At 66.8% G+C, this 195,610-nt stretch carries 191 protein-coding genes, 1 tRNA gene, 1 pseudogene and 1 riboswitch; of the genes and pseudogenes, 64 read left to right on the forward strand and 129 right to left on the reverse strand.

What is annotated here, in order from left to right; all coding sequences use genetic code 11:
* Nucleotides 1-64: 64 nt before the first annotated feature.
* The 6 genes from FZ029_RS12290 to FZ029_RS12315 form a co-directional block, all read right to left on the reverse strand.
* Nucleotides 65-412, reverse strand: coding sequence for a nucleotidyltransferase substrate binding protein (locus tag FZ029_RS12290; RefSeq protein WP_149269502.1), 348 nt, complete (start codon nt 410-412; stop codon nt 65-67).
* Nucleotides 400-705 (reverse strand): nucleotidyltransferase domain-containing protein, encoded by a 306-nt coding sequence (locus FZ029_RS12295; RefSeq protein WP_149196994.1) that lies wholly within the window; start codon nt 703-705, stop codon nt 400-402. Before FZ029_RS12295 ends, FZ029_RS12290 begins: the two co-directional genes overlap by 13 nt.
* Nucleotides 706-854: 149 nt before the next feature.
* Entirely contained in the window at nt 855-1,049 is a 195-nt protein-coding gene (locus FZ029_RS12300) for a hypothetical protein (protein ID WP_149196993.1), read from the reverse strand.
* Between the two features lie 62 nt (nt 1,050-1,111).
* Complete coding sequence (uvrA, locus tag FZ029_RS12305; RefSeq protein ID WP_149269503.1) at nt 1,112-3,979, reverse strand: excinuclease ABC subunit UvrA; 2,868 nt, start codon at nt 3,977-3,979, stop codon at nt 1,112-1,114.
* Nucleotides 3,980-4,137: 158 nt separating this feature from the next.
* Complete coding sequence (locus tag FZ029_RS12310) at nt 4,138-5,745, reverse strand: CYTH and CHAD domain-containing protein (RefSeq protein WP_149269504.1); 1,608 nt, start codon at nt 5,743-5,745, stop codon at nt 4,138-4,140.
* 83 nt (nt 5,746-5,828) lie between these two features.
* Complete coding sequence (locus tag FZ029_RS12315; protein ID WP_149269505.1) at nt 5,829-6,347, reverse strand: histidine phosphatase family protein; 519 nt, start codon at nt 6,345-6,347, stop codon at nt 5,829-5,831.
* A gap of 180 nt (nt 6,348-6,527) precedes the next feature.
* Between FZ029_RS12315 and FZ029_RS12320 the strand changes: the two genes are divergently transcribed.
* Nucleotides 6,528-8,675 (forward strand): RNA degradosome polyphosphate kinase, encoded by a 2,148-nt coding sequence (locus tag FZ029_RS12320; RefSeq protein ID WP_149196989.1) that lies wholly within the window; start codon nt 6,528-6,530, stop codon nt 8,673-8,675.
* 23 nt (nt 8,676-8,698) lie between these two features.
* The gene (locus tag FZ029_RS12325) at nt 8,699-10,291 is read left to right on the forward strand and encodes a Ppx/GppA family phosphatase (protein ID WP_149269506.1); all 1,593 of its coding nucleotides are present in this window, start codon (nt 8,699-8,701) and stop codon (nt 10,289-10,291) included.
* 50 nt (nt 10,292-10,341) lie between these two features.
* On the opposite strand, the gene FZ029_RS12330 is transcribed toward FZ029_RS12325, so the two are convergent.
* Nucleotides 10,342-11,106: an SDR family oxidoreductase gene (locus FZ029_RS12330; RefSeq protein WP_149269507.1), complete on the reverse strand. Its 765-nt coding sequence runs from the start codon at nt 11,104-11,106 to the stop codon at nt 10,342-10,344.
* A 555-nt stretch (nt 11,107-11,661) separates the two neighbouring features.
* On the opposite strand from FZ029_RS12330, the gene FZ029_RS12335 reads away from it, so the two are divergent.
* Nucleotides 11,662-12,876 carry a DUF2252 family protein gene (locus FZ029_RS12335; RefSeq protein WP_149269508.1) on the forward strand — a complete coding sequence of 405 codons (1,215 nt, stop codon included), beginning with the start codon at nt 11,662-11,664 and terminating at the stop codon, nt 12,874-12,876.
* On the opposite strand, the gene FZ029_RS12340 is transcribed toward FZ029_RS12335, so the two are convergent.
* The 3 genes from FZ029_RS12340 to FZ029_RS12350 are packed head-to-tail and all read right to left on the reverse strand — an operon-like array spanning nt 12,852 to nt 15,484.
* Complete coding sequence (locus FZ029_RS12340; RefSeq protein WP_149269509.1) at nt 12,852-14,141, reverse strand: CCA tRNA nucleotidyltransferase; 1,290 nt, start codon at nt 14,139-14,141, stop codon at nt 12,852-12,854. The two genes, FZ029_RS12335 and FZ029_RS12340, sit on opposite strands and share 25 nt — an antisense overlap.
* A 57-nt stretch (nt 14,142-14,198) precedes the next feature.
* Nucleotides 14,199-14,837: a CoA pyrophosphatase gene (locus tag FZ029_RS12345; RefSeq protein ID WP_149269510.1), complete on the reverse strand. Its 639-nt coding sequence runs from the start codon at nt 14,835-14,837 to the stop codon at nt 14,199-14,201.
* A gap of 32 nt (nt 14,838-14,869) precedes the next feature.
* Nucleotides 14,870-15,484 carry a DUF1285 domain-containing protein gene (locus FZ029_RS12350; protein WP_247892285.1) on the reverse strand — a complete coding sequence of 205 codons (615 nt, stop codon included), beginning with the start codon at nt 15,482-15,484 and terminating at the stop codon, nt 14,870-14,872.
* A 281-nt stretch (nt 15,485-15,765) separates the two neighbouring features.
* On the opposite strand from FZ029_RS12350, the gene FZ029_RS12355 reads away from it, so the two are divergent.
* The 8 genes from FZ029_RS12355 to FZ029_RS12390 all read left to right on the forward strand — a co-directional run bounded on the left by FZ029_RS12355 (nt 15,766) and on the right by FZ029_RS12390 (nt 25,829).
* On the forward strand, nt 15,766-16,731 hold the full coding sequence (locus FZ029_RS12355; RefSeq protein ID WP_149197646.1) for a MoxR family ATPase: 966 nt from the start codon (nt 15,766-15,768) through the stop codon (nt 16,729-16,731).
* A 20-nt stretch (nt 16,732-16,751) separates the two neighbouring features.
* On the forward strand, nt 16,752-17,669 hold the full coding sequence (locus FZ029_RS12360) for a DUF58 domain-containing protein (RefSeq protein ID WP_149269512.1): 918 nt from the start codon (nt 16,752-16,754) through the stop codon (nt 17,667-17,669).
* 69 nt (nt 17,670-17,738) lie between these two features.
* On the forward strand, nt 17,739-20,462 hold the full coding sequence (locus FZ029_RS12365; protein ID WP_149269513.1) for a DUF4159 domain-containing protein: 2,724 nt from the start codon (nt 17,739-17,741) through the stop codon (nt 20,460-20,462).
* A complete protein-coding gene (locus FZ029_RS12370) occupies nt 20,463-22,568 on the forward strand; it encodes a glutamine amidotransferase (RefSeq protein ID WP_149269514.1) in 2,106 nt (701 codons plus the stop codon).
* A gap of 120 nt (nt 22,569-22,688) precedes the next feature.
* Nucleotides 22,689-22,763 (forward strand) — tRNA-Gln (locus tag FZ029_RS12375).
* A 323-nt stretch (nt 22,764-23,086) separates the two neighbouring features.
* Complete coding sequence (locus FZ029_RS12380) at nt 23,087-23,950, forward strand: DMT family transporter (RefSeq protein WP_188051914.1); 864 nt, start codon at nt 23,087-23,089, stop codon at nt 23,948-23,950.
* A gap of 350 nt (nt 23,951-24,300) precedes the next feature.
* Entirely contained in the window at nt 24,301-25,377 is a 1,077-nt protein-coding gene (locus tag FZ029_RS12385) for a hypothetical protein (protein ID WP_149269516.1), read from the forward strand.
* A complete protein-coding gene (locus tag FZ029_RS12390) occupies nt 25,377-25,829 on the forward strand; it encodes a hypothetical protein (RefSeq protein ID WP_149269517.1) in 453 nt (150 codons plus the stop codon). The genes FZ029_RS12385 and FZ029_RS12390 overlap by 1 nt, the downstream gene beginning before the upstream one ends.
* Nucleotides 25,830-25,954: 125 nt before the next feature.
* Here FZ029_RS12390 and FZ029_RS12395 read toward each other — a convergent pair whose 3' ends face one another.
* Complete coding sequence (locus tag FZ029_RS12395) at nt 25,955-26,224, reverse strand: helix-turn-helix transcriptional regulator (protein WP_149269518.1); 270 nt, start codon at nt 26,222-26,224, stop codon at nt 25,955-25,957.
* 268 nt (nt 26,225-26,492) lie between these two features.
* On the opposite strand from FZ029_RS12395, the gene FZ029_RS12400 reads away from it, so the two are divergent.
* From FZ029_RS12400 to FZ029_RS12410, 3 genes are read left to right on the forward strand one after another with little or no spacing between them, the layout of a single operon-like run.
* The gene (locus tag FZ029_RS12400) at nt 26,493-27,812 is read left to right on the forward strand and encodes a hypothetical protein (protein ID WP_149269519.1); all 1,320 of its coding nucleotides are present in this window, start codon (nt 26,493-26,495) and stop codon (nt 27,810-27,812) included.
* Complete coding sequence (locus FZ029_RS12405) at nt 27,809-28,321, forward strand: hypothetical protein (RefSeq protein WP_149269520.1); 513 nt, start codon at nt 27,809-27,811, stop codon at nt 28,319-28,321. The genes FZ029_RS12400 and FZ029_RS12405 overlap by 4 nt, the downstream gene beginning before the upstream one ends.
* A 13-nt stretch (nt 28,322-28,334) precedes the next feature.
* On the forward strand, nt 28,335-29,180 hold the full coding sequence (locus tag FZ029_RS12410) for a transporter substrate-binding domain-containing protein (RefSeq protein ID WP_149269521.1): 846 nt from the start codon (nt 28,335-28,337) through the stop codon (nt 29,178-29,180).
* On the opposite strand, the gene FZ029_RS12415 is transcribed toward FZ029_RS12410, so the two are convergent.
* From FZ029_RS12415 to FZ029_RS12560, 31 genes and pseudogenes are all read right to left on the reverse strand, one after another.
* Nucleotides 29,173-29,862, reverse strand: coding sequence for a hypothetical protein (locus FZ029_RS12415; protein WP_149269522.1), 690 nt, complete (start codon nt 29,860-29,862; stop codon nt 29,173-29,175). The genes FZ029_RS12410 and FZ029_RS12415 overlap by 8 nt on opposite strands.
* Before the next feature lie 20 nt (nt 29,863-29,882).
* Nucleotides 29,883-30,290: a 3TM-type holin gene (locus FZ029_RS12420; RefSeq protein ID WP_149267649.1), complete on the reverse strand. Its 408-nt coding sequence runs from the start codon at nt 30,288-30,290 to the stop codon at nt 29,883-29,885.
* A gap of 156 nt (nt 30,291-30,446) precedes the next feature.
* A complete protein-coding gene (locus FZ029_RS33930) occupies nt 30,447-30,641 on the reverse strand; it encodes a peptidoglycan-binding domain-containing protein (RefSeq protein WP_348771129.1) in 195 nt (64 codons plus the stop codon).
* 42 nt (nt 30,642-30,683) lie between these two features.
* Nucleotides 30,684-31,130, reverse strand: a pseudogene (locus tag FZ029_RS12425) (lysozyme); the annotation flags it as partial.
* A 3-nt stretch (nt 31,131-31,133) separates the two neighbouring features.
* Nucleotides 31,134-31,316: a hypothetical protein gene (locus tag FZ029_RS12430; RefSeq protein ID WP_149269524.1), complete on the reverse strand. Its 183-nt coding sequence runs from the start codon at nt 31,314-31,316 to the stop codon at nt 31,134-31,136.
* A 73-nt stretch (nt 31,317-31,389) separates the two neighbouring features.
* Complete coding sequence (locus tag FZ029_RS12435) at nt 31,390-31,863, reverse strand: discoidin domain-containing protein (RefSeq protein WP_149269525.1); 474 nt, start codon at nt 31,861-31,863, stop codon at nt 31,390-31,392.
* Between the two features lie 2 nt (nt 31,864-31,865).
* Nucleotides 31,866-32,552 carry a hypothetical protein gene (locus tag FZ029_RS12440; RefSeq protein WP_149269526.1) on the reverse strand — a complete coding sequence of 229 codons (687 nt, stop codon included), beginning with the start codon at nt 32,550-32,552 and terminating at the stop codon, nt 31,866-31,868.
* A complete protein-coding gene (locus FZ029_RS12445) occupies nt 32,549-32,887 on the reverse strand; it encodes a hypothetical protein (RefSeq protein ID WP_149269527.1) in 339 nt (112 codons plus the stop codon). Before FZ029_RS12445 ends, FZ029_RS12440 begins: the two co-directional genes overlap by 4 nt.
* 7 nt (nt 32,888-32,894) lie before the next feature.
* Nucleotides 32,895-34,292: a hypothetical protein gene (locus tag FZ029_RS12450; protein ID WP_149269528.1), complete on the reverse strand. Its 1,398-nt coding sequence runs from the start codon at nt 34,290-34,292 to the stop codon at nt 32,895-32,897.
* The gene (locus FZ029_RS12455; RefSeq protein ID WP_149269529.1) at nt 34,289-35,254 is read right to left on the reverse strand and encodes a hypothetical protein; all 966 of its coding nucleotides are present in this window, start codon (nt 35,252-35,254) and stop codon (nt 34,289-34,291) included. Before FZ029_RS12455 ends, FZ029_RS12450 begins: the two co-directional genes overlap by 4 nt.
* A gap of 2 nt (nt 35,255-35,256) precedes the next feature.
* Nucleotides 35,257-36,840, reverse strand: coding sequence for a hypothetical protein (locus tag FZ029_RS12460; RefSeq protein ID WP_149269530.1), 1,584 nt, complete (start codon nt 36,838-36,840; stop codon nt 35,257-35,259).
* Nucleotides 36,841-36,850: 10 nt separating this feature from the next.
* The gene (locus tag FZ029_RS33295) at nt 36,851-46,150 is read right to left on the reverse strand and encodes a phage tail length tape measure family protein (protein ID WP_211104144.1); all 9,300 of its coding nucleotides are present in this window, start codon (nt 46,148-46,150) and stop codon (nt 36,851-36,853) included.
* A gap of 18 nt (nt 46,151-46,168) precedes the next feature.
* Nucleotides 46,169-46,924, reverse strand: coding sequence for a hypothetical protein (locus FZ029_RS12470; RefSeq protein WP_149269531.1), 756 nt, complete (start codon nt 46,922-46,924; stop codon nt 46,169-46,171).
* A 3-nt stretch (nt 46,925-46,927) separates the two neighbouring features.
* Complete coding sequence (locus FZ029_RS12475; RefSeq protein ID WP_149269532.1) at nt 46,928-47,218, reverse strand: hypothetical protein; 291 nt, start codon at nt 47,216-47,218, stop codon at nt 46,928-46,930.
* A gap of 89 nt (nt 47,219-47,307) precedes the next feature.
* On the reverse strand, nt 47,308-47,712 hold the full coding sequence (locus FZ029_RS12480) for a hypothetical protein (RefSeq protein WP_149269533.1): 405 nt from the start codon (nt 47,710-47,712) through the stop codon (nt 47,308-47,310).
* Nucleotides 47,713-47,865: 153 nt separating this feature from the next.
* Nucleotides 47,866-49,356, reverse strand: a complete 1,491-nt coding sequence (locus FZ029_RS12485) for a phage tail tube protein (RefSeq protein WP_149269534.1) — start codon at nt 49,354-49,356, stop codon at nt 47,866-47,868.
* An 88-nt stretch (nt 49,357-49,444) separates the two neighbouring features.
* A complete protein-coding gene (locus FZ029_RS12490; protein ID WP_149269535.1) occupies nt 49,445-49,669 on the reverse strand; it encodes a hypothetical protein in 225 nt (74 codons plus the stop codon).
* 16 nt (nt 49,670-49,685) lie between these two features.
* Complete coding sequence (locus tag FZ029_RS12495) at nt 49,686-49,901, reverse strand: hypothetical protein (RefSeq protein WP_149269536.1); 216 nt, start codon at nt 49,899-49,901, stop codon at nt 49,686-49,688.
* 5 nt (nt 49,902-49,906) lie between these two features.
* Complete coding sequence (locus FZ029_RS12500) at nt 49,907-50,365, reverse strand: hypothetical protein (RefSeq protein ID WP_149269537.1); 459 nt, start codon at nt 50,363-50,365, stop codon at nt 49,907-49,909.
* A gap of 4 nt (nt 50,366-50,369) precedes the next feature.
* On the reverse strand, nt 50,370-50,699 hold the full coding sequence (locus FZ029_RS12505; RefSeq protein ID WP_149269538.1) for a hypothetical protein: 330 nt from the start codon (nt 50,697-50,699) through the stop codon (nt 50,370-50,372).
* A gap of 28 nt (nt 50,700-50,727) precedes the next feature.
* On the reverse strand, nt 50,728-51,381 hold the full coding sequence (locus FZ029_RS12510; RefSeq protein WP_149269539.1) for a hypothetical protein: 654 nt from the start codon (nt 51,379-51,381) through the stop codon (nt 50,728-50,730).
* A 3-nt stretch (nt 51,382-51,384) separates the two neighbouring features.
* Nucleotides 51,385-51,519: a hypothetical protein gene (locus FZ029_RS33935; RefSeq protein WP_282184173.1), complete on the reverse strand. Its 135-nt coding sequence runs from the start codon at nt 51,517-51,519 to the stop codon at nt 51,385-51,387.
* Nucleotides 51,519-51,992 carry a hypothetical protein gene (locus tag FZ029_RS12515; protein WP_149269540.1) on the reverse strand — a complete coding sequence of 158 codons (474 nt, stop codon included), beginning with the start codon at nt 51,990-51,992 and terminating at the stop codon, nt 51,519-51,521. The genes FZ029_RS33935 and FZ029_RS12515 overlap by 1 nt, the downstream gene beginning before the upstream one ends.
* Before the next feature lie 55 nt (nt 51,993-52,047).
* The gene (locus tag FZ029_RS12520) at nt 52,048-52,518 is read right to left on the reverse strand and encodes a hypothetical protein (protein ID WP_149269541.1); all 471 of its coding nucleotides are present in this window, start codon (nt 52,516-52,518) and stop codon (nt 52,048-52,050) included.
* Nucleotides 52,519-52,540: 22 nt separating this feature from the next.
* Complete coding sequence (locus tag FZ029_RS12525; RefSeq protein ID WP_188051915.1) at nt 52,541-53,896, reverse strand: phage major capsid protein; 1,356 nt, start codon at nt 53,894-53,896, stop codon at nt 52,541-52,543.
* An 83-nt stretch (nt 53,897-53,979) separates the two neighbouring features.
* Nucleotides 53,980-55,137, reverse strand: a complete 1,158-nt coding sequence (locus tag FZ029_RS12530) for an HK97 family phage prohead protease (protein WP_149269543.1) — start codon at nt 55,135-55,137, stop codon at nt 53,980-53,982.
* The gene (locus FZ029_RS12535; protein WP_149269544.1) at nt 55,134-56,438 is read right to left on the reverse strand and encodes a phage portal protein; all 1,305 of its coding nucleotides are present in this window, start codon (nt 56,436-56,438) and stop codon (nt 55,134-55,136) included. The genes FZ029_RS12530 and FZ029_RS12535 overlap by 4 nt, the downstream gene beginning before the upstream one ends.
* 7 nt (nt 56,439-56,445) lie before the next feature.
* A complete protein-coding gene (locus FZ029_RS12540) occupies nt 56,446-58,242 on the reverse strand; it encodes a terminase TerL endonuclease subunit (RefSeq protein WP_149269545.1) in 1,797 nt (598 codons plus the stop codon).
* Nucleotides 58,242-58,745, reverse strand: coding sequence for a P27 family phage terminase small subunit (locus tag FZ029_RS12545; RefSeq protein ID WP_149269546.1), 504 nt, complete (start codon nt 58,743-58,745; stop codon nt 58,242-58,244). Before FZ029_RS12545 ends, FZ029_RS12540 begins: the two co-directional genes overlap by 1 nt.
* Before the next feature lie 402 nt (nt 58,746-59,147).
* Nucleotides 59,148-59,501: a hypothetical protein gene (locus FZ029_RS12555; protein WP_149269548.1), complete on the reverse strand. Its 354-nt coding sequence runs from the start codon at nt 59,499-59,501 to the stop codon at nt 59,148-59,150.
* Between the two features lie 322 nt (nt 59,502-59,823).
* Complete coding sequence (locus FZ029_RS12560) at nt 59,824-60,129, reverse strand: hypothetical protein (protein ID WP_149269549.1); 306 nt, start codon at nt 60,127-60,129, stop codon at nt 59,824-59,826.
* Nucleotides 60,130-60,335: 206 nt separating this feature from the next.
* Between FZ029_RS12560 and FZ029_RS12565 the strand changes: the two genes are divergently transcribed.
* Together FZ029_RS12565 and FZ029_RS12570 are read left to right on the forward strand one after the other, a co-directional pair.
* Nucleotides 60,336-61,085 (forward strand): DUF3489 domain-containing protein, encoded by a 750-nt coding sequence (locus tag FZ029_RS12565; RefSeq protein ID WP_149269550.1) that lies wholly within the window; start codon nt 60,336-60,338, stop codon nt 61,083-61,085.
* A gap of 76 nt (nt 61,086-61,161) precedes the next feature.
* Nucleotides 61,162-61,386, forward strand: a complete 225-nt coding sequence (locus FZ029_RS12570) for a hypothetical protein (protein WP_149269551.1) — start codon at nt 61,162-61,164, stop codon at nt 61,384-61,386.
* Between the two features lie 582 nt (nt 61,387-61,968).
* Here FZ029_RS12570 and FZ029_RS12575 read toward each other — a convergent pair.
* The 11 genes from FZ029_RS12575 to FZ029_RS12625 all read right to left on the reverse strand — a co-directional run bounded on the left by FZ029_RS12575 (nt 61,969) and on the right by FZ029_RS12625 (nt 70,238).
* Nucleotides 61,969-62,463, reverse strand: coding sequence for a hypothetical protein (locus tag FZ029_RS12575; protein ID WP_149269552.1), 495 nt, complete (start codon nt 62,461-62,463; stop codon nt 61,969-61,971).
* Entirely contained in the window at nt 62,435-63,847 is a 1,413-nt protein-coding gene (locus FZ029_RS12580) for a site-specific DNA-methyltransferase (RefSeq protein ID WP_149269553.1), read from the reverse strand. Before FZ029_RS12580 ends, FZ029_RS12575 begins: the two co-directional genes overlap by 29 nt.
* A 214-nt stretch (nt 63,848-64,061) precedes the next feature.
* A complete protein-coding gene (locus tag FZ029_RS12585) occupies nt 64,062-64,265 on the reverse strand; it encodes a hypothetical protein (RefSeq protein ID WP_149269554.1) in 204 nt (67 codons plus the stop codon).
* A 239-nt stretch (nt 64,266-64,504) separates the two neighbouring features.
* A complete protein-coding gene (locus FZ029_RS12590) occupies nt 64,505-66,010 on the reverse strand; it encodes a hypothetical protein (RefSeq protein ID WP_149269555.1) in 1,506 nt (501 codons plus the stop codon).
* Nucleotides 66,007-66,528 carry a hypothetical protein gene (locus FZ029_RS12595; protein ID WP_149269556.1) on the reverse strand — a complete coding sequence of 174 codons (522 nt, stop codon included), beginning with the start codon at nt 66,526-66,528 and terminating at the stop codon, nt 66,007-66,009. Before FZ029_RS12595 ends, FZ029_RS12590 begins: the two co-directional genes overlap by 4 nt.
* Nucleotides 66,529-66,583: 55 nt before the next feature.
* Nucleotides 66,584-67,969, reverse strand: coding sequence for a DnaB-like helicase C-terminal domain-containing protein (locus FZ029_RS12600; protein WP_149269557.1), 1,386 nt, complete (start codon nt 67,967-67,969; stop codon nt 66,584-66,586).
* Between the two features lie 2 nt (nt 67,970-67,971).
* Complete coding sequence (locus tag FZ029_RS12605; RefSeq protein ID WP_149269558.1) at nt 67,972-68,817, reverse strand: hypothetical protein; 846 nt, start codon at nt 68,815-68,817, stop codon at nt 67,972-67,974.
* A gap of 105 nt (nt 68,818-68,922) precedes the next feature.
* A complete protein-coding gene (locus tag FZ029_RS12610) occupies nt 68,923-69,105 on the reverse strand; it encodes a hypothetical protein (RefSeq protein ID WP_149269559.1) in 183 nt (60 codons plus the stop codon).
* A gap of 376 nt (nt 69,106-69,481) precedes the next feature.
* Complete coding sequence (locus tag FZ029_RS12620) at nt 69,482-69,787, reverse strand: hypothetical protein (protein WP_211104146.1); 306 nt, start codon at nt 69,785-69,787, stop codon at nt 69,482-69,484.
* Nucleotides 69,787-69,927, reverse strand: a complete 141-nt coding sequence (locus FZ029_RS32980) for a hypothetical protein (protein WP_188051917.1) — start codon at nt 69,925-69,927, stop codon at nt 69,787-69,789. The genes FZ029_RS12620 and FZ029_RS32980 overlap by 1 nt, the downstream gene beginning before the upstream one ends.
* Nucleotides 69,928-69,977: 50 nt before the next feature.
* Nucleotides 69,978-70,238, reverse strand: a complete 261-nt coding sequence (locus FZ029_RS12625; RefSeq protein ID WP_149269560.1) for a helix-turn-helix transcriptional regulator — start codon at nt 70,236-70,238, stop codon at nt 69,978-69,980.
* Nucleotides 70,239-70,324: 86 nt separating this feature from the next.
* Between FZ029_RS12625 and FZ029_RS12630 the strand changes: the two genes are divergently transcribed.
* The 4 genes from FZ029_RS12630 (at nt 70,325) to FZ029_RS12645 (ending at nt 75,440) form a co-directional block, all read left to right on the forward strand.
* A complete protein-coding gene (locus FZ029_RS12630; protein ID WP_149269561.1) occupies nt 70,325-71,173 on the forward strand; it encodes a hypothetical protein in 849 nt (282 codons plus the stop codon).
* Between the two features lie 100 nt (nt 71,174-71,273).
* Nucleotides 71,274-71,903: an antA/AntB antirepressor family protein gene (locus tag FZ029_RS12635; protein ID WP_149269562.1), complete on the forward strand. Its 630-nt coding sequence runs from the start codon at nt 71,274-71,276 to the stop codon at nt 71,901-71,903.
* A 292-nt stretch (nt 71,904-72,195) separates the two neighbouring features.
* On the forward strand, nt 72,196-73,422 hold the full coding sequence (locus FZ029_RS12640) for a tyrosine-type recombinase/integrase (protein ID WP_188051918.1): 1,227 nt from the start codon (nt 72,196-72,198) through the stop codon (nt 73,420-73,422).
* A 260-nt stretch (nt 73,423-73,682) separates the two neighbouring features.
* Nucleotides 73,683-75,440, forward strand: a complete 1,758-nt coding sequence (locus tag FZ029_RS12645; protein ID WP_149269564.1) for a DUF6538 domain-containing protein — start codon at nt 73,683-73,685, stop codon at nt 75,438-75,440.
* Between the two features lie 505 nt (nt 75,441-75,945).
* On the opposite strand, the gene FZ029_RS12650 is transcribed toward FZ029_RS12645, so the two are convergent.
* The 5 genes from FZ029_RS12650 to FZ029_RS12670 are packed head-to-tail and all read right to left on the reverse strand — an operon-like array spanning nt 75,946 to nt 83,423.
* Nucleotides 75,946-77,448 carry an ATP-binding protein gene (locus tag FZ029_RS12650; RefSeq protein ID WP_149269565.1) on the reverse strand — a complete coding sequence of 501 codons (1,503 nt, stop codon included), beginning with the start codon at nt 77,446-77,448 and terminating at the stop codon, nt 75,946-75,948.
* Nucleotides 77,445-79,043: a hypothetical protein gene (locus tag FZ029_RS12655; RefSeq protein WP_211104147.1), complete on the reverse strand. Its 1,599-nt coding sequence runs from the start codon at nt 79,041-79,043 to the stop codon at nt 77,445-77,447. Before FZ029_RS12655 ends, FZ029_RS12650 begins: the two co-directional genes overlap by 4 nt.
* 33 nt (nt 79,044-79,076) lie before the next feature.
* A complete protein-coding gene (locus tag FZ029_RS12660; RefSeq protein ID WP_149269566.1) occupies nt 79,077-80,627 on the reverse strand; it encodes an ATP-binding protein in 1,551 nt (516 codons plus the stop codon).
* A gap of 7 nt (nt 80,628-80,634) precedes the next feature.
* Nucleotides 80,635-82,296: an ATP-binding protein gene (locus FZ029_RS12665; protein ID WP_149269567.1), complete on the reverse strand. Its 1,662-nt coding sequence runs from the start codon at nt 82,294-82,296 to the stop codon at nt 80,635-80,637.
* A complete protein-coding gene (locus tag FZ029_RS12670; protein WP_149269568.1) occupies nt 82,296-83,423 on the reverse strand; it encodes a hypothetical protein in 1,128 nt (375 codons plus the stop codon). The genes FZ029_RS12665 and FZ029_RS12670 overlap by 1 nt, the downstream gene beginning before the upstream one ends.
* A 414-nt stretch (nt 83,424-83,837) precedes the next feature.
* Here FZ029_RS12670 and FZ029_RS12675 point away from each other — a divergent pair, with 414 nt between their 5' ends.
* The 3 genes from FZ029_RS12675 (at nt 83,838) to FZ029_RS12685 (ending at nt 85,562) form a co-directional block, all read left to right on the forward strand.
* Nucleotides 83,838-84,416 carry a recombinase family protein gene (locus tag FZ029_RS12675; protein ID WP_149269569.1) on the forward strand — a complete coding sequence of 193 codons (579 nt, stop codon included), beginning with the start codon at nt 83,838-83,840 and terminating at the stop codon, nt 84,414-84,416.
* Nucleotides 84,417-84,537: 121 nt separating this feature from the next.
* Complete coding sequence (locus FZ029_RS12680) at nt 84,538-84,885, forward strand: hypothetical protein (protein ID WP_149269570.1); 348 nt, start codon at nt 84,538-84,540, stop codon at nt 84,883-84,885.
* An 11-nt stretch (nt 84,886-84,896) separates the two neighbouring features.
* The gene (locus FZ029_RS12685; protein ID WP_188051919.1) at nt 84,897-85,562 is read left to right on the forward strand and encodes an HIRAN domain-containing protein; all 666 of its coding nucleotides are present in this window, start codon (nt 84,897-84,899) and stop codon (nt 85,560-85,562) included.
* A gap of 116 nt (nt 85,563-85,678) precedes the next feature.
* Here FZ029_RS12685 and FZ029_RS12690 read toward each other — a convergent pair whose 3' ends face one another.
* From FZ029_RS12690 to FZ029_RS12710, 5 genes are all read right to left on the reverse strand, one after another.
* The gene (locus FZ029_RS12690; RefSeq protein WP_149269572.1) at nt 85,679-86,671 is read right to left on the reverse strand and encodes a hypothetical protein; all 993 of its coding nucleotides are present in this window, start codon (nt 86,669-86,671) and stop codon (nt 85,679-85,681) included.
* A 220-nt stretch (nt 86,672-86,891) separates the two neighbouring features.
* Entirely contained in the window at nt 86,892-88,796 is a 1,905-nt protein-coding gene (locus tag FZ029_RS12695; protein WP_188051920.1) for a MobA/MobL family protein, read from the reverse strand.
* Between the two features lie 525 nt (nt 88,797-89,321).
* Nucleotides 89,322-91,778, reverse strand: coding sequence for a hypothetical protein (locus FZ029_RS32985; RefSeq protein WP_188051927.1), 2,457 nt, complete (start codon nt 91,776-91,778; stop codon nt 89,322-89,324).
* Nucleotides 91,779-92,127: 349 nt separating this feature from the next.
* Nucleotides 92,128-92,418, reverse strand: a complete 291-nt coding sequence (locus FZ029_RS12705; protein ID WP_149269574.1) for a hypothetical protein — start codon at nt 92,416-92,418, stop codon at nt 92,128-92,130.
* A gap of 22 nt (nt 92,419-92,440) precedes the next feature.
* Entirely contained in the window at nt 92,441-92,974 is a 534-nt protein-coding gene (locus tag FZ029_RS12710; protein ID WP_149269575.1) for a helix-turn-helix domain-containing protein, read from the reverse strand.
* Between the two features lie 281 nt (nt 92,975-93,255).
* On the opposite strand from FZ029_RS12710, the gene FZ029_RS12715 reads away from it, so the two are divergent.
* Nucleotides 93,256-94,032: a hypothetical protein gene (locus tag FZ029_RS12715; RefSeq protein ID WP_149269576.1), complete on the forward strand. Its 777-nt coding sequence runs from the start codon at nt 93,256-93,258 to the stop codon at nt 94,030-94,032.
* Between the two features lie 358 nt (nt 94,033-94,390).
* On the opposite strand, the gene FZ029_RS12720 is transcribed toward FZ029_RS12715, so the two are convergent.
* Nucleotides 94,391-95,245, reverse strand: a complete 855-nt coding sequence (locus FZ029_RS12720; protein ID WP_149269577.1) for a helix-turn-helix transcriptional regulator — start codon at nt 95,243-95,245, stop codon at nt 94,391-94,393.
* A 101-nt stretch (nt 95,246-95,346) separates the two neighbouring features.
* Between FZ029_RS12720 and FZ029_RS12725 the strand changes: the two genes are divergently transcribed.
* The gene (locus tag FZ029_RS12725) at nt 95,347-96,111 is read left to right on the forward strand and encodes a class I SAM-dependent methyltransferase (RefSeq protein WP_149269578.1); all 765 of its coding nucleotides are present in this window, start codon (nt 95,347-95,349) and stop codon (nt 96,109-96,111) included.
* Here FZ029_RS12725 and FZ029_RS12730 read toward each other — a convergent pair.
* Nucleotides 96,108-97,289 carry an MFS transporter gene (locus FZ029_RS12730; RefSeq protein WP_149269579.1) on the reverse strand — a complete coding sequence of 394 codons (1,182 nt, stop codon included), beginning with the start codon at nt 97,287-97,289 and terminating at the stop codon, nt 96,108-96,110. The two genes, FZ029_RS12725 and FZ029_RS12730, sit on opposite strands and share 4 nt — an antisense overlap.
* 130 nt (nt 97,290-97,419) lie before the next feature.
* On the opposite strand from FZ029_RS12730, the gene FZ029_RS12735 reads away from it, so the two are divergent.
* Nucleotides 97,420-98,322, forward strand: coding sequence for a LysR substrate-binding domain-containing protein (locus FZ029_RS12735; protein WP_149269580.1), 903 nt, complete (start codon nt 97,420-97,422; stop codon nt 98,320-98,322).
* A gap of 71 nt (nt 98,323-98,393) precedes the next feature.
* Here the strand turns inward: FZ029_RS12735 and FZ029_RS12740 are convergent, their stop codons facing one another.
* The 3 genes from FZ029_RS12740 to FZ029_RS12750 all read right to left on the reverse strand — a co-directional run bounded on the left by FZ029_RS12740 (nt 98,394) and on the right by FZ029_RS12750 (nt 100,641).
* The gene (locus FZ029_RS12740; protein ID WP_085089418.1) at nt 98,394-98,891 is read right to left on the reverse strand and encodes a single-stranded DNA-binding protein; all 498 of its coding nucleotides are present in this window, start codon (nt 98,889-98,891) and stop codon (nt 98,394-98,396) included.
* 350 nt (nt 98,892-99,241) lie between these two features.
* Nucleotides 99,242-99,670 carry a response regulator gene (locus tag FZ029_RS12745; RefSeq protein WP_149196975.1) on the reverse strand — a complete coding sequence of 143 codons (429 nt, stop codon included), beginning with the start codon at nt 99,668-99,670 and terminating at the stop codon, nt 99,242-99,244.
* 206 nt (nt 99,671-99,876) lie between these two features.
* Nucleotides 99,877-100,641 carry a hypothetical protein gene (locus FZ029_RS12750; RefSeq protein ID WP_149269581.1) on the reverse strand — a complete coding sequence of 255 codons (765 nt, stop codon included), beginning with the start codon at nt 100,639-100,641 and terminating at the stop codon, nt 99,877-99,879.
* A 269-nt stretch (nt 100,642-100,910) separates the two neighbouring features.
* Between FZ029_RS12750 and FZ029_RS12755 the strand changes: the two genes are divergently transcribed.
* Nucleotides 100,911-102,593, forward strand: coding sequence for a hypothetical protein (locus FZ029_RS12755; protein ID WP_247892286.1), 1,683 nt, complete (start codon nt 100,911-100,913; stop codon nt 102,591-102,593).
* Nucleotides 102,594-102,669: 76 nt separating this feature from the next.
* Here the strand turns inward: FZ029_RS12755 and FZ029_RS12760 are convergent, their stop codons facing one another.
* The 3 genes from FZ029_RS12760 to FZ029_RS12770 all read right to left on the reverse strand — a co-directional run bounded on the left by FZ029_RS12760 (nt 102,670) and on the right by FZ029_RS12770 (nt 105,125).
* Complete coding sequence (locus tag FZ029_RS12760) at nt 102,670-103,224, reverse strand: hypothetical protein (RefSeq protein ID WP_149196973.1); 555 nt, start codon at nt 103,222-103,224, stop codon at nt 102,670-102,672.
* Nucleotides 103,221-103,823: a hypothetical protein gene (locus tag FZ029_RS12765; protein WP_149269582.1), complete on the reverse strand. Its 603-nt coding sequence runs from the start codon at nt 103,821-103,823 to the stop codon at nt 103,221-103,223. The genes FZ029_RS12760 and FZ029_RS12765 overlap by 4 nt, the downstream gene beginning before the upstream one ends.
* A gap of 174 nt (nt 103,824-103,997) precedes the next feature.
* Nucleotides 103,998-105,125: an acetoin utilization protein AcuC gene (locus tag FZ029_RS12770; RefSeq protein ID WP_188051921.1), complete on the reverse strand. Its 1,128-nt coding sequence runs from the start codon at nt 105,123-105,125 to the stop codon at nt 103,998-104,000.
* A 147-nt stretch (nt 105,126-105,272) separates the two neighbouring features.
* A riboswitch (TPP riboswitch) is annotated at nt 105,273-105,379 on the forward strand.
* Nucleotides 105,380-105,414: 35 nt separating this feature from the next.
* Here FZ029_RS12770 and FZ029_RS12775 point away from each other — a divergent pair.
* From FZ029_RS12775 to FZ029_RS12790, 4 genes are all read left to right on the forward strand, one after another.
* Nucleotides 105,415-106,146 carry an ABC transporter ATP-binding protein gene (locus tag FZ029_RS12775; protein WP_188051922.1) on the forward strand — a complete coding sequence of 244 codons (732 nt, stop codon included), beginning with the start codon at nt 105,415-105,417 and terminating at the stop codon, nt 106,144-106,146.
* On the forward strand, nt 106,143-106,910 hold the full coding sequence (locus tag FZ029_RS12780) for an ABC transporter permease (RefSeq protein ID WP_149269585.1): 768 nt from the start codon (nt 106,143-106,145) through the stop codon (nt 106,908-106,910). Before FZ029_RS12775 ends, FZ029_RS12780 begins: the two co-directional genes overlap by 4 nt.
* 47 nt (nt 106,911-106,957) lie before the next feature.
* Nucleotides 106,958-107,899 carry an ABC transporter substrate-binding protein gene (locus FZ029_RS12785; RefSeq protein WP_149269651.1) on the forward strand — a complete coding sequence of 314 codons (942 nt, stop codon included), beginning with the start codon at nt 106,958-106,960 and terminating at the stop codon, nt 107,897-107,899.
* 122 nt (nt 107,900-108,021) lie between these two features.
* Nucleotides 108,022-108,849 (forward strand): universal stress protein, encoded by an 828-nt coding sequence (locus FZ029_RS12790; protein WP_149269586.1) that lies wholly within the window; start codon nt 108,022-108,024, stop codon nt 108,847-108,849.
* A gap of 176 nt (nt 108,850-109,025) precedes the next feature.
* Here FZ029_RS12790 and FZ029_RS12795 read toward each other — a convergent pair whose 3' ends face one another.
* From FZ029_RS12795 to ccsA, 14 genes are all read right to left on the reverse strand, one after another.
* Nucleotides 109,026-109,838 (reverse strand): inositol monophosphatase family protein, encoded by an 813-nt coding sequence (locus FZ029_RS12795; protein WP_149269587.1) that lies wholly within the window; start codon nt 109,836-109,838, stop codon nt 109,026-109,028.
* A 38-nt stretch (nt 109,839-109,876) separates the two neighbouring features.
* Nucleotides 109,877-110,494: a hypothetical protein gene (locus FZ029_RS32990; protein ID WP_188051923.1), complete on the reverse strand. Its 618-nt coding sequence runs from the start codon at nt 110,492-110,494 to the stop codon at nt 109,877-109,879.
* A gap of 84 nt (nt 110,495-110,578) precedes the next feature.
* Nucleotides 110,579-110,887: a hypothetical protein gene (locus FZ029_RS12810; RefSeq protein ID WP_149269589.1), complete on the reverse strand. Its 309-nt coding sequence runs from the start codon at nt 110,885-110,887 to the stop codon at nt 110,579-110,581.
* 164 nt (nt 110,888-111,051) lie between these two features.
* Nucleotides 111,052-112,344, reverse strand: a complete 1,293-nt coding sequence (gene hflX / locus FZ029_RS12815; protein ID WP_149269652.1) for a GTPase HflX — start codon at nt 112,342-112,344, stop codon at nt 111,052-111,054.
* Nucleotides 112,345-112,396: 52 nt separating this feature from the next.
* Nucleotides 112,397-112,645 carry an RNA chaperone Hfq gene (gene hfq / locus FZ029_RS12820; protein ID WP_012974114.1) on the reverse strand — a complete coding sequence of 83 codons (249 nt, stop codon included), beginning with the start codon at nt 112,643-112,645 and terminating at the stop codon, nt 112,397-112,399.
* Between the two features lie 61 nt (nt 112,646-112,706).
* A complete protein-coding gene (locus tag FZ029_RS12825) occupies nt 112,707-113,435 on the reverse strand; it encodes an HAD family hydrolase (protein WP_149269590.1) in 729 nt (242 codons plus the stop codon).
* Nucleotides 113,436-113,475: 40 nt separating this feature from the next.
* Complete coding sequence (locus FZ029_RS12830; RefSeq protein ID WP_149269591.1) at nt 113,476-113,883, reverse strand: type II toxin-antitoxin system VapC family toxin; 408 nt, start codon at nt 113,881-113,883, stop codon at nt 113,476-113,478.
* Nucleotides 113,884-113,890: 7 nt separating this feature from the next.
* Nucleotides 113,891-114,160: a type II toxin-antitoxin system Phd/YefM family antitoxin gene (locus FZ029_RS12835; RefSeq protein ID WP_149269592.1), complete on the reverse strand. Its 270-nt coding sequence runs from the start codon at nt 114,158-114,160 to the stop codon at nt 113,891-113,893.
* Nucleotides 114,161-114,221: 61 nt separating this feature from the next.
* The gene (locus FZ029_RS12840; RefSeq protein ID WP_149196964.1) at nt 114,222-115,622 is read right to left on the reverse strand and encodes a sigma-54 dependent transcriptional regulator; all 1,401 of its coding nucleotides are present in this window, start codon (nt 115,620-115,622) and stop codon (nt 114,222-114,224) included.
* The gene (locus tag FZ029_RS12845; protein ID WP_149269593.1) at nt 115,612-117,930 is read right to left on the reverse strand and encodes a PAS domain-containing sensor histidine kinase; all 2,319 of its coding nucleotides are present in this window, start codon (nt 117,928-117,930) and stop codon (nt 115,612-115,614) included. Before FZ029_RS12845 ends, FZ029_RS12840 begins: the two co-directional genes overlap by 11 nt.
* A gap of 225 nt (nt 117,931-118,155) precedes the next feature.
* Nucleotides 118,156-119,601 (reverse strand): nitrogen regulation protein NR(I), encoded by a 1,446-nt coding sequence (ntrC, locus tag FZ029_RS12850; protein WP_109151026.1) that lies wholly within the window; start codon nt 119,599-119,601, stop codon nt 118,156-118,158.
* A complete protein-coding gene (locus tag FZ029_RS12855; RefSeq protein ID WP_247892288.1) occupies nt 119,601-120,815 on the reverse strand; it encodes an ATP-binding protein in 1,215 nt (404 codons plus the stop codon). Before FZ029_RS12855 ends, ntrC begins: the two co-directional genes overlap by 1 nt.
* Complete coding sequence (gene dusB / locus FZ029_RS12860; RefSeq protein ID WP_149269594.1) at nt 120,815-121,801, reverse strand: tRNA dihydrouridine synthase DusB; 987 nt, start codon at nt 121,799-121,801, stop codon at nt 120,815-120,817. Before dusB ends, FZ029_RS12855 begins: the two co-directional genes overlap by 1 nt.
* 156 nt (nt 121,802-121,957) lie before the next feature.
* Entirely contained in the window at nt 121,958-122,788 is an 831-nt protein-coding gene (gene ccsA, locus FZ029_RS12865) for a cytochrome c biogenesis protein CcsA (protein ID WP_149269595.1), read from the reverse strand.
* Nucleotides 122,789-122,976: 188 nt separating this feature from the next.
* On the opposite strand from ccsA, the gene FZ029_RS12870 reads away from it, so the two are divergent.
* From FZ029_RS12870 to FZ029_RS12880, 3 genes are read left to right on the forward strand one after another with little or no spacing between them, the layout of a single operon-like run.
* Nucleotides 122,977-124,161, forward strand: coding sequence for a bifunctional 2-C-methyl-D-erythritol 4-phosphate cytidylyltransferase/2-C-methyl-D-erythritol 2,4-cyclodiphosphate synthase (locus FZ029_RS12870; protein WP_149269596.1), 1,185 nt, complete (start codon nt 122,977-122,979; stop codon nt 124,159-124,161).
* A gap of 36 nt (nt 124,162-124,197) precedes the next feature.
* On the forward strand, nt 124,198-124,701 hold the full coding sequence (locus tag FZ029_RS12875) for a CinA family protein (RefSeq protein ID WP_149269597.1): 504 nt from the start codon (nt 124,198-124,200) through the stop codon (nt 124,699-124,701).
* A 42-nt stretch (nt 124,702-124,743) separates the two neighbouring features.
* Entirely contained in the window at nt 124,744-124,932 is a 189-nt protein-coding gene (locus tag FZ029_RS12880) for a 4-oxalocrotonate tautomerase (RefSeq protein ID WP_014247666.1), read from the forward strand.
* Nucleotides 124,933-124,965: 33 nt separating this feature from the next.
* On the opposite strand, the gene FZ029_RS12885 is transcribed toward FZ029_RS12880, so the two are convergent.
* From FZ029_RS12885 to FZ029_RS12925, 9 genes are all read right to left on the reverse strand, one after another.
* On the reverse strand, nt 124,966-125,421 hold the full coding sequence (locus FZ029_RS12885) for a type II toxin-antitoxin system RatA family toxin (protein ID WP_109151031.1): 456 nt from the start codon (nt 125,419-125,421) through the stop codon (nt 124,966-124,968).
* A gap of 35 nt (nt 125,422-125,456) precedes the next feature.
* On the reverse strand, nt 125,457-126,413 hold the full coding sequence (gene lipA, locus FZ029_RS12890) for a lipoyl synthase (protein ID WP_149269598.1): 957 nt from the start codon (nt 126,411-126,413) through the stop codon (nt 125,457-125,459).
* Nucleotides 126,414-126,475: 62 nt separating this feature from the next.
* Nucleotides 126,476-126,961, reverse strand: coding sequence for a DUF29 domain-containing protein (locus FZ029_RS12895; protein ID WP_149269599.1), 486 nt, complete (start codon nt 126,959-126,961; stop codon nt 126,476-126,478).
* A gap of 56 nt (nt 126,962-127,017) precedes the next feature.
* Entirely contained in the window at nt 127,018-128,415 is a 1,398-nt protein-coding gene (lpdA, locus tag FZ029_RS12900; RefSeq protein WP_149269600.1) for a dihydrolipoyl dehydrogenase, read from the reverse strand.
* A 15-nt stretch (nt 128,416-128,430) separates the two neighbouring features.
* Nucleotides 128,431-128,733 (reverse strand): chorismate mutase, encoded by a 303-nt coding sequence (locus tag FZ029_RS12905; protein ID WP_109075434.1) that lies wholly within the window; start codon nt 128,731-128,733, stop codon nt 128,431-128,433.
* A gap of 20 nt (nt 128,734-128,753) precedes the next feature.
* The gene (locus FZ029_RS12910) at nt 128,754-130,091 is read right to left on the reverse strand and encodes a pyruvate dehydrogenase complex dihydrolipoamide acetyltransferase (protein ID WP_149269601.1); all 1,338 of its coding nucleotides are present in this window, start codon (nt 130,089-130,091) and stop codon (nt 128,754-128,756) included.
* Nucleotides 130,092-130,107: 16 nt separating this feature from the next.
* Complete coding sequence (locus FZ029_RS12915; protein ID WP_149269602.1) at nt 130,108-131,529, reverse strand: pyruvate dehydrogenase complex E1 component subunit beta; 1,422 nt, start codon at nt 131,527-131,529, stop codon at nt 130,108-130,110.
* A 117-nt stretch (nt 131,530-131,646) separates the two neighbouring features.
* Nucleotides 131,647-132,666 (reverse strand): pyruvate dehydrogenase (acetyl-transferring) E1 component subunit alpha, encoded by a 1,020-nt coding sequence (gene pdhA, locus FZ029_RS12920; protein ID WP_149269603.1) that lies wholly within the window; start codon nt 132,664-132,666, stop codon nt 131,647-131,649.
* 194 nt (nt 132,667-132,860) lie between these two features.
* Nucleotides 132,861-133,232 carry a septum formation initiator family protein gene (locus FZ029_RS12925; RefSeq protein WP_174757288.1) on the reverse strand — a complete coding sequence of 124 codons (372 nt, stop codon included), beginning with the start codon at nt 133,230-133,232 and terminating at the stop codon, nt 132,861-132,863.
* A 359-nt stretch (nt 133,233-133,591) separates the two neighbouring features.
* On the opposite strand from FZ029_RS12925, the gene FZ029_RS12930 reads away from it, so the two are divergent.
* The gene (locus tag FZ029_RS12930) at nt 133,592-133,903 is read left to right on the forward strand and encodes a hypothetical protein (RefSeq protein ID WP_149269604.1); all 312 of its coding nucleotides are present in this window, start codon (nt 133,592-133,594) and stop codon (nt 133,901-133,903) included.
* A 32-nt stretch (nt 133,904-133,935) separates the two neighbouring features.
* Here the strand turns inward: FZ029_RS12930 and modC are convergent, their stop codons facing one another.
* Genes modC through modA form a run of 3 tightly spaced genes read right to left on the reverse strand, consistent with a single transcriptional unit; the run spans nt 133,936 to nt 136,575 of the window.
* Complete coding sequence (modC, locus tag FZ029_RS12935; protein WP_149269605.1) at nt 133,936-135,057, reverse strand: molybdenum ABC transporter ATP-binding protein; 1,122 nt, start codon at nt 135,055-135,057, stop codon at nt 133,936-133,938.
* Nucleotides 135,058-135,059: 2 nt separating this feature from the next.
* Nucleotides 135,060-135,755 (reverse strand): molybdate ABC transporter permease subunit, encoded by a 696-nt coding sequence (modB, locus tag FZ029_RS12940; RefSeq protein ID WP_149269606.1) that lies wholly within the window; start codon nt 135,753-135,755, stop codon nt 135,060-135,062.
* Nucleotides 135,756-135,765: 10 nt separating this feature from the next.
* A complete protein-coding gene (modA, locus tag FZ029_RS12945) occupies nt 135,766-136,575 on the reverse strand; it encodes a molybdate ABC transporter substrate-binding protein (RefSeq protein WP_149269607.1) in 810 nt (269 codons plus the stop codon).
* A 203-nt stretch (nt 136,576-136,778) separates the two neighbouring features.
* Here modA and rpe point away from each other — a divergent pair, with 203 nt between their 5' ends.
* On the forward strand, nt 136,779-137,432 hold the full coding sequence (gene rpe / locus FZ029_RS12950) for a ribulose-phosphate 3-epimerase (RefSeq protein WP_149269608.1): 654 nt from the start codon (nt 136,779-136,781) through the stop codon (nt 137,430-137,432).
* Between the two features lie 115 nt (nt 137,433-137,547).
* Here rpe and FZ029_RS12955 read toward each other — a convergent pair whose 3' ends face one another.
* Nucleotides 137,548-137,988: a hypothetical protein gene (locus tag FZ029_RS12955; RefSeq protein ID WP_149269609.1), complete on the reverse strand. Its 441-nt coding sequence runs from the start codon at nt 137,986-137,988 to the stop codon at nt 137,548-137,550.
* Nucleotides 137,989-138,200: 212 nt separating this feature from the next.
* On the opposite strand from FZ029_RS12955, the gene FZ029_RS12960 reads away from it, so the two are divergent.
* A complete protein-coding gene (locus tag FZ029_RS12960; RefSeq protein WP_098739889.1) occupies nt 138,201-138,458 on the forward strand; it encodes a GlsB/YeaQ/YmgE family stress response membrane protein in 258 nt (85 codons plus the stop codon).
* Between the two features lie 131 nt (nt 138,459-138,589).
* Here FZ029_RS12960 and FZ029_RS12965 read toward each other — a convergent pair whose 3' ends face one another.
* From FZ029_RS12965 to FZ029_RS12975, 3 genes are all read right to left on the reverse strand, one after another.
* Nucleotides 138,590-139,390, reverse strand: coding sequence for a response regulator (locus FZ029_RS12965; protein ID WP_149269610.1), 801 nt, complete (start codon nt 139,388-139,390; stop codon nt 138,590-138,592).
* 261 nt (nt 139,391-139,651) lie between these two features.
* Nucleotides 139,652-140,188 carry a thermonuclease family protein gene (locus FZ029_RS12970; RefSeq protein WP_247892289.1) on the reverse strand — a complete coding sequence of 179 codons (537 nt, stop codon included), beginning with the start codon at nt 140,186-140,188 and terminating at the stop codon, nt 139,652-139,654.
* Nucleotides 140,189-140,213: 25 nt separating this feature from the next.
* A complete protein-coding gene (locus tag FZ029_RS12975; protein WP_149269612.1) occupies nt 140,214-140,948 on the reverse strand; it encodes an SOS response-associated peptidase in 735 nt (244 codons plus the stop codon).
* 200 nt (nt 140,949-141,148) lie between these two features.
* Here FZ029_RS12975 and FZ029_RS12980 point away from each other — a divergent pair, with 200 nt between their 5' ends.
* Both FZ029_RS12980 and FZ029_RS12985 read left to right on the forward strand, forming a co-directional pair.
* Nucleotides 141,149-143,485: a xanthine dehydrogenase family protein molybdopterin-binding subunit gene (locus FZ029_RS12980; protein WP_149269613.1), complete on the forward strand. Its 2,337-nt coding sequence runs from the start codon at nt 141,149-141,151 to the stop codon at nt 143,483-143,485.
* Between the two features lie 173 nt (nt 143,486-143,658).
* Nucleotides 143,659-144,357 carry an EAL domain-containing protein gene (locus FZ029_RS12985; RefSeq protein ID WP_247892290.1) on the forward strand — a complete coding sequence of 233 codons (699 nt, stop codon included), beginning with the start codon at nt 143,659-143,661 and terminating at the stop codon, nt 144,355-144,357.
* Here the strand turns inward: FZ029_RS12985 and FZ029_RS12990 are convergent.
* The gene (locus FZ029_RS12990) at nt 144,354-144,908 is read right to left on the reverse strand and encodes a GNAT family N-acetyltransferase (RefSeq protein ID WP_149269615.1); all 555 of its coding nucleotides are present in this window, start codon (nt 144,906-144,908) and stop codon (nt 144,354-144,356) included. The two genes, FZ029_RS12985 and FZ029_RS12990, sit on opposite strands and share 4 nt — an antisense overlap.
* A 90-nt stretch (nt 144,909-144,998) precedes the next feature.
* On the opposite strand from FZ029_RS12990, the gene cysQ reads away from it, so the two are divergent.
* Genes cysQ through rnhA form a run of 4 tightly spaced genes read left to right on the forward strand, consistent with a single transcriptional unit; the run spans nt 144,999 to nt 148,090 of the window.
* Complete coding sequence (gene cysQ, locus FZ029_RS12995; RefSeq protein WP_149196939.1) at nt 144,999-145,775, forward strand: 3'(2'),5'-bisphosphate nucleotidase CysQ; 777 nt, start codon at nt 144,999-145,001, stop codon at nt 145,773-145,775.
* Nucleotides 145,772-146,578: a ferritin-like domain-containing protein gene (locus FZ029_RS13000; protein ID WP_149269616.1), complete on the forward strand. Its 807-nt coding sequence runs from the start codon at nt 145,772-145,774 to the stop codon at nt 146,576-146,578. The genes cysQ and FZ029_RS13000 overlap by 4 nt, the downstream gene beginning before the upstream one ends.
* Before the next feature lie 55 nt (nt 146,579-146,633).
* Entirely contained in the window at nt 146,634-147,617 is a 984-nt protein-coding gene (locus tag FZ029_RS13005; protein ID WP_149269617.1) for a homoserine kinase, read from the forward strand.
* Nucleotides 147,614-148,090, forward strand: a complete 477-nt coding sequence (gene rnhA / locus FZ029_RS13010; protein ID WP_149269618.1) for a ribonuclease HI — start codon at nt 147,614-147,616, stop codon at nt 148,088-148,090. The genes FZ029_RS13005 and rnhA overlap by 4 nt, the downstream gene beginning before the upstream one ends.
* Before the next feature lie 168 nt (nt 148,091-148,258).
* Here rnhA and FZ029_RS13020 read toward each other — a convergent pair whose 3' ends face one another.
* The 3 genes from FZ029_RS13020 to FZ029_RS13030 all read right to left on the reverse strand — a co-directional run bounded on the left by FZ029_RS13020 (nt 148,259) and on the right by FZ029_RS13030 (nt 151,457).
* Complete coding sequence (locus FZ029_RS13020; protein ID WP_149269619.1) at nt 148,259-148,756, reverse strand: peroxiredoxin; 498 nt, start codon at nt 148,754-148,756, stop codon at nt 148,259-148,261.
* A 143-nt stretch (nt 148,757-148,899) separates the two neighbouring features.
* Nucleotides 148,900-149,253, reverse strand: coding sequence for a zinc ribbon domain-containing protein YjdM (locus tag FZ029_RS13025; protein WP_149269653.1), 354 nt, complete (start codon nt 149,251-149,253; stop codon nt 148,900-148,902).
* A gap of 89 nt (nt 149,254-149,342) precedes the next feature.
* A complete protein-coding gene (locus tag FZ029_RS13030; protein ID WP_149269620.1) occupies nt 149,343-151,457 on the reverse strand; it encodes a protein-disulfide reductase DsbD domain-containing protein in 2,115 nt (704 codons plus the stop codon).
* 194 nt (nt 151,458-151,651) lie between these two features.
* On the opposite strand from FZ029_RS13030, the gene FZ029_RS13035 reads away from it, so the two are divergent.
* Entirely contained in the window at nt 151,652-152,242 is a 591-nt protein-coding gene (locus tag FZ029_RS13035; RefSeq protein ID WP_149196932.1) for a YqgE/AlgH family protein, read from the forward strand.
* A 24-nt stretch (nt 152,243-152,266) separates the two neighbouring features.
* On the opposite strand, the gene moaE is transcribed toward FZ029_RS13035, so the two are convergent.
* The 9 genes from moaE to FZ029_RS13080 all read right to left on the reverse strand — a co-directional run bounded on the left by moaE (nt 152,267) and on the right by FZ029_RS13080 (nt 159,993).
* Nucleotides 152,267-152,719: a molybdopterin synthase catalytic subunit MoaE gene (moaE, locus tag FZ029_RS13040; RefSeq protein ID WP_149269621.1), complete on the reverse strand. Its 453-nt coding sequence runs from the start codon at nt 152,717-152,719 to the stop codon at nt 152,267-152,269.
* A gap of 4 nt (nt 152,720-152,723) precedes the next feature.
* Nucleotides 152,724-152,975, reverse strand: a complete 252-nt coding sequence (gene moaD, locus FZ029_RS13045; RefSeq protein ID WP_149196930.1) for a molybdopterin converting factor subunit 1 — start codon at nt 152,973-152,975, stop codon at nt 152,724-152,726.
* A gap of 10 nt (nt 152,976-152,985) precedes the next feature.
* Entirely contained in the window at nt 152,986-154,239 is a 1,254-nt protein-coding gene (gene glp, locus FZ029_RS13050) for a gephyrin-like molybdotransferase Glp (protein WP_149269622.1), read from the reverse strand.
* A 70-nt stretch (nt 154,240-154,309) separates the two neighbouring features.
* Nucleotides 154,310-154,939, reverse strand: a complete 630-nt coding sequence (locus tag FZ029_RS13055; RefSeq protein ID WP_149269623.1) for an HAD hydrolase-like protein — start codon at nt 154,937-154,939, stop codon at nt 154,310-154,312.
* A 54-nt stretch (nt 154,940-154,993) separates the two neighbouring features.
* Nucleotides 154,994-155,323, reverse strand: a complete 330-nt coding sequence (locus tag FZ029_RS13060) for a hypothetical protein (RefSeq protein ID WP_149196927.1) — start codon at nt 155,321-155,323, stop codon at nt 154,994-154,996.
* Nucleotides 155,324-155,678: 355 nt separating this feature from the next.
* Nucleotides 155,679-156,179, reverse strand: a complete 501-nt coding sequence (mobB, locus tag FZ029_RS13065; protein WP_149269624.1) for a molybdopterin-guanine dinucleotide biosynthesis protein B — start codon at nt 156,177-156,179, stop codon at nt 155,679-155,681.
* Between the two features lie 11 nt (nt 156,180-156,190).
* A complete protein-coding gene (gene pgsA / locus FZ029_RS13070) occupies nt 156,191-156,793 on the reverse strand; it encodes a CDP-diacylglycerol--glycerol-3-phosphate 3-phosphatidyltransferase (RefSeq protein WP_149196925.1) in 603 nt (200 codons plus the stop codon).
* Between the two features lie 78 nt (nt 156,794-156,871).
* Complete coding sequence (gene uvrC / locus FZ029_RS13075) at nt 156,872-158,791, reverse strand: excinuclease ABC subunit UvrC (protein ID WP_348771130.1); 1,920 nt, start codon at nt 158,789-158,791, stop codon at nt 156,872-156,874.
* A gap of 431 nt (nt 158,792-159,222) precedes the next feature.
* Nucleotides 159,223-159,993, reverse strand: coding sequence for an SDR family oxidoreductase (locus FZ029_RS13080; protein ID WP_085089474.1), 771 nt, complete (start codon nt 159,991-159,993; stop codon nt 159,223-159,225).
* A gap of 118 nt (nt 159,994-160,111) precedes the next feature.
* Here FZ029_RS13080 and FZ029_RS13085 point away from each other — a divergent pair, with 118 nt between their 5' ends.
* The 3 genes from FZ029_RS13085 to FZ029_RS32995 all read left to right on the forward strand — a co-directional run bounded on the left by FZ029_RS13085 (nt 160,112) and on the right by FZ029_RS32995 (nt 161,759).
* Nucleotides 160,112-160,927: a hypothetical protein gene (locus tag FZ029_RS13085; protein WP_149196923.1), complete on the forward strand. Its 816-nt coding sequence runs from the start codon at nt 160,112-160,114 to the stop codon at nt 160,925-160,927.
* Between the two features lie 39 nt (nt 160,928-160,966).
* Entirely contained in the window at nt 160,967-161,362 is a 396-nt protein-coding gene (locus tag FZ029_RS13090) for a hypothetical protein (protein WP_149269626.1), read from the forward strand.
* A gap of 229 nt (nt 161,363-161,591) precedes the next feature.
* The gene (locus FZ029_RS32995; RefSeq protein WP_188051924.1) at nt 161,592-161,759 is read left to right on the forward strand and encodes a hypothetical protein; all 168 of its coding nucleotides are present in this window, start codon (nt 161,592-161,594) and stop codon (nt 161,757-161,759) included.
* A gap of 109 nt (nt 161,760-161,868) precedes the next feature.
* Here the strand turns inward: FZ029_RS32995 and FZ029_RS13095 are convergent, their stop codons facing one another.
* Nucleotides 161,869-162,249, reverse strand: coding sequence for a DUF983 domain-containing protein (locus tag FZ029_RS13095; RefSeq protein WP_149269627.1), 381 nt, complete (start codon nt 162,247-162,249; stop codon nt 161,869-161,871).
* Between the two features lie 353 nt (nt 162,250-162,602).
* Here FZ029_RS13095 and FZ029_RS13100 point away from each other — a divergent pair, with 353 nt between their 5' ends.
* The 3 genes from FZ029_RS13100 to FZ029_RS13110 all read left to right on the forward strand — a co-directional run bounded on the left by FZ029_RS13100 (nt 162,603) and on the right by FZ029_RS13110 (nt 165,461).
* Entirely contained in the window at nt 162,603-163,583 is a 981-nt protein-coding gene (locus tag FZ029_RS13100; protein ID WP_149269628.1) for an ABC transporter substrate-binding protein, read from the forward strand.
* A gap of 175 nt (nt 163,584-163,758) precedes the next feature.
* A complete protein-coding gene (locus FZ029_RS13105; protein WP_149269629.1) occupies nt 163,759-164,667 on the forward strand; it encodes an ABC transporter permease in 909 nt (302 codons plus the stop codon).
* Complete coding sequence (locus tag FZ029_RS13110; protein ID WP_149269630.1) at nt 164,664-165,461, forward strand: ABC transporter ATP-binding protein; 798 nt, start codon at nt 164,664-164,666, stop codon at nt 165,459-165,461. The genes FZ029_RS13105 and FZ029_RS13110 overlap by 4 nt, the downstream gene beginning before the upstream one ends.
* Here FZ029_RS13110 and FZ029_RS13115 read toward each other — a convergent pair.
* The 6 genes from FZ029_RS13115 to FZ029_RS13140 form a co-directional block, all read right to left on the reverse strand.
* The gene (locus FZ029_RS13115; protein ID WP_149269631.1) at nt 165,458-167,269 is read right to left on the reverse strand and encodes a monovalent cation:proton antiporter-2 (CPA2) family protein; all 1,812 of its coding nucleotides are present in this window, start codon (nt 167,267-167,269) and stop codon (nt 165,458-165,460) included. The two genes, FZ029_RS13110 and FZ029_RS13115, sit on opposite strands and share 4 nt — an antisense overlap.
* Nucleotides 167,270-167,371: 102 nt before the next feature.
* Nucleotides 167,372-168,214: an FTR1 family protein gene (locus FZ029_RS13120; RefSeq protein WP_149269632.1), complete on the reverse strand. Its 843-nt coding sequence runs from the start codon at nt 168,212-168,214 to the stop codon at nt 167,372-167,374.
* A 37-nt stretch (nt 168,215-168,251) separates the two neighbouring features.
* Complete coding sequence (locus FZ029_RS13125) at nt 168,252-168,599, reverse strand: cupredoxin domain-containing protein (RefSeq protein WP_149196915.1); 348 nt, start codon at nt 168,597-168,599, stop codon at nt 168,252-168,254.
* Nucleotides 168,600-168,776: 177 nt separating this feature from the next.
* Nucleotides 168,777-169,202, reverse strand: a complete 426-nt coding sequence (locus tag FZ029_RS13130) for a GFA family protein (protein ID WP_247892291.1) — start codon at nt 169,200-169,202, stop codon at nt 168,777-168,779.
* Nucleotides 169,187-169,648: a GFA family protein gene (locus tag FZ029_RS13135; RefSeq protein WP_149269633.1), complete on the reverse strand. Its 462-nt coding sequence runs from the start codon at nt 169,646-169,648 to the stop codon at nt 169,187-169,189. The genes FZ029_RS13130 and FZ029_RS13135 overlap by 16 nt, the downstream gene beginning before the upstream one ends.
* 3 nt (nt 169,649-169,651) lie before the next feature.
* The gene (locus FZ029_RS13140) at nt 169,652-169,891 is read right to left on the reverse strand and encodes a DUF1127 domain-containing protein (protein ID WP_149269634.1); all 240 of its coding nucleotides are present in this window, start codon (nt 169,889-169,891) and stop codon (nt 169,652-169,654) included.
* A 171-nt stretch (nt 169,892-170,062) separates the two neighbouring features.
* Here FZ029_RS13140 and FZ029_RS13145 point away from each other — a divergent pair, with 171 nt between their 5' ends.
* From FZ029_RS13145 to FZ029_RS13170, 6 genes are all read left to right on the forward strand, one after another.
* Nucleotides 170,063-170,950 carry a transcriptional regulator GcvA gene (locus FZ029_RS13145; RefSeq protein WP_149269635.1) on the forward strand — a complete coding sequence of 296 codons (888 nt, stop codon included), beginning with the start codon at nt 170,063-170,065 and terminating at the stop codon, nt 170,948-170,950.
* 57 nt (nt 170,951-171,007) lie between these two features.
* On the forward strand, nt 171,008-171,982 hold the full coding sequence (locus tag FZ029_RS13150) for an aspartate carbamoyltransferase catalytic subunit (RefSeq protein WP_085089487.1): 975 nt from the start codon (nt 171,008-171,010) through the stop codon (nt 171,980-171,982).
* The gene (pyrC, locus tag FZ029_RS13155) at nt 171,982-173,289 is read left to right on the forward strand and encodes a dihydroorotase (RefSeq protein ID WP_149269636.1); all 1,308 of its coding nucleotides are present in this window, start codon (nt 171,982-171,984) and stop codon (nt 173,287-173,289) included. Before FZ029_RS13150 ends, pyrC begins: the two co-directional genes overlap by 1 nt.
* 4 nt (nt 173,290-173,293) lie before the next feature.
* Nucleotides 173,294-173,893, forward strand: coding sequence for a glycerol-3-phosphate 1-O-acyltransferase PlsY (plsY, locus tag FZ029_RS13160; protein WP_149269637.1), 600 nt, complete (start codon nt 173,294-173,296; stop codon nt 173,891-173,893).
* A 257-nt stretch (nt 173,894-174,150) separates the two neighbouring features.
* A complete protein-coding gene (locus FZ029_RS13165; protein WP_149269638.1) occupies nt 174,151-176,103 on the forward strand; it encodes an acetoacetate--CoA ligase in 1,953 nt (650 codons plus the stop codon).
* Nucleotide 176,104: 1 nt separating this feature from the next.
* Entirely contained in the window at nt 176,105-176,563 is a 459-nt protein-coding gene (locus tag FZ029_RS13170) for a hypothetical protein (RefSeq protein ID WP_149269639.1), read from the forward strand.
* A gap of 52 nt (nt 176,564-176,615) precedes the next feature.
* Here the strand turns inward: FZ029_RS13170 and FZ029_RS13175 are convergent, their stop codons facing one another.
* Complete coding sequence (locus FZ029_RS13175) at nt 176,616-177,608, reverse strand: TerC family protein (RefSeq protein ID WP_149196906.1); 993 nt, start codon at nt 177,606-177,608, stop codon at nt 176,616-176,618.
* Between the two features lie 435 nt (nt 177,609-178,043).
* Between FZ029_RS13175 and FZ029_RS13180 the strand changes: the two genes are divergently transcribed.
* From FZ029_RS13180 to FZ029_RS13200, 5 genes are all read left to right on the forward strand, one after another.
* On the forward strand, nt 178,044-178,319 hold the full coding sequence (locus FZ029_RS13180; RefSeq protein ID WP_012974184.1) for an HU family DNA-binding protein: 276 nt from the start codon (nt 178,044-178,046) through the stop codon (nt 178,317-178,319).
* A 35-nt stretch (nt 178,320-178,354) separates the two neighbouring features.
* Nucleotides 178,355-178,765 (forward strand): MucR family transcriptional regulator, encoded by a 411-nt coding sequence (locus FZ029_RS13185; protein ID WP_149269640.1) that lies wholly within the window; start codon nt 178,355-178,357, stop codon nt 178,763-178,765.
* Between the two features lie 726 nt (nt 178,766-179,491).
* Complete coding sequence (gene rpoH, locus FZ029_RS13190; protein WP_085089494.1) at nt 179,492-180,382, forward strand: RNA polymerase sigma factor RpoH; 891 nt, start codon at nt 179,492-179,494, stop codon at nt 180,380-180,382.
* A 356-nt stretch (nt 180,383-180,738) separates the two neighbouring features.
* On the forward strand, nt 180,739-182,085 hold the full coding sequence (locus FZ029_RS13195) for a globin-coupled sensor protein (RefSeq protein ID WP_149196904.1): 1,347 nt from the start codon (nt 180,739-180,741) through the stop codon (nt 182,083-182,085).
* Between the two features lie 658 nt (nt 182,086-182,743).
* Nucleotides 182,744-183,388 carry a GNAT family N-acetyltransferase gene (locus tag FZ029_RS13200; protein ID WP_149269641.1) on the forward strand — a complete coding sequence of 215 codons (645 nt, stop codon included), beginning with the start codon at nt 182,744-182,746 and terminating at the stop codon, nt 183,386-183,388.
* 3 nt (nt 183,389-183,391) lie between these two features.
* On the opposite strand, the gene FZ029_RS13205 is transcribed toward FZ029_RS13200, so the two are convergent.
* Nucleotides 183,392-183,835 (reverse strand): hypothetical protein, encoded by a 444-nt coding sequence (locus FZ029_RS13205; protein ID WP_246457416.1) that lies wholly within the window; start codon nt 183,833-183,835, stop codon nt 183,392-183,394.
* A gap of 337 nt (nt 183,836-184,172) precedes the next feature.
* Between FZ029_RS13205 and FZ029_RS13210 the strand changes: the two genes are divergently transcribed.
* On the forward strand, nt 184,173-185,237 hold the full coding sequence (locus FZ029_RS13210) for an alpha/beta hydrolase (RefSeq protein ID WP_247892292.1): 1,065 nt from the start codon (nt 184,173-184,175) through the stop codon (nt 185,235-185,237).
* Nucleotides 185,238-185,279: 42 nt separating this feature from the next.
* On the opposite strand, the gene FZ029_RS13215 is transcribed toward FZ029_RS13210, so the two are convergent.
* The 3 genes from FZ029_RS13215 to uvrB form a co-directional block, all read right to left on the reverse strand.
* Nucleotides 185,280-186,137: an alpha/beta hydrolase gene (locus FZ029_RS13215; RefSeq protein WP_343075095.1), complete on the reverse strand. Its 858-nt coding sequence runs from the start codon at nt 186,135-186,137 to the stop codon at nt 185,280-185,282.
* 51 nt (nt 186,138-186,188) lie between these two features.
* The gene (locus tag FZ029_RS13220; RefSeq protein WP_247892293.1) at nt 186,189-187,088 is read right to left on the reverse strand and encodes a lytic transglycosylase domain-containing protein; all 900 of its coding nucleotides are present in this window, start codon (nt 187,086-187,088) and stop codon (nt 186,189-186,191) included.
* A 94-nt stretch (nt 187,089-187,182) separates the two neighbouring features.
* Nucleotides 187,183-189,324 carry an excinuclease ABC subunit UvrB gene (gene uvrB, locus FZ029_RS13225; RefSeq protein ID WP_149269643.1) on the reverse strand — a complete coding sequence of 714 codons (2,142 nt, stop codon included), beginning with the start codon at nt 189,322-189,324 and terminating at the stop codon, nt 187,183-187,185.
* A 394-nt stretch (nt 189,325-189,718) separates the two neighbouring features.
* On the opposite strand from uvrB, the gene FZ029_RS13230 reads away from it, so the two are divergent.
* Nucleotides 189,719-190,735: a sensor domain-containing diguanylate cyclase gene (locus tag FZ029_RS13230; RefSeq protein ID WP_149269644.1), complete on the forward strand. Its 1,017-nt coding sequence runs from the start codon at nt 189,719-189,721 to the stop codon at nt 190,733-190,735.
* A 46-nt stretch (nt 190,736-190,781) separates the two neighbouring features.
* Here the strand turns inward: FZ029_RS13230 and FZ029_RS13235 are convergent, their stop codons facing one another.
* From FZ029_RS13235 to FZ029_RS13245, 3 genes are all read right to left on the reverse strand, one after another.
* Nucleotides 190,782-191,168: a DUF6285 domain-containing protein gene (locus tag FZ029_RS13235; RefSeq protein WP_149269645.1), complete on the reverse strand. Its 387-nt coding sequence runs from the start codon at nt 191,166-191,168 to the stop codon at nt 190,782-190,784.
* Entirely contained in the window at nt 191,168-192,250 is a 1,083-nt protein-coding gene (locus FZ029_RS13240) for a phosphotransferase family protein (protein WP_149269646.1), read from the reverse strand. Before FZ029_RS13240 ends, FZ029_RS13235 begins: the two co-directional genes overlap by 1 nt.
* Nucleotides 192,251-192,450: 200 nt before the next feature.
* Nucleotides 192,451-195,096, reverse strand: a complete 2,646-nt coding sequence (locus FZ029_RS13245; protein WP_149269647.1) for a glycosyltransferase — start codon at nt 195,094-195,096, stop codon at nt 192,451-192,453.
* A 189-nt stretch (nt 195,097-195,285) separates the two neighbouring features.
* On the opposite strand from FZ029_RS13245, the gene FZ029_RS13250 reads away from it, so the two are divergent.
* Nucleotides 195,286-195,501 (forward strand): hypothetical protein, encoded by a 216-nt coding sequence (locus tag FZ029_RS13250; protein WP_149196892.1) that lies wholly within the window; start codon nt 195,286-195,288, stop codon nt 195,499-195,501.
* Nucleotides 195,502-195,610 lie beyond the last annotated feature (109 nt).

Below are 195,610 nucleotides of genomic sequence, written 5' to 3' on the forward strand. Positions count from 1 at the left end.
CGGTTTCAGCGCAACAGGGTAGCGGGTAGGGCCGAGATGCGGCAGGATCAGGCGGTGGCAGGTGCTACATAATACCGGAAAACAGTTCCTCAGCCTTTTCTTCGTCGTAGGTGTGAACCGTCAGGTTCCGGTCATTCATCATCGCGAGGGCGAGTTCCGTCTGATCCTCGGTCAAGAATCCGGCGATCTGGCTTTCACGGACCATGGCTTTCGGGCTTGCCGAGTTTAGGCGTTCGGCCCCCATCTGGTCGGCGATTACCGACCTTGCCGCTCTCCACACCGTCTCCGTTGCCAGGGTGAAGCGTAGGATCGCAGAGTCACGAACGACATCATCCACGGGGCGGGCGAGGACTTCCTGAAGCCGCGCCAGTGCTTGGCGCGCGATGTCGAGCTTCCGGCTTACCTTGTCCATTCAATCCCTTCCCGTTCCACCTCTTGCCGGAACTCCCGCCGAGCTGTCCGGAGATCCACCACATCGACGAAGTATGGAACAGTGCTCTCTTCCAACTCTTCGTTGATCTCCCCGATCAGACCGGGCGGTAGCGGCTCTAACGGGTCGATGGCCACGTCGATGTCGCTCCAATGACCGACATCCCCGCGGGCGCAGGAGCCGAACAGGTAGACGCGGGCAGGGTGCCCTGCCAATCGCTCAAAGACGATGCGCTTCACAGTGTCGAGGGCGCGCAGGCGTACCGGGTTCATCATTGCTGCAGTTTAACACAATTCGGGCCGGGATGCGGTCGCAGGAAAAGGCCGGCCCCCGCAAGGAAGGCCGGCTGCAAGTCGATCAGGAGTCAGTCAGAACATCATACTGGGAAGTACATCGATCCAAAAACGTCAACCTCGGCGGAGGCTCACTCGCTCTTGGTAGTCGTGCTGCGTTCGATGGTGGTGGCGCCGGACGGGGCCGGGGTCACGGTGGTCGAACCATAGCCGGGGGTGGTGGTCGTGGTGGTCGTCGTGCTGGTGGTGGATCCGTCGGAGCCGCATGCGGCCAGCAGCAGCGCGGCCCCCAAGGCGGTGCCCACACCGGTCAGAATCGTCTTCATGCTCCTCATCTCCCATGCAGTGCTAGCTCTGCAGGGGAGAACGCGGCGCAGCTTGCGTTTGTTCACGCCCTCTTTCGGGTTGCCGATTTCCGCACCGCCGGCTTCTCTTTAAGGTAGGGGGCGAGATAGCGTCCGGTATAGCTGCGCTCCACCGTCGCGACATCCTCCGGCGTGCCTTCGGCGACGATCTCGCCGCCGCCGGTGCCGCCCTCCGGTCCCAGATCGATGATCCAGTCGGCGGTCTTGATGACCTCCAGATTGTGCTCGATCACCAGCACCGTGTTGCCCTGGTCGACCAGCGCATGCAGCACCTCCATCAGCTTTTCGACGTCGGCGAAATGCAGGCCGGTGGTCGGTTCGTCCAGGATGTACAGCGTGCGGCCGGTGGCGCGGCGGCTCAGTTCCTTCGACAGCTTGACGCGCTGCGCCTCGCCGCCCGACAAGGTCGTCGCCGCCTGCCCGATGTGGATGTAGCCGAGGCCGACGCGTTCCAGCGTGTCCATCTTGTCCCGGATGCCGGGCACCGCCTTGAAGAACTCCTTGCCTTCCTCGACCGTCATGTCCAGCACGTCGGCGATGGTCTTGTCGCGGTAGGTGACTTCCAGCGTCTCGCGGTTGTAGCGCTTGCCGTGACAGACGTCGCAGGTGACGTAGACGTCGGGCAGGAAGTGCATCTCGATCTTGATGACACCGTCGCCCTGGCAGGCCTCGCAACGCCCGCCCTTGACGTTGAAGGAGAATCGGCCGGGGCCGTAGCCGCGCGCCTTCGATTCCGGCAGGCCGGCGAACCAGTCGCGGATCGGCGTGAAGGCGCCGGTGTAGGTCGCGGGGTTCGAGCGCGGGGTGCGGCCGATCGGCGACTGGTCGATGTCGATGACCTTGTCCAGATGCTCCAGCCCCAGCACCGCGTCATGGTCCGCCGGATGTTCGCGGGCGCCCATCAGCTTGCGTGCGACCGCCTTGTACAGCGTCTCGATGATCAGCGTCGACTTGCCGCCACCCGACACGCCGGTCACACAGGTGAAGGTGCCGAGCGGGATTTTGGTCGAGACGTTCTGCAGATTGTTGGCGCGGGCGCCTTGAACCTCCAGGAACTGGCCGGGATGGCCTGGCCGGCGGGTGTCGGGCACCGGGACGAAGCGGGTGCCGTTCAGGTACTGGGCGGTGATGCTGTCGGGGTTCTTCTGAACCTCCTCCGGCCGGCCCTGGGCGATGACGGTTCCGCCATGCTGGCCGGCACCGGGACCCATGTCGACCAGATAGTCGGCGCTGCGGATCGCGTCCTCGTCATGCTCGACGACGATAACCGTGTTGCCGATATCGCGCAGACGCTTCAGCGTCTCCAGCAGACGGTCATTGTCGCGCTGGTGAAGTCCGATGGACGGCTCGTCCAGCACATAGAGCACGCCGGTCAGGCCGGAACCGATCTGCGAGGCCAAGCGGATACGCTGGCTCTCGCCGCCCGACAGGGTGCCGGACCCGCGGCTGAGCGTCAGATACTCAAGCCCGACGGCGTTGAGGAATCCCAGCCGCTCGTTGATCTCCTTGAGGATGCGATAGGCGATCTCGCGGTCCTTCGGGCGCAGATGCTCGTTCAACTCGCTGAACCACTCACCGGCACCGGCGATGGACAGTTCCGCCGCCTCCGAGATGTTGCGGCCACGGATCTTGACCGCCAGCGCCTCCGGCTTCAGCCGCGCGCCCTTGCAGACCTCGCAGGGCTGGGAGGACTGGTATTTCGACAGCTCGTCGCGCGTCCAGGCGCTGTCCGTTTCGCGGTAGCGCCGCTCCAGATTGTTGACGATGCCCTCGAACGCCTTGTTGGTCTGGTAGCGCCGCAGCCCGTCGTCATAGGTCATGGTGATCGCCGACCCGCCCGAGCCGAACAGGATGGTCTGGCGGACCTTTTCCGGCAGATCCTGCCAGGGCGTGGTCATCGACGCGCCGAAATGCTCGCAGATGCTCTCCAGCGTCTGGTCGTAGTATTTCGAGGTCGATCCGGCCCACGGCGCGATTGCGCCCTTGGCCAGCGTCAGCCGCTCGTCCGGCACCACCAGCATCGGGTCGAAATAGATCTTGCTGCCCAACCCGTCGCAGGCCGGGCAGGCGCCGAACGGGTTGTTGAAGGAGAACAGCCGCGGCTCGATCTCCGGAATCGTGAAGCCGCTGACCGGGCAGGCGAATTTCTGCGAAAAGACGGTCAGCTCGTTGGTCTCGGCATTCTCGATCCAGACGATGCCGTCGGCCAACCCCAGCGCGGTCTCCAGCGAATCGGCCAGACGGTTGCCCAGCCCCTCGCGCACCACGATGCGGTCGACCACCACCTCGATGTCGTGCTTCAGCTTCTTGTTGAGCGCCGGCACCTCGTCGATCTCGTACATGGTGCCGTCGACCCGCACGCGCTGGAAGCCGCGCTTGCGCAGGTCCTGGATTTCCTTCTTGTACTCGCCCTTGCGGCCGCGCACGAAGGGCGCCAGCAGCAGCAGGCGCGTGCCCTCCGGCATCGCCATGATCCGGTCGACCATCTGGCTGACCGTCTGGCTTTCGATGGGCAGGCCGGTGGCCGGCGAATAGGGGATGCCGACACGCGCCCACAAGAGGCGCATGTAGTCGTAGATCTCCGTCACCGTGCCGACTGTGGAGCGCGGATTCTTCGAGGTCGTCTTCTGTTCGATGGAGATGGCGGGCGACAGCCCCTCGATCGAATCGACGTCCGGCTTCTGCATCAGCTCCAGGAACTGGCGCGCGTAGGCCGACAGGCTCTCCACATAGCGCCGCTGTCCCTCGGCATAGATGGTGTCGAAGGCAAGCGACGACTTGCCCGACCCCGACAGGCCGGTGATGACGATCAGCTCGTCGCGCGGCAGATCCACATCGACGTTCTTCAGGTTATGTTCCCGCGCGCCGCGGACGCTGATGTACTTGTTCATGGAGTGTTCTTTTACCCGAAGCCCATCCGGATGGAAAGCGGCAAGGCGCCGCGACGCATGACAAAATCGGCCAGCCGGAATGCGGTGCCCCTTCGGCCGGCCGGCTGACGATATATGCGCTGGGCGCGCCATTGCCACCGGCGCCCGGCGCGGGTCGGTCATGACCAGAAGGGCGGCACCGCGCGAAAGCGCTTCCACAGATCCGGCAACGCCTTGCGCCGCTTGTCGGACTGGCGGTCGATCCAGGCGGCGACGGCGCCCACCGTCTTCGGGTCCGCCCCGGTCAGCGAGCCAAGCATGCGGGCGCCGGTGACGGCGTCCTGATCGGCGTCCAGCGCCGTCTGCAAGGGCTCCAGCGCCGCGAAGAAGGGCAGGGTGACGGCCTCCGGATAGAGCCCGCGGAAGAAGTCGGCAGTGTAGCGCAGCGTTCGCAGCCGGCGGCGCAGCTTGTCGCGTCCCTTGGCATCCTCCGGCGGCTTCGCCGACTTGCCGAGCTTCGCCATGCGCGCCGACAGCCAGCCGCCGGCCACCGTCGTGACCGGAGCCGACAGCGCGGTCCGGCGGTCGCCGTCCGCCTCCGACATCCAGCGGCCATGCTCCAGCCACGCGGCGAGCGCCAAAACCATGGTTGTGCAGCCCGGCGCCAGGATGGCCGCAACGGCTTCCCGCGCCGGCCCGGCGCCGGCGGTCCGGGCGAGTGCGGCCAGCCGCTCCAGCGCCGTGCGGTCGATGCCCGGCGCCGTCTTCGGATCGGCGAGAAGCGGGTCGATGATGCCGGACATCAGCACGTCCCACCCGCGCGCCGGCCCCAGCCGCTTGGCCAGCGCACGGCTTTCCTCCACCAGCCGGTCGGCCTCGGGCGAGGCGACCAGCGGCGCGAAGAAGCGGTGTGCGATGCGCAGACAGCGCAAGGCCACGCGCATGCGGTGCAGCCCTTCCACATCGCCGCCCGCCAGCGCGCAGGATTCGTTGGCGAGGAACTGGCGCAACGCCTGCCGCAGGATGTGCCGGTAAGCCTCCGCCACCGTGGTCAGCGGCGACAGGCCGAGCGGCTCGGCCTCCACCGGCCCCGGCGCCTTGCCGGTGACCAGCCGCAGCCCGGCCTCCGCCTTGCTTTCGGTGCCGATGCGCATGGGGATGGCGGCCTGCAGGGCCAGCGCCAGGTCGAACAGGCTGGCGACCTTGCCGGCCTTCAATTCCAACTCCACCTCGCCGACCGGCAGAGAGTTGCCGCCGGCATAGATGGCACCGTCATCCACAGCCAGTTCGACCGCCGTCAGCGTATCGGGGCGAAGCAGCAGGGTGGTGCGGCGGAAATCGGTGATGAACAGGCAATCCAGCACGTCGAGCGCCGCCGCCGGAACCAACCCGGCGACAGCGGGATCGCTCAGCACGCCGGTGTCGACCGCTTCGCCCGCGACGATCCATTCCCATTCCCGCCGCACCGCCACGGCGGCGGAATCGCCGGGGCTGGCGCTGTTCACGGTCTTCAAGGTCTGGATGAAGCGGTCGCCCTCCTGCCGCACGCGCAACGCCACCCCGTTCGCGGCCAGCTTCAGGTCGGGGGTATCGAAATAGGCGGTGCGCAGCCGCTGCGTCGCGGCCGGACCATCGGCCAGCGCCTGCAGCGCGGGAAGGGCGGCAACCCGCGCCAGATCCGCCGATGCGGCATGGAGCTTCAGCTCCACCTCGCGGAAGGCGGCGGGGGCGGAGGTCTGCGCATCGGGGAGTGCGGACGGGCTGACGGGCGGAATGGCGGGTGGCAAGGGTCGGCATCCTCCCGTATCCGGCCGGGAACGGCCTGGAATGACTCAGGTGGTTCCGTGGATACTCCAACCGCCGCCGCAGGTTAAGAGAGTTTACGCGGCTGCACAAAATCCGCCAGCCGCCCCGCCCCCAGTTCCAGGTCGGCCCAATGCAGCGTTTCGAAGACGAGGACGGCGCAGGCGCCGGTCGGAAACTTGTCGGCCAGCGCATGGCGCAGCCCGTGGTCGCCGCTGCCGGTCAGGGCGTTGGCCAGCTCGTGCAGGTCCGGATTGTGCGCTATCAACAACAGGCCGGTCGCCGAGTCCGGCGCGTCGCGCAGCCGTTCCAGCAGCGTGTGGGCGCCGCACAGGTACAGTCCCCGCTCATGCTCCACCGGCGGGAATGGCGCGCCGATGGCCGCCATCACGCGTTTGCGCGTTTCCACCGCCCGCACCGCGGTGGAACACAGCACGAGGTCGATGTGGGCATGATGCCTGGCCAGATGGCCGCCGACGAGGGTGGCGGCCTTCTCGCCGCGGGCGTTCAGCGGTCGGTCGTGGTCGCCCAGCGACGGATCGTCCCAGGAGGATTTCGCGTGGCGCAGCAGGAACAGCGTCTTCATGGCGGCAATCGGTCGCGGCAGGGGAGGGAAAGGGGAGGGAGAGGTCGCAGCCTATAGCCAAATGGGAGTCCTGAAACCGTAACGCATATGGGATACTCTGTCTGCCCACCATATAACCGTCGTCGGCACCGCTGAAAGGCAGGCGCCGGCGCTCAGGGTTTCAAGATTTCAGAGGTCGACGTGACGCAACTCCAGGAACTCGATTCGGTCGGTATCGAGCCAAACGCTCCGGAACGCTTCATCAATCGGGAGCTGTCGTGGCTGGCCTTCAACCAGCGCGTCCTGGACGAGGCCGCCAACCCCCATCACCCGCTTCTGGAGCGGTTGCGCTTCCTGTCGATCTCCGCCAGCAACCTCGACGAATTCTACATGGTCCGCGTCGCCGGCCTGAAAGGGCAGGTGGCCGCCGGCGTGAAGGCGCCGAGCCCGGAGAATCTGACGCCCGCCCAGCAGCTGGCCGCGGTGAAGCAGCGCATCGCGGCGTTGATGGAAAGCCAGCAGACGATGTGGCGCACGCTGAAGGGCGAACTGCGGGAGGCCGGGATTTCCGTGGTCGATCCCAAGGACCTCAGCGAGGGCGAGCTGGACTGGCTGGAAGCGAAGTTCCTGGACGACATCTTCCCGATCCTGACGCCCATCGCCGTCGATCCCGCCCACCCCTTCCCGTTCCTGCCCAATCTCGGATTCTCGCTGGCGCTGCAACTGCATGACCCGGTCAAGGGCCGGCACATCGACGCCCTGGTGCCGCTACCCTCGCAGTTGGAGCGGTTCCTGCGCCTGCCCGGCTCGGACATCCGCTTCCTCCAGCTGGAAAAGGTGGTGATGCAGTTCATCGACCGCCTGTTCCCTCCGTTCCAGGTCAAGGCGCACGGCGTCTTCCGTGTCCTGCGCGACAGCGAGATCGAAATCGAGGAAGAGGCGGAGGATCTGGTCCGCACCTTCGAAAGCGCGTTGAAGCGCCGCCGCCGCGGCAGCGTCATCCGGCTCGCCACCGACAGCGGCATGGCGGCCGACCTGCGCGATTTCCTGCGCCATGAGCTCAACGTCGCCTCGGACGACGTCTTCATCCTGGACGGGCTGATCGGCCTGACCGACACCAAGCAGCTGATCGTCGACGAGCGGCCGGATCTGGTCTTCCGCCCGTTCAACGCCCGGTTCCCGGAACGCATCCGCGATTTCGGCGGCGACTGCTTCGCGGCGATCCGCCACAAGGACATCGTGGTCCACCACCCGTACGAATCCTTCGACGTGGTGGTGCAGTTCATCCGGCAGGCGGCGCGCGACCCGCAGGTGGTGGCGATCAAGCAGACGCTCTACCGCACCAGCAAGGACAGCCCCATCGTCGCCGCGCTGATCGAAGCGGCGGAGGCCGGCAAGTCGGTGACCGCGCTGGTGGAATTGAAGGCCCGCTTCGACGAGGAGGCCAACATCCGCTGGGCGCGCGATCTGGAACGCGCCGGCGCCCAGGTGGTCTACGGCTTCGTCGATCTGAAGACCCACGCCAAGGTGTCGCTGGTGGTGCGGCGCGAGAAGAAGGCGTTGCGCAGCTACGTCCATTTCGGCACCGGCAACTACCACCCGATCACCGCGAAGGTCTACACCGACCTGTCCTTCTTCACCTGCGACCCGGCGCTTTGCCACGACGCCGCCGTCATGTTCAACTTCATGACCGGTTACGCGACGCCGAAGGTGCTGGAGAAGATCGCCATCGCGCCGATCACGCTACGCCAGCGCCTCTTCGACCTGATCGAGGCGGAGATCGCCCATGCCGCCGCCGGCCGTCCGGCGTCGATCTGGGTGAAGCTGAACTCGCTGGTCGACCCGGTCATCATCGACAAGCTGTACAAGGCGTCGCAGGCCGGGGTGCAGATCGACATGATCATCCGCGGCATCTGCTGCCTGCGGCCGGGGGTGAAGGGGCTGTCGGAGAATATCCGGGTGCGCAGCATCGTCGGCCGCTTCCTGGAACATGGCCGCGTCATCTGCTTCGGCAACGGCCATCCCATGCCCAGCAACCAGGCCAAGGTGTTCATCTCCTCGGCCGACTGGATGACCCGCAACCTGGACCGCCGGATCGAAACGCTGGTTCCCATCGAAAATCCGACGGTGCATGAACAGGTGCTCGACCAGATCATGGTCGCCAACATGAAGGACGACGCAAGCACCTGGAAGCTGGGCCCCGATGGCGTGTACCATCGGATCAAGGCTGGCCCGGACGCGTTCAGCGCCCATAATTACTTCATGACCAACCCCAGCCTGTCCGGCCGGGGCAGCGCGCTCAGCAGCAAGCGCACGCCGCCGCGGCTCATGCTGCATGCGGTGTCCTGAGGGCGGGTGACGGGAGCGAGAGTATGAGCAAGGACAAACGCGCGTCCGCCATCCCGGGCGACGTCGGGCAGGCGGGCGCCGGCGGATTCGGCATGGCTTCCGCCCCTGATCACGCCCCCAATCAAGCCGGCGAGAATGCCGGCGAGCGCGTCGGCGTGATCGACATCGGCTCCAACTCGATCCGTCTGGTCGTCTATGACGGGCTGACCCGGTCACCGCTGGCCCTGTTCAACGAGAAGGTGCTGTGCGGCCTCGGCCGCGGTGTCGAGAAGTCCGGCGTGCTGAACCCCGATGGCGTCGCCCAGGGGCTGGTGGCGCTGGAACGCTTCGCCACTCTGGCCCAGGGCATGCGTGTCGGCCGCCTGGACGTGATCGCCACCGCCGCCGTGCGCGACGCCCGCGACGGCGCCGCCTTCGTCGATGCCATCCGCCGCCGTGCCGGCCTGACCGTCCGCGTCATCAGCGGCGAGGAGGAGGCGCGGCTGTCGGCCATGGGCGTGCTGTCCGGCACTCCCGGCGCCGACGGCCTTGTCGGCGACCTCGGCGGCGGCAGCCTGGAGCTGGTGACGCTCGACCGCGGCGTGATCGGCAAGCAGGTCACGCTGCCGCTCGGCCCGCTGCGGATGATGGAGGTGGGATCGACCAAGGGCGGTCCGGTCAAGCTGATCGACCAGCATCTGGAATCGCTGCCCTGGCTGCCGGCGATGAAGGGGCGCCCCTTCTACCCGGTCGGTGGGAGCTGGCGCGCCATCGCCAAGCTGCATATGGAGCAGTCCGGCCACCCACTGCACATCATCCACCACTACACCATCCCCGCCGCCGACGCGCGGGAGTTCACCGGGCTCATCGGCCGGCAGAGCCGTTCGTCGCTGGAAAAGATGGCTGGGTCGCGCCGCCGGCTCGACACGCTGCCCTTGGCCGGGCTGGTGCTGGAACGGCTGCTGCGCATCGCCCAGCCGTCGAAGCTGGTCTTCTCCGCCTATGGCCTGCGCGAGGGGCATCTCTATTCGCTGCTCTCGCCGGAGGGACAGCGCGCGGATCCGCTGATGGCCTCGTCCGCCGATTGGGCGCGGCGCTTCGTGCGGATGGGCGATCCGGCCCTGCTGATGTCCTGGACCGCCGGGCTGTTCGCCGGGGAGGACGACAACGCCATCCGCCTGCGCCATGCCGCCTGCCTGCTGAGCGACGTTGGCTGGGCCGATCATCCCGATTACCGGGCGGAGCATGCCTTCCTGCGCGTGCTGCGTTATCCGTTCCCGGCGCTGGACCATGACGAACGGGCGTTCCTTGCGCTCGCCGTCCATGCCCGCTATTCCGGCACCATCGACGTGCCGCTGACCGCACCGGTGCGGACGCTGGTGACCGAAGGGCAGGGCATGAAGGCGCTGGTGCTGGGGTTGGCGCTGCGCCTCGCCCATACGTTGTCCGGCGGCGCCACTGCGCTGCTGGAGCGTACCAGCCTGAAGGTTGGCGACGGCCGGGTGGTGCTGACCCTGCCCGACGACGGCAGCGTCCCGTCGGGCGAAGCGGTCCAGCGCCGCATCGATGCGCTTGCCAGGGCGATGAATCTCAAAAGCGACGTGGTCCAGCCCCTGCGGCCTCAGGCGGCGGAATAGGGCAGGGCAGGTGGGCCGCCCGTTGGTGATCGGCGGGCGGCCCTGCCCCGTCAAGTTCGGGTGATCGACACGCCGCCGTCGACCAGCAGCGCGGTTCCCGTGGTGAAGCTGGACATATCCGATGCCAAATAGAGCGCGGACTGCGCGATTTCGCATGGCGTGGCGAGCCGTTTCAACGCATGAAGACCTTGGACGAAGGCCAGAGCCTCGGGAGTGTTCGACACGGCGCGTCCCATCGGCGTGTCGGTCCCGCCCGGCAATAGCGCGTTGGCGCGGATGCCCTGCGGCCCATATTCCGCCGCGATCACCCGTGTCAGCCCGATCAGTCCGGCCTTGCTCGCCGCATAGGCGGCCATGCCGGGAAAGCCGACGGTGTGACCGACGAAGGTGGAAGTGAAGATCAGCGATCCGCCGCCACGGGCGAGCATGGCCGGGATTTGACGTTTGGCGGCATGGAAGGCGCTGGTCAGGTTGGTGTCGATCACCTCGTTCCACATCTCCACCGTTATTTCCGGAACCGGCACCATAGCGCCTGTGGTTCCGGCATTGTTGAAAGCGACGTCCAGGCCGCCGAACCGCCGCGTGGCGACCTCCACGGCTTCGTGTGCAGTTTCCGCGTCCGCGACATTGCCGGCAACGGCGGCGGCATCGCCGCCATTGTCCCGGATCTCGTCGGCCAGCCGTTCCAGTTCGCCACGCCGCCGGGCCACGAGCACGAGCTTTGCGCCATGTTCGGCAAACAGCAGCGCCGCCTCACGCCCGATCCCGGAGCTGGCCCCCGTGACGATTGCAATTTTCCCGTCGAGCTGCCTCACGACCGTTCTCCCTTGCGATGAATGGCCCGAGAGTGGCGAAGGCGATCCGGTACCGGCTATCCGGTTCTTGCTTTCGAATTCGCAAGGTCCGGATAACCGGTCACGGATTTAATTTCCATAACTATCCTTATGTGTTTCTTGTCCGCCCTCACCAGCGGGATTTCCAACTAATACTTTAACGCCATAACGCCAGAGCACAGTTGTTAGGCGGTCTGTTTCTTACTATCTTCGGGGAAGGCGCGCTGAGGGTACCAGCCTCAGCGCGCCCGCCCGATCAGCGGTTCAGGTACTCAAGCACAAGCTTGACCACCTGCAACAGCAGGATCAGGAGCTTGAGGATATCAGACATCCTCTGTCTCCCAGCTGAGCGGCGGCGGTGGCGGCCAGTCCGCCACCGCGTCCGCCCCCTGCTTATAATCGGTAGCGTTGTCTTGCGGCAGTCGCGACAAGCGGGAAAATCTCAAATATCACGCATCCAGTGGCTTGCGCTGTTGCCGGGTGGCAATTCGGACCTCCACCACCCATTTCCGGCATCGCACCTTCGGACCCGGATGGATGATGTCGTCGAAAAACCAGCCCACCCTGCCCGACCAGCGTCAGGCGGTTCTGTCCCAGCGTCGCAACCTCAAGATGGCCGAATCCGCCCACGCCTATGTGCGGGGCAGCACGGTGAAGTTCTACGAATGGCTTGAGCAGTCCGGCGGCAAGGTGCCGGACGGGCCGCCGGTCTGGATTTGCGGCGACTGTCACGTCGGCAATCTCGGGCCGGTCGCCAATGCCAAGGGCAACATCGACATCCAGATTCGCGACGTCGACCAGACGGTGGTCGGCAATCCTGCCCACGACCTGATCCGCCTCGGCCTGTCGCTCGCCACCGCGGCGCGCGGGTCGGATCTGCCCGGCGTCACCACCGCGCTGATGCTGGAGCAGATGATCGAGGGCTATATGATGACCCTCGACGGAGACCTCGGCGGCGAGACCCTGCGGAAGAAGCCATCGGTCGTCCGCGTGGGCATGCGTCAGGCCATCGGTCGCACCTGGAAGCATCTGGCCAAGGACCGCATCAAGGACATCCGCCCGACCATCCCGCTCGGCAAGCGCTTCTGGCCGCTGACCGGCGACGAACGCGCGGCGGTGGAGGATCTGTTCGCCAAGGATCAGGTGCGCCGTCTGGTGACCGCCCTGCACTCCCGCGACGACGATGGCCGGATCGAGCTTCTGGACGCCGCCTATTGGGTCAAGGGCTGCAGTTCGCTGGGCCGGCTTCGGGTGGCGGTGCTGCTCGGCGTCGGCGAAGGCCATTACGATGAGGGCGGTCTCAGCCTGATCGACATCAAGGAGGCGGTGCAGGCTGCCGCTCCCCGCGCCACGAAAAATGGCATGCCTCGCGACAATGCCGAACGCGTGGTGACGGGGGCGCAGAATCTCTCGCCCTATCTCGGCGACCGCATGCGCCCTGCCCGCCTGCTCGACCGCGCGGTTTTCCTGCGTGAACTGCTGCCGCAGGACATCAAGCTCGACTTCGACCATCTGACGCGCGAGGAAGCGACCCGCGCCGCCTTCTTCCTGGCCGCCGTGGTCGGCAAGGCGCATGCCCGCCAGATGGACGAGGCGACGCGCAAATCATGGCGGAACGAGCTGGCGCGCAACCGCACCAAGAGCCTGGATGCGCCGTCCTGGCTGTGGTCCAGCATCGTCGATCTGATCGTCGGCCATGAGGCGGCCTATCTGGAGCACTGCCGCCGCTACGCCGAGCGCCCGGACGCCTGATCCTCGATCTCCCGGTCCAGCAGGCCGCGCGCCATATCCAGGCAGGCGTCGCGGTCGGGCCGGAAATCTTCGGCGATCCACCACGCCTCCACCCGCTTCAGCGTTCCACCGACCGCCGGACCGCGCGGAATACCGATTTCCAGGAGGTCACGGCCTGCGATGGGGAGCTTCAAGCCCGGCAGCTCGTCGGCCACCGCCAGCGCCCTGCGTAGCGCCGTCAGGTCCAGCGGACCGTCATGAATGGCCGCAGCGACCAGCAGCAGGTCGCCGAACAGTTCCGCATAGCCAAGGCGGTAGAGTGCCTGTCGCAGGGCCTTGCGGTCGCCAGCGGCTACCAGTGGGGCCGGCGCCAGTGCGACCGGCGGTTCGACCATGGCCAGCAGACGGTCGCGCTCGTGGTTGGACATGCGCAGCGCCTCGGCGGCCCGCACAGCGCCCGGCCGGTCGCTGTCCAGCACCGCGGCCAGCCGGCGGGTCGGATCGGGAGTCACCACCAGATCGCGCTCCACCGCGATCAGCCGCTCCAGCCGGTCGGTGTCCATGGCTTCCGGCAGCAGGTGGACCATGATCCCCTGCCCCATCATCAGCCGCCAGACCGCCGCGGCGCAGGGGGCGGTCAGCAGTCGGAACAGCTCCCCCCGCACCCGCTCGCCCGACAGGGTCGGCAGGCGCGGCGCCAGTTCGCGGCAGGCGGCCATCGCCTCGGCATCGGGCTCGCCACGGCCGTAATGGGCATGGAAGCGGAAGAAGCGCAGCAGACGCAGCACGTCCTCCTCGATCCGCCGCCGCGCCTCGCCGACGAAGCGGACGCGGCCGGCGGCAAGATCGGCCAGACCGCCGAACGGGTCGAACATGGAGCCGTCGGGCGTGCAGCTCAGCGCGTTCATGGTCAGGTCGCGGCGGGCGGCGTCCTCGATCCAGTCGTCGGTGAACTCGACGCGGGCGTGGCGGCCGAAGTTTTCCACATCGCGCCGCAGCGTGGTGATCTCATAGGGCTTGCCGCCGCACAGCGCGGTGACGGTGCCATGGGCGATGCCGGTGGGGATGACGCGGATCCCGGCGCCTTCCAGCAGTTCCATCACCCGTTCCGGCGGAGCGTGGGTGGCGATGTCGATGTCCTTCACCGGCCGGCCGAGCCACGCATCGCGCACGCAGCCGCCGACGAATCGCGCGTCGGCACCGCCCGACGCCAGGGCGTCGAACACCGCGAGGCTTTCGGGCGCGGTCATCCAGGGCTGCGGGGACAGGCGTGCGGCAACGGTCATGGCGCGCGACGCTATCCGATTCCTGTTTCCCGTTCCATCGTTGTCAATTTGGCGTCGTCAATCCGCCCCCTCGCCCGTTTCGCGCGCGGCGGCGCCCAGCACGTCGCGCAGGTTCACCAGCATGCCGGCGGTCGCCCCCCAGATGTAGCGCTGCGGATAGGGGAAGGCGTAGAACCAGCGCGGCTTGCCCAGGAATTCGCGACTGTGGCGTTGCGGGTTGGACGGGTCGAGGATGAAGGACAGCGGCACCTCAAACACCTCCGCCACCTCGGTCGGGTCGGGCGTCAGCATGAAGGGCGGAGTCACCACCCCGACCACCGGCGTCACCCGGAACCCGGTGCGCGTGACATAGGTGTCCAGCCGGCCGACGATCTCGATCCGGGCGCGCTCCAGCCCGATCTCCTCCGCCGTCTCGCGAAGCGCGGTGTCCTCGGGGCCGCCATCCTCCGGCTCCATCCGTCCGCCGGGGAAGCTGATCTGGCCGGCATGGGCGCTCAGCGTCGCCGTGCGCTGGGTGAAGATGACGGTCAGTTCCTCCGGCCGGTCGACCAGGGGGACGAGAACCGCCGCCTCGCGCAGGGTGGATGGCGGACCCATCTCCGGATTGAGGTCGTGGTCGCCCCTGATCTTGGTCGCCGCGCTGGGCGGCACCCGGTTCGAATGAACGGCGTTTTCGACGGCCGCGTCGGTGCTCATCGCCGGAAAGCGCCGGCGAACCTCCTCCAGGCTCAGTCGCCAGGCAGCTTGCCCAGCGCGAAGAAGACCTTGTTGCTCCATAGACCCACCTCGGACTCGCCGGTTTCGGTTCGGCGCGTGTCGCTGCGCTCCACCATGTCGTAGAACACGGCCCGCAGGATAAGCGCCTCCAGCCGGCTTCTGATTTCGATGTAGGGTGCCGGCTCCCCGGTTTCAGGGTTCACGGCGACACGGATCGGGTGTTCGGGGCCGGCCTCCACCCAATGGTCCAGGTTGGTACGGAAGGACAGGACCTGATCGGCCCCGCTGCCTGCCACCGTCATCTCCACCGCGACGAAGGGAGCGTCCTCCACGACGATCTTGCCGCGTTCGACCGGCGTGACCAGCCAGTAATCGCCGTCGTCGTCGCGCTTCAGGACGGTGGAGAACAGCTTCGCCAGTTCGATACGGCGGATGGGATCGCCATTGTGGAACCAGGTGCCGTCGCGCGCAATGCGGATGTCGTACTGCTCCAGCGTCGGCGTCCTGCCCAGCGCGGCCGGCAGTTCCGGCGGCGTCCCCGAAACGGTTTGCCCATCTGAGCGCTTGTCATTCGCCATCGCGTTACCGACCTTCATGGAGTTGGGAGCCGTTTTGTCCCCGGACATGCGCATTTTCGCCACACTCGACCGTTAGGTCCACCCCGTTGGTCCTTGCGCCTCCATCCGTCGGTCAGCATGTCCGGCGGCGGGATTCGGAAAATGGGTGTCGACAAGGCGCAGGAACAGGGCCAACCATGCGGATCCCGTGTTTCACGTCACGGCATCCTTTTACAAAGGGTGGCCATGACGACGACACCGACCGGCCCATCATCGGGGAGCAGCAGACCTTGAGCGCACAGGACATCCTGAGGGGGCAGCCTCCCGTGCCGGAGGACCCGCAACGGCTGATGGAGGAGATCGAGGCGCTGGGCGACCGGCTCGCTTCGGTCCGCGACCGCATCGGCCGCGTGATCTTCGGCCAGCAGGAGGTGATCGACCGCACGCTGGTCACGCTGCTTGCCGGCGGCCATGTCCTGCTGATCGGCGTTCCCGGCCTTGCCAAGACGCGGCTGGTGGAAACGCTGGGCACCGTGCTGGGCCTCGCCGAAAAGCGAATCCAATGCACGCCCGACCTGATGCCGGCCGACATCCTGGGCTCCGAAGTGCTGGAGGAGGGGGAAAGCGGCCGACGGTCCTTCCGCTTCCTGCCCGGCCCGGTGTTCAGCCAGTTGCTGATGGCGGACGAGATCAACCGCGCCAGCCCCCGCACCCAGTCGGCCCTGCTTCAGGCGATGCAGGAAGGCCGGGTGTCGGTCGCCGGCCAATATCATCCGCTGCCCCAGCCCTTCCACGTGCTGGCCACCCAGAATCCGCTGGAGCAGGAAGGCACCTATCCGCTGCCGGAAGCCCAGCTCGACCGTTTCCTGATGCAGATCGACGTCGATTACCCGGACCGTGAGGCCGAGCGGCGGATGATGATCGCCACCACCGGCTCGACCGACGAGCGTGCGGTGACGGTGCTGTCTGCCGCCGATCTGCAGGCGGCACAGCGCCTCGTCCGCCGCGTCCCGGTCGGCGAGGGAGTGGTGGACGGCATCCTCGACCTCGTCCGCCGTGGCCGGCCGGAGACCTCCGAACTGATGGAGGTGCGCCAGCATGTCGCCTGGGGCCCCGGCCCGCGCGCCAGTCAGGCGCTGATGCTGGCCGCCCGCGCCCGCGCGGTGCTGGACGGCCGGCTGTCGCCGTCGCTGGACGACGTGGTGGCGCTCGCCAAGCCGATCCTGAAGCACCGCATGGCGCTGAACTTCGCCGCGCGGGCCGATGGGGTGACGCTCGACGACGTCATCGACCGCCTCTGCGCCCCCCTGATGTGACCCCCCGCAGCGGAGCCGCAATGCCGCGAAGCCCAGCCTCCCCGCAAACGAGTCAGCTGTCGAACACCCTGCTGGCGCGCCATCGCGCGGAGGAGTTGGCATCCGCCCTGCCGCCGCTTCTGGTCGCGGCGGAGCGGGTGGCCGCCACCGTCGCCCAGGGCGTCCACGGCCGCCGCCGCGTCGGTCTGGGCGAGACCTTCTGGCAGTTCCGCCGCTACCAGCCGGGCGACGCGCCGTCGATGATCGACTGGCGCCAGTCGGCCAAGACCCAGCCCGTCTATGTCCGCGAGAACGAATGGGAGGCGGCGCAGAGCGTCTGGCTGTGGCGCGACCGCTCCGCCTCGATGGATTTCCGCTCGGCTTCGGCGCTGCCGACCAAGCGCGAGCGGGCCGATCTGCTGACGCTCGCGACCGCCGTCCTGCTGGCCCGTGGCGGCGAGCGGGTGGCCCTGCTGAACAGCGGCGTGCGCCCCGACCATGGCAAGACCGCCATCGACCGCATCGCCAGGCTGATGACCGACCCGCAGGCCGCCGCCGCGCCCGACCCGCTGCCGCGGGTGGAGCCCCTGCCCCGCCATGCCCAGACGGTTCTGTTCGGCGACCTGCTGTCCCCCTTGCCGGAGATCCACGCCACCGTCGCCGGGCTGACCGGCCGTGGCCTGCGCGGCCATCTGGTCCAGATCCTCGATCCGGCGGAGGAGACGCTGCCCTATGACGGCCGCGTCGATTTCCACGGCATGGAGGGTGAAACGAACCTTCTGGTCCCCCGGGTGGAGGCCGTCCGCGAAGCCTACCGCGAGCGGCTGAAGGCCCAGCAGGACGGGCTGGCGGCACTGGCCCGCACCGCCGGCTGGAGCTTCGCCGTCCACCGCACCGACCGTTCGCCGCAATCCGCGCTGCTCACCCTATGGGGTGCGATGGCGATGGAGGCGGTGTGACGCGCCGGCCGACCACGTCACCCTCTTACCCTTTTCCCCCTTGCCCTTTCCCCTTGTGAAGACGCGCCAATGCTGGGTCTAGGACCGATCGCCTTCGCCGCCCCCTGGGTCTTGACCGCACTGGCAGCCCTGCCGGTTCTGTGGTGGCTGCTGCGCGTCACGCCGCCGGCGCCGCGCACCATCCGGTTCCCCGCCATCCGTCTGCTGCGCGACCTGACCGCGCAGGAGGAGACGCCGGCCCGAACCCCCTGGTGGCTGTTGCTGCTGCGGCTGATCGTGGCGGCGCTCATCATCCTGGCGCTGGCCGGGCCGCTGCTGAATCCGCGCGCAGCTCTGCCCGGCGGCGGGCCGCTGTTGCTGGTGGTGGACAATGGTTGGGCCGCCGGACGCGACTGGCCGACGCGCAAGCGCACGATGGACGAACTGATCGCCCAGGCCGACCGCCAGCAGCGCCCGGTGATCCTGCTGTCCACCGCCCCGCCGGCCGACGGTCAGCCGATCCATGCCAGCGCCATCGTCCCGGCGCAGGAGGCGCGCCGTCTGGCCCAGGCGATGGTCCCCCTGCCCTGGCCGACCGACCGCGCGGCGGCACTGGAGGCACTCAAGACGGTTGCGACGCAGGCCGCGGGCCGCGGCTCGATCCATGCGGTATGGCTCAGCGACGGCATCGGCGACAACCAAGCCGCCGCACTGGCCGCGGGATTGCAGCGGCTGGGGTCCGCCGACGTCCTCGACGATTCCGCCGAGCATCCGCCCCACCTGCTTCTTCCGCCGTCCAGCGAGGGCACCGCCCTGACCGCCCGCATTGTCCGCGCCGACCCGTCCCGGCCGGGGCCGGTGACCATCCGCCTTGCCGCCACCGACGGCCGGATGCTGACCCGCCAGACGGTCGCTTTCGAAGCCGGCCAGAAGGTTCGCGAGGTGCGGCTGGACGTGCCAACCGAACTGCGCAACGACGCCGCCAGCCTGCGGGTGGAGGGCGATACCACCGCCGGCGCCACCGTCCTGCTCGACGAGCGCTGGCGCCGCCGTCCCGTTGGTCTCGTTTCCGGCCGGTCGGAGGGGGAAAGCCAGCCGCTGCTGTCCGACCTCTATTACCTCGAACGCGCGCTGTCCCCCTACAACGAGGTGCGGCGCGGCGAGACGCTGGACCTGCTGAAACGCGATCTGGCCGTGCTGATCCTGTCCGACATCGGCGCCCTGACCGGCACCGAGGTGCAGGACATCGAGGATTGGGTGAAGAAGGGCGGCGTCCTGATCCGCTTCGCCGGCCCGCGTCTTGCCCAGCATGCCGATACGCTGGTACCGGAGCGGCTGCGCATCGGCGACCGCGCTCTGGGCGGTGCCCTGTCCTGGTCGGAACCGGCGCGGCTGCAGCCCTTCCCGCCCAAATCGCCCTTCGAGGGGCTGACCATCCCGCCCGACGTGCAGGTAAACCGGCAGGTGCTTGCGGAGCCCGCCCTGGATCTGGCCGACCGCACCTGGGCGAGGCTGGCCGACGGCACGCCGCTGGTCACTTCGCAGAAGCGCGGCGACGGCTGGGTCGTGCTGGTCCACACCACCGCCAGCCCGGACTGGTCGAACCTGCCGCTGTCCGGCCTGTTCGTCGACATGCTGCGCCGTCTGGTGGCGCTCAGCGGCGGCGTGACGGGAACGGCGGCGACCGCCTCGCTCGACCCGGTGGAGGTGCTGGACGGTACCGGCCGGCTGGTTCCGCCGCCGTCGACCGCCTTCCCGATCCCCGGCAACGCCACCGCCGACGTGATCGGGCCGCGCCACCCGCCGGGCTTCTACGGCACCGACGATGCGCGCCGCGCACTGAACCTGTCCGCCGCCGTCACCTCCATCGACCCGCTGCCGCCGATGCCGGCCGGGGTGGGGCGCGACGGCTATGGCGCCCGCGGCGAGGTTCCGCTGAAGCCCTCGCTGCTGGCGACAGCGCTCGCCCTGCTGTCCATCGACCTGCTGATCGCGCTGGCCCTGCGCGGCCTGCTGCGCGCGCCGCGCCTGCGCCGCGGCGCCGGGGGTGCCGCGGCCGGCCTGCTGCTCGCCCTGGCGCTGTCGTCGGCCCCGCAGTCCGCCCGTGCGCTGGATGAGGACAAGGCGATCAAGGTGACGGAGGAAACCTACCTCGCCTATGTCCGAACCGGCGACAGCAGCATCGACGACACCGCCCGCGCCGGACTGGAAGGGCTTGTCAGCGTGCTCGGCCTGCGCACGGCGGTGGAGGCCGCGGGCGCGGTCGGCGTCGATCCCGAACAGGACGAGCTGGCCTTCTATCCCCTGCTCTACTGGCCGGTGTCCGACCGCCAGAAGCCGCTGTCCGATCAGGCGCGCCAGCGGGTGAACGAGTATATGCGAAACGGCGGCACCATCCTGTTCGACACCCGCGATCAGGCGCCGGGCGGCGGCCCCGCCGTGCTGCAGACCCTGGTTGAGGGGCTGGACATTCCGCCGCTGGCCCCGGTGCCGCAGGACCATGTGCTGCGAAAGTCCTTCTACCTGCTGTCAGACTTCCCCGGCCGCTATGCCGGCGGCCAGCTGTGGATCGAAGCGCGGGAGGGGATGGCCAATGACGGCGTGTCCTCCGTCGTCATCGGCGGCAACGACTGGGCGTCGGCCTGGGCGGTCGGCCGCAACGGCCAGCCCCTGTTCGCCGTGATCCCCGGCGGTGAGCGCCAGCGCGAGATGGCCTATCGCTTCGGCGTCAACCTCGTGATGTACGCGCTGACCGGCAACTACAAGGCCGATCAGGTCCATGTGCCCGCCATCCTGGAAAGGCTCGGCCAGTAAATGCCCGTCGATCTGCTCTCCGGACTTTCCGTGGCGCTGGCGCCGCTGCTGCCCTGGCCGGTGCTGGGCGTCCTGATCGGCTTCGCCCTTCTCGTGGTGCTGGTCGCGGCGCTGCGCCGGGCGCGCGGGACATGGCTGCGCCTGCTGGCGGTGGCGGTTCTGGCGCTCGCGCTCATCAACCCTTCGCTGGTGCAGGAAAAACGCGACCCGATCAAGGACGTCGCCGTCGTGGTGATCGACGATTCGCCGAGCCAGGCCATCGGCGACCGCCGTGCCCGCACCGAACGCGCGGCGGAAGAGCTGACCGAGCGGTTGAAGCGCTTCAACGACCTGGAGGTGCGCGTCGTCCGCAGCACGGAGGGTGCGGAGAACGGCGGCTCGATCAACGAGACGCACCTGTTCGACGCGCTGAACCGCGCCATGGCCGACGTGCCGCGCCGCCGCATGGCCGGTGCCGTCTTCATCACCGACGGTCAGGTGCACGACGTCCCGCAGGTGCCCGGCAAGCTGGCCGACATCGGCCCGATCCACACCCTGCTGACCGGCGACCGCGACGAGGGCGACCGCCGCATCGCCATCGTGCAGGCGCCGAACTACGGCATCGTCGGCAAGCCGGTGGAATTGACCATCCGCGTCGATGACATGCCCGGCCACCAGTCCGCCGATGCCGCGGTGACGCTGCGCCAGGATGGCGGCACGCCGGGCACCATCCGCGTGCCGGTCGGCCGCGACGTGCGCGTCGACCTCCCCGTCACCCATGGCGGCCAGAATGTCCTTGAGCTTGAGGTCGAGCCGGCGAAGCAGGAGCTGACGCTCGCCAACAACCGCGCCGCGGTGGTGGTCAACGGCGTGCGCGACCGGCTGCGCGTCCTGCTGGTTTCCGGCGAGCCCCATGCCGGCGAGCGCACATGGCGCAACCTGCTGAAGGCCGACCCGGCGGTCGATCTGGTCCATTTCACCATCCTGCGCCCGCCGGAAAAGCAGGACGGCACGCCGATCCGCGAGCTGTCGCTGATCGCCTTCCCGATCCGCGAGCTGTTCGAGGTGAAGCTGGACGAGTTCGACCTGATCATTTTCGACCGCTACCGCCGACGTGGCGTGCTGCCGCAGATGTATCTGGAGAACATCGCCGACTATGTCCGCAAGGGCGGCGCCCTGCTGGAGACCTCCGGCCAGGGCTATGCCGGTCCGCTGTCGCTATACCGCACGCCGCTGGGCTCGATCCTGCCGGCGGCCCCCAGCGGCCAGACGGTCGACCGTCCCTTCCTGCCGACCATCACCGACGTCGGCCGCCGCCATCCGGTGACCGCCGGGCTGCCCGGAGACCGGCTGGACGCTCCGCCGACCTGGGGCCGCTGGTTCCATCAGGTCGATGTGACGCCGAACAACGGCACGGTGGTGATGCAGGGTGCCGAGAATCGCCCCCTTCTGGTGCTCGACCGCGTCGGCAAGGGCCGGGTGGCCCAGCTCGCCTCCGACCAGATCTGGCTGTGGAGCCGCGGCTTCGAAGGCGGCGGGCCGCAGGCGGAGCTTCTGCGCCGCCTCGCCCATTGGCTGATGAAGGAGCCGGAACTGGAGGAGAACGACCTGCGTGCCCATGTCGACGGCAACCGCATCACGGTCGAACGCCGCTCCCTCACCCCGGATCCGCGCGCGGTCACCATCACCGACCCGTCGGATCGGACCAGCACATTGCAACTGACCGACGACCGCACCGGCCGCGCCATCGCCACGGTGACCGCGGCCGCTCCCGGCATCTACCGCATCTCCGACGGGGAACGGACGACGCTGGCCGTGGTCGGCGCGGTGAACACGCCGGAGCTGGCCGACGTCCGTTCCACCGGCGACCGCATGAAGCCGGTGGCCGAGGTGACCGGCGGCGGCATCCATTGGGTGACCGACACCGACAGCGGCCCCAACCCTGGAATCGATGTGCGCCGCACGCAGCCCGACCGCAGCCAGACCGGTTCCGGCTGGATCGGCCTGCGTGCCAACGGCGACTATACGGTGACCGGAGTGACCGATGTCCCGCTTCTGCCGGTGGGTGCGGTGCTGGCCCTGGTTCTGGGCGGACTGCTGATGGCATGGCGCCGGGAAGGTCGCTGAACGGTCTTCCGGTTGTCTGATTTGACGGGAAAAATTTTCTGAAAACAGCCTGTTGCGTTCAGCCGGGCTTCCGATTATGGTGCCGCTCCTTCCGGCGATACGAGTGATCGCCGCGCCGGTTGGGGCGTCGCCAAGTGGTAAGGCAGCGGTTTTTGGTACCGCCATTCCCAGGTTCGAATCCTGGCGCCCCAGCCAACTTTTCCTGAATAAAATCAATGACTTAGCCCCGCTCAACGGCGGGGCTTTTGTGTTGCATGAGGTTTCACCTAATCACAAGCGTTTCCGCGCTTTTCAAGCTGTTGACGGTTTTTCCACGCAACACGCTTGCAACATGCCGCAGTGGTTTTGTTCGCTACCCGTTCTTGTGCCCGACTCGGACCGATCTGCCGGCTGCCGGCCTGTCTGCAGGTTCTGGCGCTGCCCACATGAGCCGGCCGGACGAACGTATGCGAGAGCGGTTGCCCGAAGCCTTCGTGTGTTGGTATGGGGTTCTTCCCGCCAACCTCGGAGAAGAAAGCATGTCGCGTAGCACCACCATAGGCGGGCTGTGGATCCTGCTCTCTGCCATCGCTTTTATGCTTGCCAACATCCTGATCCGCCACCTGTCGCAGAAGCTGCCCCCCTTGGAGATGGCGCTTTTCAGGTCGGCCGGCGGGCTGGTCATGCTGCTGGTGGCATGGCGTGCCTTCATGCACCTCCGGGAGCTTCGCGACCCTCTCTGGCATGTCGTTCGAGCCGTTGTCGGGGCGGTGTCCCTGATGGCCTTGGTCCATTCCTATGCGACCCTGCCAATCGCGTTGGTGACAACCTTCATGTATCTGCGTTCAGCCCTCGTCATCCCTTTGACCAGGGTGATCCTTGGAGAGCGGGCTGGGCTTGGAACCTGGGCGGCCGTGGCGCTGGGCATCACCGGCGGCGTCGTGGCGCTTTGGCCGAAGCTGTCTACCATCGGGACACCGGAGTTCAACATCGACGTCCTGGCCCTTCCGATCGCTGCTATCGCCGGCGCTGGGTCGCATGTCTGCATGCGCCGGTTGGGCATGACGAACTCCCCGTCCGTGGTGGTGGCCGTGTCCGCGGTGCTGATTTCTTCATTCGTCGCTGTTCCGGCGGCCTCCGTTGCAATCGTTCCACCAGCCCAAGACCTAGGCCTGCTGGCCGGCATGGCGCTGCTCAGCGGTTTCGCTCAATGGGCAACCGTGAGAGGATACCAGCTTGAAACCCCGTCGCGGTTGGCGCCGCTTTCCCTGGCTGACGTTCCTCTTGCACTGACCGCTGGCTTTTTTCTGTGGGGGGAGATACCGACTGCGCACGCCGTGGTGGGCTCCACCTTGATCATCCTCTCTTCTCTGTACGTCATCCGTGCCGCCACTCCACGATGAGCGTCCCGATTCGCGAGCATTTCGGATTGATTCTGTCGTGGGCAGAGACAGGCATTATCTCCAGAGATACAAAGAAGAGCGAAGACATATCAGGATATTCCTTAGATGGATTAAGGAACATATTTGTATCGATGCTATAGCATTAAATATTTCTCTCAATTCGGTTTTCCTAAGGTTCTTTTGTCTTCAATGAGTTAGTGCGCTCCGCATCTTTATCGTAAGCCCATTCTAGGTCGCGAATAGGGGGAGACTTCATTTCATCCCCTACGTGGGGGATGTTCCAGCTTGATAGGCCTTTGTTACGTTCCTTGGCACGAGGTTGATCAACGTAACGAAGTTTCGAGAGCCAGATGGAATACCTCACGTGGGACGTTCCCAGTCCCTTCGTAGACATGGCCGTGATGGCTTCTCGCCTCAGAGCGTCATTCGCCATCTTCGACGACGCGGATCGCCTGATCTATGCGAACGAAGGAAAGCGACGCCTCTACCCGTTCTTCGACTACACCGTCCCACACACCTTCGAGTCGATGCTGCGCCGTACATGGGAATACGGGGCGACCCAGGGCTTGCCGGTACCTGATGATATCGAGGTGCAGCTTTCGTTTGCGCAGATGCGCCGAAGGGGTGAGCGCCTTGAATTCGTGCGCCGCTATCCGGTGAACCTGATCTGCACGCATGTACGGCTTCCATCAGGCCTCAATGCTCAACTTCGCGTGGAACCAACAAGCGCCGGACTTCAGCACTTCTTCGCAGATGGAACGCCAACGCTGGGCTTGATGGAGGCCATTAAACAACGGAACGAAGCAGAGCAGCGTGCGGCCGCTCTGGATTGCTTGGCCTTCGGCATCGCAGTGGTCGGGCCGGACTCCAAGATCAAGCACCGCAACGCCGCTATGGACGATCTTCTCGATCGTGAGGACGGGCTTCAGCTCGATGAACATGGCCGGTTGACAGCGCTGCGCCAGGATGACCAGCAGCTTCTCAAGCGTCTCACCATCATGGCATGCGTGAACGAGCTGCCATCACGTACCGCCACCGTTAACATTCGGGGCAGTACCCCCGGCATCTTCCATACCCTGTCCGTATCCACCGGGTCCAAGGGTTCGTCGACAGCAGTGGTCGTGGTTGCGCCTCCTCGTCTCGATGCGGCTTCGGTAGCGAGCGTGCTCCGGAGAGATTTCGGCCTAACCCCCGCGGAAGCTGGAATGGCAGCCATGATCGGAAATGGGCTGACCAGCGACGACATCACCCGCGAGTTGGGCAAGAAGCCCAGCACCGGACGAGATCAGGTTAAGGCGATCTTGCGAAAGCTCGATCGCGGCCAACTCGCCAACAGAGGTCAGACCGGCCTGGCGCGCTGGGTTGCTGTCCTCGGGGCGATCACCGGAGCCGCCCGGACGCGCGGCGAAGCAAATGGGGACCATTGATGAATTTCGCCGACTCACAGCGCAACATCAAGGCGCTGAACCTCTCGACCATCGCGTCCGACTTGGTCCGTCAGGGATGGAGTCCCGAAGCCGCCGAAAGTGCCGTGGAGAACTACCGCCTGTTCCTGGAGACCATCGCCGCGCATCCGAAAGCGCATCTCGTTCCGACGCGATCCGTGGACGAGGCGTGGCATGCCCACATGCTCCGCCCGGCCGCCTACTATGCCGACTGCATGGTGTGCTTTGGCCGAATCGTCGATCACGAGCCGGGCGTCTATGGGACGCCGGCATACGAGGCCGCCTATCAAGCGACTCGAGCCCTGGTGCCCTATGGGGACCAGATGCCAATGAACCCCTACGCCGAAGGCATGATGGCCGGCGCTGACTGCTACCGAGAGCCCGAGCTTCCGGACGAGACGCCGCTCGGAGTGGCAGCGACCGCGCTCGCATGACGTGATCGGGGCCGGGCAGGAAATGGCGTATCGGCTCGATACCCATTCACCTGTCCGGCCATTTCACTCCGAATCCGTGTCCATGCCCACCAGCAACCGGCTTTCCAGGCCTGTCAGGGCAAATGTTATGCGTGCTGTGGCTCGATTGATTTCAATCGAACCCCAGGTCCACCGGTTAGAGAAGGAGCGTTTCTACCAATAAACTCAACGCCTGCTTTCTCGAATGCATCGAGAATATCGCGCACGGTTCTTGGCTGTGGAGCGGTTTTTCCATTCTCGAAGTCAGACACCGTCTTGCGAGTGGTACCTGTCCTTTCGCACAGGTCGCCAATGCTCCAGCCGAGCAGACCGCGAGCGGCACGACATTGCTCAGGGGTGAAATTATCATTTTGCATAGAACTGCCCAAAAAGGGTTGACGCAATCGCGGTAGAAATATACGTTTTGGGTATAACGCAGCACAAGGGGTTTTCTGAAGTGCATTGGATGGAAACCGGGATCACGGTTGCTGGCGCTGGACCGCCTGTGTGTGCCGACCGCTTTCAAGGCGGCGGCCTAGGAAAGGTCCAGCAATAGAAAGGCGCCCGGCTGCTGGAACAGCCGAGCGCCTGTGACGGCCCTGCATTGCGGGACCGCGCTTCGACCCCCATGGAAACCGTAAAACCATGAAGACCGAAACCGAAGATACCGCCCCCACCGGGGAGCGCAAGCGCTTGTCGCTGCGCGAGAGCCTGACCAGCAACACCGCACTCCAAAGTGTCAGCGCATCAATCGCTGAGGCAAGCATTCAAGCCGTCAGCATCTATTCTCTGATGCAAGACGATCAGCTGTCCGATCAGGAATATCGCGACGCCTCTTCCAAATTCCAGGCACTGACGGAGGCGGTGATCGGTGCGACGCCGCAAACCTTGCCGGATGCCACAGCGATGCTGAGCACGATCCTGGCGCCCCCCGAAGCTGGCCTTACAAGAGCCGATTACGGGGCACTCTGTCGAGTTAGGGATTTCCTTAGGGAGCTTCTCCCGGAGGTCCTGAATGACCTGCAGCCGGTCACCAGCACCACCATTCCGACGCTCGGCATAACCATTGCCGAAGCGAGCCGGAGGGCGGCTGACCTGATTGCAGAGGCCAACTCCCCGACTTCAGCACCTACCGAGGACCGAGTGAACGAAATCCACGCCGAGTTGATCAGGCTGGAAGAGATCGTGATTGCGGAGGAGCCGCGGTCCGTGCTGGACGCCGCGTCGATTCTCGACACGATGTTCCCGATCGATGCGTCTGCAAAACTCAGCCGGGATATACCCGCTGTGCGTCGGGTGGCGGCATTCCTGCACCGATTCGCGGGGAGTGCCAAAGCGACTGTCCCGGCGCATGCGGACGCCGGTCAACCCACTGAGAAGGACGCCGGGATCTTCGCCGCGTGCTCGCGATTTGAGCAGCTGATGCGGGCCGTCCACGCGACGGATGACGAAGATGAAACTGCCCGTCTGATCGATCAGGCTGACGAAGTCGCGCTCGAAGTTATAAAATACGAACCGGTGACCATGGAAGGGTTGGCGGCCCAGGTCTGCATCATGCTTCACCTGGAGCATGGTAGCCCCACTGGCAATCTTCAGGACATCCTATTCGAGACGGTCGGTCAGGCGGAAGAAGGTCCTCATTACAGGGCTTCCAACACGCTTGTTGACCGCGTGAAGCAGCTATATCGGCGCAATGCCGAGCAAATACCACTGGAAGGCCACCACGCCGATCTGACGCCTGAACATGGCAATGCCATTGCCAACGACCAGCACCAGGACGCCGACGCCTTCGCCGACACGGTTGCCGCTTTCGAGGCCGAGGCGCCCGCCACGCTGGCCCTGCCGCTGGAGCCGACCAGCCGCATGGTCGACGCCGGCGCCAGCGCCGCCGGCATCACCCCGGCGCAGTTCCAGGCGGCCTATGCCGCCGCGGTGGAGGCCCTGAAACTGGAGCGCGCCGCATGACCATCCTTGCCTTCCCCACCCAGGACCGGGGCGCCCAGCGCCCCACCATCCCGCCGGAGACCACCATCGTCCGCCTGACACTGGCCGAGGCGACGGACTGGCAGCGCACCATCGTGGCGGAGTGCCGGCGCCAGCGCGTGCTGACGCCCTCCCTGCCCGCCTTCCTGAAGCGCGCTGGTCTGATGGACCGCTGCACCTTTCTGTCCAGCGCCGGGCCGGCCGAACCGCTGTGCTTTCGGCACCTGGGGGTGCCGACCCTGTCGGTTCTCGGCCGCGCCTGGGGCCGGGCCGTCATCAACCAGCCCGACGAGGCGGATCCGCATGTCGAGTTCGCCCACAGCATCGGGGCGCAGTATGCCGAGAGCATCGGCGCGGGCGAGGCGGTCTTCAACCGGGTGACCGTCTCGGGCGTCGGCCGGCCCTTCGTCTACACCCATGCGCTTTATGGGTGGGAGGATCGGGGCCGCCGCGCCGTCCTGTCCGCCGTCGATGTCGCCACCGTCCATTGAGGAGAGCCCGCTCATGTCTCGCTTCGCCCTGATCGCCGCTGGCCTGTCCATCGTCACCATGGCCGCCGCCGGCGCCGCTTCCTTCGCCAACCAGCAGCCGGAGCCGGAGCCGGTGCTGCGGATCGCCACCGAGGGCGCCTTCGCCCCGTGGAACGCCACCACGGCCGACGGCAAGTTGGTCGGGTTCGAGGTCGACCTCGCACAGGACCTGTGCCGCCGGATGCGGGTCCGCTGCGCCATCGTCGCACAGGACTGGACCGGCATCCTGCCCGGCCTGCAGCAGGGCCAGTATGATGCCGTGATGGCGGGCGTCACCGTCACTGCCGAGCGCGCCTCGATGGTCGACTTCAGCGCCGCCTATGCCGCCGACCCCGCGGTGTTCGCTGTCCGGCCGGGTTCCGATCTTGTCGGCGCACTGCCGGATGTGGAGCGTGCCGACATCTCTTCCCAAGCCGGCCAGCATATCGCCGACATCGCCGCGCACGCCCTGGACGGGAAGGTGATCGCCGTGCAGGCCTCGACCATCCACGCCCACATGCTGGAGACGCGGTTCCCCCGCGTCCGGCTGCGCTTCTACGAGACGGTGGACGCCGCCGCCCTGGACCTCTCCGCCGGCCGTGTTGATGCGATGCTGACGGCCCGGACGTCGATCGAGGCCCTGCGAGCCGCCGGCGGGAACCTGATACCGGCCGGCCCCGCCTTCAGTGGTGGCGTGCTGGGCGGCGGCGTGGCTGTCGCCGTCCGGAAAGGCGACCAGCTGTCTGCCCGCTTCACTCAGGCCGTATCCAGCGCGGGCGAGGATGGGACCACCGCTCGCTTGTCAGCCCGCTGGTTCGGCTACGACCTGTCTGTCAGGTAGGCGCGAGGGCGCGGCAGGTCGCATCCTTCAGATCGAGCACCACCGCATCCCGTGACCAGCGCATGAAGTGGAGGGGCAGCCGCCCGACGCCCGCCTGCTGGAAGAGCACCGCGGGCAGGGGCTCCAGCAGCGCCCGACCGGCGCAGCGGCGCACCCACACCGGCACAGATTCCGGATCGACCAGCCCGACCACCCAGCGTGGCGACCACCGATCCAGGGCCACCAGACGCGCCACGGCACCCAGCAGGTGGAACAGCCCGCGCCCGCGCCAGTCCGGCCGGTTCCAGCCGGCGACGATCCAGGCCACCGCCCCGCGCGTCTCCTGCGCCGCTGGCGAGGCGCAGAACCCGAACTCCCCCACCGGAGCAGCACCAGGATCATGGAACGCCGTCAGGTCTCCGACCCGCGCGCCGAAGCTGGCCGCCGAGCAGTCGAGCAGCACCACCCCGTGGGTGGCGACGAACTCGCCGTCAGCATCGACCGCGGCCACCCAGAAGGACGGCGTCGCCGATGGCCGGGGCAAGAGCGGGAACCATTCGCCACGGTGCCGGTCGTTCAGCTCCGCCAGCGCCCCCCATTCCTCGACCAGCACCAGCGTGACGCCGGCCGCCAGCCCGGCCGCGCACAGGGCGTCCCTGGCTGAGCGCAGCACCGGTCCGTGCGGGCTATCGTTCAGGGGCATTGTCTCGATCAGTCGCCGCATCACCGCGCCACCCCCTTCGCCTTCTCGTAGCTCCGGTAGGCTCCCAAGCCCAGCATCGGCACCAACAGCCCCATCAGCGTGCTGGTGTCGATCTGCGGCATGGGCGTGCCAGGCGACCACATCGACAGTGCCCACCCCATCAGCGGATAGCCGACGGTCTGGACGAGCAAGCCGAGAACGCATACCCAGCCGGCCGCCGGCCGCCAGCCGGAGACGAACAGGTTGGGGTTGGCGGCCTCTGCTGCATTGACGCCGAGCTGCGCCGTGTCGCCGGCCTGGAGCATGGCCACCAACTGCGCATTCGCCGCGGCGGTGGCCTTCGCCTTGGCGTCGGGGTCCGGGATTTTGTCGATCAGGTCGGCAATGACGGGCGTCAGGGCGGTGATGAGGGGGATGGCTACAGCCATGGGTGCCTCCTTTCGGGCATGAAAAAGCCCGCCGGGGATGGCGGGCGTTACTGGCAGATCAGCGACGGCCGGGACGGCGATAGAAGCACCAGACCGACAAGCGGTATCACAAGGATTTTCAATGACTTGCTATGTTGGCGACCTTGCCACGGAAGGTCAGATCCCCATCTTCGCGCGGGTCGGCTGATCAACGACGCCGGTCGGCTCCAGATTGTGCATGAACTGCCACTTCTTCACCGCCAAGGCAGTGGCCGGACCGAAGATGCCGTCCACCTTCGCCCCGACGATCCTCTGGACGGCGCGCACTTCGTCGTCCTCGTCGCCGGCCGGCGCAGCCACCATCTGCGGCATGGGGTGCGGCTGTTCGGCCGGCAGGACCGCGGCGCCGCCGGAGAACAGCGCCGCCTCCGCCGCGCGGCGGGCGACGAGACCGGCCAGCTTGGTCGGCTTGCCGTTCACCGTGGCATAGACCCAGCGGCCGAATTGGTCAGCTGCCCCGGCATAGTCGCCGGCATTCAGCATCTTCAGCAGGGTTGAGCTGCCCAGGCTACCGGCGCCCAGATTGAAGACGAAGGAGGACAGCGCGCCGCGCTGGTCGTCGTTCAGCGCCACCTTCACCAGCGCGTCGACGCGGCCCGCCGCCTCGGTCAGGTCGGCGGCGAGAAAGGCGTCGGCCTGTTCCGCGGTGATGGACTGGCCCATCTTCACCCCGGCGGTGTGGCCGTAACCGATGGTGGGGACGCCGGCCGGGCACAGATAGGCGGTGGGATACAGGCCTTCGAAATGCTTCACGAGGTCGACCGCCGCTTGGCAGATCGGCTTGGTGGTGTTCGTCACCATAGTTCAGATCCTTCTTGATTGGTGGGGATCGGCCGGTTGACCGAGCCGGAGGAAGCCGCCGCACATGGCGCGGCGGGCGGTGGAAAGGAGTTGGCCGAGCAGCAGGAGGGCGGCGTCGCGGTCGCCGTTGCAGGCGGCCAGGGCCTGCTGCACCTCTTGCTCCGCCAGTGATGGACCGTCGGGCATGGGTATGCTCCGGGCATGAAAAAGGCCGCTCGCGGCGGCCGGAGATTGTCAGGGGTTGGAGTGTTGTCGCGCGCTACCAGGAGAAGGTTTTGGTCTCACCGGCGGTCCACGAAAAGCCGCTGGCCGTGAAAAGCTGGCGCCAATTCGTGGCGTCTTGCGACCCGTAGACGGCAAAGGCGCTTGTGGCTGTGGCGTTGGTGAGCGACAGTCCATTGACTCCGATGCTTGCGCCTGCGCCGAAGTCCAGGCGCACCCACGGGTTTGGGTCGCCGGACACGTCGGCACTACCCCATCCCGCGGTCCCCGATCCATCGAAGCAGTTATACGGCTGCCCAAATCCCGTTGATGATGCGCTCGCCACGAAAGGTGATGGGGAGCTGTTGCCGGTGAGCGGTGTTGGGATCAGTGGGGTTGACCCGGCAAAATACATGATCTCAGAAATACTATGGCCGGTGCCCGTTGTGAGGCCACCCAGCGAGATTTGCAGATATCGCCACCCACGCCGCATTGGCAAAGTGGCGGCCATTCCCAGCGCATTAATCAGCATGGCTATGCGTCCGTCTGTGCGTTGATTGTCAGGTACAGCCGCACGCCCAGCAGGCGAGCGTTGGACGTCAGCGTGTCCGCGCCATTGGCGGCATCGCGGTAGACCTGAAAAATCACTGTATCAAGCGCCGCTGGACTGCCGGCGATTGTCATGGCCGCCGTGGTGGTAGTCAGGTGGGACTGCGACGCGGATAGCAGCGGGTCCGACACAGTGACGGCGGTCCCGAAAGCCACATCCAGCGCGTCGCCGTCACCTACGGCAAGTCCTTGGACACCCCACACCACCGAGCCAGAGCCGGACAGCGCCGTCCATACAACTTGAGCGGTGACCGTCCCGCGGTCCCAGCTTTTCGGCATAGCGACCATGACTTGGGCGTACTGGGCTGTATTCGGGTCATAATCTAGACCGGCGATCATCACCCGATTGGTTGTCGTCTCGCTTGCATTGTACACTGGCCCGTTGGTGGTGCGTCCAACCATCCCGATAGCTGGCAGCCAGATCGTGTGGACTCCCTGTTGGAGCGATGTAGCGACGCCACCTTGCGCCGTGGTTAGCCCCTGCTGGAGCGTGGTGATATTGCCCTGCGCTGTCGTCATGCTGGCCTGGAGGCCGGGCACCGCGTCGGCATGCTGCTTGTCGAGCGGCCCCATCAGGCCGGCGACCATGGGCGATGCAAGGAGATCGGTCACGACTGGAACCTCCTGCGAGGATTGGCGATGTCGCTGAGCGTGTAGGGCTCAGCAGCGGAGACAATTGCGGCCCAGGCTGCTGGATCGGCGCCGATGCGCGGCCCGCGCATGTTGACGTGGAAACGCTCGTCCACCACGGCGGGCGTCACCACCTCCCCCGTGTCCGGATCGACGACAGGAGCCGTCAGCGCGAGCGCGCCGATCACGTCCAGGTCGCACACCGGGCCGGCGGTCAGCCAGCACGGCGCGTCATCTGCATCAACTCCCCGCAGCATTGGCAGAGCGTCGATAAGCGCGGCCTCGGTGTCCGCGCGAAGGCGTAGAGTCTGGGGCATGTCAGCCTCACGCGGTCAGGAGAGGGAGGGTGGCGTTGGACAGGCGGCGGGGGAAGATCGTCAGCCGGCGGATGTGCCCATTGAGGTGGTTTCCGCCCATTACGCTACCAAGCTCAACCCTGGTGACTGTGGGGGCGGTCCCCGCTGGATCCGTGGAGGCGCTGCCGCCGTCGTAGCTAAATGCAAAGTCATTCGCCTTGAACGCGACAGCAGCCTTGCATAGAGTTGCTGTCGAAACGTTTGCTCCAATGAAATATGCCTGCGTGGCACCACCGGATACAATCAATGCACTGCGTTGATTTGTTCCTCCAAGTTCAATGTCAATCCTTTCCGAGTAACCAGAGCCACTATTTAGGCTGATGGGATATTTTGTAATTACAGTATTTGAAGTGGTATCGAACTCTACATATATCGTCCCCTCCGATGTGCTCCACCCCGGCACAGAGGACAGCAGTAGGGTGTTGACGTCTGCGGCGCGGGTAACGATTGACGATCCCGCCTCAATCGGTGACGTGTCGAAGGTGCCGGTTTCGCCGCCGGCAAAGTCAACGTCGATCTGGTCACCTGAAGAGCCAAGCCGGAACCCAACGGTGGGGTTGGCGACCGTCTGCCCCATGCCATACCGGACATAGGAAGACGTCGGCGTGATCGTCGTCCACGTAGAGCCGCCGTCCAGCGTCATTTGCACCGTGCCAGTACCGGCGGCGCGACGGACGAACGGGGCGAAGCGGCGGGCGGCAGAGGCAGATGACGACGCCTGGATGCAGGTGCCGTTGGCAGACGACGCGGTGAGGCGGGTTGCCGCAGCGAGGACGCCATCAGCTCCGGCGATGGCCCCGGTGGTGATGCCGCTCTTCGTCCATGCGGCGTCGTCCAAGCGGCGGCTCTTTACTACCAGCGTAGACCGCGCCTCCTCGACGCGGAGCCCCTGTAGCGCTGCCGTGATAGGGTCGAACTCAATGGGTGCAGTCCCGGCCGGGATGAAGGTGAGCGCACCGGCTTGGTTCGTCACCCACTTCCCCGACGATCCGGCGACGACGCCCGCCGGGACGGCTGCCGCGCCGCTGAACGGAAAGTCGATGATCGGAGGGATGCCAGCAATCTCGTACGGCTGGACGTGCTGGATGATGCCGGCGGCGGTGTTGGCGGCGGCAACAGCTTGGTCGCGGGCGGCGGTGACGATGGGCACGGCAGGCAACACCAGGGAAGTTGCCGTATCCACCTGCTCAACAAGCGAGGCCACACACTCACCAACGGTGGCGACATCCTTGCTGTGCCGGCTCCAGTTGGCGGCCATACCGCCGACACCAGACAGGCCGAATTTATTGGACGCCGAGTTATAGAGGCCGAGGTTGTATTGCTTGAGGCGCGCAATCGCGTCTTGCACCAGTTGCGATATGATCATTCCTTGAACTCCTCAAGTTCGGCGCTTGTCGAGGTGTAGCGGCCACTGATGTAGGTTTGACTGTGATCTGCGGATCGGCGGAAGAGGCCGCCATAAAGGAAGTTTGCCGCCGGGTCGGCGGTGCTTGCCGGGTCTGTCGGATCGGCGATGCTGGGCAGGTAGAGCAGCGGCCTCCGTTTACCCGAGCGCAGCGCCATCTTGAACAATGCGTCCCGGAGCTTCCGGTCGGCCACCTCGCGGCCGATGGTGACCGTGCGCTTGGCGATGCCCTCTTCGACCCACGCCGATCCGCCGGTGCCGGCGATCACCTCGTCGTTGTCCTTGACGCCTTCGCCGCTTTTCCCGACGTGCCGGCTGAAGATCAGGCCATCGCCAGCCCAGGCGAGACCGATCCGATAGCCGGTGTCGTCCGTCCCGTCCGGGCGGAACGCTCCACCCCAGAGCGTCCAGCGGATCGCGACCACGGGGCACTGCGGCACCGCACAGTGGATGTTGATCGGCAGCAGCGGGAGGTCGCGCGGATCAAGATCGCCCCGCATTTGGTTGGGCGCGCCCGCCGGCATTTCCTCCGGGTCCGTCAGGCCCGGCACCACGTTGGCGTCCACGCCATCCACCACCGAGGTTGCCACCAGATCGGCATCCCCCATGGCTGCGTCGCTGAATGCCTCCATTCGCCAGAAGGCATACTGTCGAAGGTTCGTGTCGCAGAGCGATGCCACGGTGAGGAAGATCGGGTATTGCCACGTCAGCGTAATGGTCACCGGGTTGATCGGTGCGCCGGTGGCGTGGTCCACATCGCCGATAGCGAGCGACACTGCCCGGTCGGAGACCGGGGTCGTGAGCATCGACTCCAGCGGCGCCGTTGCGGCCCATTGCACGTTGCTGGTGATGGTGACCGGGTTGTCGAGCTGGCCGTTCATCACCTCGTTGCGGTCAGCCAGAAAGGAGTAGATAGATCCCATGTTCAGCGCTCCACGTAGAGGGTGGCGCCGCCGCCCCTGTCCCGGTTTGTCCGGCCGGTGATGACCAGAGTTCCGCCTTCTTCAAAGCCGGCGATGTCGTCGACCACCGTTATGCCGCCACCGATCCACAGGCCGGGGGCACCGTCCCGGACCCGCACCTCATAGGGCTGTGGTGGGTTCGCGCGTTCGGCCAGCCAGAGGGGCGCCTCTGCGTCAGCGTCGGCCTTCAGCGTCAGCGCCGTTTCGATACGATCGGTCTTCGCGCTGACGCCATATGCCGCCTCGATCAGGGCGTCGGTGGCGGTGTCGGACTCGCGCCACTGCTGGGTCCACAGCGCCGCGTCTGCCGCCGTGGCATCGGCTGCTGCATTGGATGCAGCGCTCGGATTTTCCGCGTAGAGGACGGTGACCTTCTTCGTCGGCGTTACGCTGCTGCCGGCGGTGGGCTTCAGGCCATCGACGGAGCCGCTGGCCTTGCTGTAGGCGCGGGTCGGCGTGACTGCGGTGGCGCGCGGAAGGCGGGTCACCACCAGCCGGTCGGCAAGGTCGACGAACCAGCGCCCCCGCGGCACGGAGCCGACCAGCTTCCCGTAGGCGTCTCGGTGTGTTCGGCCATCGCCGGCCGGCAGGTAGAGGCCGATGGTCCGGGGCAGCGCATCCATGCCGCTGACATCGGCGTTGGCGATGATCCCGCCGTGCTGGACGGCCAGGAACGCCACCACCTCGCCAATGAAGCGGCGCCAGACGCCGCCGGTCTTGTCGCCCTTCACCTCCAGCCTGAGATCCTCATAGTGGATCGCCGTGAAGATCCTGCCGGTCGCGACATCGACCCGGAACTGGTTGGCGCCTGGGATGCCGGCGGTCTTGCTGACGGCGACGCCTCCAGACCAGCCGCGCGGCACGTCCTCGATGGGCAGCCCGCCGTTGACGGACCAGACATGCAGCAGTCCGCCGTTGCCGCTGCCCTGGTCGATCACGCCGAGATAGGTTGGTTGGACGAATGGGCAGTGCCCAAAGCACCGCTCTTTCAGTGTGTTTTTGAGGGTCGTCGGCCCGTCGTACCCGCCGGTGCCGGCATATCGCGCGTCGTCTTTCTGGATTGGCGTGTCGAAATCAAGCTGCCTGTCGTAGACGGGCAGCTTCAGGTCCGAGCGCCCCGGCGCCATCTTGCCGGCCTTGGCACGCCATACGGTCACGGCGGTGCTGAGTGGCGCCCCGGCGGCCACCACCCGCTCGGTCACGGATTGGACGATGTAGTCGGTCAGGAGAGCGTTGAGCGGGCGGGCGCCCAACAGCACGCGCTCCCACAGCCCCGTGGTGATGTTGAAGACCGACGCGAAGCGCGGCAGATCGTCAGTCTGCCGCACATTCATGAGCCGCAGATCGTCAATCTGCGCCCGTGCCCCGTCGGCCGCCGCCGTGATTGCGACGGTCGGCCACTGCCCGACGAGCGGCAGCCAGGTCACCGATGCCGGATCGTCATCGCTGCGGGACTGGAAGGCGACGGACCCGGCACAGAGCGGCCAGCGGTGAAGGTGCCCGGTGGCCCGGTGAAAGGCCACGAGGTCGTACAGGTGGATATCCATGCAGATCCCCTTATGCGGTGCGCTTCTGGCGCTCCTGCAACTCGTCCAGTTGCTGGCGCATGAGCTTCACTTCGTCCCGTGCGATGCGGGCGCGCTGGGTTTGGGCCTCGCCCTCGGCCTCGTGGATGGCGTCCTCCAGCCGCTCAATGCGGCGGGCGATGTCACGCAGCACGGACACGACTTCGCGGTTGTCCGACGCCACCGGCCCGGCTGTCGGCCGGATCGGGGTGACGTTGGCCGGGTAGCGGTCATTGGCCGCCGTCTGGTACAGGCCGGCGATCCGCATGCTGTCGACGGAGGAGGCGATGGCGGCACCGCCGCCCTGCCACAACAGCTCGGGGCCTCGCTCGCCGACCCACACCGCGCCGGGCGGGGTCGAGAGCGTGCCAGCGGCGAAGCCGGGCACTCCGGCCCCATGAGCGGCCGAACGGACCGCCGCCTCGAAGGCGGAGGCGTGGCCGAGGCGGACCCAGGCGTTGAGGCCCGCGTCAACCCCACCGTCGTAGCCGGCCGCCTTAACCGCGGCGGACTGCTGCGCCTGGGTCAGCGCCTCCCAGGCCCGACCGACGTCTTCCGGCGCGGCATAGCGCGCCCCGCCGCCGATGGTGGTGACATTCGCTTCGAAGGTCGAAGCGCGCGTCTTATCCGTCGCCAGCCACATATTGAAGGCGCTGTCGATGTCGCCGCCCCAGCCCATGGCGCGGGCGACACCGTGTTGCTGTGCTGCCGACAACCCATCCCAAGCCGTCTGCACCGCTGCGGACGCGCTATAATGCGGGGAGTTGTCGTTGGTACCGGTGAGCGTCTTGAGCGGGCCGAGCGCCGCCTGCCAGACGGCATAGCTCTGGTCCATGACATCCTTCAGACCGGTGATGGCGCCGTACTGGCGCTCCCCGACCCGAGCCGCCTCGGCCCGCGACCGCTGCAACTCCTTCAGGCTGTCCTGCGCCACCTTCAGGTCCGCCTCGGCCGTAGCCGCGGAGGTGTCCGGGGCGATGGTGCCCAACTCGCCCAGCACCCGCATGACCTCGTCATAGATGGCGCGCGAGGTGCCGGCGGAGTTCGTCTTTTCCAGGCTGACCAGCGTCTGCGACAGGCTGGTCAAAGTCGACCGGGCGGTGGACTGCTCGTCCTCGCTGGCGGTCGAGGAGCGGACAGTGGCGAGAGCAACATCCCATTGGCGCCTTGCTTCCGCCAGCCGCTCCTGCGGGCTGATCGGCGCGTCCTCGCTGATGGCAAGCGCATCGCGGGCAGCCGCGAATTGCTTCGCGACCTGTGTGACCTTTAGAGCGCCCTCCTGGAGGCTGGAGATCAGTTCCTGTTGGGCGCTGATCTGCCGGTCGTAGGAACCCAGCACATCAGCCTGCGCAAGCTGGAATGCCTGGGCTGCCCGCTCTGCCGCTTGGACCTGTTGAAGCTGCGTCACATCCCGACCGGCCTCCTTCGCGGCCTTCAATTCTTGACGCTGCTGTTCGTCCAGGGTGATCAGGCCGGCGCCACGGCTGTTGCCCAGCGCTGCCTGCATGCGGGAAGCAACGCCCGCGGCGAATGACCTCTCCGCTTCCGCTGCCGCTTCATTCAGCTGCTGCAGGGCTGCCGTCGCCGCCCTCACGACATCGGGTGTGTCGGCGAAGGCGGTGATGATCTGCTGCAGGCTGATGCTGGTGATCGACCCGCTCTTTACCAATCCCGCCATGTTGTTGGTCAGGGTGCCGGTGACCTTCGCCATCTGCGCGGCGCGGTCGGCACCCTCCGGCCACAGGGCGTTCACATCCTTCACCGACGTCTTGTAGGCGTCGATCAGGCTGGCGGCCGAGTCGTAGCCTTCTTCCCCCTTGGACTTCCGATAGGCGGTGTCCAAGCCGTCGCTGTAGGACTTCTGCTCCTTCTTCAGGCCATTGTTGAAGCCCTCTTGGAGCTTGGCGGCCAGTTCGTCGCCGACGATGCCAACCGAGGCGAAAGCCTTCACGAGGTCCGTGGCCGTGTTCGACCACTTTCCTTTGAGCTGCTCCACCTTCTGCTGCTCTGGACTGCTTTCGATGGTGGTGCCGGCCACCTCGTCCAACAGGCGCTTTTTGACGGCGCCCAACGCTTCCATCTGCTTGAGAGCACCGAATAGACCATCCGGCACTGACTGGCCGGCGGCGACGTAGGCGTCGGCCGCTTTCCTCATGTCCGCGGCGAGCCGGTCGAAGTCCTTGCCGATGGGCGAGAAGGTGTTGGCGCCCAGGCTGGCAACGACGTCATTCAGCTCCGAAACCCGGTCACCACTCAGACCGACCGCGTCAAATTGGGTCTGGAGTGCCGCCCGTTGAGCGGCCTTCTGCGCCGCCGCTTCAGCCGCCGCTTTCTCAGCCGCTGCCGCAGCGTCCCGCTCTGCTGCGGCGCGAGTTTCGGCGGCGGCCACGGTGGTGCTGTACCGGTCGGGCTCTCCGCCATCTCTTGCGGTGACGCCTGACGCAGCGCTCGCGCTTCCCATTGCACCGGAAAAATTCCCATTGGCGTCGATCGATCCGATTGTGATGTGGTCGACGTCAAGCGCATCGGCCAAAGCGCCCATCGCGAGGCCAAGGCCGGGGATGCCCGTCGCCAAGCTTGCGAGATCGCCGACGACGCCCGCAGCGTTAACGCTCAGTTGGGTGTTGTTCAGTCCAGTGGCAGGGTCGACACCGATGGACTTGGTGATATTCAAGCCATACTTGAGCGCTGCGTTCGTCAGCCAGCCAGACAGCGATGTCCCGTAGACGTTGTCAACGGCCGCCGCAGTTGCGGCTACCTGCTCGGAGGTCGGGGACGCATAGCTCGCCGCCCCGCCGAAGCCAATCGTTCCGGAGCGGTCAGCCCCGGAGAACGAGCCGAAGCTGTAGCCTCCGTACGACCGCATATCTCCCTGCGACATCGGCGTGCTGCTCGTCCGGCTGATCGACGGCCCTTCGCTTGCCGTCCCTACCCCGCCGAAGCCGCCACCAGAACCACCGGAGGTGCTGCCCGAACCACCGGCGGAGTTGCCACTCGATCCACCGCCAGACCCCGCGGAGCCACCGGAACCGGGGCTGCCATGATCGCCGCCGCCATACTCGAAACCGAGAAGGCCGGTTTCCGGGTTGATCGTGCCAGGATGACCCAGCACCCGGCGCACCGCTGCCAGTTCGTCGCCACCGCGGAGGTGGATCAGGGTGTCATCTCGGCCTTGTCCCATCTGGGCAAGCATCTGGGCGCTTTCGCGGGCGTTCCAGATCCGCTCACCTCCGGAGAGGCGAACAACCTCCGGCCCCTCTTCGCCGACGACGGCCCAGCCTGTGGGAGCCGACAGCGTTCCACGGGCGAAGCCGGGCAGTTTGGCGCCGGCGGATACCGAAAACACCGTCCCTGCATTGTCAACGATGTCGAGCAAGGTGCGGCCGAGGCTGTTTCCCGCTTCTACGCCCGTCTGGAACTGCGAGAACAGATCAGAGAGCGAGTTGCGCAGCGCCTTGATCTGGGGGTCAAAGCCGTTCGCAAACTCCAGGTGCGACAGCATGTCTTCCAGCGACACCGCGCTCTCGTGCGCGATGGCGTGGGAGATTTCCGGCACGCCGGACTTCATCCCCTTCAGCAACTCCAAGGCGGCCTGCTCGGCCGACTTGTTCTTGGAGTCGATGTAGCTATCCTTGCCCGTGGGGGTGAGGTTCAGCCGGGCGATGATGTCATTCAGCCCCTTCGCGACTTTCGAGGCATCTGCATTGAACCGCGTCGGATCGCCGTCATTGTCCTGGGCATAGGCGCCGAGCGCGTACCGGCCATTGGCGCCCAAGGTGATGTGCGAGATCGAGTATTTCTCGCCCCGATCTTTCGCGCCCGTCACCGCGCTCAACAGCGCGCCGGCCGCCATCATGACCCCGCCCGCGGTCTGCCCACCGGGAATCATCGAAACGACACCGCCGGCAGCAGTCAGGCCACCGCCGATCTTCTGGCCTGCCGAGGCACCCTTCTGGGTCGCCAGCATTGCGCCGGAGGCGATGCCGCCGATGCCTTGCAGGACTTGCCCCCAGGTTATGCCACCAGGGCTGGTGTTGCTCCATTTCCCGTTCTGCCAGGAACCAGATTGCCCAGCATCGAACAGGCGCTGTGCATTGTCTTCTGGGAACACGGGGGACGACAGCCACGAGCCGCCGGCACCCTTGGCCGCCGGGGCAAAGCTGGTGCTCCCGTCCGCGTTCTTGATCACCTTCTGTTGCGTGCTGCTGCCGCCGAAGAGTTCGCTGAGCCAGTCGCTCGCGCCGCCCAGCATCTTGGAGACTCCACCGAGGAAGGTATCCGCACCATCCGCCACCTCAGTGGCGAATTTGGTCGCACTGTCGCGTGCCTGGGTCAGCCCATCCGCCGCGCCGATGGCATTTTCGCCGACGTGGCTGATCGCGCGGCTCTTCACCTCGATAACGGATGAGGCGTCCTTGGTGACGCTGGTAAGCCCAAGCGCGCTATTCACCCACGATTGCTGTGTGGCGGTCAGCGTCTGCTGGGTGCTGTCGGTGGCGCTGCGCTGGACCTCCACCGTGTCGAGTTGGGCCTGAAGCGCGCGCTCCTGGGCGGCTGTGACGCCATCAACCCGAGTTCCGAGAGCGGCAATATCAGTGCCAACCGACTTCACCGTCGAGCCGAAATTGCGCATGTACCCGACGGCTTCGGCAGGTAGTGCGCGGCCATCCCGCAAGTATTCAGTCATGCGGCCCGGACCAGCATTGTAGGCACCGGCCACGAGGTTCCAATCACCGCCAAACTGCCGTCCGAGCATGGACAGGAACTTCACCCCACCTTGGATGTTCTGGCGCGTGTCGGTCGCATCGACCCCGAGCCACTTGGCCGTGTCGGGCATCAACTGCATGACGCCCTGCGCACCGGCGGAGCTGGTCAGCACCCGGCCATCGTCGCGGTACTGCCGGAAATTGCTCTCGATCTTGGCGACAGCCAGAACGACGTCTTCCGGCACGCCCTGGGCGCGGGCTTCCGAGCGGAGCATGTCGACGACCTGCCCACCGTCCTTGATCGCCACCGGCATGGGAGAGCTGCCGGTCATTGCTCGCGGGTCAAGCGCCACCGCTGCGGCCGATCCGGCCATCTGCACCCACATCGCGTTCGATTCGGACGAACCGAGACCGCCGGAGACGCTGTTCACGATGCGGCTGAGACTGGCTGGATCGTTGGCCGGGCGGGGCGTGTTGTCGTTCGCCATAGCGACCCCCCCGGACATCAGCTTGGTCAGCGTGCCGGTCAGCCACGTCTCGGCCGGCTTTGTGACGAGCACGCGGGCAAAGACCCGCTTCAGGTCCTCGGCCAGGGCCTTGCCGGCATCTCCAGCCTTCTTCGCTCCGACGATCACATCCTCGAACGCGGTGGTGATCGGCTGGGCGATGTTGGCGGCGTTCTGTGCGGTGTCCTGCAACTGGCTGTTCACCCGCGCCAGCTCGCCGGCCTGCCGGATGTAGGCTTGGGTGCCGGCGTCGGTCAGATCGACGCCCTTGTCCCGCAGATTGTTGGTCGCCTGGATGATCGCGACCGATCGCGCCCGCTCGGCGTTGGACTGGCCCAGCATGCCGAACTCGGCATTGGCAAGGTCAACGGCCCGGCGCTGCTCCGTCGCCATCTGGGCGAATTGCTGGGAACGCTGCGCCACGTCGCGAGCGAGGATGCCGGTGCTGATTTCCTTGATTTGGCCGGCGTCGCGGGACGGGTCCAGACCGCGTTTGCGGGCCTCGGTCAGGGCTTCGTTGGCGAGCGCCGCCTCGCGGGCAGCATTGGCACCTTGGCCCCAGGCAGCGGCCAGCCGCTGGGCATCCTCGGTCTGCTGCTTCAGCGCGGCATTGAACTGCGACGCCTGCACCTTGCGCTGCGCGTCGTCCAGCGCCCGCAGCCGCCCGACGATGGCGTCGTACGGCTCGATGGTTCCGCGCGCTACCTCGGCCAGGGCCTTGGCCTGGATTTCGGCCTCGCGCACCGCTGCCGTGGACTGACCATAGGCGCGGGCCACCAGATCGGCACCGGCCACCTCAGCGGCGGCGGCCCGGTTGTTGTCGTTCACCGCGACCTGAAGCTGGAGCAGCGCCTCCCGCTGACGGAGCAGCAGGAGGTTTTCCGCAGGAATGCCCTCCAGGTGCTTGTCGCGGATCTCGTCCTGCGCCCGCATCGCCGCGGTTGCCAAGGCACGATCCACCGCATTCCCGCGCAGGCTGGCGGACAGGCGGTCCACCTCGTGCGTCTGCTCCTTCACGTACTCCGTCGCTTTAGCGTTCTGCTCCGACCAAGCGATATCGGCGGGAGACAGATCGTTGGCCGCCCGATGCGCCGGCGGGCCGGATGTGGCGGCGGCCGCAAGCGAGGATGCCTTTGCCGAGATGGCGGTCAGCCTGTCTTCCAACCGCGAGACTTCCGCCCTTGCCGTTTCCAGTGGCCCCTGGAATGAGGCTTTGTAACCGCCGTGCGGCCCGCCGAGCCAGCTACGCGACTCCAGATCCTGCACCCTAGCGCGGGCTGCATCGAGCTGCCACTGGAGCGTCTTGCGAACCTCGTCGTCCTTCGGCTGCTTGGGCGCGTCGTATTCGATCTTGCTGGATCCGGGCAGCATGGTGGTCAGTGTCGACGCCGCCAAGCGGGCGAAGGTGTCCTTGCTCGGGTATTCGAGGAAGTCGGCCAGCAGCTTGAACTTCTCGGACAGCGCAATCTCGACCTTGATGACCAGGGACGAGGTAGCGGCGGCATCCACCATCCTGTTGAACTGCACACCAAGTTCGTGCATCGCTTCGGCCGCGGGGCTCATGGCGTCCTTCCGCAGCCCGTCGAACCGGCGGTGAAGCGCACCCAGCGCCACCCCGAGCGCCTCGGACTGGCGGCCATGCTCCGCCATCACGCGGATAGCATCGACCTCTGCCGGCGTCAGGAAGCCGATGGCTTCATGGAGCTTCTGGATGGCCGGATAGCCATCGGTCACCATTGCGGCCAGTTGCTTCGTCATGTCATCGACCGAGCCGCCCAGGCCGGCCGTCATGTCGCTGCCCAGCAACGCCAGTTCCCTGCCCATGCCCGCGCTGATGCCGCGGGTGGATGCGAGCACCTTGGCGGTTGCGAAGCTCTCCCCCCGGGCGGCGCCGCCTTCGTAGAGGGCCGTTGAGAGTCCCTGCAATTGTTCTGCCGTTGCCTGCGTCTCGGTACCGTATGCGCGCGTCGTGGCGGTTAGTTCGCGGATCTGGCTGTTGATCTGAACCGCTCGTGCTCCGACAAGGGCGAGCGCAGCCCCCACCGAGCCGATGCCCAACGCCGCCAGAGTGACGGGCGAGACAAGCAGCGCCCATGCTCGGGACATGCCTCCGACCGCCCCAACGGCCTGAGGGGCCTGCTGGAGCATGGCGACTATCGCGGATTGGCCGGAACCGACCTGAACGACGAAATCCTGCAGCTGATAGCCGAGGTTCAGCGACTCATGAGCGGCCAGCTTCGTGCTGGTGGCGGCACGGGTGGAGAGGTCGTGTTGCTCCTTCAGCTTCGCCGACAAGGCGGCGTGCTGCTCGGCCGTCAGCTTGATCCCGCCGACACCGTCGGTCATGGCCTTATCAAGCATCCGCTGCTGCGCGATCAGCTTCTCTTCGGCGCCGAAGGTGCGGTCGAGAGTGCCGACCAGCCGCTGGAGCGCCTCCTCCTCCTTTTTCGCCGCGATGGCCGCAGGCGAAAGGGAAGCCGCGAGCTTGGCTTCGTCCGCCGCCAGTTGTTCCAGCGACACGCCAGCCGCCGCCGCGGTGGTCCGGAGCCGGTCCAGGGCCTCGGTATACTTCAGCGCGTCACCAGCCTCCTTGTCGAACGAGGCGACGGTCTTGCGATAGGTGACGGGGGCGTCGAACTGCTCCATCGCAAGGCTGGCCTCCCACTCGGTCGCCAGCTTCGCCTTGGCCTCGCGGGCGCCCCATTGATCCATGGCCATCTGCGCCTCCCAGGCGGAGGCTACCTGCGCCTTCGTCTGGGCGATGCGCTCGCGCTGCTGGAAACCTTCGAGCGCGAGCAGGCCCTCCCATTCGGTGGCGAGCTTCGCCTTGGCCTCACGCGCGCCCCACTCGTCCATCGCCAACTGCGCTTCCCAATTGGCCGCGACGTTGGTCTTGGTCTGGGCGATGCGTTCGCGGGCGGCAAACTCCTCCTGAACGAGGATGGCCTGCCATTCGGAGGCGGTGGCCTCCGCCGCCTTCGTGGCTTGGCCGGCGGAGCGCGCGGCGGGATCGTGGGCGGCGGCATAGGCGTTGAGCAGGCGGGTTGCCTCTGCCTCCTCCACGCCAGCCCGGCGGATGGTGGCCTGCAACTTCGCCAGCCCGGCCTCATATTTCTGCTGGGCGACATCGGTCAGGCCGAGCGAGACGCGGTAGGCGTCCAGTTCCGCGTCTGCCGCAGCGAACGCCGCGGTGATGTCGTCCAGGCGCTGGGCGCTGCCATCGTCCCCGAAGGTGATGGTGCCGGTCCCGCTCGATCCGCGGCCGGTGGTGGCGTAGCGCGTCGGGCCAATGGTCGCCGTGTTCGCCGTCTGGCGCGACAGGCCGACCGAGTCGTTGATGGCCTTCTGCGCCGCGGACACGCCGCGCAAGCTGGCCTCCAGCCCCTTCGCCCCGGCCGCCCACTCGGCAAAGCTGGAGTGCCCGGCGTCGAAAGAGGTGTTCAGATCCCGGAGCGCGCGAGCGGCACGGTTCAGCCCGTCGGACATGCTGCCGGCGGTCTCATAAACCTTGCCCAGCGCACCCGTCCACGAGCCGGCCGAGGCCGTGGCGGCGGCCATGCCAGCCGACAGCCCGCCAGCGGCGGCGTTTGCCGCTGCCGCGCCGGCTTCAACGTCCTTGAAATACCGGGCCACCGCCGCGCGTGCCTTCTCGGCGGCAGCTTCCATCTTGGCCGTGATGGTGGCGCGAAGCTCCTCCTTCTCCGCCACCTTCGCGCTGCTCGCCTCCAGGTCATCCAGCGCCCGCTGATAGGGCGCGATGGCCCGCGCGACGGCGGCGGCCTCCCTCTTGGTCCGGTCGAACTGGTTGGCGAGCTGCTCGGCCGTCCGGGCATGGCGCTTCACGCGCTCATCGGCACGCTCAACGGTGGCGGCATAGTCGGCGATGGCTTTTCCAGCGGCGGCGGCACCGGCTGCGGCTTCATCGGTCGCCTTCTTCGTGCCCTTGCCGGCACGCTCTGCCTTCGCCTCGGTCGTGGTGAAGGCGTTTCCCAGGCTGGTAACGGCGTCGGTCGCCTTTTTGGCGCCGGCCGACACACCGTCCTGGAAGCCTACGTCGAGGCTTTCGACTTGATCGGTCATTGGCGGATCCTCGGGGTATCAGCGGCGGGGGCGAATAATGAGGGCGGGGCTTTCCACGCGCGTGCCTTGCCGGCCGCGCGAAAGGCCCCGGTGCCTTCCGGTGGTCCACACCTGCCGCTGGCGGAGCAGGTACTGACCGTAGAAATTCATTGTGTAGACCCGCTTGACCTCTACGAGGTCGCCGAAGCGGGAGCGGATAGCCTTCACGGCGTCGTCGAACAGGCCGGGCGGCACGCTGAAGGTCAGCGATTGGCCGCCGATCAACTGCACGTCGACCTTGCGGTTGTACGGCAGGGTATTGCCGATGATGATCTCGGTGATCGTCGGCGACAGGGCCGCCGGATTGAATTGCGCGGCCGGCACAAGGCGCCCGCTGAAATCCCCGGACTGATATCGGGGGGAAGCGCTGTCGGCGATGGCGAAGAAAAAACCGTCCCGATAATGGGCCGTCTTGCCCGTGCCGGGGTTCAGCGGTGCGGAGGAGCGCGGCGGCGAGCGGGCGATGAGGAACGACAGAGCGAAGTTGCACACCGCCCCCAAGATCGAGAAGCGGTAGACGATCCGCCCGCCGTCCGCCGGCCGAACCGCCGTCTCCGGTGCGCCCTCCACCCCATCGACCCAGCGCCGGAACCGACGGGAAGCCCGGCCGGAGGCGATGAGCCGATCCCGCTCGGCAATGGCGATGTCAGCCAGCCGGCGGGACTGTGCCTCCGGGGATAGGGCCTGGTCGACGAAGACCCGCAGCCGGGCGTTGAATGCTGCCGCTTTCGCCATGGGTCACTCCGTCGACGGCTTCTTGTTCGCCTCCTTCACCTTTTCCGCCCACCACTCCGCATAGACGCCATCCATGGCGCGGAGCAGGCGGAAGAGGATGGGGAGGTCATACCCGTGGTCAGCGGCGTAGGAGCGCATGACGGACCACGGGATGTTGCAGGGGGATGGAGGCCCCATGCCGCCGCTGCGCCACTGCCGGTCATCGGACAGGGCGTGCCAAGCACGCCATGCCCACCGGCACCACGGCAGGGGTTCGACCGCCTCGCCCTCGTCCTCCAGGCAGGCGGCCACCATTTCGGCCGCGTCGGGGTCATCATCCGCAAGGTCGGCCAGCAGATCGTGGCTGTCCGCCTTGCGGTTGAGATGGTCCCGTAGGGCCGCCGTCAGTTTCCCTCGGCTTCCTTGGCGTCGGACTCGCGGTCGGAGGTCGCCATGGTGGCCGCGGTGAAAGCCGCGTTCGACAGGTCCGGGTATTCGGGGTCGCGGATCAGGTCGCAGAACTCCTCGAAGGAGACCTCGGCGCCGTCGTCGTCCTTGAACCGGGCATCGCGCAGACAGCAGGCGATCAGGCACTCGATGTTGATCTTGCGCTTCAGCGCGGCCGGCAGCTTCTCGGTGTCGCCGCCGAAGCCCTTGGCGGCCTTGCGCTGCTTGGCGGCCTGCATGTCGAGGTATTCGTCACCCATGCCGAGGGTGAGGATTTCCAGGTCCATGTCGAGGTCGGGGCGCTTCCAGACACCGGTGGTGTAGGCGGCGGTGGAGCGCTTGCGGGAGGCGAGATTTGCCATGGTCGTAGATCCTTGATTGGTCGGTTGGTCGGATGAATGCGCGGTGAATGGGCGGGCGCCGACCAAACGCCCGCCCGCGGCCCGCGCGTGCCGTCATGCCGCCGGCAGAGCCGGCAGCCTCTTTCCCGTTGGTCGCGGGATCTCGTCAGGGAATCAGCGGTAGAACTCGATCCGGTTCACGATGACGGTCGAACCGGTCAGGGTGTCCTTCGAGCCGGTCAGCTTCACGGGCAGCATCACATCGGTGTTCTTTCCGCCGACGTTGGGGTCGGCTTCCTTCGGCGTGAGCCGCGGAGCGTCCCAGATCATCGCCTGTACCCCCTTCTGGAGGCGGGTGTTGATGCTGGTGACGGTGCCGCTCAGGTTCTTGGCGACCAGGGAGGGGTCGCCGAAATGGGTGTTCAGCTCCACGGCCAGATCGCACGCGCCATCCGTCACGTCGACCGGGGCCGGGGCGATGTCGTCACCATCGGCCGCCGCGTCGATGGCCCGGAGGTTGTTGGTGATGGTGAACTTCACACCCTTGGCCCAATTGGGTTTTCCGAGCGCGACGCCGCCCTCGCCGATGCGACCGCAGTTGGAGGAAAAGGCCATCACCGGATAGGTGCCGCTGTCCGGCTCGTCGTCGGGCGTCGCGTCGAGAGTGGTCGGGCCGGGAACGCCCGCCTTCATGCCCATGAAGCTGATCGAGCCGGTGGCCTTCTCCTTGGCCTGCCCGCCGAACTCCAGGCTGCCGACCCGCATACCGCTTTGCGCGGTGTAGGTGGGCGGGGTGTGATCCATGAAGCCGCGCTCCAGGGTCACGCCGATCTTCGTGACGCCGTTCTTGAGCACGTCGCCGAAGAAGAAGCGGATGGTCTTACCCGTTCCGGTGTCAGCCGCCCAGGCGGCCGGCAGATTGTCCAGTGTCAGCTTGCGGGCGGCGATGGCAGTGATGCGCCCCCACCCGTTGGCCCCGGCGGTCGCGAAGCGGTAGGCGGCTCCGGTGTCGCCGGTCTTCACCCACTGGCCGATGCTCAAGCCGAGCGTGGTGAAATCGAGGCCGCCGGCTTGGGAGGTCAGACCGTCGGCGACCGCCGCGATGTCGCCGGCAGCGCCCTCACACCCGACCACCTTCATGCGGGCGGAGGCGGCGGGGCTGGGTTCGTCCACTAGACCAGCGCCGATGAACGCGGGCGCGGTAGCGCTGCCGGTGGTGACCTTGGCGAGCTTGCCGGCATTGGCAGTGCCGAACCCGGAGAAGTAGACCAGATGCCCGGCAACGAAGGCTGAGCCGGCGGCGACCGCCACCACCTGGGACGCCGCGGTGACGCTCTGGATCACGGAGGCGGCGGTGCCGTCGTTGTCGCGGCTCGGGGTGTTCGTCCAGTAGTTGCCGAAAGCCGACTCCATTTCACTCGACAGCAGGCAACCATCGGCGGGGAAGTGCCATTCGATGCCGATCTGGCCGTCGTTCGTCTGGCCGACCATCGCCGGGTCGCTGTTCTGCCGGTCATCGCGGATGTCGTCCGACTCCACATAGACCGCCTTGGTCGACAGGCCGATGGACGTGACGCGCTGCTTGCGCATGCGCGGGTTGGTGGGGGTGGTGCCGAAGGTCTGCTCCTGAACACCAGTCAGGCGGACGCGGTTGGAACTGGACATTTTCAGCGGCTCCTTTCAGCCGGGCATGAAAAAAGCCGCTCGGCGGTGGCCGGCGGCGTGGTGGGCGTCAGAGGTGGGGCGGGAAGGATCAGAAAGTGGTGGGCCGGGCGATGCTGCGGATGAGGCTCATGAAGCCCTTCTGCAGGTCTGTCTTGCCGGTATCGACCCAGCGAGGATCGATGCCGGGCGTGAACTGGATTTTCTCGACCAGGACGCCAACCTCTTCGGCCTTGGCCTTCAACTCGTTCATCAGCGCGATCTCTTCGGCCGATAGGTCGCGGTAGCCCTTGATGTGCTTGTGCTGGTTGTCCATTGAAGCTCTCCTCGGATCAGCCGGCGGGCGTATCGGTCTGATCGGTGGCGGGAGCGGGGGTGGTGTCCTTCACCTTGCCGGTCTTCGCCGGGGGCGGGGCGGCGATATGACCGAGCCGGATGTGATCTTCGACGGTCAGCAGGCCGTCCAGATCGTCGGCGGTGATGGTCTGGCCGGCGGCGAACCGGCGGAGCGGCGTGTTGAAGGCGGCGATGACGGTGTACTCGGACATGGTTTTCAACTCCTCTTCCAGTCGATGACGATGTGCATTCCAAACCAGTTTCCGGTGTCGTCCTTGACGCCGATGGGGTCAAAGCGGATGCCCTGATACTCGATGCCGCCGATATCCTGCCCCCGGCACATTTCGCCGAAGGCGGTCAGCAACTCCCGGTTCAGCCGGGATCCGGTGTTGACCGGGGTGAAAATGAACAGCGTGAGCGAACCAGTTTCTTCCCAGCGGTCATCCGCCGGACTGCCGGCGCCGATGCTGGCCTGTTCCCACAAATCCCCGTCGACCAGCGCCTTTCCCCAAGCGTGGATCTCGGGAAGGCGGGTGACCGGATCGGTGGGGCCGAAGGGCTGCGGCAGGGTGAACGGCTCATTGTCCCAGGCCAGTGGGCAGGCTTGCGGCGCTGCGTCCGACCAGTTCGCTTCGATAAAGGCGCGGATCGCGTCGAAGGCGTGGATCGTCGACATGGGTTCAGCCCTTCGCTTCCATCCACCAGCCGGTCGGCCGCTCGCCTGGGCTATCGACCGTCAGCGTCTGGCCGCCGCCGGTCCACGCCCCGTTGGCGATGGTCGGCTTGATGATTACGAGATCGCCCTTCATCGGGCCGTCCGCCGGGTATGCAGTTTCCGCCAGAGCGTCAGCCGCAACGATGACGGAGAATTTCCGCTGCGCTGCGTTGCCGGCCAGCGTGTCACTGCCGGTCTCCCGCCAGAACGCTTTGACGATCACATCGGTGAAAGTGGGCAGCATGGTGCCCGACGGCCGGCGCAGCACCACCAGGGCGCCGCGTCGGTCGATCATGCGAGCTTCTCGGGAGCGGGCCATGGCGTCACCCGCCTACCAGACCGGCCGCGTAAAGGGCGTCCAGAACATCGGGAGGCATAGCGGAGCCAGAGGCGGCCATGCTGCCCACCCAATACTCGGTGCGGCCCGCCCCTTCGGTCTGTTCGGCCTTGACCGTCAGGTCTCGATCCTTCGCTTCCCATCGCAGCCGAACCAGCCGCTTCACGGCATCCTGCAGGACCGTTGGCATCTTATCGACCGCCCAGCCCGACGCGATGGTGACGGCGATCTCTTCGCGCTCCCAGCCGCCAGCCCGGCCGCCCGAGACCAGCCGCGACAGCAGCCCGGATTTCGGCTGCCCTCGATAGAAAGCGCTGTCCAGGGCCTCCCCGCCGATGGCGACGGCGGTCACGCGGGCCGGGTAGCGCCAGGGAAGCTCCAGCACGTTCCCGTTCGGGGTTTCGTCAGCGCCGAAGGTGACAACCGCCACCTCCGCCACAAAGGTGGCCGGGGCGTCGCCGGCATCGTCGCCAGCGATCCGGCACGCCTCCGCAACCCGGTCGGACGCGGACAGGGCTTCCGCCTCCAGCCAAGCGTCGGACAGGGTGTCGCCGGCATCGATGCCGAGTTCCGCCTTGAGGGCGTCAAGAGCGCACAGCCGACGGTCGGTTGCGGGCGAGGTGACGACGATGGTCGGCATGGATCACCCCTTGGTGGTGTAGGGAACGCCCCGCGACGTTGCCGCCGGCTTCGCCGGGCGCAGATCGCGCGTGACGCGCTGGGGCTGTTCGACGGGCGCCGGCTTCGCGACGCCTTCCCGATCCGGTGCACTCGCCATTACTGGGCGCCCTTGGCGACGCGCGGAGGGGTCACGGTGCGCCGGGGGCCTTCGCTCGCCTCGGGCTCGGGCTTCGTTTCGGCGGCGGGCTTTTCGCTGGTCGGGGCGATACCGGAGGCCGTGTCCTCGCCGCCGGGAGCCGAGCCGGTCGCGGCATCCGCTTCGGCTTTCGCGGCCTCATAGGCGTTCCGCTCGGCCGCCACGATGCTCGCCGCGTGGGACACCAACTCGCCTATCGGCGTGGCGTGGTCGACCTCGATGCCGCGCTGCCGGAAGCCGGCCAGCAGGCTATCCAGTCCTTCGGTCACCTGTTCGGAGGGGATGAGCGGCCCGCCCGCATTGCCATCGAGCGCGTCGGAGGCAACCGCCATAGCCACGCCCTTGGCGACGAATGTGGCGGCTTGAGCGGCGGGAAACGAGGCGGTCTCGCCCGCGAGATAGGGCGTGTGGTTCTTCAGGAAGCGCACGAGCATGGTGAGTGACGGGGCCTTGCGACCCCGCCCCTTCTGGTTCGGATTGAGCGAAGGATCAGACCAGCGTGCCGCTGACCGGGTTCTCGGTGGCACCGGCCAGGATGTAGGTCACCCCGAACTCGCAGACGTCCGTGTTGGCCGCCGACAGGTTCGGCGTCACCTGGAGCCGGACATACCGGTTCGTGCCGCTCAGGTCGAAGTCCAGTTCCACCACACCGGTCACCGTGCCGCCGCCGCCCGGCCCGGTGGCGACCACCGTCGCCGGCAGGGCCGGGCCATAGTCGTCCGCACCGGTGCCGCCGCTGTCGCTGGCGTCCTGAAGGTTGGCGGCGAAGGTCAGCGTCGCGGCGGCGGCCAGCGTGGCGGTGTAAGTGACCAACGCCTTGAGCGACGCGAAGCCGCGCCGGTCGACCCAGGCGCAGTTGACCTCGGTGTTGTCGCCAGCTCCGCCGGCCGTCACGTCGACGCCGGCAACGCCGTGGCGGGCGGCGATCAGCGCCGCCGCATTCTGCATGGATGCGTGCATGGTGAAATGCCTCCCGCTCGGGTTAGTAGCTGACGCCGGTGATGCAGGAGCCGGCTTCCGGCCGCTCCAGCTTGCAGTCGGCGTACATCTCCATGTGGATGAGGATTTCGTTGGTCTGGGTCAGGAAGTAGCTCTTCCCGTCGGCGCCGACATAGCCACCCTCCAGCGACACGCGGACCTCGGCGTCACTGCCGTTGGCGACGATGATGCTCGGGCCGTTGAAGAACATGATCTCCGTGTTCGCCCCGCCCAGGTTCGTGGGGACCTGATTGGTCTCCATGATCGGATTGCGCAGCAGGGTGTTGTTGACGTCGATGCTCGGGTAGATCTTGTTCCCGTTCGGGTCGCGCAGGTCCGCCAGCTTTGCCACCGTGCGCGGCGCCATCACCCAGTAGCCGCTGGTGACGATGATGTTCGCCTCCTTCGGCAACGTCACGGCCTTGCGCAGGTCCGCCTCGATGGACGCCGAGCTGGTGCCGCTGATGGCGAACACGTTTCCGGCAGCGATCTGCGACCGCAGGCCGAGCGGCACATGCTCGGTGCCGCCGCCGCGCAGGAAGCCCGAGTCCTCGTTGACCGCCGTTCGTTCCTGCAACCGGCGAACGACATAGGCTTCGAGGTTGCGCACCGCCGCGCCGCCGTTGCGCGCCTGATCCAGCAGCCGGCGGGAGATGACCGCCTCGATGGTCAGGCGCTTCGGATCGAGGCGGATGTCGCCGAACTTGAACTCGCCCGGCGTCGGCGCCGTGTTTTCACCGGTCCACGATCCGTTGGGCGCCTGCGTCTCCTTCGGCAGGATCATGGTGCCGGGGACATTCAGGACCTGCGGCGACATGCGGCGCACCACCGTCATGTTCTCCAGGCCCCCGATGATGACCGAGGCGAAATCCGGGAGGGACAGCGCGCCACCGGCGGCATAGTTGCTCAGGTTCATCGAGCGCTGGATGACGGCGACGGTGTCCTCGCCGTAGACCTGACCCAGCCACTTCTCGGCGTTCAGCTCGCCGCCGGTGTGGCGGACCATGATGTCGGCGATCATGCGGCGCACCGGCGCCATTTTGACCACCTCCTCGCTGCCCTTCACGGTGGCCGGCAGCAGGGCGAAGGTGCCCTCCGGAGCACTGCGGGGCGTGGCGCCGCTGGCGGCCATGGTTTCCATCGCCACCGCGCGCTCCAGTTCCTCGCCCAGCTCCTTTGCGACCTGATGGGCGTCCGTATACGCCTTCTCGGCATCGGTCACGGCCTTGGTCGCAGCCTCCTTGCCGGCAGCGTCGGCCGTGCGGAGCGCGCTCTTGGCCGTGGTGATGGCGGCGGACGCGGTCTTGGCGGTACCAACCGCCGCGGCGAGTGCCTGGCGGATTTCGGGGATCGTCTTCATGAAATGCTCCACGCAAAAAAGGCCGGGCGCGAGGTGCGGCCGGCCGGTCATCCGCCAGGAAAGCGGATCGGGTTCCCCTGCGGTCAGGCGAGGGAGAATTCGAGGGTCTTCAGTTCCAGCATCCGCAGGTCGGCAGCCCTGGTCTCCAGATCGTCATCCTCGGTCGCGACCTGCTGGATCACGCCGTCGATCAGGTCGCGGGCCTGGGTCAGGCTGGCCTCGTTGGTGCTGGACAGCACGCGCCCGGCTTTGACGGTGAGGCTGGGAATGGCCTTGCCGTGCAGGGCGCCGATGATGTCCTTCACGGTCAGCGCCGGAGCATCCTTGGCGACGTCATCGCCTTCCTGCTCGCCCAGCTCGGCCAGCATCTCCGCGACCTCTTCCTGGGTCATGGCGATCAGCGCTGCGCCCAGCTGACGCAGCGCGTCCGCCAGCATGCCGGGCACCGCACTGCCGTCATCCTCCCAATCCGCCTCGGATGCCGTGCTGCCCTGGATCCAGTTGATCTCCGACAGGGCGCTCGCGAGATTGCCGATGTGCCACAGCCCCTTGGCGGTCAGCGGTGGCGCAGCCTTGGCTACAGCCCCCTCCACCGACCTCTCCGCCATGTTGGCGAGGCGGAGGATTTGCCCCTTCACGCCCTTCTGCGCCGTCTTGGCCATGGTCCGGAACTCGTTGGCCAGCTTCTGCGGCACGGAGGCGGCAGCCCGCAGCTTCGCTAGCTCGGCGGCATCGATCGACACCGTGCCCGACCGCTCCACCACCAGGGCGCCGCGGACGGCCGGGACCGACACGAAGGACAGCTCCGCCAGTTCGCATGTCTCGTACTTGACCCCGCCGCCCAGGTTGCAGCCATTGGCGTCGAACCGCGGCGGGTTGGCCGGGTCCAGCGCCGACAGGTCTTTCCCCATGAAGCCGATCGACACGGCGTTCACAACCTTGTTCTTCACGCGGTTGAAAATCAGATCAGCAAGCTCGTCGTCTCCGGCCGGCGGGAACTGGACTAGCGCCGTCAGTTTGCCATCGGCGACGCCGATCTCCACGCATCGGGCAATCGGCCGGTCCGGATCGTGCTGCCAAAGGACCACCGGATTGGTGCGGTAGGCAGTAAGGTCGATGCCGGACTGAACCACCATGTCTCCGGCGCGATCCACCTCGGGGGCTGAACAGATCACGCGGACCTGTCGCAGATCAGCCAGGGTGGTGGCGGTGCCGCTGTGGGCCTTGCGCTGCATGCTCATTTCGGTTCCTCAGGGTTCGGAGCGGCGCCCGGCTCCGTCGGGCTCTTGCCGCCGGGCGGGGTGATGGAGACGACGGCGCCCTGCTGATCCACATAGGCGGTGTTCAGCGGGCGAGCGAAGACGTTGCCGGCCGGGCTGGGGTTGTACCCCTCGTCGATGCGCCATTCGTTCGGCATCAGGGCGCCGGACTGGAACATGGTCCGGTTGCCTTCCTGGCGGGTCTTGAAGTCGGCGCGCAGCAGGCGGCGGACGTCGAACTCGACATAGACGCCATCCGGCAGGTTGAAGGCCCGCTCGAACTCGGCTTCGAATGCCTCCAGCATCGGCATGAGTGTTTGATCGTAATAGGAGCGGGTCAGCGCCTCCACGTTGTTGTTCGTCATCCGGTCCAGCATGCCGATCATGTGCAGCGGCACGCGGAAGCCGCGGGCAATCTCCTCAATGGTCAGCTTGCGCTGCTCCAGGAACTGCGCATCGACCGACGTCATGCCCAGTTGGTCGAACTCCATCCCCTCTTCGAGAACCACCGTCTTGCCGGCGTTACCAGGGCCGCCGTGCCGGCCGTTCCAGCTCGCGCTCAACCGGTCAGCCACATCCTTGGTCAGCACCTTCGGGTGCTTCAGAACGCCGCTCGGCTGGGCGCCGTTCGCCATCAGCTTGGCTGACAGTTCCTCGCCAGCGATTGCGATGCCGATGGACTCGCGAAGCTGCGCCAGCGGTGACAGGCCGACGATGCCATCGAACGTCATCCCCCGGACATGGAAGACGTCGTAATCGGGGACCATCAGCGGGACGTTGCGGAGCATGGCGTTCTCCAGCGTCGTCCGCCGGGAGATGGCGTAGAACAGGCGCCCGTCCATCGCCTCGTAGATCGTGACGCTGCCCGGATGCACCGGCCACAGGCCAGTCTCATTCCCGAAGCGGTCCCGCAGGATCACGGCGATGGAGTTCCCCCGGAACCCCCAGGCCGAAAACAGGGCGAGCAACAGGCTGACCGGGGTCATGTGCCGGTTGGGGCGCCGCAGGATCGCGTGGAGCGGGTGGTCGGTTGCCGGCTCCCGCGAGCCGTCCGGCTTCTCGCGCCAGACCTGCGGCTTGAGCTTCGCCCCATCCTCCGCGATCACCCGGACGCAGGAATAGACCGCGGAGACGCGCATTGCCGCCGAGTCGGACACCCGCACGCCGGAGGCGGCGGGCGCACCGCCCATCAACGACACGAAACGGTCGGAGGGGTTTTGTGAGGAGCCAAGATCCTTCTGCACGGCAACGCCCTGTTGCCGGTCCCGCTTTCGCTTGCCCATGGGCACCTCAAATCGTCAGGAAACCGCCGGAGCGTTCCGTGGAGTGGTAGACGGACGGTCCGCCGTCATCGGCAGGCGTCATCGAGACGCCCAGCGCTGAGATCAGGGCCACCGGCCCGTCGATCTTCTTCGCGTCCTTTTCCTTGGTCGGATAGACGTTGTCCTTTTTGTCGGGCCGGGCCACGACGTTGGACATCATCCACTTCATGCCCGGGTCGCCGGCATGCTGAAGCTTCCCGCCACGGATCAGGGCGTCCAGCTCCTTCATCGGCTCGGAGAAATTCAGCACCAGCGGCCGGTATTCCGTCACCGGCGCCTTCCTGGCCTGGAGCCGGGTTACCAGCATCGTGGCTTGGTGCGGGTCGTAGGCGATGTTCTCCACCTGGAACCGCGCGCAGATGTCGAGGATGTCCTCTTCGATGACGCCATAGTCGATGATGTTGCCGCCGGTGACGATCAGCCACCCTTCCGCATCCCACGCCTGATAGTGCTCGTTCTCCGGCAGCAGGACGGTGTCCTCAGGCAGGTAGTGGAAGGTGAAGACGCGATAGGGCTCGTCGTCGCTCTCCGGCAGGACGAGCACCTCCAGCGCAGCGATATCGACCTTGCTGGACAGGTCCAGCCCCAGCGCCACCCGCCGGCCCTCGAAGTCGGCCAGCTTCAGACCAGGCACCTCGCACCGATCCCAGGCGGCCATGTCGAAATAGGCCGACCGGGCGTTCACCCACTTGTTCAGGTGCTTCGTCAGGAAGCGCCCGCGGTTGCGGGTGTTGCTGATCGCCTCCCGCTGGCGGGCCAGCAGGAACTCCTCGCTGACCGAGACACCCATGTTGGGGTTGGCCTTCCGCAGCGCTTCGGCGGTGGTCCAGTCGTCGGCATCGTCGACCGTGTAGATGATCCCGAACAGCTCGTCGTCGTTCGCGACCTTCTCCAGCACCTTCCGCACGACGTCGCGCATGTCGTAGCAGGGGCCGGCGATGTTATCGCCCGCCGTGGTGATGACGATGGCCAGCGGCTGCTCGCGGGCGCCCATGCCGGTGACCATCGTGTCGAACTGATCGCTGGTCGCGTGTTCGTGATACTCGTCCGTGATCGAGCAGCTGGGCGAAGCGCCGTCGCCGGGCTTGCCGATGACGGGCTCGAACTTGCTGCTGTTGCCCAGGATCGAGATGTTCGAGGCGTTCACCTCAACCCCGAAGTGCCGCTTCAGGTCCGGCCGTCCGTTCGCCATCAGCTTCGCCGGGCCGAACACCTCCCAAGCCTGCTTTTCGGTCGTGGCGCCTGAGTAGACCTCCGCCCCCTGTTCGCCATCGGCGCACAGCATGTAGAGGCCGATGGCCGCCACCAGTGCCGACTTGCCGTTCTTGCGCGGCACCTCGACGTAGACCTGCCGGAACCGGCGGAACCCGTCGGCCTTGCGCACCCACCCGAAGACCATGCAGACGATGAAGCACTGCCAGGGTTCAAGGCGGAGCAGATGACCCTTCGGGTTCAGCGGATCTGGACGCGCCCACTTGCCCTTGGTGTGGGGCATCAACTCGATGAACTTGCACGCCTTCTCGGCCTTCACCGCATCGAAGCGATACGGCCAGTCCGCGGCGTTGTCGGCGCGCAGGTCGTTCCGGTGTCGTTGGCACGCCAGCCTTACCCATTTGCAGGCTGGCACCGCGCCGGACAGCACATCGTCGATGTAGCGCTCGGCCAGTTCCACATGCGGGTGTGCGACCGGGCCGGGAGGCTTGCCGCCGGCCGCGCCGCGGGTTCGGCGGACGCCCGGCTGGTGTTGACGAGGCGCGCGGGGCATTACAGGTCCGCGAACGGGTTGCTTTCACCGGGAAGCTGACCGGCCACGCGGGTCCGATCCGCCGGCGTGAGGCCGAACTTCGCCAGCCACGCGGCGAACCGGCGGTCGGCATCGGCGATGTCGGCCACCTCCGGCCGGGCGCGGCGCATCGGCCCGCCCTTGCCCATGGTCCAGTAATAGCGCTCGCCGCCCTCGGCGAAGATCATGCTCCCGCCTTCGGTGTCCATCGTCAGCGGCCGGGACAGCGACTCCCGCGCGGCCAGCAGATCGGCATACGCCTCGCACAGGCCGACCAGCGCCATGCCGTCGGCTTTCGTCAGCACGCCCATCTCGTCCAGGATCACCGAGACGGCGCCCCAGACGGTTTTTGCCTTGTCGGTCAAGTGGGCCGGCGGCGACGGGATCGAGCGCTCGGGCTTGGGCTCCCGCTTGTTGGTGCGGCACTTCTGCGCCGTGCCGCTGACCAGCTTCAGGTGCGTCGGCTTCGGGGGGCGTCCTGCCATTTTCAGCCTCCAAACCCTTTTGTTTCCATTTTGCACGCGCGCGAATTTGACCACCCACCGGTAGACCCCCGGCCCAACCCCAAGGATTGCCTCCCCCCTACCCCCCTCGCCGGCCGTGGCGGCGATTATCGCAAGCGGAACAAAGGGTTCGGAGGTTCGTCAGGGCGTCGGCGCCGCCCTCGCGGCGCGGGATGATGTGGTCTGCGATCAAGCGCCCGTTGGCGCCGCGTTCTGGTGTGGTGCAGTGCGGATCGGTGCAGCGGTGTCCGTCCCGTGCCAAGCACGCCGCGCGTAGGCGCTTCCACTCGGACGAGCCGTAGAAGGGGTCTTGGACCTGTGGGCGCTTGCGCGGTGCAGGCTGCCACCCCTTCGGGCGGAACACTGGAGGGCGAGATGGCATTCTCATCCCCTCTTCCATGGTGCGGCGAGGCCATCGAGCTCTTTGGCCGTCTCCCGCACGATCCGCAGCTCCCGCTCCACCACTTCGAGCAGCGGGTTCACCTCCGCCTGATCCTTCCGCTTAACCAGCGGGCCGACCGAGCCGAGCTTGCCCTGCGCATCCTCCAGCCGGGCGACGGCGAGGCTGTAGGCCGCAAGGATTGGCAGCTTCACCAGCGTCAGCCGTGGACCAAGGGCGGCGGCCATCTCCAGCCACACGGTGCTTGCCCGGCTGTTCGCCGCAACGCTGGCCGGTATGGGGTGGGCGGGCAACGACGCAGCGGCGCCCGTGTCTTGCCCCGTGGTGCGCTTTGCCATGGTTCCGCCCCCGTCGTACCGGGCAGGACGCCGCAAGCCGCTGTCCGGCCGGCTGTCAGCCCGCTTCACCCTTCCCCGTTCGCCAGCGTGGCAGGGGAAGGCACCTGCGCCGTGAAACCGTCCATGGCACCCACGGCAACGCGCCCGTCGGGCAGGTTCTGCATCAGGGGCCGAACGAACCGGGACGCGCCGGCGTACCCTTCGGCGATGGCTTGCCGCTCAACGGCGTCCGCCACGTCGGCGATGCTCTGGGACAGGGGCTTGCCGGTGGGGCTGCAGGGCGCGCACCCCGGAGCGGCGTGGCAAACCTCCTCGCAGCGCGTCATTGCGCACCCACGCGGTCCAGCGTGCTCACCGGGAGGCGCTTCAGGATCTCAGCATTCTGCTCGATCACCCTTTCCACGTTCTCGCTGAGCTGGATGGTGGCGCGGGTTTGCTCATGCATGCCTGCGATTACCAGTTTGAACGTCTCCATGCTCGGTCCCGGCAGGGGGCGGCGGGACCAGATCCAGATCGCCAGCACGGCACCGAGCGCCAGCACCGCGGCGACTTGGGCGTAGGGATGCAGGCCGCCGATGCTGTTCAGCGTGGCGGGAACGTCGGGAAGTGGGAGGGGCAAGCTGTCCATGGGGTGGCCTCAACAGGGGGAAATGGGAAGGGGGAGGTGCGCTGTGTGTCGCGGTTGGGCGACAGGTCACGGTGCAGGCGAAAAAAACTCTCAGGGGCAGGGATTTTCCCTCTCGCTCCGCTGCCGCGCCCTCCGTAGGGTGCAACCACAACGAGCGGACAACCCGCCAATAACTGAACCCCTGATAGCGAACCAAGGAGCAAGCCATGACCGCCACGTTCTCCACCAAGACCGCCGCTACCGCCGCCGCCCGTGATGCTGGCCTCAAGGATGGCGAGTTCACCGTGACGAAGGGTGATGCCGGCTGGAACTATGCGCCGAAGGAGGCCGCCCTCACGCCGGCACTGAACCCGCCCATGGGCGAGCAGGAGATCGAGCGGCAGGACGGCGACCAGGGCGGCGAGACGGGCGCCTCGCAGCAGGACGGCACCAGCGCCGAAGGGCAGACCACCGAACAGCCGCAGAGCGAGCCGGCCAAGACCGGCCCGGTGGTGACCTTCACCGGCTCCGCGTTCCCGAGCATCGACCACGCGGTTGCATGGGCGAAGTGCGACGGGTTCGCTCGGAACCGGATAAAGGTGGAGGCCGTGGAGGGCGGGTTCCTCTTCCGGCCGCTGGCCGAGGGTGAGAAATACGTTGCCATCGGCTCCACGCCGCGCACCGGCAACGGCCCGGCCTTCCCGGCTCCCGGAACCAAAAAGCGAATGCTGATCGATCTGGTGTGCCGCGCCGAGGGCGCGACCATGACGGAGTTGGAGACCGCGCTTGGGTGGAAAAAGTGCAGCGGCACCCTCAACGAGTTGGACGAGACCTTCGGCCTGGAGCTGGAATACCGGAAGAAGGGCAAGGAAGGCCGCTATTTCGGCACCTTCCCGGCGGCCTATGCGACCCCGGAACCGGCCGGTGAACAGCAGCAGGCCGACGAGCAGGGGCAGCGGGAGCCGCTCGCGGCGTAACCCGCCCACCACTCCAGACCTTCAACAGGGGGCGTATTTCCGCCCCCTTTTTCATGCCCACACCTTGGAGCCCGAGATGCAGCGCGCCACCACCCCCTCGTCACCCGACCTCCACGTCATGGCAATCGGCAACGGCTACACCGTGTTGCGGCACTACACCGCTGAAGGGCGGCGGTTCATGGAGCAGCGCGGTCTCGAGTGGCACACGCCAGAGCGGGACACCCACATAGACCGTGCGCCCGTGATCGTAGCCATCGCGGAAGAGGCAACCGGATCAGGTTTGCGGGTCCGTTTCAACTGACCCGCCACGGACCCACTCACCACCACCCACCACCGAGCCGCGTTCCTCCGGGAGCGCGGCTTTCGGCGTCTCTGGCCTTCAGCCGGCCGGGCGGCGGAAGGCGCCCATGGGCGCGGCACGGTAGCCCGGCGGAACCGGTTCACCCTGCAGCGCCAGAAGGCGCCCACCCTTGCCGGCCATGGCGTGGCCGCTGCTACCACCCCTTGCCCGCGCGCCAGCGCCGAGGGGCGCCTTGCCGGGCTGTAGGGGCGCCTTGCGGCTGCGTCTGGACAGCGCGCCCGGTTTCTGTTCACGTCACCGGCTTTGGCACCAGCACCAGCGCCACAGGGCGCCCGTGCCGTGCTGGCCGGCTTGCCGCACCTTCGGAACGGCGCACCGTGCCACGCTGGCCGGAAGGTGGCGCCGCGCCAGAACCGGAAGGCTCCGAAGGAGCCGCCGGTCAGCGGGGGAGCCGGCCGTCGCCGGGGAGGCTGGCGGTCAGCGGGGGAGGCTGCCGTCGATAGATGGGTGTCGGCCGGCGGATGGCGACGGCACCACATGGCCCGACCTGTCGCCTCCGACCACCAAACCCCTCCCGTAGGTCTACGAAACCTTCGCAGCCTCCCCGCCAGCGGCAAGTGCTTGGACCAGACCGTTGAGCGGGGCGCGTGGCTCGAACTGCGTCCCCTGTCCGATCCCATAGACCGGCAGGAACCGGCAGGCGGGATAGGCCATGGAGAGGCATACGAGCGTCTCGCCCGATCCTGTCGGGACGGTGTAGGTGCCCGCCGGCAACTCCCCCAGGTCGACCCGCAGCGCATCCGCCACCGCAGCCATCACCGGGAAGGCCAGATGACCGCTGGTGGCGTCGAACAGGTGCGGCCATGCCCGCGCTATCTCCGGAGCGGTCCACCACCGTCCAGTCGACAGGTCGCCGCCGGGCGCGATTTCGACCACGAACAGGCCCGCCTCCTTCAGGGCGCGGCTCGCGTTCCCGCACGAGAAGCACACGACACCCGGCAAGCCCGACTCTCGGACGTGCTGGGCAATCACCGCAGCGCGGATCTTCTTACGGTTGGGAATCGTCAGCGACGACATCGCCCACCTCGATCTCCTGCGGGAACTCCGCCTTGATCCGCCCTGGGTCTCCGCCAAAGAAGACCAGCACGTTCTGGTGCCCGCGGCCGAGCTTCCGGGAGGCGGTGAACTGCCTCCCGGCCCGGAGCGCCAGGCTCCCGATAGGCGTTGCCAGCACCGCCTCGTTGTAGAAGCCGAGGCCAGCGTCGAGGAAACAGGCGATGTTGTTGCCGAGGAAGTTGCGGTAGAAACCCCGCTCGTCCCGGACGTCGCCGATCTTCACCACGGCGAAGCGGTTGGGCTTCAGCCGGCCGCACGCCTGCCGGAAGATTTTTCTATACCAGCCGATGAAGCGGTCGTAGGTCTCCAACGCCGAGCCGTCCTTGTCGCCCTTGCTGTAAATTTCAAGGTCGTAATAGGGCGGGCTGGTGAACACTAGGTCGTAGAGCCGGCCGGCGGGCAACAGGTTGTCGATCTGCGCGCTGTCGCCTTCGATCCACACCGGGTCACGCCGCACCTGCGCCAGCCGTTCGGGGGAAAGCCGGGCGCGAACACGCTCCCATTGCTCCCGATTTGCCTTCACCTGCTCGGGCCGTAATTCGACACCCGTATATTCGTAGCCCAGCGTCGCGGCGATGACGCCCTTGGTGGCCTCACCTCCGAAGGGGTCCAGAACGGCCGATCCAACGCCGGGGGTGAACCACCGGAAGATCAACTCGGCCAGCACCGGGTCAAAAGCGGAGCCGCCGACGGCGCTTCCACGCCGCATCCAGTCGGTGGCGACGTTGGTGTCGGGCAGGTTCTCCCGCCCCTCCTGGGCGTGGACGCCAAGCGCGGTCCACGCCGCCTTTCGGTCGCGCCAGTATCCCTGACGAGCATCCAGCACAGTGAAGGGCGGGACGCCGAACCGCTCAACCAGCGTCCTGCCGGTGGCGCCATCCCTTGTCCCGGTCCCGGCGCCGGTGCCATCGGCACACAGCGCCTCCAGGTCGGCGGCGTCGAAGCCGATGGTATCGAGGTCGACCCCAAGGCCCTGTAGGTCTGCCAGTTCCGAGCCGAGCAGATCGTCGTCCCAGCGGCCGAGTTCTGACAGCCTGTTGTCGGCGATCACATAGGCGCGGCGCTGGTCCGGTGTCAGGTGCGCCAACGCCACCGTTGGCGCCACCGCTGGATCCGGATGGTTGGGGATCGACAGGCCGCGGTCGCGGATCAGCTTGGCAGCCGTCCATGTTCCGTGACCGGCGACGATCTGGCCGTCGTCGGCCACCAGCAGCGGCCGGGTCCACCCGAATTCCGTCAGGCTGGACACCAGCCGTTCAATCTGTTCGGGGGAATGCGTCTTCGGGTTCCGGTCGTAGGGCTTCAGCCCATCGAGCGGAAGATAGGTGATTTCGAGTCCCTTCAAGGTTTGCTCCGCGGCGCGGAGTGAATACGATTGCGTTCACTCCGATCTTGACCGGAGCCGGTTGTCCTGCCGATATGCCCGCGTCGCCTGCAGCGATGCGGGGCCGTCGGTCATCCGGCTCTGTCTGATGGAGCGTGCTCCAGACGCTGGCGAAGGGCGCGGTAACGCCCTTTGCCCCCCGTCTCCTTGGAGGGCGGCCTATTCCACTGATCGGTCAGTGGGGCAGAGGCGAAGATGCAGTCTCGGCGATGCCATCGACGACGTCTTGGACGGCATTTCCGATAGCGGCGGCGACCGCCATCAGGCCTTCCGCGACCTCCGGACGGCCGACCTGCGTGCACTGAATCGCCAGCGACGCGATATGTCGAACTGCCGCCGATCCGGTTGCGTCGATGGATTCGATGGTGGCCGGTGGCATCGGCCGACGCCGCGAGGTGGTGGCGAAATCTGAGTTTCCCATTCGCGTTCTCCACAAAAAGAAAAACGCGCCGCGGCGGGGCCGGGCGCGTTGCGAAACTTGGATTCTGGGGGAGGTCGATTTAGCGTGGGCACACTTCGCCTCGCTGAATCAGGTCTCCCATTTTTTCAGGGCGACCGTCAACCTTTCGGGGGTAGGGAAATTCCATTTTGCTAGCTCGATTTTTTCACCAGTAAAATTTAGTTCGTACCGGTTTCATCTGTGCTCATTGCTGTGGTGGTGGCCGGGCGGGCGGTCTGCAAATAGACGGTGGCAGCCGCAACGGAGGATTCGACCAACTCCGCAACATTGTGAGCCCGGACGGCCCAGTGCCGGAATTCAGCGGCCTTCCCCGGAACCGGATGCTTTCTTGGGACCATGCGATCCCCGATCCAGGCCTTCAGCGCCGGGTCGTATCGGCAGGCCATTTTGAAGTGCCGGGAGCTGACCAGGAATGACAACTCCACGGACCCAGCGACCCGGATTTTCAGCCCGTGCCGCCGGTGGTTGAATTCGATAGCCGGAGCGTCGAGGTGCGCCCTCAATGTCGCAAGCGCGGCGCGGACAAGGCCGGTGGCCTCTTCCTTGGCGACTGGGCCGGATCGGTGATGGCGCGACGTCCTCCAGCCCTCAACCCCCCTACCCTCCCCCGCCACCGTCCACACCACCGAGCCGAACAGGCCTCCGGCCCCACCTAAGGCGGCGAGCATGGACGCGACTTCACGACGCGCCGCTTCTGCCCCCGCTGCCGGCCCTGCCTCGGGACCTGGGGCGCTCGGAACCTTGACGAGGTGCCCCGCCGCGCGGCCGAGTGGGTAGTTCGCATCGGCAAACGCCTTCGCAAAGGCCTCACCCGCGCGCAGTTGGCCGAGATCGATGGTCGACGGCCAGAGCGCTTGCAGCGGCTGGATGACCTCGGCCGCCGGCCGGCCGATCCCCCCATCCTCCGCCGCCACCGTTCTGACCTGATCTCCTGACGGGCCAGCCCGGCGAAATTCTGTGGTGATTCTACCTTCGAATCCGGGCGCCGCCGGCATGGCCCGGCGCTGGACGTTGAGCATCGCCGCGGACCGCATCACGGCGGCCTGAAGCATCGCGCGGGTGTCCTCGGTGGTTTCGATGATGCGGGGCCAGTCGCCGGCCCCATCCAGACGGAAGAACCGGGAATAGCGCCCGGCGTCGGGCGCATCAGCATGATCGGGGTCGGTCAGTTCATAGATCGGCGGGGAACCGAGATCGGCGCGGCGCACGGCCATGCGGTCAGCGTCGGCTATGCGGATCTCGTTCATGCCTTCCAGCGGCAGCCTGGGCCCCGATGTCCAAACGCCGTCCCGCTCCGGTGCGCAGCTGGCACGCTCCAGCACTTCCGGGGGAACAAAGAAAGGCCAGACCTCCCCATTCTGTTGGTCGAACTCCTTCAGCACGCTCCGGGCGAACGCGGCACCCTCCCGGCAGATTGCCGCAGCTGCGCGTGCGGTGACACCGTCAAGCCGGGCAGTAGTGCGCGCCGGATGCGCCCAGGGGAAATCGCGCGCCGACCAGACGGACAGCCCGGCGGCAGTGCGGTCATGATGGGCCGCCCGCTGCTCATGCTCTCGCGCTTGCCGACGCAGACGGTCCGCCATCGAGCGCCAGAAGGTGCGGCACCATTCCACAGCATCCGGCTCGACCGGGACCAGTTCAACGTTCGGAACTTCTCTGGTCATGCGCCATCACCACCGGTGCCGGAACGGCGCGCAGCGTAGCGGGCACGACGCGCGGCCTCGTCGTCACGACGGCGGTGTTCGTCCTGCTGCAGCAAGGCTCCGCGCAGCAGCAGATTGCGACGCCCCATGATCGACCCGCACCGTTCCGCCAAGTCCGCGACGGTCGGCAGATGCTTCATGGATCGCGTGATCGCCCAGCATGCTTCAGCGACGATTTCGGTTGACCACAACTCCGCTTCTGCCGCCATCGCGACGGCATAGGCCTCTGCGTCATGGGGCTTCTCGGGGAAACTCCCGATAAGGTTGGCGATCAGGGAACGAGCCTCATCCGCCGACGCCGGCGGCGAAGCCAGGGCTTGTTGAAGTTCGGAAATCGCATTCTTCAATAATGCTTCATCCATGAGAACCATCAATGTTCGCGTGGATGGTCTTTCGGCGAAATCCAAAAGCGATGTTGCGTGCTGCTCGCTGATGGCAATCGTAGTCATGGGATACACGTTCATTTCATTCTCCAGCATTGATGCGTTTCAGGTGGTGTGAGTTGGTAATTTGCCGGGGAGAGGACTGAAGTAATCACCCATCGGCCATTTCATATCTTGCCTGAACAGCCGCTGGATCCATGCCACGCGCCGCCCAGTCCTCGAAGTATGGTCCAGGGTAGGAAAGGCGCAGTGATGGTTCGTCTTTGGTTCCGATATCGCCCTGAGGGGTGTATCTGCTGACCTTCATCTGGAGCCACGCGAATTCTTCGCCCTGAGGTCGGTGCAGAAAGTACAGCTGGTCTACTGCCCGGTTCAGGCCGCGCCTGGATAGTGCGGTGGCCTCGCCATCGTCCGCCAGCTGAGCAAGAACGACGATCCAGATGTTTAGCCGCTTGGCGACGTTCGCCAGCCATTGAGCGACGCGGCGCAGATGCTCCTCGTCCGACTGCTGGCGGGTCTTACCCTCGACCAGCTGCCAGTAATCGAGGATGAACCCGGTGATCCGGTGCTGCGACCGAGCGGCCAATATTTCCGAACGCAGTTCATCAACCGTGCCTCCTGGCAGGTCGACATAGACGATATTGTCCGCGGCGTTGAGCCGATACTGCGCGAGCGCTTCCATCACGCCCCGGTCACGCTCCATGACCTTCGTGGTCCCGACCCGCAGCGCCCGGCTGATCTGACGGATCTCGATCTGGTCCGCGCCCATCTCCAGGGCGAAGTAGCCATGCTTGACCCCGGCCTCGTTCAGGTTGAACGAGATGGTGCCGGCCAAGCCGGTCTTGCCGGCCTTGTCGTGCGCGGCGATGCCGTAGACCCGCCCCGGCCATAAGCCGCCGACCATGGCGGCGTCCAGGCTGGGCATGCCGGTGGAATACACGACCGGCGGATGCCGGAAGGTCTCCAGCATGTCCTCCAGCACAGCGCCTCTGGTTCGCGACCGGCCGGTTTCCACCAGTCGTTCGGCCTCCCCGACGATCTGGCCCAGCAGGTCGTCCATAGGCCGGTCGAAGTCCAGGCAGGCGTTGGCAGTCGCAAGAGCCGCTTCGGCCAGCCGCCGGCGTTTCGCTAGACCCCGAATCGTCGCGGCGTAATCTCGGGCGTTGATCGTGGTGATCATTCCGCATTGCAGATCGATCAGGTACGCGCGGCCGCCGCCGTGCTGTTTGAGTTCGGGGAATTCAGCCTCCAGCCGGTCGCCGACATCGGCCAGCAGCGCGGCGTTCACCTGAGCGCCGCTTTCCCGGCGCTTCACCGCGGCGGTCCAGATCGCACCGTGCACGGGATCGTAGAAATCCTCCGGCTGAACGAGAGGAATGCACCGGTCCAAGGCCTTCGCGCTGGTCAGCACCGCGCCCAGGAAGGCTTGCTCCACCGGCTCGTTGGAGAGCTTGGCGAACAGGTCTGCCGGTACGGATTCCGTTCGAGCCGGGGTGGCGGCGTCCGGGGTGGCATAATCGCGCTCGTCTGTGGTCATGGTCAGAATTCACCCCAGTGCGCCGCCTGCGGTCTTGGGCCGGCCTCAGCCATTGCAGGCGCCCTGTCCGGCGGGAATCGCTGTTCGGTTCGTGTGTCGATGGCGTTGTTCAGCCATGTCGCGCGCCAGTCGGATTTGAGGCCTTTGGAACCACCGGTTCCCTTCCAGTAATTCTGGAAGTGCTCCCACCGAAGGCGAAGCGCTCGGTTGTTCAGCAACGGGAGGCAATGTCGCTCGCGCGTCTGGTTCGCAGCTTTGGCCCATTCGTCCGGAAGATCACCATCGGGCACCCGAGTACCTCGGGTTCCCCCATCGGTTCGCTTGCGACTTGGTGCTTTCGCCGCTTGGTCCCCCAGCAGATCGAGGCCGGATGGTTCGCCGTCAGGCGATGCCCCCCCTGTGGGGGGTAGGGGGGTAGATTCCTTATTTCCTTTATTTCCTTCTTTCTTATTTGCGGCACTGCCGCGCACCATGGCGTCACACTCCTGCGGCACTTCTGCGGCGCTTGTGTTTTCGGACAACTGAAATTCGTCGTAATTACAGATGGTTACGGTGATTTGTCCTGCGGCGGTATCGAGCAACAGCATGTCATGCTCAGCGCACTTTGCGAGAAAGCGCCGCACCCTTCTGTCGTCCCATCCCCAGGCTTCAGCAAGGAAGCGCGTGGAATAGCTGAGTTGACCGCGTTTAAGGGTTACTCGCTTGCCAGCGATGTATTCCTGGCACTCTTTCCACTTCGCATTCTCGACCAACCACGCCCACGCCGCGCGGCGACAGAATGGTTCTCGTCGGCCTCCAAGTGCCGGATGATCCATCCACCCTCGATGCATCAAGTAGAAGCCACTCATTTACCTGCCCCCGCCTTTGATTGGCAGAGGCGGCAATGGACGGTCGACCGTTCATCTTGTGAAACGCCCAGGCGGAGGACCCTATTCATCAACGGTGCTCCAAGCCTATCGACGGCTGCGCATTTCGTCAGCAGATTGGTCACGCGCGTCCAAAGCGCGCATCCGGCGGATCATGTCGTCCAGTGTGTCCTTATCAGGATCGTCCAAGGCAGGAGCGATGGTTGACCCGAAAAGGAAGGCCAGGATGCCGATCAGCCACGAGGTGAGGCGTAGGCGATGCGGCTTCATCAGATCGCCTCCCCCGCTTGCAGGGCACGTTCAAGGTCAGCGTATCGCGACGACCGCGACCCTTTTGACTTCCGGCTTCGCTCACTCCACCACGCGACCCGGCGAGCCAGTTCGCGGGCAGCGATGTCCAGTTCGGCGTGCCCTGCGTCTTGCCGGCCGACCCTCCATCCGTGCCAGAAAGCCCTGGACGCCGCAGTGTTCGGCTCCGGCGCGCCAGAGGCGCCGGCGGTATAGCCAGCCTGGACCTCGTCAGCATCCAGTCGGTGAAGGTCGATAAGGCGCTCGACGGGGACTTTGACGCCACGGCGCCACAGGTCGTCCAGAATCGCGAGCTTGGTGTCGCTCGATGGAGGTGAAGGAGGGAGAGGGTTCGCAGTCATTGGGCCACCGCCTGACCTGCCTTGGCTTCCTGCTCCTGGATCCATGCCAGGATCGTGGACTTTCGGGCGCAGATTGTGGCTCCCAACTTGAACACGGGCAGACGACCGGCTGCAGCGATGTGGTAAACGCTACGTTCGGTCAGTCCTGTAAACTTGGCGATGTCTTTGACCCCTTTTAAAATATCATCCGCGAGTACGGCTGGAGGCGTTAATGCAACCGATGCCGTCATGGGAGCAGCTGGGGCCTGACGCTGGACCACAGGGGCAGCCACAGCCGCCGTCTTGGGGGAGGCGCGGCGCATCAAGCGGCCCTCCCCCACTGCCCGGCGGCGATCAGCCGGCGCAGGTCGTTGGCGGTGTTGAAGTGGTCGACGGCGGGCGCATTGCGCCGAACGCCGTGGTTGAGGTTTGGGCGAGGTATGGTATCTTGTTGGACGTTCATGGTTTTTGCCTTTCCATGAAATCTGATGGGTTGCGGTTGAATGCGGCGCATCACGAAGTGCCCGATCGTTGCCGCGGTCGGGCACTTTTCACTTTGCTCCACGAGCAACTTTCGATTTCTGCTGCTGCAAGAACCTGGATGATCTTGCGATACACTCGGAACTGCGGCTCGGAAGTGCCCGCTTTCCAACGTTTCACTGTGGAAAGGGCGACATCAGCTCGGCGACACACCTCTGACAAGCTGAGGCCGGACGCCTTGATCCGCTCGAACAGCGCAGAAACAGGATCTTCGGAGTTGGGTTTGTCAGTCATGGCTCATTAATGCGCCAACCAACAGCTTGCGTAAAGCGTTTTTATGCGCCTTGGCTTTGGCGCGTTTCTGCGCCATAAATTGCCTTATGAAACGCTCAAGACCATTCGATGGCGAGGATCTGTCGGATCCTACGGGAGAGGGAAAGCCCCAACTCCTTCGCAGCAACGACGCCGATGAGATTCGTCGTTGGATTAAATACGTTTGCTACTTAACAAACATAGCGCCAACAAAGCTTGCAAAAGGTGCCGGGATAGCATCATCCACTATCAATAAATTTCTTTATGACCAAAACTACAAATTCATTCCAAGTTCTAATACTCTTGAGAAGATCAGGAAATTCGTGAATTCAGAATTTCGTGCGTCATCGATAGATGATTTGATTGCCTATACCACAGTCAAAGATCCAATTTCCCGATACGATGAAAAAGATACAAGTTGCGACGTTAAGGATGTAGAGGGACCTAGCCATAGCTGGGCGGTTCCGCATATGTTTTGGCCGGTTATGATTCGGGGTCATATTGGTCATTATTCAGATGATGATAGAATGCTATTCGACAATAGCAAAGTATATTGGATTTCTGTTCCTCCTAGCCCTTCTTATCCCGGAATCGGTAGATATGGACTGGAGGTGAAGGACAATTCTATGAATCTGGTATATAAGAAAGGCAGTATAATTGTTTGTGTTGCGGGATATGATATAGAGGGGACTATTGCTGACATCAAGGATGGCACTAGAGTTATTGTTGAATACGGAAAGTCAGGGCAAGTGAAAACAAGAACTATTGGAGAAATTGTCCGGGATGAAGGCGGAGAAATCTGGTTGGTGCCTCGTTCATCTGATCCCAAGTATGGTAATGGCGGTGGAACCATGCTCAGCACCATGACCAATCCTCGTCTATACGCTGTTGTGGTCGGAAGCTACAATCCTGAATGAGTCTAATCGGCTCAAAAATGCGCTTTCAATGGCGCATTTATGCGCCTACAGTCTTGCTTAGCGCAACGGTTTTGAGCTTAGCAGAGGTAGGAGCAAGGCTATGAGCAATGGCGAGAATGTTGAGCCTCCATCGGTCGGGCTCACTACTCACCCCCAAGAGTTCCATGCCATCGCATCGATCTGCACCGCCACTGAGGTGGAGATCGGCGGCCGGCGACAACTAGGCCTCCGCGACGCGCGGGACCTGCACGTAGGGCTGAACGTCGGCCGCGACTTCACCACCTGGATCAAGGGGCGGATTGAGGAATATGGCCTCGTCGAAGGCCGCGACTACGAGGTCTCCCAGTCCCCCAATCTGGGGACTGGGAATGGCGGCCACACTGGCGGCTCTCCCACCAAGACCTATCGCCTGACGCTCTCCGTCGCGAAGGAACTGGCGATGGTGGAGGGCAACGAGATCGGCAAGCTGGTGCGCCGGTATTTCTTATGGTGCGAGGATCGCGCCACCCGGCCGGCCGTACCTCCCCCACCCGAACCGACCCTTGCCGAGCGCCGCCTGCGCGTCATGGAGCGGATCAGCGCCATCCGCATGGTCGATCAGATCCGACGCACGAAAGGCCCTCAGGCAGCGGCCGACAGCCTGCCGGGCATCTACGCCGACGTCGGGGTCCGGGTGATCGCCTCCCCCGCCCCGCCCCAGCAGGAGATGGACCTGCCGCCGGGCAAATGACCCGACCGGCCGGTAGCCAAGGAATGACCGTCAGGGCAGCGCGCCTTCAGCCTCACGCCCCCAGCAGCAACGGCGCCCCATTCGGAAGCGCCGGGCCCACGGAGCTCGTACGGCCGGATCAGGCTTTTCGCCGGGATAGACCTGCGCGATGGCGCTTCCATACCATCTCGACGGTCAGACGCCGCTGGCTGTTCAGTACGTCGCTGGCGCGTAGCCGCGGGCGTTCGCCGGCGGAGAAGCCCACCTCAGATGTGTGAGAGGAATCACAATGGCGTGTGTCAGAGAGAGGGAGATGCCAAGCGGTAAGACCGCGTGGCAGGTCAAATATGTCGACCAGTACGGGAAGAGGCGGTCCCGGCAATTCAGAACGAAGAAGGAGGCTGACGCTTACGAGACGAAAGTCCGCCACGAGGTCATGACGGGTGTCCACACCCCCGACAGCGCCTCCATTACCGTCGCAGAAGCTGCGAAGCTGTGGCTGGAGACTTGCGAAGGCGAATCGCTTCAGTCCTCGACGCTTAAGGGCTACCGCGAGTACGTGAATCTTCACATCAGCCCGCGCCTCGGTTCGGTGAAGGTGTCCCGCCTCACCCGGCCACAGGTCGAAACCTTCAAGGACGAGATGGTGGCCGCCCGGTCGCGGGTCACCGCCCGCAAGGTGGTGGCCGCCCTTGGCGCGATCCTCAAGGACGCGATGCGCCGCGGGCTGCTGGCCCAGAATGTGGCTGCCGGGGTGACCGTGAAGGAGCGTCGGGCGGAAGACTTCGACGAGGACACCGACGGCGACATTGCCGCGATCGACCGGATCCCGTCCAAGGACGAGGTTCGGATGATGCTGGAGAAGGCCGCAGAGCTGTGGCCGCTGACGGTGGTTGAAATCGGCAAGGACGGCCAGCAGGTCATCCGGCCGGTAGCGTGGCGGCCGCTGATCACGGTCACCGCCTTCACGGGCATGCGGATCTCGGAAGTGCTGGCGCTGACCTGGTCTAACGTCGATCTGCGCGCGGGGCTGGTTCGGGTCAGGAAGCGCGTGGACTATCGGCGCCAGCTCGGCCCGGTGAAGTCGCGGATGGGGCGTCGGGAAATTCCCATTCCTCCCGCGGTCGTTCAGCTTCTGAAGGAGTGGAAACTAGCCTGTCCGAAGTCGGATCTGGAGTTGGTGTTTCCGTTCAAGGATGGTCAGCCGACCCACTACAATGTTGCGCGCAAGCAATGCCTCCAGCCGCTGCTGACGGCCTGTGGTCTGGTCGAGAAGCCGAAGGCCAAGGCCAAAACCGAGACCGGCGCCGGCGACATGGAGGTTCCTCAGCCGAAGCCGCTTTACGGCTTTCATGACCTTCGGCACTTCGCCGCGTCTGTGTTCATCGAGCTGGGCTGGAACGCCAAACGCATCCAGGCGCTGATGGGACACAGCACCATCACCATGACCTTCGATCTCTACGGCCACCTCCTGGAGCGTCAATCCGACCACTCGTCGGCCATGGCAGCTCTGGAGTCCAGCCTGTTCGGCCGGAACTAAGGCCGCCGCCACGGCGCGCAACACCGGAAGCGGACCTTGAAACACTGAAGCAACACGTAGGCAAAAAGCCCAATAATATCAATGGTGGGAAACGGCTTTTGGTACCGCCATTCCCAGGTTCGAATCCTGGCGCCCCAGCCAATTTCCTCATCCTCCTCACCGGAATTCAAGGATCTCGCACGCTTCAGCGCCCGCGTCCCGCGCGGTGTGACACATTGCTGTGACACATCGACGTCCCTCCGGCGCCTGGGAGCTCGGCGATGGCCCGTCACCCTCATCTCGTCCGCCGCGACAGCGTGTTCTACTGGCGCCGGCGGGTGCCGCACGACCTTCGGCCCCAGATCGGCCGGACCCAGCTCGTTAAGTCCCTTTTCACCAGCGATCGACATCATGCCTGCCAGCTGTCCCGACGGCTCGACGTCGCGATGGACAGGGTTTTCAGCATGGCAAGAACGATGCAGTTGACGGCCGAACAGCTCCAGGCGCTCACCAACGAGATGATCCGGCTCGAGCGCGAGCAGCTCGAACACGAGCGGATCGATTTCCCGGACCTCACGATCGAGAAGTCCCGTCTGGCGTCGACCTTCAGCACCGACATGAGCGCCGCGATGAAAACGCATCTCATGTCTAACGACTTCAGCACGATCGCGCCGCTCATGTGCGAGGTTCTCGATCGGCACAAGCTCGACGTCCCAGTCGGAAGCTACGGCTGGAAGCAGCTCGGTCGCCATGCCCTGCGCGGTCTCGCCCAGGTCTACAACGATGACTCCATGCGCTGGCTGGGCGAGTACGAGGAGGATGAACGCGTTCCGCTGCCGACAGCCGCGGCGTGGACGTCGGCCTCTCCCGCTCCGCCTCCGGTTGTAGCTGCCCCGTCCAGCCCCGCACCGATGCCGGCCACCTCCAAGACCGAGAAGACCGTCTCGGCCTATATCGAGCAGTATGTGGAGGAGGCCCGGCACACCGGCCAATGGACCAACCAGACGGAAGCGCAGAACCGGAACTCGATCGATCTGCTGACCCGCATCTGTGGCGACAAGCTTCCGTCTACCTACACGCGCGACGATGCCGCCACCTTGCGGCGTCGACTCGAGATGATCCCGGAGAATTATGGGAAATCTCCGCGTCACAAGGCCATGACCATTGACGAGGTCATCGCTGCCAAGAAGCCAGAAACCAAAACCCTTTCGGAAGGCACGCTGAACCGGCATTGGAACAGCATCACCGGATACTTCCGCTGGCTCAATCGCCAGAATGGGGTCCCGGACCTGTCCCTTGAACGCGTATGGGGCGGATTCCGCTGGGGAGCGAACATTCCGACCAGCGAGAAGCGCCTTCCGTGGGACATTCCGTCCCTCGAAAAGTTGTTCGCCTCACCCATCTGGACCGGATTCGAGGAGCATCCGAAAAAACGGCACTGGCGGCATCGGCCAGGGAATACCATCATCAGAGATGAGTATTTCTGGCTGCCAATTCTCGCGCTTTTCGGTGGCGGCCGATGCGACGAGAATGCTCAATTGACCGGGCGCGACATCTATCAGGTAGACGGTATTTGGGCCATGCACTTCCGCGGCCCACATCTCAAGACGCCAGGATCGGAGCGCATTGTTCCAGTGCATTCCACCTTGATCTCCCTCGGTTTTCTCGACCTTGCGAAGAAAGCTGGAGAGGGCCTCCTGTTTCCGAAGATTATTCCTGGAGGACGCGATCAGAAATTCAGCCACTTCTATTCTGAGGATTTCACCGATTACCGTCGCAGAATCGGTGTCTACAAGGAACTCATGGATTATCATTCCTTTCGGACGACTGCGACTTCGGCGATGATCCATGAAGGTGTATCTCTTCTTATCGCCGACGAAATCACCGGCCACGATAGTGCTGGGAGAAAGGAATCCAAGGAAACGCAGACCGTTACGCTGCAATACGTCTCCGCTTTTCCTATGGATAAGCTGAAAGGCGCAATTGAGACCATTAAATATTCGTCAATTGACTGGTTGCGCTTGGCTCCCAAGCCCTAACGACTGATTGGGGCAAGAAAGATGTGTAGGCGGTGAATAGCTTCTTGCCCATACTACTCGTTCGCTGAAAGGAGCCAAATGCGCCCCATGGACACCCACCGCCTCGTGCCGGGGACGGTATCCAGAGAGCACTCACCGGACCGGTCGGGGGATTGTCGCCACGCCAGTCCGAGCGCAAAGCCGGCCTTCAGCAGATGGGCATAGCCGGCTGTCAACACCACGGCGACCACGAGACGGCAAGCTCGGCCAGGGCCCCTCCGTGATCGCGTCGCCACCGTCCACTTCCGCCGACCAGACCGCCTGCTCAGCCTTGAGCGCCTCGGAAAGCGACACTACCCGGCAAGTCTGGATCTCGGCTGCTCAGTCCAGACCGTCCAGGCAGCTGCTCGACCGCGGCGGCGATGCGCGCATGCCTACCAGCTTTCTTCATTGCTGAAGCGACGGCATTGAGGGCGCGGATGACTCTGCACGATCACACCGGGGAGTTGGCCTTCGGATGTCGGGGTTACAGGATCTTGAGCATAATCCTGTCAACGAGGGCCTTGGCTGCGACCCTATTTGTCGAACAATCGTAGACGAGTTCGAACAGGTGTTCGTACATGGCGCGCTTCTCGGCCGGGAGCCGCGCCATCGGGCTCTCTGTCCGGTCGGCAAGTGTGTTCAACTCTCTGCGAAGTTCCTCGAGCTTCGGCCAAAGCCTCGCCTCCGCCTCCGCGGCCAAGTCCTCCATTGCCGCGATCTTGGCCATTGGGGAGATGGAGCGCTCCACCTCGGCCTCCATGGCGTTGCGCGCCACCTCGCCCAGCGTGCCCTGGGCGAGGATAGCCATCTTCTCCTTGGCCACAGTTTCGTAGAGTTCGAATTCGCGGAGCCACTTCCGCCTGGCCGATGATGTGCGGCATCGCTTGGCGATGTCACGTCCGATTGGCGACAGATGGTTCCGCAGGTTGCGGAGATGGACTGACTCCTGATAGTTGTCGCGGCGCCCGTTGGGCAGGATCCGCGGGTCGAGAACATGGATCTCGCCCACGGTCCAGCTGTTGAAGCGCGGTTCCGGGAATAGGTCCTCGGCAAGGTTGTGGCCGCCGACCTGGATGTCGCCGGACCGGAACCTCAGCCCCTTCACCAGCGCCGCGTTCGGGATGGCCCCTCGATAGCCGTGGTGGAGCAGCCACCCTACGGCGGCCACACCGCCATCCTGTCCCGGCAACTCCTTGAACTCGACGTCGGTGAAGGCGTCGGGCTTCCCGTCGTCGGCCTCGAAGGCGTCGCGGTGGGGACGGACGAGTGGCTCGCCGCCATTGACGCGGATCTCGATGGCCCCCGGAGCGGTATGCCGTCGCAGGAACGCGTCGATCTCAGCCCCGAGCGTGAACTCCGCCGAGAACGGCACCGGGGCCACCTGCGACAGGTACTCCGACACCGTGCCGGCGTCCAGGATGGCGTCGTTCCGGTGCCGGATGATGCCGCCCATCTCGACCTCGAAAAAGCGGTCCGGATACCGCGCAGGGTCCGCGGCCTCGCTCAAGTCCACGATATCGGCGACGAACTGCGGCAGTCCGGCGGCGTACTCGGTCGACCGGAGCAGTGACTTGAGCTTGGCGCAGTCCCATCGGATTTCCAGCACCGGCTCGCCTGCAGCGGTTCGCGAGCGGAACGTCAACTCCCGGCAGTAGGCAAGCCCGGCCAAGCGGCCCACGCCCCGGAAGCCGCGCGCGGCGGTGCCGCGCTTAGGACTAGCGCCGATGGCCGTCATGCGGGCCACAAACGCGTCCGCGGGAACGCCGGTCCCTGTGTCCCTGATCCTGACGGTGCGCGCGCCCGGGTCGATGGTGACGGCAACCTGGGGTTCCGCCGGGTCGGGCGGCAGTCCCGCCTCCACAGAGGCCGCCAGGGCGTCGGCAGCGTTCTGGACGTACTCCCGGTAGACGGTGAGCGTGTCCACGTACATCGCAGAACTGAGGAGTTCCAGGATGTCCTTGCCGATTACGATCTCGGCGCCGTTCATGCCGCGGCCATCTCCAGGTTGTCGTCGAGCCCGGCATCCTCGACCATCTCCTCCGCCGGCACGGGCAGCGCGGCCTTGGCCTGCCTGAGTTCCCTCGACTTGCGGTCGCACTCCTCCTTGCTCATGGGCACGTAGTAGGGAAGGATCCGGCGCAGGGCCGGGTTTGCGGTCATGGCGCCCAGTCCGGCGATGCCGCTCGGCGGGCAGGAGGAGAGCAAACCCAGCAGCTCGGCCCGGTCCTCCGGCGTCAGGCGTCGCGCCTCGGCCGCGAACTCGTCGCGCACAGCCTGGCCGCCACCCGATTCGAACCAGTCCCTGAAGAAGATGTAGTCGTGCGGCATGAACAGGATTTCTTCAAACTCCGCGGCCGTGGATCCGAAGGCCCTGGCGAAGAACTCCGGATTGCCGCTCACGATGCCGTGGGTGGCCTGCAGGACGATCTGCACCGAGCGGAGCTGATAGCGCGTCCACCTCTCGCCCACATGGTTGCGGTCGGTCCGGTTGACGGGCTGGTAGCGCATCGGGAATGACCAGATACGTATGCCGAGCTCTTCGTTGAGCCGCACGTTCAGGTGCATGCGCGCGAACAGGTCAGCCGGGCTGTCGTGGAAATTGAACAGCATGTAATTGGAGAGGTCCTTCATGCCGAACTCGTGTGCGATGCGGACCGATTTCTCGTACGGCTTCCGCAGGCCCATGTGGTCGAAGGCGATCCGCAGCGGGGACAGGCAGATGGTCGACAGCTCCTTAAGGTACATCGGGTCACCGGCCAGGATGCGGGCATCGACCCCCTGATTAAAGTCCACCCGCCGGAGCGACCCGACGCGCTCATGCTCGCGCTTGAGCTTCTCGCCCGGGGTGAAGCCCAGGTCTCGAATTTCCGCGATGATGTCGCGGAAGCGGGCCGACGCGGTGATGTTGTTGTCCATCAGGACCAAGTCGCGCTTCGGCCCGTAGATCTTGTCCACGGCGGATACCAGAGACGTGAGGGACGTGGCGTCGCGCTGCGGCCCCTCAAGGACAGGCACGCCGCAGAAGTGGCATTTCCGGATGCAGCCGCGGCTCGCATAGCCGAAGTACGCATCCCGAACGGGATAGCGGTATTTCACCTGCTCTAGGATGCCGTAGTCCGGCACGAGGTCCTCGATCGGCGAGCCGGTCCGGTCGTCGGAGTAGAGTTCCTCCGCGAAATCGTCCAACTGCAGCGAGACGGCCGGGGCCTTGTCGAGGAGGCCCTTGATGAAGCGGATACCGTGCCAGCGCCGCTCCGATTTGAAGTGGTCGTGCGCGAGGGAGGCCGCGATGCCGCCGACAAACACCTTTTCCCGCTGGCCGTTGGCCGCCTTCACCGCGAAGTCGATGGCGTGGGCGGTCCGGTCGAACTCGAACGAGAACAGGGTGGCCACATAGACGCGGTCCCAGCCCACCGAGAGGACTGACTTGTCCTCCCCCTTAATGAAGCGGACGTTGTCGTTCTTGCCGCGCGGCCCATGGTACTGGGCGATCTTCATCAGCCCGAGCGGGGGATACTTGTTCCGGTAGCCCGGCTCGATGAGAAGAATGTTGCGTCCCGTCACCACCGCCCCCGTGTCCACGCCGCGGATCTGTCGCCAGTGTCCATCGGCCCGTCAACCCTTCCTGGCCCGCTTGGCCTTGAGCTTTTTATTCACTTCCTGTGCGGCCCTTGTCGCCAAGTCACCACCGCAGACCTTGTGCACGACGTCCATAACCAGCCTCAAGATTTTTCGCTCATCGCGGTTCAGGGGGCTTTCGTCGATCAACGACCGAGGCCCTTCCATCAGCTTCGCGCGGCGGGCGGCGCCCTCCTCCTTTTTGCGGCGTAGGGACTCGGCCTCCTCCGCCGTCCGCTCGGCCGTCATGGCCTTGTCGATCCGCTCCTCCTGCTCGCGGAGCTTGTCGATAGCCTGGCCGCGGAGGGCGTCGGTGGCGAACCCTTTGGCGGCCTCTCTGTCCACGGCTTCGAAAACCATGTCGGCATCCCGCTCCACTAGGTCGGCCCCGCGCCGGCGCTCGTCCACGTTCTGGTAAACGCGCTTAACAAGCGGGCGCGCCCAGTCGATGAGCGTCCTCTCCGCCTCGCGCCACGCCTCGTTGTCTTCGAAGAAGTCGCGGCGCGAGTTCGGGATGATGTCGGTGTCCAGGATATGGACTTCCCCCGAATAGTACCCGTTCATTCGGAAGTATGACTTCTGAACTTTTTCGAAAACGCGCGAGAATGTCCTGTGGTCGCCGATCAGGATGTTGTTTGACCGGAGCCGGATGCCACGCACGTCTTCGGACGCGATCACACCCTTGAGGTCGCGCGCCGTGGACAGCCAAGCGATCCAGCGTGGGGGATCGGACGGGTCGACGCAGGTTTCGATGCCCACTATGTCGACCCGGTTGCCGATCTTATTGCCAGCCTCGTGGTAGGTTTTGTAGGGCTTCTTGACCGCCTCCTCCCGGCCGTTGGCGAGCAGAGTGAGGTTTATGGTCCGCCGAGCGCCGTACTCATCTAAGAAAGGGTTGATCTTTGAGTGGCCGTAGACGAACGACTGCATGTTGAACTCGACGGGCGCCACTTGGCGCAGGTAGGCGCGGACCTCCTCGACGTCCAGGAAGAGGCATGCCTTGGGGTTCACGCCGACCAGTTTGACTTCGAAGAACGGCATGCCAGGCTTGCGCTCGACGAGGCGGTGCGTGGTCATCCGGCCCAGCAATGCGGCCGCGGTCTCGTTCTCGGCTGTGCGCGACGTGGCCGAGATGCTCCTCCGAATACCTGCGGCATCGAACACCAGCTCCGTGGCCTGCGCCTCGTCCTTGTAGGCCGTGGAGAAGACGAGCTTTTCGCAGTAGGCCAAGCCGGCCAAGCGACCGATGCCGCGGAATCCGGCATCATCGCCCACCCTCTTCTTCGAGGCCCCGATGCTCAGCAGCGTCGTCCGCGCCTCGGCAGCTGGAATGCCGAGGCCGTTGTCCCGGATCGACACCTCCCGCTTCTCGGTGTCGATGCCGACCACCACCTCCCCGAAGTTGGGCTTCAGGATCTCGGCGCGCTCGGCCCGCCGGATGGCGTCGTAGGAGTTCTGCACGTACTCCCGGAGAGCGTCGAGCCCATCCGGGTACATGCCTGTCGTGAGGACGTCCAGGATGCGGGAGCCGATGACGATGTCGTCCATGGCGACCTCACCTCCCGCCCTTCGGCTGCGCGTAGGCCGGGCGCGGGAAGTTCACCTTAACGGTGGCCGACGTGAAGACGGGATGCTGGATCATCAGGGTGCCTTGCGGCAGGCGGGTAAGGGACGCCTGCTGGGTCTGGTTGAGCATCCGGTACTCCGACGCCTTCTTGATCTCTACGGCGGACGTCCGGCCGAACACATTGGTCGCGCAGTTGCCGATGACACGGTCATGCACGCCGGAACGGAACTGCTCAGCACCGAACAGGACGATGCCGAGCGAGCGACCGCGTTCGGTGATCTCCAGCAGGGTGTCGGTCAGGGAGCCGCCGCCCTGCTTGGGGGCGTACTTGTTCAGCTCGTCGGCGAAGATGACGACCCGGCCGATGTCGTGCTGGTCGTCCTGTTGCTCCTCGGTGCCGCCCAGCTTGGCCGCGATAATCTGCTCCAGGATGTCGCCCACGACCAGGGTCTGGAGGTAGTCGGGCAACGGCTCAATGTCGATGACCACGACCTTGCCCGGCCCCAGGTGCTTGAGGACCTCGGCGGTCGGGCACTGGCGGCGCTCCTTCGGGCGGCTGCCCGCCACCTCGGTGAAGATGTCGTTCTTCGTGCGCGTCCTGAGTAGGCGGTAGAACTTCCGCCAAGATTGCACCGTGATGGCCCCGGGCTTCGGGCCGCTCCCCTTGGCCGCGGCCTTCGTCTTCTCCGACAGCAGCTCCCGCAGGGTGCCCCAGTTCCCCACATCCTTGTCCTCGGCGACCTCGGCCGCACAGTCCTCCATCGTCCGGGTGCCGTCGTCGATGTCGGTCAGCAGGAGGGACAGCCTCTGCTTCCCGTAGGCGACCGGGTAGATGTAGTGGTGGCAGGTGCCGGCGGCGAGCTGCCGCTTGTGGACGTCGCGCGGCACCTTGGAGGCGTTGTAGGCCAGGGACTCGCTGTCGGCGTAGGGGTAGAAATAGGAGACGTTCCCGAATGGCTTGGGCTCCAGCCCGCACTTGCGCCAGTTCGCCTGGTCGGCCTCGGACAGGTCCTCGGGCTTGGCCGGCTCGTCCAGGGAAAGGAGGTCGAACCCCTTGACGTTGAAGATGACGAGGGAGACGTCGTCCGGCCGGCGCTGCTGCAGGGCGCTGCACAGGAACATGGCGTAGCTGGTCTTGGTCGCCAGGCCGGAGATGCCGGCGATGTTGAGGTGGGCGCCCTCCGGCCCGATCAGGTAGTTGCCCTCGAAATCGACGACGACCTCCTGGCCGTTCGACATCCGGAACCAGCCCGCCGGCACCGGGTGCCGCAGGCTGAGCAACCCTAGCGCCCTGCGGATGCCGTCGGAGTCGGCCCATTCGACCGGGGCGCCGTTGCGGATCGGCATCTCCAGGTCCTGGTCGTTGTATAGGATTTCTGCGTCGGCCACCGTGGTGCCAATCCGCTCGTTGCGTGGCTCCGCCGCCACGTCGCCAAAGTCGGACGACACCCAGTCGGAGAGGTATCCGGCGCTGTCGGTGAGGTAGCGGAGTTCGGTGATGATGGCGTAGGTGTGGCTTCCCTTGATGTGCCGAATCATGACGACGTCGAAGGGCTTGAGCACCATGTCCTTTTCTACCCAGAACTGGACGCTGTTCGTGGTCGAGGGGTTCTTCTCGGTCGCGACGACCCGGCCGATGATCTCGGGCATTAAAGCAGTCCCTTGAAGTAGACGTCTGAGAGGAACCCCGACTTGAGGTAGCTTTCCGTCAGGTGGATCGGGTAGAGGTGGTTGGCCCAGCGATTGTCGGAGCCATAGGGGGTGACATTGCGCTCGGATAGGATCAGGGCCGACAGGTGGTCGACCCTGTCGCCGTTGAGCCCGTCGTCAGTTTCGCTTCCGTTGGCCAGGACCTCGACCTTAACAACCCCCGCCAACGGGCTGCTCATCTTCTGCCGCGGCCGGATTCGCAGATACCAGACACCCAAGACCTTGGCGTACACGTCGTCCCCCGCCTTGAACACGGGTGTCCGCTGGCCGAACTCCAACTCCTGGAGGATCGTCCCAAGGTGCTTCCCGCCCTTCATTCCGGCGACGGGTTGGCTTGGGGTGAACGACTTGCTAATCCCGACCATGTTGCCAAGCTGGCCGATGGGGAACTTGTTCCGGTCGAGCACTTCCTTCCTGAACTGCAGGCTCCCGTCGATCACGAGCATGGCGTCGTCCCGCAGATCACGGTTTGCCATCATGCTGGCGACAGCGCCCAGCTCAAGGTCATGCATCAGGTCCAGAATCCGCTTCGTCCCCTTGTTGATGTAGTCCTCGCTGGCATTCCCGCCTGACGATCCCGCCTCATAGTCGGCGACCTGGAACTGCACCTTCATACTCGTGGACAAGACGTCCCGCATGGCCTGCTGGTCCGGTCCGTCAATAGTGTTCGGCAACACCAGGATATTCTCGTACCGAAGGTATTGGCGCATGGGTGACAGTGAGCCGTCTTCGCATCGCTTGAGAACGGCGACTCCAACTTGGCCAGCAAGAACTGGAAAATATCGGCCGTCCGTGAGAATAATATCGGAGAATCGGAAGACCCGCCGCGAGCCGTCCATGAAGTATGTCAGGATGCTTGGGGTCTTCTCATCGACTCCCGTTGTCGGCACTGTGCGGATTGCCCTGTTCTCTGGACTCTCAAATAGCTTTCCTCGAATGCGTTGGTCGCTCTCGCTGTATTCCGAATACGGGTCTTCGTCGAGATTGCGCTTTTCGTGGACTAGGCACTTGAAGCCAGATCCATCAAACACATCCCTCATGACATCGCTGACGGTCTTTAAAGCCATAGGAAATTCGTCACAGCCCTAGGATGCATTGTCTGCCAAAATGTCTCCGTAGCTTAGACGTAACGTCGACCTTTCATCAAGCTGTACGCGATACTCCATAGATTTTTTCGTCCCCTGCCAGAGCCAACACTGTCAATATGTCGCACAGGATGTATATAAAATATTATTTCTTTTTTTATGCTCATGATTGGCCGGGAAGCAACCAGGGTTAGTCGTAGGCTCCCGTAGCATCTTTTGTGTGCAGTTGGATGGAACTGAAGGTTCGCGCCTGCCGCAATGGGTGCTCGACCCGCCGTCCGCCAATCGGCCGTTTCCCCGCCAGCCACCAATCTGTCCGTCAACCTGCTTTCATGGCGGGTTCTCGGACCTACAGTTTGTCGGACGGGTTTCCGGAAAGTAGTTGGGGGTGGCAGGATGGCGGCGATCGGTTACGCGCGGGTGTCGACGGCCGAGCAGGACTTGGCGTTGCAACTCGATGCCCTTGCCAGGGCCGGATGCGCGCGGGTCTTCGAGGACACGGCGTCCGGCGCCTCAGCCGACCGCCCCGGATTGACAGCCGCCTTGGCCTTCGCGCGCGAGGGCGACGTGCTGGTGGTGTGGAAGCTGGAGCGTCTCGGCCGTTCGCTGCCACATCTGATCGAGACGGTGAAGGCTTTGGAAGCCCGCGGTGTCGGCTTCCGCTCCCTGGCGGAGGCGATCGACACCACTACCCCCGGGGGCCGGCTCATCTTCCACATCTTCGGCGCCCTCGGGCAGTTCGAGCGCGACCTCATTCGGGAGCGGACCCGCGCCGGCCTCGACGCCGCCGCGGCCCGCGGCCGCCGGGGCGGGCGAAGGCCGGTGGTGACGGAGGAGAAGCTCCGCCGGGCCAGAACGCTGATGGCCCAGGGCCTCACCGTTCGCGAAGTCGCGGCACGAATCAAGGTGGGCAAGACCGCTCTATACGCGGCACTCGGCGCAGGGGCCGAGAACGCTCCGGATTGCTCGACCTGAAGGATTCCGCCGACGCGGACAATCGGATCAGGTCCGTCTCGTGCCGCCACAGGAAAATCATCGTCCCTGGGCTGGGCGCCCCACATCCGCTTCCGTGAGCCGTTGGGAAAGGGAGGCTGAGGTGGAAGGGAAGACGAGGACGCGGGGGCGGTCGCCGCTGCCGGAGGAGGAGCGGCAGAAGCCGGCGGAACGATCGCGCCGGCGCAGCGCCACGATGAAGGCCGCGGGCCTGATCGACGCCAGGGCGATTGTCCGCGCGGCCGACGTCGCCCTATTCCGGCACGTTGCCGAACTCCTGTCGCAGGGCGCGTTCAAGACCGCTCATCTGGCGCAGCTGCTGCCCCGGGCGCCCGAGGCATGCGACCTGCGCCGGACGACCCTCGAGGAGGCGGTCACCAACGCCCGCCGCCGCGACGCGGGGCTGGCCTACTCGCTCTCCGGGGAGGGCGGCGGCGCCGGCGCGCCATGAGTCGAGCGACGTTGACGGCGCACCAGCTGGCCGCGCTTGCCGCGGCCGCGGCTGCCCAACATGCCGAACGGCCGGTGGGCGACCTGCTCCACCTCCACTTGGCTGGCGGCGCGTACCACGACCTTGGCCGGCTGGAGAAGAAGGGCACGTTGCCCGGTGCATGGGAACCCCTGACGCTGCGGCGCGCTCCGACGAACCCGTATGACGGCAACGCGGTGGAGGTCTGGTGGTCGGCGGGTCCGTGGATGCTGGGACACATCCCCTGCGAGGACGCCGAGCACTTGGCGCCGCTGATGGACGCCAGGGTGGTGCCTCGTTGCTGGGCCTACGGCGGCAAAAAGAACGGTCGGGCGCTCTGGTGGCGGGAGCGGCTGCTGATCGACCTGCCCACCGGCACCACGCGTCCGTTCCGGAGAGAAAACGATTACCAGGAACGGGCCGTCGAGGCGCTGTGGGAGGTATATCCGTCGCACCTATGGCCCCGCAATGCGTGGCTGTTGGACGAGGCGCTGAGTGCCGAGGCCGAGCATGCTTTCACCCGCGTACGTCGAGAGAGGACACGCGAGAGGGTCGTCCTCGAGCGCTACGCCCGGTGGTGGCGGTCGGTTGATCCGGAGTCGGTCCGCCGGTATCGGACAGCGAACGCCGTCCGCGACAACGCCGACGTCCGAGAATGATCTGAAGTCACCGCCAGTCAAATGGCGGCGGAGCTCGATGTCCGGGGCGGGAGGAGAGCGCCCCGGACCGCGGCCGTCCGGACGGATGGTCCGGGCCGGCCGTCTTCGCGCGGTTGTCACGCGCTCCCGATCGGGGCGCCGGCGGGGCCGAACGGCAGCGGCGGGTGGCTGTCCTCCGCGGCAACGGCGGCCTCGACGGCGTCGACACTCCGCTCCTTGGCAGCGGTCGGCGCGGGTGGCCGAACTTTGCCGGCACCGCCCTTCCTGGACCTTGGAGCCGGGTCGCGGGCGGGCCGTTGCCCGGAAGCAGCACGGAGTTCCTTCAGCTCATCGGCGAGGCGGGCGGCGTCGGCCTCGGCCAGGACGGCGCGGGCCAGACAGGCGCGAGCCTCGGCCTTGGCTTCCTCCAGGTCGGCGGCGCGCTGCTCGAAGCGACCCCGCAGTTCGGCGGCGTCGGCCTGGGCGCGCAGCAGATCCTTCTCCATCTGGTTCACCCGGCTGCGCTCGACGTCCAGCGCGGCGGTCAGTTCGTCGCGCAGGGCATGAGCCCGTTCGAGGGTGACCTCCGTCGCGCGGTGTGCCGTGTCCATCGCCTCGATCACCTCCTGGAGACGCTCCTGCTCGAGGCCGGCCTCCTCGAGGTGGCCGCGCATCTCGGCGCGCAGGGTCGAAAGGGCATCGATCTGGCCCTGAAGCGCCTTGGCACGGGCTTCCCCGGCCGAGCGCTCGGATTCCAGAGCGGCCCGATGGGCCTCCCGCTCGGCGTCCCGTTCCTGGCGGGCGCGGTCCCGTTCATGGCGGATGGTCGCGGTCAGGGTATCGGCCACGGACACCATCAGGGCTTCCGCATGGGCGACGACCGCAGCCGGCAGTTCGGCCGGCGTATCCGCCGACGCGTCGATGATGGCCGGCTCGCCCACGCTGGGTTGGGGCACCTCGCGGTGGCTGTTCTCCTCGACGCTGATATCGCTCAGGACGGCGTTGATCGTCGCCCGTGTTCCGCCGATCAACCCCTGGATCGCGGTCGCGGACACGCTGCGCCCCTGCGCCTTGAGCGATTGGATCGCCTCATCGACCGCTTCCCGGGTCACCACTTTCCTGTTCGCCATGATCGCCTCCTCGGTCTGTGTTCAGGATCGGAGTTGGGGCCGTTCCCGGAGCTGTCCACAACATTCCCAAAGCTGCCCGTCACATTCGCAATGTTGCGAATGTACGGAACATTGCGAATGTGGCGGGCAGCGGACCGCACGCACCGAGATCGGGCGCGTCGGAGGGTCGGTTCCAGCGACCGAAGCGGCCAAGCAGCCGGTTGGCCACCGCCGCCCGCCGTCAGCGGACCCGATCGTCGCGGTTGCGGCGGGGAAACGGGATGACCCTGGCGGGGCCGGGCGTCTCCGGAACGGTGAGCGTGCCGTTCCGGACGAGGTTGGAAAGCGCCCGCGCCCGCTGCCACTCCCGGAGCGTGAGCCAGTCCGGCCCCCGCCCGGTCAGTTCGCCGGCGGCCATGGCGGTGACGATCGCCCTGGCCTGCTCCGCCTCCTCGCGGCGCTTGACGAGGCGCTCCCACAGCCAGTGGGCGATGGTGGCGGCCCGCCGGCGCATCCGGCGCGCGCCCTCGGCCAGGCCCCGACGGTAGGCGGCGCGCCGCACGGCGTCGATGATCTGGGCGACGCGGGCGGGAAGCGGGACCGAGTCCGGGATGCGGAGGCCCTCCCTCGCCTCGACGCCGGCCATCGCGGTGTCGATCTCGTCGAGGAGGCCCCGCGCGTGGGTCAGGCGCGCCCTGAGCCGCTCGCTTCGCTCCCGCTGGGACGCCTCCCGCTGGCGGGCGGCCGCCATGTCGGCGCGCGCGGCCTCAAGCCCCGCCTCCGCGGTGCTGGCGCGTGTCGTCGCCGCGGCCTCCCGGGCGTCGGCCGCGGCGCGGGCGTCGGCCTCGTCGGCGACGCGGCTCTCGGCATCGGCACGGGCCTCCCGCTCGTCCTCGAGCTCATGGCGCAGACGGCTGGCGGTGCGGCTCGCCTCCTCAGCCAACCGCCCGCGCTCCAGCGCCTCCGCCTCCCAGTCGTCGGCCCGCGCGGCCTCCCTGGTGGCGCGGGTGGTCGCCTTGGCAGCCCGGTCGGCGGCCTTGGCGCCGGCCTTCCTGGCGCCGGCCGCGTAGGAAGCACGGGCCGTCGCCAGCACCTTGGTGGCCAGCGGGTCGGCCGGCAGGATGGGCGCCGCCACCGCCGTGGCGACCGGCGCGAGCGCCGCCTCGGTGTCGCGCAGGATGGCCTCCGCACGGGCGACGCGCGCGGCCAGGGCGTCCTTCGCCGCACGCTCCCGCTCGGCCCGGGCCTCGGCTTCCGCGCGGGACTGCCGCTCGAGTTCCGCCGTGGTCTCGGCGGCGGCGGCACGGCGTTCAGCGTCCTGAACGGTAGCGATCCGGGCCGCCTCCGCGGCGAGGACCGCGTTGGCGCGGGCGGCAAGGGCATTGGCGCGCATGGGCTCCATCCTCGGGTCGACGTGAATGATGTCGGCGGCGGCCGCAGGCCCTTCGGCCGCGTGGACCTTCGCGACGAGGGCGCGGCGCTTCGGCCCCTCATGGGCCGTCGGGAGGCGGGCGATCCCGCGGGCTTCCAGGCTGCGGCGGTCGATGCGCGCGGGCACGCCGAGGTCCTCGAGGAAGCGGTTGGCGACCGCTTCCCAGGTCTCCCGGACGCGCTCCACGGCATCCTTCTCGGACAGCCTGAAGACGTCGCGCTGCCTGACGCGCTGCGCGCCGGAGGCCTTGGCCCGCCGGCGCGCCGCGGCCTTCGGCTCCTTGCCGTCCATCAGCGCGATGTGGCCATGCGGGTTCGCCGGGTCGCCGTGGATGGCGGCAAGGGCGACCGCTTCCCCGAGGCCGGCCACGGTGTCGATGCCGGCGAGTTCCAGGATGAAGGCGCGCAGCAGCTCGCCGCGGCGGGCGTCCGGGACTTCGTAGGGGATCGCGACGACGATCTTGTCGATGACGCGGGCGTTGCTCCGGCTGGCCGCCTTGCGGTCGATCTCCGCCTTGGCGAAGGCGCGCAACCGACCGACCGGCGCTCCGCCCTCCAGGACCGCGCCGACGGCGACGATCTCCGTCAGCGCGGACGCGCGGGTGATGTAGTCGATGTGCGCCTTGGCGACAGCGACGGCGGCGTCGCCGTGCCCCTCCTTGCCGATGAAGGAGGCCGAGCAGGTGAAGGGCGCTTCGGCCCGCGGCTCGGTCATCCTTCCCCTCCCCCAACTGTGAGCGGCGCGGGCTGGGGCGGACGGGGGGATTAGGAGCCGGGCGCAGCACGGCGTCCCGCAGGGCCTAATCCCACAAGTGCGCCTTCCCCCCTCCGCCGCGGCCCGCTCTGGGCCGGGGAGATGGCGGCGGCCGACTCCTTCGCAACGGGCGAGGACGGGCGGGCGTGAGAGTCGTTGTGTGAAGGCGGAACGCGGTGCCATTCCGGTCCCGGGACGGGCCGGTCGAACCGAGCGCCGCGGCCGCCCCGAAGCCGATCCGGAATGAGGCGGGGGGCCACCCCCCGCCACCCCCCGACCGGAGCCGGAGTGCCAGCGGCGCGCGCGGCGGGGCTCGAGACCGGCGGCTTGATCGCTCCGCGCCAAGCCCAGGCACTGCCGGCGGGGGGCATCCAGAGCGTGGCGTCGGGTCGGCGCCGGCCCCAACGCCGAAGAGATCCGGCCGATCACCCGTCGCCCCGCCGGCAAGGTGGAGCGACGGGCTGCGGACCGGCGTCCGATGGACGGCTACGCGGCGGATATCCGCGGGCGGAGCCGGGCGCCGCCGTTGGATCCAGCACCGGTGCGGCCGGCGCCGGCGATGGCGTCCGGGAAGGGAACGACGATCCCGCCGACGGCGGGCGGATCGGCGTCCGGCTCATGCTCGGGCGCACCCGCCGGAGCCTCCGGAACGGCTTCCGCCGCGACCGGACGGGCCACCTGCAGGCCCGTGATCGCACCGCCGTGGAGCGCCTCCAGCGCCGCCGTGATCTCATCGTCCGTCAGGCCGGCGAGGACCTTGGCGGCGCATGGCAGGCCGCGCACCCCGGTCCGCCGATAGATCGCGTCCACCGCCAGGGTGTTCGCCGTGCCGCAATTGGGGGACAAAGCTCTCTGAATGAGCTTCCATAGAGGATTGTCCCCCAATTGGCCCGTTCGCTGGCCGTCCTTCTTGGCGGCGTCGGCGGTGGTCCAGAGATCCGGGCACGCGGCGGCGCGCTGGCCCGCGTTCGCCGGCAGAACGCCACCGCGCACCAGAGCGGACACGGCGCGCGACGGCATGAGGTCGGACCATGGCAGGACGGCGTCGTACGTGATGTCCAGCACGACGGAGGAGGCGACGATCACCAGGGCCGGGCGGTCCCGGTGAATCAGGCGGAGGCGGTCGACCACCTGCTCCAGCTCGCGCTCCCGGCACTGCTCGAGGACAGCCTGGATGCGCGGTTCGGGGTGGGCTTCGACCAGGGCCACGGAGTCGGAGCCGTCCCGCATGCGGCGCCGGCGCTCCACCTTCGGCAGTCGGTTCGCCCCCAGGAAGGCCAGCGGCGTACCGGCGTCGAAGAACAGGGCCCGGGCCATGGTCTCGACGGCGAGAACGGTCGGCTGCAGGCGGCCGGCGACAATGACGGCGGCGTAAGCGCGATAGGCGTCCGAGCCGCGCAGGCCGCCCAGATGGCCGAGCGTGGAGCCCTTGGCGACGGCGCGGGCGATGGTGGCGGCGGTGTCCGCGTGGTCCCGCAGGGCCGGCAGGATAGCCTTGTACGTCGCCAGCAGCGTCGGCCCGGCGGTCGCGCTGACGACCTCGAACAGGGCGGCCAGGGCGCGCCGGTTGTTGCGGGCGAAGGTCCGGCCGGCGCAGGAGCCGCCGTCCTCGTCGGCGAGCTCCACCAGCGACGATCGGCCCAGCGCGCGGTCGGCCAGACCGACGACGCAGGCCTTGCGCTCGACGTCCAGCCGGACGATGCGGATGGTCGGGAACCAGAGGCGGACGATCTCCGGCTCCATCGAGGCGTCCAGCAGCAGGACCGGGGCCTCGGCCGGGACACCGCGCAGGTCGGATCGCTTGCACCAGGCGATGACGGTCCGGCGGGCGTCGGCGGGACCGGCCTTGCCCAGGGTCACGGAGTGGAGCGCGGGGCGGGCGGTTTCGATCTCCACGGCGAGGGCGCGCCACAGGCCGGCGAGGCGGGAGGCCGGCGTGGGGGTATGGGCCGCCAGCACGGCGTCGATGGCGGTGTCCGCCATGGCCGGGTCGATGGCCGGCGCGGCGCTCTCTCCCTCCAGCCGCGCGGCCCGCCGGCAGTCGTCGGCCGTCAGGCCGTGGGCGGGCCAGTCGGCCGGAGCGGTGCCGGCGAGCATGAGCTGGTGGGCGAGGCCGGCGCGCCTGACGAGCCAGGCGCGGGCCGGTCCGAGGGTGCCGTCGTCTTCATCGACGGGAGCGTCGCCCAGCCAGACCCGGTCGGCCAGCCAGTCCTCGAGGGTGATGCTGCGCTCCTTGATGGCGACCTGCCACCAGCTTTCGTCGATGATGACCGCGTCCGGCTTCCGCTGCCCGCTGGGCGCCGGCATCGTCAGGTAGGCGTGCGGCGCGAAGAACAGGCCCGGCCGGACATCGTTCGACTGGTCGTAGTGAGCGCAGCGGTGCGCCATCGGGCAGCGGAGGGTGACCGGCGCCCCGTCCTGAACGGCAACGCGCTCGCACAGATTGCGGAAGGCGGACAGGCCCTTCCCATGGAGCACCTTGACCAAGGCGGCCCGGCCGCAGACCGCCGCGCCGGCGTCGTCGATCGCCTCCCGGCCGCGCAGAACGGCGACGGGCGGCAGGGGCGCCGGCGGCTCCCAGAACTCGAGGGGGTCGGACTCCCCACGCTCGGCCTCGGCGACGGCTTCGAGGTTGGCGAGGGTCTTCTCGGCCAGCTCGGTCCCGAGGTTGTGACGCGGGACGAAGAACGCCACCCGGAGGCCGGCGCGCAGCAGCGGCAGGACGGCCTCGAGCAGGGTCGTCGATTTGCCCAGGCCGGCGGCCCCCCGGATGCCGATCACGGTCCGGGCGCTTCCGGACGGGCCGGCGAGAGCCGCCGCGGCCCAGGCAGCGGCCTCCTGCCGCAGGACCGCCTGCGCCTCGACCGGCAGCAGGGCGTCGACGGTGTAGTGCGGTGGGGGCGGCGCGGCGGCGGCGCAGCCGGATTCCTTGAGATCAGCCATGCATCCCCGCCCGGACCAGGAACCGCGGCAACGCGGATCGTCCCATGTGCCCACTCCTCGGGCCACTTCCGGGCTTGTCGGCGACAGGCGCGGGCCTATCTCGACGACTGTGATCGTGCCGGACGTGGCGCAACACGTTTCGACCGATGGAGCGCCCGGGTCCGACCCCGGGCGCTTCGCATTTCGGCCCCGGCGACGCCGGAGCGCCCCCGACATAGACACCGGCCCCCACCCCACAAGACTCCGGTCAGGAAGCCTCGGCCGAGCGTTGATCACGACGTCCACCACTCCCGGAAGGGCGCCGGTGCCGGCTCCGCCGTCCGGTGCACTCCACCTTGCCACGTCGGTCCTACGGACCAGCCGCCCTGGGCAGGCCAGCGGCGACGAGGGCGAGGCGCCAGAGGATGCCCGCCTGGTCCTGTGGGGGCAGGAGATTGAAGTCGGGGCTCCGGTGGGCAGCGCAGATGGCGGCACACGCCTCTTCGCGCGTCGGTGGGCGGTCGAGCAACTCACCGGAGTCGAAGAGCCCGTCCGCCGTGTAGCGGCTGACGATCACCACGCTGCGCTCGAGCGACACGGCGACCGTCTTCAGGGAGCGCGGGCCGTCGAGATGGATCAGGATGTGGCGGTTCGGCTTCATGGGCGTGCCTCCCGGACGGGGATCAGTCGGCACTGCCCAGGCACTCGGCGAAGCCGGCGGCGGGCCGGGGCACGGGCGCGGCCCGATGGTCGCGACGAACGCGCATGACAGTGCCGGCCGACAGCCCGACCGTCATCGCGATCTTCCGGACCGCGACGCCGGCCGCGGACAGGGACAGGATCTCGGCGACGCGATCCGGCGTCACGTGGCCGTAGGGACGACGCGCCGGCGCCGCCGCCTCACCGCCGTCCGGCAGGAGTTCGAGAAGTTCGGCGACCCGCAGGATGGCGGCGCCGTCCAGGCCGTCCTGCAGGATGGAAACCCGAACGCCGGCGTCGGCCGCGCGGCGCAGCGACGCCAGAGTCGTGCAGGCGGTGGCGCCGAGATGCCCGATCTTTGGAACGAGGAGATCGTCGCCGTCCGCGAGGAGGGCGAGCAGCGTGTCGAGGCCGGCCCGGTCGACGCTGGTATCCTGCACGATCCGGGCGCCGGCGATTGCGGCGGCGTCCCCGTCGGTCAGATCGGCGGTCGCGGCGTGGATGTAGACGACTCGCATGGAATGCCTCCTGTCATGACGACGGCGGCCGATCAGTGGATCGGCGCGGTCAAGCAGGGGCCGACGATCATATGGGGTCGCATCCGCGGGATGGTTCCGGAAGCACCCGGAGGACAAGGCCGTTGGTCCTTCGACAAAGCTGACGGCTCCGGAGCGCGCGGCCGCCGCGCGGCGGGGTGGCGATCCCCGGGGACGATCCGGCACAACAACGGCATCGGCGGTCATCCCGCCCTCCTTGCCCCGCCGCCGGCATCATGCCGGCCGGAGGCCAGGAGATTGCCATGCTTCACTCCGCCGCCCTCACCCCCACCGCCGCGCATGCTTCCGCCCGCCACCGGCGCGGGTCGCTCGTCGGCGATGCCCTGACTACGCTGCGTGATCCGAGCTGCCTCGGGAGCTGGCTGCATGCGAGCCGTCTCGCCGAGCTGCTGGCCAGCGCCCACGCCCCGCACCGCGCGGGCAAGTCGACGGCGCAGATCGCCAACGAGTTGCGCGCCAAGCTCCTGCCGCCCGCCCGGTCCGGGCGCTATCCCGACCTCGAGGTGCGGCCCGGCTCCCTCATCCGCGCCGTCAGCCTCGCAGGCACCGGCTCGCCGACGGCCGTTCCCGGCGTCCCCCGTCCCCTGTCGCGGCATGAGCGCCTTCAGGGGCTGCTGGCCGGCACCCACCTGCTGATGGGCGATACCGTCTTCGTCCCGACGGGCGACCGCAACCGGCATCCCGACCTCCGGGACCGCCTGACACGGACGCTCCCCAGCCTCGGCCACGCCGCGGCCGATCGGAGCCTCGCGCAGGTCGACGTCGTCGTCCTGCGCGGCGGCCGGCTCCATCGGCTTTACGAAGTCGAGACCGACGCCGGTAAGTCGACCAAGGCCCTGCTCCGCCTCGGTGACGTCCTGGCGACCGCCGGAACGCCGCCGGGAGGCCTCGTCACCGCCGTCCCCGACAAGCAGATCGCCCGCCTGCACCAGGAACTCGAGAGGCCGACCCTGCGCGCATTGCTCGGTGTCTGCCGCATCCTGCCGTTTTCCGAGATCGAGGACCCTTTCGGTCCCTGACCGGTCCGCGGGACGGGTCCGACTTCGTCGGATGGATCGCCGTCCCGCGTCCGGCATGCCGGGACCGGCGGCACCGCGCCGCGCGGCAAACCCCCGAGCGGACGCGGGACGGTGCGGAGGACGTTTCCCGGTCCGGCATCGCCGCCGCCCACGACGGGAGGATGCCCGACGGCGACGGCCCCATATTCCCGTCGGCGCCCGGATCCGCCCTTGCCTGTGGCACAGGGCTGTAGCACACTGGCTGGCGTGGGTGGTGAAAACGTCCGAGATTCAACGCCTTCCGGGAGCGGCTGATTCCGCAGCTGAGGATCCTGGCGCCCCAGCCAACTTTCCCGATCATAAAAAAATCCGACAACTCCTACGCCGTCCCCTCTGCGGGCTCCAGCAGCATGACCAGCGTGTAGGCGGACCGGCCGCCGGGGCGCAGGGTCAGCTGTTCCAATGTCAGTGGCCCATCCAGCGGATGGTCGAAGCGGCGCACGCCTCCTTCGCGCTCCAGAACGCCATGATCGTCCCACATTCGTGAGAAAAGCGGGCTCTCCCGCCTCAGCCCGGCGACCAGCGCCTGCACCGCAGGGTCTTCGGGATGACGGGCGGTTTCGGCACGGAACTCCGCCAGGAGGCGGCGGGCGCGATTGTCCCAATCCAGGATGAAGTTCCGGGCCGTGGGGTCGAGAAAGACGTAGCGCAGCAGGTTGCGCTCCCCACCGCCTTGACTTGGGCCGCCCTGCCCCAGCCAGCCGCCGAACAGCCGTTCCGCCGCAGGATTCCAGCCGACCGCGGTCCAAAGTCGGTCGAGCAGATAGGCCGGTGCCGTCATCGCTTCCAGCGCCGCCAGCAGCGACGGCGGTGGCTGATCCCTCAGACCGGCCGGCGGCGCAGCCGGATCGCGCTTGCGCGTCATTTCGAACAGATAGCTTCGTTCGGCCGCCGTCAGACGCAACGCCTCGGCCAACCGGGCAAGCGCCTGGGGCGAAACCGACACGTCCCTCCCCTGTTCCAGCCAGCTGTACCAAGTCGGGCTGATACCGCAGAGCTGCGCCAGTTCCTCGCGCCGCAGACCGGGTGTGCGGCGGCGGGTGGAGCCGCCCTGCAACCCGGCCTCCGCCGGAGTCAGCCGCTCGCGATGGCGCCGCAGAAAGGCGCCGAGCAGACGCCGCCGCTCGGCGGACGGGTCGGCGGCGGCAGTGATTTGAGAGGTCGCAGAGGTCATGGTGGCAGTGTTTATACCAGGATAACTACCCGCCTTGTACCTGGTTGAAATCGGCGCGACGCTTGCCCCATCAGCCCCCCCCGTCACAAGGAAACTCCTCCATGTCCCAAAGCCACCATGGCGTCGTCGCCGAGAACTACGGCCCGCGCGCCGACGCCTATGTGTCCAGTGCCGTCCATACCGGAGGTGCCGACCTGGACCAGATCGAACAGGCTCTGCGCGGCCGATCCGATGCGCGGGTGCTGGATCTGGGCTGCGGCGGCGGCCATGTCAGCTACCGCGCCGCGCCGCATGTGGCGGAGGTCGTGGCCGTCGACCTGACGCCAGAGATGCTGGAGGCGGTGACCCGCACCGCAGCGGAGCGCGGCCTGACCAACATAGCCACCCGGCAGGCGCCGGCCGAACGGCTGCCCTTCGAGGACGGCCGGTTCGACGTGGTGCTCTGCCGCTTCACCGCCCATCATTGGCGCGATTTCGAGGCGGGCCTGCGCGAGGCGCGGCGGGTACTGGCGCCCGGCGGCACCGCGATCTTCATCGACTGCGTCGCCCCGGCCGCCGCCGTGCTGGATACCCATCTGCAGGTGGTGGAGGTGCTGCGCGATCCCTCCCATGTCCGCAACTACACGGCGGCGGAGTGGGTGGCGGCCCTGGCGCGGGCGGGCTTCGCCGTCCGGTCGCTGACCCCGCGTCGCCTGCGCATGGAGTTCCCGGTCTGGACCGCCCGCACCCGCACGCCGGACCTCCATGCCCAGACCATCCGCTCGCTCCAGCAGAGCGCGGCGGCCGAGGTCCGCAGCCATTTCGACATCACCGAGGATGGCAGCTTCCTGCTCGATACGCTGACGCTGGAAACTGATGCGGTTTAGCAAACCGCCGGAACGGCCTGTTCCCGCCGGTCGAGCGCCCCGCTCGCCAGCGTCAGGACCAGACCGCCCAGGACGAACAGTCCGCCGACCCAGGGCGTGGCGCCGAGACCGAGCGGGGAGGACACCACCTGCCCGCCGAAGAAGGCGCCCGCCGCGATGCCCAGGTTGAAGGCGGCGATGTTCAACGCCGACGCCACATCCACCGCCCCCGGCGCATGGCGTTGCGCCAGTTGGACGACATAGAGCTGAAGCCCGGGAACATTGGCGAAGGCCAGCGCCCCCATGCCGGCCAGCGTGACCAGCGCCGGGATCTTGGCATCCGCGGTGAAGGTGAAGACGATCAGAACCAGCGCCTGCAAGGCGAACAGCCAGGCCAGCGCCCGCACCGGCCTGCGATTGGCCAGCTTGCCGCCGACGAGGTTGCCGACCGCGATGGCGGCACCGTACAGCACCAGCACGAGGCTGACGGTGGAGTTGGAGAATCCGGTGATCGTCTCCAGGATCGGCGCCAGGAAGGTGAAAGCGACGAAAGTGCCGCCATAACCCAGCGCAGTGATCGCGAAGGCGAGCAGAAGCCGCGGCTTCGCCAGCACGCCGACCTGCAACCCCAAACCGGCCGCCGGCGGCTGGCTGAGCCGCGCCGGAACCAGCGCCGCGACGCCCACCCCGCCGACAACGCCCAGCGCCGACACCGCGAGGAAGGTGGCGCGCCAGCCAAAGGTCTGGCCGATCCAGGTGCCCAGCGGCACGCCGGTGACGATGGCGATGGTCAGGCCGGAGAACATCATGGCGATGGCGGAGGCGCGTTTGTCCTCCGGCACCAGATCGGCGGCGATGGTTGACCCGACCGAGAAGAAGACGCCATGGGCGAAGGCGCTCAGCACCCGCGCTACCAGCAGCGTCTCGTAATTGGGGCTGACGCCGGCCAGCAGGTTGCCGGCGACGAACACCCCCATCAGCCCGAGCAGCAGCGGTTTGCGCGGAACCCGGCCGGTCAGCGCGGTCAGCACCGGCGCCCCGAAGGTGACGCCCAGCGCATAGACGCTGACCACCATGCCGGCCAGCGGCAGGCTGACACCCAGGTCGGTCGCCACGGTGGGCAGCAGACCAACGACGACGAACTCCGTCGTCCCGATCGCATAGGCGCTGATCGCCAGCGCCAACAGTGCGAGAGGCATTTCAAAAGTCTCCATTCCAAGAAGGACTGTGCTGGGGAGACGATGTGCGCCATAAGGTCGGGAACGGGAATGCCCACCCAATTCCCATGATTTTGTCATTCAAGGACAAGGTGAGAGCGGAGATGCCGGCATGAGCGATCCACGCGCCTGGGAAATGCGGGTGTTCCTGCGGGTTGCCGCCCGCGGCAGCTTCAGCGCCGCCGGCCGCGATGTCGGGATGACGCCGTCATCCACGGCAAAGCTGATCGGCCGTCTGGAAGAGCGGCTGGGTGTGCGGCTGGTCGAACGCTCCACCCGCAGGCTGCGGCTGACGGCCGAAGGGGAGTTATACCGCGAACGGGCGGAGACGCTGCTCGGGAAGATGGACGCGCTCGATGCGGAAATCGCCGGCGGGGCCCGCGCGCCGACCGGTCTGATCCGCGTCAATGCCTCCGTTCCCTTCGGCCAGCATTGCCTGCTGCCGCTGCTGCCGGACTTCCTGCGCGACCATCCCGGCATCACGCTGGACGTGACGATGACGGACGAGGTGGTGGACCTCTATGCCGCCCGCGTCGATGTCGCATTCCGCGCCGGACCCTTGAGCGATTCGGCTCTGCTGGCCCAGCGGCTGGGCGTCGTCCGGCGCCGGATCGTCGCCTCGCCAGCCTATCTGGAACGCAAGGGCGTGCCGACGACAGCCGCCGATCTTGAGACGCATGACTGCCTGGGATTCAACTTCCGCCGCGCCGCCGCGGTCTGGCCGCTGAAATCCGGCGGGCGTCTGGTCGACCGCGAAGTGCCGACCCGCATCCTGGCGAACAATGGCGAGACGGTGCGCCATATGGCACTGCTCGGCCTGGGGCTGGCCCGGCTGGCCGATTATCACGTCCGCGCCGATCTGCGCGAGGGCCGGCTGGTGGCGGTTCTGGACGATGCGCTGGTCGACACCGAGGAGATCCACGCCGTCTATACCGGCCGCGACCGCGCGCCGCGCCGCGTGCGTGCCTTCCTCGACCACATGGCGCCGCGCTTGCGGGCGATGCTCTCGGGTTGATGGACCCGAAAAAGAAATCGGCCGGATGACGGGCATCCGGCCGATCGTTCCTACCGCTGTGGCGTGCCGCCTCAGAACGGGATTTCGTCGTCGAGGTCCTCGTGACGGGGCGGAGCACCGCCGCCGCTGCGACCGCCGCCCGACGAGCCGCCGCCGTAGTTGCCGCCACCACCACCATAGCCGCTGCCGCCACCGCTGCCGCCGCCACGGGATTCGTAGCCGCCGCCACCGCCGCCGTAGCTGCCGCCGCCGCCCTCTTCACGGGCGCCGCCGGTGAAGTCGATTTCGGCCACGCGGACCGACAGGCCGGCGCCGCGGGTGCCGTCGCGCTTCTCATACTCGCGCAGGGTCACCTCGCCCGACACGACGACGCTCTTGCCCTTGGTCAGGTGCGGAGCGAGCGACTCGGCGCGGCGGCCCCAGATCGAGCAATCGACCCATTGGGTCGTCTTGCGCTCGCCGAAGCCGACATCGTTGGCCACGCGGAAGCCCAGCACCTTCTCGCCGCTCTGGGTCGTGCGCAATTCGCCGTCCGCGCCCAGGCGTCCCGTAAACGTCCAAACATTCATCGCTCGTTGCTCCTAAGCGCGAGTGTCCCAGCATCCATGCCGACCCGTCAGGATGCCCGGCGGAGGCATCCAGATGCCGAGGGTTCCCATTCGCAGGGCCGGCTGTTCAATGGCGACCATCCCCCCGGTCCCGCGCAACGAAGCACGAGGGACCGACGCCGGTCAACCGCCGTCGGACATGCCCCGGCGATGCCCGGACCGGCGCACTCGCCCAGCCGTTCCGCACCAGAACACTCCATGAACAAATATAGCAGAGCAGTGGGCGCCGGAAAACCGATTCCTTCGCCGTAGCACAGGATTCCTCCTGCCCAAGCGAGACCACCGAAGTCTGCTTTCAAGAAAAGCTGGGTTCAACGGAGCCGGCGGGCGGCCAGATCCAGCGCGATCTTCAACTGAGCATGGGAAAACGGCTTGTGCACGACGCCGAGCGGATAGGTCTCGGTGATGCGGGCCATGGTGCCGTGGTCGCTGTTTCCGGACAGGTAGATGGAGCGCAGGCCATGGTCCAGATTCAACCGGCGCGCCGTGGCGATGCCGTCCCCGCCGCCGAACCGCACATCGGTCAGGGCCAGATCCGGCCGCTCACGCTGTGCCAATTCCGCCGCTTCGATCTCCGTCCGCGCGACGCCGCAGACGGCGTGACCCAGGTCCGCCACCAGGACGGACAAGGCGTCGGAAACGGCATCGTCATGTTCAAGCACCAGCACGCGAAGCGGCTGGCCGGGCGACCGGACGCGCTGGGGCATATTCCGCTTGGCGATGGAGTCGATCCTGAGCATGCGACCGACCTCGGGCGTTCCCAGTGTTGCGCAATAAGCGGCGTATTTTGGTAAATTTTCGTTTACCGATACGCCGTTTGTACTAGAACCAACCCGAATTTGCAAGCTCAATCGTTCAGATCCTGACCTTTAGCGTTCCGACGCGCACGAGAGTCATCGACCCGAGTCGCAACCCGGCTACTTGGTTTCCAGACATCCGAAAAGGGTCAACGCCCTGCCGGTCCGAGCCAGTCGATACCGCCCGAGGTGCGCTGCCCGCCGCCGCTCGCACGCACCGTCGCGGCGCGCGAAGGCGCCGGTGCCGGCGCCGGTTCACCAGCCAGCCAGGATGCGTGTCCTTCCGACACCCGGGCCTCGGGCGTGGCCGACGGCCGGGTCTCCGCCGGAGCGGTCAGAAACGGCTCCGCGACCGGCGCGGGCGAACGGGGCTCCGGCGGAAGCGGTGCGGCCGGCGCTGGTCGCACCGCGCGGATTGGCGGTTCAGCCGGACGCGGCGACACCGTATTGAGCGCGACCGGAGCCGGGTCGATCTCCCCATCCATGTCGCCGCCGCCAGATCCGGCGTCGGTATGGTCGTCCCAAGCCGCTGCGGCTGCGTGTCGCAGGCGCGGCGCGTCGGCGGCGCCCAGCCAGGACGGGCGCTCGTCGTCCGACAGCGGACCGGTCTGGGTGTTGAGCTGCCGCGCCTGCTCGCGAATATCCAACAGGGTGGTTACCGCCAGCTGCAGCAGCGGGGCCAGAACCATGGGGTCGGCCATTTCCTCCACGCTCAGCGCCGCGAAACGGTCGCGCACGATCTCGACCGCATTTTCCACGCCGTCGCGCAGGACGCCGGCCTCATGCGCCAGCCGCTCCACATCCTCGCGCAGTGCGGAAATTTCGCACGCCTGCCGCAACTCGTGGAAGCCGATACCCGCCCCCGGGAGGGATGCGGATCGCCGGTCCCGTGATGAACCAAAATCGTGAGGCATCTTGGCCTTACCCCGGTTCCAAGCCCAGCCCGATGAAGGCGCCCGGCCGGCATGATGCGGCAGTGCCCCCTTATGGCAACCCGCGCAACCGACAGCCGGTTCCAAAAGCCGACATGATGGCGCCAACTGCCGGAACGTCGGCGAAGTTGCACCAGTCACGGCCCGCCCCTGATCGGGCAACGATGTTTAGCGCCGTTGATGTCGTTTGGAAACCGTTTGCGCGTGATGGCCGCTTGTACTATTTTTTCGGCCCCAGGGGAATGGATTCCTTGCGATCCAACATCCAGGCGCTTCCCCGCCGCCATTTCATCTTGCCGGAATCCCATACGGTGTCGATCGACCGCTCGGAACTTGAACGGCTCCTTGCCGATCGCCCGGCTGGCAACCGCAGCGCCATGCAGGCGGTGCGCGAGAGCTACGCCGACATCGGGCTGATGCGCGAACGCGGCCTGTCCTGGGCCGAGATCTCCGATCTGCTGGCGAAGCTGGGCGTGACCGCCCGCGACAACCAGCCGATTTCGCCCGTCACCCTGCGCTCCGCCTTCTTCCTTGTCGGGAACGAGGGGCGCGGCGATGCTGCCGACGACCATGCCGGCGTCTCCGTCATGCCGGCGGAAACGCTGGCCGCCGTCCATGAAGCCGCGCTGTCCGCCGGTTTGAACGACGACGCCGAGGAGGAAGAGGCCGGCTCCGATACGGAAGCTGCGGACGAGGCGCTAGTGTCGGCTTCCGAACCGGAACCTGCGGCGGAGGCCGCCGAGGAAGCCGTCCAGGACGCCGCCGCGGAAGCAGTGGCGGTGGAGGAGCCGGTAACGGAAGAGCCGGAGTCGGCATTGCCGGAGCCCGCATTGCCGGAATCCGATGTCTCCGCGGCGCCGCCGCAGGCGGACGAGGCCAAAGCCGATTCTGCCTCCTCCGCCCCGGACCTGCTCGCCCCGGCGCCCCCGGTTGCCGAAGAGGAGCCGGCGGAGAATAGCGGCGCCGACGACAGCGTGACGCAAGACGTCTCTTCCGCCTCCAAGATCTCCAAGCCGGAACGACAGCCGGCCTCCTACCAGACCCCCGCGGCGGCTGTGCGGGACACCGGTTCGCCGGCTTCCCCGTCTGCGCCTCCCACGACGACCCAAGACGAATCAACGAACGCATACTGGAAAGGCGATCGCATGCTGGGCACGATCTTCGTCCTCAATGACCGCGGCGGCGTCGGCAAGACGCTGCTGTCCCATCACCTGATGGCGACCGCCATGCTGGAAGGCCTGCAGCTGAAGGTCGTCGAGTACGAGGTGAACGAGCGTCTCGCCCGCCTGTTCGGCCCGGACGTGGTCGAACATCGCCGCATCACCCAGGACTTCATGAACATGATGGGGTCGGGCGACGGCTTCTACGAGTTCTGGGACCTCATCGGCCCGGAACTGCAGCGCGGCGGCCGTCTGTACGACTTCGGCGGCAACATCTCGCAGTGGTTCTTCAACTGGGCCGAGGTGTCGGGCTTCGACTATTACGTCGGCGAAGGCGAACGGCTGACCTTCATGGTCCCGGTGACCGTCGACCTCGCCTCGCTGTCCACCGGCATGACGACGCTGGAGCGGGTGGCGACCATCGCCCCGAAGGCCAAGCGGGTCCTGGTGGAAAACGGCTTCTCCGGTCCCTTCTCCCAGCTGGAGGACAGCCAGTACGCCCGCCGCAAGGCGGAGATGGTGGAGCGCGAGGGCCTGCAGGTCATTTCCATGCAGCCCTGCACCGCTCCGGCCTGGGCGCGCCTGACCGGCCACCGCCTGGATCAGGTGGCGACGATGACCCGCGAGGATCTGGTGAAGCTGGGCATGACCCCGCCGGTCGCCTCCCGCTCGCTGATCATCATCCACGAATGGCTGCGCAACATGCGTCAGGCGCTCTCGCCCTACCTGCACGACGCCTTCCGCCAGACCCCGGCCACCGCCAAGGCGCGCTGAGGCTGGACCGACAGGTCAGGCTGTTATCTGCTTCCGGAAGCCCTTCTCCCACCCTGGGAGAAGGGCTTTTCCGTCTCTAGGCCGCGCTGCGGGCGGCGCTGGGGCTGTAGAGGTCTTCCTTGACCGGCGCCACCGACCGCACCTGATAGCCGGGACGCGCGCTGAACCGGCGGTTGGCGCGTTCGGCCGCCTCGCGGTCGGATTCGGCCCAAACCAGATAATTGCGTCCGCGTGCCCATTCGACGGCCAGCGGGTGGGTGGCGTCGATCTCACCGATCTGCTGGTTCACCACGGTCACCAGCCATTCCTTGTCGCCGGGATTGCGCCGGTCGGTCAGGATCAGGATTTGGGGACGGCGCTTCGACTGTGCTTCGGTCAGGCGCTGCTGCACCTCGACCTGCTTCTTGCGCAGTTCCACGATGTCCCGCGTCAGCTCCTCGATCTCGGCATGGAGGTTTTCCTCCTCGCGGTGCAGGCGGTGGATGGTGGCGTCCAGCTTGTCGAGCCTATTGCGCACGCCGCGCACGCGCTGGCGCGCCTGCGACACCCGCTGTTCCACGGTCATCAGCACATTGCCGAGCCATGCGCCGATGGCGACGATCGCCAGCACGATGATGAAATTGATCATCATGTGGCGGCGCCGGCCTTGGCGCGGGCGGTGGCGGGCGGCACCGGTACGCCCCCCTTGCCGCCGGCCCTCGCATCGCCCCGCATGAAGGTCTTCTGGAACCCAAGCTTGAAGGGGAAGGCGACGTCGCACATCTGCTTCGCCTCGTCGAAGCTGGAGGCCCAGACCTCCGCCACGTTGGCGCAGCGCCAGATCGGGTTCACGGGCCCGCGGTCGCCGGCGGCCCTTGCGGCGGCCGACGCCTTCTCCTGGGTGACGGTGGCGACGAACTTCATCAGGCCGGCCTGCGGGTCGCCGACCTCGTGGACGAACATCGGCGGCTGCTCGGCCAGGTCGCGGATCTGTTTTTCCGCCTTGCGGATGTCGCTTTCCAGCCGGCTGCGGTCGGAGGACTGGCTGTTGCGGCGCTGAACCAGCTGGTTGACCCGGTTCTGAAGCTCCTGCGATTCCGCATGCAGCACATAGACCCGGTTCTCGATCTGCTCCAGACCGCTGCTCTTTTCCATGATGTTCGGCAGGAAATCCTTCAGCATCATGGCGACCGGTACAGCGGCCAGCATGATGATGACGATGGCGATCAGGAACAGCGTCGTGTTCGACATCCGCCCGCCCATTCTCCTACCCAAGCCCGGCCCAAGCACGCTCCAATCCAACGTCAACCGACGCGGAAGCTGCACCGGCGCAGTGGAATGAGGATCACCGAACAATCCAGGTCCGTCAACGAATCGTAACGGCTTGGTTCGAAATTCGTCCCAAATGAAACGATTCGCTGCGGATCAGGGCAGCGCCATCTCCGCCACCCGTTTCACCGCGTCGCGCACCGGCCCCGGCCGCCGTTCGTCGCCCAGCGTGGTGAACCAGTGTTCCGGCGGATTGCGGCCGGCGGCGCGGCTCCAGGTCAGGGCGCGCAACACCGCCTCCGCCTCCGCCGTCGGCTTGATCGCCGGGTCGATGCCGTTCATCACCGCCCAGATCCCGGCCCAGCAGCGCCCGACCGACCAGGGGTTATAGCCGCCGCCGCCCACCACCAGCACCCGCGGCGCCAGCGGCAGCAGTGCCGCAACCGCATCCCACAGGGCGCGGTTGGACAGCTCCAGCCGGCTCAGCGGGTCTTCGGCCAGCGCGTCGGCGCCGGTCTGGATCACCATCGCCTGCGGACGGAAGGCACGGGCCAGCGGCAGCACCGCCGCCTCCATCACATGCTCCATTTCGCTGTCGTTGAAGCCCGGCGGCACTGGAAGGTTGCGGGCCATCCCGCCGGCGCGGTCCTCCGCCTTGCCGGTGTAGGGCCAGCGGCCATCCTCATGGATGGAGATCGTCAGAACCCGGTCGTCGTCGGCGAAGGCCTCCTCCACCCCGTCGCCATGATGGGCGTCGAGATCGACGTAGAGCACCCGCTCCAGGCCATGGTCCAGCAGTTCCAGGATGCCCAGCACCGGCGCGTTGAAGTAACAGAATCCGCTGGCACGGTCGCGCCGCGCATGGTGGGTCCCCGCCGCCGGCGCATAGACCAGACCGGCTGGCCGGTCGCCCAGGATCCGGGCCGCCTGCAAGGCCGATCCACTGCTGTGGGCCGGCCGCCGGTACATCTCGGCGAAGACCGGATTCTCCAGCTTGCCGAGATTGTGGCGGGCGGCGGTGGCCTCATCCACCCGCTGTTCGGCCTCCGCCCGTTTCAGCGCCGCGATGTAATCGGCGGTGTGGAAGCGTGCCAGTTCCCGTTCGCTCGCCACATGGGTGTCCAGATAGACCTCGTCCGGCAGCCATCCCATGGCGCGGCTGAGGTCGATGGCGGTCGAGACGCGCGGGATCGCCAGCGGATGTTTCGGCCCGTAGGTCGAGCCGCGATAGATCTCGCCGCCGATGAACAGCGGGGTGCGAAAGGGCGTGGTCAGGGCTGGCACTCCATGATGCCCGCCAGAAACTAGGCGTGGCCACGCTCCGGTCAAGCGCCGGCTTCCAGGGGCCGGCTTCCGAAGTCGGACTTCCACTGGCCGGAACTCCGATCCGGCAATGCTTGCGGTCGCGGATCGTCCGCGCCTATAGTCGCCGCCTTCACTGGGGGGAGCCGATGGGCGGCTGAGAGGTCCTGTTGCGGGACGACCCCTGGAACCTGATCCGGTTCATGCCGGCGTAGGGATCAGTGATGCGGGACCGCACCCTCTCCACTTCCGTCAGAACGACATGCTTGCGATGACGCCGCTTTCGGTGACGATCTCGCGCGCCCGGCTGACCTATGGCGGCACGCTGCTGTTCTCGGACCTGACGCTGGAGCTGCCGGCCGGCCGGACCACCTGCCTGCTGGGACCGAGCGGCGTCGGCAAGACCACGCTGCTGCGCATTCTCGCCGGTCTGGCCGAGCCGGAACCACCGACGCAAGTCGTCACCGGCGATGGGCTGCCGCTGGCCGGCCGCATCGCCTACATGGCGCAACAGGACCTTCTGCTGCCCTGGCTGACCGTCCTCGACAATGTCCTCCTGGGCGACCGTCTGCGCCACCGCCGCCCCGATCCGGCGCGGGTGGAGCAGGCCCGCGCATTGCTCGACCGCGTCGGTCTGTCCGGGCGGGAGCGCGACCGCCCCGCCGCCCTGTCCGGCGGGCAGCGGCAGCGGGTGGCGCTGGCCCGCACGCTGATGGAGGACAAGCCGCTGGTGCTGATGGACGAGCCCTTCTCGGCGCTCGACGCCATCACCCGGCTGCGGCTGCAGGAAACGGCGGCGGAGACGCTGGCCGGCCGTACCGTCCTGATGGTCACCCACGACCCGCTGGAGGCGCTGCGCATCGGCGACCGCCTGCATGTGATGACCGGCCGCCCCGCCGCGATGGGGCCGGCGCTGGAGCCGTTGGGCCCGGTACCGCGCCGCGTCGACGATCCCGGCCTGCTGGCCCATCAGGCCGAGCTTCTGCGGAGGCTGGCGGAATGAAGGCGCTGCTGCGCGCCCTGGTCACCCTGCTGGTGCTGGTCGCCGCCTGGCAGGTGCTGGTCTGGGCCACCGGCCTGCCGCGCTACCTGCTGCCCAGCCCGCTGGCGGTGGCCGACGCGATGCAGAGGCAGGCGCCCCTGTTGCTGACCCACGGCCTGACCACCCTCTCGGAGATCCTCATCGGGCTCGTGGCCGGCGTGGCGCTGGGCGGGGTCAGCGCATTGCTGCTGGCGCGCTTCCGCACCGCCCGGCGCTGGCTGATGCCGCTGCTTCTGGTCAGTCAGGCGATTCCGGTCTTCGCCCTGGCGCCTCTGCTGGTCCTGTGGCTGGGCTATGGCATGGCCTCCAAGATCGCCATGGCGGTGCTGGTCATCTATTTCCCGGTGACGACCGCGCTGTTCGACGGGCTGCGGCGCACCGATCCCGGCTGGCTCGACCTTGCCCGCACCATGGGCGCCTCCCCCGCCGCCATCCTGTGGAGCATCCGCCTGCCGGCCGCCCTGCCCGCCTTCTGGTCCGGCGTGCGCGTCGCCGCCGCGGTGGCGCCCATCGGCGCGGTGATCGGCGAATGGGTGGGGTCGTCCTCCGGCCTCGGCTATCTGATGCTGCACGCCAACGCCCGCATGCAGATCGACCTTCTGTTCGCCGCCGTCCTGGTGCTGGGGCTGTTCGCGGTGACGCTGTACGCCGCCGTCGATGCGCTGGCCCGCCGCGCCCTGCCCTGGCAACCCGATACCCAACCTGCCGAAGACGCCAACCCTTAAGACGCCAACCCTCGAAGGGGGAGAGACACCCGATGAAGCACCTGCCAATGAAGCACCTACTCGCCGCCGGCCTGATGGCCGCCAGCCTGATGACCTCGCTTCCGGCCTTGGCCCAGGACAAGCTGTCCGTGATGCTGGACTGGTTCGTAAACCCCGACCACGCCCCGCTGGTGGTGGCGCAGGAAAAGGGCTTCTTCAAGGACGCCGGGCTGGACGTGACGCTGACCGCCCCGGCCGACCCCAACGATCCGCCGAAACTGGTCGCCGCCGGCGGTGCCGACATCGCCGTCTCCTACCAGCCGCAGTTGATCCTGCAGGTGGACGAGGGGCTGCCGCTGGTCCGCATCGGCACGCTGGTGTCGACGCCGCTGAACTCCGTCGTCGTGCTGCGCGACGGGCCGGTGAAGACGCTGAAGGACCTGAAGGGCCGCAAGGTCGGCTACTCCATCGCCGGCTTCGAGGACGCTCTGCTCGGCGCGATGCTGGAGAAGGAAGGGCTGAGCCTGAAGGACGTCGAGCTGGTGAACGTCAACTTCTCGCTCTCGCCGTCGCTGCTGTCGGGGCAGGTCGATGCGGTGATCGGCGCCTTCCGCAACTTCGAGCTGAACCAGATGGAGATCGAGAAGCATCCCGGCCGCGCCTTCTATCCGGAGGAGGAAGGGGTGCCCCCCTATGACGAACTGATCCTGGTCGCCCGCAAGGACAAGGCGAACGACCCGCGCTTCAAGCGCTTCCTGGCGGCGGTGGAGCGGGCGACGCTCTACATCCTGAACCATCCGGAGGAATCGCAGGCCGCCTTCGTCAAGGGCCGGCCGGAGCTGAACGACGAGCTGAACCGCCGCGCCTGGGCCGACACGCTGCCGCGCTTCTCCCACAGCCCGGCGGCGTTGGATGCCGAGCGCTACACCCGCTTCGCCGAGTTCCTGAAGGCGCGCGGCCTGATCAAGGCGGTGGCGCCGCTCGACCACTATGCGGTGGTGGTCAAGTAACCCCATCTGCTTGCAGACATTGCCATTCGTCGTGGCGGAGCGTTATCTGGAAGGAAAGCGCTCCGCCGGCCCACTGACGGGCCGATGGCGGGCCAAAGCATAAGATTGGGAGACGCGAGGGCATGCCGATCAAGACCATCCTGCTGCACATGGCCAACGACGACGCCCACGCCAGCCGTCTGGCGGTGGCTGTCGCCCTGGCCAAGCGCTTCTCCGCCCATATCCAGGCGCTCTACATCGCCACCCCGGTGTCGATGCCGGCGGGCGCCACCGGCCGCGCCGCCTCCTACGGCTATATGGCGGAAGCCACCGCCATCGCCCACGAGAATGCCGAACGCATCGAGCGGGAGGTGCGCCAGGCGCTCGACGGCCTGTCCTTCGACTGGACGATTGAGGAAGGCGATCACGTCGATCTGCTGGCGGGGCGGGCCTCCTACGCCGATCTGATCGTGGTGGCGCAGTCGGCCGCCGTGCGGGCGGGCGAAAGGGTGTCGCTGCACCACATCCCCGACCGCCTGCCTCTGGAGACCCCCACCCCGGTGCTGGTTCTGCCGCCGAAGCAGCCGGCCACGGCCCCCATCGGCCGCCATGTGCTGGTCGCCTGGAAGAACAGCCCCGAATCGGCCCGCGCCGTCCGTGCCGCGATGCCCTTCCTGGAAACGGCGGACTCCGTCACCGTCCTGTCGGTCGAGCCGCCGGGCCAGCACAGCAACGATGCCGCCGATCTGGTCGACTGGCTGCACCGCCACGGCATTGCCGCCCGCCCGCAGTTGGTCATCGCGTCGGGTGGCGAGGTCGGCGACATGATCCTGTCCTGCTGCGGCGACCAGGGCGCCGATCTGCTGGTGATGGGCGCCTATGGCCACTCCCGTCTACGCGAACTGGTGCTCGGCGGCGCCACCCGCACGGTGCTGGAAGGTCTGACCCTTCCGGCACTGCTGACGCATTGAGGTGTTGCGGGGAGGTTGGTTGCGGCGGATGCCCCCTCCCTATCCCTCCCCCTCTTCGAGGGAGAGGGGATTGAATGCTTGCCGGCATGACGCTTTGCAAAATCAGAGGCGGAGTTCCCTCTCCCGCATAGCGGGGGAGGGTTAGGGAGGGGGCAAAACACTCCCCCTTCCCACAATCACCCAAAAAGCTGCCCCTGCAGCGCCTGCCAGCTTTCGCGGTCGGGCGCCAGCAGGATGCTGCCGCGCAGCAACCCTGGCCGGTAGGGCGTGCCGTCGATCAGCGCCGAATAACCGCCGGCCTCCGCATGCATCAGCACGCCGGCCGCATGATCCCACGGCATCAGCCGGTGATAGAGCGAGTAATGCGCCCGCCCCTCCAGCAGCCGCAGATACTCCTGTGCAGCGCTCGACAGGCACACGCGCTCGCCCAGCCCGGCGCTGCGCTCCTCCAGTTGCCGACCCATCTCCTCGGCGCAGAAGCGCGTCGACAGCGCGCCGACCATCCGCGGCAGCGGCACCGCTGGCGCGACATGGACGCGGTTGCCGTTCAGCCGGGCGCCCTGCCCCTTCACCGCCGTCGCCATCCGGCCATCGACCGGATCGTGGATCCAGCCGGCGACCGTCTCGCCCTTCCAGGCGAGCGCCACGATCACCGCGAACATCGGCCGGCCCTGGGCGAAATTGATGGTGCCGTCCACCGGATCGATGATCCAGACCGGATCGTCGCCATGGATGCGGTCGAGCAGCCGCTCGTCCTCCGACGCCGCCTCCTCGCCGATGACACGGCTGCCCGGCAGCAGGGCGGACAGCGCCGGGGTCAAGGCCCGCTCCGCCGCCTCGTCCGCCAGCGTGACGAGGTCGGTCGGGCCGGTCTTCTGCCGGATGCCCGATGCGTCGAGCTTCTGGAAATACGGCATGATCTCCGTCCGTGCGACGGAGCGGATCAGGTCGGAAACCTGGTCGATGTCGGGAAGCGGGAAACCCGTCATGGTCGGAAGGTTCCTGATGGCTTGAGGGGGGTGGCGGTTCAGCGCTTCGCCGCCGGCTGGCCGCCGGGGGCGCCGTCCAGTTTCAATACGGGGTCGCCGCCCTTCGGGTCGGTCAACAGAACCCTGCCGTCCAGCCCGCTGTCCTTCAGCGCCTTCGACAGCGCATCGAAGGTGGCGCGGTCGGCGGCGGCGGCAGCGGCCTCCTTGGCGGGATCGGGCGGCGGGGGCGGCACCGGGCCACCCCGTGCCGGCTCACGCGGCGCTTTGGGGTCCGGCGGCGGGGGCGGTGGCGGTGGCGGTGGGCCCGCGGTTTCCTTTTCAGGTTCCGGAGGCGGCGGCGGGGGCGGTTGCCACAGGCGGAAACAGTCGGTGAAGGCCTGCTGCTTGCAGTCCTTCAACAGCTCCACAGCATCCGGCGCGACGACCAGCGGTTCGTCGGGCGCCAACGGCAAGGGCTTCGGCGGAGGGGGAAGCGGATCCTCGGGCGGCACCGCCGGTTCCTCGACATAGCCGGGCGGCAGCGGCATTCCGTAACGCACCGGCTCGGCCGCCACCGGCTGGGCAATTGCCAGAAGCAGCGGCAGTGCCGGGACCAGCAGTGCCGGGAATAGGCGGCCGGCGCCGGTCAGGACGGTACGGAAAGGGGAACGGAGCACGACGGGACCGCGGCGATGGCGAACGGCCCATTATGGCCCGTCATCGCCCACGCCGTCATCCCTCAAGCATGTGTCAAATCACCGTCAGGCCGCGGCGCGGTGGTCATGATGGGGGTCGTGGCGGGTTCCGCCGGTGAAACCGCCATAGCCCCAGGCAGCCAGTTCACGGCAGATCGCATCGATCTTCGCGGCTTCATCGGCATTCGGCTCCCGCTGGGCGGCGGATTCGATCAGGCGCATCAGGGTCGCACGGCCTTCGGGGGTGCGCGAAAGCTCCTGCAACCGCAGCAATGCGGCGCCAGGCGGCAGCTTCTCCTGACGGGCGACGAGAGCAACCTGATCGGCGAGGAAAGCCGTGATCGAAAAGCACGACGGATCGGTTTGCAACCGCATTGGCAGTCCTCCTGATGGGGGAGCGCGCCGCTCCGTTCCCATAATCGGACCCCAACGGGGAAATAACCACGCCGCATTCGTCGTAAGACCGGAGTGGGGTGCAACAGGTCATAGACCCGCGGTAGCACCCCCTTCCTTCGGCCAGGAGTACAGGCCCGCGCCGCCTAAGGTTGCGGCTGGACCTGTTCGGTCGGCTGCTCGGTCGGCTGGAACCGCTTCTCGAACCGGGCGAGATCGACGGGGTCGATGGAGACCTGCAGATGCGCATGCTCCTCGTCGTCGCGCCGGTCCAGAACCTCGCTTCTGGCATAGAGCCATGCGAGCGCCGCCCCATCGCCGAGATCGACGGACAGGTCGACGACCTGCCGGTTGACGTTCATACGCTGGTCGAGCAGGCGATCGAGGTCGTCGATCCCCTCGCCGGACAGGGCCGAGACCGCCACCGCGCGCGGATTGCGCCCGGTCTGGGCCAGGACCGCCGCGCGGCTTTCCTCGTCCAGAGCATCGATCTTGTTCAGCACCTCGATCACCCGGTCGTCCGTCTCCGGGTCGATGCCCATGTCGGACAGCACCTCGTGGACGTCGGCCTTCTGGGCCTCGCTGTCGATGTGGGCGATGTCGCGGACATGCAGGATGATGTCGGCGGCGTCCACCTCCTCCAGCGTGGCGCGGAAGGCGGCGACGAGGCCGTGCGGCAGGTCGGAGATGAAGCCGACCGTGTCCGACAGGATCACCTTGCGCCCCGACGGCAGCGTCACCTGCCGCATGGTCGGGTCGAGCGTGGCGAACAGCAGGTTCTGGGCGAACACATCCGCATTCGCCAGCCGGTTGAACAGCGTCGATTTGCCGGCGTTGGTGTAGCCGACCAGCGCCACCACCGGGTACGGCACCTTGGCGCGCGCCTTGCGGTGCAGGCCACGGGTACGCCGCACCTCCTCCAGTTCCTTCTTGATCTTGATGATCCGATCGCCGATCAGGCGGCGGTCAAGCTCAAGCTGCGATTCTCCGGGGCCACCGAGGAAGCCGAAGCCGCCGCGCTGCCGTTCCAGGTGGGTCCAGGACCGCACCAGCCGGGATTTCTGGTAGGTCAGGGACGCCAACTCGACCTGCAGCATGCCTTCCCGCGTCCGGGCGCGGGCGCCGAAGATCTCCAGGATCAGGCCGGTGCGGTCGATGACCTTCGCCTTCAGCGACCGTTCCAGGTTGCGCTGCTGGACCGGCGACAGGGCATGGTCGAGAATGACGAGGGTCGCCTCGCTCTCCTCCACCATCTGTGCCAGTTGCTCCACCGTGCCGGAGCCGAGCAGGGTCGATGGCTGCGGCCGGTTCACCTTGGCGCATTCGGCATGGACGACATCCAGCTGAATGGCCTGGGCAAGACCAACCGCCTCCTCGAGCCGGGATTCGGGAGGGCGCATGTCCCCGTCCGCCTCGCTGCGGAGGACAGGGTGGACCACGATGGCCCGCGCGGCGCCTTCAGGGGCCGCGCCGTTACCATTGGTCAAGGGATCAGACGCTTTCACCTTCCTTGGGCGGCTCGAAAAGTTGAATGGGATGGGCCGGCATGACCGTCGAGATTGCGTGCTTGTAGACGAGCTGGGAATGCGCGTCGCGCCGCAGAAGTACCGAGAAGTTGTCGAACCAAGTAATAATGCCCTGGAGTTTCACGCCGTTCACGAGAAAGACGGTTACGGGAGTCTTGTTCTTACGGACGTGATTGAGAAACACGTCCTGCACGTTTTGGCTTTTTTCAGACATTTTTCATGCCCCCTTCTTCAATGTTCTTGGGACCCCTTCGTCAGGCGGTCCGCTCCCCGTTTCACGGTGCAGGTATGGTGCGCGCTGGTACCGTCTCGACAGCCGTTTGCAGGGATATGGTATCACCATTGCCTTCCACCAAGCCATACAGGACACTGTGCAGCGCCGTACAGTCGGTGTGGCGATGGGCGGGCGGGAAACGGTCGAAGCCACTCCCCTCGCCCAGCCCTATTAGCACCGGAACGAGTCCGGCGCCATGGGCGCATTCCATATCGATGTCGGCATCGCCGAGAAACCAGACATCGGCACCCGGCGCGATCCCCGCCGGCTCCAGCGCCATCCGCACCGGGGCGATGTGCGGCTTGTCGAACTCGGCATCCTGGGCGCCGACCAGCTTGCCGAAATAGCGGCTCCAGCCCAGCGCATCGGCCTCCGCCCGCAGGAACCTGCCGTTCTTGTTGGAGACGACGGCCTGATAGACGCCGCGCTCGTGGAAATGGCGCAGCAGCGTCTCCGCACCCGCCAGCGGCTTCAGTCCGTCCAGATGGTGGGCGGCGAAATAGGCATAGAAGAGATCGCGCGCCTCGGTCCAGCGCTCGCCGAAGATGCGGGGGAAGCTGTCGCGCAATGACGCCTTGATCCGCTCACGCGCTTCCTCCGCACTCCAGGGATCGAGTCCGAAGGACACCAGCGCATGGTTCAGCGCCGCCCGCACGGTGTCCCAGTTGCTGACCAGGGTGTTGTCCCAGTCATAGATGACGGCGCGCGGCAGGGTGATGGGGGCTGACAATGGGATGGCTCCGGTCAAAGTCGGATGGGGCGGGATTGGATCAGCAGGAGTGCACCCGAATGGTCCCCGATGTGGCAGCATACTCATGGATCAGCCTGTCCCGGGTCATGAGAGGAACGCCGAGTTCGCGGGCGGTGGCGATCAGCATCCGGTCGGCCGGATCGTTATGGAGCGGCTCCGGCAAGCTCGATGCCCCCAGCGCCGCCTCGAGTGACAGAGGCAGGCAGCGCAGCCCGGCCGCGGCGAGAAAACGCTGCATCCAGGCCGATGGCTCCAAATCCAACCGAATTCGGCCCTTGCGCACCAACGTGCCGATTTCCCAGGCCGAGACGGTCGAGATCAGGATCCCGCCGGCCGACCGTTCCTGCTCTATGCGCTCGCGTGCATCGGCAGAAAGCTCGATCCCGGCGTCAAGCCATAGGATCGCATGGGTGTCGAGAAGGATCATTCGGCGGTCACCGGTGAAGAATTCCGCTTTCGGCGTCGAAGGCGTCGTCGTCGAAGGTCGGCTGGGTCAAGTCATAGCCGCCGACCACCTCGACGGAACCGGAATGGGCGCCAAACAATGGCGACAACGTCCGATCGGGCGGGTTCAATTCAGCCACCGGGCGTCCGTGTCGGGTCACCACGATCTTGGCGACGCGGTGATCCTCCAGATCGTCGAACAGCGACAGGCATTTCGCCTTGAACTCGGTCACGCTGACCGTCACCACCGGCAATCCCATGGCAACCTCCAAAATGGTCAATTCAATATGACCACTTTGGCGCTCCCATACAAGCCACCCGTCATTCGATGAACATCTTCCCCTTTTCACTGCCATGGACGCCCAGCGACTTCAGCTTGCGGTGAAGGGCGGAGCGCTCCATGCCGACGAAGGACGCCGTGCGGGAGATGTTGCCGCCGAAGCGGGTGACCTGGGCCAGCAGATATTCGCGCTCGAACACCTCGCGCGCCTCGCGCAGCGGTAGGCCCATGATCTCGCCGCCCTTGTCCCATTTCAGGACCGTCGGCGTGATGGCGCCGATCTCCGGCGGCAGGGTGTCGGCGCGGATCGGCTCCTTCGCGTCGCCCTGGGCCATGATCAGCAGCCAGTCCACCACGTTGCGCAGCTGGCGCACGTTGCCCGGCCAGTCATAGGCCTGGAGCGCCGCCATGGCGTCCTCGCCGAACTCGCGGACCGGCAGGCCCGACGCCTCGGCGGAGCGCTGCATGAAATGGCGGGCCAGCACCGGGATGTCCTCCCGCCGCTCCGCCAGAGACGGCACGCGGATCGGCACCACCGACAGGCGGTAGAACAGATCCTGGCGGAAACGTCCCTGCTCGATCTCCGCCTGCAGGTCGCGGTTGGAGGTGGCGATGACGCGCACGTCGACCTCGACCCGCTGGCCGCCGCCGACGCGCTCGAACACCTGCTCCTGCAGGGCTCGGACGATCTTGCCCTGGGTTTCCAGCGGCATGTCGGCGACCTCGTCCAGCAGCAGCGTGCCGCCATGGGCCTGCTCGAAGGTGCCGATCTTGCGGCCGGGGCCGTCAACGCCGGCCTCGGTGCCGAACAGCTCCATCTCCAGCCGCTCCGGCCGCATGGTGGCGCAGTTCAGCCCGACGAAGGGGCCGCTGGCCCGGCGCGAGCGGGCATGGATCAGGCGGGCGACCACCTCCTTGCCGGCGCCGGGCGGGCCGGAGATCAGCACGCGGCTGCCGGTCGGCGCCACCTTGTCGATGGACTGGCGCACCTGATTGACCGCCGATGAGCGGCCGATCAGCTCGACGTCACCGCCGGCGCGCAGCTTCAGCTCCTGGTTCTCGCGCTTCAGCCGCGCCGCCTCGATGGCGCGGTCCACCATCAGCAGCAGCCGGTCGGCCTTGAACGGCTTCTCGATGAAGTCGTAGGCGCCGACCTTGATCGCCTGGACCGCGGTTTCGATGTTGCCGTGGCCGGAGATCATGATGACCGGGAGGTTGCCGTGGTCCCGCATCAGCTGTTCCAGGATCTGCAGGCCGTCCAGCCTGCTGCCCTGCAGCCAGATGTCGAGCACGACGAGGCTCGGCCGGCGCGCCGCCACCTGGGCAAAGGCCTGATCGGCGTCGGCGGCCTCGCGGGTCTTGATGCCTTCGTCGTTCAGGATGCCGGCTATCAGCATCCGAATATCGGCTTCGTCGTCGACGATCAGAATGTCATGCGCCATGGGCTTCGTGCCTCATCTCTCCGCCGGTCTCCGCCGGCCTGTCGTCACGGCCGCCCGCGTCGTTCGCGACCGCAACCGGGTGTGGAATGACCAGCGTAACGCGCGCCCCGGACCCGCCTTCGCGGTCCTCCAGGGTCAGCACGCCGCCATGGTCCTCCATGATCTTCTTGACGATGGCGAGCCCCAGCCCGGTGCCCTTGGCCCGCGTCGTCACATAGGGTTCGGTCAGCCGGTCGCGCTGTTCGCCGCCGGGCAGGCCCTTGCCGTTGTCCTCGACGGTGACGACGACCTTCTCGCCGTCGTCCTCCACCGCGATCGCCACCTCGCCGGGCGGCAGGTCCGACCCGTCGACGGGCGGCGGGCGCCCTTCGATGGCGTCCGCCGCGTTCTGCAGCAGGTTGGTCAGCGCCTGGGAGATCTGCCGGCTGTCGCACGCCACGGTCAGCGGCCCGGACGGCAGCCGGGTATCGAAGCGGATCTTGCCGGTATGGGCGCTGGATTGCAGGAACACCGCCTGCCGCACCAGATCGTTGATGTTGACCGGCTTCATCACCGGCTGCGGCATCCGCGCGAAGGCCGAGAATTCGTCCACCATGCGGCGGATGTCGTCGACCTGCCGGACGATGGTATCGGTGCACATGGTGAAGACTTCCGTATCGCTGGAGATCTCCTTCAGGTATTTGCGGCGCAGCCGTTCGGCCGACAGCTGGATCGGCGTCAGCGGATTCTTGATCTCGTGCGCGATACGGCGCGCCACGTCGGCCCAGGCCGCCTTGCGCTGAGCCGACACCAGTTCGGTGATGTCGTCGAAGGTGACGACGTAGCCGCGCACCTCGCCGGCACGCACCTCCGCCGCGATGCGGACCAGCAGGGTCAAGGTCGGCTTGCCCGGACGGCGGATTTGGATCTGGTCCTGCACGACGCGGCCCGGCCTCTTCGGCGCATTCTCCAGCAGGTCGCCGATGTCCGGCAGCAGTTCGACCAGCGACATGCCGACCAGACGCTCCGGATCCTCCTCGCCCAGCAGGCGGGCGGCCGACAGGTTCGGCAGGTTGATGACGCCGTCGGCATCCACGCCCAGCACGCCGGCGGACACGCCGGACAGCACCGTCTCGGTGAAGCGCCGCCGCTCGTCCAGCAGCCGGTTGGTCGACAGCAGTTCCCGCCGCTGCCCCTCGATCTCCGTGGTCATGCGGTTGAAGGCGCGGGACAGCAGCACGAATTCGTCCTCGCCCGGCGGCTCGGAGACGCGGACGGTCAGGTCGCCGGCGCGCACCCGCTCGGCGGCGCCGATCAGGGCGCTGATCGGGCGGACCAGCCGGGTGGCGAAATTCAGCCCGGCCCACACCGCCGCCAGCAGCAGCAGCATCGCCACCACCAGGAAGATCAGGGTGAAGGTGATCTGCAGGCTGCCGCGCTGGTTCTCCAGCGCCGTGTATTCCTTCACCGCCCCCTCGGCCGAGGCCATGTGCTGCAGCACCCGCGGCTCCACCATGCGGCCGACATAGAGGAAGGTGTCGGACACCCGGTCCAGGCTGACCAGGGCGCGGACGCGGTCATCGGATTCCTTGACGATCAGCGCGACCTCGCCATTGCGGGCCTGCTGGATCTTGTCTTCCGGGATCGGTTCGAATTCCAGGGTGAAGGTATAGCCGGCGCGCGCGACGATGGCGCCGGTGGTGCCGTTGAAGACGATGGCTTCCGACAGGGCGCGCAGCATCGCCTGGGTGGCGACGACCTGCTCGAACCGCTCCGGGTCGCTGGAAAGCCGCGCCTCCTGCGACAGGTCGTTGGCCATCGCCAGGGCATCGGCGCGGATGTTCTGCTGGTGCTCGTGCAGATAGGCGCTGGCGACCACCAGGGATTCATTGACCGCCGTGCGCACGCGGTCGCTGAACCAGCTCTGCACCCCGACATAGAAGAACATGGTGGAGAAGACGGTCATGATGATGGCAGGCGCCACCGCCAGCACGCTGAAAACCAGAACCAGCCGGGTGTGCAGCCGCGATCCCGCCAATCCTCGCCGCCGCCCGATCAGGATCGCGACGATCCGCCGGGCGATCAGCACGCCCAGCGTCAGCAGGATCGCGAGGTCGAGCGTCAGCAGAAGCGTGACGGTGCGCGGGTTGGCCTGCCCGAAGGGCGCGCTTTCCGTCATCGCCGCATAGGTGGCGAAGCCGGCGGCCAAGGCTGCCAGCGACAGGGCAAAAGCCAGCCGCTTGCCCAGGCCTACCCGCCGGGACCAGTGGAGAATCTTCTGCCAGACCGGCCTTTGGCCGGCTGCTGCGTTGTCGGAAATGGGTGGCATGGTCCGGCGCTGATCTGTTGCCGGAAAGATACACCTCTGTTGCGGCCCTGCCAAGCCGCAATGGATCTGCCTTTCGGACAGGACCGCTTAGGCCAGCCGGCGCGGCGCGCCATCGGGCGGTTGCTGGTCTTTCGTCCAGCGCCGTCCGCACCGACGCTGTGTCACAATTTTGGCACGGGTCGGTTGCGGCGGCGGCTGGACGTCAATCGGCCGGACGGCGGCAGCCTATTTGATGCCGCGCATCACCTGGATGTCCAGGTCGCGGATCTTCTTGCGAAGTGTGTTGCGGTTCAGACCCAGCAGCTGGGCCGCCTTGATCTGGTTGCCGCGGGTCGCCGACAGGCTGAGCGAGATCAGCGGCCGTTCGATTTCGCGCAGCACGCGGTCGTACAGGCCGTTTGACGGCATGCCGTCCTTGTGGGCAGCGAAATAATCCTTCAGGTGGCGTTCGACCGCCGAGGACAGGCCCTCGCTCTGCGGCTCCTCCACCGGCTGGGCGGCCGGGGTGGCGTCGGCAAGCTCCGCCTCGACCACGTCCAGCCCGATGACCTCCTGCGAATAGAGCGCGGCCAGACGTCGGACCAGATTCTCCAATTCGCGGACGTTGCCGGGCCAGCGGTAGCGCTTCAGCCGGTCCATCGCCGCCTGATCGATGCTCTTGGCCGGAAGCCCCTGGCTGATGCCGAGATTGAGGAAATGGCGGACCAGCAGCGGAATGTCCTCCGTCCGTTCGCGCAGCGGCGGCAGGCGGATCGGCACCACGCACAGGCGGTAGAACAGATCCTCGCGGAACAGGCCCTGGCGGATCAGGGTGCGCAGGTCGCGGTGGGTCGCCGCGATGATGCGCACGTCGGTCTTGATCGCGGTGCGGCCGCCGACGGTGGTGTATTCGCCCTCCTGCAGCACGCGCAGCAGGCGGGTCTGCGCCTCCAGCGGCATGTCGCCGATCTCGTCAAGGAACAGGGTGCCGCCCTGCGCCTGTTCGAACCGGCCGGTCGAGCGGTTGGTGGCGCCGGTGAAGGCGCCCTTCTCGTGGCCGAACAGCTCGGACTCGATCAGCTCGCGCGGGATGGCGGCCATATTGATGGCGACGAAGGCGCCGTTGCGCCGCTTGCCGTAATCATGCAGCGCACGGGCGACCAGCTCCTTGCCGGTGCCGGACTCGCCGGTGATCATCACCGTCAGGTCGGTGCCCATCAGGCGGGCCAGCACCCGGTAGATTTCCTGCATGGCGGGCGAGCGGCCGATCAGCGGCAGCTGTTCCTCGCCCTCCAGGTCGCCGCCGGGCATGGCCGCCGGCGGGGTGTTGGTGTTCAGCGCCCGTTCGACGACCGACACCAGCTCCTTCAGGTCGAAGGGCTTGGGCAGATATTCGAAGGCCCCGCGCTCCGCCGCCTTCACCGCGGTGATCAGCGTGTTCTGAGCGCTCATGACGATGACGCGCAGTTCGGGCCGCAGTTTCTTGATGCGCGGGATCAGGTCCAGGCCGTTTTCGTCCGGCATCACCACGTCGGTGATGACCAGATCGCCCTGCCCGTCCGCCACCCAGCGCCACAGTGTGGCGGCATTGCCGGTGGTGCGCACCTCGTGCCCCAGCCGGGCGAGCGCCTGCGTCAGGACGGTTCGGATGGCGCGATCGTCATCCGCGATGAGAATGGTCGCCGCGCTCATCAACGACTCCCCCGGCCGCCCTTGGACTGCAAGCCAGCGTCTGAAATCTTCGACTCCCCGGAAGGTTTCGAGTCATCGTATTTCGAATCATCGTACATCGGCAGCGACACCTTGAAGACGGTCCGGCGAGGCTGGCTGTCGAACTCGATGGTTCCGCCATGATCGCCTATGAGTTTGGCCACCAATGCAAGACCAAGGCCAGTGCCGTTCACTTTGCTGGTCACGAAGGGATCGAACAGGTTGGACTGCAGGTCTTCCGGAATGCCGTCGCCATTATCCTGCACCGTCACCAGCAAGGGCAGATGCCGGCGCGCATCGCCGCCCGGCAGCGCCATGCGCACGCCATGCTGATAGGAGGTGATCAGGGTGATTTCGCCGCCTGATTCCGGTGCAGCCTCTGCCGCATTTTTCACCAGATTCAGGAAAACCTGCACAAGTTGGTCGCGATTGCCGTAAACAGGAGGCAGTGACGGGTCGTAACGCTCAACAAAGCGTATTTTTCGGGCAAACCCGCTCTGGGCGACCTTGCGCACATGCTCCAGGACCGTGTGGATGTTCACCGCGGCGCGTTCCAGCGGCCGTTCGTCGGAGAACACCTCCATCCGGTTGACCAATGCGACGATGCGGTCGGCCTCGTCGCAGATCAGGCGGGTCAGCACCCGGTCCTGGTCGCTGGCGTTCTCTTCCAGCAATTGGGCGGCGCCACGGATGCCCGACAGCGGGTTCTTCACTTCATGCGCCAGCATCGCCGCCATGGCGGTGACGGAGCGCGCGGCATGGCGGTGGGTCAGCGAATGGTCGATCTTGCGGGCCAGCGACCTCTCATGGATGGTCAGCACCACATGGTCGGGCGGGTCGCCCATGGTCGCCACCTGCACCGTGACATGGTGCGGACCGATGCGCGGCGTGTCGATGATGACCCCGTCCTGCGACACCCGGCGGCTGCCGCGGCGCACCTGCTCGATCAGTCCCATCACCGGGCTGTCCGGTGGCAGCAGGTCGGGCAGCGGCATGCCTTCCATGGCGTTGGCGGACAGGTCGAAGAATTCCTGCCCCTCCAGATTGACGAAGCGGATGTCGCCATTGCCGTCCACCACCAGCACCGGATCGGGCAGGCTGTTCAGCACCACCAGGGAATCCAGCCGGGGCGCCCGCGAGGCACCCGACCGGTTGCGGCCACGCTGGCCCGGGGCGGTCATCGGTACGGGATCCATCAGGCGGCCATCCTTTCGATTGCCGGTTCATAAAAGGCACGGATGCGGTCGCGCACCGCGTCGGGATCGCCCAGGCGGTTGACCTCCTGGCGGAACTCGTTGGAGTCGCGCAGGCCGGTCGAATACCAGGACACATGCTTGCGGGCGACCTTGATGCCGCCGTCCGTGCCGTAATGGCTCAGCATGCTGTCGAAATGCTCCAACAGCGTGGTCATCTGCTCGTGCAGCGGCGGATCGGGCAGCCTTTCGCCGGTGCGCAGGTAATGCATGACCTGCGACGGGAACCAGGGCCGGCCATAGCTGCCGCGCCCGATCATCACGCCGTCGGCGCCGGACTCGGCGAGCGCGCGGTCCACCGCCTCGAAACTGGCGATGTCGCCGTTGACCACCACCGGGATCGATACCGCCTCCTTCACATGGCGGACATAGGTCCAGTCGGCGGTACCGGTGTAGAACTGCATGCGGGTGCGGCCATGGACCGTCACCATCCTGATCCCGCACTGCTCGGCGATGCGGGCGAGGTTGGGAGCGTTCCGGTTTGTCTCATCCCAGCCCAGCCGCATCTTCAGCGTCACCGGAATGCTGACGGCCTTCACCACCGCCTCCAGGATGCGCCCGGCCAACGCCTCGTCCCGCATCAGGGAGGAGCCGGCGTGGCCGTTGACCACCTTCTTCACCGGACAGCCGAAATTGATGTCGACGACTGCGGCGCCGCGGTCCTGGTTCAGCTTCGCCGCTTCCGCCATCACCTCGGGCTCGCAGCCGGCGAGCTGGACCGCCATCGGAAATTCTTCCGGTTCGGTCTCCACCATCCGCAGGGTCTGGCGATTCTCGCGGATCATCGCCTGGCTGGCGATCATCTCCGACACGACAAGGCCGCAGCCCGCGCGCTTCACCAGACGGCGGAACGGCAGGTCGGAGACACCCGACATGGGCGCCAGGATCACCGGTCCGGCGAGCGTGATGGGTCCGATTTGTATGGTCATTCTCACCTGCCCGATTGATGGGCAAATCAACAAAGTGCCGCCAATTTGTGCAAGTTATCACGCTGCTGCGGATGTGTGCAAGCGCGAAGCCCTGCGGCCAAGCTTACGCTTGGGGCAAAACCCATGTTCCGCCACCGGCTTGCGGTGGATGCGCCCTCAACTCCAGGCCCATTGGCCGATCAGCACGTTCGACACGAACTTGACGCCGGGATAGGCAAGCGTCGCCAGCAGATAGACGATCAGCATGGTCCGCGCCGCCGTCCGCCCGCGCACGCCGGTCCGGTATTCGGCCAGCAGCAAGACGCCGATGACGATGAAGGTCGCCAGCGACAGCAGGGTCTTGTGATCGGTGCGGAACAGCAGCCCCTGCTCGAAATAGAGCACCGCCATACCGGTGGCGAGACCGGCGCCGAGGATCACCTCCGACGCGATCAGCAGTCGCAACTGCAGCCGCTCGCTCTCCGCCACCGGCGGCAGGAAGCGGCTGAGCGGGGTCGGCCGCTTGCTCTTCAACGCCCGCGTCTGGATCACCGCGGCGAAGGATGCCACGGCACTCAGGGTCAGCAGGGCATAGGTGAAGACCGACACCGCGATGTGCAGGTCGATCCACACGCCCGGCGCGTTGCCGCGCAGGACCGGTGCCGGCGCATCCTCCGTCAGCGTCGCCAGCAGACAGACTGCCAGAAGATAGGGCAACAGCAGCGGCGCCAGCCGCCAAGCCGTGTCATGGAGCAGGCTGAGCCCGATGAACAGAGCCATGCAGGCGGCCGTCGTGACCCACAGCGCGGTGGAGAAGCCGGTCTGCCACTGGCCGGCGACCTGCAGGATCGCCCACATGCCCGGCCCGGCGGCGGCGAGCAGCAACGCACCCCAGAAGGACCAGCCGCGCCCCTCCGCCCCCTGCCCCGCAATGCGCCGGTAAGGATAGAAGGCGGCAGGCAACAGGGCCACCAGCGCCGTCAGGCTCAAGAAAATGTTCTGCGACATGGACCCGAATGCACTCCCGTCCTTCCGCCGTCATGCTGCCATGACGTGCCGCCATATCATGCCGCCCGCCCACGGACACCGTCCGGAGCGTAGCAGGCGTCAAGGCTCGGCACTTGGCGGAACCACGGCGACAGGCTAGGCTCCGCGACGTTTCCGTCAAGTGGCTATCATATCTTACGGTTTGCCTCATGCCCACCTGCATCGCGCCCACCTGCATCGCCCTGATCGTCGCCGGCGGATCCGGCCAGCGGTTCGGCGCCGAACGGCCGAAGCAGTATCTCGACCTCGCCGGCAAGCCGGTGTTGCGCCGGACGGTGGAGGCTTTTCTGAGCCATCCCCAGGTCACCGGCGTGCGCGTGGTCATCGACCCGAACTGGCGCGAGGCCTATGACGCCGCCGTTGCCGGCCTCGGCCTGCGCGATCCGGTGGCCGGCGGCGCCAGCCGTCAGGATTCGGTGCGCAACGGGCTGGAGGCTCTCGCCGCCGACGGCGCCCCCGACCTCGTGCTGATCCACGACGCCGCCCGTCCGCTGATCGACGCGGCCACCATCGGCGCGGTGATCGGCGCGCTGCAGACCACGCCGGGCGCCATCGCCGCGGTGCCCGTCGCCGATACCCTCAAGCGTGGCAGCGGGAATGGAGGGGCCGGCGCCATCGCCGGCACGGTGGACCGCGAGGGGCTGTGGCGGGCGCAGACCCCGCAGGGCTTCCGCTTTCCCGCCATTCTGGAGGCGCACCGCGCCGCCGCCGGCCTGTCGCTGACCGACGATGCCGCGGTGGCGGAGCGGGCTGGGCTTGCCGTTGCCCTGGTGCCGTCCAAGGAGGACAATTTCAAGGTGACCACCCCCGACGACCTGACCCGCGCCACCCGCGCGGTCATGAGCAGCCTGTGGGATGTGCGGACCGGCAGCGGCTTCGACGTCCACCGCTTCACCGATGGCGATTTCGTCACGCTTTGCGGCCTGCGCGTGCCGCACGACCATGGGCTGGAGGGACATTCCGACGCCGATGTCGGCCTGCATGCCCTGACCGACGCCATCCTCGGCGCGCTGGCCGCCGGCGACATCGGCAGCCACTTCCCGCCGACCGACCCGCGCTGGCGCGGTGCCGACAGCGCCAAGTTCCTGCGCCATGCCGCCGATCTGGTGGCGGATCGCGGCGGCGTCATCGCCCATGCCGACGTGACGATCATCTGCGAGCGGCCGAAGGTCGGCCCCCACCGCGCCGCGATGGCCGAGCGTATTGCCCAAATCCTGGGCATCGAGGTCGGGCGGGTCAGCGTCAAGGCGACGACCACCGAGCAGCTGGGATTCACCGGCCGGCGCGAGGGCATCGCCGCGCAAGCGGTGGCGACCATTCGGCTCCCCGGTTAACATCCAATCCAACAGTCCGAACCGGGAGAGGCCGTCATGTTTCCCGAGCCCATCCGCGAGCTTTCCGCCCAGGTGCTGGCCGAATACGGCCTCGCCGGCTTCATGCTGGCGACCGCCGAGTCCTGCACCGGCGGGCTGATCGCCGGCGCGCTGACCGACATCGCCGGCTCGTCCAAGGTGGTCGACCGCGGCTTCGTCACCTACACCAACATCGCCAAGACCGAACTGCTCGGCGTTCCCGCCAGCCTGCTGCACGCCCATGGCGCGGTCAGCCCGGAGGTGGCGGTCGCCATGGCCGTCGGCGCGCTGGCCAAGTCGCGGGCCGATGTGACGGTGGCGGTGACCGGCATCGCCGGTCCCGGTGGCGCGACCGAGACCAAGCCGGTGGGCCGCGTCTATGTCGCCACCGCAGTGCGCGGCGGGGCGGCCAAGGCCAAGGAATACACGTTTCCCGGCGACCGCGACGCCGTGCGGATGGCGACGGTCCAGGCGGCGCTGGAACGGCTGCGGCAGGCCCGCCCGACCGGAAGCCTGCGTTGAAGAAACGCCGGCAAACTCTTCACTAGCAAGGAAAATCACCCGATGCCGACCATCAACATCCAGCTGTTCGAAGGCCGCACCGTCGAGCAGAAACGCGAATACGCCAAGGCGTTGACCGAAGCGACCGTGAAGGTCCTCGGCTGCTCGCCGTCGGCGGTGGACATCATCTTCCAGGACGTGAAGAAAAGCGATTGGGCCAGCGGCGGGGAGCTGTGGTCGGACAAGACCTGACCGACCACCCACGCAACCGCGTAGAAGCCGGCGTCAGGCCGGCTGCGTCACCCGGCCCGGCCCATAAAGCTGGGCCGCCCGCGTTTCGAAGGCCTGCACCATCCGGCGCACCGCCTCGTTGAACAGCAGGCCCATGATCTTCTGCAGCATCTTCGAACGGAACTCGAAATCGACGAAGAAGTCGACGCAGCAGCCGCCGGGATGATCGTTGAAGATCCAGTGGTTGTTCAGATACTGGAACGGCCCGTCGGTGTACTGCACGTCGATCCGGCAGGCCGGCGCGCTCAGCTCCACCCGTGAGGTGAAGCGTTCGCGGACCATCTTGAACCCGATGATCAGGTCCGCGAACATGACATTGCCTTCGCGCTTGCGGATGCGGGCCGCCAGGCACCAGGGCAGAAACTCCGGATACTTCTCCACATCGGCGACCAGGTCGTACATCTGCTGGGGCGTGTAGGGAAGAACCTTCTTTTCCGCGTGCGTCGGCATGCCCGTACCCGTGTCCTTCTATTGAACCGCCTGGATCAGGCGGCCGCGACCCCCAGCTTGCGCAGCCGGGCTTCGCGCAGCTTCTCGAAATCGGCGCCCGCATGGTAGGACGAGCGCGTCAGCGGCGACGAGGCCACCAGCAGGAAGCCCTTGCCGCGGCCGACAGTGGAATAACCGTCGAACTCCTCGGGAGTCACGAAGCGATCCACCGCCGCATGCTTGGGCGTGGGCTGGAGATACTGCCCAATCGTCAGAAAGTCCACATCGGCGGAGCGCAGATCGTCCATCACCTGCCCGATCTCCTCCTTCGTCTCGCCCAGCCCGACCATCAGGCCGGACTTGGTGAAGATCGTCGGATCCAACTCCTTCACCCGCGCCAGCAACTGCAGCGAGGCGAAATAGCGCGCACCGGGGCGGATGTTGGGATAGAGGCGCGGAACCGTCTCCAGATTGTGGTTGAAGACGTCGGGCTTGGCCTCCACCACCACCTCGACCGCACCCTTCTTCTTCTGGAAGTCAGGGGTCAGGATCTCGATGGTGGTCTCCGGCGACGCGGCGCGGATGGCGCGGATGGTGCGGGCGAAATGCTCGGCACCGCCGTCGGCCAGATCGTCGCGGTCGACCGACGTGATGACGACGTGGCTCAGCTTCAGCTTGCCGACCGCCTCCGCCACATTGTCCGGCTCATGCGGGTCCAGCTGGTCCGGGCGCCCGGTCTCCACATTGCAGAAGGCGCAGCCGCGCGTGCAGATGGAGCCCAGGATCATGAAGGTGGCGTGCTTGTGCTTCCAGCACTCCCCGATGTTCGGGCAGGCGGCCTCTTCGCACACGGTGTTCAGCTTCAGACCGCGCATCAACTGGCGGGTCTCGTTGTATTCCTGGCTCATCGGCGCCTTGACCCGGATCCAGGCCGGTTTGCGCTGGATGGGGTTGTCGGGCTTATGGGCCTTTTCGGGGTGGCGCAGCTTCTCGGTCTGGTCGACGAGGGTCATGGTCTAAAGCTCCCGATGGCCGACGCGATGCCCCGGCCCCGACAATAGGTGCGATGAGGATGTCAAACCCGCCATTCCGGCGGAAACAGTTCGGCCGGATAGGCCGGATCGAGCGCCTGGTCAAGCGTGAAAGGCGGCTCGACCGGGAAATGGCCGTCGGGCACATCCGCCTCGACGGCGGCCCGCAGGCGGGCATCCGAGTAAACGTCGGCGAAGATGCTGGCAATGTATGGCCGAAGGCTGAGGCTGTCCTTGATCTCCCGGATCAGCTTCTTGCGCTGCTCCCGGACGATCAGGCGCCAGCCGCGCTCGCACCGCTCCCGCAGGTCGGGACAGAACATCCATTTCAGCAAATGGACCAGCAGAACGCCAAGGCGGCTGTCGATCTCGGACTTCTGGCCGCGGCCCATGCTCTCGATCTCCTCGGCGACGTTCTCCCAGTCGACCGGGGCATTGTTCCGCTCGGCGCCGGCACGGCGAAGCTCCTGCGCCTGGGCTTGGGTCCAGGCGTAGAAATCCTCGTCATAGGCGGCGCTGCTGCGGTCCATGGCTCCGTCCGGTTGGGAAAAACGTCACCTCGGAAAATCCCAGTGGGAAATCCTAATTAAAAGTGGATCGCCCGGCCATAGGCATCAAGGACCGACTCATGCATCATTTCCGACAAGGTCGGGTGCGGGAACACGGTGTGCATCAGCTCGGCCTCGGTCAGCTCCGACGACTTGGCGATGCCATAGCCCTGGATCAGCTCGGTCACTTCCGCACCGATCATGTGGGCGCCCAGCATCTCGCCGGTCTTGGCGTCGAAGATGGTCTTGATCAGGCCTTCCGGTTCGCCCAGCGCGATGGCCTTGCCGTTGCCGACGAACGGGAAGCGGCCGACCTTGATCTCGTAGCCGGCTTCCTTGGCCTTCTTCTCCGTCAGGCCGACCGACGCGATCTGCGGGTGCGAATAGGTGCAGCCCGGGATGTTGCGGACGTTCAGCGCATGCGGGTGCTTGCCGGCGATGTGCTCGGCCACGATCACGCCTTCATGGCTGGCCTTGTGGGCGAGCCAGGGGGCGCCGGTCACGTCGCCGATGGCGTACACGCCCGGCTCGTCGGTCTCGCACATGCCGTTGGTCTGGATGTGGCCGCGGTCGGTCTTGACCTTGGTGTTCTCCAGGCCGAGGCCCTCGGTGTTCGGGCTGATGCCGACGGCAACGATGACGCGGTCGACCGTGATGTCCTCGGTCTTGCCGCCGGCCTCGACGGCCACGGTCACGCTGTCGGCGGCCTTGCGCAGGTTGCCGGCCTTGCCGCCGGTGATGATGCGCATGCCCTGCTTTTCGAAAGCTTTCCGGGCCATTGCGGAGATTTCCTCATCCTCTACCGGAAGGATGCGGTCCATCACCTCGACCACTGTAACCTTGGCGCCCAAGGCATTGTAGAAGCTGGCGAATTCGATGCCAATGGCACCGGACCCGATCACCAGCAGCGACTTCGGCATGCTGTCCGGGGTCATCGCCTTGCGATAGGTCCAGACCAGCTTGCCGTCATCCTCCAGCCCCGGCAGCGTGCGGGCGCGGGCACCGGTGGCGATGATGATGTGCTTGGCGCCGAAGGTGCCGACCGGGGCCTCGCCCTTGGTCACCGCCACCGTGCCCTTGCCGAGCAGCTTGGCGGAACCCTCGATCACCGCGACCTTGTTCTTCTTCAGCAGGTGCTTGACGCCGCCGTTCAGCTGCCCGGCGACCTTGCGCGAGCGGGCGACGACCTTGTCGAGGTCGAAGGACGGGTTCTGGATGACCAGACCATAGTCGGCGGCATGCTTGGCGAGATGCAGCACCTCGGCCGAGCGCAGCAGCGCCTTGGTCGGAATGCAGCCCCAGTTCAGGCAGATGCCGCCCAGGTTTTCACGCTCGATGACCGCGGTGTGCAGGCCAAGCTGAGCGGCGCGGATCGCCGCCACGTAACCGCCCGGCCCGCCGCCGATGACGATGACGTCGTAATTCATGTCGGCCAAGGGTGTTCTCCCCATTCAGGAGCGAGGCGCATCCTCGCGGCCGGCGGCAAAGATGCCTTCCTCGACCCGGCACGCCTCGTCGATGATCGTCTGGTACAGGGTGGCCATGAAGTCCGGATCCAGGCCGTACGCCAGCCCTGCCTCGGCCGCCCGTTTTTTCACCGCTTCGACGCGGTCGGGCAGCACGGCCGGCAGGTTCTCCGCCATCTTCACCGCTGCGACGCGGTGGACGACGGACAGGCGCTTGCCCAGCAACGCGACGAGCTCGTCGTCGATGGCGTCGATTTCGGCGCGGAGCGGGGCAAGGCTTTTCGACATGGAACCGGATCCTCAAACCATCAGAGCAGCATCGAGAGCGGATCCTCGAGCAGCTTCTTCACCGCCGCAAGGAATTCCGCACCGACGGCGCCATCGGCCACGCGGTGATCGAAGGTTCCGGTCAGGCTCATCACCGTGGCGATGGCCAGCGCGCCGTCCTTCACCACCGGGCGCTGCTCGCTGGCGCCGACCGCCAGGATGCAGGCCTGCGGCGGGTTGATGATCGCCTGGAACTGCTTGACCCCCATCATGCCCAGGTTGGAGATGGAGATTGTGCCGCCCTGATACTCTTCCGGCTTCAGCGCGTTGTCGCGCGCCTTCTTGGCCAGCGCCTTCATCTCGTTGGAGATGTCGGCCAGACCCTTGGTCTCCGCCTTCTTGATGATCGGGGTGATCAGCCCGGTCGGGGTGGCGACGGCAACCGAAACGTCGGCGTGGCCGTACTGCAGCATCGCCTCGTCGGTCCAGGACGCGTTGATCGCCGGGACCTTCTTCAGCGCCAGCGCCACGGCGCGGATGATGAAGTCGTTCACCGACAGCTTGTAGGCGTCGGACCGGCCGTTCAGCTCGGCGCGGACCTTCATCAGCGCGTCGATCTCGACATCCACCGTCAGGAAATAGTCGGGGACGGTGCGCTTCACCTCGCCCAGACGCTTGGCGATGGTCTTGCGCATGCCGCTGTTCGGCACGGCGGTGTAGGCCATGCCCAGCTTGTCGGCGAGTGCCTTGGCGTCGATGCCTTCGGCCTTGGGCGCCGGTGCCGGAGCAGCGGCGGGAGCCGGAGCCGCAGCGGCCGGAGCCGGGGCAGCCGCCGGGGCGGCGGCGGCCTTGGCCGGACCGGCGGCCTTGGCGGCCTCCACGTCGGCCTTGACGATGCGGCCGTGCGGGCCGGTGCCCTTGACGGACTTCAGGTCGACGCCGGCCTGTTCGGCGATGCGGCGCGCCAGCGGGCTGGCGAACACGCGCTCACCGGGAGCGGCAGCCGCGGGAGCTGCGGCCGGAGCCGGAGCAGCTGCCACCGGAGCGGCCGTCGGCGCCGGGGCAGCGGCCGGAGCGGCGGCAGCAGGGGCCGGGGCGGGAGCGGAGCCGGCCGACGCCAGCGCGCTCTCATCCTCGCCCTCTTCCAGCAGGATGGCGATCGGGGTGTTCACCGCGACGCCCTGGCTGCCGGCCGGGATCAGGATCTTGCCGATGCGGCCTTCATCGACCGCTTCGACTTCCATGGTGGCCTTGTCGGTTTCGATCTCGGCGAGAACGTCGCCGGACTTCACCGTGTCGCCTTCCTTCTTCAGCCACTTGGCGAGGTTGCCCTCGGTCATCGTGGGCGAGAGGGCGGGCATCAGAATCTGAACGGTCATCCTATCAGCCCTCCTCTCAACGATAGCAGGCTTGCTTGGCGGCCTTGACGATGTCGGCGACCTGCGGCAGCGCCAGCTTTTCCAGGTTGGCGGCGTAGGGCATCGGCACGTCCAGGCCGGCCACGCGGGCCACCGGGGCGTCGAGATAGTCGAACGCCTGTTCCATCATCAGCGCGCACATTTCCGAACCGATGCCGGCAAAGGGCCAGCCCTCCTCGACGGAGACGAGACGGTTGGTCTTCTTGACGCTGTTGACGATGGTGGCGGTGTCCAGCGGACGGATCGTGCGCAGGTTGATGACCTCCGCGTCGATGCCTTCCTTCGCCAGTTCCTCGGCGGCGGCCAGCGCATGGCCGACCATGATCGAGAAGGCGGTGATCGTCACGTCCTTGCCCTGACGCTCGATCTTGGCCTTGCCGATCGGCAGGACGAACTCCTCGTCCTCCGGGACGTCGAAGCTCTGGCCGTAGAGAATCTCGTTCTCCAGGAAGACGACCGGGTTCGGATCGCGGATCGCAGCCTTCAGCAGGCCCTTGGCGTCGGCCGCCGACCACGGCGAGACCACCTTCAGGCCCGGGCAGTGGGCGTACCAGGAGGCATAGCACTGCGAATGCTGGGCGGCGACGCGAGCGGCGGCGCCGTTCGGGCCGCGGAAGACGATCGGGCTGCCCATCTGGCCGCCGGACATGTAGAGCGTCTTGGCGGCGGAGTTGATGATGTGGTCGATCGCCTGCATGGCGAAATTGAAGGTCATGAACTCGACGATCGGCTTCAGCCCCTTGAAGGAGGCGCCGACGCCCAGACCGGCGAAGCCGATCTCGGTGATGGGCGTGTCGATGACGCGACGCTCGCCGAACTCCTGCAGCAGGCCCTGGGTCACCTTGTAGGCGCCCTGGTACTGCGCGACCTCTTCGCCCATGACGAATACCTTCTCGTCACGGCGCATTTCCTCGGCCATCGCGTCGCGCAGGGCCTCGCGGACCGTCTTCTTCACCGTCTTGGCGAAGAACTTGTCCTCGTCCGAATCCGGAGCGGACACCGGGGCGGCCGGCACGGTTGCGGCCTGGGTGGGCGCCGGAGCCGGAGCCTGCACCGCCGACGGGGCGGCCTTGGTCTCTTCCGAGGCGGGGGCGGCGTTGGCCGGAGCGGCGGCGGCCGGGGCGTTGCCGCCCTTGGACAGCGCGCTCTCGTCCTCGCCCTCTTCCAGCAGGATGGCGATGGGGGTGTTCACCGCGACATTGTCGGTGCCTTCCGGCACCAGGATCTTGCCGACGCGGCCTTCATCGACCGCTTCGACTTCCATGGTGGCCTTGTCGGTCTCGATCTCGGCGAGAACGTCGCCGGACTTAACCGTGTCGCCTTCCTTCTTGACCCATTTCGCCAGCTTGCCCTCGGTCATGGTGGGCGACAGGGCCGGCATCAGCACTTCGATCGGCATTCCTCAACCTCCGGCGGCGCGGGGAACCGGCTGATTCTCCCCATATCGGGGGCAACCCGTCCCTCTGGCGCCGCTCCTGCTTATCGTTGACGTCAGGACCAGACGGTGGATCGACGGTCAGCTCTCGACCAGGATGTCGGTCCACAGCTCCGACGGATCGGGCTCGGGGCTCTGCTGCGCGAACTCGGCCGATTCGGTGACGATCGCCTTCACCGCGCGATCGATCTCCTTCAGCTTGTCCTCGTCGGTATGGCCGCCGGCCAGCAGCTTCGACTTCAGCTGGTCGATGGGATCGGACTCCGACCGCATCTTCTCGACCTCCTCCTTCGTCCGGTACTTGGCCGGATCGGACATGGAGTGGCCGCGGTAGCGGTAGGTCTTCATCTCGAGGATGACCGGGCCGTTGCCTTCGCGGATGTAGTTCACCCACTGGTCGGCAGCGGCCTTCACCTCGAGCACGTCCATCCCGTTGACCTGATAGCCGGGGATGCCGTACGCGGCGCCGCGCTGATGCAGTTCGCCGGCCGAGGCGCGCTCCTGCGAGGTGCCCATGGCGTACTTGTTGTTCTCGATGACGAACAGCACCGGCAGCTTCCAGAGCGCCGCCATGTTGAAGCTCTCGTACACCTGGCCCTGGTTGATCGCGCCGTCGCCGCAATAGACCGCGGACACGCCGCCGTCGTTGAGGTACTTGTGCGCGAAGGCCAGACCGGTGCCGAGCGGAACCTGGCCGCCGACGATGCCGTGGCCGCCGTAGAAGTTCTTCTCGCGGCTGAACATGTGCATCGAGCCGCCCTTGCCCTTGGAGTAGCCCCCAATGCGGCCGGTCAGCTCGGCCATCACGCCCTTGGCTTCCATGCCGCAGGCCAGCATGTGGCCGTGGTCACGGTAACTGGTGATGACGTCATCGCCCTCTTTCAGGGCGGCCTGCACGCCGACCACGACGGCTTCCTGGCCGATGTAGAGATGGCAGAAGCCGCCGATCAGGCCCATGCCGTACAGCTGGCCCGCCTTCTCTTCGAAGCGGCGGATCAGCAGCATTTCGCGATAGTAATGAAGAAGCTCTTCGGACGAGACGGCTTGAGCGGGCGCGGTGTCGGTCTGCGCCTTGGTGGAACGGCGTCGGGACGCGGCCATGATTCCTCCCCAGGGTTCAAGCGGCAAAGGTCTTTTTCAACACCCCTTGCCGCCGCGCGTTGCGGGCGTGCGAGAGCCCGCACCGGAAGCGAATATGGCGCGCACACTACACGAGCTTCTGGGTCTGCGCAAACGTCTGTTTTTGCAGCGCTATTTTAGATTAACCGCGATTCGGTTAATCGGCTGATATCCCCTTACTTCTGCGTGGAGGCACCCTCGGGATCAGCCAGCTTGGGCAGCTTGACGATGACGTCGCGCGGGTTGGCGAAATTCAGCATCAGCCGCGCCCGCTCCTCCAGCATGTCGCGGTCGAGACCGTCGCCACGCAGCAGCTGGGCGCGCCGTTCCATATCCTCCCGCTCGGTGCGGAGCTGGTTGAGGACCCCTTCGGCCTGGGCGATTTCCCCCTGGATCTGCTTCATCGCCACCAGTCCGCGATCGCCATGGATCGCGTAGTAGGCGAAATAAGCCACCACGCAGGCGCACAGCGCCGGCATGATTGCTTGGCGGATCGCGCTTTTGGCGGCGCGGGCGAGCGTATCGGTGAGGTCGGCGATCATCGTCATGGTGGCACGATGGAATCACAGCGCCTTTCCACCGGTCAAACGAAAAAGATGGAACAGCCAAGTCGCAAAAGCTTCGTGATCTTTGCGCAACCCAGTAATGGGTATTCGTCGCGGCCAAGCCACAAGTCGAAAGGATGTTCCGGTAAAGTTCTCGTCGGTAATCGGACATCCGACCGGGCGACGCACCCGCTCATCGGTACAGCCAGCCACCCGGCATAGAGCGAAGGTGCATGGAATGAAACCGGCGGTGGCGTGTTTGGACCCACACGGCGCCGCCTGGCCAAAGCCGCGAGTCCCTTGCGGGTTCGCACAGGCGATTCCGCCAATGGCGCCGCCCACTGGCTGAGGAGCGATACCCCATGCGCAGCAAGTTCCTGATCGTGGCCCTGCCCGCCCTGCTTCTGGGTCTGGCGGCTTGCGACGACCAAAACGCCCAGAACTCCAATGCGGCGAACCAGACCAGCCCGACCACCAGCAGCGGGTCGAGCAGCGGGTCCACCACCGTTCCGCCGCCCTCGACCGGCGTTCCGGTGCAAGGCGGCACCTCCGGCAATTCGATGAACGAGACCAGCGGGGCCACCCGCACCGTGCCGGGCGGCTCGACCGCCGGTGGTTCGGCCGGCGGCGGCGCCAGCACCGGCGGCTCCCCCGCCCCGTCGGGCACCCAGTAAGGACGAAAGCCGATAAGGCGGGTGGTGGACGGTCACACGTCCACCACCCGCCTCCGCCGGTCCGATGCCTCGCCGCTGCTGTCCGGCTCGAAAGCGATGCCCTTGACCAGCGCCACCACCGGGCGGCCGGGCGCCAGTTCCAGTTCGCGCACGGCCGCCCGCGTGATGCGTGCGATCAGGAACGCCCCGCCAACGGCCAGCCGCACATCGGCCGACGACGGCCCGGCCTCCGCCACTTCCGTGACCGTCGCCGCAAGCGCGTTGCGCAGGCTGACGCCGCTCGGCGGCTGCAAAGCGATGATGACGTCGCGGGCGTGGATGTGCAGCCGCACCGCCGCGCCTGGCGGGCGGTCGATCTGCGGCACCGTCAGCCGCCCGCCGTCGAAAGCCAACACGGACAGCCCGTCCTCCGGAACGTGACGCTCGACCGTCAGGTCCAGCACCGCGCCGGCATCCTGCGCGCCGGTCACCGCCGACAAATCCAGCCGGCCCATCACCGTGCCGACCGGCCCGGCCGCGCGCACCCTGCCCTCCGCGATCAGCACCATCGTGGTGGCGAGCCGCACCACCTCGTCCAGCGCGTGGCTGACCAGGACGATGGGAATGTTCATCTCGTCGCGCAGCCGCTCGATATACGGCATGATCTCCGCCTTGCGCGCGGTGTCGAGCGATGCCATCGGCTCGTCCATCAGCAGCAGGCGCGGCTGTGCCAACAGGGCGCGGCCGAAGGCGACCCGCTGTTTCTCGCCGCCGGACAGGCCGCGCGGCCGGCGGTCCAGCAGATGGCCAAGCCCCAGCAGGTCCACCACCGGTTCGAAAGCGATCCGCCGCTCCCCGGCGGGCACGCGGCGCAGCCCGTATTCCAGGTTGCTGCGCACGGTCATGTGCGGGAACAGCCGCGACTCCTGGAAGACATAGCCGATGCGCCGCTTCTCCACCGGCACGTCGATGCGCCGGGCGCTGTCGAAGAACACAGTGTCGCCGATGCGGATGTGCCCGGCATCGGGCCGCCTCAGCCCGGCGATCGCGTTGATGACCGACGTCTTGCCGGAGCCGGAGCGGCCGAACAGCGCCGTGACCCCGCGTTCCTCTGCGGTGAAGGCGATGTCGAGCGTGAAGGCGCCCAGTGTCTGGCGGATGTGCAGGTCCAGCATGGTCAGACCTGCCCGATCAGGCGGCGAACCCGGTTCGCCAGAAACTCCGACAGCATCAGCGCCATCAGCGCCACGCCGAACGAGATCGCCGCCAGCCGCGCCGCCACCGCGTCGCCGCCCGGTTCCTGCGTCGCGGCATAGATCGCCAGTGGCAGGGTCTGCGTCTTTCCAGGGATGTTGGACACGAAGGTGATGACCGCACCGAATTCGCCCATCGCGGCGGCGAAGGCGACGATGGCGCCGGACAGCAGGCCCGGCGCCATCAGCGGCAGCAGGATGGTGAAGAAGCGGTCGACCGGCCCGGCGCCCAATGTGCGCGCCGCCGCCTCCAGCCCGCCGTCGATGGCCTCCACCGACAGGCGGATCGCCCGCACCATCAGCGGAAAGGAGGTCACCGCCACCGCCAGCGACGCCCCTTCCGCCGTGAAGATCAGCTTAATGCCGAAGGTCTGGTAGAGCCAGCCGCCGACCACCCCCTTGGTTCCCATGGTCACCAGCAGGATGTAGCCGGTGACCACGGGCGGCAGGACCAGCGGCAGATGGACCAGCCCATCGACCAGCGTCTTGCCCGGAAAGGAATAACGGCCGAGCACCCAGGCGGCGAGCACGGCCACCGGCAATCCCAACGCGATGGCGACGCCCGCGACACGCAGGCTCAGCAGCAACGCGGTGGTTTCCATCGGCGTCAGGAGTTCCATGCGGCAGAGCTTACGGTGCCTTGGGTGCCGGAACGAAGCCGAATTCCTTCCAAACCGCCATGCCGTCCGGCGATTTCATGTAATCGAGGAGGGCAACGGCCGCCGGACTCTTCGACGACGCCACCAAAGCCGCCGGATAGGTGATCGCCGGATAGCTGTCTTGCGGGAAGGTCGCGGCGACCTCCACCCCCGGATCGACGGCGGCGTCGGTGCGATAGACGATGCCCAGCGGCACCTCACCCCGGCTGACCAGCACCAGAGCGGCGCGCACGCTGTCGGCCCGCGCCAGCTTCGGTTCGACCGCCGTCCATTGGCCCAGCGACTCCAGCGCCGCCTTGGCGTACTTCCCGACCGGAACGTTCGACGGGTCGCCGGTGGCGAGCCGCCCGTCGCCCAGCTGGTCCGCCAGCTTGCCGCCCTTGGACAGATCCGGCTTCAGGGGCGAGCCCTTCGGCACCACCACCACCAGTTCGTTGCCCAGCAAATTCACCCGGCTGTCGGTCTTGATGAGATCGCGCTTCTGCAGATAGTCCATCCAGTCGAGATCGGCCGAGATGAAGATGTCGGCCGGGGCACCATTCTCGATCTGCTTGGCCAGCGCCGACGAGGCGGCAAACGACGAAGTCACGGTGGCCCCGGTCTTCGCCTTGAACTGCGCCGCCAGCTTTTCGACCGCGTTCTTGGTCGAAGCCGCCGCTAGAACCAGCACGTCCTGCGCCATCGCCGCCGGTGCCGCGGCCGTCAGGCCGATGCCCAGGACGACCGCCGAAACCGTCGCCGAAAAACCGCGGCGCCCGAACTTCCTATCCTTCCCGACCATCGCCACCTCCTGCCGAATTCGATGCCTGACCTATATTCCAACGGATACAACGCTTCGCGGTTGCGGTAAAGCGTAAACGGTGCAATCCGCACCGTTGAGGCATGGCGGCCATCCACATCATGTCATGACTTGCGTTGCGGCCCCGTGATAGGAAGTGCGGCGAATCAGCCCCTCTTCATCACTCCCTGCCCCAGGAAAGCCCCATGCGCGCCGTGAAGATTTCCCCCTCGATTCTCTCCGCCGATTTCGCCCGGCTGGGCGAGGAGGTCCGCGCGGTCGACGCCGCCGGCGCCGACTACATCCACATCGACGTGATGGACGGCCATTTCGTGCCGAACCTGACCATCGGGCCGGGCGTGGTGAAGGCGTTGCGTCCGCACTCCGCCAAGGTCTTCGACGTCCACCTGATGATCTCGCCGGTGGACCTGTTCATTCCGGACTTCGCCAAGGCCGGCGCCGACATCATCACCGTCCATCCGGAGGCCGGCCCGCACCTGCACCGCACCATCCAGCTGATCAAGTCGCTGGGCAAGAAGACCGGCGTCTCGCTGAACCCGGCCACCCCGGTGGACGCCATCCAGCATGTGCTGGAGGACATCGACCTCGTCCTGGTGATGACGGTCAACCCCGGCTTCGGCGGCCAGAGCTTCATCAAGAGCCAGCTTCCGAAGATCCGCGACCTGCGCGCCCGCATCGACGCGCTCGGCAAACAGATCGACCTGGAGGTGGACGGCGGCATCAACCCGGAGACCGCCCGTCTGGCGATCGAGGCCGGCGCCGACGTGCTGGTTGCCGGCACCGCCACCTTCACCGGCGGTCCGGACCAGTATGCCGCCAACATCCGCGCGCTGCGCTGAACGAACCGTTCGAATAAACGCCGACGGCCCCGCAACGCTCCCCCGGATGGGAGAAGCGTTGCGGGGCCGCTTCGTTTCAGGCCGGACTGGTTACAGTCCGGCCGGCAGGCATGGGTCAGCGGGTCGGCGGCGTATAGGGCGCACCGCCACTCATGCCGCGCGTGCTCATGTTGCCTTCCGTCTGCGATCCGGTGCCGGAATAGCCCGGAGCGGTATAGCCGGGAGCGGTATAGCTGGAACCGGAGTTGCCGTAGCCGTAGGTCCCGGCGCTCGACCCGGAATAGGTGACGGGCGGGGTCATGCTCTCCGCCCGCTGCCGTTCGGCCAGCTGGCGTTCGCCGATGCTCTCGCCCAGCACGACGACCTTGCCGCCCTGCGCCGTGTCGGTGATCGGCAGGCCGCGGGCCGGCGCGTTCAGCGGCGGCACGCCGGTCGTCGCGCCCATCGTATAGCTGGAGCCGGCCTGCGGCGTCGTCGCGGAACCGGCCACCTGGGCCATCGCGCCGGTCGACAGCAGAACGGCACCCACAGCGGTGAAAATGAAGGTCTTGTTCATAACGCGTCTCCTAACAGTCGTCCGTGGCGGCACCGCAGTGCGACGCCTGAAACGTGATGCGGAGAACAGGGCCGACCCCGGAAAGGTTCCGGCCGGGATTCGGATACCCGAAGGCGAGTCACCCTAAAAGATCACGCGTCGGCGAGAACCAAATGCGTCTCTGCCCGTTATTGGGCATGGGAAGACGGTCCCGCAACGGAAGGGAAATCACCATGGGTATTCTCTGGACGATCATCATCGGCTTTCTCGCCGGCATCGTCGCCAAGTTCCTGATGCCGGGTCGCGATCCGGGCGGCTTCATCATCACCACCCTGCTGGGCATCGCCGGCGCTTTCGTCGCGACATATCTGGGCGCCGCCGTCGGCTGGTATCGGCCGGGCGAGGGAGCGGGCTTCATCGGCGCCATCGTCGGCGCCATCGTCATCCTGGCCATCTACCGCATGATCGCCGGCCGGCGGACGACGGTCTAAGGCGACGGCTGTGGTACGGACCGGCCTGATTGAAGGCCGGTCGAGACACATCAGGACAGGACAAAGGGACCACCGGACGGCCGGCGGTCCCTTTTCCGTGTGTCCTTTTATTCCTGGCCGGATCGACGACGTTACGCCAGCGCCACCGGCTGCGGCATGAAGATGGCGCGGGAGATGGCGGCCTGGATGCCGGCGTTGGTGAAGGGCTTGCGGACGATCTGCCCGAGATGGCGGGCGTCGCCGGCCTGGATGTCGTCGTCGAAGGCGGTGACGAAGATGGTGCGCAGATCGCGCACGCGCTTCAGCCGCCGTGCGATCTCGATCCCGCTGCCGCCATCGGCCAGCCGGACGTCCAGCAGGGCCAGCGTCGGCTTTTCCGCCTTCATCAGGGCCAAAGCCTCCGGCTCGTTGCCGGCAGTCCCGCAGACGACATGCCCCATCTCGGCGACCAGCGCCCCTAATTCCATCGCCAGAAGGGCGTTGTCCTCCACCACCATCACCCGCTGGACCATGGCGCCCCGCACCCGCGCACGGGCGGTCTTCAACCTCTCGATCGCCTCTCCCGGCCGCAGCTGCAGCACCTTCGCCGCCTGCGGCAGGCTGAGGCTTTCCAGTGCGGTCAGCAGATACAGACGGCGATCGGCCTCCGGCAGTTCGGCAAGGGCGCGTTCGATGGGGTGCGGCGAGGGCAGCGGCCGGCCGGCCGGGCCGAAATCCTCCGAACGGTCGAACAGCAGATTCAGCAGCGCATACATCGACATCCGCGCCCCGTCGCCGCCACGATCCAGACCGAAGCGCGAGGGCGCCATCATCGCCGCCTCGACACAGCGGGTCACCAGCGCGTCGCCACGGTCGGTCGTGCCGGTCAGCGCCCGCGCATAGCGGCGCAGCACCGGAACCACCTCGAACAATTCGCATTCGTAAACGAGCATACCCGTGACTCCGCTCCCCGACGGGAATTGCCGCTCTGGAATCGCGCCTCTCGAACCGTTCACCGGGGAAACGCGCGGCCCCTGTCGATTGATGTCAGCCACAGGCCCGGCTTTGGAAATCGCCTTCTGGAGATCGTCATTCGTTCCATTCGAATGCTATCATGGACGGCGTGGCGGTCGAATGGGAAATGGGGGTGCCGGCCGCCAACGGACCACAGAGCCTTTGCGGTCGGCACAGCGCAACCGGCAGGCGGGCTCCGCTCACTTGGCCGTCTCGCGAAGCTGCCGGCTGCGCCATTGCCAGGGCTTTTCCACCTGCCCGGCCCACAGCCCCATGCGCTTGCTCTGGGCGTAGGCCTCGCCCTTCTGATAGGCCGGCGACAGGCTGGCATATTGAAAGGCCCAGCCGCGCGACACCATCGCCGCCCCCAGATCGACGCCGCGCACACGGCATTCGCCCTTCTTCTCGCCGGTGCGGTCCTGTTCGGTGACGGTGCAGGTCACCTCCTCGCCCTTCACCATGTTGGCGAGCACGGCAGTGGCGACCTTGAAGCAGTCCAGTTCGTGACCGTAGCGGTTCCTGCATTTCTGCCCCGGATCCGGGGCGTCGATGCCCATCAGCCGGACCGCCGTGCCGTTGATGGTCAGCAGGTCGCCCTCCACCGCCATGGCGGTGCCCTTGATGGTCTGGTCCGGCGTGTTGGCGATCGGGCCGCGCCCCTTGGCCGCCTGATTGGTCTGCGCCGCGGCCGGTCCTGCCAGGACGAGCGAAACCGCCAGCAGCAGTCCGCTCGTCATCCCTCTCCCCGGCATCCGCATCGCCTTAGAACAGGCTCGGCTGGTCATCGCCCGGCTTGTCCTTCGCCTTGACCGGAGCCGTCTCCTGCGGCGGATCCAGGCAGGAGCAGTCGTTGTTGCGCACGCTGTTCACCTTCGGCCCCACCGGCACGACATCCAGCCACTCCTCCGGCGCGGAGCGGATCAGTCCCTCCAGCACCGGCAGCGGGGTCGACGGATCCAGCCATGTGTCCCAATCGGCGGGGTCCAGAACCACCGGCATGCGGTCATGCAGGAAGGACAGGGTCGCGTTGGTCGCCGTCGTCACCACCGTCGCGGTTTCCAGCGGCGGGTCCAGCGGCGGCGCGCCCTTCGGCCCGCGCCAGCGCTCCCACAATCCGGCCAGCGCGAACAGGCCGCGGTCGCGGCGACGGATGACGTGGCCCTGCTTGCGCGGCTTCGCCCCCTCCCCCACGCTGGTCCATTCATAGAACCCGTCCAGCGGGACCAGGCAGCGGCGCTTGCGGAAGGCATCGCGGAAAGCCGGCTTGTCGGCCACCGATTCCCCGCGCGCGTTGATCATCCTCCCGCCGATGGCGGGATCGTCGGCCCAGGGCGGCACCAGCCCCCAGCGGACCATCGCCAGATGGCGGCCGTCCTCCTCGCGACGGATGACGGGGATATCCTGCGTCGGGGCGATATTCCACCGCGGCATCAGGTTCGGCCGTTCGGGCACGCCGAACACGCGCTGGACCTCGCTGACCGGGGTGGTGAGAAGCATGCGTCCACACATGCCCTGAAATATGGCCCTTGAAGGTCGATTGCGCCAGCCGTTTGCCCCTGTCCTTGCGGGTCCATCCGACAATCCTTGCAGCGGACAACCGTCACCCATGTCGCCCGTCGGGGTTTCCCTGACGCTTAAGCCGGCCTATCTTCGCGGGGCACAACAATCGCATCGAACCGGAAGGCGGGAGTTCACCCATGAAGTTCGGCATCGGACAGGCGGTTCCGCGCACCGAAGACGCCCGGCTGCTGACCGGCGGCGGCCGCTACACCGACGACGTGTCCCTCCCCGGACAGGCCTATGCGGCCTTCGTCCGCTCGCCCCACGCCTTTGCCGCCATCGGCGCCATCGACACGTCCGACGCGCTGGCCCAGCCTGGCGTGTTGGCGGTCTACACCATTGCCGATCTCGACGCCGAGAATGTCGGCATGATCCCCTGTCAGGCGGTGCTGAAGCAGCGCGACGGGTCGAACTATGTCCGCACCCCGCGCCCGGCGCTGGTCCGCGGTTTCGCCCGCCATGTCGGCGATCCGGTCGCCATGGTGGTGGCCGAAACGCTGGAGGCCGCGCGCGAGGCCGCCGAACTGGTGATGGTCGATTACGAGGATCGCGAGCCCGTCACCGGCACGCTGGCGGCGCTGGAGCCCGGTCGTCCGCTGGTGTGGGACGACGCGCCGAACAACCTCTGCTTCGACTGGGACACCGGCGACGAGGCGGCGGTGGAGGCCGCGCTCTCCGGCGCCCATCGCGTCGTGGAGCTGGAGCTGGTCAACAACCGCGTCGTCGCCAATCCGATGGAGGGTCGCGCCTGCGTCGCCGGAGTCGAAGCCGGTGCCGACGGCGGTCCCGGCCGGCTGCTGATCTACGTCACCAGCCAGGGCGTGCACGGCCTGCAGAAGCAGTTCGCCAAGATCCTGAACGAGCCCGAGCAGCGAATCCGCGTGCTGACCACCGATGTCGGCGGCGGCTTCGGCATGAAGCTGTTCAACTATCCGGAATATGTCGCCTGCCTGTTCGCCGCCCGCCGGCTGAACCGCGCGGTCAAATGGGCCGCCGACCGGATCGAGGGCTTCATCAGCGACGATCACGGCCGCGACCATGTCAGCAAGGCGCGCCTGGCGGTGGATGCCGACGGCCATTTCCTGGGGTTGCGGGTCGATACCGTCGCCAATCTCGGCGCCTACCTGTCCAACTACGGTCCTTTCATCCCGACCGATGCCGGGTCGGCCATGCTGGTCGGCTCCTACAAGACGCCTGCCGTCTATGTGCGGGTGAAGGGTGTCTTCACCAACACCCAGCCGGTGGACGCCTATCGCGGCGCCGGCCGGCCGGAAGCCGCCTATCTGCTGGAACGGCTGATCGATCATGCCGGCCGCGTCACCGGCCTCGGCCCGGCCGAAATCCGGCGGCGCAACTTCATCCCGCCGACCGCGATGCCCTACGCCACGCCGATGGGGCAGGTCTATGACACCGGCGAGTTCGTCCAAAATCTGGAAGACGGCCTGATCCTCGCCGACATGGCCGGCCTGCCCGCCCGCAAGGCGGAAGCGAAGGCGCGCGGCAAGCTGCGCGGCGCCGGCCTGTCCACCTACATCGAAGCCTGTTCGGGCGGCGGGCCGGAGCAGGCGACCGTCCAGGTCAACGGCGACGGCAAGGTGGTGCTGATGATCGGCACCCAGACCAACGGCCAGGGCCACGAGACCGCCTACAAGCAGATCCTCGCCGACCGGCTGGGCGTTCCGCCGGAGGATGTCGAGGTGGTTCAGGGCGACACCGACCGCGTCAGCTGGGGCTCCGGCACCGGCGGCTCCCGCTCCGTCCCGGTCGGCGGTTCGGCGCTGGCGGAGGGTGCGGCCAAGGTGGTGAAGGCCGCGACCAGCGTCGCCGCCGACCTGCTGGAAACCGCCGAGGTTGACGTCGAATTCGCCGACGGCCGCTTCACCATCGTCGGCACCGACCGCTCGGTATCGCTGAAGGAGGTCGCGGCCAAGGCGGCGGCGGCCGGCACGGGCGGCGTCGCCTTCTCCGAGATGGCGCGCTGGACCCCCCCGGCCAGCACCTTCCCCAACGGCTGCCACATCGCGGAGGTGGAGATCGACCCCGCCACCGGTATCGTCGAGGTGCTGCGCTACAGCGTCGTCGACGATTTCGGCACGGTCATCAACCCGATGCTGGTGATCGGCCAGATCCATGGCGGCGTCGCGCAGGGGCTGGGTCAGGCCCTGCAGGAGCGGGTGGTGTTCGATCCCGACAACGGGCAGCTGCTGTCCGGCTCCTTCATGGACTACCAGATACCGCGCGCGGTCGACATGCCGCCGATCGAGGTGAAGCTGAACAGCGTGCCCAGCACAACCAACATGCTGGGCATGAAGGGCGCCGGCGAGGCCGGGGCCATCGGCGCGCCGCCGGCCATCATCAACGCGGTGGTCGACGCGCTGTCCGACCTCGGCATCACCCACATCGACATGCCGGCGACGCCGGAATCGGTGTGGGCGGCAATCCGCCACGCTGAAACCCGCATGGCGGCGGAATAGGGGAAAGTCCTAACCGGAAGGTGTGGCAATTGCCACACCTCCGTCTGATGAAATCCATGGCATTGTTCCCTACCTGAAAGTGCAATTCTCGATCCGACAGGGGTAGGGCGATGGCGTTTGGCGACGGTGGGTGCGGCGGTCAATGTGCGGACCGCCTCGATCTGGACTTCACGATGGCGTTCCAGCCCATCGTCGACGTCGCCGAGGGCGGTGTGTGGGCGCATGAGGCGCTGGTGCGCGGTACCCAGGGCCAAGGGGCCGGCTGGGTGCTGGGCCAGGTCACCGACTCCACCCGCTACGCCTTCGACCAGTCCTGCCGCATCAAGGCGATCGAGCTTGCATCGTCCCTGCCGATGAACGGCGCCCGCCTGTCCATCAACTTCCTGCCCAACGCCGTCTACAAGGCGGAGGCCTGCATCCGCGCGACGCTGGCCGCCGCCCGGCGCACCGGCTTCCCAACCGACCGCATCATCTTCGAAGTGACGGAGAACGAGCGGGTGGTGGACCATGACCATCTGAAGAGCATCTTCAGCGAATACAAGCGCCAGGGCTTCATGACCGCCATCGACGATTTCGGCTCCGGCTATTCCGGCCTGAACCTGCTGGCCGAATTCCAGCCCGACATCATCAAGCTGGACATGGAGCTGACCCGCAACATCGACACCGAGCGCGCCCGGCGCAGCATCGTCAAGGCGATCCTCGCGGTGTGCGAGGATCTCGCCATCACCCCCATCGCCGAGGGCATCGAGACCGCCGATGAGGCCAAGACCCTGCGCGACCTGGGCGTGAACCTGATGCAGGGCTACCTGTTCGCCAAGCCGGCCTTCGAAGCGGTGGTGTCCGACCCCGATCTGGCCCAGTTGGCCGCTTAGGCCCGGACCGGCGCGGTCATATAGCTCATCCCGCCGCCATAGCTCGCCAGCTTGGCCTCCAGCGCCGGTCCGCCATCCGCATAGGGTGCGAAACCGACGCGGTCCCAATAGCTCCGCGCGCCCGGCGTCGAGGTCAGCGCCAGCCGCCTCCACCCCTCCCGTGCCGCCAGTCCATGGGCATAGCCCAGCACCGCCGCCCCCAGCCCGGTGCCGCGCGCCTCCGGCAGCAGGGCGATGTCGTGCAGGTACAGGCAGTCCGCATCCGCCGGCAGGCTGCCCAGCGGTGTATCGAGCGGCGGCGGCACCCCCAGCCTGCCCGGATGCATGACGCCGTAGCCGATGGCCTCGCCGCGGCATTCCGCCACACGGCAGCCGGCGGGATAGAGCGCCAGCCTCTCCTCGAACACGCCGCGCTCCTCCGGATAGTCCGGATGAACGATGTCCGCGATGGCCAGGATCCGGTCCAGATCGGCCACGGTCATAGCACGCCATAGGGCCGATGCGCCGTGGCCGTCCGTCCGTCCGATGTCCGACAATTCCCCGGCCGTCATCCGCCTTCTCCGTTCCACACCCGTTCAAGAGCTTCCGGCCCGCCTTCGGGCAGGATATGCTGACTCTTCATACCATAGGGAGATTACCCCATGCCCGATGCCGCTGTGGCGAGCCTGCTGCCGACGGTCCGCACCATCGCCCACGAGGCCGGTCAGGTCATCCTGCGCTTCTACAACGACGGCATCGACGTCGCCACCAAGGTTGACGGCAGCCCGGTCACGCAGGCCGACCAGGCGGCGGAGGCGGTGATCGTCCCGGCGCTGCACCACCTGCTGCCGGGCGTGCCTGTCGTCGCGGAAGAGGCGATGGCCGCCGGCCACAAGCCCGACATCTCCGGCGGCCGCTTCTGGCTGGTCGATCCGCTCGACGGCACCAAGGAATTCATCTCCCGCAACGGCGAGTTCACGGTGAACATCGCCCTGATCGAGAATGGCGTCCCGGTCCTGGGCGTCGTCTATGCCCCAGCCACCGGCGACATGTACACCGCCGCCGGCCCCGGCACCGCCGTCCATTGCGCGGAGGGCCGCCACGACCACCCCATCGCCGTCCGCAACCCGCCGCCTGACGGGCTGACCGTCGTCGCCAGCCGTTCCCACGGCAGCGGTTCGGTGCTGGAGGATTTCCTCGGCAAGTACACGGTCAAGGACCGGGTGTCCTGCGGCAGCTCGCTGAAATTCTGCACGGTGGCGAGCGGCAAGGCCGACCTCTATCCCCGCTTCGGGCCGACCAGCGAGTGGGACACTGCCGCCGGCCATGCCGTGCTGATCGGCGCCGGCGGCCGGGTGGAACAGCCGGACGGCTCGCCGCTGGTCTACGGCAAGGACGACATCCTCAACCCGCACTTCGTCGCCTACGGCTGGAAATGACCTCTTCCCTGTCGTGCCTGGGTGAAGCGGCGACCGCGGTGCTGACCACCGCGGCGCCGCTGGAGAAAGTGCGCCTGACCCGCCTGCATGCCGCCGCCTGGCGCGACGGCCTGCTGTCCCCCGCCGTGCCGGCCCCGCCGCCCGACCGCCCCGCCCGTCCCGACCGGCCGGAGTTGAAGCTGCCGCGCGACATGCCCAAGCGCGGGCGCGGCGGCAGCGCGCAGAACCGCATCGCCCTGCTGCATGCGCTGGCGCACATCGAACTGAACGCCATCGACCTCGCCTGGGACATCGTCGCCCGATTCGCCCCGCTCGGCCTGCCCAAGGGCTTCGCCGACGACTGGATCCAGGTGGCCGACGACGAGGCGCGGCATTTCCAGATGCTGGAAGCCCGTCTGAACGCCCTCGGATCCACCTATGGCGACCTGCCGGCCCATGACGGACTGTGGCAGGCGGCGACGGAGACCGCGCACGACCTCGCCGCCCGGCTGGCGGTGGTGCCGATGGTGCTGGAGGCGCGCGGCCTGGACGTCACGCCCGACACCGTGCGCCGCCTGCGCGACTTCGGCGACGGCGAGAGCGCCGACCTGCTCCAGACCATCCATGACGAGGAAATCAGCCACGTCGCCGCTGGCCGTCGCTGGTTCGTCCATCTCTGCGCCGAGCGCGGCGCCGATCCGGTCGCCCTCTGGCAGGAACTGGTCGGCCGCCATTTCCGCGGCGGGCTGAAGCGCCCCTTCAACACCACCAGCCGCCAACTCGCCGGCTTCGGCCCGGAATATTACGAACCGATCACGCCCTGAAATTTGATTGTGGAAATTGACCGCAGGCCGGAAACCCGGTAAGGCGCTGGACACCATGGCCGTATACACCGAAGTCACCGACGAGGATCTCAGCACCTTCGCCGCCCAGTACGATCTGGGCGCGGTGCTGTCGTGCAAGGGCATCGCGGAGGGGGTGGAGAATTCCAACTTCCTGCTGGTGACCGAACGCGGACCCTACATCCTGACGCTCTATGAAAAGCGCACGCGGAAGGAGGATCTGCCCTTCTTCCTCGGCCTGATGGAGCATCTGGCGGAGAAGGGCATCGCCTGCCCGCTGCCGGTGCCGGGGCGCGACGGCGTGGCTCTGCGCGAACTGTGCGGCCGTCCGGCGGTGATCGTCACCTTCCTGGCCGGCATGTGGCCGCGCCGGATCATGCCGCAGCATTGCGCCCAGTTGGGCGAGGCTCTGGCCCGCCTGCATCTGGCGGTCGGCGATTTCCGCATGGAACGGCCGAACGCACTGGCCCTGCCCGGTTGGAAGGATCTGTTCGCCAAGTCCGCCGAGCGCGCCGACGAGGTGGCGCCGGGCCTGCGCGCGACACTGGAGGCCGAACTGGCGGCGCTGGAGGCCAACTGGCCGGTCGGCCTGCCTGCCGGTGTCATCCATGCCGACCTGTTCCCGGACAATGTCTTCTTCCGCGGCGAAAGCCTGTCCGGCCTGATCGATTTCTATTTCGCCTGCAACGACTTCTTCGTCTACGACGTGGCGATCTGCATCAACGCCTGGTGCTTCGAGATCGACGGGTCCTTCAATGCCACCAAGGCGCGGCTGCTGCTGTCCAACTACCGCAAGGTCCGGCCGCTGTCCCGCGAAGAGCTGGACGCCCTGCCCTGGCTCTGCCGCGGCAGTGCAGTGCGCTTCCTGCTGACCCGTCTCTATGACTGGCTGAACCACCCGCCGGGCGCCTTCGTGCGCCCGAAGGACCCGCTGGAATATCTGCGCAAACTGCGCTTCCACCAGTCGGTCCGCGGCCTGGGCGACTATTTCCTCGACGATTCCGACGCAGGCGGGCGATGACCGACGATACCACCCCGACCGAAGCCGGACGCAAGACCGTCGACATCTTCACCGACGGCGCCTGCAGCGGCAATCCCGGCCCCGGCGGCTGGGGCGCCATCCTGCGCTGTGGCGAGGTGGAGAAGGAGCTGTATGGCGGCGAACCGGCGACCACCAACAACCGCATGGAACTGATGGCCGCCATCATGGCGCTGGAGGCGTTGAAGAAGCCGGTGACCGTCCGCCTCTTCACCGACAGTGAATATGTGAAGAACGGCATCACCAAATGGATCCATGGCTGGAAGGCCAAGGGCTGGCTGACCGCCGACAAGAAGCCGGTGAAGAACGTCGATCTGTGGCAGCGCCTGGAAGAGGCAAAGCGGCAGCACGAGATCGAATTCCACTGGGTCCGCGGCCACGCCGGCCACCCCGAGAATGAACGCGCCGACGAACTGGCACGGCGCGGTGTGGCCGACGTGCGGGCACAGGGATAAACAAGGCCCTCTCCCGCCCCGGGAGAGGGAGGGGACCCGCCAAAGGCGGGGAGGGTGAGGGGTGACACAAGCATCCCGAACCGGATGGTTCCTTGCACCACCCCTCACCCTTCCCATGCTCCGCATGGGCCCCTTCCCTCTCCCGGGCCGGGAGAGGGAGATCTCAGCTCAAACCTTCTCCAGCACCGCCTCGGCCGACGACACCTCGAACTTGCCGGGGGCCTCGACGGCGACGTGGGTGACCTTGCCATCCTCCGCCACCAGGGCGAAGCGCTGGCCGCGGGTGCCCAGGCCGTGGGCGGAACCGTCCATGGTCAGGCCGAGAGCCGTGGTGAAGGTGGCGTTGCCGTCCGGCAGCATCTTCACCTTGTCGCCGACGCCGCCCTTGTCACCCCAGGCGCGCATCACGAAGGGATCGTTGACGGCAAGGCAGATGATGCTGTCCACGCCCTTGGCCTTCAGCGCGTCGGCCTGCTGGACGAAGCCCGGCAGATGCTTGGCGGAGCAGGTCGGGGTGAAGGCGCCGGGGACGGAGAACAGGACGACCTTCTTGCCCTTGAACAGCTCGTCCGTCGTCACTTCCTGCATGCCGTTGTCGGTCAGCCACTTCAGCGTGACGGACGGAATGGCATCGCCAACCTGGATGCTCCCAGCCTGATTGCTCATGGTCTCTAACCCTTCCGATTTTATGGGTTTGACCCGTTTTCCGGGTTCGGCCGGACCCTCATTGCGGAGCCCGGCCCTGCATCCCTTCTATCCCCCGCGGCCGATGGCCGCAAGGCGCGGTTGACGCCACCCGCCGACGCCCCTCACGCCTTCTTCACGAACTCCGACTTCAGGTTCATGGCGCCGATGCCGTCGATCTTGCAGGCGATGTTGTGCCCATCGGCCCCGTCGGTCAGCCGGATGTTCTTCACCTTGGTCCCGCCCTTGACTACCAGGGACGATCCCTTGACCTTCAGGTCCTTGATGACCGTGACGCTGTCGCCGTCGCTCAGCATGTTGCCGTTGGCGTCGCGCACGCCCTGCCCCGCATCGGCATCCGTCGTGGCGGCGGCCGTGTCGGGGTTCCATTCATGACCGCAGTCGGGGCAATTCCACAGGCTGCCATCATTGTAGGCGTTTTCGGAGCCGCACTGCGGGCAGTTGATCTGATCGTCCATCATCGTCCTCATGGCGCGGGAGAAGCTCCCGGAGCCGCCCTGTTACCGCAGAATAGCCGCAGCGGCCATAGGCCTTTTCCCGATCACGCTCAGGACGACTTGCCGGCCGCCGTCCCCGCCGCCTTGCCCGCTGCCTTTCCCAACGCCTCCAGTACCGCGCCGTCGCTGAGCAGTTCCGGCAGGGCGATGCCGTCCGGCGCGCCGGGGCCGTAGACGATGTTGAAGGGGATGCCGTACCGGCCATGGTCGGACAGAAACTTCGCGATCGTCGCGTCCGGCCGGGTCCAGTCGGCGCGCATCGCCACCACGCCCTTGTCCTCCAGCCGCTCGGCAACCTCGCCACGGTTCAGGACCAGCTTCTTGTTGGCCTGACAGGTGATGCACCAGTCGGCGGTCACGTCGACGAACACGGTGCGGCCGGCCGCGACATGGTCGCGGATCGTCGATTCGACGAAGGGCACCCAGCGCGCCTTGCTGTCGCTGACCACCGGCGCCGCACCGGCCGACGGGCCGACCGCCGCCGGCATGGCGAAGGCGGCAACCGCCAGCACACCGGCCAGCGCCGGGCCGGCGGTCCGCGCCGCGCCGCGTGCGCTCCGCCCCACCCACAGCGCCAGCACCAGCGCCGCCATCAGCAGCCCGACCGTCGCCGCTGCCACCTCGCCGATCTGCGCCGTCAGCACCGACAGCAACCAAACCGCCGTCAGCATCAGCGCGAAGCCCAACACGATCTTCAGCGTCGCCATCCAGCGTCCCGGCCGCGGTAGCCATCCGGCCACCCGCGGCCAAGCCGCCACCGCCAGATAGGGCAGCGCCAGCCCGACACCCAGCGTCGCGAAGATCGCGTAGACCTCCACCGGCCCCTTGGACAGCGCGAATCCCACCGCCGTGCCGAGGAACGGCGCCGAACAGGGCGTCGCCAGCAGGGTTGCGAACATGCCGGTGGCGAACGGCCCGGCCAGTCCGTCGCCGCCCAGCCGATCGGCCAGCGCGCGCGGCAGCGGCACCTCGAACAGGCCCCACAAATTGGCCGAGAACAGCGTGACCAGCACGACCATGAAGACCAGGAACAGCGGCTGCTGGAACTGGATGCCCCAGCCGACTGCCCCGCCAGCCGCCTTGATGCCGACCAGCACCGAGGCCATCAGCAGGAAGGAGGTCAGGATGCCGGCTGCGCTCGCCAGGAATCCGGCACGCACCGCGGCGGGCGCCCGTCCGCCATGCTTGACCACCGACATCAGCTTCAGCGACAGCACCGGCAGCACGCAGGGCATCAGGTTCAGGATCAGCCCGCCCAGCAGCGCCACCCCCAGCATCGCCGCCAGACCGACGCTGCCGGATGTCGGCGCGGTAGAACCGGCTGAGGCCGTCACCGGCGCCTCCACCGCCTTGTCGCCGTCGACCAGGGTCAACGTCATCGCGCGCCCGGACAGATCCAGCCCCGGCTGCGGATCGGTCACCGTCAGGGTCAGGCGGACATGGCGGTCGTTGTCGGAAAATACCGTCTTCGGGGCGGAAAAGGTCAGGGCAGGATCGGTCTCGACGAACAGGTCGGGGGTGACGAAGCCGTCGGCGGCGGTCGCCTCCACCTCCAGCGACGCCCCCTTGCCCTGCACGGAATCGATGCGCAGCAGCCCGTTCGGCCCCTTCGGCACCAGCGCCTGCGCGCGCGCCACATCGTTGGCGACCTCGCTGGGTTCCGCCGGCCCGGCCGGCAGCGCAAGCGCGAGGTCCAGCGTCTGCGGCACGCAGATCTCCGAACAGACCAACAGTTCGGCGGTCAGCGCCAGATCGACCGGCTTGCCGGGCGTCGTCGGCGCCCCCTGGATCGGGAACAGGACCGCCGTGTCGTATCCCGCCGTCTCGAATCCCAGGACGGAAAAACGGTGCGGCGCCGGATAAGAGAGCGTCGCCTCACCCAGGTTGCCCGAGCGGCTCCAGTCCAGGCGCGGTGCGAATCCGGCATCGCCGGGGGAGCGCCAGTAGGTCTTCCATCCCGGCTCCAGCCGCAACTCCAGCCCCAGCGGCAGCGCCGTCAGGTCGCCGGTGCCGCGCACCGCGGAAACCAATCGCGCCTCCACCGGCCCGGCCTTGGTCCAGGCTCCAATCCCGTCCCCTGCCTCATTGCCCTGGGCAAAAGCGGGTACGGCGCCACCGGCCGGCACGGCCAGAAGCAGCAGGAGGGCGAGGGCATGTCTTTTCATCGCGCGCACTGTTCTCTTCCCTGGAAGGGGCGCATCGGCGTCCCCGACACCCTATATGATAGCCCATATAATGGTGACAAAGCTCGGCCGGTGCTGTCACACTCCGGTGAAAGCGTCGCCAGAGCGCCAACCACAACCCACCGTAGGGACGGGCGCGGTCATCCGCACCGAACCGACGACAAGGATAATCGCCCATGCCGCGCCTGACCAAGTCTCCGGACTCCAATGCCACGGAATCGCTGACCGGCCAGCTGCTGATCGCCATGCCCGGAATGGAGGACCCGCGTTTCCAGCGTACGGTCATCTATGTCTGCGCCCACAATGAAGACGGCGCAATGGGTCTGGTGGTGAACCGGCTGTTCGGGTCGATCACGTTCGAGGATCTGCTGGAACAGCTCGACATGGACATCCCGCAGCCAACCCACAACCTGCCGGTGCATTACGGCGGTCCGGTCGAGTCGGGCCGCGGCTTTGTCCTGCACTCCACCGATTATGTCCGCGACGGCACGCTGGTGGTGAACGACGACGTGGCCCTGACCGCCACCATCGACATCCTGCGCGCCATCTCCGAAGACCGCGGCCCGCGCCGCAACCTGCTGCTGCTGGGCTATGCCGGCTGGGGGCCGGGGCAACTGGACGCCGAATTCCAGGCCAACGGCTGGCTGAACGTGCCCTGCGACGAAAAGCTGCTGTTCGACACCGACCTGGACGCCAAGTGGGAACGGGCCATCGGCAAGCTCGGCGTCAGCGTCTCCATGCTGTCGGGCGAGGCCGGGCACGCCTGAGCGCGCCCAGCCTGCCCTGATATCTCACTCCGCCCACCGTGCCGCAGCCGCGTCGTCGCTTTCCTTGGCCTCGACCCAGCGCTCGCCCTCCGGCGTGGCTTCCAGCTTCCAGAAGGGCGCCTTGGTCTTCAGCCAGTCCATCAGGAAACGGCAGGACTCGAAAGCGGCGTCGCGGTGGGCCGACGCGGTGGCGACCATCACGATGCGGTCCCCCGGCTCCAGACGGCCGTACCGGTGGATCACCAGCACATCGTCCAGCGGCCAGCGGCGCCGCGCCTCCTCCTCGATGGCTTCCAGCTGACGCTCGGTCATGCCGGGATAGTGCTCCAGCGTCATGGCGCTGACCGCCGCGCCGCCGGCGATGTCGCGCACCAGACCGACGAACATCGCCACCCCGCCGATGCTGGTTCGGCCGGCGATGAAGGCGGCATATTCGGTGCCGACATCGAAATCCTCGGCCTGGACGCGGATCGCCATGCCGTCAGCCCCCCGTCACCGGCGGGAACAGCGCAATCTCATCGGTCGCGGAGATCGGGTGGTCGTAGGGCACATGCTCCTGGTTCACCGCCACCTTGACGACCTTGCTGTTGGCCAGCGCCTCGGCATGGCGGGGGCTGCGGGTCTTCAGCCATTCGACGAGTGCACCGGCCGTGGTCACCTCCGCCGGCAACTCCACGGTCTCGGTCGGCACGCCGATCTTGCTGCGCAGCCAGGCGAAATAAAGAATCTTCATCACGCGACCTCTACAGGAATTCTTTGAAAGGCAGGAAATCGACGGTCATGCCGGGCTCGACCCCGGCCAGATCCTCCGGCAACTCGATCAGGCCCTCGGACTCCACCAGCGACGACAGCACGCCGGCCCCGTCGCGCGGGTATTTGGACGCCACCAGCGCGCCGTCCTCGCCGCGGGCCAGCGACCCGCGCAGGAACTCGCGCCGCCCCGGCTTCTTCTTGTGGGCGAAGGCCGCGCGCACCGGGATCGCCCGCGGCGCCTCGTCCGCCGCCCCCATCAGCCGCAGGAGGATCGGCCGGGCGATGCGCAGGAAGGTCACCACCACCGCCACCGGATTGCCCGGCAGCCCGACGAACACCGCGCCGCGCACACGGCCCAGCGCCACCGGCCGGCCCGGCTTGATCGCCAGCCGCCAGAAATCCAACCGCCCATTGGCCTCGACCGCCGGCTTGACGTGATCCTCCTCCCCGGTGGACATGCCGCCGGAGGTGATCAACGCATCATGGCTCGCCGCCGCCTCCGCCAGAGCGTCGCGGATCGTCTCGAACCGGTCGGGCAGGATGCCGAGGTCGGTGACGGCGCAGCCCAGCCGGGTCAGCAGCGCGATCAGGGCGAAGCGGTTGGCGTCATAGACGGCGCCGGGCTCCAGCACCTGCCCAGGCTGCCGCAGTTCGTCGCCGGTGGAAAACACCGCCACCCGCAGGCGGCAGCGCACCTCCAACACCGCATGACCCAGTGACGCCGCAAGCGCGATGTCCTCCGGCCGCAGGCGCCGCCCGGCGGCCAGCACCACCGATCCTTCGCGCACATCCTCCCCTGCCAACCGACGGTTGACGCCGCGGCGGATGCCCGCAGGCAGGGCAACGGTGGAGCCGTCGCTGCGGCAATCCTCCTGCATGAACACCGTGTCCATGCCCGACGGCATCGGCGCGCCGGTGAAGATGCGCACCGCCTCCCCCCGCACCGCCGGCCGGCCGAGCCACTGCCCGGCGGCGACCCGCGCCGTCACCGGCAGCACGGTCGCCCCATCGGCGGCGAGATCGTCGAAGAACACGGCATAGCCGTCCACCGCGGCATTGTCATGCGGCGGTACGTTGAAGGGCGCCACCAGATCGGCGGCCAGCACCCGGCCGAGCGCGTCGGACAGCGGCACGATTTCGGTCGCCGTCACCGGCCCGACCCGTCCGGCCAGCAGCGCCAGCGCCGGCTCCACCGCCATCATCGGCCCACCGAAGGCGAAGCAATCATTGTCGAGTTGCACCATGGCCGCCACTCTAGTCCGTCGCGGCGTCCGGTGCGAAGAGGGAAAAGGCGTCCTTTCCGGGACGTGGCACTCAGCCTTCGAACAGGCCGGGAATCTCCTCGACCCGCGTCAGCAGCCGGTCCGGCCGCCGCGCCGCCAGCGCATCCTCGCGCGCGTAACCCCAGGCGACGGCGGCGCAGCCCATCCCCACCTTCCGCGCGGCGTCGATGTCGCGCACCTCGTCACCGATGCCGATGGCAAGCTCCGCCGGAACGCCGGCCGTACGCAGCATCTTGCGGAACTTCGCCGCCTTGCCGAACAGCGAGGCGCCGCAGCCGTAATGCGCCACCCGCCCGGCCGCCTCCGGTCCCAAAATACCGCGGATGTTCTCCACCGAGTTCGAACTGACGATGGCGACGGTCACGCCGCGGTCGCTCAACGCCCGCAGTATCTCCGGCACACCGTCGAACAGCCGGATTCCGTCGATGTCGCGCGCCATCAGCTGCCGCATGTGGTTGGCGATGAAGGGCAGCTTCCAGTTCGGCACCCGCAGGTGGTGCATGATCTGCCGCGCGTCATAGCCGCGCAACCGCTCCACCTCGTCCGCCTGCACCCGATTGAAGCCATAGCGGTCGGCGACGCCGTTCAGGACGCCGATGAACCAGGGAAAGCTGTCGGCCAGCGTCCCATCGAAATCGAAGATGGCGAGCTTGTAACGCAAGGATGAGAACACAAACTCTGCTACATCAGATTTGGTCGACTTTGTTCAGAGCGATCACGCGATATCGAAAATTTCCTCTCCATCGCGCATCACATATTTCCCGCACACCCAGCACTTGACCAGATATTTCGATTCCGGATCATTGCGAGTATACGTATACATCACATAGGAATTATTCTTTCGACGCACCCAGAGATCACCGGCCTCGGTGTCTTCCAGCAGGCGATCGCCGGTTTGATCCGGAATATTGTTTAGACTATCGATCACATCGTCAACATCAGCTGCTTCAGCTGCAGTCAACGCCTGAAACAGACGATTAAATTGACGGTGGTATTGAAATAAAATCTTAGGCTTACGACTCAATCTAAACGGCTCATCGGACACGAGCTTCAACCCTTTTTGTTGGGCAACCAGCCTCCCGGCTTGTCACCTTCAATCTTCAATTTCGAAATAAACTCAGAGACTTTCTTCTTGCTACTCGGGTTCAGAGCAATCTTAACCGGCGCCTTTGTTACATGTGGTCCCGCTGAAGGGGGCTGCTGCGGTTTCGATGCCGTCATAGTGGGCCTCACTAACAAATCTGTGTCTGACATATATGTGGCGACCTTTGTCCTGTGGTGTCAACGATAGCAGAATGCGCCAAAACGCATAGCTCCGTCGGAGTCAGGGATAACTCTAACGTCTTATAAGTAGAAAGTCACTTGCATTTTCGCGCATTCAGATGCATGAGCGAGCAAGATCACCCCAACCCGCACCGCTCCACCACGAACTCCGCAACCGCCTCGGCATCGTTCAGGTCCAGCACCGGCACCGGACAGCCGGGAACCACGCCGTCGCTGGCGACCGCGACGATGGTGGGATCGTCGGGGGCGATCAGCGCCTTGTCCACCTCGGCCCGCCAGACCTCGATCTTCTCGTGCCGGTCGCGCTTGAATCCCTCGACCAGCAGCAGGTCCACCGGAGCCACCTTGGTCACCAGCTGCTCCAGAGTCAGCTCCGGCTCGCCGTCGCGCAGTTCGTGCATCAGCGCCCAGCGGCGGGGGGAACTGACCAGCACCTCCGTGGCGCCGGCCAAGCGATGGTTGTGGCTGTCCTTGCCGGGATGGTCGATGTCGAAGCCCTTATGGGCATGCTTGACCGTCGACACACGCAACCCCCGCGCCGTCAGCGCCGGGATCAGCCGCACCATAAGCGAGGTCTTGCCGCTGCCGCTCCAGCCGGTCAGCCCGAAGATTTTCATGTCGGAAACTTTCAACCGGCGCTGCGGGCGGAACGGGCGGTGCCGGGCTTCGCCGGCTGTTCCGCCATCATGTGGGTCAGCCCGGCGCGCATGTAATCCCACCCGGTGTAGAAGGTCAGCGCCGCGGCGATCCACAGCCCGACCGTACCGATGAAGGTCACCGGCAGTTCCGCCGGACCATAATCGCCGACGATCAGGAAACCCAGCGCGATCATCTGGATCGTCGTCTTCCATTTCGCCAGCCAGGTCACCGGCACGCCGACATGCAGCCCGGCCAGATACTCGCGCAGCCCCGACACCAGCACCTCGCGCAGCAGGATCACCACCGCCGGCAGGATCGACAGGCCGGTCAGCCGGTGGAACCCCGCCAGCATGATGAGGGTCGCCGCCACCAGCAGCTTGTCGGCGATGGGGTCCAGGAACTTGCCGATCACGCTTTCCTGCGCCCAGGCCCGCGCCAGATAGCCGTCGAACCAGTCGGTGATGCAGGCGGCGGCATAGAGCGAGCACGCGGTATAGGCCGCCCAGGCTTCCGGCACATAGAACAGCCCGACCACCAGCGGGATCACCGCGATTCGCGACAGGGTCAGCAGGTTGGGCAGGCTGGTCAGCATGACGGAAAACTCGAACCGCTGGAGGATGTCGCCGCACGGCACCCGTGAGAGAGCCGGCTGATTTGTTGTGCCCGCATTCTAACCATCGGGATGGAAGTGATCGTATATCTTTTTCGCAACGGCGCGATTGATCCCTTCCACCTCCTCCAGATCGGCCAGCCCGGCGCGCGCCACCGCCGCCCCGCTGCCGAAATGATGCAGCAGGGCCTTCTTGCGGGCGGGCCCGATGCCGGCGATCTCGTCGATCGGCGATTTGCCGATGGCCTTGGTCCGCTTGGCCCGGTGGGTGCCGATGGCGAAGCGGTGGGCCTCGTCGCGAAGCCGCTGCAGGAAATACAGCACCGGGTCGCGCGGCTCCATCTGGAAGGGCGGACGGTTCTCCATGAAGAAATGCTCGCGCCCGGCGTCGCGGTCCGGCCCCTTGGCGATGCCGACCAGCGTCACGTCGTCGATGCCCAGCTCCGCGAACACCTCCAGCGCCACGTTCAGCTGTCCCAGACCGCCGTCGATCAGCACCAGATCGGGCCATGTCCCCAGGGTGCGCTCCGGATCCTCCTTGACCGCCCGGCCGAATCGGCGGGTCAGCACCTCGCGCATCATGGCGAAGTCGTCGCCGGCCGCCCCCTGCTCGCGGATGTTGAACTTGCGGTAGGCGTTCTTGATGAAGCCCTCCGGCCCGGCGACGATCATCGCGCCGATGGCGTGCGCCCCCTGGATGTGGGAGTTGTCGTAGACCTCGACCCGCTCCGGCGGCGCGTCCATGCCGAACGCAGAGGCCACCCCGTCCAGCAGCCGCGCCTGGCTGGAGCTTTCGGCCAGCCGGCGCCCATGCGCCTCGCGCGCATTGGTCAGGGCATGTTCGACGATCCGCCGCTTCTCGCCGCGTTTCGGCTCGGCCAGCTCCACCCTGTGCCCGGCGCGCACGGCCAGCGCCTCGCTCAGCAGGTCCAGCTCCGGCAGGGCGTGGCTGACCAGCACCAGCGGCGGCGCCGCCTTGTTCTCGTAGAACTGGGCAATGAAAGCGGCCAGCACCTCCTCGGTCTCCGCCGCCTTGTCGTGGCTGGGGAAATAGGCGCGGTTGCCATAGTTGCGTCCGCCGCGGAAGAAGAAGACCTGGATGCAGGTCACCCCGCCCTCGGCATAGGCGGCGATGACGTCGGCATCCTCCACCACGCCCTCGACATTGATGTCCTGGTGGGCCTGGATCGCGGTCAGCGCACGGATACGGTCGCGGTAGCGCGCCGCCGTCTCGAAATCCATCGCGTCGGAAGCGGCCATCATCCGGTCGGCGAACTCCGTCTGGATGTCGCGGCTCTTGCCCGACAGAAAGGCGCGGGCCTGACCAACCTGTGCCTGATACTCCGCCGGGCTGACGCGGCCGACACAGGGCGCGGTGCAGCGCTTGATCTGGTATTGCAGGCAGGGCCGGGTGCGGGAGGCGAACACCGTATCGGCGCAGTTGCGCAGCAGGAAGGCGCGCTGCAGCGCCGTGATCGTCCGGTTCACCGCACCGGCCGACGCGAAGGGGCCGAAGTAATCGGCATCGCGCCCGCGCGCGCCGCGGTGCTTGGTCAGCTGCGGATAGTCGTGATCCCTCGTGATCATGATGTGCGGAAAGGTCTTGTCGTCCCGCAACAGCACGTTGTAACGCGGCATCAGCTTCTTGATCAGGTTCGATTCGAGAAGCAGCGCCTCCACCTCGGTGTGGGTGTTGACGAACTCCATCGTCTCGGTCTCCGCGACCATGCGCTGGAGCCTGACCGGCAGCTTTCCGACCTGGGTGTAGTTGGTCACCCGGCGCTTCAGGTTGCGCGCCTTGCCGACATACAGGACCGCCCCGTCTCCCGCCAGCATGCGGTAGACGCCCGGCGTCTGGGGCAGGGTCTTCAGATGCTCACGAATGATCTCGACACCCCGGTTGATGTCGGCCGGCTGCCGCTTCGGACGCGCGGCAACGCCCTCACCGCCCGAGGCATCGGTGTCGGAAGAGGAAACCAGGGGCTCTGAGGAATGCGTTTCGGACATGACCAGAATGTCGTCGAGGCGCCGTCGCGGGTCAACCGTTGGGCACGCGAAGGACGCATGCGGAACGACTCACCCCTCCTGAAGAATATCCACGAAACCTGTGGATAAGTTTGTCGATAACGACGGGGGTAGCCCGTCCGGAGCTAGGCGCCACAACGGGTCGCATGCTTCCGCCCATTTTTTAGGCATTTTCGTTAAGCCATTGATTTCCTTAGGTCAGGCTCGAGTCAAGGCTGGGAATTGACGCGCCGACACAAAATTGTCGCGGGTGTGCAGGCGCCTCTTGCGCGGGGTGGGGCACCTGTGTAAAACGCGCGGTCATTTTCGCCGCACCGCACCCGCCCCACCGGCCGCAAGGCTCCGAACCGGTGCGCCCGTCCCTGTTCAAGGATTGTAATCCGCCGCTATTCGTTGGGCACGAAGCCATGCGCCGGCTGCGCCCATCCCAGATGTTCCCCACCGTCCAGCGCGATCATCTGGCCGGTCATCGCCGGGGCGGCGATCAGGAAGCGGATGGCGGCGCAGACCTCCTCCGGCGTGGTGCCGCGATGCAGCGGGGTCGAGTCCCACTGGGCGGCGAACTCCTCTTCCGTCTGACGGTCGTTGCGCAGGGTGGGACCGGGTCCGATGCCGTTGACGCGGATGCGCGGGGCCAGCGCCAGCGCCATCGTGCGGGTCAGCGCCCACAGCCCCATCTTCGACAGGGTATAGGACACGAAGTGCGGCGTCGGATTCCAAACGCGCTGGTCGATGATGTTGACGATCAGCCCGCGCTCCCCCTCCGGCAACCGCGACGCGAAATCCTGCGACAGCACGAAGGGCGCCCGCAGGTTCGCCTCCATATGCGCATCCCACGATTCGCGGGTGACGTCGGCCATCTCGTCGCGTTCGAAGCGGGAGGCGTTGTTGACCAGCAGGGTCAGCGGACCGAGCCGCTCCGTCACCGCCGGCACCAGCGTCTTCACCTCCGCCTCGCGGTCCAGATCGGCGGCGAAGGCCATGGCACGACCACCCGCCCGCTCGATCTCGGCGACGACGGCATCGGCCTCCCCACGGGAACTTCGGTAATGGACGGCGACGTCCCACCCCTGCCCCGCCAGATCGAGCGCGATGGCCCGCCCGATGCGCTTGCCGGCCCCGGTCACCAGAGCCGTTTTCCTCTTGATCTCGACCATGGCGCCATAGGTACCTTGCCACCGCCGCGGGTCAAGGGGTGAGACGGCCCAAAGCCGGGCCGATGCCGAAGTTGGCGGCGAAGTTGGCGGCGAAGTTGGTGGAAGGGGTAAGCCGGCGATGTTGCGCGAAGCCTTCGAATATCTGACCACGCCCTGCCCGCCGCTGGCCCGCCGTTTCGGCTATCTGTCGGAGATGGTGGCCCTGGGGGCCCGCCACCGCCGGCAGAGGCGGACCTGGGCGCCGCATGTCGCGGCCTGTCACCGCTTCATCGATCAGGCGATGCAGCGGGTGGAACCGGGCGGACGGGCTTTGGTGGCCGGCTCCGGGTTGCTGATCGAAATTCCGCTGGAAACGCTGACCGCCCGCTTCGACGAGGTGGTCCTGGCGGACGTGCTGCACAGCCGAACCGTCCGCCGCCGCGCGGCGGCCCTGCCCAATGTCCGCCTTGTCGAAATGGATGTCAGCGGCGCCCTGGCGCCGCTTGCCGCCGCGCTGGACACCGGCGGCCGCCTGCCCACCGATTTCGAGCCGCCGATTCCCGATGGCGGCCCGTTCCGCTTTGCCGTGTCCTGCAACCTGCTGTCCCAACTGCCGCTGCTGCCGCTGGAAGCGGTGGAACGCCGCGCCCCGGCGACCACGGAGGCGGAGCGGACGGCCTTCGCCCTGCGCATGGTCCATGGCCATCTCTGCTGGCTGTCCGCCATCGCCGAACGCGCGGCCCTGTTCACCGACATCGACGCCTCGTGGATGCATGGCGGCACGGTGACGGAGGTGGAGGATTCGACCTGGGGCCTGGCCCTTCCCGCCCCCGACATGTCCTGGCTTTGGGACATCGCCCCGGCGCCGGAGCAGGACCGGCGGCAGGACCTGCGCCACAGCGTCGGCGGCTGGTTCGACGTGCGGACGGTGACGAGTGTCCTTCCACCCTGTTGAGGGAACCGAGACCTCGACACAGCAGACGGGAGAGCGCCCATGGCCGCCAATGACCGCAACCGCAGCAGCGATGACCGCCCCAGGGACGAGCGCAACATCGGCAACGCCACCGGCCCCAGCGACAGCGGCGGCATCGACGAGCGCAAGATACCGCTGGACATCCCCCGGACGGTCGATCATCCCGACGTGGACGAACGGATCGAAGGCTTCCAGCGCATCATCGGACCCGGCGCCGGCGGTCCCATCGACCAGCCCGACGAGGACTTCGGCATTCCGGGCAGCGAGGAGGCCGGCGGACTCGGCACCGGTCCCCTGCCGCCGCGACAGCCCGACCATCCTCAGGGCCAGACCACCAGGGGAACCGAACCGGGATCATCGGACCGTATCGTCTCCGACCGCAACGTCGCGGTCGATGGGGCGCGGGACCGCAAGTAATCGGTACGGCGAACTATTGCCGGAGTAGCCACGGACCATGGCGGCCGACAATAGTTCGCAACTCCGTTTATTGATAAAGCTGATACGGAAACGGTCGGGCGGCATTGCGCGGACTGCGCTTCTTGGGACAGTGGTTCTGCCCTATCTTGGGTCTCACAAGGCGAACGAATGCCTCATGCCAACCCAAGGGAGTGGACGTCTCTCACCTCACGTGGAGATTCCCAAAGCCATGAACAGCAATTTCAACGAAGTCCGCGATCCCCGTTCCTACGACGAGATCATGCTGGCCGCCCGCCAGATGCGCGCCGACCACCTGCGCGACCTGTTCGGCAAGCTGCGCGCCAACCTGTTCGGCGCCCGTGCCGGCCACGGCACCGCGCTGCCGAGCGTTCGCTGACGGCAGACGGGCCTCCGCCGACCGGCGAGGCTCCAGCCAGATAAGGAAACGGCACCGTGCATTGCTGCGCGGTGCCGTTTTCGCATTCGGGAACTCTCCAGCCCGCTCGCTATCCGCGTTCCGACCCCGGTGCGCCGGTGCACCACAGAAGCCCCAACACCAGACCCTTGCAGCGCGGCAGCAGGATCAGCGTCAGCAGCAGGGTCAGCGCCGGCCAGATGGCCAGATGCAACCAGGTCGGCGGCTCATAGGTCTGTTCGACGAACAGCAGGGCGGGGATGACGATGTGGCCGACGATCAGGATGGTCATCCAGGGCGGCGCATCGTCGGCGCGCAGATGGCCATAAGCCTCCCCACAGGCCGAGCAATGGTCCACCGGCTTCAGGAAGTTCCGCAGCAGCCGGCCGCGCCCGCAATTGGGACAGCAGCCGATCAAGCCTCGGAAAGAGGCTAGAAACTTCGACGGAGCCGCTTCGGTTCCTGCGATCATGGCCACTCCTTCCGTGTTGCCCACAATATAGGCTCTTGCCCGCCAAACCACACCCCCGATTGCGGGCAGGTCCGGCATGCGGAGTCGGGATCGCGGCGACCGTCCGGATTTTCGTGCCGTCCTTATCCCGTCCGTCACCCCGTGCTATGAAGTGTGCGGCCAGTTTGCCGCTACGGAGAAGACATGGGAGAGGACCCGATGGATCGGACGCCGGATGAAACAATGGAACATCTCCCGGATTCTGTTTCATAGCGTTTCAAATGTTCAACTCCAGCCTCCCCAACCCTGCTGCCGAGTTGACGGCGGCGACCGCGCGGTCTAGGGGAAGACCTTTGCGTTCCGGAGACCCAGCCATGCCCGTCACCCGCCTGTTGTGCGCCGCCGCGGCCCTCGCCGCCTTCGTCGGTCCGTTCGCCGCCCCGGTTTCGGCGATGGCGCAGACCAAGACCGTCGCCATCACCGCCATCGTCCAGCACCCGGCGCTCGACGCGACGCGCGATGGCGTGGTGGAGGCGTTGAAGGACGCCGGCTATGTCCAGGGCCAGAACCTGAAGGTCGAATACCAGAGCGCGCAGGGCAACCCGGCCACCGCCGCGCAGATCGCCCGCCAGTTCGCCGGCTCCCGCCCCGACGTGATCGTGCCGATCTCCACCCCGTCGGCCCAGGCGGTGGCGGCGGCGACCCGCGACATTCCGGTGGTCTTCACCGCGGTGACCGATCCGGTGTCGGCCCAGCTGGTGAAGTCGATGGACAAGCCCGGCGCCAACATCACCGGCCTGTCCGACATGGCCCCGGTTGGTGAGCATGTCGCCCTGATCCGCGAGATCCTGCCGCAGGCCAAGCGCATCGGCGTCCTCTACAACCCGGGTGAGCCGAACTCCATCGTGCTGGTCAAGGCGCTGAAGGACGAGGCCGCCAAGGCCGGCCTGACCGTGGTCGAGGCCTCCGTGCCGAAGTCCTCGGACGCCCAGCAGGCGGTGCGCAGCCTCGTCGGCAAGGCCGATGCCGTCTACATCCCGCTCGACAACACCGTCGTCTCGGCGCTGGAAAGCGTGATCGCCGTCGGCCAGCAGGCCAAGCTGCCGATCTTCTCCGCCGACACCGACAGCGTCGCCCGCGGCACCGTCGCCTCGATCGGCTTCGACTATCTCCAGGTCGGCAAGCAGACCGGCGCCATCGTCGCCCGCGTCCTGAAGGGCGAGAAGCCGGGCGACATCCCGGTGTCGCTCGCCAAGGGCACCGACCTGTTCGTCAACCCGAAGTCCGCCGCCGCCATGGGCGTCACCCTGCCCGACGCGGTGGTGAAGCGCGCGACGAAGGTGGTCGGACAGTAAGTGGCGGTTGGGGAAAGGCACTTTGCCCCCTCCCTAACCCTCCCCCACCTTCGGTGGGAGAGGGAACTGCCGCAGAACGCCGACAAGAGTCCAATCCCCTCTCCCGCGCAAGCGGGGGAGGGATAGGGAGGGGGCAATACACTCTCTCCTCCAAGCCTCCTTCAAAAGCACCGCAATGACCGAAATCGCCCTCTTCGGCGCCATCGAGATCGGCCTCGTCTATGCGCTGGTCGCCATCGGCGTCTATCTGTCCTTCCGCATCCTGGACTTCCCCGACCTGACGGTGGACGGAAGCTTTCCGCTGGGGGCGGCCGTCTGCGCGGTGCTCTTGATCGCCGGCGTCAACCCCTGGCTCGCCAGTCTCGCCGCCGCGCTGGCCGGGGCGGCGGCCGGGCTGGTGACGGCGACGCTGAACGTGCGCTTCAAGATCCTGCATCTTCTCGCCAGCATCCTGACGATGATCGCCCTGTTCTCCGTCAATTTGCGGGTCATGGGGCGGCCGAACGTGGCTCTGCTGATGCAGGACACGGTGCTGACGCCCTTCTATGGCCTCGGGATCCCGGACCATATCGTCCGCCCGCTGGTGGTCGGCGTCATCGTCGCGGTCGTCGTGCTGCTGCTCGCCCGCTTCCTGTCCAGCGAGTTCGGACTGGCGATGCGGGCGACCGGCGTCAATGCGCGGATGGCGCGGGCGCAGGGCGTCGACACCGACGCCCATGTCTATGCCGGCATCGCCCTGTCCAACGCCCTGACCGGTCTTGCCGGCGCCCTGTTCGCCCAGACCAACGGCTTCGCCGACGTGACGACCGGCATCGGCACCATCGTGGTCGGCCTCGCCGCCGTGATCGTCGGCGAGACGGTGCTGCCTGCCCGCGCCCTGGCTCTGGCCCTGGTCGGCTGCGTCGCCGGCTCGATCCTCTACCGCCTCGCGGTGCAGTTGGCACTGTCGGCCGATTCCATCGGCTTGCAGGCTTCCGACCTCAATCTGGTGACCGCGGTTCTGGTCGCCGTCGCCCTGATCCTGCCGCGCCTGAGGGCCAAGGCCTCCCGTAGCGTTTCCCGCAGCCCGAGTGCCGCAAAATGATCGTCGTCGAGGATATCCACGTCACCTTCGGCCGCGGCACGCCGCTGGAAAAGCACGCGCTGCGCGGCGTCGACCTGACCATCCCGGAGGGCGAGTTCGTCACCGTCATCGGCTCCAACGGCGCCGGGAAATCCACCTTCCTCGGCTCGCTGGCCGGCGATGTGCTGGCGGAGCAGGGGCGCATCTCCATCGACGGCACCGACGTCACCCGCTGGGACACGCCGCGCCGGGCCGGGCTGGTCGCCCGCGTCTTCCAGGACCCCATGGCCGGCAGCTGCGCCGCCCTGACCATCGAGGAGAACATGGCGCTGGCCGCCGCCCGCGGACGCCGCCGCGGCCTTGGGCTGGCGCTGGGCAGCGACCGCCGCAGGAACTTCCGCGACCGCATCGCGGCGCTGGGGCTCGGGCTGGAGAACCGGCTGCACGACCGCATGGGCCTGCTGTCCGGCGGGCAGCGTCAGGCGGTCAGCCTGCTGATGGCGACGCTGGCCGGCTCCAAGATCCTGCTGCTGGACGAGCACACCGCTGCGCTCGACCCCGCCACCGCCGATTTCGTGCTGGATCTGACCCGGCGCATCGTCCGCGACAACCGCCTGACCACGCTGATGGTCACCCATTCGATGCGGCAGGCGCTGGACTATGGCGACCGCACGCTGATGCTGCATGAGGGGCGCGTCGTCCTCGACGTGGCGGGGGAGGAACGCGCCGGCCTGGACGTGCCGCACCTGCTCGCCCTGTTCGCCAGGCAGCGCGGCGGGGTGGAAATCAGCGACGACAGCCTTCTGATCGGCTAGGCGCTCGCCGTCCTCGCCTCGGCCTGCGCCACGTGCTCGTCCTCGCGATCCGCCTCGAACAGCGACTGAAGCTCCGCCGCGGCATCGCGGGAGGTCTGGATCAGCTTGGTCTCGTCATTGTGGACGGCGTGCTGACGGATCAGGGTGCGTTCGTCATGGGCTCGGAAGGTGTCGAGCGTCCGCGTGACCTCCCCCTCCGCCATGCCCATCTGGCGCAGCACGTCGCCGGTCAGGCGGATGCTGCTGTCGAAGGTCTCGCGCACGATGTGGCTGACGCCACGGTCCATCAGATGGTGGACATGGCGGCGGTTGCGGGCGCGGGCGAAGATGGTCAGGTTGGGGAAATGCCGGGTCGCCATCTCCACCACCCGCAGCGACTGCTCCATGTCGTCCAGTGCCACCACCAGGACCTTGGCCTTCTCCGCACCGGCGGCGCGGAGCAACTCGACCCGCGTCGGGTCGCCGTAATAGGCCTTGCTGCCGAACTTGCGGACGAAATCGACCTGGGCCGCACTGCTCTCCAGCGCGGTGAAGGCGATGCCACGCATCCGCAGCACGCGGCCGACCACCTGCCCCACCCGGCCGAAGCCGCAGATGATGACGGGCGGGTTGTCGTCGGGCGGGTTGTCGAAAGGACGCTTGGGCTTCGCCGACATCAGGCGCGGCGCAAACCAGCGCTCCTCCGCCGCGAACAGGAACGGCGTCGCCAGCATCGACAGGGTGACCACCAGCATCGCCGCAGACGCCTGTTCGCCGGCCATCACACCGCCGCCGACGGCCAGCCCGAACAGCACGAAACCGAACTCGCCGCCCTGGCTCAGCACCGTCGCCATCCGCGTCGCTCCTGCCCACGGCACCCCGGCGATGCGGGCGAGAACAAGCATCACCAGCGCCTTCACCACCAGCAACGCCAGGGCAAGGCCGAGGAAGCGGACGGGATGCGCCATCAGCGTCGGCACATCGGCCCCCATGCCGACCGACACGAAGAACAGCCCGAGCAGCAAACCCTCGAAAGGTTCGATATCCGCCTGCACCTCGTGCCGGTATTCCGAATCCGACAGCAGGACGCCGGCCATGAAGGCGCCCAGCGACATCGACAGCCCGGCCTCCTGAATCAGCACGGCGGTGCCGATGACGATCAGCAGGGCGGTGGCGGTAAAGATTTCGGGCGCGCCGGCCCGGTCGACCGCGTGGAAGATCGGCCGCAGTAGGTAACGTCCGCCGATCAGCACCACGACAACGGCGACCGCCGCCTTGGCGACGGACAGCCACGCGCCGTCGGCCTGGGGAACGCTGCCGGTGCCCAGAAGCGGCAGCAATGCTACTGCAGGGATGATTGCGAGGTCCTGGAACAGCAGGACGGAAAAGGCATTGCGCCCGGATTGATTGGCGAGCAGCCCGCGCTCCGCCATCATCGGCAGCGCCATGGCGGTGGAGGACAGGGCGAAGCCGAAGCCCAGAACCACCGCCGTCGGCCAAGCGAGTCCCAGCCCCCAGCCGCACAGCGCGGTGATCGCGGCGCCGGTGACCGCGACCTGCGCACCGCCCAATCCCAGCACCGATTTCCGCATGACCCAAAGACGGGCGGGCCTCAGCTCCAGCCCGATCAGGAACAGCAGCATGACGACGCCGAGTTCCGAGGCGTGGGCGATCGCCCCCACATTGGTGACCAGCCCAAGCCCGGCCGGACCCACCGCCAGCCCGGCGGCCAGATAGCCGAGCGGCGCGCCGAACCCGAACCTTTTTGCCACCGGCACGGCGACCACCATCGCCGCCAGCAGCACAACCAACGTCACAAGCTCCGCCATCTTCCCCGCCGCTCGACTGTCGCAGGGGCACTATGGCGCGATTTCAATGGACAAGACCAGACGCTTAACCGTCAGCCCGGCCATACACTTTGATATTATTGCTCATTCGGCCGGAGACGCAACGCGCGACCTGTTCGACGGCGAATTGCCAGCCGCCCAGCGGGTCAGCAGCAGGATGCCGACGACCACCCCGACATAGGCGATCAGCTGCGCCTCCGTCGGGCGGTCGGTGTAGCCGACCAGCACATGCAGCGCCTGCCCGAACAGGCTCTTGTCGCGCAGCACGCCCGAGCTGTCCCACAGCACCGTGCCGCCCGCGTTCAGGATGCCGCTCTGCGCCAGGAAATTGACCGCCGTCGCGGCCATGCCGGCGGCCAGCAGGGTCAGCAGCCATGTGGTGGTGGCGAACAGGTGCCGCGTCGGGATTTGCAGCAGGCCGACATAGAGCAGGACCGAAACCAGCGCCCCCAGCGCCATGCCGCCCAGCCCGCCGGTGGCCACGGTGGCGATGCCGCCCTCTTCCGACGCCAGGATGCCGGTCAGGAACAGCACGACCTCCGACCCTTCGCGCAGGACGGCGACGCCGATGACGACAGCCAGCGCCGCCAGCGACTTCTCCCCGCTCTGCACCGCATGGCCGACCGCCTTCATGTCGCGCGCCAGTTCGCGGCCATGCTGCGCCATCCAGGCATTGTGCCAAGCCAGCATGACGACGGCGATCAGCAGGACGGTGGCGTTGAACATCTCCTGCCCGGTATCGGCGAACAGCGAGCTGATGCCGTCGGCGAAGGCGGCGACGATGCAGGACCCGACGATGCCGCCGACGATGCCCAACGAAATCCACCGGCCGCGGCCGGGCACTCCCTGCGTCGCGGCCAGCACGATGCCGACGATGAGGCCCGCTTCGAGGACCTCGCGAAAGACGATGATCAGACTGGCGAGCATGGTCGTCTCCGGTACTGGGCGGTCTTCTGGGACAGCGTCACTCGGCGATCACGACGCCTTGCGCCGTCGCTTCGTGGAATTCGCCGAAGAAGGGATAACGCCCCGGCTTCAGCGGACCGACCATGACCTTGATCTGCTTGCGGCCGCCGACGATCTTCTCGACCTTCATCTCGCCGCTTTCGAACTCTTCCGATGTGGCGTCCTGGTTGTCGACCAGCAGGGTCACCCGCTTGTTCGCCGGAATCCTGACCTCCGCCGGCTCGAACTTGTGATCCTTGATGACGATCGTCACCGTGTCGGCAGCCTGCGCCGGGACGGCATGGATCAGGGCGGCACCGGACAAGGCGATGCCGAAGGCGGCGGAAAGCAGAGAGACACGACGCATTCGCGGAAAACCCCAGGGGCTGGTGGGCCATTGCTTCTGAAAATCATTCTCACTCAAGCCCCCCGGGGTCAAATGAAAAGGCACCCGCAGGCTCCGCAACGCACCTGCGACGGAATCGCGCACCCGCCGGAGTCCCGACGATTCGAAAGCCTCTCCGCACCCTGAATCCCTGCCCCGCTATTCCTGCTCGGACGAGCCGGGGAACTGCTCCAGCCCGTCGGTGATTTCATAGTAGTCGGCCTTGTCGGCCACATAGCCATGGCGGAGCGTCGTCAGCCCGGTCGGCTGGTCCAGGCTGCCCGCCGCGATTTCGATCTCGGTCTTGCCGTCGCCCTTCCAGAACAGGGACGACCCGCAGCGCCCGCAGAACCCCCGCTCCGCGATGGCGGAGGAACGGTACCAGGACAGCGTTTCATCGGCGTCGAAGATGACGGTATCGCGTGGAACCGTGACATAGGCGCCGATGTGGCCGTGAAAGCGGAGGCACTGGCCGCAATGGCAGGTCACGACCCCGTCCGGCCGTTCCGCCAGCAGGAAGCGCACGCCGCCGCACAGGCAACCGCCGGCCAGCGCCCGCTCCCGCCCCGTCATCCCTTCGGACATTCCACCACATCTCCCGTGCTGGTCCGCCGCTCGACACCATCGTCGCCGATGTCGTAATAGGCGCCCTTGTGGTCGACGAAGATATGGCGATCCACCCGCAGCCCCGACGCATCATCCAGGCTTCCGGCGGTCACCGTGATCCGGCGCTCCGCACCGGCCTGTTCCAGCGCCTCCCAGAACAGCCCGGCACCGCAACGCGAGCAGAAGCCGCGCCGTGCCCGCTCGGAGGAGGCATACCACGTCAGTGTCGAGTCGGTGAGCAGACGCAGCGCCGCACGGGGCAGGCCGGTGTAGGCGCCGACATGGCTGTGCTGGCGCCTGCACTGGGAACAATGGCAGAAGGAGATCGGCTCCGGCCGGGTGTCGATGGCATAGCGCACGCCGCCACACAGACAGCCGCCGGTCCAGACCCGCTCCCCCTCCCCGCTTGCCTTCACGTCGCCCATCGCTCAGCCCCGCCAGAACGGCTTTTCGGCCTCATAGTCCGCGTCGGCACGGGAAATGCCGATGTCGGACAGCAGATGGTCGGGCAAAGCTTCCAGCGCGCGGCGCTGCCGGCGGCGTTCGTTCCAGGTCGCAAGGCGGTCGAACAGCGCCACCACGTGCCCGCCCAACCCAGCGCCGGCCTTGACCGGCTTGCGGACGAACAGTTCTGCGCTGGAGATCGGTGAGTGCATTCCCTTTGCCATGATCCGTTTCCCTCCGGTGAATGGGGAGCGGGGCGTTGGCCTCGCCGCTCCGATTGTCAGATCGCTTGTGGAACTGAGGATGGTACAGAGACCGCTTGCCGACAAACGACGCTTTCTCATAGAATCGATTAGCTCAGCTAATCCGAATCCAGCCGCCGGTCCGTCCCCACCATGTCCCGCCGCCTGCCCCCGCTGAACGCGCTTCGCGCATTCGAAGCCGCCGCACGCCATCTTTCCTTCACAAAAGCCGCGGATGAGCTGCATGTGACGCAGGCCGCCGTCAGCCACCAGATCAAGGCGCTGGAGGAGTGGCTCGGATTACCGCTGTTTCGCCGAATGAACAGGGCGCTGGCACTGACCGAGGCCGGGCAGAGCTACCTGCCGCCGGTGCGCGAGGCGATGGACACATTGTCCCAAGCGACCGACCGCCTGATCCGCGCCGACAGCAGCGGCACGCTGACCATTTCCACCATGCCCAGCTTCGCGTCGAAATGGCTGGTGCCGAGGCTGGTGCGTTTTCAAAAGCGTCATCCGGAGATGGATGTGCGGGTCCACAGCACGTCACAGGTGGTGGACTTCGCCCGCCACGACGTCGATCTGGCAATCCGCTTCGGCAATGGCCTGTGGCCGGATTTGCGGGTCGAACGGCTGCTGACCGAGGACATCTTCCCGGTCGGCCATCCGTCGCTGCTGTCCGGCGACCGGCCGCTGGTCAATCCGGAGGATCTGCGGCACCACACGTTGCTGCACGACGACTACAACATCTCCTGGGCGGTGTGGTGCCGGGCAGCAGGGATCGAGGGGGTGGACACCGACCGCGGCCTGCGATTCGACGATTCCTCCTTCACGCTGCAGGCGGCGATCAACGGTCATGGCATCGCGCTGGCCCGCGGCGTGCTGGTGGCCGACGACATCGCCGCCGGACGGCTGGTCCGCCTGTTCGAGGTGCGGCTGCCGGGAAGCCTCGCCTACTATGTGGTGGCGCCGCAGCATTACTTTTCCCGGCCCAAGGTGAAGGCCTTCCACGACTGGTTGTTCGAAGAGGCGGGGGCGGTCTGAAAAGCGCCGAATTGAGCGGCTTGCGGGCGTAACGGACCGCTCCTATAGTCCGCGCCCATGAGCGCGAACCCGTCCCCCGACACGGTCTTCCCGCACCGCCATCTCCTCGGAATCGAGGGGCTGCGGGCCGGCGAGATCACCCAGATCCTCGACCTTGCCGATGGCTATGTCGAGCAGAACCGCCGCCCCGTGAAGAAGTCCAACCTGTTGGATGGCCGCACGCAGGTGAACCTGTTCTTCGAGAACTCCACCCGCACCCGCACCAGCTTCGAGCTGGCCGGAAAGCGGCTGGGGGCCGACGTCATCAACATGTCGACCGACAGCAGTTCGGTGAAGAAGGGCGAGACCCTGATCGACACGGCGATGACGCTGAACGCCATGCACCTGGACGCGCTGGTGGTGCGCCACGCCGATTCGGGCGCGGTGAAGCTGCTGGCCGACAAGGTCAACTGCTCCGTCATCAACGCCGGCGACGGCCACCACGAACACCCGACCCAGGCCCTGCTGGACGCGCTGGCAATCCGCCGCCGCCTCGGCCGGCTGGATGGGCTGATCGTGGCGATCTGCGGCGACATCCTGCACAGCCGCGTCGCGCGCTCCAACATCCACCTGCTGAACGCCATGGGCGCGCGGGTGCGCTGCGTCGCGCCGCCGACCCTGCTGCCGTCGCAGATCGAACGGCTGGGCGTCGAGGTCCATCATTCGATGAAGACCGGCCTGCGCGACGCCGACGTGGTGATGATGCTGCGCCTGCAGACCGAGCGGATGAGCGGCCAGTATGTCCCCTCCACCCGCGAATACTTCTACTTCTACGGCCTCGATTACGAGAAGCTGGAGGTGGCGAAGCCCGACGCGGTCATCATGCATCCCGGTCCGATGAACCGTGGCGTCGAGATCGACTCCGAGGTCGCCGACGACCTCAAGCGCTCGATGATCCTCGATCAGGTGGAGCTTGGCGTCGCCGTGCGCATGGCCGTGCTCGACCTGCTGACCCGTGAACGCCGCCAGTCCGACCTTGCGGGAGCCGTCTGATGAGTGCCCCGACGAACCCCCGTATCGTCTACCGCAACGCCCGCCTGCTCGACCCGGCGACGGGCCTGGACCAGCGCGGCGACCTGCTGATCGACGGCGAGACCATCGCCGATTTCGGCCCCGGCCTGTTCAACGACTCCACGCCCGAGGGTGCGGAGGTCATCGACCTCGCCGGCCGATGCCTCGCCCCCGGCCTCGTCGACATGCGCGTGCTGATCGGCGAACCCGGCGAGGAAGAGAAGGACACCATCAAGAGCGCGTCCCGCGCCGCGGCGGCCGGCGGCATCACCGCCATGGCGCTGCTGCCCAACACCGACCCGGTGCTGGACGAGGTCGCCGGGCTGGAGTTCATCGCGCGCCGCGCCCGCGAGGTGAAGCTGGTCAAGGTCTTCGCCTACGGCTCCGCCACCCGCGGCACCGAAGGAAACGAGATCACCGAGATGGGCCTGCTGGGTCAGGCCGGTGCGGTCGCCTTCACCGACGGCACCAAGGCCATTGCCAGCGCCAAGACGATGCGCCGGGCGCTCAGCTACGCCAAGACCTTCGGCAAGCTGATCGTCCAGCATCCGGAAGAGCCGTCGCTGGCATCCGGCGGCATGATGAATTCGGGCGAGATCGCCACCCGCCTCGGCCTCGTCGGCATCCCGCGTGAAGCCGAGATCATCATGATCGAGCGCGACCTGCGGCTGGCCGAACTGACCGGCGGGCGCCTGCATTTCGCCCACATCAGCACCGGTGAATCGGTCGACCTGATCCGCCGCGCCAAGGCGCGCGGGCTGAAGGTGACCTGTGACACGGCTCCGCATTACTTCTCCCTGACCGAGACCGACGTCGGCGACTACCGCACCTATGCCAAGGTCTCCCCGCCGCTGCGCGGCGAGATGGACCGGCGCGCCATTGTCGAGGGTTTGGCCGACGGCACCATCGACGCCATCGCCTCCGACCATGTGCCGCAGGATCAGGACCAGAAGCGACTGCCCTTCGCCCAGGCCGCCCCCGGCGTCGTCGGGCTGGAGACGCTTTTCCCGCTGACTCTGGAATTGGTGCACAAGGGCAAGATGCCGCTGCTGAAGGCGCTGGCCTGCGTCACCGCCAACCCGGCGGCGATCCTTGAACTGCCGCTCGGCCGCATCGTCAAGGGCGGGCCGGCCGATCTGGTCGTCTTCGATCCCGATGTACCGTGGCAGATCGACGTCAGCCGCTTCAAGTCGAAGTCGAAGAACTCGCCTTTTGAAAACCGCCCGGTCCAGGGCCGGCCGCTGCGCACCATCGTCGACGGCCGCACCGTCTGGCGGACGGAGGACTGATCCGGTGCCGATCCTCCTGTTCGCCGCCCTGCTGGGCTACCTGCTGGGCTCGATCCCCTTCGGGCTGGTGCTGACCCGGATGGCCGGTCTGGGCGACATCCGCCAGATCGGCTCCGGCAATATCGGCGCCACCAACGTGCTGCGCACCGGCAACAAACCGCTGGCGCTGGCAACCCTGCTGCTCGACAGCGGCAAAGGCGCCATCGCCGCGTTGCTGGCGCAGTGGCTGGCCGGACCGGAAGCGGCGGTGCTGGCCGCCGGCGGCGCCATGCTGGGGCACAGCTTCCCGGTCTGGCTCGGCTTCAAGGGCGGCAAGGGCGTCGCGACTGCGCTGGGCGTTCTGCTGGCGGTGTCCTGGCCGGTCGGGCTGCTGGCCTGCCTGACCTGGCTGGTGATGGCGGCGCTGTTCCGCATCTCCTCGCTGTCGGCGCTGACGGCGCTGGGCATCAGCCCGCTGACCGGCTGGTATTTCGGCGGGCCGCTGGTCGGCGGCCTCTGCCTGTTCATCGCGGCGCTGGTCTTCATCCGCCACGAGACGAACATCCGTCGCCTGTTGAAAGGCGAGGAGCCGAAGATCGGATCGGGCAAGAAGAAGGCTGCCTGAGCGGTCCGAATCGAAGAAACAGATCGAACGGGCGGCGGGGAGGCGACTCCCCGCCCATTTCGTTTGCAGCCCTCTGATTCCGTTGGCATTCCGCCGCCCTTGCTCCTGCCCCTGCCATCCCGTTTCATCCACCCGGGGAAAGACAACCGGGGCGGCCATGCGCTATGCTGCACGGCAATCCGGGGCACGAACAAGCAACCCGGCAGGTGAGCCGGCGGCTGGCGCCGGCGGACAACGAGACGCTGAGGGAACCGAGAATGGACACTCCGCTGTGGAGCCCGAGTGAGGAGCGCATCGCGCAGGCCAACCTGACCGCTTTCCGCGAGGCGGCGAATGCGCGATTCGGACTGCGGCTGGACGATTACGACGCGCTCTACAACTGGTCGATCGCGGAGAAGGAGCGGTTCTGGCGCTTCCTGTGGGAGTGGGCCGGGCTGACCGGCGACCTCGGCAGCGTCGATCTGCTGGACGGCGACAAGATGCCGGGCGCCCGCTGGTTCCCCGAAGCCCGTCTCAGCTATGCCGAGAACCTGCTGGCCGGCGCACCGGACGACAACGCCGTCATCTTCTGGGGCGAGGACAAGGTCAAGTACCGCTGGAGCGGGGCGGAACTGAAGGCCACCGTCTCCCGTCTGCAGCAGGCGCTGAAGGCCAAGGGCGTCGGCAAGGGCGACCGCGTCGCCGCCATCATGCCGAACATGCCGGAAACGCTGGCGGCGATGATCGCCACCACCAGCCTGGGCGCGGTCTGGTCCTCCTGCTCGCCCGACTTCGGCATCCAGGGCATCACCGACCGCTTCGGCCAGATCGAGCCGAAGGTGGTCTTCGCCCCCGACGCCTACTGGTACAACGGCAAGAGCCACGACGTCCGTGCCAAGGTGGCGGAGGTGCTGAAGGACCTGCCGACCGTCGTCGCCACCGTCATCGTCCCCTATGTCGACAAGGCACCCGACCTGTCGATGATCCCCGGCGCCGTCGGTTTCCAAGACTTCATGGCGCCCCACTCGGCGGTCGAGCCGACCTTCGAGCGCGTCGCCTTCGACCATCCGCTGTTCATCCTCTATTCGTCCGGCACCACCGGAAAGCCGAAATGCATCGTCCACGGCACCGGCGGCACCATCCTTCAGCATGTGAAGGAGCACCGGCTGCATTGCGACCTGAAGCCCGGCGACCGTCTGTTCTACTTCACCACCTGCGGCTGGATGATGTGGAACTGGCTGGTGACCGGGCTGGCCAGCGGCACGACGCTGGTCCTCTATGACGGGTCGCCCTTCGCCCCCACCGGCAACATCCTGTTCGACTATGCCGATGCGGAGCAGGTGACCCTGTTCGGCACCTCGGCCAAATTCATCCAGTCGCTGGAGAAGTCGGGGCTGGAGCCGATGAAGACGCACTCGCTCGCAAGCGTACGCGCCCTGGCCTCCACCGGCTCGCCGCTGATGCCGGAGAACTTCGAGTTCGTCTATCGCTCGATCAAGCAGGACATCCACCTCGCCTCGATCAGCGGCGGCACCGACATCATGTCCTGTTTCGTGCTGGGCAACCCGATCTCCCCGGTTTGGAAGGGCGAGATCCAGACGCGCGGCCTCGGCATGGCGGTGGAGGCGTTCGACGACAACGGCCACGCCGTGCGCGGCGAGAAGGGCGAACTGGTCTGCACCCGTCCCTTCCCCAGCATGCCCATTGGTTTCTGGGCCGATCCGGACGGGTCGAAGTACCGTTCCGCCTATTTCGACCGTTTTCCCAATGTTTGGGTCCATGGCGACTTCATCGAGCAGACCGAGCATGGCGGCTGGGTGATCTACGGCCGTTCGGATGCGGTGCTGAACCCCGGCGGCGTGCGCATCGGCACGGCGGAGATCTACCGCCAGGTCGAACAGCTGCCGGAAATCATGGAGGCGGTCTGCATCGGCCAGGAATGGGACGGCGACGTGCGCGTCGTGCTGTTCGTCGTCCTGCGCGAGGGGCTGAAGCTGGACGAGGCGCTGGCCGCCACCATCCGCAAGCGGATCAAGGACAACTGCTCCCCCCGCCATGTCCCGGCGAAGATCGTCCAGGTCACCGACATCCCGCGCACCCGCTCCGGCAAGATCACCGAACTGGCGGTGCGCGACGCCGTCCACGGCCGTCCGATCAAGAACACCGAGGCGCTGTCCAATCCGCAGGCGCTCGACGAGTTCCGCGAACGGACGGAACTGAGCGGGGCGTGAGGTGGCGCCGCCGCTGTTCCTCGACCTGGACGGCGTGCTTGCCGATTTCGACCGCGGCGTGGTCGCGGTCACCGGCAAGCGGCCGGAACAGCTGCCGATGAAGGAGATGTGGCAGGCCCTGTCCCGCCACTCCGACTTTTTCGGCACGCTGGACTTCATGCACGACGCGCAGGAGCTTTGGAATTTCTGCGCGCCGCATCGGCCGACCATCCTGACCGGCCTGCCCTTGGGCAGCTGGGCACCCGACCAGAAGAAGCGCTGGGTCGCCCGCATGCTGGGGGCCGAGGTGCCGGTCATCACCTGCATGGCTCGCGACAAGGCGCGCTACGCCAGTCCCGGGGCCATCCTGGTCGATGACCGCGAGAAGGCCCGCGATCCGTGGGAGGCGGCCGGCGGACGCTTCATCCTCCACCGCGATGCGGCGGAGAGCATCGCCGAACTGGCGAGGCTGGGATTCTGAACGTGACAAGGGGCGGCACCCGTGTGCCGCCCCCCCGTTTCGCCGAACCCGTTTACTCGGCAGCCGCGGCCCTGGTCTCGCGGCTGGTCTTCCACAGCGACACCACCACGCCGCCGCCGATCAGGGCGAAGGTGACGCCCAGCGCGATCAGCGGGTCGGGCTTGCCGAAGAATTGCGTGTAGAAGATCTTGCCGCCGATGAACACCAGGACCAATGCCAGCGCGTATTTCAGGTAACGGAATCGGTGGACCATCGCAGCCAGGGCAAAGTACAGCGCACGCAGGCCCAGGATGGCGAAGATGTTGCTGGTGTAGACCAGATACGGGTCGGTGGTGATGGCGAAGATCGCCGGCACGCTGTCGACCGCGAAGACCAGATCGGCCAGTTCCACCATGATCAATGCCAGCAGCAGCGGCGTGGCCGTCCAGCGCATCACGCCGCTGTCGCCCACCGGCTGTTTGACGATGAAGTGATGGCCGTGGAAGCGGTCGGTGACGCGGATGTGGCGCTTCAGGAACCGCAGCGCGGCATTCTCGCCGATGTCGGTCTCATCATCCTTCGCGAACAGCATCTTGATGCCGGTCAGCAGCAGGAAAGCGCCGAAGACATAGAGGATCCAGTGGAATTCGGACACCAGAGCGGCACCGGCGCCGATCATCAGGCCACGCAGCACGATGACGCCCAGGATGCCCCAGAACAGCACACGATGCTGCAGTTCGCGGGGCACGGCGAAATAGCTGAAGATCAGCGATATGACGAAGACATTGTCCAGCGACAGGCTCTTTTCGACAAAGAAGCCCGTGTAGTACTGCAACCCGGCCTCGCCACCCATCGACCACCAGACCCAGCCGCCGAACAGCATGGCGACCGCGATGTAGAAGGCGGAGAGCTTCAGGCTTTCACCGACGCCGATGACATGGTCGCGTCGGTTGAGAACGCCCAAGTCCAAAACCAGAAGCGTCAGGACGATCCCAACGAAGACGAGCCAAATCCAAACCGGTTTTCCCAGAAATTCCAGGAAAATCGTTGCAAACAAACCATCCATCGCAAAACCCACTTGATGACGCTGCGTGAGCGGTGAGATCAAGCGGTTCCGACATCACGACCGACGCCTCGGCCGTCAGAGGGGCCCGGACCCGAACTTTCTCGCAGATGGTGTCGCCCCGCCGCAGGTCAAGATGGCGGCAAGCAGCGACGAGGCGGCGAAAGCAAAAACACCGCACGGCGTCTTCCGCTGGCCTTTGCGAGTCGCACCGCCGGCAGCGTCGGCATGCCGGCCGCACTGCGGAAAACTGCGGCGGTATGGGTGGGAACGGCACCGGGACTCGGCGCTTGATGCAATGCCGCCACAGATAGCCAAGAAATGACCGGCAAGAAAAACACCGATGGTTGCCCAATCTGTGTTCGCTCTTGTGCGGATGGTGCCGTTCTGCCAATAACTCCGAAAAACCGAAACCAAACCGAACAAATGGAGTTTTGCATGAACCAGGCCGAGCTGATCGAAACCGTCGCCACCAACGCCGGCATCAAGAAGGCCGACGCGGCCAAGGTCGTTCAGGCTGTGTTCGAGGGCATCTCCGGCGCGCTGGGCCGCGGCGAAGATGTGCGGCTGGCCGGTTTCGGCATCTTCGAGGTGGCCGAGCGCGCCGCCCGTGAAGGCCGCAACCCGCGCACCGGCGAAGTCGTGGCGATCGCCGCCTCCAAGGCTCCGAAGTTCAAGCCGGCCAAGCAGCTGCGCGATCTGGTGAACGGCTGATCCGCCCGCAACCACGTCCCAGGGGGAGCGCAGCAATGTCCATCGATCAAACCGAACTGCAATCGCTGACCGCCAAGGTCGTCGCCGCCTATGTCGGCAACAACTCGGTGCCGGTTCAGGATCTGCCCACGCTGATCAACAGCGTCCAGGTGGCATTCCGCAATCTGGGCGACGACAAGCCGGCCCCTGCCAAGGCCGAACTGATTCCCGCGGTCGCGATCAAGAAGTCGGTCACGCCGGAATTCATCGTCTGCCTGGAAGACGGGAAGAAGCTGAAGATGCTGAAGCGGCATCTGAAGACCGTCTATGACATGACGCCGGATGAATATCGCGCCAAGTGGGGCCTGCCGCCGGAATACCCGATGGTCGCCCCGAATTACGCCAAGGCGCGTTCGGAAATGGCGACCAAGCTCGGGCTTGGCCGCAAGCGTGCGGCGGCCGAATAACGGCTTACGCCCTCGGCTGTCCAGAAAGGCGCGTCCCTGGGGGCGCGCCTTTTTCTTTGTCCGCGCGCTGCCGACGGTCCGTACAAGGAACCTTCACGCGGGCTACCCCGTTCCTGTTTGATGGCCTATGACCAATGTTCAGGTAGCGAAGCGCCTCGGCCTTCCCATCTAGGGTTCCGGTAGGGTTCATGGGCCGTAGACGGTCCTATCACTTTCCTCGCCGCAGAGGCACAGTCGCCTCCCGCTATGTCTGTCGACCGGTGGCCGACCTGCCGCCGATCCACTTCGCAGATGCGGTATGACGGTGGCATATCAAGGGCGGCCCGCCCGGAACGATGCCAGCCGACTGGAAGGGTGATACCTGCCCGAAAGGCACCTTGCCGAAGGTCTTGGGTCATAGGATTGCCTCCTCCCCCAGACTGCCGGTGCGGGTGGAAGAAGAGCTTGGGTATACGCCGAAAAACACCCGGAACACGCCCTTTACAGGGTTGATCCGCCGCATTTACGCGGCCACATTAACATTGTCGAAAGGACGCAGTTCCTTGAGACACCGGGCGAAATACGAACCCCACAACAAACTAAAACCAGCCAGAGCCGAAGCGACGGACGATATTCCTGCGTCCGCCGATGGACAATCGCCTCTAAGGCGACCCCGCCATGGGCCCCGACATGGGCCGGCCGTCGAAAATCGGCCGTCCCAGGAAGCGTTGGAGAGGAGGCATTCGCGTGCTGAAGAAACTGCTGACCGGTGAAAACGCCAGCCTGACCCGCTACATCGAGGAGTCCAAGCGCTTCCCCATCCTTGCGCCGGATGTCGAACGCGACCTAGCCATTGCCTGGCGGGAGCGCGGAAGCCCGCAGGCCCTGGAACAGCTCGTGGGCAGCCACCTCCGCCTCGTCATCAAGATCGCCCGCGGCTTCGGCGGCTATGGCCTGCCGCTCGTCGATCTGGTCGCCGAAGGCAATGTCGGCCTGATGCAGGCGGCCCAGAAATTCGATCCGCAGCGCGGCTTCCGTTTCGCCACCTATGCCACCTGGTGGATCCGCGCCGCGATCCAGGAATACATTCTGCACAGCTGGTCGCTGGTGAAAATGGGCACCACCGCCGCGCAGAAGAAGCTGTTCTTCAACCTGCGCCGCCTGAAGAGCCAGATGGCCGAACTGGAACAGGGCGACCTGTCGCCGGAGACCGTGGCCACCATCGCCGCCGAGCTGGATGTGCCGGAGACCGAGGTGGTGGAGATGAACCGCCGCCTGGCCGCCAACGACAGCTCGCTGGACGCCACCCTGTCGACCGATGGCGAAACCAACTGGCTGGAACTGCTGGCCGACGACCGCCCCACCCAGGACACCATGCTGGCCGACGCCGACGAACTGGCGCTGCGCCGCCGGCTGGTCGGGCAGGCGCTAGACCGGCTGGATGCCCGTGAGCGCCGCATCCTTTTCGAACGCCGCCTGAAGGACGATCCCTCCACTCTGGAAGCGCTGAGCCAACAGTTTTCGGTGTCGCGCGAACGGGTACGCCAGATCGAGGTGCGGGCTTTCGAAAAGCTCCAGAAGGCGGTGCTCAGCGCCGCGCAGGCCCTGCGCCGTCCGGCCACGCCGATGGTGGCCTGACCCAGCCGATTGTCCCGTCAGGCGGACGCGATGCCGGACGGGCGTCTTGCGGAGCCGGCCAGCCGGTCGGTCACCGCATCGTTGCCGCGGGCTTTCCGCCCGCCAGTTGCCTCCAGACCTGTCACCTTCACGCCGGCGGCGCCCTTGGCCCGCCGGCATTTTCTTGCGCGGACAGGCTATCGCCGGGTCTCAGTCCGTTGTCACACGTTGCGTTTGTTGCTGCTTTTGGGTGCTGTGCGACAAAGTGACCGGTTCAAAGATGCGAATGCTTGCGCATGATGTGCCGCTCGCGGGAAAGATTGCATTTTCTCCAATACTTAGTACGCTAGTCATATCTCAAATGGGAGAGGGGCTCCATGTCGCACGCTGCCCAGACTCAATCGATCATTGACCGCATCACCTTCCTGCGCATCGACGAGGCGACGAAGGCGACCCTGCGGGAGTTCCAACCCTATCTGGCGCAGCGCATCGATCAGATTCTCGAGGAATTCTACGGCTACCTCCGTTCGGTGCCGCAGGTGGCGCCGATGCTGGTCAATCCAGCAGTGACCGGCCGGGCGCGCGATCTGCAGAAGCAGCACTGGCTGCGCAACGTCTTCACCGGCACCTTCGACGAGGCCTATGTCAGCCAGGTTCTGAAGATCGGTCAGACCCACCAGCGCATCGGGCTTGAACCGCGCTGGTATACGGGCGCCTACTGCTTCACCCTGAACAAGTTGATCGAACTCGCTGCCCAGATCCACCGCAAGAAGCCGGAAAAGCTGTCGCAGCTCCTTCAGGCCATCAACAAGGCGGTGTTCCTGGACATGGACCTCGCCACGTCGGTCTATATCGATCTGAACACTGCGGCGATCATCGCGCGTGAACTGGGCAGCACCGCCGACAGCTTCGAGCGCGAGGTGAAGGGCGTGGTCCAGGCGGTGGCGAGCGCCGCCCAGCAGCTCCAGGGCACCGCCCAGGCGATGAGCCGCACTGCCGAGACGACGAGCGAGCAGTCGACCCAGGTCGCCGCCGCCGCCGAAGAGGCATCCGTCAACATCCAGACCGTCGCTGCGGCGGCGGAGGAATTGACCGCCTCCATCGGCGAAATCAGCCATCAGGTGACCCAGTCGGCCGCCATCGCCAACGCCGCGATGACGGAGGCCGAACGCACCAACGCCACTGTCCAGGGGCTTGCCGACGCCGCCAGCCGCATCGGTCAGGTGGTGAAGCTGATCCACGACATCGCCAGCCAGACCAACCTGCTGGCGTTGAACGCCACCATCGAGGCGGCGCGCGCGGGCGAGGCGGGCAAGGGCTTCGCCGTCGTGGCCAGCGAGGTGAAGAGCCTCGCCAACCAGACCGCCAAGGCGACGGAAGAGATCAACTCGCAGATCGGGGCCGTCCAGGGTGCGACTCAGGAGGCGGTCGGCGCCATCCGCTCCATCTCCGGCACCATCGCCCGCATCAACGAGATCTCCACCTCCATCGCCACCGCCATGGAGGAACAGGGTGCCGCCACGACCGAGATCGCCCGCAACGTCCAGCAGGCCTCGATCGGTACCCGCGAGGTCAGCGAGACCATTGTCGCGGTGAACGCCTCCGCCAACAATGCCGGGGAAGAGGCCCGTGAAGTGCTGGAGGCGACCAACGAGTTGTCTCGCCAGTCCAACACATTGCGGACAGAGGTCGAACGTTTCCTTGCCCGCGTCCGCGCCGGCTGATCCGGTCCTCCGGTCTCGAAATGAAAATGGCGCGTTCCACGGAACGCGCCATTTTCATATGGATGCTTTGAACTTTGAATTCCGCCTGAATACGGTGGCTCACGGCATCGTGCGAACTACCAGGTCGCTGACCGGAATATTCTCGGCCTGAGCGGCGCGCCGAACATCTTCGGCACTGCGCCAATGACTGCGACCGCCCAGGCTGGTGAGAATACCTCCCCGCATCGCCACGAACAGCCCCGTACGTCCCAGATTGACAATTCTCATCATGATCTTACCCCCGCCCAATTTCTTGCATTTTAGAGAATTTATTTAGATTCTCACTCTGGAAGAGGATACCTCTCTGTCCAAAAGAGGTATCAGCACATACCAGGTCGCGTCAATAAGACTTCCGTCACTCAACTCGATGACGAATTCATAGGCCACTCTTCATCTGAAAGCCTTCGCCTTCATCCCACCACGGTCTATATTTATTTACTTTTGTTTATATGAAAATTTTAGAGACTTTCGCTGCATCCGTTGAATGGCTCCGCCTGTCCAAAAGCCTTATCCCGACAGCGTCGCGTGGGAACGACCGCGTGCCGTGTAGGGTTGTCACCGAAAGTCGCTGTCCAATCGACGGCATGCAGCGGGAAAGAACCTGCGAGGCATCGGCATCATGGCAACTGCACACCGCCGTACCGGCCCCTGCGGCACGGCCAACAACGACTGCGTTGGTGCGGAATCGGAAGAGAACGGCGGCAAGCGCGCCATCCTTGCTTTGCCATTGACGATCCGTCAGGCAAGACAGGAAGATTTGCCGACCTTGGAGTGGTACGGCCAGCACACACCCCATCGCGAGATCATAGCGGGTGCCTTCCGTCTGCAGGAGCGGGGCGACGGCTCAATGCTGTTGGCCGACGTCAATGGCTTCCCCGTCGGCCAGATCTGCATCGACTTCCTGCGCAAGCGGCCGAGTGGCCGGGCCACGCTGTGGGCTTTGCGGGTGTTCCAGCCGTTCCGAGGGTTGGGCATCGGCGGCCGGCTGGTGCGGGCGGCCGAGCGGGTCGTGATCCAGCGCGCCGTCCCCTACGCCGAATTGGGCGTCGACCGCGACAATGCCGGCGTCCTGCCCTTTTATGAGCGGTTGGGATACGAACATTGTGGTCGGGAACGCGGCCAGTTCCTTTACCATACGCCCGAGGGACGGCTGGTCCGCGTCGCCATCGACCAGTGGCTTCTGCACAAGCGGCTGACCGAAGGGGCGGAGTCCGCCACGGCAGCTCCCGACAACGGTCGTTGCCTGCGGCTTGCCGGGGACTGACCGCTATTCCGCTGCTAACGCCGCACCGACCGGAAGGGGCACCAGCCTGGCCGCCCGCCTGCGCGGCAGGAAGATGCGGGCGCCATCCAGGATATTGCCCAACTCGCCCATTGCATCGACTGCCATGCACAGCGCCACCGGCGGAAGCCAACGGTCGAACAACTGCGCCGCCACCTCCGCATCGCCGCCCTGGACCGCAGCCAGGGAATCCAGCAGTGCCGCCTCGTCGGCACTGATGCGGGTGCAGGCCGGGCAACGGATCTCAGGCTTGCGGGCCCCCGCCACCGCGAAGGTGCCGAGCAGCGCGAACAGCGGCAGCAGGGCCGTGTTCGGCACGCCGGCCACGTTCAGCCCGATGCGCATCGACGCCATCGCTCCGGCGGTGCCGGCGCGGAACCACTGTCGGACGCCGGTCAACAGCGCCCGTTCGGCCGTCGTCAGGTCCATCACAGTCCATGGCGACGGCCGCCCTTCTTCCATCGTCCCGCACATACCGCAGCTCCTTCATCCGGTTGCAGGAGCATCCTAGCGCCTCTCCATTTCAATTGCGAGTCATTCTTATTTGCGATGCTGCCTGTGACAAAAATCGGGCGGCCGTGACAGCGGGAATGCCGGAAAGGTCGCGTTAACGAACCAAGGCAATCCTGAACCGACTCGCAGTACAGGGGGATCGGTCGGGATGATTCGGACACTACGGGGAGCTGTTTTCGGACTGGTTGCGGTGATCGGGATTGCTGTTGCGTCGGGCTTGACAGTAGCCCACCCGGCAGCGGCCCAGATCGTTTTGAAATCCGCTTATGGGGAGGCGTCACTGGTCGGCCCGGCGAGGGCGCGCGGCGCGGTGGTGTGGAGCCACGGCCGTTCGGTGGACTCCGAGGATTCGGAGGCTCCCACCCCGCTCTACATGAAGGCGCTGCGCGACGCCGGCTGGGACGTCTACCGGTTGGACCGCATGCGCGTCAGCGACACGCTGCCCAACAGTTCCCGTGCACTTGCCAGCTATTCGGAAGCGCTGAAGGCCAAGGGCTATCGCCGGGTCGCCCTGACCGGCCAATCCTTCGGCGCCTTCATCTCGTTGATCGCCGCCGGACAGACCAACGCCATCGACGCCATCATCGCCACCGCCCCTGCCGCCTTCGGCAATTTCACCGAGGCTTTCGACAGCTACCGCGAGAATGCAGCCCAGCTCTGGCCGATCCTGCGTGAGGTTCGCCGGGCGCGGGTGATGATGTTCTTCTTCCACGGCGACGATTTCGATCCGGGCGGACGTGCCGAGCCGGCCCGCAACATCCTGTCTCAGCGCGGGCTGAGCAGCATGATCGTCGACCAGCCGTCGCTGCTGACCGGCCATGGCGCCGCCAACACGGGCCTGTTCGTCCGCCGCTTCGGCGCCTGCATCGTCCGCTTCGCCGAGGAGCCGCCGACTCCGAACGATCCGCCCTGCGACGAATCCTGGGGTCGCAGCCCCAGCGCGGAACTGCTGCAGGCCGCCCTGCCCGCCAACGCGTCGGGCTCCGCCAAGGGCAATGACGCCACCGCGGCGCTCCGCCCCTATATGGGCACGTGGTACGGCAGCTACATCAACGGCCGCGAGGTCGCGCTGTCGGTGGAAAAGGCGGAGGGCGACGCCGTCTATGCCGACTATGTGCTGGGCGTCGGCATGGAAGCCGACCAGCCCTTCGAACGGGTGCGCCGCAAGGGCCGGATCGAGAATGGCGAACTGGTCTTCGACGAGAAGGGCCGCAACATCCTGCGCTACCGCCTGCGCCCTGACGGCCGCGTTGCCGCCAGTTGGCTGGACAAGGACGGCCACGGCCGGCTCGACACCGTGCTGCGCCGGGTGAACTGACCTTCCAGGGCGGCGGGCGCACGGCCCACCGCCCTCTCCTCCTCAGCCCTCGGCGAGGAAGTTGCGGACGATCGCGATCTGCTCGTCCGTCATCAGGGACGGGGCGTGGCCGGTGTTGGGGAATTCCACCACCCGCACCAGACCGGACGCTCCCGGTCCACGCTCCGCCATCCGCTCCGCCGTCTCGGCGCTCAACAGGTCCGAATCCGCGCCGCGCAGGACCAGCACCGGGCAACGCACCCGGTCCCACAGCGCCCACAGATCGACGTCGGCAATGGGCGCGGTCTTGAACGCCTCGCCGATGGCGGGATCATAGGCAAGGCGGAAACGGCCGTCGGGCAGTGGACGGGCGCTGTGCTCCGCCATGTGGCGCCAGCATTCGTCGCTGATCGTACCGAAGCCCATAAGGATGAAGCGCAAATAGGATTCCAGTGCCGGCAGATCCTCGAACACCGGGTCCTTGCCGACATAATCGGCGATCCGCTGCAATCCGGCCTGGGCGATGAAGGGACCGACATCGTTGATGACCATGCGGCGGATCGGGCTGTTGGCCTGCGCCGCCAGAGTCATGCCGATCAGCCCGCCCATGGACGTGCCGACCCAATCGACCGTCTCCACCCCCATGCGGGCGATCAGCGCCACCATGTCGGCGCAATATTGCGGATAGCCGTAGAGCGCCGGAACCGGCAGCCAGTCGCTACGCCCGCGCCCGACCACGTCCGGGCATGCCACCCGCCAGCCGTCGGCCAGCGCCAGAGCCAGCCGGTCGAAGTCCCGACCGTTGCGGGTCAGTCCATGAACGCACACTGCCGTCCGCGCGGCGTCGTCACGCCCCCACTGGGTGTAGGCGATCTTGTGAAACCCGGCGGCGCTGAGGCCGAGGACGTTGCGTTCGGACATCGGCACGGGCGGGCACTCCTGTTCGGATTCGACTTCCCGGTTCAACGGGGCTCATCCCTTTTTCGGCGATTTGGCGCCGCGTGGCAACTCCGCCTCCGCATCGCCACCGGAGGCGGCGCGGATGGCGGGCAGCGCCGGCGACGGCTCGGCCACCGTTCGATCAAAGGGATGCCGGGTATCGTCATAAAGGCGGCGGATGACACGGACATAGTTGCGCGTCTCCGCATAGGGAGGAACGCCCTTGTAGCGGTCTACCGCCCGTTCGCCGGCGTTGTAGCCGGCCAGCGCCAGCGTCACGTCGCCCTGAAAATAAGCCAGCAGCCAGCGCAGATACTTCACCCCGCCGGTGATGTTCTGCTTCGGGTCGAAGACGTCGCCAACGCCGAACCGGTCGGCCGTGTCGGGGATCAACTGCATCAGGCCCGCAGCGTCCTTCGGCGATACCGCATCGGTGCGGAAGGCGCTTTCCGCCTGGATCACCGCCAGCACCAGCGCCGGATCGATGCCGTATTTCGGCGCGATGGAGTTTACCAGCGCCACCACCTCCGCCGGGGGAGGACCGATCTCACGCACCGGACCGGCACCGGGACGGCACCAGGGACGGATGCGCCCCATGCGGCCGGGAACATAGTTGACCAGCCGCCGCGCCTCCGGATGGCCGCGCGACGCGGCGGCCCGCAGCCATGCGGTGCCGAGCCGCCGGTCCTTGCGCACGCCCTTGCCGAACAGGTAGCGGCGGGCCAGCCGGAAGGCGGCGTCGGCGTCGCCCTGTTCCGCCAGTTCGCAATCGCCGGATTTACTTTTCAGCGAAGGCGGCGGCAGTTCGGCCACCGCATTCGGCTTCGCCGCGGATTTCGCATCCGCCGCCTCGGCGATGGATACCCCCCCGATGCCGACGCCACACAGCGCCAGCGCGATCAGCGGCACCATCACGACACGACGAAAAAGCAACCCACAACCCTCCTGCGATCCCGCTCCACGCTACGGGAAGCGGAAGTATGGTGTTGCAACCTGTTCAGGACAAGGGTGGGTCGACAAGCGTGGGTTATGGCCCGCGGCGGCGGCGACCCTGCTTCTTCGGGGCACCTTCGGGAATACCGCGGCCCTGGCGGGCACTGCTGATGCCGATGCTGCCGGGCGTCTCCAGCCCCAGATCCATCGCCTCCAGCCGGCGCAGCTCGTCGCGCAGGCGGGCGGCCTCTTCGAATTCCAGATCGGCGGCGGCGGCGCGCATGCGCTTTTCCAGATCGGCGATGACGTTCTTGAGGTTGTGCCCGACCAGTTCGTTGGCATTCAGGCCGGTCTTCACCGTCACATGGTCGCCGCGCTCGAACACGCTTTCCAGGATGTCGCCGATGGCCTTCTTCACCGATTCCGGCGTGATGCCGTGTTCAAGGTTGTAGGCCATCTGCTTTTCGCGGCGGCGCGCCGTCTCGTCGATGGCGTATTTCATGCTGTCGGTGATCTTGTCGGCATAGAGGATGGCCCGGCCATCGACGTTGCGCGCCGCACGGCCGATGGTCTGGATCAGCGAGGTCTTGCTGCGCAGATAACCTTCCTTGTCGGCGTCCAGGATCGCCACCAGCGCGCATTCCGGGATGTCCAACCCCTCGCGCAGCAGGTTGATGCCGACCAGCACGTCGTAGGCGCCGAGCCGCAGGTCGCGGATGATCTCGATGCGCTCCAGCGTCTCCACGTCGGAGTGGATGTAGCGCACGCGCAATCCCGCCTCGTGCATGTACTCGGTCAGCGCCTCGGCCATCTTCTTGGTCAGGGTGGTGACCAGCACGCGATAGCCCTTGGCGACCACCTCCTTGCACTCGCCGATCAGGTCATCGACCTGCGTTTCGGTCGGGCGAACGATCACCGGCGGGTCGATCAGACCGGTCGGGCGAACCAACTGCTCGGTGAAGACGCCGCCGGTACGCTCCAACTCCCACGGGCCGGGGGTGGCCGAGACGAAGACCGTCTGCGGCCGCATGCCCTCCCATTCCTCGAACTTCAGCGGCCGGTTGTCCTTGGCGCTGGGCAAGCGGAAGCCGTAATCGGACAGCGTCGATTTACGCACCAAGTCGCCGCGATACATGCCGCCGATCTGCGGCACCATGACGTGGCTCTCGTCAACGATCAGCAGAGCGTCGCCCGGCAGATACTCGAACAGGGTCGGCGGCGGATCACCCGCTGCGCGGCCGGTCAGATAGCGGGAATAATTCTCGATGCCGGCGCAGGAACCGGTGGCCGCCATCATCTCGATGTCGAAGGTGGTGCGCTGCTCCAGCCGTTGCGCCTCCAGCAGCTTGCCTTCGGCGGCGAACTCCTCCAGCCGGTCCTTCAGGTCCTTCTTGATCTGATTGATCGCCTGATTCAGCGTCGGCTTCGGCGTCACATAGTGGCTGTTCGGATAGACGCGCACGGCCTCCAGCGCCGCCAGCTTCTCGCCGGTCAGCGGGTCGATCTCGTGGATGCCCTCGATCTCGTCGCCGAACAGCGAGATGCGCCACGCCCGGTCTTCCATGTGGGCCGGGAACAGTTCCACCGTGTCGCCGCGCACGCGGAACAGACCACGGCCGAAGGCGGCATCGTTGCGCTTGTATTGAAGCTCGGTCAGCTTGCGCAGCAACTCGGGCTGGGCGATCACCTCGCCCTTGCGCAGATCGACCGTCATCTCCGAATAGGTTTCGACCGAACCGATACCATAGATGCAGGACACCGACGCGACGATGATGACGTCGTCCCGCTCCAGCAGAGCCCGCGTCGCCGAGTGGCGCATGCGGTCGATCTGCTCGTTGATCGAGGACTCCTTCTCGATATACGTGTCGGTGCGCGGGACGTAGGCTTCAGGCTGATAATAATCATAGTAGGAGACGAAGTATTCCACCGCATTGTTCGGGAAAAAGGACTTCATCTCGCCATACAGCTGCGCCGCCAGCGTCTTGTTGGGCGCCAAAATCAGCGTCGGACGCTGCACCGTCTGGATGACGTGCGCCATGGTGAAGGTCTTGCCCGACCCGGTGACGCCCAGGAGCACCTGATCCTTCTCGCCCTGCCGCAGCCCGGCGGTCAGTTCCTCGATGGCGTTCGGCTGGTCGCCCGCAGGTTGGAATTCCGACGAGATGACGAACTGCTTTCCGGCTTCCAGCTTCGCGAGCGGCCTGGCGGGAATTGCGGACAGGACAGGACTTGCCATGGGGCGGCGATCCGATCAGAGGAGGGGTACGGAACGGGAACCGATTATATGGCCGCAACGCCCCCGTCTGTCGAGCGCAGGCTGAGCGGCAATTGCGATATGATGCACGAACATTCCGAAGCTCGACTTCCTGAGACGCTTCGATCCACGATCATCAGCGGACGGGAAACCTCGCATAAATGGCGCGCAAGTTGATCGTACCAGTGCGGAACGCTCGATAGCTTGAACGGCGCAATACAGTATGGCATTGTGCCGTTTAGAGTGTGAAGTAGATGCGGTTCACGAAGCCTGTCCAAAGGGGTCAATACAAGGCCACCCTTGCACAAGCGCAGCCACAACTTGCGGCTGCGGCGTTTCGTGGATTGGCTGTTGTTGTGCATTCGGCGGATCGTCCATGTCAGACAAGTTCTTCTCCGAGATTTCCGACACACTCACCTCCGCCCGTTCGGTCGAAGACCTGACCCGTCCTCTGCTGAGCCTGTTGGAAGCGGTAACGGAACTGGAAGCGACCTACCTGACCCGCATCGACCGGGAACTGGGTGTGCAACGCGTTCTGTTCGCCTACAACACCAAGACAATGCAGATTCCCGAAGGGCTCGTCGTTCCCTGGGAGGGAACCCTGTGCAAGCGCGCGCTCGACGAAGGACGGTTCCATACCGACGATGTGCCGACTCTGTGGGGCGACTGCGACGCCGCCAAGGCTCTCGGTATCCAGACCTATGTCAGCACTCCGGTTCGGCTGAATGACGGCACTTTGTTCGGAACCCTGTGTGCCGCAGGGTCGGAGCGCAAGCCACTGACCCCGAAGGGAGAGCAGGTACTCCGCCTCTTCTCCTCGCTGATCGGCCTGCATGTGGAGCGGGAACAGCTTCTCGAAAACCTTCAAACCGTCAATACCGCGCTGGAGGCCCATTCCTTCACCGACGTGCTGACCGGACTGCCCAACCGCCGCTTCCTTCTGAAAGAGATGGACCGCCTGTTCAACGATGCCGAGCGGACAGGGCAGACGGTCCTGATCGCCTTCATCGACCTCGATGGGTTCAAGGCGATCAACGACCACCATGGCCACGAAATCGGCGATGAGTTCCTGATCGAGGTGGGCAAGCGACTGTCGGCCGGCCTCCGGGCAGGAGACATCCTTGCCCGCTTCGGCGGCGACGAATTCATCGTCACCGGCCTGGGTCCATCCGGTGACGCCGAAGGTCAGGCGGCTGCGGAGGCCTTGTGCAACCGCTTGGCCCCGTTGCTGATCGGGGACTACCAGTTGCACGGCATCACCCTGCACTATTCCGGCGCAAGCTTCGGCCCCACCGCCGCCGACCCCCGCATCGTCAATGTGGAGGCCGCGCTGCGGGCGGCCGATGCCGCCATGTACGAGGTGAAGCGGGAACGGAAAACGCGCAAGGCCTGATGGGGGCCGGGCAGCACCCCAACCTGACGGCCCGACCCCGACGCCCCTACCCCAACGCCTTCGGGTTCGATATCCCCAGACGAGCCTGTACGATGGCCTCCAGCGAATCCATCAGCACGTCCTGGCCCTCGTGGTCGAAGTCTCCGGCGGCGATCTCGATGCACAGGCGGTGCTGCAAAGCCTCCACACGCTTGCGCAGATCGTCGCCGGACAGGCCGTCGTCGGCGTCTTCGCCATAGAGCAGGGCGAGCGCGCCCAGCATCGAATGACCGGCGGCATCCAGCCCCTTCAACTCGCGCTCGGCGATTTCCAGCGCGTTGGCGACCATCAGGGCGGCAAAGCGCGCCTCCGGCGCCACATGGGGAAGAACGTCGGACCGGAAGGTGGAGGCGGCGATCTGCAGCAGACCGCGGGCGTCGGGATTGGTGCGCATCAGGCCACCTTCTCCACCGCTCCGGACGCCATGCTGCCGATGGCGCGGAGATGGCGCAGCATGTCCAGTTCGATTTCCGGCAGCATCCGCCCGGTCAGCGCCAGCTCCAACGAAGATTCGGCGCCGGAGCTGTGACGCAGCCCCTGCTCCACCGCGATGGCCGCCCAGCGCAGGTAAGCGGCCGTCTCCCAATAGGCGACGCGCGCGGGATCGACGCGGCGGCCGGAGGTCTCCTCATAGCCGGCATAGAAGTCCGCACGGTCGGCGATGCCCCCCGCCTCTCGGTCGGGCCGGCGGAACCGCCAGGAGCGGGCGCAGAACCAGCCCAGATCCTCCATCGGGTCGCTGAACCCGGCGAACTCCCAATCCAGGATCGCTGTCAGCGCACCGTCCTTGACCAGATAGTTGCCGGTTCGGAAATCGCGATGGCACAGCACCACCGCACCCGGCAGCGGAGCGTTGACCTCCATCCAGCGCAGGCCCCAGGCGATCACCGGATCGCGGCGTCCAAGGTCGCCGAACCAGCGGCGATACTGAGCCAGCGTCTCCTGCGCCGGGCATTCCGGCGCCTCGCCCAGCCTCTCCAGCCCCTCGGTCTCCGGGGTGATCCGGTGCAGCCGGCCAAGCTGTCGGCCAAGTTCGCGCGCCAGTTCCGGCTGGGCCGCTTCCGACCGCGTCACCGCATGGCCGGCGCCCAGCCCATCGGCGCGGCGCATGATGTAGAAGTCATGGCCAAGCACGGCCGGGTCGTCGCAGGCGAACAGCGGTTCGGGCGCCATCACGCCGCCGGCAAAAGCGGCGCGCAGCACCACGAATTCCCGCAGCTTGCCGATGCTGGCCGAAATACGCCCGCCGCCCTCGGCCCGCAGCACGCAGGCATGCCGGCCGGCAAGCGACCCGCCATCGATGTCCAAGGTCACCGCAAGGTTCAGGGAGATCGCGCCACCGCCGAGCCGTCCATCCTCAGTCACCACGACGCGGGATGCGCCGGCCTGTGCGGCCAGCCAATTTTCCAGACGAACGCGATTGTCGCCCGACAGCAGCGACGGCGGCGACTGGTCGGACGCTTTGACGACATGCATGGCGTTCTCCCTCCAGAGGTTGCTTGGCGCGTTGGTCCGCGCGTCCTTATCGATTTCAGCCGCCGATGGTAGGCACGAAGCGCTGTTGCCGACAAGTTTCACCTTGGTGGGAAAAGCGACTCTACCCCCAAAAAAGTCGGCCCCTCCCCCGCCCTTGCAGGCGGGAAAGGGGCCGTCGGTCGGCGTGATGCGGAGAGGCGTTACGCCGCGATCGGCTGGTTCGTCCCCTGCTCCTGGCCGGCCGTGGCGGCCTGCTGGGTGGCGGGGACCGGCGCCGGCTTGGCCTCGCGGACCGGCAGCATGTCACCGATACCGAAGGCGACGGCCATCAGGTTCGGGACCGCCATCGCGGCGAGCAGAACCGACCACAGCTCCAGCGACAGGGTGCCCAGCGGGTTGACCAGGGCGGCGGTGGCCGACGAGGCGACCAGCGCGGCGGACAGCCATGCTTCGGGCTTGGCGCAGAAGCGGCCGGCGGTGCGCTTGCCGCCCTTGGCGGTCACCCGGAAGGCGTCGTGCTTGCGAACCAGACCGCGGACGACGGCCAGGGCGACCGTGGTGGAGAGCGCCATGCCGACGGCGCAGGCGCCCAGGCTTTCCTTCCAGCTGTTGCCGGAGGCGTAACGCGAGGCCAGCAGGCTGGAGCCGGCGCGGAGCACCAGGGCACCCAGCACGGCGGCGGTTGCGGCCACCGGCGGCAGGTGCAGCGGCAGAACCAGCGAGGCGAAGGTCCAGACCACGGCGGCGGCGGCGGCGAACAGGCCGACGGCGTCGGACCACCAGCGGATCCAGTTGGTGACGTAGCCCAGCTTCTGCCGCGCGCTCAGCTCGGCCGCACCCGGCAGGAACTTCTTCCAGTGGGCCCGGACGATCTGCGTGGAGCCGAACACCCAGCGGTCGCGCTGCTTGCGGAACTGCATGAAGTTGTCCGGGGCCAGACCGGCGCCGAGCCGCTCGTCGGTATAGGCGGCGCGGTAGCCGGCCGACAGGATGCGCAGGCCCAATTCGGTGTCCTCGCAGATGCCGGCTTCCGACCAGCCGCCGACCTGATCCATCGCCGAGCGGCGCAGCATGATCATCGTGCCGTGGCAGATGAAGGCCTGGGAGGAGACGCCTTCCTGCATGCCGACGTCGAAGAAGGGGCGGTATTCGGCGGTCATCGCCGACTTCAGCGCGGTCTCGTGGCCATCGCGGTGTTCCTGCGGAGCCTGGACGATGCCGACCGACGGATCGGCGAAGGTCGGAGCCAGCTTCGACAGCCAGTCGGGCGACACGGTGTAGTCGGCATCCAGCACGGCGACGATCTCGGCCGACGGATCGGTGTGGCGCAGGGCGGCGTTCAGGGCGCCGGCCTTGAAGCCGGAGATCTTCTTGTACCAGTGGAACTTGAACTTGCGCCCCAGCGCCTGGCACATCTCCTCTACCGGACGGACCAGATGCTCCTCCTCGGTGTTGTTGATGAGGACGACGACCTCGTAGTTCGGGTAGTCCAGCCGCGACAGCGAGGCCAGCGTGGCGTTCAGGACGTCCGGCTGCTCGCGGCAGGCGGCGACGTGGATGGAGACCATCGGCTTGTGGTCGATGCTGGGCACGGCATGCGGCAGCAGCGCCGGGGCGCGGCCGGTCAGCAGCCGGCGGGCGACATCCACCAGATCGGCGAAGGCGACGCTCATCATCAGGGCGCCCAGCGCGAAGGCGGAGCCCCAGGTGGTGACCGCACCGAAGGTCAGATATTCGGCGAAGGCGCCGGCGACGGCGGAGCCGATGGCAAAGCCGATGATGTTGGCGCCCAGCGAGGCGGCCAGCGCGAAGCCGGCATTGGTCCGGCGACGGAAGACGGCGAAAGCCGACAGGGCCAGACCGACGGCGAGCGCCACGCCCGCACCGACCCGCTCGCCATAGGGGGCGGCGACGGCGCCGGTCATCGACCATTTCGGCTGGCGGTCGGCATCCAGCACGCCCCAGGTCGGGCCGGGCGAGCCTTCGATGGTCGACTTCCAGATGCCGTCGAAGGCCTCGACGACGTTGTAATGGATGCCGAGCGCATTGGCTTCCGCCGCGAACCCGCGGACGACCGCGGCCTGCGCCTCCGGCGTCGGGTAGGCGTCGTGGAAGTTCTCGCCGCCCGAAGGCCAGCCCACTTCGCCGACGAACAGCGGCTTGCCCGGATGCGCCTTGCGCACGGTGTCGAGCCGGTCGCGGATCCAGGTCAGCGCATCGGTGACCGGCACGCCTTCCCAGTAGGGCAGCACGTGGACGCCCATGAAGTCGGACGCCTTCACCGTGGCGTCGGCCTTGACCATTTCAGACCACACGTCGGCGGTGCCGACCTTGATCGAAGCCGGAACGGCGGCGCGCACACGCTTGATGTAGCCGGCCAGCTCGGCATCCGTCAGTTCGGCGCGCAGCAGAGTCTCGTTGCCGACGACGATGCGCTTGATGCCGCGGAATTCCTTGGCCAGCGCGATGCCGTGCATCACCTCCCGCTCGTTGCGGACCTTGTCCTTGCTCAGCCAGATGCCGAGCGTGACGTCCAGCCCCTTGGACACCGCGATCTCCGGCACCTCGCCCTGCGAGCCGAGCGTCGAGTAGGTACGAACGCCATCGGCGAAGCCGGCGATGGCGGTCATGTCCTTCTCGATGTCCTTGCGCGGGACGATCGGCTGGTGATTGGGATCGTAATTGCGCCCCGAGGGCGAGTAGGACACCGATTCTATGCGGCCGGGTTCCGCGTCCACCGCCGTGGGCGCGTTGCGCCAGGACCAGAAGGACGCGTGGCCGGCGGTCACGGCCAGCAGTGCGGCGGCGATGGCTGCGCGCCGGATCGAGTTCTTCGGGTTGCTCATGGGGAGTTCGCGTTGCCCTGTTGCTGGGTGGACGTTCGCCACCGGACATCCGCACAAACGGGCAGACCGACTTCCCTATTCCGTCACTTCCGAAAATTTTTTGTGCGCTGCGGAGAACGGAACCCTGCCGGTCGCCTCCTGTTGGACAACGTCCGGTTCCATACTCCCAAAAACACAGGAGAGCGCCCCATGGCCACCCGTCACGAAGACAGTCCGGAACACAAGAAGGCCCACGATCTGGCCGAACAGGCACTGGACAAGGCCGCCGGCGGCGATCCCCGCAAGGCGCGCGACCTGATCGAGGAAGCCAAGCGCATCGACCCCAAGATCGGCGAGGAGATGTCCCGCGAAGCCGCCGAGGATCAGAAGAAGGCCGACAGGTACGTCGACAAGACCGACAAGTGAGCGAATGCCCGCTGCCCCCTCCCCAACCCTCCCATAGGCGCTAACATGAGAGGGAAGCGATAGACGGGTCGGGCGTGACGAATTGCGCTGGGCTGTGTTTTTCCTGGAT

The sequence above is a fragment of the Azospirillum sp. Sh1 genome (assembly GCF_008365135.1).
GTDB classification, from domain to species: domain Bacteria; phylum Pseudomonadota; class Alphaproteobacteria; order Azospirillales; family Azospirillaceae; genus Azospirillum; species Azospirillum oryzae.

What these genes read in the sequence shown, in the direction of transcription:
- FZ029_RS13000 (WP_149269616.1), top strand. Translation starts at nt 145,772, where the DNA reads ATGACCTCTTCCCTGTCGTGCCTGGGTGAAGCGGCGACCGCGGTGCTG.
- FZ029_RS12965 (WP_149269610.1), bottom strand. Translation starts at nt 139,390, where the DNA reads ATGCTCGTTTACGAATGCGAATTGTTCGAGGTGGTTCCGGTGCTGCGC.
- FZ029_RS13090 (WP_149269626.1), top strand. Translation starts at nt 160,967, where the DNA reads ATGGCCGCCAATGACCGCAACCGCAGCAGCGATGACCGCCCCAGGGAC.
- FZ029_RS12410 (WP_149269521.1), top strand. Translation starts at nt 28,335, where the DNA reads ATGTCTCGCTTCGCCCTGATCGCCGCTGGCCTGTCCATCGTCACCATG.
- FZ029_RS12970 (WP_247892289.1), bottom strand. Translation starts at nt 140,188, where the DNA reads ATGACGAGCGGACTGCTGCTGGCGGTTTCGCTCGTCCTGGCAGGACCG.
- FZ029_RS12325 (WP_149269506.1), top strand. Translation starts at nt 8,699, where the DNA reads ATGAGCAAGGACAAACGCGCGTCCGCCATCCCGGGCGACGTCGGGCAG.
- FZ029_RS12525 (WP_188051915.1), bottom strand. Translation starts at nt 53,896, where the DNA reads ATGAAGACGATCCCCGAAATCCGCCAGGCACTCGCCGCGGCGGTTGGT.
- FZ029_RS13165 (WP_149269638.1), top strand. Translation starts at nt 174,151, where the DNA reads ATGGACACTCCGCTGTGGAGCCCGAGTGAGGAGCGCATCGCGCAGGCC.
- FZ029_RS12610 (WP_149269559.1), bottom strand. Translation starts at nt 69,105, where the DNA reads ATGAAGCCGCATCGCCTACGCCTCACCTCGTGGCTGATCGGCATCCTG.
- FZ029_RS12835 (WP_149269592.1), bottom strand. Translation starts at nt 114,160, where the DNA reads ATGGGATTGCCGGTGGTGACGGTCAGCGTGACCGAGTTCAAGGCGAAA.
- FZ029_RS12300 (WP_149196993.1), bottom strand. Translation starts at nt 1,049, where the DNA reads ATGAAGACGATTCTGACCGGTGTGGGCACCGCCTTGGGGGCCGCGCTG.
- uvrB (WP_149269643.1), bottom strand. Translation starts at nt 189,324, where the DNA reads ATGGCAAGTCCTGTCCTGTCCGCAATTCCCGCCAGGCCGCTCGCGAAG.
- FZ029_RS13195 (WP_149196904.1), top strand. Translation starts at nt 180,739, where the DNA reads ATGTCGCACGCTGCCCAGACTCAATCGATCATTGACCGCATCACCTTC.
- FZ029_RS12370 (WP_149269514.1), top strand. Translation starts at nt 20,463, where the DNA reads ATGCCCGTCGATCTGCTCTCCGGACTTTCCGTGGCGCTGGCGCCGCTG.
- FZ029_RS12480 (WP_149269533.1), bottom strand. Translation starts at nt 47,712, where the DNA reads ATGGCAAATCTCGCCTCCCGCAAGCGCTCCACCGCCGCCTACACCACC.
- FZ029_RS13085 (WP_149196923.1), top strand. Translation starts at nt 160,112, where the DNA reads ATGTTGCGCGAAGCCTTCGAATATCTGACCACGCCCTGCCCGCCGCTG.
- FZ029_RS33935 (WP_282184173.1), bottom strand. Translation starts at nt 51,519, where the DNA reads ATGGCGAGTGCACCGGATCGGGAAGGCGTCGCGAAGCCGGCGCCCGTC.
- FZ029_RS12345 (WP_149269510.1), bottom strand. Translation starts at nt 14,837, where the DNA reads ATGAGCACCGACGCGGCCGTCGAAAACGCCGTTCATTCGAACCGGGTG.
- FZ029_RS12765 (WP_149269582.1), bottom strand. Translation starts at nt 103,823, where the DNA reads ATGTCGAACACGACGCTGTTCCTGATCGCCATCGTCATCATCATGCTG.
- FZ029_RS13235 (WP_149269645.1), bottom strand. Translation starts at nt 191,168, where the DNA reads ATGCGCACCAATCCCGACGCCCGCGGTCTGCTGCAGATCGCCGCCTCC.
- FZ029_RS12660 (WP_149269566.1), bottom strand. Translation starts at nt 80,627, where the DNA reads ATGGACGACATCGTCATCGGCTCCCGCATCCTGGACGTCCTCACGACA.
- FZ029_RS12575 (WP_149269552.1), bottom strand. Translation starts at nt 62,463, where the DNA reads ATGTCGTCGCTGACGATTCCCAACCGTAAGAAGATCCGCGCTGCGGTG.
- FZ029_RS12385 (WP_149269516.1), top strand. Translation starts at nt 24,301, where the DNA reads ATGGAATACCTCACGTGGGACGTTCCCAGTCCCTTCGTAGACATGGCC.
- FZ029_RS12495 (WP_149269536.1), bottom strand. Translation starts at nt 49,901, where the DNA reads ATGTCCGAGTACACCGTCATCGCCGCCTTCAACACGCCGCTCCGCCGG.
- FZ029_RS13145 (WP_149269635.1), top strand. Translation starts at nt 170,063, where the DNA reads ATGTCCCGCCGCCTGCCCCCGCTGAACGCGCTTCGCGCATTCGAAGCC.
- FZ029_RS12810 (WP_149269589.1), bottom strand. Translation starts at nt 110,887, where the DNA reads ATGCGGTTGCAAACCGATCCGTCGTGCTTTTCGATCACGGCTTTCCTC.
- FZ029_RS12650 (WP_149269565.1), bottom strand. Translation starts at nt 77,448, where the DNA reads ATGAACGGCGCCGAGATCGTAATCGGCAAGGACATCCTGGAACTCCTC.
- FZ029_RS12910 (WP_149269601.1), bottom strand. Translation starts at nt 130,091, where the DNA reads ATGACCGTTCAGATTCTGATGCCCGCCCTCTCGCCCACGATGACCGAG.
- FZ029_RS12955 (WP_149269609.1), bottom strand. Translation starts at nt 137,988, where the DNA reads ATGAACAAGACCTTCATTTTCACCGCTGTGGGTGCCGTTCTGCTGTCG.
- FZ029_RS12760 (WP_149196973.1), bottom strand. Translation starts at nt 103,224, where the DNA reads ATGATGATCAATTTCATCATCGTGCTGGCGATCGTCGCCATCGGCGCA.
- FZ029_RS12595 (WP_149269556.1), bottom strand. Translation starts at nt 66,528, where the DNA reads ATGCTGGAGAATGAAATGAACGTGTATCCCATGACTACGATTGCCATC.
- FZ029_RS12745 (WP_149196975.1), bottom strand. Translation starts at nt 99,670, where the DNA reads ATGCTCAGGATCGACTCCATCGCCAAGCGGAATATGCCCCAGCGCGTC.
- FZ029_RS13080 (WP_085089474.1), bottom strand. Translation starts at nt 159,993, where the DNA reads ATGGTCGAGATCAAGAGGAAAACGGCTCTGGTGACCGGGGCCGGCAAG.
- FZ029_RS12560 (WP_149269549.1), bottom strand. Translation starts at nt 60,129, where the DNA reads ATGGACAGCTTGCCCCTCCCACTTCCCGACGTTCCCGCCACGCTGAAC.
- FZ029_RS12990 (WP_149269615.1), bottom strand. Translation starts at nt 144,908, where the DNA reads ATGACGGCCGGGGAATTGTCGGACATCGGACGGACGGACGGCCACGGC.
- FZ029_RS12430 (WP_149269524.1), bottom strand. Translation starts at nt 31,316, where the DNA reads ATGCCCGACGGTCCATCACTGGCGGAGCAAGAGGTGCAGCAGGCCCTG.
- FZ029_RS12500 (WP_149269537.1), bottom strand. Translation starts at nt 50,365, where the DNA reads ATGTCGACGATCCACGCCTTCGACGCGATCCGCGCCTTTATCGAAGCG.
- pdhA (WP_149269603.1), bottom strand. Translation starts at nt 132,666, where the DNA reads ATGGCCGCGTCCCGACGCCGTTCCACCAAGGCGCAGACCGACACCGCG.
- FZ029_RS13185 (WP_149269640.1), top strand. Translation starts at nt 178,355, where the DNA reads ATGTCCATCGATCAAACCGAACTGCAATCGCTGACCGCCAAGGTCGTC.
- dusB (WP_149269594.1), bottom strand. Translation starts at nt 121,801, where the DNA reads ATGACCATACAAATCGGACCCATCACGCTCGCCGGACCGGTGATCCTG.
- FZ029_RS13025 (WP_149269653.1), bottom strand. Translation starts at nt 149,253, where the DNA reads ATGGACGATCAGATCAACTGCCCGCAGTGCGGCTCCGAAAACGCCTAC.
- FZ029_RS12985 (WP_247892290.1), top strand. Translation starts at nt 143,659, where the DNA reads ATGGCGTTCCAGCCCATCGTCGACGTCGCCGAGGGCGGTGTGTGGGCG.
- FZ029_RS12780 (WP_149269585.1), top strand. Translation starts at nt 106,143, where the DNA reads ATGAAGGCGCTGCTGCGCGCCCTGGTCACCCTGCTGGTGCTGGTCGCC.
- FZ029_RS13095 (WP_149269627.1), bottom strand. Translation starts at nt 162,249, where the DNA reads ATGATCGCAGGAACCGAAGCGGCTCCGTCGAAGTTTCTAGCCTCTTTC.
- FZ029_RS12295 (WP_149196994.1), bottom strand. Translation starts at nt 705, where the DNA reads ATGATGAACCCGGTACGCCTGCGCGCCCTCGACACTGTGAAGCGCATC.
- FZ029_RS12600 (WP_149269557.1), bottom strand. Translation starts at nt 67,969, where the DNA reads ATGACCACAGACGAGCGCGATTATGCCACCCCGGACGCCGCCACCCCG.
- pgsA (WP_149196925.1), bottom strand. Translation starts at nt 156,793, where the DNA reads ATGCTGACCAGCCTGCCCAACCTGCTGACCCTGTCGCGAATCGCGGTG.
- FZ029_RS12980 (WP_149269613.1), top strand. Translation starts at nt 141,149, where the DNA reads ATGAAGTTCGGCATCGGACAGGCGGTTCCGCGCACCGAAGACGCCCGG.
- FZ029_RS12290 (WP_149269502.1), bottom strand. Translation starts at nt 412, where the DNA reads ATGGACAAGGTAAGCCGGAAGCTCGACATCGCGCGCCAAGCACTGGCG.
- FZ029_RS12350 (WP_247892285.1), bottom strand. Translation starts at nt 15,484, where the DNA reads ATGTCCGGGGACAAAACGGCTCCCAACTCCATGAAGGTCGGTAACGCG.
- FZ029_RS12785 (WP_149269651.1), top strand. Translation starts at nt 106,958, where the DNA reads ATGAAGCACCTACTCGCCGCCGGCCTGATGGCCGCCAGCCTGATGACC.
- FZ029_RS12925 (WP_174757288.1), bottom strand. Translation starts at nt 133,232, where the DNA reads ATGACGATGATCGCCGACCTCACCGATACGCTCGCCCGCGCCGCCAAA.
- FZ029_RS12445 (WP_149269527.1), bottom strand. Translation starts at nt 32,887, where the DNA reads ATGCCCCAGACTCTACGCCTTCGCGCGGACACCGAGGCCGCGCTTATC.
- rnhA (WP_149269618.1), top strand. Translation starts at nt 147,614, where the DNA reads ATGACCGACGATACCACCCCGACCGAAGCCGGACGCAAGACCGTCGAC.
- FZ029_RS12405 (WP_149269520.1), top strand. Translation starts at nt 27,809, where the DNA reads ATGACCATCCTTGCCTTCCCCACCCAGGACCGGGGCGCCCAGCGCCCC.
- FZ029_RS12715 (WP_149269576.1), top strand. Translation starts at nt 93,256, where the DNA reads ATGCTTCACTCCGCCGCCCTCACCCCCACCGCCGCGCATGCTTCCGCC.
- FZ029_RS12540 (WP_149269545.1), bottom strand. Translation starts at nt 58,242, where the DNA reads ATGCCCCGCGCGCCTCGTCAACACCAGCCGGGCGTCCGCCGAACCCGC.
- FZ029_RS12725 (WP_149269578.1), top strand. Translation starts at nt 95,347, where the DNA reads ATGTCCCAAAGCCACCATGGCGTCGTCGCCGAGAACTACGGCCCGCGC.
- FZ029_RS12415 (WP_149269522.1), bottom strand. Translation starts at nt 29,862, where the DNA reads ATGCCCCTGAACGATAGCCCGCACGGACCGGTGCTGCGCTCAGCCAGG.
- FZ029_RS12335 (WP_149269508.1), top strand. Translation starts at nt 11,662, where the DNA reads ATGATGTCGTCGAAAAACCAGCCCACCCTGCCCGACCAGCGTCAGGCG.
- FZ029_RS12360 (WP_149269512.1), top strand. Translation starts at nt 16,752, where the DNA reads ATGCCGCGAAGCCCAGCCTCCCCGCAAACGAGTCAGCTGTCGAACACC.
- FZ029_RS13240 (WP_149269646.1), bottom strand. Translation starts at nt 192,250, where the DNA reads ATGCATGTCGTCAAAGCGTCCGACCAGTCGCCGCCGTCGCTGCTGTCG.
- FZ029_RS13180 (WP_012974184.1), top strand. Translation starts at nt 178,044, where the DNA reads ATGAACCAGGCCGAGCTGATCGAAACCGTCGCCACCAACGCCGGCATC.
- moaE (WP_149269621.1), bottom strand. Translation starts at nt 152,719, where the DNA reads ATGGCGATCCGCGTCCAGGCCGAGGATTTCGATGTCGGCACCGAATAT.
- FZ029_RS32980 (WP_188051917.1), bottom strand. Translation starts at nt 69,927, where the DNA reads ATGAACGTCCAACAAGATACCATACCTCGCCCAAACCTCAACCACGGC.
- FZ029_RS12395 (WP_149269518.1), bottom strand. Translation starts at nt 26,224, where the DNA reads ATGCAAAATGATAATTTCACCCCTGAGCAATGTCGTGCCGCTCGCGGT.
- FZ029_RS12400 (WP_149269519.1), top strand. Translation starts at nt 26,493, where the DNA reads ATGAAGACCGAAACCGAAGATACCGCCCCCACCGGGGAGCGCAAGCGC.
- FZ029_RS33295 (WP_211104144.1), bottom strand. Translation starts at nt 46,150, where the DNA reads ATGACCGATCAAGTCGAAAGCCTCGACGTAGGCTTCCAGGACGGTGTG.
- pyrC (WP_149269636.1), top strand. Translation starts at nt 171,982, where the DNA reads ATGAGTGCCCCGACGAACCCCCGTATCGTCTACCGCAACGCCCGCCTG.
- modC (WP_149269605.1), bottom strand. Translation starts at nt 135,057, where the DNA reads ATGCTGGACCTGCACATCCGCCAGACACTGGGCGCCTTCACGCTCGAC.
- FZ029_RS12380 (WP_188051914.1), top strand. Translation starts at nt 23,087, where the DNA reads ATGTCGCGTAGCACCACCATAGGCGGGCTGTGGATCCTGCTCTCTGCC.
- FZ029_RS13150 (WP_085089487.1), top strand. Translation starts at nt 171,008, where the DNA reads ATGAGCGCGAACCCGTCCCCCGACACGGTCTTCCCGCACCGCCATCTC.
- FZ029_RS12670 (WP_149269568.1), bottom strand. Translation starts at nt 83,423, where the DNA reads ATGGCTTTAAAGACCGTCAGCGATGTCATGAGGGATGTGTTTGATGGA.
- FZ029_RS12930 (WP_149269604.1), top strand. Translation starts at nt 133,592, where the DNA reads ATGCGCAGCAAGTTCCTGATCGTGGCCCTGCCCGCCCTGCTTCTGGGT.
- FZ029_RS32995 (WP_188051924.1), top strand. Translation starts at nt 161,592, where the DNA reads ATGAACAGCAATTTCAACGAAGTCCGCGATCCCCGTTCCTACGACGAG.
- cysQ (WP_149196939.1), top strand. Translation starts at nt 144,999, where the DNA reads ATGCCCGATGCCGCTGTGGCGAGCCTGCTGCCGACGGTCCGCACCATC.
- FZ029_RS12450 (WP_149269528.1), bottom strand. Translation starts at nt 34,292, where the DNA reads ATGATCATATCGCAACTGGTGCAAGACGCGATTGCGCGCCTCAAGCAA.
- FZ029_RS13230 (WP_149269644.1), top strand. Translation starts at nt 189,719, where the DNA reads ATGTCAGACAAGTTCTTCTCCGAGATTTCCGACACACTCACCTCCGCC.
- FZ029_RS12790 (WP_149269586.1), top strand. Translation starts at nt 108,022, where the DNA reads ATGCCGATCAAGACCATCCTGCTGCACATGGCCAACGACGACGCCCAC.
- FZ029_RS12915 (WP_149269602.1), bottom strand. Translation starts at nt 131,529, where the DNA reads ATGCCGATCGAAGTGCTGATGCCGGCCCTGTCGCCCACCATGACCGAG.
- FZ029_RS13105 (WP_149269629.1), top strand. Translation starts at nt 163,759, where the DNA reads ATGACCGAAATCGCCCTCTTCGGCGCCATCGAGATCGGCCTCGTCTAT.
- FZ029_RS12510 (WP_149269539.1), bottom strand. Translation starts at nt 51,381, where the DNA reads ATGCCGACCATCGTCGTCACCTCGCCCGCAACCGACCGTCGGCTGTGC.
- FZ029_RS12845 (WP_149269593.1), bottom strand. Translation starts at nt 117,930, where the DNA reads ATGCCACCCATTTCCGACAACGCAGCAGCCGGCCAAAGGCCGGTCTGG.
- FZ029_RS12485 (WP_149269534.1), bottom strand. Translation starts at nt 49,356, where the DNA reads ATGTCCAGTTCCAACCGCGTCCGCCTGACTGGTGTTCAGGAGCAGACC.
- FZ029_RS12895 (WP_149269599.1), bottom strand. Translation starts at nt 126,961, where the DNA reads ATGGACCGCAGCAGCGCCGCCTATGACGAGGATTTCTACGCCTGGACC.
- FZ029_RS12605 (WP_149269558.1), bottom strand. Translation starts at nt 68,817, where the DNA reads ATGAGTGGCTTCTACTTGATGCATCGAGGGTGGATGGATCATCCGGCA.
- FZ029_RS12730 (WP_149269579.1), bottom strand. Translation starts at nt 97,289, where the DNA reads ATGCCTCTCGCACTGTTGGCGCTGGCGATCAGCGCCTATGCGATCGGG.
- FZ029_RS12880 (WP_014247666.1), top strand. Translation starts at nt 124,744, where the DNA reads ATGCCGACCATCAACATCCAGCTGTTCGAAGGCCGCACCGTCGAGCAG.
- FZ029_RS13125 (WP_149196915.1), bottom strand. Translation starts at nt 168,599, where the DNA reads ATGCGTCGTGTCTCTCTGCTTTCCGCCGCCTTCGGCATCGCCTTGTCC.
- FZ029_RS13250 (WP_149196892.1), top strand. Translation starts at nt 195,286, where the DNA reads ATGGCCACCCGTCACGAAGACAGTCCGGAACACAAGAAGGCCCACGAT.
- FZ029_RS13135 (WP_149269633.1), bottom strand. Translation starts at nt 169,648, where the DNA reads ATGGGCGACGTGAAGGCAAGCGGGGAGGGGGAGCGGGTCTGGACCGGC.
- FZ029_RS12355 (WP_149197646.1), top strand. Translation starts at nt 15,766, where the DNA reads ATGGAGGAGATCGAGGCGCTGGGCGACCGGCTCGCTTCGGTCCGCGAC.
- ntrC (WP_109151026.1), bottom strand. Translation starts at nt 119,601, where the DNA reads ATGAGCGCGGCGACCATTCTCATCGCGGATGACGATCGCGCCATCCGA.
- FZ029_RS13175 (WP_149196906.1), bottom strand. Translation starts at nt 177,608, where the DNA reads ATGGATGGTTTGTTTGCAACGATTTTCCTGGAATTTCTGGGAAAACCG.
- FZ029_RS12585 (WP_149269554.1), bottom strand. Translation starts at nt 64,265, where the DNA reads ATGCCACCGGCCACCATCGAATCCATCGACGCAACCGGATCGGCGGCA.
- FZ029_RS13245 (WP_149269647.1), bottom strand. Translation starts at nt 195,096, where the DNA reads ATGAGCAACCCGAAGAACTCGATCCGGCGCGCAGCCATCGCCGCCGCA.
- moaD (WP_149196930.1), bottom strand. Translation starts at nt 152,975, where the DNA reads ATGAAGATTCTTTATTTCGCCTGGCTGCGCAGCAAGATCGGCGTGCCG.
- FZ029_RS12960 (WP_098739889.1), top strand. Translation starts at nt 138,201, where the DNA reads ATGGGTATTCTCTGGACGATCATCATCGGCTTTCTCGCCGGCATCGTC.
- FZ029_RS32985 (WP_188051927.1), bottom strand. Translation starts at nt 91,778, where the DNA reads ATGGCTGATCTCAAGGAATCCGGCTGCGCCGCCGCCGCGCCGCCCCCA.
- FZ029_RS12460 (WP_149269530.1), bottom strand. Translation starts at nt 36,840, where the DNA reads ATGGATATCCACCTGTACGACCTCGTGGCCTTTCACCGGGCCACCGGG.
- FZ029_RS12620 (WP_211104146.1), bottom strand. Translation starts at nt 69,787, where the DNA reads ATGCGCCGCGCCTCCCCCAAGACGGCGGCTGTGGCTGCCCCTGTGGTC.
- FZ029_RS12645 (WP_149269564.1), top strand. Translation starts at nt 73,683, where the DNA reads ATGGCCCGTCACCCTCATCTCGTCCGCCGCGACAGCGTGTTCTACTGG.
- FZ029_RS12505 (WP_149269538.1), bottom strand. Translation starts at nt 50,699, where the DNA reads ATGATCGACCGACGCGGCGCCCTGGTGGTGCTGCGCCGGCCGTCGGGC.
- FZ029_RS13020 (WP_149269619.1), bottom strand. Translation starts at nt 148,756, where the DNA reads ATGAGCAATCAGGCTGGGAGCATCCAGGTTGGCGATGCCATTCCGTCC.
- FZ029_RS12435 (WP_149269525.1), bottom strand. Translation starts at nt 31,863, where the DNA reads ATGCTGATTAATGCGCTGGGAATGGCCGCCACTTTGCCAATGCGGCGT.
- FZ029_RS12875 (WP_149269597.1), top strand. Translation starts at nt 124,198, where the DNA reads ATGTTTCCCGAGCCCATCCGCGAGCTTTCCGCCCAGGTGCTGGCCGAA.
- FZ029_RS12470 (WP_149269531.1), bottom strand. Translation starts at nt 46,924, where the DNA reads ATGGCGAAAGCGGCAGCATTCAACGCCCGGCTGCGGGTCTTCGTCGAC.
- FZ029_RS12840 (WP_149196964.1), bottom strand. Translation starts at nt 115,622, where the DNA reads ATGGCGCATGACATTCTGATCGTCGACGACGAAGCCGATATTCGGATG.
- FZ029_RS12520 (WP_149269541.1), bottom strand. Translation starts at nt 52,518, where the DNA reads ATGCACGCATCCATGCAGAATGCGGCGGCGCTGATCGCCGCCCGCCAC.
- FZ029_RS13110 (WP_149269630.1), top strand. Translation starts at nt 164,664, where the DNA reads ATGATCGTCGTCGAGGATATCCACGTCACCTTCGGCCGCGGCACGCCG.
- modB (WP_149269606.1), bottom strand. Translation starts at nt 135,755, where the DNA reads ATGGAACTCCTGACGCCGATGGAAACCACCGCGTTGCTGCTGAGCCTG.
- ccsA (WP_149269595.1), bottom strand. Translation starts at nt 122,788, where the DNA reads ATGTCGCAGAACATTTTCTTGAGCCTGACGGCGCTGGTGGCCCTGTTG.
- FZ029_RS12695 (WP_188051920.1), bottom strand. Translation starts at nt 88,796, where the DNA reads ATGACCGAGCCGCGGGCCGAAGCGCCCTTCACCTGCTCGGCCTCCTTC.
- FZ029_RS13100 (WP_149269628.1), top strand. Translation starts at nt 162,603, where the DNA reads ATGCCCGTCACCCGCCTGTTGTGCGCCGCCGCGGCCCTCGCCGCCTTC.
- FZ029_RS13215 (WP_343075095.1), bottom strand. Translation starts at nt 186,137, where the DNA reads ATGTCCGAACGCAACGTCCTCGGCCTCAGCGCCGCCGGGTTTCACAAG.
- FZ029_RS12740 (WP_085089418.1), bottom strand. Translation starts at nt 98,891, where the DNA reads ATGAATGTTTGGACGTTTACGGGACGCCTGGGCGCGGACGGCGAATTG.
- FZ029_RS13140 (WP_149269634.1), bottom strand. Translation starts at nt 169,891, where the DNA reads ATGGCAAAGGGAATGCACTCACCGATCTCCAGCGCAGAACTGTTCGTC.
- FZ029_RS12795 (WP_149269587.1), bottom strand. Translation starts at nt 109,838, where the DNA reads ATGACGGGTTTCCCGCTTCCCGACATCGACCAGGTTTCCGACCTGATC.
- FZ029_RS12640 (WP_188051918.1), top strand. Translation starts at nt 72,196, where the DNA reads ATGCCAAGCGGTAAGACCGCGTGGCAGGTCAAATATGTCGACCAGTAC.
- FZ029_RS12630 (WP_149269561.1), top strand. Translation starts at nt 70,325, where the DNA reads ATGAAACGCTCAAGACCATTCGATGGCGAGGATCTGTCGGATCCTACG.
- FZ029_RS13115 (WP_149269631.1), bottom strand. Translation starts at nt 167,269, where the DNA reads ATGGCGGAGCTTGTGACGTTGGTTGTGCTGCTGGCGGCGATGGTGGTC.
- FZ029_RS12420 (WP_149267649.1), bottom strand. Translation starts at nt 30,290, where the DNA reads ATGGCTGTAGCCATCCCCCTCATCACCGCCCTGACGCCCGTCATTGCC.
- FZ029_RS12710 (WP_149269575.1), bottom strand. Translation starts at nt 92,974, where the DNA reads ATGCGAGTCGTCTACATCCACGCCGCGACCGCCGATCTGACCGACGGG.
- FZ029_RS13030 (WP_149269620.1), bottom strand. Translation starts at nt 151,457, where the DNA reads ATGAAAAGACATGCCCTCGCCCTCCTGCTGCTTCTGGCCGTGCCGGCC.
- hfq (WP_012974114.1), bottom strand. Translation starts at nt 112,645, where the DNA reads ATGTCTGAAAAAAGCCAAAACGTGCAGGACGTGTTTCTCAATCACGTC.
- FZ029_RS12555 (WP_149269548.1), bottom strand. Translation starts at nt 59,501, where the DNA reads ATGGCAAAGCGCACCACGGGGCAAGACACGGGCGCCGCTGCGTCGTTG.
- FZ029_RS12565 (WP_149269550.1), top strand. Translation starts at nt 60,336, where the DNA reads ATGACCGCCACGTTCTCCACCAAGACCGCCGCTACCGCCGCCGCCCGT.
- FZ029_RS12975 (WP_149269612.1), bottom strand. Translation starts at nt 140,948, where the DNA reads ATGCTTCTCACCACCCCGGTCAGCGAGGTCCAGCGCGTGTTCGGCGTG.
- FZ029_RS12750 (WP_149269581.1), bottom strand. Translation starts at nt 100,641, where the DNA reads ATGCCTCACGATTTTGGTTCATCACGGGACCGGCGATCCGCATCCCTC.
- FZ029_RS12535 (WP_149269544.1), bottom strand. Translation starts at nt 56,438, where the DNA reads ATGGGCAAGCGAAAGCGGGACCGGCAACAGGGCGTTGCCGTGCAGAAG.
- lipA (WP_149269598.1), bottom strand. Translation starts at nt 126,413, where the DNA reads ATGACCCTCGTCGACCAGACCGAGAAGCTGCGCCACCCCGAAAAGGCC.
- FZ029_RS13130 (WP_247892291.1), bottom strand. Translation starts at nt 169,202, where the DNA reads ATGTCCGAAGGGATGACGGGGCGGGAGCGGGCGCTGGCCGGCGGTTGC.
- FZ029_RS12665 (WP_149269567.1), bottom strand. Translation starts at nt 82,296, where the DNA reads ATGCCCGAGATCATCGGCCGGGTCGTCGCGACCGAGAAGAACCCCTCG.
- glp (WP_149269622.1), bottom strand. Translation starts at nt 154,239, where the DNA reads ATGGTGCAACTCGACAATGATTGCTTCGCCTTCGGTGGGCCGATGATG.
- rpe (WP_149269608.1), top strand. Translation starts at nt 136,779, where the DNA reads ATGCGCGCCGTGAAGATTTCCCCCTCGATTCTCTCCGCCGATTTCGCC.
- FZ029_RS13200 (WP_149269641.1), top strand. Translation starts at nt 182,744, where the DNA reads ATGGCAACTGCACACCGCCGTACCGGCCCCTGCGGCACGGCCAACAAC.
- FZ029_RS12390 (WP_149269517.1), top strand. Translation starts at nt 25,377, where the DNA reads ATGAATTTCGCCGACTCACAGCGCAACATCAAGGCGCTGAACCTCTCG.
- FZ029_RS13120 (WP_149269632.1), bottom strand. Translation starts at nt 168,214, where the DNA reads ATGCTCGCCAGTCTGATCATCGTCTTTCGCGAGGTCCTCGAAGCGGGC.
- FZ029_RS12905 (WP_109075434.1), bottom strand. Translation starts at nt 128,733, where the DNA reads ATGTCGAAAAGCCTTGCCCCGCTCCGCGCCGAAATCGACGCCATCGAC.
- FZ029_RS13035 (WP_149196932.1), top strand. Translation starts at nt 151,652, where the DNA reads ATGCCGCGCCTGACCAAGTCTCCGGACTCCAATGCCACGGAATCGCTG.
- FZ029_RS12830 (WP_149269591.1), bottom strand. Translation starts at nt 113,883, where the DNA reads ATGATCCTTCTCGACACCCATGCGATCCTATGGCTTGACGCCGGGATC.
- FZ029_RS12490 (WP_149269535.1), bottom strand. Translation starts at nt 49,669, where the DNA reads ATGGACAACCAGCACAAGCACATCAAGGGCTACCGCGACCTATCGGCC.
- FZ029_RS12365 (WP_149269513.1), top strand. Translation starts at nt 17,739, where the DNA reads ATGCTGGGTCTAGGACCGATCGCCTTCGCCGCCCCCTGGGTCTTGACC.
- uvrA (WP_149269503.1), bottom strand. Translation starts at nt 3,979, where the DNA reads ATGAACAAGTACATCAGCGTCCGCGGCGCGCGGGAACATAACCTGAAG.
- FZ029_RS13005 (WP_149269617.1), top strand. Translation starts at nt 146,634, where the DNA reads ATGGCCGTATACACCGAAGTCACCGACGAGGATCTCAGCACCTTCGCC.
- mobB (WP_149269624.1), bottom strand. Translation starts at nt 156,179, where the DNA reads ATGAAAATCTTCGGGCTGACCGGCTGGAGCGGCAGCGGCAAGACCTCG.
- FZ029_RS12570 (WP_149269551.1), top strand. Translation starts at nt 61,162, where the DNA reads ATGCAGCGCGCCACCACCCCCTCGTCACCCGACCTCCACGTCATGGCA.
- FZ029_RS12720 (WP_149269577.1), bottom strand. Translation starts at nt 95,245, where the DNA reads ATGACCTCTGCGACCTCTCAAATCACTGCCGCCGCCGACCCGTCCGCC.
- FZ029_RS12705 (WP_149269574.1), bottom strand. Translation starts at nt 92,418, where the DNA reads ATGAAGCCGAACCGCCACATCCTGATCCATCTCGACGGCCCGCGCTCC.
- FZ029_RS12545 (WP_149269546.1), bottom strand. Translation starts at nt 58,745, where the DNA reads ATGGCAGGACGCCCCCCGAAGCCGACGCACCTGAAGCTGGTCAGCGGC.
- FZ029_RS12855 (WP_247892288.1), bottom strand. Translation starts at nt 120,815, where the DNA reads ATGGATCCCGTACCGATGACCGCCCCGGGCCAGCGTGGCCGCAACCGG.
- FZ029_RS12675 (WP_149269569.1), top strand. Translation starts at nt 83,838, where the DNA reads ATGGCGGCGATCGGTTACGCGCGGGTGTCGACGGCCGAGCAGGACTTG.
- FZ029_RS12590 (WP_149269555.1), bottom strand. Translation starts at nt 66,010, where the DNA reads ATGACCAGAGAAGTTCCGAACGTTGAACTGGTCCCGGTCGAGCCGGAT.
- FZ029_RS33930 (WP_348771129.1), bottom strand. Translation starts at nt 30,641, where the DNA reads ATGCCGCAGATGGTGGCTGCGCCGGCCGGCGACGAGGACGACGAAGTG.
- FZ029_RS13205 (WP_246457416.1), bottom strand. Translation starts at nt 183,835, where the DNA reads ATGGACCTGACGACGGCCGAACGGGCGCTGTTGACCGGCGTCCGACAG.
- FZ029_RS12690 (WP_149269572.1), bottom strand. Translation starts at nt 86,671, where the DNA reads ATGGCGAACAGGAAAGTGGTGACCCGGGAAGCGGTCGATGAGGCGATC.
- FZ029_RS12515 (WP_149269540.1), bottom strand. Translation starts at nt 51,992, where the DNA reads ATGCTCGTGCGCTTCCTGAAGAACCACACGCCCTATCTCGCGGGCGAG.
- FZ029_RS12475 (WP_149269532.1), bottom strand. Translation starts at nt 47,218, where the DNA reads ATGGTGGCCGCCTGCCTGGAGGACGAGGGCGAGGCGGTCGAACCCCTG.
- FZ029_RS12735 (WP_149269580.1), top strand. Translation starts at nt 97,420, where the DNA reads ATGAGCGATCCACGCGCCTGGGAAATGCGGGTGTTCCTGCGGGTTGCC.
- FZ029_RS12340 (WP_149269509.1), bottom strand. Translation starts at nt 14,141, where the DNA reads ATGACCGTTGCCGCACGCCTGTCCCCGCAGCCCTGGATGACCGCGCCC.
- FZ029_RS12870 (WP_149269596.1), top strand. Translation starts at nt 122,977, where the DNA reads ATGCCCACCTGCATCGCGCCCACCTGCATCGCCCTGATCGTCGCCGGC.
- FZ029_RS12625 (WP_149269560.1), bottom strand. Translation starts at nt 70,238, where the DNA reads ATGACTGACAAACCCAACTCCGAAGATCCTGTTTCTGCGCTGTTCGAG.
- FZ029_RS12530 (WP_149269543.1), bottom strand. Translation starts at nt 55,137, where the DNA reads ATGAGCATGCAGCGCAAGGCCCACAGCGGCACCGCCACCACCCTGGCT.
- FZ029_RS12315 (WP_149269505.1), bottom strand. Translation starts at nt 6,347, where the DNA reads ATGAAGACGCTGTTCCTGCTGCGCCACGCGAAATCCTCCTGGGACGAT.
- FZ029_RS12775 (WP_188051922.1), top strand. Translation starts at nt 105,415, where the DNA reads ATGACGCCGCTTTCGGTGACGATCTCGCGCGCCCGGCTGACCTATGGC.
- FZ029_RS12885 (WP_109151031.1), bottom strand. Translation starts at nt 125,421, where the DNA reads ATGCCGACGCACGCGGAAAAGAAGGTTCTTCCCTACACGCCCCAGCAG.
- modA (WP_149269607.1), bottom strand. Translation starts at nt 136,575, where the DNA reads ATGGTCGGGAAGGATAGGAAGTTCGGGCGCCGCGGTTTTTCGGCGACG.
- FZ029_RS12635 (WP_149269562.1), top strand. Translation starts at nt 71,274, where the DNA reads ATGAGCAATGGCGAGAATGTTGAGCCTCCATCGGTCGGGCTCACTACT.
- FZ029_RS12455 (WP_149269529.1), bottom strand. Translation starts at nt 35,254, where the DNA reads ATGGGATCTATCTACTCCTTTCTGGCTGACCGCAACGAGGTGATGAAC.